This window comes from Polaromonas sp. (assembly GCF_035638815.1).
Classification (GTDB): domain Bacteria; phylum Pseudomonadota; class Gammaproteobacteria; order Burkholderiales; family Burkholderiaceae_C; genus Polaromonas.
This window is the reverse complement of sequence record NZ_DASQZG010000011.1, coordinates 1-192,708: the sequence shown is the minus strand read 5'-3', so window position 1 is coordinate 192,708 and position 192,708 is coordinate 1. Positions and strand designations below refer to the sequence as shown.

Annotated in this window: 213 protein-coding genes; 89 read left to right on the top strand and 124 right to left on the bottom strand. The window is 59.7% G+C overall.

From position 1 onward, the window contains the following. Nucleotides 1-270: 270 nt before the first annotated feature. Both gloA and VE934_RS06930 read right to left on the bottom strand, forming a co-directional pair. The gene (gene gloA / locus VE934_RS06935) at nucleotides 271-681 is read right to left on the bottom strand and encodes a lactoylglutathione lyase (RefSeq protein ID WP_324885714.1); all 411 of its coding nucleotides are present in this window, start codon (nucleotides 679-681) and stop codon (nucleotides 271-273) included. Nucleotides 682-1,039: 358 nt separating this feature from the next. Then, nucleotides 1,040-2,263, bottom strand: coding sequence for an alpha-D-ribose 1-methylphosphonate 5-triphosphate diphosphatase (locus VE934_RS06930; protein ID WP_324885712.1), 1,224 nt, complete (start codon nucleotides 2,261-2,263; stop codon nucleotides 1,040-1,042). Between the two features lie 172 nt (nucleotides 2,264-2,435). Here VE934_RS06930 and VE934_RS06925 point away from each other — a divergent pair, with 172 nt between their 5' ends. The 3 genes from VE934_RS06925 to phnE are packed head-to-tail and all read left to right on the top strand — an operon-like array spanning nucleotide 2,436 to nucleotide 4,981. Then, nucleotides 2,436-3,320: a PhnD/SsuA/transferrin family substrate-binding protein gene (locus tag VE934_RS06925; RefSeq protein ID WP_324885710.1), complete on the top strand. Its 885-nt coding sequence runs from the start codon at nucleotides 2,436-2,438 to the stop codon at nucleotides 3,318-3,320. Between the two features lie 34 nt (nucleotides 3,321-3,354). After that, on the top strand, nucleotides 3,355-4,179 hold the full coding sequence (locus tag VE934_RS06920; RefSeq protein WP_324885707.1) for a phosphonate ABC transporter ATP-binding protein: 825 nt from the start codon (nucleotides 3,355-3,357) through the stop codon (nucleotides 4,177-4,179). Next, nucleotides 4,172-4,981: a phosphonate ABC transporter, permease protein PhnE gene (gene phnE / locus VE934_RS06915; RefSeq protein WP_324885705.1), complete on the top strand. Its 810-nt coding sequence runs from the start codon at nucleotides 4,172-4,174 to the stop codon at nucleotides 4,979-4,981. Before VE934_RS06920 ends, phnE begins: the two co-directional genes overlap by 8 nt. A 69-nt stretch (nucleotides 4,982-5,050) precedes the next feature. Here the strand turns inward: phnE and VE934_RS06910 are convergent, their stop codons facing one another. The 7 genes from VE934_RS06910 to VE934_RS06880 all read right to left on the bottom strand — a co-directional run bounded on the left by VE934_RS06910 (nucleotide 5,051) and on the right by VE934_RS06880 (nucleotide 11,916). Beyond that, a complete protein-coding gene (locus tag VE934_RS06910) occupies nucleotides 5,051-5,266 on the bottom strand; it encodes a hotdog fold thioesterase (RefSeq protein WP_414693819.1) in 216 nt (71 codons plus the stop codon). Between the two features lie 128 nt (nucleotides 5,267-5,394). Next, a complete protein-coding gene (locus VE934_RS06905) occupies nucleotides 5,395-6,657 on the bottom strand; it encodes a DUF4010 domain-containing protein (RefSeq protein WP_324885703.1) in 1,263 nt (420 codons plus the stop codon). An 86-nt stretch (nucleotides 6,658-6,743) separates the two neighbouring features. Next, complete coding sequence (locus VE934_RS06900) at nucleotides 6,744-7,547, bottom strand: SDR family oxidoreductase (protein ID WP_324885701.1); 804 nt, start codon at nucleotides 7,545-7,547, stop codon at nucleotides 6,744-6,746. Continuing rightward, a complete protein-coding gene (locus VE934_RS06895) occupies nucleotides 7,544-8,185 on the bottom strand; it encodes a 2-dehydro-3-deoxy-6-phosphogalactonate aldolase (RefSeq protein ID WP_324885699.1) in 642 nt (213 codons plus the stop codon). The genes VE934_RS06900 and VE934_RS06895 overlap by 4 nt, the downstream gene beginning before the upstream one ends. Further along, on the bottom strand, nucleotides 8,182-9,078 hold the full coding sequence (locus tag VE934_RS06890) for a 2-dehydro-3-deoxygalactonokinase (protein ID WP_324885697.1): 897 nt from the start codon (nucleotides 9,076-9,078) through the stop codon (nucleotides 8,182-8,184). Before VE934_RS06890 ends, VE934_RS06895 begins: the two co-directional genes overlap by 4 nt. Nucleotides 9,079-9,087: 9 nt before the next feature. Then, entirely contained in the window at nucleotides 9,088-10,092 is a 1,005-nt protein-coding gene (denD, locus tag VE934_RS06885) for a D-erythronate dehydrogenase (RefSeq protein ID WP_324885695.1), read from the bottom strand. Between the two features lie 15 nt (nucleotides 10,093-10,107). Beyond that, on the bottom strand, nucleotides 10,108-11,916 hold the full coding sequence (locus VE934_RS06880; protein ID WP_324885693.1) for an IlvD/Edd family dehydratase: 1,809 nt from the start codon (nucleotides 11,914-11,916) through the stop codon (nucleotides 10,108-10,110). 84 nt (nucleotides 11,917-12,000) lie between these two features. Between VE934_RS06880 and VE934_RS06875 the strand changes: the two genes are divergently transcribed. The 9 genes from VE934_RS06875 to VE934_RS06835 all read left to right on the top strand — a co-directional run bounded on the left by VE934_RS06875 (nucleotide 12,001) and on the right by VE934_RS06835 (nucleotide 20,116). After that, complete coding sequence (locus VE934_RS06875) at nucleotides 12,001-12,951, top strand: 2-hydroxyacid dehydrogenase (protein ID WP_324885691.1); 951 nt, start codon at nucleotides 12,001-12,003, stop codon at nucleotides 12,949-12,951. Nucleotides 12,952-13,069: 118 nt separating this feature from the next. Next, a complete protein-coding gene (locus tag VE934_RS06870; protein ID WP_324885689.1) occupies nucleotides 13,070-13,453 on the top strand; it encodes a hypothetical protein in 384 nt (127 codons plus the stop codon). Nucleotides 13,454-13,465: 12 nt separating this feature from the next. Further along, nucleotides 13,466-14,209, top strand: a complete 744-nt coding sequence (locus VE934_RS06865) for a FadR/GntR family transcriptional regulator (RefSeq protein WP_324885687.1) — start codon at nucleotides 13,466-13,468, stop codon at nucleotides 14,207-14,209. A 23-nt stretch (nucleotides 14,210-14,232) separates the two neighbouring features. Further along, entirely contained in the window at nucleotides 14,233-14,796 is a 564-nt protein-coding gene (locus tag VE934_RS06860; RefSeq protein WP_324885685.1) for a TRAP transporter small permease, read from the top strand. Continuing rightward, on the top strand, nucleotides 14,793-16,091 hold the full coding sequence (locus VE934_RS06855; RefSeq protein ID WP_324885683.1) for a TRAP transporter large permease subunit: 1,299 nt from the start codon (nucleotides 14,793-14,795) through the stop codon (nucleotides 16,089-16,091). The genes VE934_RS06860 and VE934_RS06855 overlap by 4 nt, the downstream gene beginning before the upstream one ends. 48 nt (nucleotides 16,092-16,139) lie before the next feature. Next, nucleotides 16,140-17,150, top strand: a complete 1,011-nt coding sequence (locus tag VE934_RS06850) for a TRAP transporter substrate-binding protein (protein ID WP_324885681.1) — start codon at nucleotides 16,140-16,142, stop codon at nucleotides 17,148-17,150. 61 nt (nucleotides 17,151-17,211) lie between these two features. Further along, nucleotides 17,212-18,423, top strand: a complete 1,212-nt coding sequence (locus tag VE934_RS06845; RefSeq protein WP_324885679.1) for a mandelate racemase/muconate lactonizing enzyme family protein — start codon at nucleotides 17,212-17,214, stop codon at nucleotides 18,421-18,423. Nucleotides 18,424-18,467: 44 nt separating this feature from the next. After that, a complete protein-coding gene (locus tag VE934_RS06840; protein WP_324885676.1) occupies nucleotides 18,468-19,580 on the top strand; it encodes a mandelate racemase/muconate lactonizing enzyme family protein in 1,113 nt (370 codons plus the stop codon). Between the two features lie 11 nt (nucleotides 19,581-19,591). Continuing rightward, complete coding sequence (locus VE934_RS06835) at nucleotides 19,592-20,116, top strand: gluconokinase (protein WP_324885674.1); 525 nt, start codon at nucleotides 19,592-19,594, stop codon at nucleotides 20,114-20,116. A gap of 53 nt (nucleotides 20,117-20,169) precedes the next feature. Here VE934_RS06835 and VE934_RS06830 read toward each other — a convergent pair whose 3' ends face one another. Next, the gene (locus VE934_RS06830; RefSeq protein ID WP_324885672.1) at nucleotides 20,170-20,679 is read right to left on the bottom strand and encodes an epimerase; all 510 of its coding nucleotides are present in this window, start codon (nucleotides 20,677-20,679) and stop codon (nucleotides 20,170-20,172) included. Between the two features lie 61 nt (nucleotides 20,680-20,740). Further along, nucleotides 20,741-22,444: a DEAD/DEAH box helicase gene (locus VE934_RS06825; protein ID WP_324885670.1), complete on the bottom strand. Its 1,704-nt coding sequence runs from the start codon at nucleotides 22,442-22,444 to the stop codon at nucleotides 20,741-20,743. 252 nt (nucleotides 22,445-22,696) lie between these two features. Here VE934_RS06825 and ettA point away from each other — a divergent pair, with 252 nt between their 5' ends. Further along, the gene (ettA, locus tag VE934_RS06820; RefSeq protein ID WP_324885668.1) at nucleotides 22,697-24,358 is read left to right on the top strand and encodes an energy-dependent translational throttle protein EttA; all 1,662 of its coding nucleotides are present in this window, start codon (nucleotides 22,697-22,699) and stop codon (nucleotides 24,356-24,358) included. Between the two features lie 14 nt (nucleotides 24,359-24,372). Next, entirely contained in the window at nucleotides 24,373-24,909 is a 537-nt protein-coding gene (locus tag VE934_RS06815) for a DUF1415 domain-containing protein (protein ID WP_324885666.1), read from the top strand. Here the strand turns inward: VE934_RS06815 and VE934_RS06810 are convergent. Genes VE934_RS06810 through gstA form a run of 3 tightly spaced genes read right to left on the bottom strand, consistent with a single transcriptional unit; the run spans nucleotide 24,906 to nucleotide 26,172 of the window. Continuing rightward, nucleotides 24,906-25,307, bottom strand: coding sequence for a nuclear transport factor 2 family protein (locus VE934_RS06810; protein ID WP_324885664.1), 402 nt, complete (start codon nucleotides 25,305-25,307; stop codon nucleotides 24,906-24,908). The genes VE934_RS06815 and VE934_RS06810 overlap by 4 nt on opposite strands. Before the next feature lies 1 nt (nucleotide 25,308). Continuing rightward, complete coding sequence (locus VE934_RS06805) at nucleotides 25,309-25,542, bottom strand: 4-oxalocrotonate tautomerase family protein (protein ID WP_324885662.1); 234 nt, start codon at nucleotides 25,540-25,542, stop codon at nucleotides 25,309-25,311. Between the two features lie 21 nt (nucleotides 25,543-25,563). Next, complete coding sequence (gstA, locus tag VE934_RS06800) at nucleotides 25,564-26,172, bottom strand: glutathione transferase GstA (protein WP_324885660.1); 609 nt, start codon at nucleotides 26,170-26,172, stop codon at nucleotides 25,564-25,566. A 104-nt stretch (nucleotides 26,173-26,276) separates the two neighbouring features. Between gstA and VE934_RS06795 the strand changes: the two genes are divergently transcribed. Then, on the top strand, nucleotides 26,277-27,209 hold the full coding sequence (locus VE934_RS06795; RefSeq protein ID WP_324885658.1) for a LysR family transcriptional regulator: 933 nt from the start codon (nucleotides 26,277-26,279) through the stop codon (nucleotides 27,207-27,209). Here the strand turns inward: VE934_RS06795 and VE934_RS06790 are convergent. After that, on the bottom strand, nucleotides 27,206-28,069 hold the full coding sequence (locus VE934_RS06790) for an AraC family transcriptional regulator (RefSeq protein WP_324885656.1): 864 nt from the start codon (nucleotides 28,067-28,069) through the stop codon (nucleotides 27,206-27,208). The genes VE934_RS06795 and VE934_RS06790 overlap by 4 nt on opposite strands. Nucleotides 28,070-28,193: 124 nt before the next feature. On the opposite strand from VE934_RS06790, the gene VE934_RS06785 reads away from it, so the two are divergent. Both VE934_RS06785 and VE934_RS06780 read left to right on the top strand, forming a co-directional pair. Further along, nucleotides 28,194-28,952 (top strand): hypothetical protein, encoded by a 759-nt coding sequence (locus VE934_RS06785; RefSeq protein WP_324885654.1) that lies wholly within the window; start codon nucleotides 28,194-28,196, stop codon nucleotides 28,950-28,952. A gap of 2 nt (nucleotides 28,953-28,954) precedes the next feature. After that, nucleotides 28,955-29,440, top strand: coding sequence for a peroxiredoxin family protein (locus VE934_RS06780; protein ID WP_324885652.1), 486 nt, complete (start codon nucleotides 28,955-28,957; stop codon nucleotides 29,438-29,440). On the opposite strand, the gene VE934_RS06775 is transcribed toward VE934_RS06780, so the two are convergent. From VE934_RS06775 to VE934_RS06735, 9 genes are all read right to left on the bottom strand, one after another. Continuing rightward, nucleotides 29,437-29,820 carry a VOC family protein gene (locus tag VE934_RS06775; protein WP_324885650.1) on the bottom strand — a complete coding sequence of 128 codons (384 nt, stop codon included), beginning with the start codon at nucleotides 29,818-29,820 and terminating at the stop codon, nucleotides 29,437-29,439. The genes VE934_RS06780 and VE934_RS06775 overlap by 4 nt on opposite strands. Nucleotides 29,821-29,943: 123 nt before the next feature. Further along, nucleotides 29,944-30,231 (bottom strand): hypothetical protein, encoded by a 288-nt coding sequence (locus VE934_RS06770; protein WP_324885648.1) that lies wholly within the window; start codon nucleotides 30,229-30,231, stop codon nucleotides 29,944-29,946. A gap of 152 nt (nucleotides 30,232-30,383) precedes the next feature. Continuing rightward, nucleotides 30,384-31,703, bottom strand: coding sequence for a TAXI family TRAP transporter solute-binding subunit (locus VE934_RS06765; RefSeq protein ID WP_324885646.1), 1,320 nt, complete (start codon nucleotides 31,701-31,703; stop codon nucleotides 30,384-30,386). 126 nt (nucleotides 31,704-31,829) lie between these two features. Then, the gene (locus VE934_RS06760; RefSeq protein ID WP_324885644.1) at nucleotides 31,830-32,231 is read right to left on the bottom strand and encodes a hypothetical protein; all 402 of its coding nucleotides are present in this window, start codon (nucleotides 32,229-32,231) and stop codon (nucleotides 31,830-31,832) included. Next, complete coding sequence (locus VE934_RS06755) at nucleotides 32,228-32,581, bottom strand: heavy metal-associated domain-containing protein (RefSeq protein ID WP_324885642.1); 354 nt, start codon at nucleotides 32,579-32,581, stop codon at nucleotides 32,228-32,230. Before VE934_RS06755 ends, VE934_RS06760 begins: the two co-directional genes overlap by 4 nt. Nucleotides 32,582-32,768: 187 nt before the next feature. After that, nucleotides 32,769-33,404 (bottom strand): hypothetical protein, encoded by a 636-nt coding sequence (locus tag VE934_RS06750; protein WP_324885640.1) that lies wholly within the window; start codon nucleotides 33,402-33,404, stop codon nucleotides 32,769-32,771. 86 nt (nucleotides 33,405-33,490) lie between these two features. Then, nucleotides 33,491-33,880, bottom strand: coding sequence for a hypothetical protein (locus tag VE934_RS06745; RefSeq protein WP_324885638.1), 390 nt, complete (start codon nucleotides 33,878-33,880; stop codon nucleotides 33,491-33,493). A gap of 30 nt (nucleotides 33,881-33,910) precedes the next feature. Continuing rightward, nucleotides 33,911-34,360 carry a Cu(I)-responsive transcriptional regulator gene (gene cueR / locus VE934_RS06740; protein WP_324885636.1) on the bottom strand — a complete coding sequence of 150 codons (450 nt, stop codon included), beginning with the start codon at nucleotides 34,358-34,360 and terminating at the stop codon, nucleotides 33,911-33,913. Further along, nucleotides 34,357-36,564: a heavy metal translocating P-type ATPase gene (locus VE934_RS06735; protein WP_324885634.1), complete on the bottom strand. Its 2,208-nt coding sequence runs from the start codon at nucleotides 36,562-36,564 to the stop codon at nucleotides 34,357-34,359. Before VE934_RS06735 ends, cueR begins: the two co-directional genes overlap by 4 nt. Before the next feature lie 200 nt (nucleotides 36,565-36,764). On the opposite strand from VE934_RS06735, the gene VE934_RS06730 reads away from it, so the two are divergent. Next, complete coding sequence (locus VE934_RS06730) at nucleotides 36,765-36,956, top strand: heavy-metal-associated domain-containing protein (protein ID WP_324885632.1); 192 nt, start codon at nucleotides 36,765-36,767, stop codon at nucleotides 36,954-36,956. Here the strand turns inward: VE934_RS06730 and VE934_RS06725 are convergent. Next, nucleotides 36,941-37,726 carry a phosphatase PAP2 family protein gene (locus tag VE934_RS06725; protein WP_324885630.1) on the bottom strand — a complete coding sequence of 262 codons (786 nt, stop codon included), beginning with the start codon at nucleotides 37,724-37,726 and terminating at the stop codon, nucleotides 36,941-36,943. The genes VE934_RS06730 and VE934_RS06725 overlap by 16 nt on opposite strands. Nucleotides 37,727-38,008: 282 nt before the next feature. Between VE934_RS06725 and VE934_RS06720 the strand changes: the two genes are divergently transcribed. The 3 genes from VE934_RS06720 (at nucleotide 38,009) to VE934_RS06710 (ending at nucleotide 39,461) form a co-directional block, all read left to right on the top strand. After that, nucleotides 38,009-38,392, top strand: coding sequence for a TraR/DksA family transcriptional regulator (locus VE934_RS06720; protein ID WP_324885628.1), 384 nt, complete (start codon nucleotides 38,009-38,011; stop codon nucleotides 38,390-38,392). A gap of 203 nt (nucleotides 38,393-38,595) precedes the next feature. Continuing rightward, nucleotides 38,596-38,913: a cytochrome C gene (locus tag VE934_RS06715; RefSeq protein WP_324885626.1), complete on the top strand. Its 318-nt coding sequence runs from the start codon at nucleotides 38,596-38,598 to the stop codon at nucleotides 38,911-38,913. A gap of 122 nt (nucleotides 38,914-39,035) precedes the next feature. Beyond that, nucleotides 39,036-39,461, top strand: coding sequence for a hypothetical protein (locus VE934_RS06710; protein ID WP_324885624.1), 426 nt, complete (start codon nucleotides 39,036-39,038; stop codon nucleotides 39,459-39,461). Between the two features lie 14 nt (nucleotides 39,462-39,475). Here VE934_RS06710 and VE934_RS06705 read toward each other — a convergent pair whose 3' ends face one another. The 10 genes from VE934_RS06705 to VE934_RS06660 form a co-directional block, all read right to left on the bottom strand. After that, nucleotides 39,476-39,829: a copper-binding protein gene (locus VE934_RS06705; protein WP_324885622.1), complete on the bottom strand. Its 354-nt coding sequence runs from the start codon at nucleotides 39,827-39,829 to the stop codon at nucleotides 39,476-39,478. A 10-nt stretch (nucleotides 39,830-39,839) separates the two neighbouring features. Further along, the gene (locus tag VE934_RS06700) at nucleotides 39,840-40,322 is read right to left on the bottom strand and encodes a DUF411 domain-containing protein (protein WP_324885620.1); all 483 of its coding nucleotides are present in this window, start codon (nucleotides 40,320-40,322) and stop codon (nucleotides 39,840-39,842) included. A gap of 19 nt (nucleotides 40,323-40,341) precedes the next feature. Beyond that, nucleotides 40,342-40,836, bottom strand: coding sequence for a cupredoxin family protein (locus VE934_RS06695; protein ID WP_324885618.1), 495 nt, complete (start codon nucleotides 40,834-40,836; stop codon nucleotides 40,342-40,344). 16 nt (nucleotides 40,837-40,852) lie between these two features. Next, nucleotides 40,853-41,425, bottom strand: a complete 573-nt coding sequence (locus VE934_RS06690) for a Spy/CpxP family protein refolding chaperone (RefSeq protein ID WP_324885616.1) — start codon at nucleotides 41,423-41,425, stop codon at nucleotides 40,853-40,855. Nucleotides 41,426-41,445: 20 nt separating this feature from the next. Next, nucleotides 41,446-42,879 (bottom strand): copper oxidase, encoded by a 1,434-nt coding sequence (locus VE934_RS06685; RefSeq protein ID WP_324885615.1) that lies wholly within the window; start codon nucleotides 42,877-42,879, stop codon nucleotides 41,446-41,448. A gap of 32 nt (nucleotides 42,880-42,911) precedes the next feature. After that, on the bottom strand, nucleotides 42,912-44,333 hold the full coding sequence (locus VE934_RS06680) for a TolC family protein (RefSeq protein ID WP_324885613.1): 1,422 nt from the start codon (nucleotides 44,331-44,333) through the stop codon (nucleotides 42,912-42,914). Then, entirely contained in the window at nucleotides 44,330-44,659 is a 330-nt protein-coding gene (locus VE934_RS06675) for a hypothetical protein (protein ID WP_324885611.1), read from the bottom strand. The genes VE934_RS06680 and VE934_RS06675 overlap by 4 nt, the downstream gene beginning before the upstream one ends. Before the next feature lie 122 nt (nucleotides 44,660-44,781). Beyond that, nucleotides 44,782-45,195 (bottom strand): hypothetical protein, encoded by a 414-nt coding sequence (locus VE934_RS06670; protein WP_324885609.1) that lies wholly within the window; start codon nucleotides 45,193-45,195, stop codon nucleotides 44,782-44,784. Between the two features lie 56 nt (nucleotides 45,196-45,251). Then, a complete protein-coding gene (locus VE934_RS06665) occupies nucleotides 45,252-45,890 on the bottom strand; it encodes a cation transporter (protein ID WP_324885607.1) in 639 nt (212 codons plus the stop codon). Further along, on the bottom strand, nucleotides 45,890-46,645 hold the full coding sequence (locus VE934_RS06660; protein WP_324885606.1) for a transglutaminase family protein: 756 nt from the start codon (nucleotides 46,643-46,645) through the stop codon (nucleotides 45,890-45,892). Before VE934_RS06660 ends, VE934_RS06665 begins: the two co-directional genes overlap by 1 nt. 59 nt (nucleotides 46,646-46,704) lie before the next feature. On the opposite strand from VE934_RS06660, the gene VE934_RS06655 reads away from it, so the two are divergent. After that, the gene (locus VE934_RS06655) at nucleotides 46,705-47,178 is read left to right on the top strand and encodes a Cd(II)/Pb(II)-responsive transcriptional regulator (protein ID WP_324885605.1); all 474 of its coding nucleotides are present in this window, start codon (nucleotides 46,705-46,707) and stop codon (nucleotides 47,176-47,178) included. 19 nt (nucleotides 47,179-47,197) lie between these two features. Here VE934_RS06655 and VE934_RS06650 read toward each other — a convergent pair whose 3' ends face one another. The 5 genes from VE934_RS06650 to VE934_RS06630 form a co-directional block, all read right to left on the bottom strand. Continuing rightward, nucleotides 47,198-48,361 carry an MFS transporter gene (locus tag VE934_RS06650; protein ID WP_324885602.1) on the bottom strand — a complete coding sequence of 388 codons (1,164 nt, stop codon included), beginning with the start codon at nucleotides 48,359-48,361 and terminating at the stop codon, nucleotides 47,198-47,200. Between the two features lie 184 nt (nucleotides 48,362-48,545). Continuing rightward, complete coding sequence (locus tag VE934_RS06645; protein ID WP_324885600.1) at nucleotides 48,546-50,156, bottom strand: response regulator; 1,611 nt, start codon at nucleotides 50,154-50,156, stop codon at nucleotides 48,546-48,548. Between the two features lie 483 nt (nucleotides 50,157-50,639). Beyond that, a complete protein-coding gene (locus VE934_RS06640; protein ID WP_324885598.1) occupies nucleotides 50,640-52,199 on the bottom strand; it encodes a sensor histidine kinase in 1,560 nt (519 codons plus the stop codon). Next, nucleotides 52,196-52,600, bottom strand: a complete 405-nt coding sequence (locus VE934_RS06635; RefSeq protein WP_324885596.1) for a response regulator — start codon at nucleotides 52,598-52,600, stop codon at nucleotides 52,196-52,198. Before VE934_RS06635 ends, VE934_RS06640 begins: the two co-directional genes overlap by 4 nt. Before the next feature lie 13 nt (nucleotides 52,601-52,613). Next, nucleotides 52,614-55,115 carry a response regulator gene (locus tag VE934_RS06630; protein ID WP_324885594.1) on the bottom strand — a complete coding sequence of 834 codons (2,502 nt, stop codon included), beginning with the start codon at nucleotides 55,113-55,115 and terminating at the stop codon, nucleotides 52,614-52,616. 309 nt (nucleotides 55,116-55,424) lie between these two features. Here VE934_RS06630 and VE934_RS06625 point away from each other — a divergent pair, with 309 nt between their 5' ends. The 3 genes from VE934_RS06625 to VE934_RS06615 all read left to right on the top strand — a co-directional run bounded on the left by VE934_RS06625 (nucleotide 55,425) and on the right by VE934_RS06615 (nucleotide 59,506). Then, nucleotides 55,425-56,495 (top strand): OmpA family protein, encoded by a 1,071-nt coding sequence (locus VE934_RS06625; RefSeq protein ID WP_324885592.1) that lies wholly within the window; start codon nucleotides 55,425-55,427, stop codon nucleotides 56,493-56,495. 125 nt (nucleotides 56,496-56,620) lie between these two features. Further along, on the top strand, nucleotides 56,621-58,366 hold the full coding sequence (locus VE934_RS06620) for a long-chain fatty acid--CoA ligase (protein ID WP_324885590.1): 1,746 nt from the start codon (nucleotides 56,621-56,623) through the stop codon (nucleotides 58,364-58,366). A gap of 234 nt (nucleotides 58,367-58,600) precedes the next feature. Beyond that, nucleotides 58,601-59,506, top strand: coding sequence for an ion transporter (locus VE934_RS06615; protein ID WP_324885588.1), 906 nt, complete (start codon nucleotides 58,601-58,603; stop codon nucleotides 59,504-59,506). Here VE934_RS06615 and VE934_RS06610 read toward each other — a convergent pair. Next, the gene (locus VE934_RS06610) at nucleotides 59,503-60,060 is read right to left on the bottom strand and encodes a YaeQ family protein (RefSeq protein WP_324885586.1); all 558 of its coding nucleotides are present in this window, start codon (nucleotides 60,058-60,060) and stop codon (nucleotides 59,503-59,505) included. The two genes, VE934_RS06615 and VE934_RS06610, sit on opposite strands and share 4 nt — an antisense overlap. 109 nt (nucleotides 60,061-60,169) lie before the next feature. On the opposite strand from VE934_RS06610, the gene VE934_RS06605 reads away from it, so the two are divergent. From VE934_RS06605 to ppk2, 4 genes are all read left to right on the top strand, one after another. Further along, nucleotides 60,170-61,213: a methionine synthase gene (locus VE934_RS06605; RefSeq protein WP_324885584.1), complete on the top strand. Its 1,044-nt coding sequence runs from the start codon at nucleotides 60,170-60,172 to the stop codon at nucleotides 61,211-61,213. Nucleotides 61,214-61,355: 142 nt separating this feature from the next. Next, nucleotides 61,356-62,039, top strand: coding sequence for a glycine zipper 2TM domain-containing protein (locus VE934_RS06600; protein WP_324885582.1), 684 nt, complete (start codon nucleotides 61,356-61,358; stop codon nucleotides 62,037-62,039). A gap of 160 nt (nucleotides 62,040-62,199) precedes the next feature. Beyond that, nucleotides 62,200-62,481: a DUF427 domain-containing protein gene (locus tag VE934_RS06595; protein WP_324885580.1), complete on the top strand. Its 282-nt coding sequence runs from the start codon at nucleotides 62,200-62,202 to the stop codon at nucleotides 62,479-62,481. 135 nt (nucleotides 62,482-62,616) lie between these two features. Continuing rightward, nucleotides 62,617-63,510, top strand: a complete 894-nt coding sequence (gene ppk2, locus VE934_RS06590) for a polyphosphate kinase 2 (protein WP_324885722.1) — start codon at nucleotides 62,617-62,619, stop codon at nucleotides 63,508-63,510. A gap of 139 nt (nucleotides 63,511-63,649) precedes the next feature. On the opposite strand, the gene VE934_RS06585 is transcribed toward ppk2, so the two are convergent. Genes VE934_RS06585 through VE934_RS06575 form a run of 3 tightly spaced genes read right to left on the bottom strand, consistent with a single transcriptional unit; the run spans nucleotide 63,650 to nucleotide 65,858 of the window. After that, nucleotides 63,650-64,405 (bottom strand): SDR family NAD(P)-dependent oxidoreductase, encoded by a 756-nt coding sequence (locus tag VE934_RS06585; RefSeq protein ID WP_324885578.1) that lies wholly within the window; start codon nucleotides 64,403-64,405, stop codon nucleotides 63,650-63,652. Nucleotides 64,406-64,459: 54 nt separating this feature from the next. Then, nucleotides 64,460-65,110 (bottom strand): protocatechuate 3,4-dioxygenase, encoded by a 651-nt coding sequence (locus VE934_RS06580; protein ID WP_324885576.1) that lies wholly within the window; start codon nucleotides 65,108-65,110, stop codon nucleotides 64,460-64,462. Nucleotides 65,111-65,162: 52 nt separating this feature from the next. Next, nucleotides 65,163-65,858 (bottom strand): RluA family pseudouridine synthase, encoded by a 696-nt coding sequence (locus VE934_RS06575; protein WP_324885574.1) that lies wholly within the window; start codon nucleotides 65,856-65,858, stop codon nucleotides 65,163-65,165. Between the two features lie 54 nt (nucleotides 65,859-65,912). Between VE934_RS06575 and atpE the strand changes: the two genes are divergently transcribed. Continuing rightward, the gene (atpE, locus tag VE934_RS06570; RefSeq protein WP_324885572.1) at nucleotides 65,913-66,155 is read left to right on the top strand and encodes a F0F1 ATP synthase subunit C; all 243 of its coding nucleotides are present in this window, start codon (nucleotides 65,913-65,915) and stop codon (nucleotides 66,153-66,155) included. A 15-nt stretch (nucleotides 66,156-66,170) separates the two neighbouring features. Here atpE and VE934_RS06565 read toward each other — a convergent pair whose 3' ends face one another. From VE934_RS06565 to VE934_RS06540, 6 genes are all read right to left on the bottom strand, one after another. After that, on the bottom strand, nucleotides 66,171-66,536 hold the full coding sequence (locus VE934_RS06565) for a VF530 family DNA-binding protein (protein ID WP_414693820.1): 366 nt from the start codon (nucleotides 66,534-66,536) through the stop codon (nucleotides 66,171-66,173). A 26-nt stretch (nucleotides 66,537-66,562) separates the two neighbouring features. Further along, on the bottom strand, nucleotides 66,563-66,706 hold the full coding sequence (locus VE934_RS06560) for a hypothetical protein (protein ID WP_300561999.1): 144 nt from the start codon (nucleotides 66,704-66,706) through the stop codon (nucleotides 66,563-66,565). 37 nt (nucleotides 66,707-66,743) lie between these two features. Continuing rightward, complete coding sequence (locus tag VE934_RS06555; RefSeq protein ID WP_324885567.1) at nucleotides 66,744-68,060, bottom strand: NAD(P)/FAD-dependent oxidoreductase; 1,317 nt, start codon at nucleotides 68,058-68,060, stop codon at nucleotides 66,744-66,746. A gap of 178 nt (nucleotides 68,061-68,238) precedes the next feature. Continuing rightward, complete coding sequence (locus VE934_RS06550) at nucleotides 68,239-68,988, bottom strand: alpha/beta hydrolase (protein WP_324885565.1); 750 nt, start codon at nucleotides 68,986-68,988, stop codon at nucleotides 68,239-68,241. Then, complete coding sequence (locus VE934_RS06545) at nucleotides 68,985-70,055, bottom strand: M14 family zinc carboxypeptidase (protein WP_324885563.1); 1,071 nt, start codon at nucleotides 70,053-70,055, stop codon at nucleotides 68,985-68,987. Before VE934_RS06545 ends, VE934_RS06550 begins: the two co-directional genes overlap by 4 nt. A 64-nt stretch (nucleotides 70,056-70,119) precedes the next feature. Further along, nucleotides 70,120-70,431: a 2Fe-2S iron-sulfur cluster-binding protein gene (locus VE934_RS06540; RefSeq protein ID WP_324885561.1), complete on the bottom strand. Its 312-nt coding sequence runs from the start codon at nucleotides 70,429-70,431 to the stop codon at nucleotides 70,120-70,122. 128 nt (nucleotides 70,432-70,559) lie between these two features. On the opposite strand from VE934_RS06540, the gene VE934_RS06535 reads away from it, so the two are divergent. Next, nucleotides 70,560-71,078: a GNAT family N-acetyltransferase gene (locus VE934_RS06535; RefSeq protein ID WP_324885559.1), complete on the top strand. Its 519-nt coding sequence runs from the start codon at nucleotides 70,560-70,562 to the stop codon at nucleotides 71,076-71,078. A 36-nt stretch (nucleotides 71,079-71,114) separates the two neighbouring features. On the opposite strand, the gene VE934_RS06530 is transcribed toward VE934_RS06535, so the two are convergent. Further along, nucleotides 71,115-71,267: a hypothetical protein gene (locus VE934_RS06530; protein WP_324885557.1), complete on the bottom strand. Its 153-nt coding sequence runs from the start codon at nucleotides 71,265-71,267 to the stop codon at nucleotides 71,115-71,117. 230 nt (nucleotides 71,268-71,497) lie between these two features. Here VE934_RS06530 and VE934_RS06525 point away from each other — a divergent pair, with 230 nt between their 5' ends. Both VE934_RS06525 and VE934_RS06520 read left to right on the top strand, forming a co-directional pair. Continuing rightward, nucleotides 71,498-72,049: a methylated-DNA--[protein]-cysteine S-methyltransferase gene (locus VE934_RS06525; protein ID WP_324885555.1), complete on the top strand. Its 552-nt coding sequence runs from the start codon at nucleotides 71,498-71,500 to the stop codon at nucleotides 72,047-72,049. A 179-nt stretch (nucleotides 72,050-72,228) separates the two neighbouring features. Next, the gene (locus VE934_RS06520) at nucleotides 72,229-72,600 is read left to right on the top strand and encodes a DUF883 C-terminal domain-containing protein (protein ID WP_324885553.1); all 372 of its coding nucleotides are present in this window, start codon (nucleotides 72,229-72,231) and stop codon (nucleotides 72,598-72,600) included. A 38-nt stretch (nucleotides 72,601-72,638) separates the two neighbouring features. Here VE934_RS06520 and VE934_RS06515 read toward each other — a convergent pair whose 3' ends face one another. Both VE934_RS06515 and VE934_RS06510 read right to left on the bottom strand, forming a co-directional pair. After that, the gene (locus VE934_RS06515) at nucleotides 72,639-73,775 is read right to left on the bottom strand and encodes a metallophosphoesterase (RefSeq protein WP_324885551.1); all 1,137 of its coding nucleotides are present in this window, start codon (nucleotides 73,773-73,775) and stop codon (nucleotides 72,639-72,641) included. A 112-nt stretch (nucleotides 73,776-73,887) separates the two neighbouring features. Next, complete coding sequence (locus tag VE934_RS06510) at nucleotides 73,888-74,301, bottom strand: DUF2177 family protein (RefSeq protein WP_324885549.1); 414 nt, start codon at nucleotides 74,299-74,301, stop codon at nucleotides 73,888-73,890. Nucleotides 74,302-74,402: 101 nt separating this feature from the next. Between VE934_RS06510 and VE934_RS06505 the strand changes: the two genes are divergently transcribed. Both VE934_RS06505 and VE934_RS06500 read left to right on the top strand, forming a co-directional pair. After that, a complete protein-coding gene (locus tag VE934_RS06505; RefSeq protein WP_324885547.1) occupies nucleotides 74,403-75,329 on the top strand; it encodes a DUF808 domain-containing protein in 927 nt (308 codons plus the stop codon). Nucleotides 75,330-75,420: 91 nt separating this feature from the next. Continuing rightward, a complete protein-coding gene (locus tag VE934_RS06500) occupies nucleotides 75,421-75,930 on the top strand; it encodes a DUF1993 domain-containing protein (RefSeq protein ID WP_324885545.1) in 510 nt (169 codons plus the stop codon). Here VE934_RS06500 and VE934_RS06495 read toward each other — a convergent pair. Next, nucleotides 75,924-76,133: a hypothetical protein gene (locus VE934_RS06495; RefSeq protein ID WP_324885543.1), complete on the bottom strand. Its 210-nt coding sequence runs from the start codon at nucleotides 76,131-76,133 to the stop codon at nucleotides 75,924-75,926. The genes VE934_RS06500 and VE934_RS06495 overlap by 7 nt on opposite strands. A gap of 229 nt (nucleotides 76,134-76,362) precedes the next feature. On the opposite strand from VE934_RS06495, the gene VE934_RS06490 reads away from it, so the two are divergent. Beyond that, nucleotides 76,363-77,442: a tRNA dihydrouridine synthase gene (locus VE934_RS06490; protein ID WP_324885541.1), complete on the top strand. Its 1,080-nt coding sequence runs from the start codon at nucleotides 76,363-76,365 to the stop codon at nucleotides 77,440-77,442. Here VE934_RS06490 and VE934_RS06485 read toward each other — a convergent pair. Next, the gene (locus VE934_RS06485) at nucleotides 77,347-78,225 is read right to left on the bottom strand and encodes an NUDIX hydrolase (protein WP_324885539.1); all 879 of its coding nucleotides are present in this window, start codon (nucleotides 78,223-78,225) and stop codon (nucleotides 77,347-77,349) included. The genes VE934_RS06490 and VE934_RS06485 overlap by 96 nt on opposite strands. Before the next feature lie 101 nt (nucleotides 78,226-78,326). On the opposite strand from VE934_RS06485, the gene VE934_RS06480 reads away from it, so the two are divergent. The 4 genes from VE934_RS06480 to VE934_RS06465 all read left to right on the top strand — a co-directional run bounded on the left by VE934_RS06480 (nucleotide 78,327) and on the right by VE934_RS06465 (nucleotide 81,652). Further along, nucleotides 78,327-79,247, top strand: coding sequence for an SDR family oxidoreductase (locus VE934_RS06480; protein ID WP_324885537.1), 921 nt, complete (start codon nucleotides 78,327-78,329; stop codon nucleotides 79,245-79,247). A gap of 408 nt (nucleotides 79,248-79,655) precedes the next feature. Continuing rightward, nucleotides 79,656-79,949 (top strand): hypothetical protein, encoded by a 294-nt coding sequence (locus tag VE934_RS06475; protein WP_324885535.1) that lies wholly within the window; start codon nucleotides 79,656-79,658, stop codon nucleotides 79,947-79,949. 87 nt (nucleotides 79,950-80,036) lie between these two features. Continuing rightward, a complete protein-coding gene (locus VE934_RS06470; protein ID WP_324885533.1) occupies nucleotides 80,037-80,756 on the top strand; it encodes a hypothetical protein in 720 nt (239 codons plus the stop codon). Between the two features lie 233 nt (nucleotides 80,757-80,989). Next, nucleotides 80,990-81,652 (top strand): hypothetical protein, encoded by a 663-nt coding sequence (locus VE934_RS06465; RefSeq protein WP_324885531.1) that lies wholly within the window; start codon nucleotides 80,990-80,992, stop codon nucleotides 81,650-81,652. Between the two features lie 12 nt (nucleotides 81,653-81,664). On the opposite strand, the gene VE934_RS06460 is transcribed toward VE934_RS06465, so the two are convergent. From VE934_RS06460 to VE934_RS06450, 3 genes are all read right to left on the bottom strand, one after another. Beyond that, nucleotides 81,665-81,967, bottom strand: a complete 303-nt coding sequence (locus tag VE934_RS06460; RefSeq protein ID WP_324885529.1) for a hypothetical protein — start codon at nucleotides 81,965-81,967, stop codon at nucleotides 81,665-81,667. 125 nt (nucleotides 81,968-82,092) lie between these two features. Then, entirely contained in the window at nucleotides 82,093-82,713 is a 621-nt protein-coding gene (locus VE934_RS06455; protein WP_324885527.1) for a hypothetical protein, read from the bottom strand. Between the two features lie 171 nt (nucleotides 82,714-82,884). Beyond that, a complete protein-coding gene (locus VE934_RS06450) occupies nucleotides 82,885-83,658 on the bottom strand; it encodes a hypothetical protein (RefSeq protein WP_324885525.1) in 774 nt (257 codons plus the stop codon). A 234-nt stretch (nucleotides 83,659-83,892) separates the two neighbouring features. Here VE934_RS06450 and VE934_RS06445 point away from each other — a divergent pair, with 234 nt between their 5' ends. The 3 genes from VE934_RS06445 (at nucleotide 83,893) to ylqF (ending at nucleotide 87,478) form a co-directional block, all read left to right on the top strand. Next, on the top strand, nucleotides 83,893-84,570 hold the full coding sequence (locus VE934_RS06445; protein WP_324885523.1) for an alpha/beta hydrolase: 678 nt from the start codon (nucleotides 83,893-83,895) through the stop codon (nucleotides 84,568-84,570). A gap of 294 nt (nucleotides 84,571-84,864) precedes the next feature. Further along, nucleotides 84,865-86,448 (top strand): glutamate--cysteine ligase, encoded by a 1,584-nt coding sequence (gene gshA, locus VE934_RS06440; protein ID WP_324885521.1) that lies wholly within the window; start codon nucleotides 84,865-84,867, stop codon nucleotides 86,446-86,448. 82 nt (nucleotides 86,449-86,530) lie between these two features. Next, on the top strand, nucleotides 86,531-87,478 hold the full coding sequence (ylqF, locus tag VE934_RS06435; protein ID WP_324885519.1) for a ribosome biogenesis GTPase YlqF: 948 nt from the start codon (nucleotides 86,531-86,533) through the stop codon (nucleotides 87,476-87,478). 33 nt (nucleotides 87,479-87,511) lie between these two features. Here ylqF and VE934_RS06430 read toward each other — a convergent pair whose 3' ends face one another. Beyond that, entirely contained in the window at nucleotides 87,512-87,874 is a 363-nt protein-coding gene (locus VE934_RS06430; RefSeq protein WP_324885517.1) for a response regulator, read from the bottom strand. Nucleotides 87,875-88,122: 248 nt separating this feature from the next. Further along, a complete protein-coding gene (locus VE934_RS06425) occupies nucleotides 88,123-88,359 on the bottom strand; it encodes a hypothetical protein (RefSeq protein ID WP_324885515.1) in 237 nt (78 codons plus the stop codon). Between the two features lie 142 nt (nucleotides 88,360-88,501). Here VE934_RS06425 and VE934_RS06420 point away from each other — a divergent pair, with 142 nt between their 5' ends. Continuing rightward, nucleotides 88,502-90,835, top strand: coding sequence for a xanthine dehydrogenase family protein molybdopterin-binding subunit (locus VE934_RS06420; protein ID WP_324885513.1), 2,334 nt, complete (start codon nucleotides 88,502-88,504; stop codon nucleotides 90,833-90,835). A 243-nt stretch (nucleotides 90,836-91,078) separates the two neighbouring features. Further along, nucleotides 91,079-92,011, top strand: coding sequence for a hypothetical protein (locus tag VE934_RS06415; protein WP_324885511.1), 933 nt, complete (start codon nucleotides 91,079-91,081; stop codon nucleotides 92,009-92,011). Between the two features lie 32 nt (nucleotides 92,012-92,043). Here the strand turns inward: VE934_RS06415 and VE934_RS06410 are convergent, their stop codons facing one another. Both VE934_RS06410 and VE934_RS06405 read right to left on the bottom strand, forming a co-directional pair. Next, nucleotides 92,044-93,384 (bottom strand): DUF1501 domain-containing protein, encoded by a 1,341-nt coding sequence (locus VE934_RS06410; protein WP_324885509.1) that lies wholly within the window; start codon nucleotides 93,382-93,384, stop codon nucleotides 92,044-92,046. Nucleotides 93,385-93,400: 16 nt separating this feature from the next. Next, complete coding sequence (locus tag VE934_RS06405; protein ID WP_324885507.1) at nucleotides 93,401-94,825, bottom strand: DUF1800 domain-containing protein; 1,425 nt, start codon at nucleotides 94,823-94,825, stop codon at nucleotides 93,401-93,403. A 241-nt stretch (nucleotides 94,826-95,066) separates the two neighbouring features. Here VE934_RS06405 and VE934_RS06400 point away from each other — a divergent pair, with 241 nt between their 5' ends. Continuing rightward, nucleotides 95,067-95,510, top strand: coding sequence for a nuclear transport factor 2 family protein (locus VE934_RS06400; RefSeq protein WP_324885505.1), 444 nt, complete (start codon nucleotides 95,067-95,069; stop codon nucleotides 95,508-95,510). Nucleotides 95,511-95,519: 9 nt separating this feature from the next. Then, nucleotides 95,520-95,972, top strand: coding sequence for a MerR family transcriptional regulator (locus VE934_RS06395; RefSeq protein WP_324885503.1), 453 nt, complete (start codon nucleotides 95,520-95,522; stop codon nucleotides 95,970-95,972). 133 nt (nucleotides 95,973-96,105) lie between these two features. On the opposite strand, the gene VE934_RS06390 is transcribed toward VE934_RS06395, so the two are convergent. Then, the gene (locus VE934_RS06390) at nucleotides 96,106-96,990 is read right to left on the bottom strand and encodes a LysR family transcriptional regulator (RefSeq protein ID WP_324885501.1); all 885 of its coding nucleotides are present in this window, start codon (nucleotides 96,988-96,990) and stop codon (nucleotides 96,106-96,108) included. A gap of 98 nt (nucleotides 96,991-97,088) precedes the next feature. Here VE934_RS06390 and VE934_RS06385 point away from each other — a divergent pair, with 98 nt between their 5' ends. The 9 genes from VE934_RS06385 (at nucleotide 97,089) to VE934_RS06345 (ending at nucleotide 101,685) form a co-directional block, all read left to right on the top strand. Beyond that, nucleotides 97,089-97,475: an HPF/RaiA family ribosome-associated protein gene (locus tag VE934_RS06385; RefSeq protein ID WP_324885499.1), complete on the top strand. Its 387-nt coding sequence runs from the start codon at nucleotides 97,089-97,091 to the stop codon at nucleotides 97,473-97,475. Between the two features lie 43 nt (nucleotides 97,476-97,518). Continuing rightward, on the top strand, nucleotides 97,519-97,791 hold the full coding sequence (locus tag VE934_RS06380; RefSeq protein ID WP_324885497.1) for a zf-TFIIB domain-containing protein: 273 nt from the start codon (nucleotides 97,519-97,521) through the stop codon (nucleotides 97,789-97,791). Nucleotides 97,792-97,819: 28 nt separating this feature from the next. Next, nucleotides 97,820-98,233, top strand: a complete 414-nt coding sequence (locus tag VE934_RS06375; protein ID WP_324885495.1) for a TerB family tellurite resistance protein — start codon at nucleotides 97,820-97,822, stop codon at nucleotides 98,231-98,233. Then, entirely contained in the window at nucleotides 98,230-98,385 is a 156-nt protein-coding gene (locus VE934_RS06370) for a hypothetical protein (RefSeq protein ID WP_324885493.1), read from the top strand. The genes VE934_RS06375 and VE934_RS06370 overlap by 4 nt, the downstream gene beginning before the upstream one ends. An 85-nt stretch (nucleotides 98,386-98,470) precedes the next feature. Further along, nucleotides 98,471-99,445, top strand: coding sequence for a TerC family protein (locus VE934_RS06365; protein ID WP_324885491.1), 975 nt, complete (start codon nucleotides 98,471-98,473; stop codon nucleotides 99,443-99,445). Next, entirely contained in the window at nucleotides 99,442-99,957 is a 516-nt protein-coding gene (locus VE934_RS06360; protein ID WP_324885489.1) for a universal stress protein, read from the top strand. Before VE934_RS06365 ends, VE934_RS06360 begins: the two co-directional genes overlap by 4 nt. Nucleotides 99,958-99,981: 24 nt before the next feature. Next, nucleotides 99,982-100,929, top strand: coding sequence for a sodium-dependent bicarbonate transport family permease (locus VE934_RS06355; protein WP_324885487.1), 948 nt, complete (start codon nucleotides 99,982-99,984; stop codon nucleotides 100,927-100,929). Nucleotides 100,930-100,933: 4 nt separating this feature from the next. Continuing rightward, a complete protein-coding gene (locus VE934_RS06350; protein WP_324885485.1) occupies nucleotides 100,934-101,236 on the top strand; it encodes a P-II family nitrogen regulator in 303 nt (100 codons plus the stop codon). A gap of 29 nt (nucleotides 101,237-101,265) precedes the next feature. Then, complete coding sequence (locus VE934_RS06345) at nucleotides 101,266-101,685, top strand: Rrf2 family transcriptional regulator (RefSeq protein ID WP_324885483.1); 420 nt, start codon at nucleotides 101,266-101,268, stop codon at nucleotides 101,683-101,685. Here VE934_RS06345 and VE934_RS06340 read toward each other — a convergent pair whose 3' ends face one another. Next, entirely contained in the window at nucleotides 101,686-102,153 is a 468-nt protein-coding gene (locus VE934_RS06340; RefSeq protein ID WP_324885481.1) for a TerB family tellurite resistance protein, read from the bottom strand. 146 nt (nucleotides 102,154-102,299) lie between these two features. Next, the gene (locus tag VE934_RS06335; protein WP_324885479.1) at nucleotides 102,300-102,626 is read right to left on the bottom strand and encodes a helix-turn-helix domain-containing protein; all 327 of its coding nucleotides are present in this window, start codon (nucleotides 102,624-102,626) and stop codon (nucleotides 102,300-102,302) included. A gap of 181 nt (nucleotides 102,627-102,807) precedes the next feature. Here VE934_RS06335 and VE934_RS06330 point away from each other — a divergent pair, with 181 nt between their 5' ends. Further along, a complete protein-coding gene (locus VE934_RS06330; protein ID WP_324885477.1) occupies nucleotides 102,808-103,377 on the top strand; it encodes a carboxymuconolactone decarboxylase family protein in 570 nt (189 codons plus the stop codon). 308 nt (nucleotides 103,378-103,685) lie between these two features. Then, nucleotides 103,686-104,285, top strand: a complete 600-nt coding sequence (locus VE934_RS06325; protein ID WP_324885475.1) for a hypothetical protein — start codon at nucleotides 103,686-103,688, stop codon at nucleotides 104,283-104,285. 116 nt (nucleotides 104,286-104,401) lie between these two features. Here VE934_RS06325 and VE934_RS06320 read toward each other — a convergent pair whose 3' ends face one another. After that, the gene (locus VE934_RS06320) at nucleotides 104,402-105,109 is read right to left on the bottom strand and encodes a haloacid dehalogenase type II (protein ID WP_324885473.1); all 708 of its coding nucleotides are present in this window, start codon (nucleotides 105,107-105,109) and stop codon (nucleotides 104,402-104,404) included. Between the two features lie 161 nt (nucleotides 105,110-105,270). Between VE934_RS06320 and VE934_RS06315 the strand changes: the two genes are divergently transcribed. The 4 genes from VE934_RS06315 (at nucleotide 105,271) to VE934_RS06300 (ending at nucleotide 108,427) form a co-directional block, all read left to right on the top strand. Then, the gene (locus VE934_RS06315) at nucleotides 105,271-107,025 is read left to right on the top strand and encodes a PAS domain S-box protein (protein ID WP_324885470.1); all 1,755 of its coding nucleotides are present in this window, start codon (nucleotides 105,271-105,273) and stop codon (nucleotides 107,023-107,025) included. Beyond that, nucleotides 107,026-107,559, top strand: a complete 534-nt coding sequence (locus VE934_RS06310; RefSeq protein WP_324885468.1) for a sensor histidine kinase — start codon at nucleotides 107,026-107,028, stop codon at nucleotides 107,557-107,559. A gap of 66 nt (nucleotides 107,560-107,625) precedes the next feature. After that, nucleotides 107,626-108,087 (top strand): SRPBCC family protein, encoded by a 462-nt coding sequence (locus tag VE934_RS06305; protein WP_324885466.1) that lies wholly within the window; start codon nucleotides 107,626-107,628, stop codon nucleotides 108,085-108,087. Next, nucleotides 108,071-108,427 (top strand): metalloregulator ArsR/SmtB family transcription factor, encoded by a 357-nt coding sequence (locus VE934_RS06300; RefSeq protein ID WP_324885464.1) that lies wholly within the window; start codon nucleotides 108,071-108,073, stop codon nucleotides 108,425-108,427. Before VE934_RS06305 ends, VE934_RS06300 begins: the two co-directional genes overlap by 17 nt. Nucleotides 108,428-108,762: 335 nt before the next feature. Here the strand turns inward: VE934_RS06300 and VE934_RS06295 are convergent, their stop codons facing one another. The 8 genes from VE934_RS06295 to VE934_RS06260 all read right to left on the bottom strand — a co-directional run bounded on the left by VE934_RS06295 (nucleotide 108,763) and on the right by VE934_RS06260 (nucleotide 116,645). Further along, entirely contained in the window at nucleotides 108,763-109,284 is a 522-nt protein-coding gene (locus tag VE934_RS06295; protein ID WP_324885462.1) for a hypothetical protein, read from the bottom strand. 253 nt (nucleotides 109,285-109,537) lie between these two features. Continuing rightward, a complete protein-coding gene (locus VE934_RS06290; RefSeq protein WP_324885459.1) occupies nucleotides 109,538-110,143 on the bottom strand; it encodes a DUF938 domain-containing protein in 606 nt (201 codons plus the stop codon). 63 nt (nucleotides 110,144-110,206) lie between these two features. Beyond that, nucleotides 110,207-110,428 (bottom strand): hypothetical protein, encoded by a 222-nt coding sequence (locus VE934_RS06285; protein ID WP_324885457.1) that lies wholly within the window; start codon nucleotides 110,426-110,428, stop codon nucleotides 110,207-110,209. Between the two features lie 156 nt (nucleotides 110,429-110,584). Beyond that, on the bottom strand, nucleotides 110,585-111,421 hold the full coding sequence (locus VE934_RS06280) for a class I SAM-dependent methyltransferase (protein WP_324885455.1): 837 nt from the start codon (nucleotides 111,419-111,421) through the stop codon (nucleotides 110,585-110,587). 49 nt (nucleotides 111,422-111,470) lie between these two features. Next, nucleotides 111,471-113,378, bottom strand: a complete 1,908-nt coding sequence (locus tag VE934_RS06275; RefSeq protein ID WP_324885453.1) for an AAA family ATPase — start codon at nucleotides 113,376-113,378, stop codon at nucleotides 111,471-111,473. After that, complete coding sequence (locus VE934_RS06270; RefSeq protein WP_324885451.1) at nucleotides 113,365-113,871, bottom strand: ABC-three component system middle component 5; 507 nt, start codon at nucleotides 113,869-113,871, stop codon at nucleotides 113,365-113,367. Before VE934_RS06270 ends, VE934_RS06275 begins: the two co-directional genes overlap by 14 nt. Next, the gene (locus VE934_RS06265; protein WP_324885449.1) at nucleotides 113,865-114,572 is read right to left on the bottom strand and encodes an ABC-three component system protein; all 708 of its coding nucleotides are present in this window, start codon (nucleotides 114,570-114,572) and stop codon (nucleotides 113,865-113,867) included. Before VE934_RS06265 ends, VE934_RS06270 begins: the two co-directional genes overlap by 7 nt. A 258-nt stretch (nucleotides 114,573-114,830) precedes the next feature. Next, nucleotides 114,831-116,645 (bottom strand): glutamine--tRNA ligase/YqeY domain fusion protein, encoded by a 1,815-nt coding sequence (locus VE934_RS06260; RefSeq protein WP_324885447.1) that lies wholly within the window; start codon nucleotides 116,643-116,645, stop codon nucleotides 114,831-114,833. Between the two features lie 131 nt (nucleotides 116,646-116,776). Here VE934_RS06260 and VE934_RS06255 point away from each other — a divergent pair, with 131 nt between their 5' ends. Further along, nucleotides 116,777-117,184, top strand: a complete 408-nt coding sequence (locus VE934_RS06255) for a hypothetical protein (RefSeq protein WP_324885445.1) — start codon at nucleotides 116,777-116,779, stop codon at nucleotides 117,182-117,184. 70 nt (nucleotides 117,185-117,254) lie between these two features. On the opposite strand, the gene VE934_RS06250 is transcribed toward VE934_RS06255, so the two are convergent. From VE934_RS06250 to VE934_RS06225, 6 genes are all read right to left on the bottom strand, one after another. Further along, on the bottom strand, nucleotides 117,255-117,866 hold the full coding sequence (locus VE934_RS06250; protein WP_324885443.1) for a DUF3455 domain-containing protein: 612 nt from the start codon (nucleotides 117,864-117,866) through the stop codon (nucleotides 117,255-117,257). Between the two features lie 120 nt (nucleotides 117,867-117,986). Beyond that, nucleotides 117,987-118,445, bottom strand: coding sequence for a hypothetical protein (locus tag VE934_RS06245; protein WP_324885441.1), 459 nt, complete (start codon nucleotides 118,443-118,445; stop codon nucleotides 117,987-117,989). A gap of 160 nt (nucleotides 118,446-118,605) precedes the next feature. After that, the gene (locus VE934_RS06240) at nucleotides 118,606-119,187 is read right to left on the bottom strand and encodes a DUF3455 domain-containing protein (RefSeq protein ID WP_324885439.1); all 582 of its coding nucleotides are present in this window, start codon (nucleotides 119,185-119,187) and stop codon (nucleotides 118,606-118,608) included. A gap of 150 nt (nucleotides 119,188-119,337) precedes the next feature. Continuing rightward, nucleotides 119,338-119,883: a DUF3455 domain-containing protein gene (locus VE934_RS06235; RefSeq protein WP_324885437.1), complete on the bottom strand. Its 546-nt coding sequence runs from the start codon at nucleotides 119,881-119,883 to the stop codon at nucleotides 119,338-119,340. Nucleotides 119,884-120,167: 284 nt separating this feature from the next. Further along, a complete protein-coding gene (locus VE934_RS06230; RefSeq protein WP_324885435.1) occupies nucleotides 120,168-121,760 on the bottom strand; it encodes a tetratricopeptide repeat protein in 1,593 nt (530 codons plus the stop codon). Nucleotides 121,761-121,806: 46 nt separating this feature from the next. After that, nucleotides 121,807-122,412: a DUF924 family protein gene (locus VE934_RS06225; protein WP_324885433.1), complete on the bottom strand. Its 606-nt coding sequence runs from the start codon at nucleotides 122,410-122,412 to the stop codon at nucleotides 121,807-121,809. A 77-nt stretch (nucleotides 122,413-122,489) separates the two neighbouring features. On the opposite strand from VE934_RS06225, the gene VE934_RS06220 reads away from it, so the two are divergent. Continuing rightward, entirely contained in the window at nucleotides 122,490-124,508 is a 2,019-nt protein-coding gene (locus VE934_RS06220) for an alpha/beta hydrolase family protein (protein ID WP_324885431.1), read from the top strand. 17 nt (nucleotides 124,509-124,525) lie between these two features. Here VE934_RS06220 and VE934_RS06215 read toward each other — a convergent pair whose 3' ends face one another. The 6 genes from VE934_RS06215 to VE934_RS06190 all read right to left on the bottom strand — a co-directional run bounded on the left by VE934_RS06215 (nucleotide 124,526) and on the right by VE934_RS06190 (nucleotide 129,770). After that, complete coding sequence (locus tag VE934_RS06215; RefSeq protein ID WP_324885430.1) at nucleotides 124,526-125,365, bottom strand: LytTR family DNA-binding domain-containing protein; 840 nt, start codon at nucleotides 125,363-125,365, stop codon at nucleotides 124,526-124,528. Further along, nucleotides 125,362-126,432, bottom strand: coding sequence for a sensor histidine kinase (locus tag VE934_RS06210; protein ID WP_324885427.1), 1,071 nt, complete (start codon nucleotides 126,430-126,432; stop codon nucleotides 125,362-125,364). The genes VE934_RS06215 and VE934_RS06210 overlap by 4 nt, the downstream gene beginning before the upstream one ends. 65 nt (nucleotides 126,433-126,497) lie before the next feature. Continuing rightward, a complete protein-coding gene (locus VE934_RS06205; RefSeq protein ID WP_324885426.1) occupies nucleotides 126,498-127,988 on the bottom strand; it encodes a carotenoid oxygenase family protein in 1,491 nt (496 codons plus the stop codon). A gap of 17 nt (nucleotides 127,989-128,005) precedes the next feature. Further along, a complete protein-coding gene (locus VE934_RS06200) occupies nucleotides 128,006-128,431 on the bottom strand; it encodes a DUF2141 domain-containing protein (protein WP_324885424.1) in 426 nt (141 codons plus the stop codon). 43 nt (nucleotides 128,432-128,474) lie between these two features. Next, nucleotides 128,475-128,768 carry a 2TM domain-containing protein gene (locus tag VE934_RS06195; protein ID WP_324885422.1) on the bottom strand — a complete coding sequence of 98 codons (294 nt, stop codon included), beginning with the start codon at nucleotides 128,766-128,768 and terminating at the stop codon, nucleotides 128,475-128,477. A 12-nt stretch (nucleotides 128,769-128,780) separates the two neighbouring features. Next, on the bottom strand, nucleotides 128,781-129,770 hold the full coding sequence (locus VE934_RS06190) for a DUF6622 family protein (protein WP_324885421.1): 990 nt from the start codon (nucleotides 129,768-129,770) through the stop codon (nucleotides 128,781-128,783). Between the two features lie 179 nt (nucleotides 129,771-129,949). On the opposite strand from VE934_RS06190, the gene VE934_RS06185 reads away from it, so the two are divergent. From VE934_RS06185 to VE934_RS06170, 4 genes are read left to right on the top strand one after another with little or no spacing between them, the layout of a single operon-like run. After that, on the top strand, nucleotides 129,950-131,560 hold the full coding sequence (locus VE934_RS06185; RefSeq protein WP_324885419.1) for an efflux RND transporter periplasmic adaptor subunit: 1,611 nt from the start codon (nucleotides 129,950-129,952) through the stop codon (nucleotides 131,558-131,560). Between the two features lie 10 nt (nucleotides 131,561-131,570). Then, nucleotides 131,571-132,365: an ABC transporter ATP-binding protein gene (locus VE934_RS06180; RefSeq protein ID WP_324885398.1), complete on the top strand. Its 795-nt coding sequence runs from the start codon at nucleotides 131,571-131,573 to the stop codon at nucleotides 132,363-132,365. Then, nucleotides 132,362-133,594 (top strand): ABC transporter permease, encoded by a 1,233-nt coding sequence (locus VE934_RS06175; RefSeq protein ID WP_324885397.1) that lies wholly within the window; start codon nucleotides 132,362-132,364, stop codon nucleotides 133,592-133,594. Before VE934_RS06180 ends, VE934_RS06175 begins: the two co-directional genes overlap by 4 nt. 48 nt (nucleotides 133,595-133,642) lie before the next feature. Further along, nucleotides 133,643-134,476 carry an undecaprenyl-diphosphate phosphatase gene (locus VE934_RS06170; RefSeq protein WP_324885396.1) on the top strand — a complete coding sequence of 278 codons (834 nt, stop codon included), beginning with the start codon at nucleotides 133,643-133,645 and terminating at the stop codon, nucleotides 134,474-134,476. Nucleotides 134,477-134,513: 37 nt separating this feature from the next. Here VE934_RS06170 and VE934_RS06165 read toward each other — a convergent pair whose 3' ends face one another. The 4 genes from VE934_RS06165 to mutS form a co-directional block, all read right to left on the bottom strand. Next, nucleotides 134,514-134,942, bottom strand: a complete 429-nt coding sequence (locus tag VE934_RS06165) for a hypothetical protein (RefSeq protein WP_324885395.1) — start codon at nucleotides 134,940-134,942, stop codon at nucleotides 134,514-134,516. A gap of 5 nt (nucleotides 134,943-134,947) precedes the next feature. After that, entirely contained in the window at nucleotides 134,948-135,283 is a 336-nt protein-coding gene (locus tag VE934_RS06160) for a hypothetical protein (RefSeq protein WP_324885394.1), read from the bottom strand. A 125-nt stretch (nucleotides 135,284-135,408) separates the two neighbouring features. Beyond that, nucleotides 135,409-136,236: a proteasome-type protease gene (locus VE934_RS06155; protein ID WP_324885393.1), complete on the bottom strand. Its 828-nt coding sequence runs from the start codon at nucleotides 136,234-136,236 to the stop codon at nucleotides 135,409-135,411. A 21-nt stretch (nucleotides 136,237-136,257) separates the two neighbouring features. Further along, on the bottom strand, nucleotides 136,258-138,807 hold the full coding sequence (gene mutS / locus VE934_RS06150; RefSeq protein ID WP_324885720.1) for a DNA mismatch repair protein MutS: 2,550 nt from the start codon (nucleotides 138,805-138,807) through the stop codon (nucleotides 136,258-136,260). 486 nt (nucleotides 138,808-139,293) lie between these two features. Here mutS and VE934_RS06145 point away from each other — a divergent pair, with 486 nt between their 5' ends. The 3 genes from VE934_RS06145 to VE934_RS06135 are packed head-to-tail and all read left to right on the top strand — an operon-like array spanning nucleotide 139,294 to nucleotide 142,298. Then, nucleotides 139,294-140,643, top strand: coding sequence for an NAD(P)/FAD-dependent oxidoreductase (locus tag VE934_RS06145; protein WP_324885392.1), 1,350 nt, complete (start codon nucleotides 139,294-139,296; stop codon nucleotides 140,641-140,643). Between the two features lie 23 nt (nucleotides 140,644-140,666). Continuing rightward, nucleotides 140,667-141,479 carry a lysophospholipid acyltransferase family protein gene (locus VE934_RS06140; RefSeq protein WP_324885390.1) on the top strand — a complete coding sequence of 271 codons (813 nt, stop codon included), beginning with the start codon at nucleotides 140,667-140,669 and terminating at the stop codon, nucleotides 141,477-141,479. 42 nt (nucleotides 141,480-141,521) lie between these two features. Next, the gene (locus VE934_RS06135) at nucleotides 141,522-142,298 is read left to right on the top strand and encodes a glycosyltransferase family 2 protein (protein WP_324885388.1); all 777 of its coding nucleotides are present in this window, start codon (nucleotides 141,522-141,524) and stop codon (nucleotides 142,296-142,298) included. Nucleotides 142,299-142,328: 30 nt separating this feature from the next. Here VE934_RS06135 and VE934_RS06130 read toward each other — a convergent pair whose 3' ends face one another. From VE934_RS06130 to VE934_RS06055, 16 genes are all read right to left on the bottom strand, one after another. After that, nucleotides 142,329-143,090: a class I SAM-dependent methyltransferase gene (locus tag VE934_RS06130; protein ID WP_324885386.1), complete on the bottom strand. Its 762-nt coding sequence runs from the start codon at nucleotides 143,088-143,090 to the stop codon at nucleotides 142,329-142,331. Nucleotides 143,091-143,309: 219 nt separating this feature from the next. After that, nucleotides 143,310-144,044 (bottom strand): 3-oxoacyl-ACP reductase FabG, encoded by a 735-nt coding sequence (gene fabG / locus VE934_RS06125; RefSeq protein ID WP_324885384.1) that lies wholly within the window; start codon nucleotides 144,042-144,044, stop codon nucleotides 143,310-143,312. Between the two features lie 28 nt (nucleotides 144,045-144,072). Then, the gene (locus VE934_RS06120; RefSeq protein WP_324885383.1) at nucleotides 144,073-144,555 is read right to left on the bottom strand and encodes a 3-hydroxylacyl-ACP dehydratase; all 483 of its coding nucleotides are present in this window, start codon (nucleotides 144,553-144,555) and stop codon (nucleotides 144,073-144,075) included. Beyond that, on the bottom strand, nucleotides 144,555-145,403 hold the full coding sequence (locus tag VE934_RS06115; protein ID WP_324885381.1) for a beta-ketoacyl synthase chain length factor: 849 nt from the start codon (nucleotides 145,401-145,403) through the stop codon (nucleotides 144,555-144,557). The genes VE934_RS06120 and VE934_RS06115 overlap by 1 nt, the downstream gene beginning before the upstream one ends. A gap of 10 nt (nucleotides 145,404-145,413) precedes the next feature. Further along, nucleotides 145,414-146,610: a beta-ketoacyl-[acyl-carrier-protein] synthase family protein gene (locus VE934_RS06110; protein ID WP_324885718.1), complete on the bottom strand. Its 1,197-nt coding sequence runs from the start codon at nucleotides 146,608-146,610 to the stop codon at nucleotides 145,414-145,416. Nucleotides 146,611-146,679: 69 nt separating this feature from the next. Then, nucleotides 146,680-147,423, bottom strand: coding sequence for a class I SAM-dependent methyltransferase (locus tag VE934_RS06105; protein ID WP_324885379.1), 744 nt, complete (start codon nucleotides 147,421-147,423; stop codon nucleotides 146,680-146,682). Nucleotides 147,424-147,506: 83 nt separating this feature from the next. After that, nucleotides 147,507-148,202, bottom strand: coding sequence for a phosphatase PAP2 family protein (locus VE934_RS06100; protein WP_324885377.1), 696 nt, complete (start codon nucleotides 148,200-148,202; stop codon nucleotides 147,507-147,509). Further along, a complete protein-coding gene (locus VE934_RS06095) occupies nucleotides 148,199-149,002 on the bottom strand; it encodes a polysaccharide deacetylase family protein (RefSeq protein ID WP_324885375.1) in 804 nt (267 codons plus the stop codon). Before VE934_RS06095 ends, VE934_RS06100 begins: the two co-directional genes overlap by 4 nt. Beyond that, nucleotides 148,989-151,343, bottom strand: a complete 2,355-nt coding sequence (locus tag VE934_RS06090; protein ID WP_324885373.1) for an MMPL family transporter — start codon at nucleotides 151,341-151,343, stop codon at nucleotides 148,989-148,991. Before VE934_RS06090 ends, VE934_RS06095 begins: the two co-directional genes overlap by 14 nt. Beyond that, a complete protein-coding gene (locus tag VE934_RS06085) occupies nucleotides 151,340-151,948 on the bottom strand; it encodes a LolA-related protein (RefSeq protein ID WP_324885371.1) in 609 nt (202 codons plus the stop codon). The genes VE934_RS06090 and VE934_RS06085 overlap by 4 nt, the downstream gene beginning before the upstream one ends. Next, complete coding sequence (locus VE934_RS06080) at nucleotides 151,945-152,913, bottom strand: acyl-CoA synthetase (RefSeq protein ID WP_324885369.1); 969 nt, start codon at nucleotides 152,911-152,913, stop codon at nucleotides 151,945-151,947. Before VE934_RS06080 ends, VE934_RS06085 begins: the two co-directional genes overlap by 4 nt. Beyond that, nucleotides 152,910-153,212 (bottom strand): 3-hydroxyacyl-ACP dehydratase, encoded by a 303-nt coding sequence (locus VE934_RS06075; RefSeq protein ID WP_324885367.1) that lies wholly within the window; start codon nucleotides 153,210-153,212, stop codon nucleotides 152,910-152,912. Before VE934_RS06075 ends, VE934_RS06080 begins: the two co-directional genes overlap by 4 nt. After that, nucleotides 153,202-154,593, bottom strand: coding sequence for an AMP-binding protein (locus VE934_RS06070; protein ID WP_324885365.1), 1,392 nt, complete (start codon nucleotides 154,591-154,593; stop codon nucleotides 153,202-153,204). The genes VE934_RS06075 and VE934_RS06070 overlap by 11 nt, the downstream gene beginning before the upstream one ends. A 43-nt stretch (nucleotides 154,594-154,636) precedes the next feature. Further along, nucleotides 154,637-155,260, bottom strand: coding sequence for a hypothetical protein (locus tag VE934_RS06065; protein ID WP_324885362.1), 624 nt, complete (start codon nucleotides 155,258-155,260; stop codon nucleotides 154,637-154,639). Nucleotides 155,261-155,304: 44 nt separating this feature from the next. Next, nucleotides 155,305-155,613 carry a phosphopantetheine-binding protein gene (locus VE934_RS06060; protein ID WP_324885360.1) on the bottom strand — a complete coding sequence of 103 codons (309 nt, stop codon included), beginning with the start codon at nucleotides 155,611-155,613 and terminating at the stop codon, nucleotides 155,305-155,307. Nucleotides 155,614-155,771: 158 nt separating this feature from the next. Beyond that, a complete protein-coding gene (locus tag VE934_RS06055; RefSeq protein ID WP_324885358.1) occupies nucleotides 155,772-156,719 on the bottom strand; it encodes an inositol monophosphatase family protein in 948 nt (315 codons plus the stop codon). A 116-nt stretch (nucleotides 156,720-156,835) separates the two neighbouring features. Between VE934_RS06055 and VE934_RS06050 the strand changes: the two genes are divergently transcribed. Continuing rightward, nucleotides 156,836-157,651, top strand: coding sequence for an RNA methyltransferase (locus VE934_RS06050; protein ID WP_324885356.1), 816 nt, complete (start codon nucleotides 156,836-156,838; stop codon nucleotides 157,649-157,651). Between the two features lie 9 nt (nucleotides 157,652-157,660). Then, a complete protein-coding gene (cysE, locus tag VE934_RS06045; protein WP_324885354.1) occupies nucleotides 157,661-158,443 on the top strand; it encodes a serine O-acetyltransferase in 783 nt (260 codons plus the stop codon). A 72-nt stretch (nucleotides 158,444-158,515) separates the two neighbouring features. On the opposite strand, the gene VE934_RS06040 is transcribed toward cysE, so the two are convergent. After that, the gene (locus VE934_RS06040) at nucleotides 158,516-159,415 is read right to left on the bottom strand and encodes a sulfurtransferase (RefSeq protein ID WP_324885352.1); all 900 of its coding nucleotides are present in this window, start codon (nucleotides 159,413-159,415) and stop codon (nucleotides 158,516-158,518) included. Between the two features lie 40 nt (nucleotides 159,416-159,455). Continuing rightward, nucleotides 159,456-160,574, bottom strand: a complete 1,119-nt coding sequence (locus VE934_RS06035) for an aromatic ring-hydroxylating dioxygenase subunit alpha (protein ID WP_324885350.1) — start codon at nucleotides 160,572-160,574, stop codon at nucleotides 159,456-159,458. A 193-nt stretch (nucleotides 160,575-160,767) separates the two neighbouring features. Here VE934_RS06035 and VE934_RS06030 point away from each other — a divergent pair, with 193 nt between their 5' ends. From VE934_RS06030 to VE934_RS06015, 4 genes are all read left to right on the top strand, one after another. Next, the gene (locus VE934_RS06030; RefSeq protein WP_324885348.1) at nucleotides 160,768-161,007 is read left to right on the top strand and encodes an exodeoxyribonuclease VII small subunit; all 240 of its coding nucleotides are present in this window, start codon (nucleotides 160,768-160,770) and stop codon (nucleotides 161,005-161,007) included. 17 nt (nucleotides 161,008-161,024) lie between these two features. Beyond that, nucleotides 161,025-161,936 (top strand): farnesyl diphosphate synthase, encoded by a 912-nt coding sequence (locus VE934_RS06025; RefSeq protein WP_324885346.1) that lies wholly within the window; start codon nucleotides 161,025-161,027, stop codon nucleotides 161,934-161,936. Nucleotides 161,937-162,013: 77 nt separating this feature from the next. Then, nucleotides 162,014-163,921, top strand: coding sequence for a 1-deoxy-D-xylulose-5-phosphate synthase (dxs, locus tag VE934_RS06020; protein WP_324885344.1), 1,908 nt, complete (start codon nucleotides 162,014-162,016; stop codon nucleotides 163,919-163,921). A 279-nt stretch (nucleotides 163,922-164,200) separates the two neighbouring features. After that, complete coding sequence (locus tag VE934_RS06015) at nucleotides 164,201-165,283, top strand: TRAP transporter substrate-binding protein (protein ID WP_324885342.1); 1,083 nt, start codon at nucleotides 164,201-164,203, stop codon at nucleotides 165,281-165,283. A gap of 546 nt (nucleotides 165,284-165,829) precedes the next feature. Here VE934_RS06015 and VE934_RS06010 read toward each other — a convergent pair. The 4 genes from VE934_RS06010 to senB all read right to left on the bottom strand — a co-directional run bounded on the left by VE934_RS06010 (nucleotide 165,830) and on the right by senB (nucleotide 170,553). Further along, a complete protein-coding gene (locus tag VE934_RS06010) occupies nucleotides 165,830-167,644 on the bottom strand; it encodes a TRAP transporter large permease (protein WP_324885340.1) in 1,815 nt (604 codons plus the stop codon). Continuing rightward, a complete protein-coding gene (locus VE934_RS06005) occupies nucleotides 167,644-168,246 on the bottom strand; it encodes a TRAP transporter small permease subunit (RefSeq protein WP_324885338.1) in 603 nt (200 codons plus the stop codon). Before VE934_RS06005 ends, VE934_RS06010 begins: the two co-directional genes overlap by 1 nt. A 172-nt stretch (nucleotides 168,247-168,418) precedes the next feature. Continuing rightward, nucleotides 168,419-169,492 (bottom strand): selenide, water dikinase SelD, encoded by a 1,074-nt coding sequence (gene selD / locus VE934_RS06000; protein WP_324885336.1) that lies wholly within the window; start codon nucleotides 169,490-169,492, stop codon nucleotides 168,419-168,421. A 32-nt stretch (nucleotides 169,493-169,524) separates the two neighbouring features. Beyond that, on the bottom strand, nucleotides 169,525-170,553 hold the full coding sequence (gene senB / locus VE934_RS05995) for a selenoneine biosynthesis selenosugar synthase SenB (protein ID WP_324885333.1): 1,029 nt from the start codon (nucleotides 170,551-170,553) through the stop codon (nucleotides 169,525-169,527). On the opposite strand from senB, the gene senA reads away from it, so the two are divergent. Continuing rightward, a complete protein-coding gene (senA, locus tag VE934_RS05990; protein WP_324885331.1) occupies nucleotides 170,534-171,781 on the top strand; it encodes a selenoneine synthase SenA in 1,248 nt (415 codons plus the stop codon). The genes senB and senA overlap by 20 nt on opposite strands. 159 nt (nucleotides 171,782-171,940) lie before the next feature. On the opposite strand, the gene VE934_RS05985 is transcribed toward senA, so the two are convergent. Then, entirely contained in the window at nucleotides 171,941-173,050 is a 1,110-nt protein-coding gene (locus VE934_RS05985; protein ID WP_324885329.1) for a substrate-binding domain-containing protein, read from the bottom strand. Nucleotides 173,051-173,183: 133 nt separating this feature from the next. Between VE934_RS05985 and VE934_RS05980 the strand changes: the two genes are divergently transcribed. Genes VE934_RS05980 through VE934_RS05970 form a run of 3 tightly spaced genes read left to right on the top strand, consistent with a single transcriptional unit; the run spans nucleotide 173,184 to nucleotide 175,455 of the window. Then, a complete protein-coding gene (locus VE934_RS05980) occupies nucleotides 173,184-173,930 on the top strand; it encodes an ABC transporter permease (protein WP_324885327.1) in 747 nt (248 codons plus the stop codon). Beyond that, on the top strand, nucleotides 173,927-174,616 hold the full coding sequence (locus VE934_RS05975) for an ATP-binding cassette domain-containing protein (RefSeq protein WP_324885325.1): 690 nt from the start codon (nucleotides 173,927-173,929) through the stop codon (nucleotides 174,614-174,616). Before VE934_RS05980 ends, VE934_RS05975 begins: the two co-directional genes overlap by 4 nt. After that, nucleotides 174,613-175,455, top strand: coding sequence for an extracellular solute-binding protein (locus VE934_RS05970; RefSeq protein ID WP_324885323.1), 843 nt, complete (start codon nucleotides 174,613-174,615; stop codon nucleotides 175,453-175,455). Before VE934_RS05975 ends, VE934_RS05970 begins: the two co-directional genes overlap by 4 nt. Nucleotides 175,456-175,459: 4 nt before the next feature. Here the strand turns inward: VE934_RS05970 and modC are convergent, their stop codons facing one another. From modC to modA, 3 genes are read right to left on the bottom strand one after another with little or no spacing between them, the layout of a single operon-like run. Then, complete coding sequence (gene modC, locus VE934_RS05965; RefSeq protein WP_324885321.1) at nucleotides 175,460-176,560, bottom strand: molybdenum ABC transporter ATP-binding protein; 1,101 nt, start codon at nucleotides 176,558-176,560, stop codon at nucleotides 175,460-175,462. A 6-nt stretch (nucleotides 176,561-176,566) separates the two neighbouring features. Further along, nucleotides 176,567-177,241 carry a molybdate ABC transporter permease subunit gene (gene modB, locus VE934_RS05960; protein ID WP_324885319.1) on the bottom strand — a complete coding sequence of 225 codons (675 nt, stop codon included), beginning with the start codon at nucleotides 177,239-177,241 and terminating at the stop codon, nucleotides 176,567-176,569. 23 nt (nucleotides 177,242-177,264) lie between these two features. After that, complete coding sequence (gene modA / locus VE934_RS05955; protein ID WP_324885317.1) at nucleotides 177,265-178,011, bottom strand: molybdate ABC transporter substrate-binding protein; 747 nt, start codon at nucleotides 178,009-178,011, stop codon at nucleotides 177,265-177,267. A gap of 62 nt (nucleotides 178,012-178,073) precedes the next feature. Here modA and VE934_RS05950 point away from each other — a divergent pair, with 62 nt between their 5' ends. Further along, a complete protein-coding gene (locus VE934_RS05950) occupies nucleotides 178,074-178,841 on the top strand; it encodes a TOBE domain-containing protein (protein WP_324885315.1) in 768 nt (255 codons plus the stop codon). A 16-nt stretch (nucleotides 178,842-178,857) separates the two neighbouring features. On the opposite strand, the gene VE934_RS05945 is transcribed toward VE934_RS05950, so the two are convergent. Beyond that, nucleotides 178,858-179,763, bottom strand: coding sequence for an AEC family transporter (locus VE934_RS05945; protein WP_324885313.1), 906 nt, complete (start codon nucleotides 179,761-179,763; stop codon nucleotides 178,858-178,860). A gap of 135 nt (nucleotides 179,764-179,898) precedes the next feature. Between VE934_RS05945 and VE934_RS05940 the strand changes: the two genes are divergently transcribed. Then, on the top strand, nucleotides 179,899-180,873 hold the full coding sequence (locus VE934_RS05940) for a tripartite tricarboxylate transporter substrate binding protein BugE (RefSeq protein ID WP_324885311.1): 975 nt from the start codon (nucleotides 179,899-179,901) through the stop codon (nucleotides 180,871-180,873). Between the two features lie 97 nt (nucleotides 180,874-180,970). Next, on the top strand, nucleotides 180,971-181,864 hold the full coding sequence (gene xerD / locus VE934_RS05935) for a site-specific tyrosine recombinase XerD (RefSeq protein WP_324885309.1): 894 nt from the start codon (nucleotides 180,971-180,973) through the stop codon (nucleotides 181,862-181,864). A gap of 23 nt (nucleotides 181,865-181,887) precedes the next feature. On the opposite strand, the gene VE934_RS05930 is transcribed toward xerD, so the two are convergent. After that, nucleotides 181,888-182,700, bottom strand: coding sequence for a ferritin-like domain-containing protein (locus VE934_RS05930; RefSeq protein ID WP_324885716.1), 813 nt, complete (start codon nucleotides 182,698-182,700; stop codon nucleotides 181,888-181,890). 316 nt (nucleotides 182,701-183,016) lie between these two features. Between VE934_RS05930 and VE934_RS05925 the strand changes: the two genes are divergently transcribed. The 5 genes from VE934_RS05925 (at nucleotide 183,017) to VE934_RS05905 (ending at nucleotide 187,728) form a co-directional block, all read left to right on the top strand. Beyond that, nucleotides 183,017-184,339, top strand: coding sequence for a sensor histidine kinase (locus VE934_RS05925; RefSeq protein WP_324885307.1), 1,323 nt, complete (start codon nucleotides 183,017-183,019; stop codon nucleotides 184,337-184,339). Further along, nucleotides 184,332-185,480: a sugar ABC transporter substrate-binding protein gene (locus tag VE934_RS05920; RefSeq protein ID WP_324885306.1), complete on the top strand. Its 1,149-nt coding sequence runs from the start codon at nucleotides 184,332-184,334 to the stop codon at nucleotides 185,478-185,480. The genes VE934_RS05925 and VE934_RS05920 overlap by 8 nt, the downstream gene beginning before the upstream one ends. 64 nt (nucleotides 185,481-185,544) lie before the next feature. Then, complete coding sequence (locus tag VE934_RS05915) at nucleotides 185,545-185,916, top strand: response regulator (protein ID WP_324885304.1); 372 nt, start codon at nucleotides 185,545-185,547, stop codon at nucleotides 185,914-185,916. Nucleotides 185,917-186,232: 316 nt separating this feature from the next. Next, nucleotides 186,233-186,757 carry a gamma carbonic anhydrase family protein gene (locus tag VE934_RS05910; protein WP_324885302.1) on the top strand — a complete coding sequence of 175 codons (525 nt, stop codon included), beginning with the start codon at nucleotides 186,233-186,235 and terminating at the stop codon, nucleotides 186,755-186,757. After that, on the top strand, nucleotides 186,757-187,728 hold the full coding sequence (locus tag VE934_RS05905; protein ID WP_324885300.1) for an Hsp33 family molecular chaperone HslO: 972 nt from the start codon (nucleotides 186,757-186,759) through the stop codon (nucleotides 187,726-187,728). Before VE934_RS05910 ends, VE934_RS05905 begins: the two co-directional genes overlap by 1 nt. Here VE934_RS05905 and VE934_RS05900 read toward each other — a convergent pair whose 3' ends face one another. From VE934_RS05900 to VE934_RS05875, 6 genes are all read right to left on the bottom strand, one after another. Further along, nucleotides 187,729-188,175, bottom strand: a complete 447-nt coding sequence (locus VE934_RS05900; RefSeq protein WP_324885298.1) for a hypothetical protein — start codon at nucleotides 188,173-188,175, stop codon at nucleotides 187,729-187,731. A gap of 13 nt (nucleotides 188,176-188,188) precedes the next feature. Next, nucleotides 188,189-188,464, bottom strand: coding sequence for a septum formation initiator family protein (locus tag VE934_RS05895; protein ID WP_324885296.1), 276 nt, complete (start codon nucleotides 188,462-188,464; stop codon nucleotides 188,189-188,191). Nucleotides 188,465-188,526: 62 nt separating this feature from the next. Further along, complete coding sequence (gene eno / locus VE934_RS05890; RefSeq protein ID WP_324885294.1) at nucleotides 188,527-189,813, bottom strand: phosphopyruvate hydratase; 1,287 nt, start codon at nucleotides 189,811-189,813, stop codon at nucleotides 188,527-188,529. A gap of 29 nt (nucleotides 189,814-189,842) precedes the next feature. Further along, nucleotides 189,843-190,148, bottom strand: coding sequence for a DUF1330 domain-containing protein (locus VE934_RS05885; protein ID WP_324885292.1), 306 nt, complete (start codon nucleotides 190,146-190,148; stop codon nucleotides 189,843-189,845). A gap of 40 nt (nucleotides 190,149-190,188) precedes the next feature. Then, on the bottom strand, nucleotides 190,189-191,046 hold the full coding sequence (gene kdsA / locus VE934_RS05880; RefSeq protein WP_324885290.1) for a 3-deoxy-8-phosphooctulonate synthase: 858 nt from the start codon (nucleotides 191,044-191,046) through the stop codon (nucleotides 190,189-190,191). Beyond that, nucleotides 191,043-192,708: CTP synthase (locus VE934_RS05875; protein WP_324885288.1), on the bottom strand; the 1,666-nt coding region annotated here is incomplete at its 5' end. The genes kdsA and VE934_RS05875, both read right to left, overlap by 4 nt.

Here is a 192,708-nt window from a genome sequence, read left to right as displayed (position 1 = left end):
GAGTTCTGCGAGACCCCGCTTTTACCGAGCACCACAGGCTGCCCGTAGCGAAGCGGAGGGACCCGGACCATCGGGTCGCCTTCTCTTTGCTTACTTTCTCTTGGCGAGGCAAGAGAAAGTGAGTCGCCCGCCGGGGCGAGTCCCGGTTGGTAGGCGAGCCTCTACCGACCGAAGCTCACAAACATGGATCCCGGATCAAGTCCGGGATGACAGCGAGGGAGAGGGAAAGACAGAGAGCATGCGGAGATGAGAGACCCAAAGAAAAAAGCTTCAACCCAACCCTCCACCCCCAGCCCCTTCCGCCCGCTCAATCAGTTCAATCTTGTACCCATCGGGATCCGTCACAAAAGCAATCACGGTCTTGCCGCCTTTGACGGGGCCAGCCTCCCGTGTGACATTGCCGCCCGATGCCTTGATCTTTTCGCAAGCTCCGTACACGTCGGTCACACCGAGTGCGAGGTGACCGAAAGCTGTCCCCATGTCGTAATTGTCGACGCCATGGTTGTAGGTCAGCTCGATTTCGGCGTGGTCCGGATTGTTGCCGTAGCCGACAAAGGCCAGGCTGTATTTGTACTCGGGGTTTTCCGATGTGCGCAGAAGTTTCATGCCCAGAATCTGGGTGTAAAAATCAATGGAGCGCTGGAGGTTGCCAACGCGGAGCATGGTATGCAGAAGTCTCATGGCGAATCATTCCTTATCATCAATTAACCCGGGTCCACACCGTCGCAGATTCAGTGAATCACCGTGTACCTCTTGCGTGCGGTGCGGTTCCGTGGAACACGATATGACATCGATCCCCTGCGCAAGGCATGAGTCAGGCCGGCGCCGGGATGGCTGCGGCAATGGGTTGAAGAGACCCCTGTGACTGGTCTTCAGATTCGCGCCGGCGATGGGGTTCTGTTCAATACATGTCGAACCACGGGGCAATGATAGCGGGCCAAAAGAGTGCCCGCTACCAAGTTGCATCATCCACGCATGTATTTCGGGGTGGCGAACTCCCAAAGCGCGCAGCCGCGTTTGTTAAAGCCCTCCGATGGGTTTATGCCGCAACGGCAGTTCGCACTGCATCCAGGGCGGCCGACTCCTGCCGGCCTGTGAAGAGGGATGCCCCTGAACCCAGTGCAGCGTAGGCAACCCGTCCACCGATCAGATGCGCTACTACCGACGGCACCCGGCCTTGAGGCGCCTGCACCAGCAAGACATCTGCGCGCTTGCCAGGCGCCAAAGACCCGCGGTCGCTGAGCCCGGCAGCCTCTGCAGGGTTGGATGAAACCATGGCCCAAGCCTCGGGCAAGGTGCACACGCCATCGGTATTCAGACGGAACGCCGCGGGAAGCATGGCGGGATAGTAGTAGTCCGAGGTGAGAACCGTGCACAAGCCATCGCGGGCCATTGCTGCTGCGGAAACTGCGTTGGACTGATGGCTGCCACCGCGGACAACGTTGGGTGCGCCAAAGACCACATGGTTGCCCAGTTTTCGCGCCAGTGCAGCTGTCTCACGCGTCTTGGGAAATTCAGAGATGCCGCAACCCATCGCCTGGTACCACTGCCTCGTCTCCGGGGAGGGATCGTCGTGCGAGGCCTGGGGAACACCCGCCGCTACCGCCGCCGCGGCCAGCCGGGCGATGGACGGACCCACCTCCGCGCCACGCGCGTTCACGCGCTCTGCGAGCTCGCGCAGCGCGCCGAGCTCCAGCCCGCTGCGCTGCAGCACAGTCATCGCGTCCCTGGGGTGCGAGAGCTTGCGCAAGATGTCCGGTGTATGGTCGTTGAACGCAAGCAGATCGATCTTTCCTTCAGCGAGCCAACCCAGTATTTCAGTCTCTGCATCCAGATTAAAGGTTTCATGGCGCAAGTGAAGTCGGGTGTCACACGCCAGATGTCGGGCCGCGTTTGCCATGGCATCCATGATGCGCAACAGGGTGTCCCTGCTTCGCAGGCCGGGCTCCCATGAATAGGTGACTCCGTGATAGGCGGTGGAAATGCCATTGCTGACCAGTTGCCGATCGGTGTCTGCCAATGCCAGTTGCAGATCGAAATGCACGCCCGGGCGCGGCATGATTTGCCGCTCGAACGCGTCACCATGCAGATCGATGATTCCCGGCAAGACATACAGCCCCGACGCGTCAATGACATTCCCGCGCCTGGGCGCGCTGCCTGCATGCGAGATCACGCCGTCGTCAATGCATAAGTCTGTCTGGCAAAGGCCCTGGGGCAACAGAACATTGCCTCCGCAAATGGAAAAGCGGTCTGCGTCTGCCATGGATGAACAATCCTCAAATAAAAAGTCCCCAGCCTAGGAGCTCAATGTGACAGGTTCGCGACACCCCCCAGCGCTGCGCGGATCCCCAGGACAATTCTCAACCGTCATCATTTCGTCATGTTGCGGCACCAATCTTCGGCTTTTAACCAACACTGCCTGCGCAGCCTTAGCCATGAACCGAACCCGCCGCCTGGTCTCCATCGCCGCAGTAGCGAGCCTGACCTTACTGTCCTCCATCTCTGCGCAGGCTCAGACGCAAACGCTGCGTCTGGCCGTGACCGACATCGTTGGTCTGGAAAACCTGCAGCGCGAGTACGCCGGGTTTCAGAAAATCCTCTCCGAGAAATCCGGTATGGCAGTGGAACTGTTTCCCGTACCCAATCGCACCGCGGCAGTGGAAGCACTCAATGCAAAAAAGATTGATCTCGTCTTGACAGGACCCGCAGAATACGTGGTGTTCAAAAAGCGCACGGATGCCAAGCTGGTCGTCGGCTTCAGCCGCCCGGAGTATTACGGCTCCGTCGTGACGATGGTTGGCTCCGGTGTGGACGGCGTCCAGGACCTCAAGGGCAAAAAAGTTGCGCTGGGAGATGTCGGTTCCACCTCACGTCACCTTTCTCCCATCCAGCTTCTCGCAGACCTGGGACTCAAGCCTGGCAAGGACGTGCAGATCATGCACATCAACCGCAATGTCGCCGTCGAAGCCATGAAGCGTGGAGATGTGGCCGCAGTTGGCATCAACCGCACTGATTTGCCCGGCCTGGCCAAGAAGCATCCTGACGTGGTGTTCAAGGTGATTGCGCGTGGCCGTGACCTGCCCAACGACGTGTTGCTTGCCGGAAAACATGTGTCTGATGAAGTCACTGCAAAGATGAGAAAAGTGTTCAGTGATAACTCGGAGGCACTCATCGCTGCAGTGCTGCTCGGGCCTGACGAAAACCAGAAATTTCAAGGCATGAAGTTCATTCCGACCGTTGCGGACAAGGATTACGACTACATCCGCAGGATGTACGTGACCATCGGCCAGCCGCAGTACGCAGCCTTTGTCGGCGATTGAGCGCCCGTCCGCATTGCATTCTGCAGGAGTCATCATGTCGAGTCAGTTCAGTCCGGCAGCACCTTTTGCAGCTGCGCCTCCACTAGCCGGGCCTAGGTCGCGCGCAAGGGAAATTGCCCCGGCAGATCTTCTGGTGCACGGGCTGACCAAAAGTTATGACGGCCAAACTCCCGTGCTGCGCGGGATCGACTTCGCGGTCGCCGCAGGTCAGCGCGTAGCTCTCATTGGCGCCAACGGTGCAGGCAAGTCCACGCTGCTGCGTTGCTGCATGCACCTCATACGCCCGGATGCAGGCGAGGTCAATCTGTGTGGAACGCGGCTGGAGGGTCTGAGCGCCGACAAGCTTCGCGCGCTGCGCTCGCAGGTCGGTTTTGTATTTCAGAAACACAACCTCGTGCCCCGCTTGTCGGCCCTGACAAATGTGTTGCACGGTGCAATCCCGCGCACCGGTTTCGGCCGCGCCTGGTTCCAGGGTCTCGCATCGGAAGCGCTCCGCAGCGAAGCCATGCACTGCCTGGAGCGGGTTGGACTGGCGCACGTGGCGCTTCAGCGTGCAGACAAACTTTCGGGCGGACAGTCACAGCGAATTGCCATTGCCCGCGCCCTTATGCAAAGGCCCCGGTTGATCGTCGCCGATGAGCCGGCCGCCAGTCTGGACCCGGTTGCAGGCGACGAAGTGATGTCACTGTTTTCGCAACTTGTGCGGGCAGAGGGTCTGACCATGATCTTCACCTCACATGACCTGACGCATGCCCTCAAATATGCAGACCGCATCGTGGCCCTTAGGGGTGGCTCGGTGGTGCTTGATGCGCCATGCAGCGAACTGGATGTAACAGCATTGCGGGGGCTTTATGAGTAACGCCATGGACGTGCCCGGCCGCATTAGCATGCCAGACCGGTTTGATCGCATGGGCGCAGGCGCGTTCATGGCTTACGTGGTGGTCCTGGCCTTCTTCATATGGTCATTGAACAAGACTGGCGTCTCCCTCACCGACCTGGTCGGCGGCTTCCCGCAAATGGGCAGACTGATTGGCGAAATGCTTCCACCCTCCACCGCACGGCTGGAGGCGGTGGGCTGGGCATTGCTGGAGACATTCCAGATGGCCTTTGTGGGTACGGTGGTGGGCGTACTCCTGAGTGTGCCCATCGCAGTGCTGGCGACGCCTCATTTGTCACCGCACCCGGTGCTGTACCACCTGGCGCGCAACCTGATTGCGTTCGCGCGCACCGTCCCCGACCTGGTGTGGGCGTTGCTGTTTGTCGTGTCGGTCGGTCTGGGACCGTTTGCCGGAACGCTGGCCATCGTCATCGACAAAATTGGTTTTTGTGGCCGCTTCTTTGCTGAGGCCATGGAAGAGACGGACCGGGGCCCCCAGGAAGCGCTGTCTGCCATGGGGTCGGGACGTTTCTCCCTGATCATGTGCTCGGTGTTTCCAGCAGCCATGCCGTCATTTATCAACACGTCACTTTTCAGCCTTGAAAAAGCCACCCGTTCTTCCGTGATCCTGGGCCTGGTGGGCGCCGGAGGCATCGGCATCGAGCTCAAAGTTGCCATGGACATGTTCAACTACGACGAAGCGGCAACCATCATCCTGGCTATTTTTGCACTGGTGGTTTTGGTTGAGCGAATGAGTTCGGTCCTGCGCCGGAAAATGCTGTGAGGCTGTGATTGATCAACGAGCGTGTCGAGCAGATCAGAACGCGGGCAGGCCCGCAGCGCTGCAGCTCAGCTAAATACCCTGCGGCTTGGGCACCTCAAACACCGGGCAGGTGGTGTTGGCGTGGGCATAAATTTTGTCGTCGGGGTTCACGATGCGTGCTCCTGCAGAAGCCAGTTGGCGCCCGCAGTGAATAACAGTGCCAATGGCGCGCAAAGGGCCGGTTTTGTGTGAGGCCGCCCGCACGATGTTGACGCTGAGTTCTGCAGTCGTATATAGGTGCGGCATGCGGGCATGAGTCACTGGAGCTGCTGGCAACGCCCTCGACAATGGGTGATGAGTAGCCCTCGCTGGATCCGCATGCGAGACTCGTGCGGGACACGCTTATTGGTTCGACCTTCCTGACGTATGGTCCTTCATCCCAGCCATACGCCCAGCCAGACTGCAGCGGTCATCAGCACCAGCCCCGGCACGATGCGCGCCGCGTAGGCGGCACCCCCACCATGGAAGGCCACAACAGCCTTCATCAGTGCGTTGGTGCTCAGGCCGATGAGGATGGGCCACACTGCGGCGTCCAGCGGTAGCTTGCCTGCCGCCACCAGTGCGGCCGCCGATGCGGCGGTCGCATGAGCATCCACCAACCCGGTGGCTGCGGCTGCCAGCAGGGTACCGTGTACGCCCAGCCAGGCGTTGAGACCTGCAGATACCACCAGCACCACACCGACGATGGCGGAAAACGCCAGCGCGGTCTTGAGGTCGAAGGCCCGACCCAGGTCCTGCCGGTCCGCATGGCCGGTTGCCGTTGGGGCTGCCTGCGATCCGCGTGGAAAAAACACAAGACTGTAAGCGCATGCCGCCACACTGCCGAGAACGAGCGGCCACATCAGCGCATGGAGCAGCGCCGGTTGCACGGCAGCCACCACGACCGCCAACTGCACCATGGTTGCCAGGCTGGACAGCACCGCACCGGCGATTGCGCCATCTGCCTGGGTCTTGGCGCTGGCCGCACGTGTGCCCATGGCATGAATGGTGGCTGTGCTCGAGACGAAGCCCGCGGCAAATCCGGCCAACGGCAGGCCGTAACGCGGACCCAGTGAGCGCGTGGCTACGTAGCCAAGCGCGCTGACCGCCATCACCAGCACGACGAGTTGGGTCATGGCATAGGGGTTGAGGGCGTCATAGGGTCCCAGGAAGCGGTCTGGGGCCAGCGGCAGGGCGATCAGTGCCGCCGCTGAAAACAGCAGTGCGTCGTGCAGCTCGCGCTCGGTGAGCACGCTGCGCACGAAATGGTGAAGATGGTTGCGCGCCGCCAGCAGCGCCGCGAGCGCCGCGCCCACGCCGGCTGCCAGGGCTGCGTCGCGCATCGCCAGCCCGCCGAGCAGGCAGGTCAGCAGCAGGGCGATCTCAGTGGTCATGCCCGGGTCCTGCTCCCGGGTGCGCTGGTAGGCCACAACCGCCAATGCGCCTGTGACCAGCGCGACAGCCGCAAGCAGCAGGCCCCCACCCAGGAGTAAACCGACGGCGCCCAGCACCGAGGACACCGCAAAAGTGCGGATGCCGGCTGCGCCGCGTGTGGGCCCGCTGCCTTTGCGGCGCTCCCGCTCAGCTCCAACCAGCAGGCCGATGCCTAACGCCACGCTCAGACCGAGCAGGCTGGAAGAATCAGGGAGGGGCGGCATGGAGGCAGTGTAAGACGAGGGCGTGAGACCTCATGCTACAGCCGCTGTTAGCCAGCGAGTCCGGCCACGCCAACTAAAGGCGAAGGTCAGGAGCCGTCGACCGGTACGGTGTAGTTGAGTGTCATGCGGCCGCCGTCGACCGTGACAATTTCACCGGTGACATAGCTGGCCGCATCGCTGACCAACCAGGCCACCACATCCGCGATTTCAGAAGGTTGTCCGAGCCGCTTCATCGGTGTGCGGCTCAGGATGCGCGCCTTGGCCTCTTCGCTGGTCAACACTGCCTTGGCCGCCAACTCGGTGGCAATGGTGCCGGGTGCAACCGCGTTGACGCGAATGCCTTTGTCCGCCAGTGCAAGAGCCATCACACGGGTCAGCTGGTTGATGCCGCCTTTGCTGACGTTGTAGCTTGCAATGGTGGGAATGGCCAATACGCCGTTGACCGAGCTCATATTGACGATGTTGCCGCCGCCGGATGCAGCCATCGCCCGCGCCGCCGCCTGGCCCATTAAAAACGAACCCTTGATGTTGACGCGCAGCACCGCGTCAAAGTCCTCTTCTGTGATGTCCAGAAAATCGGCCGCCTTGAAGATGCCGGCGTTGTTGACCAGCACGTCGATGCGCCCATGCTTTTGCAGCGCTGCCGACACAACTGTGTCTACCTGCGCCTTGTCCGAGACGTCGCAATGCAAATAAAGACAATCCAGTTCTGCAGCGAGTTCCTGGCCGGAAGCATCTGCCATGTCAGCGATAACGACATGCGCGCCTTCCTGTGCAAACCGCCGGGCGCATGCCTCGCCAATGCCCTGCGCGCCGCCGGTGACGATGCAGACCTTGCCGACGAGGCCGAAGGAAACAGGGGGAGAAGTTTGAAGTGTTTTAGGGCTCATGCCCTTATCGTACCAGCGCAAGCAGCTATGAATTTCATAGCGTTCTCCGATACGTCGGCAGCTGTCATGCCGGGTTTGTACAGCGCAGAGCCAATTCCAAATCCGCTGGCGCCCGCGCTGCGGAAGGCGGCCATGTTTTCAAACGTGATGCCGCCCACGGGCAGCAGCCGGGTACCGGCGGGCAGCACAGCGCACAAGGCTTTCACGACGGCGGGTGTGATCATTTCAGCGGGAAAAATCTTGAGCCCGGTCGCGCCAGCATCCAGCGCAGCAAAGGCCTCGGTCGCGGTCATGATGCCGGGCAGGCATACCATGTCCAGGCGGCGAGCTGCACGCACCACTTCGGCATTGAAGTTAGGCGAGACGATGAGCTGACCGCCCGCCGCGTGCACATTGCGCACGTCGTCCACACTCAGCACAGTGCCGGCGCCAACCAATGCGTGAGGCAAAGCCGACGCGACGGCTTCTATGCTTTGCAAGGGTTGCGGAGAATTCAGCGGAACCTCTATGACAGACCAGCCTGTGGCCGCCAGCGCCTGACAGATGGGCAGCGCTTCATCAGGACACAAGCCGCGCAGGATGCCAACGAGGGGAATTCTGGTCAGCGCGGCCGAAAATTTGTCTTGAGGGCTCATCATGTTTCCTTGTGTGGAATGGTTTGGGCAAGGGCCCAAAGACCGCGCCACGTGGCTTGCGAGCCTGCGCGCTCTACCGTTACACCACGCTGAGCCAGTGCAAACCCATAACGTTCGGTCAATGCGTCCGATCCAATCACTACCACGCTGGCGCCTGGCTCCAGTGTTTGTGTGCCTATCTCTTCACCAATCACCAGGCCAGACAGATAGCTGGGCAAGGAGGCCGCCGCCATACGTTCGAAAAGGGACAAGGTGCGGACGCTGAAAGCGGTCTGCAAAAGGCTACTCCCCTGCAGCGCTCTGGCGACGCCTTCGTCAAAAGCCGGGCGGACAATTTCACCATCGGCCTCAGGCAGGCTGCGGGCAAGAATGGAGTGTTTGCGCAGCAAGGCGTAAAACTCACCGGTCATGAAGGTTGAGAAGCTTTCAATTTTGCCGGCTCGCACGCGGACCCATTTGCTGTGTGTGCCAGGCAGTACAAAGAGGCCATCCTGCTTGCCCAGTAATTGCATCGCACCCAGCACCTGTGTCTCTTCACCCCGCATCACGTCCGGCACGCCTGCGTTGATGCAGCTGAGTCCTGGCACGATGGCGATGCGCCCGGCTTCCACCCAGCTGAGTTGCGCCGCCACTTCGTCAAATCCCGCAGGACAGGGGCAGTAGGGCGCCTGCATCCAGCCCTGCTGGCTCCCCGCCATTCCGGCTATCAGGCAAAAAGAGGCTCCCGCCCTTGTCCAGTCGCCGAAGCATGCTTCAAAAACAGTAGCAAACTCGCCGGGCGCCACCGTGAGGATGCCGCGCGCAAAGCTGCGCTCTTCGGTGACCAGGCCGTCTTTGTCCAGCAACGCGCCACGCAGACTAGAGGTTCCCCAATCAAGAGCTAAAAGGCCGGGCATGCTCATGACTCAGTGGCGCAGACCTTGCAGCGCGTTGGCGGGGTAACCGGGCTCTGCGCAGTCGGCGATGTACTGCTCAATGATGGCTTTGAAAGAAGCATCGGGCCGCAAGCCCAACGCCAGTGCGCGCTCAGCGGTAGCGCCGCGGGACCAGTTGGCCACGATGGCCGCTATGCGCTCATCGCGTTCAAAACGGACGCGCTTTCGCACGTCGGCTCCGGCCACGTCTTCAAGCGCCTGCAGCATGTCGCCCACGCGAACGTTCAGACCCGGAAGATTCAGCGCCAGTCGTCCACCCATGGCTTGCCGGCTTGCGTCAAACACCGCGATCAATCCTCGCACCGTGTTGGCTGGTGATGAAACCGGGTGGGTCACGTCGGGGTCAACGGGGCAGATGGTTTCCACGCCTGCCAGTGGCTCACGGATGATGCCGCTGAAAAATGACGAGGCTGCTCCGTTGGGTTTGCCGGGACGCACCGTCACCGTCATCAGGCGGGCAGAGCGACCATCGATGAAACCTTTGCGGGTGTAATCGGCAATCAGGTATTCACACATCAGCTTGTGCGTACCGTATGAGGTCTGCGGCGACGGCAGCGTGTTGTCAGTCACCAGGTCGGGCATCGGGTTGGCTTCGTCGGGCCCGAAGACTGCGACCGAGCTCGCAAACACCAGACGCGGCACATTGCCGGCATGGCGAAGTCCCTCCAGCAGCAGGCGCGTGCTGTCCAGGTTGGAGCGCAGGCCAAGCTCAAAGTCCAGCTCGCACTCGCCGGAGACGGCCGAGGCCAGATGAAACACGGCGTCGAATCCGCTGGCAAACAGCGCGGACTGGTTTAGCAGGGGACCCGTGTGCACATGCACGCGTGTGTCCGCGCTCAAGTCGGCTGGAGGCGCAAAAAGATCCGCAATATGAAGCTCGCCAATGGTTTGCCCATTGAGTTGGCCGCTCCTGAGCAGCTCGCGGGAAAGCCGGGCGCCGACAAAACCGGCGCCACCGGTGACGAGTAATTTCATTTCAGTCCCCGCGGGTCAGTGGTTGTCACGCGGCACAAAAGAGCCGCGCTTGCCGACCAGAAAGTCCAGGTCCACTCCTTCGTCTGCCTGCAACACATGGTCTACATACAGCTTCCAGTAGCCTGAGGAAAGAGGCGGAGGCGGCGCCGTCCACTTCGCCAGCCGCGCGGCCAGTTCCTCATCGCTGATCAGCAGCTGCAGTTTGCGCTCAGGAACATTGAGTTCGATCATGTCGCCGTTTTGCACAACCGCCAGCGGACCGCCGGCTGCGGCTTCAGGCGCGGTGTGCAGGATCACGGTGCCGTAAGCGGTGCCGCTCATGCGCGCATCGCTGATGCGGACCATGTCGGTGATGCCCTTGCGCAGCACCTTGGGCGGCAGTGGCATGTTGCCCACTTCGGCCATGCCGGGGTAGCCCTTGGGGCCGCAGTTTTTCAGCACCATGACGCAGTTTTCATCGACGTCCAGATTTTCGTCATCGATACGTGCGTGGAAGTCCTCAATGTTTTCAAACACCACGGCGCGCCCGGTGTGCACCATGAGTGCAGGCGTGGCGGCGCTGGGCTTGATGACAGCGCCGCGTGGCGACAGGTTGCCGCGCAACACGGCAATGCCGGCCTTGTCCTTGAATGGCGTTGCCAGCGGCCTGATGACTTCGGGGTTGTAGTTCGCAGCATCGGCGATGTTTTCGCCAATGGTCTTTCCGTTGGCGGTGATGGCGCCCGTGTGCAGGTGCTGCGCAATTTCCTTCATCACCACAGGCAGGCCACCGGCGTAGCAAAAATCTTCCATCAGGAATTTGCCCGAGGGTTGCAGATTGACCAGGCAGGGCAACTCGCTTGCCAGTCGGTCAAAATCATCGACGGTGAGTTTGACGCCGATACGACCGGCCATGGCAATCAGGTGAATGACAGCGTTGGTAGAGCCGCCAATGGCTGCAAGTGTCTTGATCGCGTTTTCAAACGCTTCACGTGTCAGGATTTTTGAAAGCGTCAGGTCCTCGTGCACCATTTCTACGGCGCGACGCCCAGCCATGCGGGCCAACACATTGCGGCGGCCATCAACAGCTGGATAGGCTGCATTGCCCGGCAGGCCTATGCCCAGAGCTTCCACCATGCTGGCCATCGTGCTGGCGGTGCCCATGGTCATGCAGTGGCCGTGGCTGCGGTGCATACAGCTTTCAGCTTCAAAAAAATCGGCCAGTTTGAGGGTGCCGGCGCGAACCTGCTCGCTCATGCTCCAAACGCCGGTACCGGAGCCCAGCTCCTGGCCACGCCATTTGCCGCTGAGCATGGGGCCGCCGCTGACGCCCACTGTGGGCAAGTCAACACTGGCCGCACCCATGACCAGCGAAGGCGTGGTTTTGTCGCATCCCATGAGCAGCACCACGCCATCGATTGGGTTGCCGCGAATGCTTTCTTCCACGTCCATGGAGGCGAGGTTGCGATACAGCATGGCTGTGGGGCGCAGCAAAGTTTCGCCCAGCGACATGACGGGAAACTCCAGCGGAAAGCCGCCAGCTTCATAGACCCCGATCTTGACCTGCTCTGCGATGGTGCGAAAGTGCGAGTTGCAAGGGGTCAGTTCGCTGAAGGTGTTGCAAATGCCGATGACTGGGCGGCCATCAAACTGGTCGTGCGGGACACCTTTGCCCTTGACCCAGCTTCTATAGGCAAATCCGTCGCGGTCTTGCCTGCCAAACCATTGTTGGCTGCGCAAAGCGCCGCCGGGCCGCCCCAAGGCGGCTTTAGCCCCCTCGGGGGGCAGCGCAGCGTGGGGGCCATTTACTTGTGGGTTTTTTTTGGGTGGTTTGGGTGCTGTCATAGGGTAAATCCGGAATTTGTATTGGTATTATGGTCATACCATTGCGGCGTATCACTCAGTGTAAACCATGATCCAGGAGCCGACTTGTCCCGTCCCCACATCCTTGCAGTAGCCAAGCTTGTTCCGTTGTTGCTGGATCAGCTTCACACAGCGTACGTGGTTCATGACCGCGTTCACGAAGCCAGCCCGGAAGAATTTGCAAAAGTTGCATCAAATATCCGCGCCATTGTTGGCGGCGGGGAATCAAAGGTAACGCGCGCCCTGATGAACCAGCTGCTCGCCCTTGAACTCATCTCCATCATGGGTGTAGGGTATGCCGGGGTAGACGTCGCTGCTGCCGTAGAGCGGGACGTGCCTGTAACCCACACGCCCGGGGTGCTCAACGACGAAGTGGCTGACCTGGCAATAGGCCTGATGTTGTCGATTGCGCGCCGTATCCCGCAGGCTGATCAGTACGTGCGTGCCGGTCGCTGGGGCAAGGAGGGGGCCATGCCACTGACGCGCAAAGTGTCAGGCGCTCGGCTGGGCATTGTGGGTCTGGGCCGAATCGGCCAGGCTATTGCGAAGCGTGCAGAGGCGTTTGGCATGTCGATCGCCTATACGGCGCGCAGCGCGAAGCCCGACCTGACCCATACCTATTACCCAACTGCCACCGCCCTGGCAGAGCAGGTCGATTTTTTGATTGTGATTACACCTGGCGGTGCAGAGACCCGGCACCTGATCAATGCCGAGGTGTTGGCCGCGCTTGGGTCCAAGGGCTATCTCATCAACGTGGCTCGTGGCTCTGTCGTGGATGAGGCCGCGCTGGTGGAGGCGCTAAAGGATGGCGTCATCGCCGGTGCAGCTCTGGATGTGTTTGAAAAGGAGCCGCATCCCTCAGAGGCCTTATGGACCATGGACAACGTGGTGCTGACGCCGCACATCGCGAGCGCGACTTGGCAAACAAGGCAAGCCATGGCGGATCTGGCGGCAGGTAATCTGCATGCCCACTTTGCCGGTGAAAAGTTGCTGAGCCCCGTGCCCGAATGCAATTAACACTTGGGGTTTTCCATAGAGAGGGTGGCCAGCAATCATCATATGATAACAATGCATTTGAATCCCCTTGCCCCGGCTCTCTAAATTCTTTGATGATTTTGATTTACTGGAACTTCGTGTGACTGGTTTTAATAAAGTGATTTTGTATACCGACACTGACGGCCGCGCGAAATTCCGCGAGGAGAGTGTTCCCCTGGGTGAGGGCTCTCCGCAGTCCATGTTATCCAGCCTTCAACCGACCACCGCCTTGCAACTGCGCCACAGCCCTGTGGGCTTTCGCAGCCAGTTTCATTGCTCTGGACATGGCCAATGGGTGTTTATTTTGAGCGGCGAAATGGAGATAGGCCTGCAGGATGGCGTTTCCCGGGTCTTCAAACCAGGCCAGCACTTTTACTCTGCTGATCTGTTGCCTGAAGGCGCTACCTTTGATCCGGCAGTGCATGGGCACTGGAGTCGGCAGGTGGGGCCCGATCCGCTGGTCACATTGTTTGTGCGCGACTGAGGCAAGACCATCATGATCAAAAACGTTCACGGCAACACGGTTGACCACTTGGGAGAAGCCATTGTTGCAGGGCGGTACGCTGCTGGCGCGTCGATTCCGCCCGAGCCAGTGCTCTGTCTTGAACTGGGCGTCAGTCGCACGGTGGTCCGAGAGGCGGTCAAGTCCCTGATTGCGAAGGGGCTCATGACAACAGGGCCAAAGGTCGGCACCCGTGTTCTGTCATCGGACCACTGGAACTGGTTTGATCCGGACGTGATCGCCTGGCAGACCAAGGCAGGATTAACAGCGGAATTTTTGCGTGATCTTCAGGATTTGCGCCGCGTGGTTGAGCCGGCAGCCATCCGCCTCGCGGCCCAGCGCGCCACGGCACAGGACATTGCGGAAGTGGAAGCCGCCTTCGCCGGCATGAAGCGGGCTGTGGAGAGTGGCGGGGATTACGTAACCTTTGACCTCCGTTTTCACCAGGGGCTGCTCAATGCCTGCCGCAACCGGATGTTGATGCAGATGAGTAAAGCGCTGGGCGCTTTGCTACGGACCAGTTTTGAAATTTCAACGCGCCGCAAAGACGGGCCCCTGCGCTCGCTGCCACTGCATCGCGAAGTGCTGGATGCTGTTGTGGCGCATGACCCGGACCGCGCCGAGGTCGCCATCAGGGTGCTGATTGACGGAGCGCACGCAGACATCGAAGAGGTGCTGACCTCACGCAGGCGCCTGCCCAGCTTGAACAACCCGGCATCGCAACTTAAAGCGGCATAGAAGACATCAGGAACAGGCGGGAGATGATTTTGAAAAATGTGATTGACACTTCAATCCACTGGTTCTTCAAGCTGTTGGAGCTTTTGGTCGTGGTATGCATGGTGGCCATGGTCGTCATGGTTTTTGGAAACGTGGTGCTGCGCTACGCTTTCAATTCCGGCATTTCGGTATCCGACGAAATGTCCCGGTACTTTTTTATCTGGCTTACCTACATCGGCGCCATGGTCGCCATGCGTGAAGGCGGGCACCTGGGTGTGGACACCCTGGTCAAGCATTTGCCCGTGCTCGGCAAGAAGGTCTGCCTTTTCCTCAGTGAATCATTGATGCTGTTTTGCAATGGGCTGTTTTTTCTCGGCACGTTCAAGATGCACGACCTGCAAGTGACCAATATTTCCCCCGTGGTTGGGATTCCCATGATCTGGGTGTTCGGCGTGGGCTATGTGGTCAGCGTGGTGATGAGCATCATCAACCTGAACGTGTTGTATCGCCTGGTCACCGGTCAGATCAGTGACGACAAACTGGTGCAGGTCGTCGAGACCGAAGGACTTGCGGAAGTCGAAAAGCAAATGCAGGGAAACAAGGCATGACAGTTACCGTATTTATCGTGAGCTTGCTGGCGGCCATGGCCATCGGCATGCCTATTGCCTATGCCTTGCTGGTTTGCGGCGTCACACTCATGGCCTTTTTGGCCGCTACCAGCGGCCTGGTAATTTTTGACAGCCAAATCCTGGCACAGCGTTTTGTCGAAGGCGCCGACAACTTTCCGTTGCTTGCCGTTCCTTTCTTTCTGCTCGCGGGTGAGTTCATGAACGAAGGAGGCCTGAGCCGGCGCATTGTGAATTTGGCGATGGCATGGGTAGGACACTTTCGCGGCGGCCTGGGTTATGTCACGGTGATTGCGGCGGTGATCATGGCTTCGCTGTCAGGCTCGGCCATTGCAGACACAGCTGCACTGGCTGCGTTGTTGATCCCCATGATGCGTGCAGCCGGCTACAACGTCGGCAGGGCCGCCGGGCTGGTGGCCTCGGGCGGAATTATTGCGCCGGTGATTCCGCCATCCATTGGTCTGATCATTTTTGGCGTTGCCGGCAATGTGTCCATCACCAAGTTATTTCTGGCGGGTATCGTGCCGGGGCTGCTGATGGGCCTGGCCATCGCTTTGACATGGTGGTGGCTGGCCAAGAAGGAAGATGTCAGGCCTGCACCCAGGTTGCCGATGGAGGAGCGCTTGCGTATCACCGCGGAAGGTGGCTTTGCGCTGGCGCTGCCGGTGGTCATCATTGGCGGTATGAAATTCGGCATCTTCACGCCCACCGAAGCCGCTGTGGTTGCGGCGGTGTACAGCTTCATGGTGGGCATGTTCATTTATCGCGAGTTGAAGTGGTCCGCGCTCTACGGTCTCATCCTCACTGCCGGAAAAACCACCGCCGTCGTCATGTTTCTGGTGGCCGCAGCCATGGTCAGCGCATGGTTGATCACGGTGGCCAACATTCCTACGGAAGTTGCCAACATGATGGAGCCCTTCATGGGCAACAAGATGCTGCTGATGCTCATCATGATGGTGCTGATCGTCATCGTTGGAACAGCGCTTGATTTCACGCCTACCGTCCTGATCCTGACGCCAGTGCTGATGCCGCTGGTCCTCAAGGCCGGTATTGATCCTGTCTACTTTGGCGTGATGTTCATCATGAACAACGCCATCGGTCTGATTACACCGCCTGTAGGTACCGTGCTTAATGTTGTTTGCGGCGTCGCCAAAATCAGCATGGACGACGCATTCAAGGGCGTGCTGCCATTCCTGCTGGCGCAACTGGCCGTACTTTTTCTGTTGGTTCTCTTTCCCGCCATCGTTACCGTCCCGCTTCAGTGGTGGATGCGGTAGCTCATTTTTTCAACCCTGCCTTTTCATTTTTATACCTAGGAGACAAGCATGTTCAAACGTAGAGTCCTCGCATCGGCCCTGGCCGCTGCTGCATTGCTGGTGGCAACTTCCAGCTTTGCACAATTTGCCGACCGCACCATCAAGTTCACCAACGGCGTTAATGAAGACCACCCCGTCGGCGTGGGCGTCAAGAAAATGCAGGAAGTGCTTGCCGCTAAAACAGGCGGCAAAATGAAAATCAACGCCTTCTGGGGTGGCTCTGCAGGTGGTGACCTGCCGGCCACACAGGCTCTGCGCGCGGGTACACAGGAAATGGTTTGCACCTCCTCGTCGCCGCTGGTCGGCATTGTCAAAGAGCTTGGCGCGTTTGACTTGCCGTTCCTGTTTGCCAATGAAAAAGAAGCCGACGCTGTGCTGGACGGCACGGCTGGTGCCTATTTCAACAAGAAGCTTGAAGAGGCCGGCCTGGTCAATCTGGCTTATTGGGAGAACGGTTTCCGCAACCTGACCAACAGCAAGCGGCCCGTCACCAAGGCTGAGGATTTCGACGGCGTCAAGGTCCGCGTGATGCAAAACAATATTTTCCTGGACACTTTCAAGACCTTGGGCACCAACGCTGTGCCCATGGCTTTTGGTGAAGTCTTCACCGCGCTGGAAACCAAAACCATCGATGGTCAGGAAAACCCGTTTGTGACGATTGAAACGTCCAAGTTCAATGAAGTGCAGAAGTACCTGAGCGTCACCCGCCATGCTTACACACCGTTCCTGATCCTGTACAGCAAAAAGCTTTGGGACCAGCTCAACCCACAGGAGCAGGCGGTGCTGCGCGAAGCGGCCATAGAGGGTCAGAAAGTCCAGCGCGCTGCCAACCGGGCCTTGAACGAGAAATCACTCGCCAGCCTGAAAGCCAAAGGCATGCAGGTTAATGAAGTAACCGGTGCCGAGCAGCGTCGCATGTTTGACAAGGTCAAGCCGGTGTATGACCGCAATGTGCCAACCATCGGCGCTGAAGCCGTGACGGTCGTGATCGACGCCCTGAAAAAAGCGCGCGGCGGTTAAGTACAACGTTAGTCGAGAGCCGCAAGAGGTCAAACTCTTGCGGCTTTTTTTGGAGCTGAAATTGAAGATCACCAAAGTTGAGACCCTGCGTCTGGACGAATTTCCCAACATCATCTGGGTGCGCATCCACACTGACGAGGGTCTGGTCGGGCTGGGCGAAACCTTCATGGGTGCGCAGGCTGTGGAAGCTTATATTCATGAATGGGCGGGCCCCAAGCTTGTGGGCAAAGACCCTCTGGCCATTGAAGCGCGCAACAAGGACATCACCGGTTATCTCGGTTGGCGTGGATCCGGCGTCGAAACGCGCGGCAACTCCGCGGTTGACATTGCGTTGTGGGACATTTTTGGCAAGGCGGCCAATATGCCGGTGTACACCGCTTTGGGTGGCAAGAGCCGCGACGCCATACGTATCTACAACACCTGCGCCGGTTATCAGTATGTGCGCAGCACCGTCAACCAGAACACGGCCAACTGGGGCATAGGCGCGGCCAAAAAAGCCAACGCCGGGCCCTACGAAGATCTGGAAGGGTTTCTTAACAGGGCCGATGAGCTGGCGGAGTCGCTGCTGTCTGAAGGCGTAACCGCCATGAAGATCTGGCCTTTTGACCCTGCGGCGGAGAAAAGTGACGGGCAATACATCAGCAATGCCGACCTTGACTTGGCGCTCGAGCCCTTCCGGAAAATCCGCTCCGCGGTTGGCCAGAAGATGGACATCATGGTCGAGTTTCACAGCCTGTGGCGCTTGCCCATGGCTCAAAAAATTGCCCGCGCTCTCAAGCCCTTCAACACCTTTTGGCATGAGGATGCGATCCGCATGGACTCGCTGGACTTGCTCAAGCAATATTCAAAAGACTGCGAGGCGCTAATTTGTGCCAGCGAAACACTGAGCTACAAATGGGGTTTCAAGGATTATCTGCAGACGGGTGTTGCAGGCGTGGCGATGCTCGACTTGAGCTGGTGCGGAGGCCTGACCGAAGGGCGCAAGATTGCCGCCATGGCCGACGCCTGGCAATTGCCGGTAGCCCCGCATGACTGCACCGGACCGGTGGTTTGGGCCGCTTCCAGCCATCTGTCTCTGCACGCGCCCAATGCCCTGATTCAGGAAAGCGTTCGCGCCTTCTACACGGGTTGGTACAAGGAGCTGGTGACCGAGTTGCCCACAGTGACCAAGGGCATGCTCAGCCTGAATGGCAAACCAGGCCTGGGTCTTGAACTGTTGCCCGATTTGCATAAACGCGCCGATGCCACGCTGCGAACCACCTTGCCACAGTAAGGCCGGCAGACTGTAAAAATCAGCAAGGCCCTTTAAGGATCACCATGAAGATCAAATCTGTTCGTCCCTTCATCCTGCATGTGCCTGTCACAGGCTCGCAGATTGCCGACAGCACCCACAGCATTTCCCATTGGGGGGTGGTGGGTGCGCAGATTGAATCAGATGACGGCCTGACGGGTTATGGATTCACGGGCACCCATGCGCATTTGCCCAGCGATCAGCTCATCACGCGTTGTATTGAGACTTGCCATGCACCTCTGCTGATCGGAGAGGATGCGGGGGACATCAACCGCTTGTGGCAAAAACTCGCGCGCAACTCCGCACTGCAGTGGGTGGGCCGCGCCGGCGTTGTCACGCTGTCACACGCCGCCATTGACCTGGCTTTGTGGGACCTCAAGGCCAAGGCTGCGGGCCAGCCTTTGTGGAAGCTGCTCGGCGGGCAGGTGCGGGACAAAGTGCGTGCCTACAACACGGACATCGGCTGGCTCAGCATCACCGATGACAAGCTGGTTGAGGGCGCCCAACGTGCGGTGGAGCAGGGCTTTACCGGACTCAAGATCAAGGTGGGGTCGACGGTCGAGCGCGACTTGCGGCGTCTGGCCTCGGTGCGCAAAGCCATTGGCCCGGACGTGACACTGGCCATTGACGGCAATGGCAAATGGGATTTACCCACTTGCCAGCGGTTTTGCCGGGTTGCGCAGGAGTTTGATGTGTTCTGGTTCGAAGAACCCTTGTGGCACGACGACGTCAAGAGCCATGCGCAGCTGGCACGCGCCACCCCGATCCCGGTGGCCCTGGGCGAACAGCTTTACACCGTTGATGCGTTTTCAGAGTTCATCGCCCAACAGGCCATTGCCTGGGTGCAGCCCGATGTGACTCGTCTGGCCGGGCTGACCGAGGTGCTGCGGGTGTGCGAGACCGCGCATGCTTTTCACTTGCCCGTCGCGCCGCATGCGGGCGACATGAGCCAGGTCCATGTGCATCTGTCGTACGCGCACTCTGCCTGCGAGGTGCTGGAGTTCATTCCGTGGATCAAGGACTGCTTTACCGAACCGGCTGAGGTGGTGGACGGTTATTTCCGCCGACCTGAACTACCCGGTGCCAGTACCACGCCAACACCCGCGGCATGGGCGCAATTTCGCCAGGCGACGGGTTGAACAATCCTGCGATGAATTCCAGCATTTTTGTGGTCATGGGTGTCAGCGGCTGTGGCAAAAGCACCGTCGGCGCCCGGCTGGCCGCGGCCTTGGGCTTTCCCTTTCTCGAAGGGGACAGTCTGCATTCGGCCCGTAACGTCGCGAGCATGGCAGCGGGTTTTCCTTTGAGCGACGAGGACCGGGAAGGGTGGTTGCGGACGCTGGCTGAACATATTGCAGACGCCCGCGCTGCGGGTCGGGGGCTGGTGGTGTCCTGCTCCGCCTTGAAGCGCGCTTACCGCGACATTCTTCGTGAGGGTGCTTCCGACCTGCATTTTGTGCATCTGCATGGGGACCACGCCTTGCTGGAGGCGCGTATGGCGGCACGTACCGGGCATTACATGCCTTTGTCGCTGCTCGGCAGCCAGTTGGCGACGCTGGAAACGCCGGGCGCAGACGAAGACGCGCAGCAGTACGACATGGCGATGGAGACGGATGCGATTGTGACGCGGGTGATGGCCCACTGGCCTGCAACTCGATTGCTACTAAAACAATAGCAATGTTACGCCGCCCTTCAAGGGCGAAGTGCCAAAATCATTCAAACCCGGAGTCACCCAGGCTGCATGGCACCTGATAACAGCACGTGGTTGCCAGTTGGTCCGGAATCTACCGCGCTGACCAGCGCATTCGCCACATCGGCCGCAGCAATCGCGCGGTAGTTGGCAGGAATCAATGGTTTGAACAGCGTCATGGCCACCAGCGCCGCCTTTTCACCGGGGCGTGTGGATTGCGCAAGCGCTTCCCGGTCGCCTTTAAGCAGCGATGGTCGCGCAAAAATAACCGCCTCGTAACCCATCTGGACGACCGCCTCTTCCATCTCGCCCTTGACGCGGTTGTAAAACACGGTTGAACGGGCGTCAGCACCCATGGCGCTGACAATGCCGATGCGTGTGGCACCGGCAGCACGAGCTGATTGCGCCAACGCGACCACAGCATCAAAGTCAACAGCGCGAAACGCCTGCTGGCTTCCTGCCGTTTTGATGGTGGTGCCCAGCGCGATAAAAACATCATTGACCGCTGGCGGGACAAACCCGCTCAGCGAATCAGTGACATGGGCCACCAGCTTGGGGTGTGATGAGCCCGGGGCGCGACGGCCGACGGTGTGAACCGTCCGCCACGATTTACCTGCCTGTATACGAGCCAGAATTTCCCGACCGACCAGACCCGTTGCTCCGGCCACCAGAGCCACCCGAGCGTCCGCCGCCACCGCCGCCGGCTGGACGGCCACCGCCGCCGCCTCCGCGGTAGTTGCCTCGGTTGCCGCCCGTGGGCTGGCCGGAAGATGGGAAGCCGGAGGAGACATGGCTGGTTGGTTGGGCGTCATCATCGCGCTCCTGCGTGTGGCGTGGGCGGGGAGGTTGTGCGTTCGGGTTGCGTGCCTGGTGTTGCGCAGGCTGGCCACCTTGTGAATAGCCGGAATTTTGACGCGGCTGGCCGCCACCTTGCGGCTGGCTACGGCCACCACCGTTACCGCCGCCATTGCGGCCACCGCCGCCGCCACCATTGCCGCCGCCTGCGTTGCCGCCACGGCCGCCTTGCGGCTTGGTTTCGCGGATACGCGTCATCATTTCGCTGCGTGCCGCCTTGGCGGCTGCCTGCATCACGTCGCGGCCAGGCGGTTTGCCCAAGCCGCCCCAGATCGTCTGACGACCCATGGCCAGCGGCTCGGCTTTTTCGCCCGGCTCGGCTTCAAAGCCGGCGACGATGACTTTTTCAATGTTTTGCTTGGTGAAGCGCTCGATGTCCTGCATGAAGCCTTCCTCGTCCAGACATACCAGGCTCACAGCCTCGCCGCTGTTGCCGGCGCGGCCGGTACGGCCAATGCGGTGAACGTAGTCTTCGCTCACGTTCGGGATTTCGTAATTGACGACGTGTGGCAGCTCGTCAATGTCAATGCCGCGGGCGGCAATGTCAGTGGCCACCAGCGCACGGATGCTGCCGCTTTTGAAGTCTTGCAGCGCTTGCGTGCGGGCGGTCTGGCTCTTGTTGCCATGCAGCGCCATCGCGGGGATGCCGTTTTTGGTCAAATGCTCAGCCACATTGTTGGCGCCGAACTTGGTGCGTGTGAACACCAGCACCTGGCTCCAGTTGTGCTCGTTGATGATGTGTGTGAGCAGGGCTTTTTTCTTGCCACGGCCGACCGGGTGAATGGTCTGCGTGATGCGCTGCACCGTGGTGTTGCGCGGCGTGACCTGAATGCTCTGCGGGTTTTTCAACAGGCCATTGGCCAGTTCACGAATTTCATCGCTGAAGGTTGCGCTGAACAATAGCGACTGCTTCTGCTTGGGCACCAGGGCCAGTACCTTCTTGATGTCGTGGATGAAACCCATGTCCAGCATGCGGTCGGCTTCGTCCAGCACCAGGATTTGCACCTGGCTCAGGTCCAGCGTGCCCTGGCTCGCGTGGTCCAGCAGACGGCCTGGGGTGGCCACCAGAATGTCAACACCGCGGCGCAGTTTCTCGATCTGCGCGCCCATGCCGACACCGCCGAACATGACCATGGATGAGAGTTCAAGGTACTTGCCGTACAGGCGCACACTTTCCTCGACCTGGGCGGCGAGTTCGCGTGTCGGGGTCATGATCAGGCAACGCACGGCATTGACGCCGCGCTTGTTTTTGAGGGACGGCTCGGAAGACAGGCGCTGCAGCATGGGCAGCACAAAGGCTGCAGTTTTGCCGGTGCCGGTCTGGGCGCCGCCCAACAGATCGCCACCTGCAAGCACAGCGGGAATCGCCTGGGCCTGGATGGGCGTGGGTGTGTCATAGCCTTGCTCAAGCACGGCTTTAAGAATGGCCGGGGCCAAGTTCAGATTTTCAAAAGTCATTGGTAGTGCACCGCTTTGGGTGCTAAAGATCGGCCAGTCGGGGGCTTGTGAAGGCCTCCGCCAGTGAAAGGCAGACGGGTAAAAAAGTCAGGCTGGGCACCCAAACTGTCACCGAAGGTGTGCCTAAATGTTGCAGGCAACTGGAGCCGGCAACCTGGGTATTGTCGCATGGAACGATAATCAGGGGCTTGCCGCAAATTCCAGCAGAACTGCGGACCCCTTTTTCCTTCTCCTTCAATCAGAAACTATTCGATGGCCCAGTACGTATTCACCATGAACAAGGTCGGCAAAATCGTGCCGCCCAAGCGTCAAATTCTCAAAGACGTGTCCCTCAGCTTTTTCCCCGGCGCCAAGATCGGCGTGCTGGGTACCAACGGCTCCGGCAAGTCCACGCTGCTCAAGATCATGGCGGGCCTGGACAACGAGATCGAGGGTGAAGCCACCCCGATGCCAGGCCTCAACATCGGCTACCTGCCGCAGGAACCCAAGCTCAATCCGGAGCACACCGTGCGCGAAAGCGTTGAGGCTGGCATGGGCGCGGTGTTTGCTGCCAAGGCGCAGCTGGAGGCCGTGTACACCGCCTACGGCGAACCCGATGCTGACTTTGATGCGTTGGCCGCCGAGCAGGCGCGTCTGGAAGCCATCATCGCGACATCGGGCACCGACTCGGAGCACCAGCTGGAAATTGCTGCCGACGCACTGCGCCTGCCACCGTGGGATGCGGTCGTTGGTGTGTTGTCGGGCGGTGAAAAGCGCCGTGTCGCCCTTTGCAGTTTGCTGCTGTCCAAGCCCGACATGCTGCTACTTGACGAGCCGACCAACCATTTGGACGCCGAATCAGTGGACTGGCTTGAGCAGTTTTTGCAGCGCTACCCCGGCACCGTGGTCGCTATCACCCATGACCGCTACTTCCTGGACAACGCCGCCGAGTGGATTCTGGAGCTGGACCGTGGTCGCGGCATTCCATGGAAGGGCAACTACAGCACCTGGCTGGATCAAAAAGGCGAGCGTCTGGCCCAGGAGCAAAAGGGCGAAGAAGCCCGTGCCAAGGCATTGAAGAAAGAGCTGGAGTGGTCCCGTCAGAACCCGAAAGCGCGTCAGGCCAAAAGCAAGTCACGTTTGGCCCGTTTTGAAGAACTGTCCGATTTTGAATACCAGCAGCGCAACGAAACACAGGAGATCTTTATCCCCGTGGCCGAGCGTCTGGGTAATGAAGTCATCGAGTTCAAAAACGTCAGCAAATCCTTTGGTGACCGCCTGCTGATCGACAACCTGAGTTTCAAGGTGCCAGCGGGCGCCATCGTCGGCATCATTGGCCCCAACGGCGCCGGTAAATCGACGCTGTTCAAATTGATTGCCGGCAAAGAGCAGCCCGACAGCGGCGAAGTAGCGATTGGTAAAACCGTTCGCATGGCCTTTGTGGACCAGCACCGTGACGATCTGGCCAACGAAAAAACCGTCTGGGAAGACATCTCCGGCGGTCTCGATCTGCTGACCGTTGGCAAGTTCACCATGCCGAGCCGCGCTTATGCAGGCCGCTTCAACTTCAACGGCGCTGACCAGCAAAAACGCGTGGGCATGTTGTCCGGCGGTGAGCGCGGTCGCCTGCACCTGGCCAAGACCTTGATTGCTGGCGGCAACGTGCTGATGCTCGATGAACCGTCGAACGATCTGGACGTGGAAACCCTGCGCTCGCTTGAGGATGCACTGCTCGAGTTTGCGGGCTCCATCATGGTGATCAGCCATGACCGCTGGTTCCTGGACCGGATTGCCACGCACATCCTTGCCGCCGAGGGCGACAGCCAGTGGACCTTCTTCGACGGCAACTATCAGGAATACGAAGCCGACAAGAAGAAACGTCTGGGTGAAGAGGGCGCCAAGCCCAAGCGCATGCGCTTCAAAGCATTGCACTGATCAGCACCGTTGCGATGACAGATCAGGCGGTTCTGGATGCCACAAAGCACTGGCTGGAAAAAGCGGTCATCGGCCTGAACCTTTGCCCGTTTGCCAAAGCGGTGTACGTGAAGAACCAGGTTCGCCTGGTGGTCAGTCACGCCCGTCACGCCGACGACTTGCTTGAAGAGCTCGACAAGGAGCTCGATCTGCTGGTGGCCACACCAGCCGAAGAGATCGACACCACGCTGCTGATTCACCCCACGCTGTTTGACGATTTCCTGGACTTCAATGATTTCCTTGAAATCGCTGAAGGTGTGGTGGATGAACACGAGCTTGAAGGCGTGATTCAACTTGCCAGCTTCCACCCGCAGTTTCAGTTTGATGGCACCGAGCCCGACGACATCAGCAATTACACCAACCGCGCACCTTTTGCCATCCTGCATTTGCTGCGCGAGGAAAGTGTGGAGCGTGCGGTAGAGGCCTTCCCGGAAGCGGAAGCCATATTTGAAGAGAACATCAAAACCCTGGAGCAACTGGGTCACAGCGGCTGGAAGAAGCTGGGACTTTAGGCGTTGCCGGGCGCGGGCTCAAGCTCATAGTGAAAAACCTTGGCAATGATTTGCCAGCGGTTTTCAACAAACACCATGCTCAGCAGGTCCGTGAAATGCTTGGGCACGATTGAACACTGCACCTTTGCAAGCGCAGTGACAGGGCCGACGAAGTCAATGGACACGATGCGATCTGTCCGCGCATCTCCCCGGCTTGCGGGAGAGACGCGTTTATCCACGATGGGAAAGTACTCGGCCATGCCCATGGTGAGCAGTTCCCCGTCCGTGGCGCAGGCGTAAATCGCGGCAGGGTGAAAGACCTGCCTGAGCAGTTGGGTGTCGCAGCGGTACAAGCCCTCGAAATAATTCTTGAGGACTTGACTCACCGCTTGGGCGGCGTTGTTGTTGACTGGGTTCATCTCATGCTTTCGTAGTTGCCATGGGCATAGCGGCCAGCTGCTGCCTGCGCAGCGCAGTCACACTTTGACCAGCCACCCCCCAGTTGTCGGTGTCAACTTCTTCGATCACGACAAAGGTCGTGGCTGGGTCTTTGCCCAGGACGCGCACCACCAGTTCGGTGGCGCCGGCAATGAGCTCTGTCTTCTGTGCGGGGGTGACCCCCTCGCGGGTCACCTGGATATGGATGTAGGGCATGGGGGTCTGTTTTTTGTTGGCTTAGGCGGGCAAGCCTTCGGCTTTCAACGCATCGCTGACTGCTGGCCGGGCGGCCACGCGGGCGAGGTAGCGCTGAAGGTTGCCAAGATCCGAGAGATCCAGCGCGACATATTTGCTCCAGCCTGCCACGGTGAACAGGTAGGCGTCGGCGACGGTGAATTCCTCGCCAGTGAGGTAACTGCTGCCAACCAGTTTGCTGTCCACCCATTCAAACTTTTTGCGCAGCAGCGCAGCGTGCAGTTTTTTGGCGCCTGCGTCGAAGGCTGCGTTGAACAAGGGGCCAAACGATTTGTGCAGCTCGGACGTGATGTAGTTTTGCCATTCCATGACCCGGTATCGCGCCAGGCTTCCGGCGGGCGGCATCAGCTTTGTGTTGCTGGCCTTGTCGGCAATGTACTGGCAGATGACCGGGCCCTCGCTGAGCGTGCTGCCGTCGTCGAGGACCAGAAACGGGACCTGCCCTTTGGGGTTGATGCTGTAGTAATCCACACCTGCTGCGGTCAAGTGTCGCGCGGTGTCGACTTTTTCCAGGGTGAAGGCGCTGCCGCTCTCAAGCAGGGTGATGTGTGGCGCAAGGGAACAGGCGCCGGGTGCGAAATACAGTTTCATCGAAAAACTCCTGAGTGTTGGTGGAAGAGATGAGGCAGTGTATTGATTACTTGCACGTCGATAAATATGAGATCATTCATTTCAGTAATTACACGAAGGAACGAATGGCCCGTCATTTTGATGACCTTATGCTGGGGAGCCTGGAGCTGTTCTGCCTTTCAGCGGAGCTTGAAAGCTTTACGGCTGCCGCTGCCTCCGCAGGACTCACTGCTGCTGCGGTGAGCCGGTCTATCTCCCGGCTGGAGGCGCGTCTTGGTGTGCAGCTTTTTGCGCGCACAACGCGGCGTGTGCGCCTGACCGAAAGTGGGCGAAGCTACTTTGAGCAGTGCCGCCTGACGCTCAGTCAGTTGGTGGAAGCGGAGCGGGAAATATCAGGCAAGCAAAAGTCGCCCACCGGTGTTGTGCGAATGAGTTTGCCTACTTCCTTCGGCCACTTTCGCATTCTTCCCTTGCTGCCCGAATTTCGTCAGCTCTACCCGGCGGTCCAGCTGGATCTGCACCTCAGCAACCGCAATATTGACTTTGCGGCGGAGGGGTTTGATCTTGCCGTGCGCGGTCGCATTCCGCCTGACTCAGGATTGATTGCGCGCAAGCTGGAAGACGCCAGGCTTGTCGTCGTTGCGGCGCCAGATTATTTGCGCAGGCGTGGCACACCTCTTGCACCCGGGGACCTGGCTGCGCATGACTGCATTCAATTCCTGCTGCCGCGCACAGGCCAGCGGGTGCCATGGGTGCTGCACCAGCAGGGGCGCGAGCTGGAACTGGTCACGCATGGCGGCATACAGTGCTCTGAGGACATCCTGGGCCCCGTCACCCTGACGCGCCATGGCGGTGGCTTGCTGCAGACGGCGCATTTCATGGTGGAGCCAGATTTGATGCAAGGCAGTCTGGTGGAGGTGATGCAGGACTTTGGCGGCTCAGTGCGCGCGTTTTCCCTGCTCTACCCGGCCAATCGCCATATGCCCCAGAGTGTGCGCGTGCTGATTGATTTTCTAGTGCAGCGTCTGGCGGTCAGTGTGCAAGCAACCGCATCCTAAGTTTGCTTCTTGATCCAGTCACGGGGCGGCATGCCCGTGGTTTGCGCGAAGGCCCGTGAAAACGACGAGGCGCTGGCGTAACCCAGGGTTTCGGCCACGGCCTTGATGGACTGCCCGCTGCGCAACAGAGCTTGCGCAATCGAAACCCGCCAGCGCAACAAGTAGTCGGCAGGCGTTTCACCCACCTGGTCCTTGAAGCTCGCGGCGAAGGTGCTGCGTGACATCCCCGCTTGCTCTGCCATGGACTCCAGTGTCCACGCGTCACCGGGGCGCTCGTGCACGGCCACCAGCGCGCGGGCCAGGCGGGGGTGGCCCAGGCCGGTCAGCATCCCCTTGGGAAGGCCTGCCTTTTCAGGATGATCAAGCAGCCAGCGCAGCAGTTGCAACAGCAACACTTCAAACATGCGATCGGCCAGCAGCCGCTGCCCACAGCGCAAGCGCTCCGTTTCAGAAAAAAGGAGGGCCAGCGTGTGATCCAGACCGTCAACCTCGCGCAAGGGCAACACGATGAGAGCTGGCAAGGCGCAAGCGAGCGGATGACTGGCGCCGCCTTCGAAATCGAGCGTGGCGCATACGAAGTCCGAGCCATCCTGCGGTGCATTGTGAAAGTTATGCGCGAGTGGGCGCGGGTAGAACAGCAGCGTGGGTTCATTCACCACCACCCTGGTTGGCGCGCCGTGCCTGGGCTTGTGCGTCACCACCATGCTGCCGCGCCGCAGCACATGCAAAAAGCCGCGGCCTCGTTCTGCCGCAAAGTGACTCACGCCGCACAAAGGCCCCGTGTGAAACAGATGCGCCCGCACCCTGAAGCGCTCAAGCAGGGAGGACAAACGGTCGACGGGCGCGCTGTGGTCCGGCATTTGATTTGGACGAATTGGGTGTTTATACGGATGAAATGTGTCAATTGGTATGGATTCTCCCACGACACTGCCTGGGTGCGCAAGGAAGCGCGCTTTGTTTGTTTATCACCTCAAGGACACCACCATGACATTCCACCCCTCCCGCCTCTGCATCGTAATGGCTCTTGCCATTTCGGCATCTGCTGCTCCCGCTTTTGCGCACGGTCACGCACACAAGGGCGGCATTCAAAGCCAGCCCGCCAAGTCGGTGACAGCCGCGTTTGACATCGTGCACACCAAAATCAGCACTGAGGGAAATAACGCCGTCTTCCATATCGCCGTGTCGGGCAAAGCGGGCGCGAGCAAACTGGCGCGCACCGGCAAGCTTGCGGGCAGCAAGGTCTTCTCCTATGTGTGGCCAACCACCATGGACCCGGCAGTGGTCGGATTTGAAGGCAAGAGCGGCATTCTTGCCTTTGCTGTGACTTCACATCCGGATTTCGACGACACGCCCTTGTTCGATGAGAACGGCGACGGCGATCCAAAGAACGACGGCAATGTCTGGCACTCACACTGGGTAGTGTTGCAGCCAGATGACGCCTGCGGCAAGGGCGCGTTGAAAGTGGTGGACATTCCCGAAGGCAGCAAGCCACGTTTGCCCAAAACCTGGCCCGGGCTTCCGATTCTCATCGACAGCCCAGGCTGGAGCCCGATCTTCAAGGGAAAGACGCTGGAAGTGCGTGTGCCTTTTGATGACATAGGCGCGGTCAACACAGCCGGTTTTGACGGTGTGACCGCTGCCCTGCGCGTCAACGCCAGCGTTCACAACCCGTTGCTGTGCGTCGCCAATGTATTCAAAGTCGGCTCGGGCGATTTGTCTTTGCCCGGCAAAGTGAACCAGTAAGTATGAGCGCCACTTGGGAACTGGCGCCCGCGCTGCAGATCAGGCAATGGCTCAACACGCCAGAGCCCATTAGCCTGGAAGGCCTGCGCGGGCGCGTGGTGGTGTTGCATGCTTTTCAGATGTTGTGCCCGGGCTGCGTCTCGCAGGGGATCCCGCAGGCCAAGCGCATTCAGGCCGCGTTCCCTGCCGAGGACCTGATCGTCATTGGTCTGCACACTGTGTTTGAACACCACGCCGTGATGAACGCCGAGGCGCTGCATGTGTTTGCGCATGAGTACGGCTTGTCATTTCCGATGGGGATTGACCAGCCAGCAGAGCGTGGGTCAGTGCCACTGACCATGCAGGCCTATGCGTTGCGGGGCACACCCAGCCTTATCGTTCTGGACAGGGAAGGGCGCATCCGTCTGAACCACTTCGGGCACCTGGACGACTTGCGGCTCGGCGCATTGTTGGGGCGGCTTGTAGGGGAGCAGCCCGCACCAGACTAAGCGCCGCTGCCGTATGGCCGGGTGATGATCTCGAGGGAGTGGCCGTTCGGGTCACTCCAGTAGAGGCCACGCCCGCCGTCGTTGTGGTTGACCTGGCTGGCTCGTTGATGCCCCGGATCAGCCCAGTAGGGGAGCTTGCGTTCACAAATCCGACCCAAAATCGCATTGAACTCTTCTTCGCTGACCAGGAAGGCGTAGTGCTCCACCGTGATGTCGCCATCGTGTGTGAGGAAGTCAAGCGTGACCCCGTTGTCCAGTGCTACTGCATGGAAGGGGCCGAAGCGAACCGGCGCCGGCAGCCCCAACATCCCGGCAAGAAACGTTGCCGAGGCCAGAGAATCACGCGCGTGAACGATGCTGTGGTTCAGCTGGATAGACATGGCGTACCTACTTGCTGTAGCGACGCACCGAAGTGCCGTTTGAGTATGGAGCTACCAGCAAGTGCGTCTTGGGTCTGCCTGCAAAAGCTGTGGCGAAAGGCCAAGGCCCGGCGCTTATTCACTTCATGCGGCTGACTGCATGGGTTGCGCGCAGACGAAGGTTGCAGACATATCCATGCTTTCTGTTGCCGAGGCCTCGACACCCTGGGTGAGAGAAGCAAGCCTCGATAGCTCCATCCCGTCGGCTCTCCACTGCTCGAATTCCTCCGCAGTGGGCGCAGGGCCCGTTTTGTCCATATAGGCATTGATTCTTGTAGTCAGCGCCGCATACCGCCAGCGAATGCGCTGGGTATTGAGTTGATCATTCTCAATTGCACTGATCAACGCGCGTCTAACAATTTCGTTTGCCATGCCAATATTTTCAGACAAATTTTTACGTCATCGTGATGACCTGGAACGGAAAAGTGAAAAATCTGGAAAAATGGAAGTCGTCCTACATTCGTGAATCAAGCACTCCTACGCGGATCTGATTTTTTGAGAGGGATTGCGCGTGCAACCCCGGGTCAGAGTCGTTGCAGCTTCTTGCGCACCAGGTGAATGTTGCTGCGCAGCGCATACAACTCATTGGTGTACGACAGGGGTACGCTGATCTTTTCTGCGCGGGTTTCCAGGGCGTTGAGTTCCTCCAGCAATGCCTGGTTGTCGCCGGTGCTCTCAATGCGGTTTTCAATGTCCCTCAGCTGGCCGTACCATTTGAAAATCCGGGAGCGCACCCGAAACTCGTACAGCGGCGGCACGATGCGTGACAGCGGCAGCATGATGGCGATGATGATGCCCATCACCAGCCACATGCGTTCGACCAGATTGGCCACCCAGAACGGCAGGTAGCGTTGCAAAAACGGTTTGTCGTTTTTGATGCTGCGTTCGGCTTCTGCAGAGATAGGCAACTCGTTGTTCGCCAGATTGGGGTACTCACGAGCGCGCTTGAACCAGCCTGAGCTGCTGTGAATCTGGTTGCCCGCCTGTACAAACAATTGAAGCAGAGCGGGGTGAGTGGTTTGGCGGGTGATGAGCGCAGTGGTGGGCGCGACCAGGCGCACGTCCTGCGCCGGAATGTTGGCCGCCAGATCGACCACGCCACGCGGCAACAGGGCAGGACTCAGAAAGGCAAAGCGGCGCGAGTAAGCTTCGCTTTGCGGGAAGTCCATGAGTTTGACGCCCGGCGTTTGCAGCAGCATTTGCACCATCAGCGATTCGGGCGCGGAGGCAAACACAATCGCGTCGATCTTGCCTTCCAGAAAAGCCACGGTGGCTGGCGTTTGTTCAAGCTCGGAAGTTTTTAGCGTGGTGATGTCGACCTTGTTGCTCTCGAGCAGCTTGTTCATCAGGCTGGGGATGCCGCTTCCAGCTGTGCCGATGTTGATGCGCCAGCCCTGCAACTGCGTTAAAGAATTCAGGCCACCGGCGGGCGCTGCTTTGCGCGCCGCTTCTTCGCGGTAAAACAGCCACACGGGTTCTACAAACAGGCTGCCCAGCGATTCAAGCTTTTCTTCGTCTTCGGGCTTTGTGTCGCCGGTGCCACCCTGGACGAAGCCGAGGTCGGCCTTGCCATCGCGCAGTAGTTGCAGGTTGTGCGCTGAACCCTGTGAGGGCAGGAGGGTGACCTCGATGCCGTCCTCTGCCAGGATCTTGGCGTACCGTTTGCCAAACTCTTCATAGGCGCTCTGGGCGGGGCCGGTGGCCAGCGTGACGCGTTTGGGTGGGTTGGGGTCCAGCCACCAATACGCCAGCAGCAGCAGGCCAATGGCCAGCACCAGAAAAGGCCCGACCGAGACCGCCAGATCGCGCAGGGAACACAGGGTGTAGCGTATGGTTTTGCTCATCGTGGCAACCATAGCACGGGCCGCAGGGCCGGGGGCCGCCTCGCGCTGGTAGTTGTTAACAAAATTGGCACCATGCCCTTTATTGACGGCAATAGTTTGCTACATATTCAGTAGCAGTGGCAGGGGTCATGCCTCTTGCAACCAAGGTTGAACGAAGGCAAACCAGCCGCCCATGGCGTAGAGCACGACGCTGACCGTATAGACCCGTGCCGAGTTTTTTCGAGTGCTCAGACAGGCCTGACGCAGCGCAGGGTCAACCGGGCAGGGCGCAAAGCGGTTTTTCCATTGCAGCGCACCGCCGAGTGCGAGCATTGCGCCCGCTGCGGCAAAAATCTCAAGCTTGTACTCACTGATCCAGACCAGCCCTGGCATAACAGCGATCAGAGAGGACAGGGCCGCACCGGCGCCTACGGCCACCAGCAGGGCTGGCAGCGCGCAGCAGATCAGCGTGCCCGAGCTGGCCAACAACGCGACCCAGGAAGACCAGACGGATGCCTGGCCGGCTGGATCAGGGCCTGGCGCTGTCATTTGCCTTTAACTTTCATCTGCGCCTTGATCTCTGCCACGGTTTGCGCCACCGTTTCAAGTTTGGTCACGTCATACCCGGCTTCCTTGATCTCGTGGCTGATGGCTTTACCGTCCAGCGTCTGGCCGTCTTTGGCCTCAACCACCACAATTTTCTTCTTCAGGTCCACCAGGACGGCCTTGGTTGCCGGCATGCCGGACAGGCGTTTTTCAATGCCTTGCGCGCAGAACGCGCACACCATGCCGTTGACGGTGGCTTTGATTGTTTCTGTGGCAAATGCGGAGGAAAAAATGGCTGTAGCCAAGGTAGTACCTGCGCAAGCAGCTATGAATTTGATAGTGAGCGTTTTCATGATGAATTCCTTTGTTGGTAAGAAGCCGGTGAACCTTTGAGGCGTCATTGCGGACGCCGGATCAAGTCCGGGGCAGGCCCGATCCGCAATCCATGCTGCGCGGGCCCGGTCGTGGCTCATGCGGCATGGATCCCGGGTCGCGCCCGGGATGACAGGTTGGGAAGGGCGTGGTTATGTGCAGGGGTGATCAAAAGATGTACATAAAGTTAAACCTGCCCTGCTTCATGTTGTTGATGCCAAGCTCCACAAAATAGCTTTTATGAATCAGCCGCAGCATGGGCGTGATTTCGGTTTTTTCTGACAGGCCGCGCATGCGCCGGGCTTCGACGATGAACCAGGGCTGGATCTCGTCGTAGTCAACTTCGTAAAACGAAAAGCCGGTGCGCACCGACGCGTAATCGTGCTTGATACCCGGCGCACGGTACAGGCGCACCGTGCCCGACACATACACGCGTGTGGTTTCGTAGTCGGCGGAGATGCCTGGCGCGAACATGGTTTTGCTGCCCGCAAAATCATTGCCGCGTATCGGGCCCACGCCGCCTATAAACCAGAGGTTGGCCTGCGAGTGTTCGCCGTTGATGCGGTGCAGCAGCCGGGTGTAGCTCAGCTCAGCAAACTCGCGCGTCAGACGTTTGCTGTCAGACCGCATATAGACGCCGCCCGCGCCAAAAGCGTCGCGCGGTGTCACCGCATGGTTGAGCCAGCCTTCCTGCCAGTTGGGGCTGAAATCGCCCATGGCCATGGTGCTGTCCTTGAATCCCATGGGACCGGCTTGCGCCGACAAGGCGACGGCCAGGGCCAGTGCGCTAAAAAATAGCTTCATTCCTGTCTCCAGAAGAACGGCGGCGCAGCGGCCACCGCTTTAAAAAGCGTCTACCAATCACGGCAGACGCACTTCGGGCGTGGAGATCAGGAAATAGGTGGTTTGAGGCTGAAAACGTTGTCAGCGCTGCTAAAGCGGATACCTGTGCCAACAGGACCCGAATGCGCTGAATGGGAGCCGGTCGGGAGATCGGTCCAGGTGAACGATGCCAGGGCCAGGCAAAGCTGGCAGGTATCGCAGTCTGCGCAGAGTTTGCCGCTCTTACCTTGATCGGCAGCCTTATCGCCTGGGGTCTGCTGGCTGGCGCTGCCATCCTGGTCTGCGGCTTGAGCATGCATGGGGCAGTCCGCCGGCATGGCCTGTTGCGCAATCGTGGCTGCCGCCCGCTGCGCGGCCATGTCTACCGCCATCGCATTGCCCACCCAGCCGCGCACGGGCAGCAGGGCAATGAGAAGGGCAAGAAGCAGATGGCGCATGGAGAAATGACAAGTTGAACAGGCGAAAGTTCAATGTTTTCCGGCGCAGGCCTCGTGGCCGAGCGCATCCAGAATCGGGCAATCGGGTCGGTGGTCGCCCTGACAGCCCTTGATCAGGTGGTCCAGCGTGCGCTTCATGGCTTCCATTTCCTGCATGCGCCTTTTCAGATCGTCCACATGCCTGGTCGCAATTCGCCGCACGTCTGCGCTGGATCTTCGCCGGTTTTGCCAGAGTTTGAGCAGGTCGGCGATTTCGGCCATGCTGAAACCCAGGTCGCGCGAGCGCTTGATAAAGCGCAGGGTATGCACCTCTTTGCCTGTGTACTGCCGGTAACCCGAATCGGTACGGCCAACCTGGGGCAACAGGCCCAGCGACTCGTAGTGCCGCACCATTTTGGCGGACACGTCTGAGCGGCGTGCGGCTTCACCGATGTTGAAAGGGCCGTCGTTGAAGCTTCCATCGTTAAGGGTTTCAGTCATGTGTTGCTTCCTTTCCAGCGGCGCAGCATGAGTGCGTTGGTCACCACGCTGACACTGCTGAGTGCCATCGCCGCGCCCGCGATCATGGGATTGAGCAGGCCGAATGCTGCCAGTGGGATGCCCACCACGTTGTAGACAAAAGCCCAGAACAAATTTTGGCGAATTTTGGCGTAGGTGCGACGCGAAATATCAATGGCGTCGGCGACCAGTGCGGGGTTTCCGCGCATCAGCGTGACGCCTGCAGCGTGCATGGCCACGTCCGTGCCGGTAGACATCGCAATGCCCACATCCGCCGCGGCCAAAGCCGGCGCGTCGTTGATGCCGTCGCCCACCATGGCCACGGTCGCACCGGCCGCCTTGAGTTCGCCCACAATCCGGGCTTTGTCTTCCGGCAAGACTTCGGATCGGATCTCATCCAGGCCCAGCAGCTGGCCCACCGCTTGCCCGCTGCCCGCGTTGTCACCGGTGACCAGAACCGACCGCACGCCCTGTGCGCGCAGTCTGGCAACGGCCAGCGCGGCTGTCGGCTTGATCGTGTCGCCAAAGGCCAGCAGCCCCAGCAAGGCAGGTTGGTCCGTCAGATCGGCGACCCAGGAAACCGTGCGGCCTTGCGCCTGTAGTTCGTCTGCTTGTGACTGCAGGGCGCTCAGGTCTACTTTGAGCTCATGCATGAACCGTGTACTGCCCAGACGCAACTTACGCTGCCCAACCACGGCAGCCATGCCCCGGCCTGCTATGGCGCGGACTTCGGATGCCGGCATCAATTGCAGCCCGTCACGTTGGGCAGCATCAAGCACGGCGCGCGCCAGCGGGTGTTCGCTACCGGCCTGGATGGACGCGCCAGCCACCAAAAAAGCAGCTCGGTCGCCATTGACGGCTTCAGCTGCCACCAGCTCGGGCTTGCCTTCGGTGAGCGTGCCGGTTTTGTCAAACGCAACCACCGTCACCTTGTGCGCAACTTCCAGTGCCTCGGCGTCCTTGATCAAAATGCCGTGGCGCGCTGCGACGCCGGTCCCGGCCATGATGGCTGTTGGCGTGGCCAGGCCCAGGGCGCATGGACAGGCAATGACGAGTACCGCAACGGCGTTGAGAATGGCCGTTTCCCAGTTGCCTGTACCCAATCCCCAACCCAGTACGGTCAGAAGGGCAATGCCAATCACCACGGGCACGAACACTTCACTGACCTTATCGACCAGCCGCTGGATCGGCGCTTTTTTGGCTTGGGCCGACTCCACCAGCCGCACGATACGGGCCAGAGTCGACTCTGCGCCTATGGCGGTGGTTTTCACCACCAGCAAACCTTCTGCGTTGACCGAACCGCCGGTGACCTTGTCGCCTTCATGCTTGGCGACCGGCAGGCTTTCGCCGGTGATCAACGATTCATCAATCTGGCTGGCACCCTCCATCACCACGCCGTCCACCGGCACGCGCTCGCCGGGTTTGATGACCACCAGGTCGCCGTGAATTAGCTGGCTCACAGCAACTTCTGTGTCCTTCCCATCGCGCCGCAGTCGCGCGGTTTCTGGTTTAAGCGCATTCAGGGCCCGGATGGCCTCTGTGGTCTGGCGTTTGGCTCTGGTTTCCAGCCACTTGCCCAGCAATACCAAAGTGATCACGACGGCCGAGGCTTCAAAGTAGAGGTGTGGCATGCCGTGATTGGCGTGACGCAGCATCAGGTACACGCTCAAGCCGTAACCGGCCGAGGTGCCCAGCGCCACCAGCAAATCCATGTTGCCGGCCCGCGCCTTGACGGCCTTCCAGCCTGAGCTGTAAAAGCGGGCGCCCAGCCAGAACTGAACCGGCGTGGCCAGCGCCAGCTGAACCCAGGCTGGCAACATCCAGTCCGCGCCGAAGAAGCCCGCGATCATGGGAATCATCAGCGGCACGGATAACACCGCCCCAACGGCTACAGGCCACCACGGATTGGAAGGTGCTGGAGTCGCGGATCCGTCCGCACCGCTTGCCGCCGGACGCGCGGTGTAGCCGGCTTTTTCAACGGCCGCGCGAAGTACCTCAAAGCTCACGGCAGGGGAGGCCGTGATGCTGGCCCTTTCTGTGGCGAGGTTGACGTTGGCCTCGCTGACGCCTGGCACTGCGGCCAGCGCCTTCTGAACCCGCCCCACGCACGAGGCGCAGGTCATGCCTTCAATAGGGAGTTCCCATTGGGTCTGTTTGCTGTTGTTTATTTGGCTGACGGAATTCATTGCGATGGTGTCCACGTTTGCTCCCTGGCGGTGTTGCCTTGGCAGGCGATACCTCCATTCTTAAGCTTGCCACCATGGTAAGGTCAAGCGATTACTTGCGATTTCCACTTTCAAAATGGGGGCATCACACAACGCAGATTGACCTTGCCATTGTGGCAAGGTCTAAATTCAGGGCTTCCAGTCTTTTCAGGAGAACCCAAATGATTGAATTCGAAATTAAAGACATGAGCTGCGGCCACTGTGTCGGTGTGGTCACTCAAACCGTTAAACTCGTTGATCCCGATGCAAAGGTCGAAATTGACCTGGGTGCGAGGAAGGTGAAGATCGAATCCGACGAGGATCGCTCTGCGTTCGTCGAGGCCCTGACCGGCGCCGGTTACCCCGCCACTTGACGCGCCATCCGACGTGCCTGCCGGTGCTGAAACCAGGTGTGGATTCCAACCACGCACAGGGTTAGCCAGGCGACAGCCACCGCAAAGCCGCCGAGGACGTCACTGAGGTAGTGCACACCCAGATAGACGCGGCTGAATGCAACCAGTGCAATCATGGTCAGCGCCACAGCAACAATGAACAAACGCAGCGGCCAACCCCTGGTCCGTATGACAAGCATGGTGGCGATGACGCCGTAAAACACGGTTGCAGCGACCGCATGTCCACTGGGAAAGCTGTAGGTGACCAGCGAGAGAAGAGGCTCATCGAAAGTCGGCCGAGCCCGCTGAAAGGACAGCTTCAGCACGATGTTGAGCAGCATGCCGCCGGGGACGGCAAGCAACAGGCTGAACAGCCATACCCAGTTTCGCCGGTACAGCAGAACAAGCGAGAGACCCAATACCACCGCGCTCAACACCCAGGGGTCATGCGTGTGTGAAACGGCCAGCATGATGCGGGTCAGCGTGGGGTCTGCACGGATGTGGAGCCACTGAGAAAATTGCACGTCGAGCACAGTCAAGGGGTCCCCGGTGACCACATCCTCAGCGATGCGGCCAAAAAGCCAACTGGCACCCATCAATACCGCAACACCTAAAGTCAGTTGCAAGCCCAGATAGCTCCCCGGCGACAGCCGCGCCTGCAGAAAGGAAAGCGGCCTGGCGTACCTGTGGCGCAGGGCCAGGGCGCGTGGCTGTTCAAGCTGGGTAGCGATCCACCTGCGCAGTTGCCGCACGGGAGTCCTTGTTACACACCGCGGCGCGGTTTGGTTTGTTGAATGTAGCTGCTTGCCAATCGGCAGGGCGTCAGCGCCTTTGCGGGTCGGGTGTAGGCCGCATCCGCTGGATGCACAGGTCGATTGAGGGCTCATGGATGCCATGACTTCGAACCTGTTTTTCCGGATGTCGATATGGACACGGGTTGATGACCGGCGCCGCGCAAACGCCAGAGTTTGAGCCAGATCAAAGTCTTTTGCGGGTGAGGGCCCAAAAATGGGTCAACACCATTGAGGTTTCCTATGAACACATTCAGCGCGGGCATGGAGCCCTCATTCACAAAGCGGCTGGCCCAAAGAGAAGCCGAACTGCGCCATGTGCTTGAGTCTGCGAACAATCTCATGCGGGAGGACAGTGAGGCGGCGACGCATGGTGTTGTCGACTTCAAGGACGTTGCGGCTACGCAGTCATTGGCCACCGTAGAGGACGTCACCGCTGAACATGCAGCGCGTGAACTGGAAGATGTATTGGCCGCGCAACGCCGTCTGGCTGATCACAGTTATGGCAACTGTGCAGACTGCGGCGAGGCGATTGATCTGGGCCGCCTGATGGCCTTGGCTGCCACGCGCTTTTGCACCGCTTGCCAAACCATCCATGAGCGCGATCCCCGCGCTTTACGTCGCTGATCTTTCCTGGTCACGGGCGGGCGAGCCTTGGCACGGCACTCGCATCGCTTTGCGATGCTGTGTGATGAATTGATCTTCGTCAACATCGCGGCGGAGGAAGCTTTCATACTGGACCGATAGACCTGAGCTCGGGCAGGTCAACTCCGACGACCCAGGCGTGCACCGGTTCGATCCGGCTTCCCAGGTCTCAACGAAAGCCCCTCATGACTTCCACGCGCCTAATTGTGTTGTTTATGACCTTGATGGGAGCCAGTGCCATGTCGGGCGCCCAGCAGGCCCCTCCAGCGCGTGGGGAGTTGCTGTACACCACCCATTGCATCGCTTGTCACACGACCCAGATGCATTGGCGCGACAAGAAGCTTGCCCATGACTGGGATAGCCTGAAATTCCAGGTGGGTCGCTGGCAGGGCAATGCCGGTTTGCAGTGGACGGATACCGATATTGTCGAGGTCACGCGATACCTCAATGACACCATTTACCGGTACCCCCCAGCAGGCGGCCGCGTGAGTGCCAGCAGATGAGCCGGAAACGTCTTCCCCTCTTTCAAGGCCGATCCCCGCGGGCAGCGGCATTTGCGTTATCCAGTTCTCTGCCAGCGACAGCCCAACGTTGGGCAAATTTTCAAATCCACCAGGAGCTTCTTATGAAAACGCCCCATCTTCTCGTTCTGGCCCTCGTCGCGCTCAGCTTGTCCGGATGCGCGACTCAGCGCGACCCACACGCGGGGCATTACCCCGCAAGCACCGCATCCAGCCCGGCACGGGCCGATGGCGCAAAAGACGGTGCCAATGTCATGCGCATGGAGGCCCATACGAAGGCCATGCGCCTGATGCATGAGCGGATGGCCGCAACCAAAACTCCCGAAGAACGTGCAGCCCTGATGGCCGAGCACGCAAAGACGATGCGGGAAGGCATGGCCATGATGAATGGCATGGCCCATGGTGGCATGGGTGGCATGAAGGGCGACATGGCCATGCACCACCAGACCATGGAGAAACGCATGGAGATGATGCAGGCCATGATGCAAATGATGATGGACCGCCTCCCCTCGGCGCCGGGCAGCAAGTAGCCGGCGCAGGGTAATTACTTCGCCTGAATTTCTGTCACCACAATCGCGCCTGAGGTTTGCCCCGCGCTGAAGCGGATCTTGTCGCCGGCTTTCACTTTGTCCAGCAAGGCCGCGTCTTTGACCTGAAACACCATGGTCATGGCGGGCATGTCCATGCTTTTGATGACGCCGTGCTTGATGGTGATTTTCTTGGTGTCCTTGTCCACTTTTCGGACTTCGCCCTCTGCCATGTCAGCAGATGCCGTCGCCGCGGCGCTGTCCTTTTTGGCATCGGTGGCTGTGGGCGCGCCGGCATGAGACGCCGCATAAACAGAGGCCGCGCCAGCTGTCAGGGTTGAGAGAATCAGAAGGGTTTTAAGTTTTTTCATGGGATTTCTTTCAGGATTTGATAGAAGGTTTTGATGGGTAGGACTGATAGCTGCGCGTCTTGCCGTCTTCAAGAACCAGTAGGACGTCGTAGGCGTCCTTGCGCGCTTCGTAAATCGAGCCATCCATGCCGGGCGACCCGATGGGCATGCCGGGAACGGCCAGGCCAATGGCTTTGGGTCGCTCTTTGAGAAGGCGGTGTATTTCTTTGGCGGGCACATGGCCCTCGATGGCGTAGCCACCTACCAGTGCGGTATGGCATGAACCCATCTTCTCGGGCATGCGGAGGCGGGTGCGAGCTTCTGCATTGCCGCCATCGTGTGCTTTGACCTGAAAACCTTCGGCTTCCAGGTGTTTTATCCAGTCTTTGCAGCAGCCGCAGCCTGCATCTTTCCAGACTTCAACTTGTGGTTTTGGCTTGGCCATCACCATGGGCGTGAAGAAGGCTGCGCTTGCCACGCCAACTGCTGTTTGAATGATTTGTCGTCTTTGCATGGAGGACTCCTTGTGATGTTTATCGTGCGAGGACGCTGATCTTGCCGACCATGCCAGCCTGGTAATGGCCTGCAATCAGGCAGGCAAAGTCGAATTCACCAACGCGGTTAAAGGTCCAGATAAGGCCGCCTGCTTTGCCGGCAGCCACGTGGGCCATGTAGGGCTCGTCGTGCTCCATGCCCGGAAACTTCACCATCAGTGCGGCGTGTTCATCAAGCTCTTTTTTGGTGCCAATCACCAGTTCATGCAAGAGCTTGCCCTTGTTCTGGATGACAAAACGTACGGTTTCACCCTGTTTGAATGTCAGCTTGTCGGGCGTAAAGCGCATGTTGTCTGTCATGGTCAGGGTTACAGTCCGCTGGACTGCCTTTGCATCGCCCGCGATGCCCCATTCCTTTTGCTCCTTTTTTGCAGGCGCAGCTTTTTTGTCGTGTGCCTTTTCAGTGTGGGCCAAGGCGAGGGTGCTGGCGCTAGCGGCAAGCGACAGTAAAACAATGGAAATCAGTTTTTTCATGAAGGTCATTCCTGAGTCAGTGCTGGTGTTTGGAAGTGGATGAAGCGCCGGCCGAGCCGGCATAACCGCGCAGCTGGGCGTAGTGCTTGATCTGGTGGGGTGTCAGCAAACGGGTTTGCTGCAAATGAGTTTGCAGGTGTGAGTTGCGTAGCGCAGCCTGAAGCTGACCGATGCGCAGCGTCTGTGCCGCAAGTTGTGCATCATCAATACGCCGCGCCGCAAAGGCTTTGTCCAGCTCGCGCTCGGCCTCTACCAGTTGTTCACCCAGCGCTCTGGCCTCAGCTTTGTGTTTGAGCATCAGTTGCTCGCTCGCGGCTCTTTGCGTCGCCGTCAGTTCCAGCTGTTGTCCCAACTCCAGCGTGTGCATGGGGCCGGGGTAACCATTGAGTTCGGCTGCCCGCGCCTGTTCCATGCCCTTGCCGGCCAGCAGATCTTCGGTTTGCGTGCTTGACAGGGCCTTGATGTCGCGGGTCTGCTGACCGGCGTAGGGGTTGTCAGCGGCGCCATGTACATGTTGAGCAAAAAGGCCAGTCGTCCCCGTCGCCAGGGCGCAAGCAGCTATCAATTTAAGAGCAAATTTGTTTGACATGATGTTCCTTGTGTGAATATTCAATGCTTTGTGTGGTCCATCCCGCCCGCGCCACCCTTGACGGGTTTGCGGACCTGGACTTCAACTTCTTTGGCTGGCATGTTTTGCACCGGCATGGACTTGCCGCCCTGGGCGGCAAAACGCGCCGGGTTAGGTGTGGCACCCGTCCATTCGTAGGCCACCTCGCCCGCAGGGTGTTTGTACCAACCGGGGTCTTTGTAGTCGCCGGGTTTCTGGTTTTTGCGCACCTTCACCACTGAAAACATGCCACCCATTTCCACAGAGCCGAATGGTCCGGCTCCGGTCATCATGGGCGCGGTGTTGTCTGGCAGCGGCATTTCCATCTCGGCCATGTCGGCCATTCCCCGCTCGCCCATCACCATGTAGTCGGGAATGACGTTGGTGATGTCGCGCACGATCTTGCGATGGTCAACCCCGATCATGGTGGGCACGTCGTGGCCCATGGCGTTCATGGTGTGGTGGCTCTTGTGGCAATGAAAGGCCCAGTCGCCTTCTTCGTCGGCCAGAAATTCAATCTGCCGCATCTGGCCCACTGCCACATCCGTGGTCACTTCGTACCAGCGCGTTGATTTGGGTGTCGGTCCCCCATCGGTCCCTGTGACCAGAAACTCATGGCCGTGCAGGTGAATGGGGTGATTGGTCATGGTCAGGTTGCCCATGCGTATGCGCACCTTGTCATTCTTGCGCACCACCAGCGGGTCTATGCCCGGAAACACCCGGCTGTTCCAGCTCCAGATGTTGAAGTCCAGCATGGTCATGATCTTGGGTGTGTAGGCACCCGGGTCGATGTCGTAGGCGTTCAGCAGAAAGACAAAGTCGCGGTCCACTTCATCAATCAGCGGATGTTTGGCTTTGGGATGGGTGATCCAGAAACCCATCATGCCCATGGCCATCTGGGTCATTTCGTCGGCATGCGGGTGGTACATGAAAGTGCCCGGGCGCCGCGCCACAAACTCATAAACAAAGGTCTTGCCAACCGGGATTGCCTTTTGCGTTAGCCCCGAGACGCCGTCCATGCCGTTGGGCAGGCGCTGGCCGTGCCAGTGCACGCTGGTGTGCTCTGGCAATTTGTTGGTGACAAAAATGCGCACCCTGTCGCCTTCCACCACTTCGATGGTGGGGCCGGGCGACTGGCCGTTGTAGCCCCACAGGTGCGCCTTGAAGCCAGACGACATTTCGCGCACCACCGGTTCTGCCACCAGATGGAACTCCTTCACGCCCTGGTTCATACGCCAGGGCAGCGTCCAGCCGTTGAGCGTGACCACCGGGTTGTAAGGGCGGCCCGTGTTGGGCACCAGTGGCGCCATGGTGTCGGGCTTGGTCTGGATCATGGGCTCGGGCAGGGCGGCCATGGCCACCTTGCTCACCGCAGCAGCGGCCACCGCAGTTGTGATGGCTCCCGCGCCTGTTAGAAAGTTTCTTCTATTTGTCATGGCTGTTCTTTTGATTGGTTGATGCGTGTGCGTCAGTGCGGGGCGTCTGTTGCGCCAGCGGCAGCGGCCGTGGGTAGGGACACCACGGCACCAGGCTTGCCAATGACTGAAGCGGACAGAGCCGCGTCAGCCAGCCAGAATTGCTGGTAGGAATTGATGGCAGTCATCACGCTGGTGATCTGGTCCCGCGTGTCAGCCAGCAGCTCGAACACGCCAATCAGCATGCCGTTGTAGCGCAGCAGGTTTTCTTCGGACATGGTTTTGCGCAGCGGCACAATCTCGTCGCGGTAATGCCGGGCAACGTCATGGGCCGTGCGGTAGGCTGAATAACTTTCCCGCAACTGCGATGACGCGCTGCGTACAGTGCTTTCATAGCGGTTTGCGGCTGCCAGCGATTGCGCGTTCATGCTCCCGCGCTGGGCCGAACCCCAGTCGAAGATCGGCAGGCGAATGCCCAGCTCATAACCTCTGGCTGTTGTCCTGTGACCCTGCGCATTGTTCTCAAACGTTGTGTTGCGGATGATGCCCAGCTCCACATCAACCAGACTGTTAAGCAGGCTCAAACCCTGGGATTTGCCAGCCAGGTCGAGTTGGCTGCGCGCCATTTGCACATCGAGGCGTTGCTGCATGGCGCTGCTGGTGATCACACGGGCCTGACGCGGCTCTTTTGGTAAATCGGGCAGGCGCTCGGGAAGCTTCAGTTCGGCAGCTTGCGCGTCGGTCAGGCCAAGCTGGCGGATCAACTCCTCCCGGGTGGCGGTGCCGGCATGCTGGGCAGACGCCAGTTGCGCCGTACTGTCCGCATAAAAAGCCTGCTGGCGGGCCCGCTGCAGCTTGGTGAAATTGCCCACCTGCTGCATGCGGCGGGCAAGCTCGGCGCTGGCTTGCGCGGCAGCTGCCACTTGCCGGGCATATTGCAAGCTCTGCTGTGCACCCACTGCGCGTACCCAGGACTGGCGCACCTGGGTCACCTGATCGACCACGCTGGCACTGAGCTGGATCCGGGCTTGCGCGAGCTGGCCGCGTGAAATCACCTGGCGTTGCGGCAGTGTCAGCAGGTCCAGCAGACCAAACGACAACATACGCCCGATATCGAGTTCGTTGCCGGATCGTACGCGTTCAAATGTGAAGACCGGGTTGGCAATACGCCCCAGCTGATTGGCTGACGCCTGATCGGACCAGCTCTGCGCTAAAAGGGCTTGCACCGCCGGGCTGTTGGCCAGCGCCAGTTGCACGGCATCGTCCTGGCTCAAGGGTTTGGCCAGCAGTTCGCTGCTCAGCTCGCTGCGTGCCTGTTGTTGTTCAGAGCTGCGGCTGAGTTCCAGCTTGCCATTGGTGAAGGTGCCGGTGCTGTCGTTCGTGTCCCGCACCGCCTGGTCAAAGTCGACGGAGGCGCAAGCTGTAAACAGAAGTGCGGCCGCCGCAGCAGTGCCCAGTCGGAAAACGCGGCTCATGGTTTGACCTGCGCAGGTTTGCCGTGTCCGGCATGCGGATCGGCCGCTGTGCCTGCCGCTGGCGTGCCTTGCGCTGCCGGTCCTTGCGCTTCCTTGGCGTATGCACGCCATCCACCGATGCGGCCCACCTCGTCATTGGCTTCTTTCCAGTTGACGGCTTTTTCGTCGGTGTAGGGCTGGTAGCCGTCAAACGATGAGCGATAGGGAGCGGGTGCTGCTGCAGGCGCTGCGGGGGCCGGGGCCTGGGCGTTGGCAAAGCTTGCGCCCACGGACAAAAGCACTAAAGCCTGCCATGGCAATTGCCGCGAAATAAAACGAATGGTCACCAGAATCTCCTGAACGACGTGCGATGCGATTAAAAAAATCGCGGTATCCGGGCATCAATGTGATGCAGGGTCCGTGAAGACGGGGCCGGACGGCAAGTACAGACCCAGCTTGGGCCTGGAGATCAGGAAATGGGTGGTTTTTGGCCCAGTGCGGCGTCCGCACTGGCAAAAGAATGGCTGGCCGCAGGGATCAGCTCGAAAGCGTGGAACACGGTTCCGGAATCAGGCGTTGCGGGCGACAGCGCCACGGTGTGACAGGCCTGGCAAGCAGAGCAGGATTCACAGTTTGTGTCAGCTTCTGCAGTGACGTCGGTCGGCACATGACCGGCGCAGTCGGAGGCGTCCTGTGCACCGCCTCCCATTGCGGCATGATGATCAAATCGGGCCTCTGCCCTTGATTCATCAAGATTCTTTGCTATTTTTTTGGTAGCTACTTGCTGCGCGTGACCCGCCGCCATGCTGGTCGCCATGGCATCACCCACCCAGCCGCGTACGGGCAGCAGGGCGATCATGAGGGCGAGGATGAAAATGCGCATGGTTGAATGATAGGCGTGAACCGGATTAGTTCAAATAAAGGGCGTGTAAACCTGTGTCACCGGCTACCCTCCCACCGCAATTCCTGGCGGGCTTGCTGCACCACGCTCCAGCCGCCCCAGATCGCCAAACCTGCCATCACCGCAGCCACCGCTAGATCAGGCAGGGCGCTGCCCGTGCCCAGAACGCCCAGCGCGGCCAGCATCACCGCCACATTGCCGATGGCGTCGTTGCGGGTACACAGCCACACGCTGCGCATGTTGGCGTCGCCTTCGCGGTAGGCGTACAACATCCATGCAACAACCAGGTTCGCCGTCAATGCCAGCGCACCGACCACGCCCATGGTGATGGCTTCAGGCGGAACGCCGTGCAACAACCCCCATGCAGTGCGTCCGGCAACGAACAATCCAAACAGCAGCATGCTCGCGCCTTTGAGCAAGGCGGCCCGTGCGCGCCAGGTCAGCGCCATGGACAGCACCAGCAGCGAGACGGCATAGTTCGCGCCATCGCCCAGAAAATCAATCGCATCTGCCAGCAGGGAGGCCGAGCCTGATTGCACACCCGCCCCGATCTCGATGGCGAACATGGCGAAGTTGATGACGAGCGCAAACCACAGGATGCGCCTGTAACGTGGTGACTGCAGCGCGGCTGTGTTGGCCGCATCGTCGTGGCAATGGCTTTGGCAACTTGCAGACATCAGCGACCTCCTTGTGGCACGGTCGCATCAGCGGCATGGGTCTGCCGCGGGGCGCTGCGAATGCGCTCAACATTGCGATTCATCCAGTGGCGGATGACGTGCTTGTATAGCCAGCGTTTCAAACCGCTGAGGTTTTCGCCATGTTGGGCGTAAAAAGAGTCGGGGTTGGCAAACACGCCAAAGTCGCGGTTGATACCGTCTTTCTGAATATAGGTGTCTGCCCCGCGCCACTCCACGGCCGGTGACTGCAGGTTCGGGGTGGCAGCACCGTAGCCGCAAAAGGCCTTTGCGTCGGGAAACAGTCCTTGCAGACTTGTGAGATAGGTCGTATCCAGAATAAAACCCTCCAGATTGATCCAGCGGCCTTGCAGCTCCGCCTCAACCCAACTATGGATGATATTGCGCGGTGCCAGTGCATAAGCCACTCCAGTAATGGCGCCCTTTTGCAGGGCCTTGTCGATGGTAAAGCCGTGGAAGCGGCAGGCAATGCCGGTGGCGCGCAGCAGGGCCATGAACAACGTGGCCTTGGTGTTGCATTGGCCAATGCCGTCTGCCAGTACGCGTGATGCAGGCAGGGTGTCCGCCTCGTTGTAGCCAAAGGCAATCTCGTTGCGCACAAAGTCGTAAATGCTGCCAATGCGCTGGTGCTCGTCCAGCGCCATCCAGCCACGTTTGGCAATCAGCGCTCGAAGCGTGGGGTGGTTGTAGTCCAGCAAAGGGGTGCTGGCGGTGAGTGATGAGTTGGCAGGGTGCATGCAGGTTCTCCGTGTTGATGGCATGATTGGAAACCCTCAAGTCACTTTAAGGTCAAGCGATGCAGTTACCAAATCCCTCCACCTCGCAGGGGTATCAAATCGGCGAGGCCGCGCGGCAAAGCGGTGTCAGCCCCGCCAACATCCGGTTTTATGAGAAGGAACTCTTGCTCAGCCCTCAAGGACGGGGCGACAACAGCTATCGTTTGTATAGCGACGGCGATGTTCACCAGCTGCGCTTTATCCGACTGTGCCGCGCCATGGACATGTCGCTGGAAGAGGTCCGTACCCTGCTGGGGCTGGATTTGAACAAGAAAGAAGATTGCGCCAAGGCGCGCAGCTCGCTGGACGGCCACCTGGGCCACGTGCGCGAGCGGCTGGCAGAACTTAAAGCACTGGAGAAAGACCTCAAGGCCCTTCGGGAGCGCTGCGATGGCTGCGATGCCCATTGCCACATCATTGAAGCGCTGCACGAGCTGGCCGATGCGCAGGGATCAAAGCCGCCGGCCAAAGCTGCCCGAAAACGCCACGTCTAGGCGTCGTGTCCGGGGGCCATCACGATTTGTCACCCGCGATGGAAACGGGCTTGACTTGCGCGGGCTCAAAAGCGAGCGTGAGCAGCGCCAGCAGACCGAATGGCACACCTACCCAGCCCAGCTGCGACAAATGGATGTGGCCCAGCATGGACCCACTGATGACCGCGCCGAGCGCCGTCCCTGCGTACAACATGGAGCCGTTCAAACTGAGAAGCAGCGGCGCGTGGGCTGGCGCCAGGCTGGCCAGGCGACTTTGTTGCGGTGCCATCATGCCAAAGCCGGCAATGCCCCAAACCACCAGCGTGGCGAGCGTGGCGTAGAGGTGGCCGCGTGTGAGTGGCAGTATCGCCATGGTTGCAACCAGCACGGACATTTGCACGCGCATGGACGGCAGCGAGCCAAAGCGGTCATTGGCCCAGCCACCCGAAACCGTGCCCACCACACCCGCCACCCCGAAGACCGCCAGGGTGATGGACAACTGCGTCGGGCTCATGGCGTTGAGCGCCTGCAGCACGGGGCCGATGTATGCAAACACGCTGAAGATGGCCACAAAATAAAGCAGCGTTCGCAGCCAGGTGCGCAGCACCGCGCCTTGCCTTGCTGCCGCGCCAAAGCCGGCAAAGCTGGCGCCCGCCGTGGCCATGTTGGGCGGTACCAGCCAGCTCGCCGCAATCAAGGCCAGCAGGCCGGCGCCCGCCGATAACCAGACCGGCACGCGCCAGCCGTACTCAAAGCCCAGCCAGGCACCCACCGGCACACCGACCGCGTAGCTGATGCTCATGCCCAGAAAGGTAATGGACAGGGCGCGGCCTCGCAGGGCCGGCGCCACCAGGCTCACAGCCAGAGCTGAAGCCGCGGCGGTAAACATCGCACCGGCTCCCATCAATACACGACCCAGCAGCAGTACCGCAAGGTTGCCGGACAAAGCGCAGACCAGACAGCCGGTGGAAAAGAGCGCAAGCGCAAGCTGGATAGCGCGTTTGCGCGGCCAGCGGGCCGTGGCAACGATCAGCACCGGGGCCAGCAGCGCCGTGGACACCGCATAGGCGGTCATCACCTGGCCGGCTGCGGCCAGGCTGATCTGAAGTGACTCGCTCAGCGGCACCAGAATGCCGCCCAGTACAAAAGCGCCGCTGCCGATGACAAGGTTGCACAGGGCGAAGAGGTAGAGGACGCGGGGCATCAGGTGGGGTCTTCACTCAAAAATACATGTCAAATCGTGCTCTGGCCCTTTATCCGCGGGCGGAGATAGCTATTAAAAAAAGAGCAAATAGCTGCACCGCTTTCAGGCTGCAGCAGCCGCAAGCAGAGGCCAGCCGCGATTGTGCCCTGACGCGCCTAAACGTGTTTGCTGAATCCGTGTGCCTTCAGTCCTTCGGCTTGCCCAGCGTGAAGTGAAAGCTCGATCCAGCGTCGGGCGCTGACTCTGCCCAGATGCGTCCGCCGTGATGGGAGATGATGCGGTGCACGGTGGCCAGGCCAATGCCGGTACCGGCAAACTCGGCGTTGGTATGCAGGCGCTGGAAGGCGCCAAACAGCTTGTCCGAATAAGCCATGTCAAACCCTGCGCCGTTGTCCTGGATTGTGTAGATCGCTTCTCCGGCGCTGCCCTGGCTGCAGCTGACGTTGATGCGGGCCTGTGCGGTCTGGTTGGTGAACTTCCAGGCATTGCCAAGCAGGTTGTCCAGCACCTGCTGCAGCAGCCGGCTGTCCCCCTCGGCCCGCATCCCGGGCGCCACCGTGATCGCCACCGATCGCTGCGGCTCGCGCTCACAGTAGTCGTCAAGCACGGCGGTTGCCATGGCGCTCAAATCCACCGTTTCCCAGGTCAGTTTGCTCCGGGAAAGCTGGGCCAGCGACAGCAGTGCGTCGATCAACTCGCCCATCTGCACCACGCCGGCACGGATGCGCGACAGATAATGCTTGCCGCGTTCGCTGCCACCGGCGCCGATGTCCTTGGCGAGCAGGCTGCTGTACCCGTCGATGGCGCTCAGTGGCGTGCGCAAGTCGTGTGAGGCGGAGTACGAAAAAGCCTCCAGTTCCTCGTTGGCAACCTGCAACTGGTCGGTACGCCGCCGCACCCGCTCCTCCAGGCCATCGTTGAGCAACTGCAGGTCCTCCTGCGCCTGCTTGCGCTCGCTGACGTCCAGATGCATGACGATCACCCCACCGGCGCGATCGCTCGACAGAGGCGTGACGCTGAGCATGAACCAGCGCCGCTCAAGCGGCAAATGGCAAGCATATTCAAGCGAGAAACTGGGAAGCGTTCCCCTGAGAACGGCGCGTATGCCCTGGGCCGCGTGCCGCGCGTCCTCATCGCTCTGCGCTTCGTCGCAAACCCGCAGGTAGTCAGTGCCAGGGCCGTGCGAGGGGCTCACCAGAACATTGGCATCAGCAAATTGCTGCCAAGCGCCATTGACAGAGATGATGATGCCTTTGCGATCCAGCAGTGCGATGTGCGCCGGCAGCGCATTGAGAATGGCTCCTTGCCGGGCTGCTTCGCTCAGTTGCAACTCGGTTGACTTCCGCAATTCGGCCGTACGCGCCATCACCTGTTCTTCCAGCAACAGGTTGTGGTCGCGCAGGAAATCGCTGTATTCCTTTAGCCGCAACAGATTGCGGGCCCGCAGGCGGAGCTCGGATTGGTCCACCGGTTTGCTCAAAAATTCTTCAACCCCCGCTTTCAGGCTTTGGAGGCGGGCTTGTCGGTCCTCAAGCGCCGTGAGCATGATGATGGGTATGCTTGACGACGCCGGGTCGGCCTTTAACTGCGCCGCTACCTGGTAGCCGTCCATGGAGGGCATCATGACGTCGAGCAAAATCAGGTCGGGCGCCTGTATCGCTACGAGCCTGATTGCGTCGGCGCCGCTATCGGCAGAGATGGTGTGGTAGCCCTCGTTGTGAAGCAACGCCTCAAGCAATCGGCAGTTCTGGGGTTCGTCGTCGACGATCAGGACGGTGGGTGCAGGACGCTTCATGGTTAGCCTCTCTCCTGGGTTGTCCGAGCTGCGTCCGGGGCCTTAGCGGTCAGCAGGGCACCGATGGCTTCATGCAGTGCCTGGTCCGGCCCGGCCCCCTCGGGGATGTGGACGACGTTGCTCTCTTTTTTGTGCAGTTTAATCCGGTCCGCGGGGGTCAGTAACCCCAAATCGGGATACACGACGCTCCGATGTGGTGGTGTAGCGCGCCGGCAACGTCAGGGCCGGTGACCTTGAGCATGAGGTCCGGAAAATCGGGGCGGGCCTGATGTCAGCCCTGTCCCTTGGGCGGAGGGAGTCAAAGCAATGGTACGAGCTTTGAGCAAAAAATGTAAGCCAAATCGCGCTTTGGCCCTTTAATGACGGGCGCGACTAGCTATCAAAAAAAGAGCATTGACCGCGCCGGGCTTGAGGGGCTGCTGGACGTGAGGTCAGCAGCGATGGTGCCCCGAAGGCCGACATGGAGTGCTGCAGGGTAGGGATTCAGTCCTGCGGGGTGCCCAGCGTGAAGTGAAAGCTCGCGCCTTGCCCTACTGTCGACTCTGCCCATACACATCCGCCGTGGCGCGTGATGATGCGGTGCACCGTCACCAGCCCAACGCCCGTGCCTGCAAATTCTTCCACACTGTGAAGACGGTGGAAAGCACCAAATAGTTTGTCGTAGTAGGCCATGTCAAAGCCTGCGCCCTTGTCTTGCAAGGTGTAGATGGTCTCGCCGTTTGGCCCTGTTTCCCCGAAAAAACGGATGTCTGTTTGCGGCTTCTTGCTGCTGAACTTCCATGCATTACCCAGCAAGTTGCCCAGCACCAACCGAAGCAAATGTGCATCTGCCTGTGCATGCAATCCATCCTGAATATCGAGCTTGAGCACGCGTTCCGGTTCCAGCTCCTGGTATGGCAGCAGTATTGCTTGAGCCATGGCGCTGACATCAACCTCGCTCCAGTTGATGCGGCGGCGAGAAACCTGCGCCAACGATAACAAGGCGTCTATCAGCAGGCCCATTTGCCCGGCACCCACGCGAATGCGGTCGAGGTAATGCTTGCTGCGCTCTGTTAGCTGTGCATCTCCAAGCTCTTTGCCGAGCAAACTGCAAAATCCATTGATAGTGCTAAGCGGGGTGCGTAAATCGTGCGAAGCAGAGTATGAAAAAGCTTCCAGCTCCCGAATGGCAACTTGCAACTGCTCGGTGCGCTGCTCTACGCGCGCCTCGAGCTCCAGATTAAGGCGCAGTATTTCGTCTTGCGCCCGCATGCGTTCAGTGATGTCACGCACCACGCTCACAATGATCCAGTCGTCCCCGGAGCGATGAGCCTGCCGCTGGATTTCCACCTGCACTGAAAATCCATCTTTGTGAGCGATGCGCATCAGTTGTAATGTGTCGGCCTCGTGGCCTGCGATAACCTCGTCATAAACTGCGGCAAGGCGCTCTTCATTGATGTTGTTGAGCATCTGCGGGTCTATGGCAAACATTTCCTCTCGGGTGTAGCCAAACATCCGGCAAGCGGTCGCATTGACTTCGACGAAGCGCATGGTTTTGCGGCTCGTCAGGAAGATGGCGTCCGCCGTGGCATCCATCGCCGTGCGAAACCGCTGTAGATCTATCGTGCGCGCGCGTACCTGGTCTTCAAGAACGTGGCTTTGGTTCTTCAGAAAATTTGCGTATTCCTTTAAGCGCAGCAGGTTGCGCACCCGCAAGCTCAGCTCGGCCCGGTCTACCGGCTTGGTTAAAAACTCTTCCGCACCCGCATCCAGGCCGGCCAGACGCGCGCTGCGGTCGCTTAGCGCCGTCACCATGATGATGGGAATGTCTGAGCTTGCGGAGTCGGCCTTGAGCTTGGCGGCAAGCTGGTAACCGTCCATCTCCGGCATCATGACGTCCAGCAGAATCAAATCGGGCGGGCTTTCTGCCACCATGTCGATTGCCTGCGCACCGCTGCCCGCAGTCATCGTGAGGTAGCCCTCCGGCTGGAGCAGGGCTTGAAGAAGTTTGCAGTTTGTCGGCTCGTCATCGACGATCAGAATGGTGGCTGGCTCCGGGTTCATGGGGTCGGCAGATCGCTTTGGGCTACCGCTGGTTTTTTTGCGGCGAGCAGCTTGTCAATGGCTGCATACAACTCCTGATAACGCAGCGGCTTGGCGATGTAGGCGTCGCAGCCGGCAACTTCGCTTTTTTTCTGATCATCCTTCATCGCCATGGCGGTCAACGCAATGACCGGCATGGCGGCAGTGGTCGGGTCTTGTTTAAGCAAGGCAGTGGCTGCAAGGCCGTCCATGCCCGGCAGCTGAATGTCCATCAGGACAAGATCGGGTAGCGCCGTGCGCGCCATGGTCAGACCAGCCTCTGCGTCCATGGCGCAAAGTGCCTCATGACCCGCATTGCTCAGCAGCAGGCAGCACAGTTTCATGTTGGCCGGGTTGTCTTCAATAACCAGTATCTTCGCCATTGGCAATTCTTTCCTAAATCTGCGGCAGCGCGCGTCTGACTTCACCGAGAAAATGCGCCTGATCGAGCCCGGCTTTCTCGACGATGTGAACGACGTTGCTCCCGCCTTTATTCAGCGTGATTCGGTCCGCTGAGGTGACCTGTTTGGCCGTGACAATCAGAATCGGGATGCGCGCGGTTTCGCGGTTGCGGTGCAGCGCATCGACCACGTCGAAGCCGCTGACCTCGGGCATCATGAGGTCCAGAAAAATCAGGTCAGGCCGAATACGTTCAGCCAGCGTGATGGCCTCTGCGCCGCCGTACGCGCGCACCACGGCATAAGAGGGAGTTGGCAGAAAAGCCGCAATGACCTCCACCGCCTTGGGATCGTCATCCACCACCAAAACCGTATAGGTTTTCTCATCGGTCGGGTGCAGGCCCAGGTTGGCCAGCGAGGTCTTCAGTTGGGCCCGGCTAACCGGCTTCTGCAAAACCGCGGCCGCGCCGTGTGTCAGGCCCAGCTTGTGCGAAACGCCAGAGATGATGACCACAGGCACATGGGCCACGCTGCTGTTGTCGCGTATCCGGGCCAGAAATTCCCATCCGTCGATGCCTGGCAGCTGGATATCAAGCGTGATCAGGCTCAGTGGGTGCTGGGGCGCCAGCACCAGTGCCTCTTCAGCGCTGGCGGCGCGCAGCACGGTAAAACCTTCAGCTTCCAGCAAAAGACGGATGAGGTCTGCGGCCAGGTCGTTGTCCTCGATCACCAGTGCCATCCGGTGAGCCGGGGCGGGAAGCGTCGAATGTTCACCAGGTCGCGGGCCGGCATCAGCGGGGGCTCCCTCTCGCAGCGGCAGCCATACGGCGAACAGCGCGCCTTCACCTTCGCTGCTGGCGACGGCGACGGTGCCCTGATGCAGTTCGGCCAGTTGCTTGATCATGGCCAGCCCCAGGCCGGTGCCTTCAAATTTTCGCGCCAGGCTGCTGTCGATTTGACTGAAAGCCAGAAACAGCTTGGCCATGTTGGCCCGGGAGATGCCAATCCCGCTGTCGGACACGGAAATCTCCAGAAACTCGGTGAAATCGCTATCCGCCAGCGGGAAACCGTGAATCGGCCACAGGCCAGGGAACGTGCCCACCTTGGTGCGCGGCACGCGCTTCGCGCCAAGCGTCACGCGCGCGCCACTGGGGCTGAACTTGACTGCATTGGCCAGCAGGTTGTAGACGATCTGCTTGGTCTTGCGCATGTCCAGCAGGGGGGTGCCCAGGTCGTCGGCAATCTTGAGTTCCAGCACGATGCGCTGGCTCAGCGCCTTTTCCTTGACGATGGACAGGCTCGCCAACAGCAGGGCGTGGAGATCCACAGCGTCCAGTTCCAGCGCCATCATCCCGGCTTCGACCTTGGACAAGTCGAGGATGTCATTGATCAGCGACAGCAGATGTTGGCCAGCGTTAAAAATGTCGCCGATGTATTCCTGCTGGGTGCTGCTCAGGGGGCCCATCAGACCGTCCTTGAGTGCCTCTGAAAACCCGATGATGGCGTTGAGCGGCGTGCGCAACTCGTGCGACATGGTGGCCAGGAACTCCGACTTCATGCTGCTGGCATGTTCGAGTTCGAGGTTTTTCTCTTGCAACGCCCGTTCAAATCGTTTGCGCTCGGTGACGTCGCGCGCCGCTGCTATCACGCCTTGCAGCTTGTGATTGCGGTCGTGGAAGGTTGCCGCGTTGTAGGACACCACGGTCTCCTCGCCATTCCGGGCGCGTACCGTGAGTTCGTAATTGCTCACCTTGCCCTCGGTCAGCACGCGCTCAATGGCCGCCTCTGCGCGGGCCGGATCAGTGAAGAAATTTTTGCTGGGCGCCCCTATCAGCTCGTCCCGGGCTCTGCCGGTGAGGGTCATCATCTGCTCATTGACGTCCGAAATGATGCCTTGGGGGTCGGTCATCATCAGGGCGTCGATGCTTGATTCGATGAGGGACCGGGTGTAGAACTGCTGATCGCGCAATCGCTGGTCCAGGACCTCCTGGGCAGCTTCCACTTCCTTGCGCGCCGTGTTGTCAGTGCCGATGAGCAGGTAGCCGATGATGCCCCCTTGCGCATCCCTCAGGGCTGTTACCGAGACCATCGCCGGAAAGCGGCTGCCATCCTTGCGGATATAGGTCAGCTCATAAATATCTTCGATGCCCCGCGACGCCTTGAACACGAGCGCTTCAAAACCGGGGGTGATCGTGGTGGAAAGTTCACGGCTTAGCGTGGCTGCCCTCGCAATGACCTCCTGAGGATCGGAGATGTCGGCGGGAGTGATCTTGTTGAGCACGTCAATTGCCGCATAGCCCAGCATGCGCTCAGCCCCGACGTTAAAAATCTGGATCACACCCTTTTCGTCAGTCGCGATGCTTGAAAAATTGGCACTGTTGAAGATGGCGTTTTGCAGGGCGCCGGTCTTGAGCAGGGTTTCCTGCCGCTGAAGCTCGACCGCGCCCGCCGTACTTGCGGCTTGTTGACCGACGCTGGCTGTGAAACCTGTATTCGCCATGAGTCCCTCCAGGCAATAGGCATTATTAATTTGTGCGTCGCGAGGGGGTGCCCACCCGTCCTCTCGCTCTCCCTGATGGCCAACTCACCGGCCGTTACCTTCAGGCTCAGCGTAACAGCGATGTCCTGTCAGCTGGTTAATGAATGTTAAGGAAAACCCTCGATTTATGCCCATGCAGAGGTCCTTGTGTGCGGTACCGTACAAAGCAGGAGCCAGTTTGAGTCGCTCGTTCGTCTCTGCTTGCTCGTGCGAGTCAGGCGGACCCGGCAAGGCATACTTGGATTTTTTGATCATCCAGGAGGGCAGGACATGAAACATTTCGGATGCGCACTGATGGGTTTGGTGCTGGCTGGCGCTGCGCTTGCAGACGCTACCGTTCCCAAAGCGGATATCGCCGGCGCCAAGGACTCACCGGTCATCGGGCGATTTGCCGGCTCCTTTCTGGTCTCTCAGGACCACCGTGACTTTGATGAACTCAAGCTGCCGCTGGGCCCCCTGAAGCCGATCGCCGACAAGGCCAAACGCGACACGCACAACAATGTCGTTTTTGAACCCACACAGAGCAAGGCGCTCGAAGGCAGGCGCAGTCATCTGGTTTATGTGCTCCCCGAAAATGTTTCGCCCTTGCAGGCGGTCCGCAATTACCAGAATGAGGCCACGGCCAAAGGCGGCAAGACGCTGTTTGAGTGCAAGAGTCCTGATTGCGGTGGCGATGGCACACGCAGCAGCGAAGGTGGCGGCGGAGATCAAAGTCTTGCCATGCTGCTGACGCCACAGGATCGCGTCAAGGACAAGGCCTTTACCAACGGCAGTTGCGCACAGACCAGCCGCACCGGCGAACAGCGTTATGCAGCGCTTGAGCTGCCCAAGGCCAATGCCTTTGTTTCGGTGCTTGCCTACAGCCTGAACGGTGGCACTTATTGCAAGGCGCTGGAGAACCGCACCATCGTCGTCGTTGATGTGCTGGAACTCAAAGCGATGGAGCAAAAGATGGTGACGGTGAAGGCGGAAGAAATGGCCCAGTCCATCAGCTCGGCGGGGCGTGTGGCGCTTTACGGCTTGTACTTTGATTCCGGCAAAGCCGATGTGAAACCTGAGTCAAAAGACACGCTGGATCAGATCGCCAAACTGCTGTCAACCAGCCCGTCCCTCAAGCTGCTGGTGGTAGGCCATACCGATAACGTGGGGGAGTTTGCGTCCAACACCGATTTGTCCAAACGCCGCGCCGACGCAGTGGTGGCCGCACTGGCCGGGCAGTACAAGGCGGATCGCAAACGCCTTACGCCTGTCGGCGTGTCGTTTGCCAGCCCAATTGCACCCAACACGAGCGAAGAAGGCAAGGCCAAGAACCGGCGGGTGGAGCTTGTTCCCAACAATTGAAGTGGGAGCCTGACGGAGAGCGTCGTCTCTCAGGCGACAGTGTTTTATGGGGAGCTTCCCCGATGCACGGCGGCTTCAGCCAGAGTAGGCTGAAAGTCCGCCGCGCACAACACTGGAGCCCTGACTTGTCTGACCCGATAGCGGTTGCGTCTGCAACCCATACAACCGATCCGCACACCCTGCATTACAAGGTTTGGCCCAAGCGCCTGCCGCATCGCATCACGCCACCGTCTACTTCGCTGTGGCACAACCTTGTGGTCAGCGCACTGCGCTACCCGGACAAACCGGCACTGGTGTTTTTTAACCGGGTGTTCACCTATGCCGAGGTGCTGCAAAAAGCTGAGCGTCTGGCCGCCGCGCTGCATGAGTGGGGTGTGCAAAAAGGCGACCGGGTCATTCTGAACATGCAAAACTGCCCGCAGTGGGTCATTGCACATTTCGCCATCCTGCGGGTCAACGCGGTGGTGGTTCCGGTCAACCCGATGAACCGGGCCGAAGAACTCAAACACTACATCACCGACCCCGACGCGCGGCTTGCCATCACCTCCGCTGACCTTGCCGCCGAGTTGCTCAGGGCCAACGAGCAGCTGGGCGAAGGGCAGCGATTGCAGCACATCGTGGTCACGCAATACAGCGACGCGTTTGATTTGCAGGGCGCATCAGACGACTTGCCGCTGGCCTGGCGTGACTGGCTGGGCGCGCCGCAGGAATTGCCAATAGCCACGGGCTGCCACGTCACTGCATGGGCCGATGCCCTGGCCGAGGACGCGACCGGGCGTTTGCCCCCACACACCGCCACGCCGCGCGACCTGGCCGTGTTGCCCTACACCAGCGGTACGACTGGCCTGCCAAAAGGTTGCATGCACACGCACGCCAGCATCATGCACAACGCGGTTGGCAGCAGCCTGTGGGGCAACAGCACGCCGGAGAACACGGTGCTTGCAGTGGTGCCGATGTTTCATATCACCGGCATGGTCTCCGTCATGCATGCGTCCATTTACGGTGGGGCCACCCTTGTCATCATGCCGCGCTGGGACCGTGAACTCGCGGGAAAATTGATCTCACGCTGGCGAGTGACGCACTGGACCAACATCCCGACCATGGTGATCGATTTGCTCGGTAGTCCCAATTTTGCTGACTTTGACCTGAGCAGCCTTGTGTACATCGGCGGCGGTGGCGCGGCCATGCCGCAAGCCGTGGCTCAGCGGCTATGGGAACAGTATGGTCTGCGCTTTGCAGAAGGTTATGGGCTCACGGAAACAGCCGCCCCGTCTCACAGCAACCCGCCTGATGCCACCAAGCAGCAGTGTCTGGGCGTGCCATTTCTCAGCACGGACGCACGGGTGATAGACCCACTGACTCTTGTGGAAATGCCGCCGGGCGAGCAGGGGGAAATCATCATGTGTGGCCCGCAGAATTTTTCGGGCTACTGGAAGCGGCCGGAGGCCACTGCAGCCGCCTTCATCGAGATGGAAGGTAAGCGCTTCTTTCGCTCCGGCGATCTGGGGCGGGTTGATGAAGACGGCTACTTCTTTATCACTGACCGGCTCAAACGCATGATCAATGCGTCTGGCTTCAAGGTCTGGCCGGCCGAGGTGGAGGCCCTGATGTTCAAGCACCCGGCCATCCAGGAGGCGTGCATCATCAGTACCAGAGACGCCTATCGTGGCGAGACTGTGAAGGCGGTTGTGGTGCTACGGCATAGCCACAAAGGGCAGGTGAACGAGGACGACATCATCAACTGGTGCAAGGAAAACATGGCTGCCTACAAGTATCCGCGGGTGGTGCAGTTTGTGGATGCGCTACCCAAGAGTGGTTCGGGCAAGGTGATGTGGCGGGCCTTGCAGGAAGCTGAGGCTGATCGTACCTGACGATCCTGAAAGAAAGTGGTCTCCTGCCAAGGTGGCATGGGCGCCCGGCGCTATAAAAATGAGAGCGATTCGGTTGGACGTGTGCAGGGGCTGTCGGTAAACCTCTTGTGATGTATGGCTTGCGGCAGGTGCGCCCTTGTCAGGCAGTTTGCTGACGCCCGCGGAGCAGGAACTCGGGTAAGGTACCTCCTGACAATAAAACTGGAGCGGCGCTGCAATTGCCGGCCGACCCGCATGGAAAAACCTCTTCCGCCTCTACCCGACCCCGAGCATGAAAGGCCGCTGGACGGCTGGCGCCTGCGCATCTACACCATTATTTTCGAAGCGGATACGCGCGCCGGACGCCTGTTTGATCAGGCACTGATCGTGATCATCCTGCTGAGCATTGCGGTGGTGATGGTCGACAGCGTGCAGGCTGTGAATCTCCGTTATGGCCAGGCGCTGAATAGCCTGGAGTGGCTGTTCACCCTGCTTTTCACTGCGGAATATCTTGCCCGCCTGTTCTGCGTGCGCAAGCCCATGCAGTACGCCACCAGTTTTTTTGGAATCATCGATCTGGTTGCGGTGTTGCCGACTTATCTGGCGCTTTTCTTTCCGGAGCTGCATGCGCTGATTGATGTCCGGGTGCTGCGCCTGCTGCGGGTTTTTCGCGTCTTCAAGCTGGCGGCTTATGTGGCGGAGTACCAGTTTCTGCTCAGTGCGCTCGCGGCCAGCGGGCGCAAAATTTTGGTGTTCCTTTCAGCGGTGCTTATGGTGGTGCTGATCATGGGCACACTGATGTATGTGGTCGAAGGGCAAACCAACGGCTTCACCAGTATTCCCACTTCTATCTACTGGGCCATCAGCACGGTGACCACCGTGGGGTTTGGCGATATCACCCCAAAAACGGACTTTGGCCGTTTCATCGCGTCAATCATGATGCTGATGGGTTGGGGCATTCTGGCGGTTCCCACCGGTATCGTGACGGCGGAGATGGCGATGCAGCGTCGACAGGAGGGTCGGTCGCTGCCCACTACGCGCACCTGCCACGAATGCCTCACCGAGGGGCACGCCGCCGATTCGCATTTCTGCTCTAACTGCGGAGCCCGCTTGCCGCCCTACCAGCGGCAGGAGCCGGACGCGGGTACGACCAGGCCCTAGCCGCCAGCCGTCAGCCGGCGCGGCGTGATCTCCACCGACTGGTCGCCGGTGCTCATCCACACCGTGCCGTCCTGCACTGTCACCTGCAACTGCATCGTCCGGTTGGCCAGTTTTGCCAGGGCCTGACTTTGCGCCGCCTCGATTTGCCACACCACCAGATTGGAAGCCCGGGTCAGCTTGGTCTCCATGGTTTTCCACCACACCGGGGTGCTGCTGGCAAAGCTGTAGACACTCACGCGTTCGGCCCGTCCCGCAGCGCGCATCAGGCGCTTGTCGTCAGGCTGTCCAACGTCGATCCAGTGCAGGATCGCATCGGTGTAGTCCTTGTGCCAGAGGGCGGCCTCGTCCACATCCCATAGATCTTTGGCGAAATCCAGTTTGCCGCGCTGCTCGTCGGCCGTGACGTTGAGTGCAAACGCCAGCAGCCGGATCATCATGCGCTCGTCCGCCTCGGACGGGTGGCGGGCGATGGTGACGTTGTGGTCTGCATAGACGCTGCGGTCCATGTCGGCAATGGCCAGTTGGGCTTTGTAGATGGTGGCTTTGAGTGCCATGATGCTTTGTTGTTGGAGTGACGTGATGAACCCTCTATTGGAACAGACAAGCGCGAAAGGAAGGCGCTGGCTATAGTTGGGTCGATCAAACCAAAAGAAGGACTTGCCCATGACATCCCCCCTCTTTAGCGCCACCGTAGCAGGGAGCCTTCCCAAGCCGGCATGGCTTTCCGAGACGCAAAAGCTCTGGCCGCAGTGGAAATCGCAGGGCGATGAGCTGGCGCAGGCCAAGCTTGACGCCACGCTGCTATGGATCAAGGCTCAGGAGGATGCTGGCCTGGATGTGATTGGCGATGGTGAGCAGTCACGCCAGCATTTTGTCCACGGCTTCCTGGAGCAGGTGGAAGGCATTGATTTTGAACACAAGGTCAAGATGGGCATACGCAACAACCGTTATGACGCGATGGTGCCGCAAGTGGTGTCCGCGTTGCGGCTAAAGGGGCGCGTGCATGCCGCCGAGGCCAGATTTTTGCGAGCGCATACGGCCAGAAAAATCAAGTTCACGCTGCCTGGCCCGATGACGATTGTCGACACCGTGGCCGACCAGTTTTATGGCGACCGCGTCAAGATGGCCATGGCGTTTGCGGAACTGCTGAATCAGGAAGCGCTGGCGCTACAGGCCGACGGGGTTGACGTCATCCAATTTGATGAGCCAGCCTTCAATGTCTACATGAAAGATGCTGCGGACTGGGGCGTGAAGGCGCTGGAGCGTGCGGCCCAGGGGCTGACCTGCACCACAGCGGTTCATATTTGTTATGGCTATGGCATCAAGGCCAACACGGACTGGAAGGAAACCTTGGGCGGCGAGTGGCGCCAGTACGAGGAAATTTTTCCCGCGCTTGCCAAAAGCAGCATTGACCAGGTGAGTCTGGAGTGTTTTCACTCGCATGTGCCGCCGCATCTGATGGCGCTGCTGGAGGGAAAGGACGTCATGGTCGGGGTGATCGACGTCGCCAGTGATGTGGTGGAGACGGCGGAGCAGGTGGCCGACACCATCGGCCTGGCTTTGAAATATGTTCCAAAGCAGCGCCTGCTGGCTTGCACCAACTGCGGCCTCGCGCCAATGAACCGGGATGTTGCGATCAAAAAACTCGAAGCTCTGGCCAAGGGTGCTGCTTTGGCGCGCGAGCGTTATGCAGACAGGGCGTCGTAGCAGGGTAAACCAGCGGTTATTCGCGAAAGATTCCACGTTTGCGCTGGAAGGGCGTGTGCACTTGCTTACAAGTGTCACCTCGTCCTACAGCTCCCCCCTCCTTTGATAGTTACAAATGAGGTTCACACAAGGAGTACCCATCATGGATACAAATAATCAAATTCCCGCCACCCCCGGTGGTCAGCCCGGTTTCCCGCAGCGTATGCAGCACAGCAAGGCGCTTGTCGCCATTGCGGCAGTGCTCGGCGTCACCGTGCTGGCGCTCGCAGCCGCGCTGGTGGTAAACCGTTCTGACGCGCAGCCGAGTGCCCAAGAGGCAATGGTGAGCGGTCAGACGACCAAAGCTCCGGCAAGCAAAACTGCAAGCAGTTTGCAGACGGCCCCGACACAGACAAGCAAAACGGTCCAGCAGCGCCCCGTGGTCGTTGCACAGGCGCCTGTACTGGCACCTCCGGCGCAAAAACCGATTGTCTGCGTGGACTGCGGAACCGTTGAGGCGGTTACGCCCGTGCAGCGTCAAGGCGAAGTCAACGGTGTGAATGTTGGCGGCACCACGGTTGGTCTTGGCACTGTTGCTGGCGGTGTTGTAGGCGGTCTGCTGGGCAACCAGGTCGGCGGCGGTAACGGCAAAACAGCCATGACGGTGCTTGGCGCTGCGGGCGGTGCTTTTGCCGGCAACCAGATCGAAAAGAATATGAAAAAAGTAACGGTGTATCAGGTGCGCGTTCGCATGAACGATGGCTCCACCCGCAATGTTGAGGTGTCCAGCACCATCCCTGTTGGCTCCAAGGTCATTGTTGAAGGCAACAACCTGCGCATGGCCTGATACCTCCCTGCCCCTGCTTCCTGAAAAGGTGCAATGCTTCGGCATCGCACCTTTTTTTCTGCGGGCGGGATACAGCCCTTGCCCGGCCGGCTGTGCGAAGATTGTTGCGTGCAATTTTTTGGGATCAGGCAGCACCCTGGCAAGTTACGAAAGAAGTGATATGAAAGCAATCTGGAACGGCGCGGTCATTGCGCAGAGCGACGATACAGTCGTTATTGAAGGCAACCACTACTTCCCCGAAAGTGGTTTGAATCGTGACTATGTCACCTTTAGCAACCACCACACCATGTGTTCGTGGAAGGGCCAGGCCAGCTATTACTCCTTGCTGGTCAACGGGGAAATGAACACCGATGCGGCGTGGTACTACCCTGACCCGAAACCCGAGGCTGAAAACATCAAAGGCCATGTGGCTTTCTGGAAGGGCGTCAAGATCGAGGCCTGAGATTCATGGCCGCGAGCGGCCAGTCCGACGAGGCTGAAAGCTGACACGAAAGCGCCACATCGCTCTGATAGCCTGTCAGGAGGTGGATTTTCCCATCAGCAGGAGAGCAAATTGGATTCAAGCGACGAAGAGCTGATGCGGCGCATCCGCAATGACCTGATCGACAGCTACGACGAAGAGCTGGAAATGGAGCTCGAAGATCGCAGCATGGCGGAGCTGACGGGCGAAGCGTCTCCTGGCCACAGCGGGGCGGACAAGGAAGCCCGACGGCAGTATTTCCGGGAACTGTTTCGGCTCCAGGGCGAACTGGTCAAGCTGCAGGACTGGGTAGTCAGCACAGGTCACAAGGTTGTGATCCTGTTTGAAGGACGCGATGCTGCAGGCAAGGGTGGCGTGATCAAACGCATCACGCAGCGACTGAATCCACGCATCTGCCGCGTTGCTGCCTTACCCGCACCCAATGAACGTGAACGCACCCAATGGTACTTTCAGCGCTATGTCTCGCACCTGCCAGGTGCTGGCGAGATGGTGCTGTTTGACCGCAGCTGGTACAACCGCGCGGGTGTCGAACGGGTCATGGGTTTTTGCACCGAAGAGCAGTACGAGGAATTTTTCCGCAGCGTGCCCGAGTTTGAAAAAATGCTGGTGCGTTCAGGCATTCAGCTCGTCAAATACTGGTTTTCGATTTCGGACGAAGAGCAGCATCTGCGTTTTCTGGGGCGTATTCATGACCCACTCAAGCAGTGGAAGCTCAGCCCTATGGACCTGGAGTCCCGCCGCCGCTGGGAGGAGTACACCAAGGCCAAGGAAATCATGCTGGAGCGCACGCACATTCCCGAAGCGCCGTGGTGGGTGGTGCAGGCTGTCGACAAGAAAAAAGCACGGCTGAACTGCATTCACCACCTGCTGCAGCAAATGCCCTACAAGGAAACCGAACATGCCACGATCGTGCTGCCCGAGCGTGTTCGCCATGAAGACTATGTGCGGCAGCCGGTGCCTCAGGATCTTGTGGTGCCAGAGGTTTTTTAGCTATTTTGGTAACCGCAGCCTCGGAGCAGCGCATTGTGCGGAGCGACTAGGGGGGGCGCTCTCTACAAGCAGGGGCCGCAGGCGCAGTGGCCCCCTCGGGGGGCAGCGGCTACACGCAGTGAGCAAGCGTGGGGGCTAGTCAATCCCTGACGTCCGCAACTGGCTGGCTGCCGAAGTCTGGTTTGGCCAAGTAGGCCAGTACACGAGCGGCGGCTTCTTCAGGCGATGTCAGCAAACCCTTTTCCTTGAGGCTCACAAAATTGTGCTGGTCCGGAAAAGCAGAGGCATCCGCTCCGCGCAGCTGGGTTTGCATGTCGGTATCAATCACACCGGGTGCCAGCGAGCAGACGGCGGCGCCGTTGGGCTTGAGGGCTTCCTCCAGCGCCACGCAGCGCGTGAAATGGTCCATGCCGGCTTTGGCTGCGCAATAAGTCGCCTGGGAAGCCATTGCCTTGCGGCCGAGTCCTGACGAAATATTGAGCACCTTGCGTTTTCCCGTCCAGCTGCCCGTTGCGCGCAGGAATGCAGAGGTCAGCTGCATGGGTGCTTCCAGGCCAACCCGCAGGGCCTGGTTCAGGTCGTCAGCGTCCGCTTCGCTCAAGGGGCCGATGCGTGGAATCATTCCGGCGTTGTTGATCAGCGTGACGCTGGCAAAACCGGCGCTGGCTTGCTCACGCAGCCATTGTTCCAGCCTGGCGCTGATGTCAGCGGCGCTGGCAAGATCCTGCGTCCATTGCTGCAGGGCGACGCCAGCCAGTTTTGCCTGAGCCGCCAGCGTGTCATTGGCCTTGCGCGAGATGCACAAAATACTGTGATGCGGTTGCAGCAGCTTTCTGGCCATGGCCAGCCCCATGCCGCGTGACGCGCCGGTCAGGATAAAAAGGTGTTGGGTCATAGCTGGTGATGTTAACCACTCAACGCGCAAGCACGCGGCGCGTCGGCTTGCCGCTCAGGCGGCAAGCACGATGGGGAAGTCGGCCTGAAGCCCGTCTTTGCCCGGCACAAACGCAACCGTCAATGCAGCGCGCTCGGCGCTGGCGAGGTTGCGCCACAAAAAGTCACGCGCATTGCCCGGATCATCGGCCACGTACATCTGCGTGGTCAGCAACTCGCGCTGACCTAATCGAACCTTGACATGGATGTGCGGCGTCCGTCCTGCGTAAGCCACCGGCTTGATGGTGCGGAAACGATAGCGACCATCGGCCGCAACGGCGACACGTCCGAAGCCCTGGAAGCGCTGGTCAGCCTTGCCTCCGTCGCCGGGATGGTGGTAGTGCCCCGCGTGATCGCATTGCCAGATCTCAACCTGCGCGCCAGCCAGCGGCTTGCCGGAGAGATCGGTGACGCTGCCTTCCACCCATGCGCTTTGCCCCACGGAATAGTTCAGCCCTCCATTGCGCAGGAGGTCGTTGTCCGAATCCGCCGGCATGGCCACCGGATAAAACGGCCCCTCTGTTTGCGACGGTGTTGGTCGGCGGGCTACAGCAGGTTGGGCGCGCGGTCCCAGCCATAACACGGGCGCTGCAATGAGAGCTGCGCTTACTGCACGGCGCCGAAGCACTTTAGGAGCAGGTGCAAGAGGAGGGGAGGTGGTATGCATCAGGCGCTTTCGGTTGGTGAACTTGGGACGCGGGGATGGCGCCGAAGTTCCGTCAAAAAGGCGCTGGGCTTTCAAACCTCAGGGACAAGCCACTGGCGGGGTGGACAAGTTGCAGCACGCGGGCGTGCAGAAGCAGGCGATCGGACCTGGCCTGAACGTCGGGTGGTGCGTAAAGCATGTCGCCCAGAATCGGGTGGCCCAGCGCCTGCATGTGCACACGCAACTGGTGCGAGCGTCCGGTCAGGGGTTCGAGCTGCATCCGGGTGTTGTCGGCATCCTTGTCATGGCTGAGCACCCGCCAGCGGGTCGTGCTTGCCTTGCCCAACGCCGTATCGATGATGCGCAGCGGCCTGTTCGGCCAGTCCACCGCGATCGGAAGGTCGATGACGCCCCAGCCATCTCCCGAAAGCTCCGGGACTGCTCCCTGCACCACGGCTTCATAAAGTTTGTAGACCTTGCGCTCGGCAAAGGCATGACTCAATTTGCGCTGCATTTCAAGCCCGCGGGCCATCACCATCAAGCCCGACGTTGCCATATCAAGGCGATGCACGATGAGTGCGTCGGGAAAAGCCTGTTGCACGCGCGTACTCAGGCAATCCTGTTTGTCGTCCCCTTTGCCGGGCACCGAGAGCAGCCCTGCGGGTTTGTTCAGCACCAGCAGTGATGCATCTGCATGCAGAAGTTCGAACCCGTCAATCACGACGCCATTACCTGTGAGGTCATTGTTTTGCGGCGACGCCAGTTTCATGATCGAGGCATCAGCAAGTAGATGAACCAGGTAAATAAACCAAAGGAGAAAATCATGAGTGACGCAGGTGCCATTTCCATCGCATGTGGTTTGATGATCGGCCTGGGGGCGATAGGCGCCTGCATGGGTATTGGTGTGATGGGCGGCCGCTATCTGGAGGGGGCGGTACGCCAGCCCGAGCTGATGGAGCCGCTGCAGACCAAGATGTTTTTGCTGGCCGGGCTGATTGACGCCAACTTTCTGATTGGTGTGGGCGTCGCCATGATGCTGGTGTTTTCCAACCCGCTCAAAGGCTGAGCAGCACGAAGGGCCCTAGGCCTTTGGCGGCGGAAAGTTGTGAACCGGCGGGCTGGCTCGCCGGATTTCCCGCAGCATGAAGAGATACAGGCTCTCAACTTTCTCCCGCGCCCACGGCGTTTTGCGCAGAAACTTCAGGCTGGAGGCCACGCTGGGATCGCTGGTGAAGCAGCGGATATTGATGCGCTGCCCGAGTTCTTCCCAGCCATAGTGGTCCGACAGGGCGGTGACGATAGCCTCTAGCGTCACCCCATGCAGCGGATCGTTGTGGGCCCCCACGTTCGTCACTTCGTGTACTTCACTGCCCCCCAAGGGGGCGCTGCGCCTGCGGCCCGGCGAAGCCGGTTCCGCGGCCCCGGCTGGCGAAGAGGGATCCTCCACACGTTTCACTTCGCTATCGTTGCTAATTATTTGTTTTTCAGCTTACCGCGCAGGGGCACCTGCGTGACGATAGTCGGACGAACAGCATCCGGCGACACTGCCTTGGGAGGCGCCGTGTCCTTCTTCGGCTTCTTGACCATCTTGTCCTTGTTTTGCTGTCCTTTTGCCATGGTGTTCTCCGTTGGGTTGGTAGGGATGCGCTGATTATCAATGCAACTTGATGCGCGGGCGGTAGGTGCGGTCCAGCATTTCAGACAGCGTAATAAGGATTGTTTTTTTCCAGCCGCCCAGTGCCAGCTGGTGCTGCTTGTGCAGCGCCCAGTACATCAGTTTGGCCACCTGGCCTTCAATGAAAAAGCTGCCCTTGGTCAGGCTGCCCATCAGGCTGCCGACCGAGGAGTATTCAGACAGCGACACCAGTGAGCCCTGGTCCCTGAAAACAAAGGGAGAAACGCGCTCGCCACGCTGCAGACGCGGCAGCGCCCTGACCAGATACATGGCCTGCTGGTAAGCGGCCTGTGCGCGCGGCGGCACCCAGGTGCCGTCGGGCTGCTGACAGGCGGCGCAGTCGCCAAAGGCGAAGATGCTGGGGTCCACCGCGCTTTGAAGGTTGCCGTTGACAACCAGCTGGTTGAGCCGGTTGGTCTCGAGCGCGTCCGGTCCGCTGCCGCCCAGGCGCGTGAGGAAGTCGGCCGCCTTCACGCCGGCGCACCAGACGCTCAGGCTTGATGAAATCACCTTGCCACTTGCCATCTTCAGGCTGTCCTCGGTGACTTCCACAACCTTTTCATTGGTGTGCACTTCAATTGCGAGCTTTCGCAGTTCGCGCAGGGCGGACTCGCTCAGACGCTCGGGCAACTGGGCCAGCAAACGTGGCGCTGCTTCCACCAGCACGATTTGCAGGTCTTTTTCAGGGTGGATGTGGTCGAAGCCATAGTTGGCCAGCACCTTGGCTGAGGCATGCAGCTCGGCCGCCAGTTCCACGCCGGTGGCGCCGCCGCCCACAATGGCCACGGTCAGGCGCCCGCTGCCAGCCGTGCGTGGCACGGTCTGGGCGCGGATGCAGGCGTTGATCAGGCGGTCGTTGAACCGCTTGGCGGCCTGCGGGCTGTCCAGCTTGATCGTGTGTTCGGCAGCACCCAGGGTGCCAAAGTCATTGGTCTGGCTGCCCACGGCGATGACCAGCGTGTCATAGGCCAACTGTTGGGCCGGGGTGATTTCCCTGCCGGCTTCGTCGTGGCTGGCTGCCAGTTGCAGCGTTTTGCTGGCGCGGTCCAGGCCTTCCAGCCTGCCGAGGCGAAACTTGAAATGATTCCAGCGCGCTTGCGCCAGATATTCGATTTCTTCGGCATGGGTGTCAAAGCTGCCGGCTGCCAGTTGGTGCAGCAGCGGCTTCCAGACATGGGTGCGGGCTGCATCGACCAGCGTGATCTCGGCCAGCTTCTTTTTTCCCAGGGTTTTGCCCAATTGGGTGGCCAGCGCCAGACCGCCTGCTCCACCCCCGACGATGACGATTCGTTGCATTAGCTTCCTCCCGGCACCAAAATGCCGCCCGCGTTGTAATGCCGGCTATGGTAACTGCCTATTGACGGGGCTTTGATCCCTGGCGGGGCTCCCTGCAAGGTAGCGGGTGGAAAGTTTCAGAAGAATTGGCACTTTGCCCATTGTTTACGGGCAAAAGTTGCTATAAAAAGAGGAGCAGTCAGCGGAGGGTCAGCCAGTCGGCTGTGCGCTGGCAGACCCAGTCTGCGTCATCGTGCGGCAAGTCATGGCCGGCCCAGGGGTGCTGATGGTGCCTGGCTTGCCACGCTGCAGCCAGGCGGGTTGAGCACAGCGGGTGAACCAGATCATCTGCGGCCGAGGACAACACCATCACAGCGCAGCGGGGAGCTTGTGCGGCGCTGGAAAACCGTGCCGCGGCCCACAGCTGGCGTCGCGCGTTGGCCGCGCTGACCGGCGCACTTTTGCGAATCCGCCGCCATGCTGCCAAATCTTCATCGCGCGTGGTGGCCCGGTTGCAGGTCAACTGGTGAATCACGCGCTCGCAATGGTCAACATCTTCCCAGCGTGCGGCCAGCAGGGCCAGCTGCGGCCAGTTTCCCGGGCGCAGGCGCTCGGTCAGGCTGTTGAAGGGACGCATGCTGGTGTTGATCAGCACCAGGCCAGCCACTTCGTCCGGGTAATGCTGGGCCCAGTGGGTGGCCACCATGCCGCCCAGAGACATGGCCATGAAGCTGTAAGGTGGCTTGCATCCTTGAGTCAACAATTGCTTGCGTGCAAAGTCCACCATGCTGCCCACCGAGCTGGGCGAGGGCAGGCCATAAAACTTGCCGTTGCCCGGAAGATCCAGCGCAATGACCGGGGCACCATTCAACGCGGGCGCCAGCCGCTCAGGCAGATCGCTCCAATGCCGGGCTTCCCGGGTGAGTCCCCGCAGGAGTACCCAGCTCACAGGGGCCGCCTTGGCCGCCAGTGCGCAGTGGCCAGTTGAAGCAGCTGGGCGCGGCGCTCAGCCTGTGGCAACCAGCGAGGCGCTGCAAACGCGGCGCGCGTTAAAAAATCAAGCAGGTCCACGTGGCGCCGCAATACGCGCTTGATACGGTGCGCCTTGATAGGGTTGAAAATGCCATGCCGCGAAAAAAGCTGCCGCGGATTTTTGCGTATCCACAACCAGGAGCCGAGCTCCAGCGTCATGGGCAAAAAGATGTGGGCCGGCGGCGATTGGTCATAGGCGTGGTCCCACAGGTCACCGTGCAGCAGGTACTGGTTGCTTTGCGGCTCAAAGCTGTAGTCATGGTGCGGATGCGATTGCACAAGCATGGTTTTGAGCGCGTACATCTCGGGAAGATGCGCCATCAACCGACGGGTCTTGGCGTAGGGAAACCAGAGGCTGTCGTCAAAGCCATACCCCGAGTGACAATCCAGCGCCAGGCTGAAGGGCCGGCTGGCCAGCTGGTCCCGCACCACCTGCAGCATCGCTGCACTTTCCATCTCCATGGCCGTGCCCGGCCTGCCGCAATACCAGGGCAGCAGCGGGCTCAAGGTTTGACCGCCGGCGAGAAAAGGGACGCGGCTCTCCGCTTTTTGCGGCGCGTTGCGCATCAGGTCTACGCCATTCGGATTGGCGCGTTTGTGCGCCCACATACCGCCGGGGTTAACAATCGGCATGAAGACCAGCCGAATTTTTTGCAGTTGCAGATGCAGCAGTTCGTCCCATTGCAGCCGGAACAGCAGGGCGCGCATGTAGTGCAGGATCACCTGCGAGCCGATGCGCTCGAGTCCGTGAATGCCGCCAAAAAAGCCCACCGCGGGGGCCAGTGGATCACAGGAGCCGATGCTTGCCGTAAAGATGGGAAACGTTGGGTTGGCGGTCTGCACCTGGCCCACGGCCTGAATTTCAAAGTGCGTGCTGCCGGCCAGCAAAATTTCCTTGAGGTCTTCATGCTCGGCAAAGGTGGTGGTGGGGTCTTCACCTCGGGCAAATTCGGTGACCTTGACAGGGGGCTGCAAAAAATCCATCTGGCCATGCTTACACAGTTGTTTGACACCGTCATGCACGTTGTCGTTATTTTTTTAAACGCGGCTACAAGGGGAGTTGAAAAACCACATCCGATGCGGGATACGCCACGCAGGGCAGGATGTAGCCCTCGCGCTTTTCGTCCGCACTCAGGCCGGGCCACTCAATGCGGTAGACCACCTGACCGCTGGTCATATGGCAAATGCAGGTGCGGCAGGTACCGTTGCGGCAGGAACTGAGCAGCTGCATGCCGGCCGCCTGGGCCGATTGCAGCAGTGGCTGCGACGCAGGCGCTTCGAAGCTGGGACCAGAAGGCTCAATCCGCGCCGTGTAGATCTGCGGGGATCCGGAGGCATAGACGGGATCACTGTCGGACATGGGACTGGCTGAAGAGATGTGTAGCGAAGCGGAGGCTTGAATTTACCGCACGCTGTTACAAGCGCGTTTTGCGCGACAATCCCGGTCCGCCTGAAATTTTTAAATTCCCGATTCGAAAAGTATTGTCCATGTCCAGCTTCCCGGTTCGCCCCGCCACCTCACGCGATGCCAAAGCCATCGCCGAAATCCACGCCAAGTCCGCCCGCGCCGCCTATCAAGGCTTGGTCCCTGATGAACAGTTGAACGTCTTGTCCAGCGACAAGCGTGAGCAGTTCTGGCGCGAGGCGATTCAGTACATGGAGCCTCAGGTGCAAGTCGCCACCGCTGACGACAAGGTTATCGGTTTTGTCGGCTTTGACCGCTCACGCGACAAGGGGACACCGTCCACCACCGGCGAAATCTGGTCTATCTATGTGGACCCAGCGTTTTGGGAGAAAGGCGTGGGCGTCGCCCTGTGGGACGCGGCGAACGACGGCCTGAAAGAAGAGGGTTGTACCAAGGTCACCGTTTGGGTGCCGGTGCGAAACGATCGTGGCCTTCGCTTTCATGAGCTTGCAGGCTTCAAGCGCGAAATGACATCGCTTAAAACCGTGGCGGTGGGTTCAGTGAAGCTGGAAGAAATCCGGCTCAAGCGCGACGTCGGCTGAAGCCGCAAGGCGCCACGACAGCTTCAAACGATGGGGTCAGGAAGGGACGTTGATGACGCGCTCTTCGTCGGGGATGACGGGCATGTCTTCATCCGGCTCGATGGGCAGGTCGTCTTCGTCTTCCAGCCCCTCTGTTTCTTCTGAAATATTCTCGCGCGGACGCCCGTGTTGGGCGATAAAGTGATTCATGCTTGCCTCCGGATAAATGGCCATCATTGCGCCTGATTTTGAGGGGCCTTCTTAGGAAAAGCCTCTTTCCGCTTGTCAGTTTCCTCTGACAGGGAAACCGCCGGGACTCCGCAATGTTTGAATGCTTTTTGGGCGTCTTGCCCAATGTTTGCGAGTAGAGTTTGCTATTTAATTGATAGCAACTGGTTAAGACCTGCAATTCACCGCAGCGTCGCCATAATCACAACTTCATGTACAGGACTATTCCCGCCCTCACGTTTGCCCTGTTTGAAACGGCCATAGGCCCCTGCGCCATCGCCTGGGGTCCAGCCGGCATCGTGGGCGTGCAGTTGCCCGAGGCCGACGCATCGCAGACCCTTCTTCGCATGCAGCAACGTTTTTCGGGCGCGGCGCATGCGCAGCCCCCCGAGGCGGTTCAACAGGCCATTGACGGCATTGCCGCCATGTTGCGCGGTGAAGCGCATGACCTGAAAGCACTGGTGCTCGATATGAGCGGCGTGCCAACCTTTCATCAGCGGGTGTATGCGGTGACACGGGATATCTCGCCGGGCAAAACGCTGACTTATGGTGAAGTGGCTGCGCGGTTGGGTGAGCCAGGCGCCAGCCGCGCGGTGGGCCAGGCGCTGGGCCGCAACCCCTTTGCGCCGGTGGTGCCATGCCACCGCGTGTTGGCGGCTGGCGACAAACCGGGCGGATTTTCCGCAAGCGGTGGCGTCAGGACCAAGCTCCGCCTCCTGCTGATCGAAGGCGCCATGCGCGGTACGCCTGGGCTGTTTGACTAGCCTCTTCTCTCAAGCGGGATTACTGCACGTGGGCTCGTGCAATCCCTTGTCCTACAGGCACGCCCTCCCCACACGCACAGCAGCGATGCCTTTCCTGGGCGACAGTGAATCGTGCGCTAGGAATTGCTTTGGGCAACGCCAGCACTCATCTTCACTGACCACTTTTTCTAGGAAACATCATGGACAAACAAAACGGCAGCCAATTTGCAAGCACCACTTCCGGCGCGTCTTTCACCAATGACAGCGCACTTACGCGCGGCGTTGACCAGGCAGGTAGCTCGCTGCACAGCACCATTGACAAGATGGCAGCGCCCACAAAAACCACCGTTGACAAGGTCGCTACCGCTGCCCACAGCACGGTCGACAAACTGGCTGGCGGTGTCTCTTCCGTCGCGGGCAAGTTGTCCGAGCATTCACATCTGCTGACCGACGTGCCTCTGCAGGCTGTCGACTATTCAAAAGCCTATATCAAGGACCATCCGCTGCAAGCAGTGGGCGGCGCTTTGGTGATCGGCTGGCTGCTGGGCCGTCTGACCGCTTCCCGCTACTAAGCAGCGCGGCCGGAAACAGGCGGCCCGAAACAGGCCGCCTAAGCGGCCGTCACCAGGCGCAGGTGCGTGATTTCTGATGGCGCACCAAATCGCTTGGGCGGCCCCCAGTAACCCGTTCCGCGGCTGGTGTAAATCCAGAGATCCTGCACCCGGTGCAGGCCTGCGGTGAAGGGTTGCTGAAACCGGACAAAAAAGTTCCAGGGCCAGAATTGCCCGCCATGGGTATGGCCGGAGAGTTGAAGGTGAAAGCCCGCCTTCGCCGCCTCTGAGGAGCTTCGCGGCTGATGGGCCAACAACACACGCGCGCCGGCATCGTGCGGTGCGCCTGCGATCGCCGCATGCGGATCGCTGCGGTGCGACTTGTCAAAATGAGCCGCACTGTAGTCGGCGACCCCTGCCAGTGCCAACACGGGCTCGCCATGTTGAAGAACCACGTGTTCATTCATGAGCACGTTGAGCCCCAGTCGCTCTAGCTCGGTTATCCACGCATGAGCACCCGCGTAATACTCATGATTGCCTGTGACGAAAAACGTCCCGTGCCTGGACGACAATCCTCCAAGTGGCGCAACATGTTGCGCCAGCTCCTCCACTGAACCATCAACCAAATCACCCGTGACGGCGACCATGTCCACGTTCAATCCATTCACCACGTCGACGATGGATTGAAGGTAGCCACGCTTGATGGTTGGGCCGACGTGAATGTCACTGATCTGCGCGATTGAAAAGCCGTGGAGATCTGCCGGCAGTCCCGCAATGGGGATGTCCACAGGCACCACCGCTGCGGTGCGCCTGGCGTTGATAAAACCCAGGACAGTCATGAGCAGTCCGAGCAGTGCAACCCCGGCTGCGGACCACGTCCGCAGCATTTCAAATGAAAAGGCGTCTGGCGCCGCTGCCAGCACCAAGTGAGCGCCCAGCAGCGTGGCGTCGCGCAGCAGCGTGAGAACAATGAGGGATGAGAACAGACCCATGAACAACATGCCGGTCCACGCCACGCGATCCGCTACCACCGGCGTCTTGAAGCGACGCGCGGTCAGTCCCAGCGGGATCATGACTATGGACGCCAGCAACCCCAGACCCATCAGAACCTGCATCAGGGGCCAGTCTTCCAGGGCCGGGATAAGGCGTGCGCCCACATAGGCGTGGAGCACCAGGGAAAAAATCAGAAGGGGCATGTATTTCACTCAAGGGGGAGCGCGTCAGACAGCGCCACCCTGATGTGGCAACGAAGCTGCCAAATACAAGGCCCTGAAACAAGGCCCAGAGACAAGGCCTGCAGCCGCAGCGTCAGCGCGGTTTTGAGCCCCAGGCACGCGTGGCAGCGTAGGCAGCCAGGGTCGCCGCGCTCGACAGGGCCGACCCCCAGACCATGTCCACCAGCGTGAGCTGCAACGGCCAACCTTCCAGGGTGGCGAAATTGCTCAGGTCGTAAGTGCCGTACGCCACCAGTCCAAACAAAGCACCCAAACTTGCTGCCGTGGTCCATTGGCTTTTTTCAAGAGCGGGCCTAACCGCAAAAACCAAAAGGCCCACGGGGTACAGCAAATAAAACACCGCGGCCGGCAGCAAGAGTGGCTGCGCACGCATCAAGGGGCCGAGCCAGGCCTGGTACTGGGCTGGCATGAGGAATCCGAGCCAGACGATATCGGCAGCAAGCACAAACATCAGGGCGCTAAGGTAGGCAATCAGCGTGTTTTTCATGGTCGTGTCATTTTGCACTCTGCTACGTGGCGGCGCGTGAAAATCCTCATCGGCGCGGCGACAATGGAGCCTCTCCAAACTTATTTTTCAGGACCTGATTTATGGCCAGCAGCCTCTTTGCTCTTATTGATGACATTGCCACCGTGCTGGACGATGTGGCACTGCTCACCAAGGTGGCCGCCAAAAAGACAGCGGGTGTACTGGGGGACGATCTGGCGCTCAACGCGCAGCAGGTCTCCGGAGTCAAAGCCGACCGCGAGTTGCCGGTCGTCTGGGCTGTGGCCAAGGGGTCTTTTATCAACAAGGCCATCCTCGTGCCGTCAGCGTTGGCCATCAGTGCCTGGCTGCCGTGGGCTGTCACCCCGTTGCTGATGGCGGGCGGCGCTTATCTTTGTTATGAGGGTGTTGAAAAGCTGGCGCACAAGTTTTTGCACAGCAAAGAGGAGGAGGCGGCGCACCAGAAAGAGTTGATGGAGGCACTGATTGATCCGTCGGTGGATTTGATGGAAGTCGAAAAGGACAAGATCAAGGGCGCCGTACGTACCGACTTCATCCTCTCGGCAGAAATTATTGTGATCACCTTGGGCACGGTTCAGGCAAGCCCTTTCATGACACAGGTTTCAGTTCTGGTTGGTATTGCCCTCTTGATGACGGTTGGCGTGTATGGCCTGGTAGCCGGCATCGTCAAGCTGGACGATGGCGGCCTTTACCTGACCCGCAAAACCGGGGACAGTGCGGCAGTGCGATTGCAGCGCAGCATTGGCGAAGGCATTTTGTGGACCGCTCCCTGGTTGATGAAGGGCTTGTCGGTAGCGGGAACCGCTGCAATGTTTCTGGTGGGCGGCGGTATTGTCGTGCACGGGATACCGGCTGTGGCCCACGCTATTGAAGCTGCTGCAGCCAGCATGGGTAGCGTGTTGGGAACTGCCGTCTCGCTCCTGGCCGATGGGGCGGTGGGTATAGCTGTCGGTGCGGTGGTTCTGCTCGCTGTAACCGCAGTTCAGAAAATGTTGCGGCGCAAGCGCTAAAAGTCTCGCGCACTTATACTGAAATTCTTCTCTGGCCCATGGTCCCGCTCGGGACCATTTTCATTTCCCATTTTTACCGAGGATTCTTCTCATGACCTTGTCCATGTACCAAGCCAGTGTTCCTGTGTTCAAGCAAATGCTTGGCGGTCTGAGCGGCGTTCTCGCCAAGGCCGAGGCCCATGCCGCGTCGCGCAAGATTGATCCCAATGCTTTGCTGCAGGCCCGCCTTTACCCCGATATGTTTGCCTTGCTCCGTCAAGTCCAGGTAGCTGCCGATTTCGCAAAAAGTGTGTCAGCCCGAATTGCGGGTGTCGATGTGCCTAGCTTTGAAGACACCGAAACCAGTTTTGCCGATCTCCAGGCGCGAATTGAGAAAACCCTGGCATTTATCAATACTCTCACCGCGGCTCAAATTGATGGCAGTGAAGAGCGGCGGATTTTGACGCAGGCCGGCACGCCCAAGGAAAAGATTTTCAGCGGCCAGTCCTATTTGCTCAACTACGGTATGCCACACTTCTTTTTTCACACCACCAGTGCTTATGCGATCCTGCGCCACAACGGTGTAGAAGTTGGCAAAAAGGATTACATCGGTAATTACTGACCAGGGCGGCGGGGCGGCGTCGCCGTGCTTGTACGTGCCCAAGGGCGCGGCCAGGGGGCATGTACCTCGTCGAGATTGTTTTGTGAGCCTTCGGCAAAAGGCCAGCGGGAGTTTTGCGCCTCTTTGGCTACACCGTCAAAACCTGTCTCGGACGGGTTGGCTTTTTTTCTGTCGGGAACGGGCAATGGATTAGAGCGGGCCATGAAGGTTTCCTTGAATGTGCTGGAGAGTCCTTGAAAGCATTTCATTGTCAACTCGTGATAACGCTCTTGCGTAAGACGCGCCCGCCGGTCCATGTAGGACTAGAATTTTGATCCATGCCTATGCCCTCAAGCTTATCCATGCGAGCCAAAGTCTGTCGCATCAGGAATGCATGGCTCAAACCTGTTGGCCCGGATCTTGTCGACGCCTGCTTTGAAATTTCTGTCTGACATGGCATCCTCCCTGCAAGGTGAGCCGCCCGCTGCCAGCACCATCTTGCTCGCGCCCATGGAGGGCTTGCTGGACTTTGTGTTGCGCGACATTTTGACCCGCGCCGGCGGCATTGACCGCTGTGTCTCGGAGTTCATACGCATCACCGACCAGTTGCTACCCGAGAGGGTGTTCTATCGCATCGTGCCCGAGCTGTACAACGGCGGTCGCACCTTGGCGGGCGTGCCGGTACGCGCGCAATTGCTGGGCTCTGATCCGGCATGCCTGGCCGAAAACGCCGCGCGTCTTGCCACGCTCGGGCCGGCCGGCATTGACCTGAACTTTGGCTGCCCGGCAAAGGTGGTCAATCGACACGGTGGCGGGGCTGCCTTGCTGCAGGAGCCCGAGACAATTGCCGCCATCGTGTCCGCCGTGCGTCGGGCCGTTCCTGCGCACATGCCGGTGTCAGCCAAGATGCGCCTGGGATTTAACGACGACACGAGAGCGGTCGAGTGTGCGCTGGCGATTGCCGGGAGCGGCGCCGATGAGTTGGTGGTGCATGCCCGCACCAAGGCGCAGGCTTATCGCCCACCGGCCTACTGGGAGCGTATTGCCGACATTCGCGCCGCAGTCAGCATTCCCCTGGTGGCCAACGGCGAAATCTGGACCGTAGAGGACGCGCGTTTGTGCCGGTTGGCTTCTGGTTGCGACATGCTGATGCTGGGCCGCGGCGCTGTTGCCAACCCTGGCCTTGCACTGGCCATACGCGGTGCGGCCCGGGGCCACTCTGGGCTGCCCTGGTCCGCAGTGTTGCCGCTGATCGATCAGTTCTGGCGTTTGGTGTGTGTGCGGCTTGATGCCCATTCGCGGCCCGGCCGGCTCAAGCAGTGGCTCAACTTTTTGCGCCGTTGTTATCCGGAGGCCGAACTGGCCTACCAGGCCCTGCGCACAGTCAACAGTACGGCGGACATTGAGCGCTGGATCGCGGCTACATGTACCGGGGGTTCAGACGAAGAGAGTCTGGAGACCGTCGACCGGCTCGAACCGCTTGTTGCGATAACACAGGCGCGTGGGGCCGGGCAAAGCCTGCTCGCGCACTGAGTGACGGGGGTCACCTGGGTAACAAATCACCCGCGTGCCCTCCTGGTCAAAAGGCTCGGGCTGAATCACCGGCGGGACGCGGCTACGGGCGGCTGCCAGCACGCTGGCTGTCGAGACGTGTCGTGCCAGATGTGCCAGGCTCATGATTTGCGGCGGCGCCAGTTCAATGTCTCCGTTCCAGTACTGCTCCAGTGCGGCGCGCGGCGTGAGCCAGATGCTTTCCGTGGTCTCAAAGTCGTCGTGCCGCGCCACCTGGCCATCGGGAAGGGCGGCCACAAAAAAGCGCGTGTCAAAACGTTTGTTCATCACTGACGGTGCGGTGGGTGTGATCCAGCGCGACCAGGGCGCCAGACTGCGGGTTTGCAGCCGCAGTGCCAGCTGCACCAGCACCGCATTAAAGCCGTGGCCTTCGCGCAGCAAGGCCGCCGCACGCAAGGCTGGTTCAGGTGTCTCACTTGCGTGTGCAAACAACACGCCGCACTCTTCAAACGCTTCCCGCACGGCTGCCACATAGAGGCCTCCCGCGGTTTGCAGGTCTATGTCGGACTCATTCAGGCCGGCATGCAGAGCTGCGACCGGCTGGTCCAGGTGCGCAGCCATATCCAGCTCTGCATCGGCAGCATCAACCTTGCCACCCGGAAAAACATAAGCACCTCCCAGCACGTCGGACAAACCGTGGCGCTTCATCAAAAAAACTTCCAGGCCAACCGGTGTATCGCGCAAGAGAACGACAGTGGCCGCGGGGCGCGGTACGGAGTGGATGGTTTCCAGATGCAGTTCCATGGGGGATTGAATGTTGGTTACCAGTTGTTCGGGTCAATTACATTACGGAGGCTATCAGACGCACGACACGCTTCCAGCAGCACAACAACAGGAGATGAAGAATGGGTATTGATTTCACAGGCCAGGTGGCCATTGTCACGGGCGCCGGCGGCGGCCTGGGCCGTCAGCATGCGCTGGCGCTTGCAAGGCGCGGGGCCAAAGTGCTGGTCAACGATTTGGGTGGTGCGCGGGACGGCACGGGTGGCTCTGTCAGTGCCGCGCAGGCGGTGGTGAACGAAATTCTTGCAGCAGGCGGCGAAGCCTTGGCCAACGGCGCTTCCGTCACGGATTTTGATGCAGTGCAAGCCATGGTGCAGCAGGCTATGGATGCCTGGGGCCGCGTGGACATTCTGGTTAACAACGCGGGCATATTGCGTGACAAAAGTTTTGCAAAGATGGAACTCAGCGACTTTGCACTGGTGATGAATGTGCACCTGATGGGCGCGGTGCACTGCACAAAAGCTGTCTGGCCCATCATGACCAAACAGGCTTACGGACGCATCCTGATGACGTCTTCTTCATCAGGCCTGTATGGCAACTTTGGTCAGGCCAACTACGGAGCGGCCAAGATGGCGCTGGTTGGACTGATGCAAACCCTGTCCATTGAGGGAGCCAGGAACAATATTCGTGTGAATTGTCTGGCGCCCACAGCGGCCACCCGCATGACAGAAGATTTGATGCCCGAAGAAATCCTGCAGGCCTTAAAACCCGAAGCGGTGGTGCCTGCCATGCTTGTGCTGGTTGCAGAGGATGCCCCGACACGAACCATTCTTTGCGCCGGTGCTGGCTCCTTTGAGGCGGCGCATATCACACTGACGCAGGGTGTGTGGCTGGGCAATGATGCGCAAACACCGGAAGCGCTTGCAGCGCGTCTGTCGCAGGTCACAGAGCGAACGGGTGAGATCGTGCCCCAGAGCGGCGCAGTGCAAGGCAACACGGAAGTTGCAAAGGCTATGGCACAAGCGGCTCTCGCCAAAGTCTAGGGCACGGCCAAAAAAAAGCAGCCGGGGCCGCTGGACAATGTTCTGACGATTCGCCCGGAGGCGGAGGTCGGATACCTGTCGTTGTAGCGCGGCGCCCGGCTGACACACTTGCAGTGTCTGCCCGGGCTTGCGCATGATCTGCAGGATGATGCTGGCGCGTGATGTAGTCCGTCTCCGGCGTGCACATGCAGGCCATCGATTCTTGCGAGCACTCACTCCCGCTGTCACACGCTGCAAGCGCGGGTAACGATCTGAAAGCAAACGTCGGCGGACCGGACTCGTCCTACAGTCATGCGCGCATGAAACCGACTCCCAGAATTTTTATCAGCTCCTAAATTTAAATCAGTCGGCACTTCTGTCGGCGTTTACTTCAACCGCCCTTCATTGGGTTTTATTCAGGAGCTACTCATGAAATTTACTCAATCCCTCACTGCTACTCTGACTGCCGCTGCTCTGGTCGCGGGCGCCGGTTTTGCTTATGCGCAAACTACTACGCCGGCTGCTGCCGACACCCCTGCGCAGGGTGCGACACAAGCTCGCCCATCGACAGATGCCACTTCAGGCACTAGCGGCAATTCCTCTGGCACCATGCAGAACCAGCCTTCGTCCAGCACCGGCACCAGCTCGGGCACTTCCATGGACAGCAGCACCACGATGCAACGTGATGCCGTGACTCCCGAGCCACGCGCTGACCGCAACTAAGTCGTACCGGTGAAATTGGTTCCTCCGGGGAGGCCGGGTTTATTCGGCCTCCCCGTTGTGACGTACAGCATTTAAGGCAGACCAGACATGAGCAGGTCAGAACAATCACCTTCGCAATTCGATGCCGTTCTAAAAGGTCTTGGCATCGGCTGCGCTGTTGTCGCGCTCATCCTGCCCGGCCAGGTCACATCCAGACAAAGCCGTCCCGTTGTTGCTCACCAGCAACCGGTTCTGGTGGCCGACTTTGCAGGCGAAGAAGCTTCGCCGGAGATCAGAAGATTTGCGAGCTGGATCATGAGCACTGCCGATCACCGTGGCATGCCGTTTGTCCTTGTGGATAAACAGCATGTGAGGGTGTTTGTATTTGAAGCGGGCGGGCGTCTGCTGGGGGCGACGCCAGCGCTAATGGGCTCGGCCGTAGGCGACGATTCAGTTGCCGGCATTGGTGAGCGGGAGATATCGGCTATTCAGCCTCACGAACGCACTACACCCGCTGGGCGATTTGTCAGCGTGCCGGGTGTCAACTCCACCGGCGAAGACATTGTGTGGGTGGACTATGATGCCGCCGTATCCATGCACCGTGTGCGGGCCAAAGAGCCTAGTGAGCGGCGGCTCGAACGTCTGGCGTCAGCCACTCCCGATGACAACCGCATCTCCTTTGGTTGCATCAACCTGCCAGCTCCTTTTTACGATGGCGTGGTTAAGCCGGTGTTGGGCTCATCTCGCGGCGTGATTTATGTTTTGCCGGAAACCCGGTCTACGACCGACGTGTTTCAGGCGTACGCAGCTGCGGATATCAAATCCTGAGCTTGGCGTAGGTTAATTCCTACGATTTCATCGGTCTAGGTGAAATCCCCTGCGACTATTACATATGGCTTTCGCCCTTGAAGAGAGGGTAGAGATTGCTATAAAAAATATAGCAAACTGATTTGGAGGTGCATCCGCCCTTTCAATCCTGGCGTTCAGTGGGTAGGATCTGTCCTACAGCACTGGGAAGGCCCCGGTGCTGGTCTGTAGACGCAGCCCCACCGGGACCCTGGATGACTCTCAAAAGCAGAATTGTTTGCGCGATGGCCGCCTCATGGGCGCTGTCAGCTTTTCTCTCACCAGTTGCGGCAACAGAGGGTTCCGCAGCCCAACAGGTCTTGTTTGCTGACTTTGGCGGTGCTACAGCCTCCGCCGACGTGCGTTACACAGCCGCACGCATCCTGGCTTCATCGGACAACCAGGGCTGGCCTTTTGTCATCGTCGACAAAAAAGATGCGCGGATATTCGTTTTTCAAGCCGACGGCCAGTTGGTTGGCGCTTCCGCCGCCCTGCTGGGTTTGGCCAGCGGTGATCATTCGGTTCCGGGCATAGGTTCACGAGAACCATCAAAAATACTGCCCTTTGAACGCACCACGCCTTCCGGAAGGTTTCTTTCGCAGCCGGGCCGCAATCTGGACGGGGAAGAGGTTGTGTGGATCAACTACACAGAAGGACTGGCAATCCATCGGGTGCGACCCGGACAGAGTCAGGAACGTCGCCTGCAGCGCTTGGCGTCAAGCACGCCGGACGACAACCGGGTCTCCCTGGGATGTGTTGTTGTCCCGGTCGCGTTTTTTGAAGAGGTTGTACAGCCCGTGTTGGGTAAAAATTACAGCGTGGTTTATGTACTGCCCGAAACCCGGGCCGCCCATGCGCTGTTTGCCCAAAGGCCCTGAGGCAAGTCTGGCCTAGCCGCGAGGCTGTCTTGGGGTCGCACCGCGCTGCATGTCCCCTCCGGACATATTGACCCTGCTCGTGCGTGTCACATTGACCTTGGGGCAATTGGTGTCAGTCACCGAAAAAACCATATGTCCGTCAGTAAACACAGCTGGCAGTGTCTGGTGCAACTGATATTGCATGTCCACTGGCGGTGTTGACGCGTGATAAATCACCTGGTTGGCCCGGTTGTAGACCGTATAACAGGCCAAGGCCTGAGTGCTGAGCAAGAGGGGGAGCAGGGCTCCCAGGGTGTATTTGAAAACGCGTGTCATGACGATGCCTTTCTGGCTGCTATTTGATCTTAGTGGGCGCGCCCCAAATCAACTGAAGGCGGGAGGCGGGTTGCGCTGTCGTCAAACATCGCAAACGCCGGGGAGCAAGCCAGCGATGGTTGAAACTACATCTGCGCGGGCTGAGTATTTTGAAAATCAACTGGCCTGCCGTCCCGGTCAACCTGCTGTCCTGTGGCCGCGTCTCCGTGGGCGAACATGCGTTGCAGGTCCTGCAAATCTTTTAAAACCTCGTCTTCTGCCGGATCTTTGTCGTTTGCCGCAGACTTTGCGGCGCCTTTGGGGCCGCCGCCGGACGCGACCCATGCACTTGGGTCGGGCATATCGGGGTAAGGACAGGTCTCGCCCACATTGAATTCCCACGAAATGCCGTGTAGCCAGTTGGAGGCGGTCGGCTCGAATTCTGTGATGGCTGCCAGCAACTGCTTTTGGAAAGCAACCATATAGGTCAGCAGTTGCGCATCCCACTGGCGGACTACCAGACGCACATACATGCCTGGGCCGCGGCTGCGGCTGTTGACCAGCAGCATTTGGCATTCAACCCATTTCGGCGGAATGCCCAGATCGCGCAAACAGTCACGCAAAACCACTTGAACCAGCTGCCGGCGCGTGCCATTGTCAGAGTTGTCGTCGATGGTATGGGGCCTGCTGTCCACGTTTTCAGCCGGCACGCTCAGGGGTGATTTGCTCGCAGTGGCAGGTTCCTTGCGGGAAATCTTCAGACCCATCAATTTATTGAACACTTGTTTCACGCTTGACGCTCTCTTGCGATCGATCGCATGTTTCCTTGTGATCGATAGTCGTCCAAGTGAGGTGGCAAGTCAAGCCGGTGCCTACCCTTCACTTGGGAGCACCGGCCGGAGATCGCCTAGCGGGCTGGTTGTGGTGTGGGCAAATGACTATTTACCATTGCCGCCACCGCCGCCGCCGTTGCCTCCACCATTGCCGCCGCCGTTACCTCCGCCGTTACCTCCGCCGTTGCCTCCACCATTGCCGCCGCCGTTGCCGCCGCCGTTACCTCCGCCGTTGCTGGCTGAGTTTCCGAACCCGCCGTTACCTTTATTCCCGCCTGAATTGTTGGACGCGCTCAGGCCGCCTTTGTTGCTGTTGTCTTTACCAGCTGAACTGGCGAGGGAGCCGCGTTCGGATTTGCTGGAAGATTTGGCGCCTGCTTTGGCGTTATCTGTTTTGGACGCACTCGTCACCTTGCCCATGGTTGTGCCCATGGATTTGGCAATATTGCCCCAGCCCATGCCAGCGGCACGTTGTCCAAGCACGCCGTTGAGGGACGATGCCAGTTGTGCAGGAGTGGGCTGGGTAATGCCCTGGCGGGCCAGGTCGGCTTGTGCAAGTGCCAGGGCATGGTTGACGTTACCGTATCCCATCTTGCCAGTGGCGGGCGTGACGCTCGCCGAGGGCGCCGTCGGGTTGGGGCCCGCAGGGTTTGCGGTCAGGGTGACGGTGGAGCTGTTGCGCAGTCCGCCAACAAGGGCTTGCGCATTTTGGGGTGAACCCGCAAACGATGCGTAAGTTGAGCTGAGCCTGCTCTCCGGGTTTTTGGACGAGGCCGTGGTGCTGGAAGTCACGCTGCTAACCTGGGCCCAGGAAGGAGCGCCCATGAAAACCACGGCGCCGGCCGCAGCCAGTGCAAGAATCGTTTTTTTGTAGAACATGAGATCACCTTTTTTGTCTGACCCAGGCGTATTTGCCCGTAGTCCAACTGTGCCGCCTCCTCGATTGGACACAAGTAAGGAGTTGTTGCCGAAGGATGTAGGGGCAACCCGCTTTTTTCACATGGTGTCATCCTGTGGTCAGACTCCCGCGTTGACGCCTATCCGGCTGCGCGCATCCTGGCTTGTTACAGTTGCAGCTCCGGGCTTTCGCTCGCCACCCCCACAAAAGATCCCATGTCACTGGAAGTCATTGAAGTCGAGACCGCGCCCAACCCCACCGCCACCGTGCTGCTTATGCACGGCCTGGGAGCCGACGGGAGGGACTTTGTGTCCATTGCCAATGAGTTGTCGCTGGAAGCTGTTGGCCCCGTGCGTTTTGTTTTCCCCAATGCGCCCGTGATGTCCGTTACTATCAATGGCGGCTATCAAATGCCCGCCTGGTACGACATTTTGAGTGCTGACTTGACGGCCCGCCAGGATGAAAAAGGCTTGCGCCAGACGCAGGCATTGATCAACACCTTGATAGCGCGTGAGACAGGCCGCGGCATCGCCGCCAACCGCATCATCATTGCGGGCTTTTCGCAGGGCTGCGCGATGGCATTGATGACCGGCCTGCGTTACCCCCAAAAACTGGGCGGCATCATGGGTCTGTCCGGCTATTTGCCGCTGGCTCACACGCTCGCGGCAGAGCGCAGTGCGGCCAGTCAGGGCGTCCCGATTTTTCTTGGCCACGGCAAGCGCGATGGTGTGGTCCCGCTCGCCGCTGCAACAGCAACCCGCGATGCGCTCACCGCCTTGGGCTATTCAGTGGACTGGCATACGTACGAGATGGAGCACTCGGTGTGCATGGAGGAAATCGCGGACATGAACGCCTGGTTGCTGCGCGTTCTGGCTGACGGCCGTTCTGCCTGAACTGGCGCTGCTTGCACGGCCGCGCTTGCCGCGCAGCCGTAAGGGCTTTCCCGGCATTGCAATGGGCGATCAGGGCGCCATCTATGCCTTGGGGAAATGGGTTATGAATCAAATCGCTGCCTTGCCCATAAGGCGCGGGCAAAGTTTGCTATCTTAATAATAGCGTTTGCTTCCGGGAGCCCTGTCAGCTGAAGCGCCGTCGCCAGAGGGCAGGGCAGAGGGCAGCCGCCCCGCCAGCAAACAAAACCGGCCTGTGATACCTTGCAGCCAGTCAAAAGAATCGGGGGATAAAACATGAACAGCTTGCACACGCGCGGCGACGCGTATTTGGGGGATCGCCTGCGGGCGCTGGACCCTGCCAGGCTGAAGGGCATGCGGCGCGGCATCGAGAAAGAAAGCCTGCGTGCACAACCCGGTGGTGGTCTGGCATTGACCCCGCACCCGGCGGCTTTGGGCTCTGCGTTGACCCACCCCAGCATCACCACCGATTTCAGCGAATCGCAGCTCGAGCTTGTCACCGCTGCGCACGCGGGGCTCAATGATGGCGTGCAGGCGGCGTTAAATGAGCTGACTCACATTCATCAGTTCACCTACCGCGCCATGCAGGCGCTGGGTGATGAAATGTTGTGGGTTTCGAGCATGCCCTGCGGCCTGCCTACGGACGAGACGATTCCAGTGGGTCGGTATGGCTCGTCCAACGTCGGGCGCGCCAAAAGCGTGTATCGCCTGGGCCTGAGTCACCGTTATGGCAGGCGCATGCAAACCATCTCGGGCATTCACTACAACTGGTCGCTGCCCGGTGTTTCCAGCGAGGAGTACTTTGGGCTGATCCGTAATTTCCGGCGCCATGCATTTTTGCTGCTTTATCTGTTTGGAGCCTCACCGGCTGTCTGTTCCAGTTTTGTAGCCGGGCGTCAGCACGATCTGCAGGCGCTGACAGAGCACACCATGTACATGCCGCACGGAACTTCGCTGCGCATGGGGCGGCTGGGCTACCAGAGCGACGCGCAAGCTTCGCTCAAAGTCAGCTACAACAATCTGGACGGTTACGGTGCGTCACTTGAAGACGCGCTGACCCGGCCCTACCCGGCGTACGAAGCAGTGGGCATCCGCAACCCGGGCGGCGATTACAACCAGCTTGCCACCAGCCTGCTGCAGATTGAAAACGAGTTCTACGGCACCATCCGCCCCAAGCGCGTGATTTTTCCCGGAGAGCGTCCGCTACACGCCCTGCGCGAACGCGGTGTCGAATACGTCGAGGTGCGCCTCATGGATCTCGATCCGTTTGTCCCGGTCGGCATCGCGCCTGAAACCATGCGTTTTCTTGATGTGTTTTTGCTCCACTGTCTGCTGTCAGACAGTCCGCCCGACACACCGCAGGAAATTGCAGCGCTTGCGCGCAACCAGCACCGCGTGGCCGGTCGTGGCCGCGAGCCAGGCTTGACGCTCGAGCGCGCTGGCGAGGAGGTCACGCTCACTGGCTGGGGTGCGCAGCTGATTGAACAATGCGTTCCCATTGCCCTGGTGCTGGACGCCGCTCAGGGCGGTTCCGCTTATGCCGACGCGGTGCGCGCCGCAGGCGCTGCCTTGCACAAGCCCGACTCATTGCCCTCCGCCCGGGTCCTTGAGGCCATGACCGCAGAGCACAACAGCTCCTTTGTCGCCTTCGCCCGGGCACAGTCCCTCAGCACGCGTCAGACCTTGCTGGCGCTTCCTTTTTCTGATGAGCAGCAGGCCGCGTTTGCCGAACTGACGCGCCACTCGGTGGCGGAACAAAAAGCCATTGAGGCTGCGGACACCATGCCCTTTGAAATTTACCGGCAGCAGTATGTGTCGCCCGAGCGCCTGGGCATCCGGAGTCTGGCTCACGCCGCCTAGGCTGACCAGGCGGCGATAATGGGCCCCCCGCAATCGGGGCAGGGACTGTAACGACAGTCCTATCCAAAGAAAGAGCGTAGAGATGGCAATCCAGTGGTTCCCCGGTCACATGAACCTGACCAAAAAAGCCATCAGCGAGCGCATCAAGGACACCGACGTTGTGATCGAGCTGCTGGACGCGCGGCTGCCCGGCTCCAGCGCCAACCCAATGCTGGCCGAGCTAACAGGCAGCCGGCCGGCCCTGAAGGTACTCAACAAGCAGGATCTGGCTGATCCCTCCCGCACCGCGCTGTGGCTGGCGCATTACAACAGCCTGCCCGACACACGGGCGATTGGTCTGGATGCCAGTGAAACCGCGCCCTCGCGCCGATTGATCAGCGCCTGCCGCGAGCTGGCGCCCCTGCGCGGCGGAATGGTCAAGCCCATGCGTGTTCTGATCTGCGGCATTCCCAACGTGGGCAAGTCCACCCTGATCAACACCCTGACCGGCAAACGCGCCGCCAAAACCGGCGATGAAGCGGGCATCACCAAACTGGAGCAACGCATTTCGCTTGCTGACGATTTTTATCTGTACGACACCCCGGGCATGTTGTGGCCAAGAATCATTGTGGCGAAAAGCGGTTACAACCTGGCGGCCAGTGGAGCCATTGGCCGCAACGCATTTAATGAAGAAGAGGTCGCGTTGGAGTTGCTGGATTATCTGATTCAGCACTACCCTGCGGCGGTGGAGGCCAGGTACTCCCTGCAGATCGCTCCGGGCATGAAAGACGAACAACTGCTGGAGGAAATCGGCCGTAAACGCGGTGCACTGCTCGGCAAGGGCCGCATCAATCTGCAAAAAGCTGCGGAAATTGTGATTCACGATTTTCGCAATTCAGGCCTGGGCCGCGCGACGCTGGAAACACCTGAGGAATTTGCGACCTGGCTTAAGGCGGGGCAGACGCTGGATGCCGAGCGTCAGGTCAAAAAAGACGCCATCGAACTCAAACGTCTGATCAAATTCAAAAAAGTTCCGCGTCCGGAGGCGTGAGCGGCTCTGTTAGCTGCTGCGCCGGGAGCTGATTCAGTGACTGCAGTACTGAAGAAACAAGTCGATCTCTGTTGACTTGTCAAACACGGCGTCGGCGCCGTTGACAAGGCAGCGCTTGCGAACTTCCTCTGTCGCATAGTTCGAGAGCACGACAACCCGCTGATTTTTGCGATGGTGGCCACATTTCTGTAAAACCCCCAGCCCCGTGCCCTGCGCAAGAAAGAGATCCAGGATCAGCATGTCCCAGTCTTTGGGATGCTGGTCCAGCCAGCGACAGGCGTCGCTCTCGGTTGAGGAATGTCCTACTGTCTCTACACCCAACACCTCACCAAGGGTCTCGACCAGGTTGTCCCGGATGACCGCGTTGTCTTCCACGATGTAGGCTTTCAGCGTCATGAGGTCTTCTGTTAATGCAGGCAGAGCAGGCCTGGGTGTTACACGAGTGCTGATGATTTGAGGGTTCACATAGCCAGTCTGGGGGCGCAGCCGAAGTAATGCCGCAATCCAATGCATTGCGGACATGTAGGACGGCGTCCTGCAAATGTTTGCGGAAAGAAAAGACTGCACCGCCTGAGAAACGTTGGGTGTTTAGCTACAAAAAACGTAGCAGAAGACGGGGATGTCCGGGTTAGCCCGGCGACCGATCAGTTTTTTCCGGAGAGTCGACGCCGGGCGTAGACGCCGATGAAGGCAATGCCCAGGACCAGCGCAAACCACCCGACCAGCGAGGCGCCTGCAACGATGCCCTGCATGCCGGGTGAGGTGATGAAGTAAGGCGAAATCAGGACGGCAAGCCCAATGAGGGCGCACAACAGGCCCTTAAACAGCAGTTCGTTGTTGGCTTTGCTTTGACGGCGAATGGGTGGCGGAGGTAGTGGCATGGCCTGATTGTCGGCCATCGCCCCGGCAAGCCTTGCAGGTTCTTCACGCCCTTTGCAGCATGGGTCTTTTGATGCCTTTATAGTGAGCCTCTCAGCTCGAACAGGCGACCGCTCCCAGCCTGTCCTCTTCAAAAGGCGATTTGTGATCCAGACCCAATCCACATCCGTTCACTCTTCCCGCTTTGGCAGTGGTCAGGCCGTCAGGCGCCTGGAAGACGATGCCTTGCTGGCCGGAGTTGGGCGCTTTGCCGATGACGTGACCGCAGAAGGGCAAACCCATATGTTTTTCGTGCGTTCGCCCTATCCGCACGCTCGCATTGTTTCCGTCGATGTGTCGGCGGCCCTGGCGTTGCCGGGTGTGCTGCAAGTTGTGACTGGTGCCGATCTTGTCGCGGCAGGTGTCAAGCCCATCCCCGGCTCCAGCGGCTTTACACGCGCCGACGGTAGCCCGGTGGCCAGCCCGGTGCGGCGCGTACTGGCTCACGAGCGCGTGCGTTTTGTAGGTGAGGCCGTTGTTGCTGTGGTGGCCCAGACTTTGCAACAGGCGCGTGACGCCGCCGAGGCCGTGGTGGTGGACTATGACGAGCTGCCCATGGTTGTTGACATGAATGATGCGATTGCGCCGGGTGCCGGCACGCTGTGCGATCAGGCGCCCGACAACATTGCGTGCGAAACGCGTTACGGCCGCGTGGACGCCACGGTTGCAGCTTTCGCCAAAGCCCGCCACGTGGTGACGCTGGACATCATCAACCAGCGCCTGCATGCGCTCAGCCTGGAGCCACGCTCTGTGCTGGCCGATGTTGACAAGACCTCACAGCGCCTGACGATACGCATGAGCACACAAATGCCAACCGGTGTGCGCGGGTCGGTTTGTGACGCTCTGGGTCTGGACGTTGACGCTGTGCGTGTGGTGGTGGGTGACGTGGGTGGCGGCTTTGGCATGAAAACCAGCGTGTACCCGGAGGACATTGCAGTTGCGTATTGCTCGCGGGCATTGCAGCGCCCCGTGAAATGGGTGTCAGACCGCAGTGAGGAGTTTGTCTCCAGCACGCACGGTCGCGACGTGCAAAGCCATGCCGAACTTGCGCTGGACGAGACCGGAAAAATTCTTGCCCTGCGTCTGGCCTCTCTGGCCAACGTGGGTGCTTACGCCACGGGCGCCGGTGTGGCCATTCAGTTGTTGATTGGCCCCTGGGTGCAGACCAGCGTGTACGACATTCAGACGATTGATTTTCACTTCAAGGCCGTGCTGACCAACACCGCGCCGACCAGTGCCTACCGCGGGGCAGGCCGGCCCGAAGCCATCTTCACGATGGAGCGGCTGATGGACGAAGCCGCGCGGCAGATCGGTATGGATCGCATTGAGCTGCGCCGGCGCAACTTTATTCAGCCCGCGCAAATGCCCTACAAAAATCCCATGGGCCAGGTGTATGACACCGGCAACTTTGAGTCGGTGATGAATCAGGCCTTGGTGCTGGCGGATTGGGACGGTTTTGGAGCGCGCGCTGCCGAGTCAGCGATGCGCGGACAGTTGCGCGGCCTTGGTATTGCTACTTTCCTGGAGTGGACAGGCGGCAACGTGCTGGAAGAGACTGTCTCCGTCACTGTTCAGGCCGACGGCATCATCGAAGTTTTCACAGCCGTCAACGGCATGGGTCAGGGCATTGCAACAGCCCTGGCGCAATTGGTCGTTGATGCGTTTGGCGTGCCCATTGAACAGGTGCGGGTGGTGATGGGAGACACCGATCGGGGCAACGGCTTTGGCAGTGCGGGTTCACGCTCGCTGTTCACGGGCGGCTCAGCGGTAAGAGCTGGCGCTGACAAAACCATAACATTGGGCAAACAACTGGCAGCTAAAGAACTCGAAGCCTCGGAGCACGACATCGCCTATGCCGATGGCAGCTTCACGGTTGCGGGCACAGACTTGCGCATCGGTCTTTTTGAGCTGGCGGGCCGGCAGGGTGATCAACGCATTTTTGTGGATTCCACCACCACGGTGGCCGGACCCACCTGGCCCAACGGTTGCCACATCAGCGAGGTGGAGCTCGACCCCCAGACCGGGCACGTAGCCGTCGTCGCTTATTCATCTGTCAATGATGTGGGCCGTGTGGTCAATCCCATGATCGTGCGCGGCCAGCTCGATGGCGGTGCGGTGCAGGGCATAGGCCAGGCGCTGTGCGAGCACCTGGTATACGACCGTGAAACCGGTCAACCCATCACCGGCAGCCTGATGGACTATGCCGCGCCCCGCGCCCAAGACACGCCTGAATTCAAAACGGAAATGGATCAGTCAACACCGTGCCGGAACAATCCGCTCGGTGTCAAGGGTGTCGGTGAGCTGGGCACCATTGGGGCCGGCCCCACGGTTGTGAACGCGGTTGCCGACGCGCTGGCGCGTCATGCCATGGGAAGGCAGTCCTCCAGGTTACAAATGCCGCTGTCCCCATCCCGGCTCTGGGAACTGATGCAGGGCTGAGTCCGACTTTTCAAGCTGCGGGACCGGCGCTTACCTCTGCCAATGGTGGAACAGCGCAGCGAAGGCTGCTGCCTCAAATCGGTGCGCCCTGATGGTTGACAACATCTGCTTATAGGCACGTATTTCCCTGGGAGTTCGGGATAAACGCCACTTGTGCGAGGCAAAACGCAGACTCACAATCTGTTACACGGGCCCCAGACTGCCCACACCTTCTTGTTGTCTATCACCGTCTAAAGGGCCTCAATGTTTAACTCCCATTTGCTTGGTGCCGCGCTGGCACTCGCCGCCGCCACCCTGGCCCCTGCCGTCCACGCGCAGACTGCCGCAGCAAGCTCGCAGACTTGTGAAGGCGGCGCGTATTTGAATCCCCAGGTTTTCCGCGGAGAGGCGGCTTATCAGCGCGCCGTGGCCGAGCAGGAAATGCGCACCTTTATCACCAGTACCGGCCTGCCGACTGCGCCACTGTATTCGATCAAACATATTGACGAAGTCACCTCGTCGGGCCGCGCGCCTTATTGCTGGATTTACAGCAATCCGGTGTTCGGACTCCTGAGTGGCTACAAACCCGTTGTGGTCAACAACGAACTGGTCCAGCCCGCTGTGCTGGCCATCACGGATGCCGTTGCCGGTGCGCCAAAAGACGGCAACGTGGTGCTGTTAAAAAGCTTGAGTGAGGCAGATCAACTGGCGGTGCTCGACAAGTTGAAACGCACCAAATGCATGGGCACCGTAGGCGGGGTGGAGTTTGAGATTGTGAAGACCGAGGGGCTGTGCGCGCGCGTGGACCCCATCCCGGCCCAGGTGGCTGTGGGTCAGCAGGGCCTCATTGCCCGCGCCGCCTATGAGTGGGACGAGCAGGGCTGGGTGGGGGTCGCCACGCGCGAGAGCATGGCGGTGAAAGCCAGCACCAAGGGCCTTGCCGGCCGCACCGAGAAGGTCCACCAAACCCGGCTGATTTCCATTCCCACCAAAAACACAAGTCTTGGATTCGGTTTGTACGTGCACCCCAGTGTGCCGGACGCGACGATCAAGAAAGCTGCATCAGCGTTTCAGAAGCTTGCATCCCCATCGGAGCCGCTGGCGATCGCTCTCGATCTCAGCCCAAAATTTGCTTTCATCATCCCGACCAACGAGCAAATCGAGAAGTTGCGCGCGGCCGTCGGCATCCGGAAGTAAGCCGTATCGGAGGCGCGTGCGCAACGCCTGCCTCAGGCCTTGCGCATGACCCCGTCCAGCCGCGAATCCCATGTGGTTCCTGGCAGTACCTGGGCCAGCGCAGACTCGGGCAGCAAAAAGGTTGCGCGCAGCACTTGCGCCAGTACCGCGCGGTAGTCGTGATGCGCGGGCAGGTCCCTGGCTTCATTGAGGTTGCCGCGTGACAGACCGGTCCATGCACCGTGCCAGCGGCCGCCGTTGATGCGGTTGCCGATCAGCCACATGGCATTGCCAAAACCGTGGTCGGTGCCCCTGGTGCCGTTTTCAGCCGCCGTGCGGCCAAACTCGCTCAACACCACAATCACGTCGTCGGGCTCTGAGAAGTACTGCAGCAATTGCGCCAGACCCCGGCCCAGGTTGCTCAGGTTGTTGGCCAGCTGGCCGGTCAGGTTGCCCTGGTTGGCATGGGTGTCCCATCCGCCGGCGGATAAAAACCCGATGCGCAGCTTGCGGTCGTTGCGCATCAGCGTGCCCAGATGTTGGGCATCCAGTTGCAGTCCCACCGGGTCACTCGCGCCATTGCTCGCGGCCAGCATCTGCGCATTTTGGGCCTGCACGGAAGCAGGTGTGCCATCACGGTCCAGCGCACTTGCTTCACGCATGGCCATGTCGCGCCGGTTGTCGGCAGCGGCTTTTTCTGCAGTGAGTTCCTGCGCGCTTTGCATGCGGCTGCCAGCGCCCTGTCGAAACGCTTCGGACACCTTGTCATTGCCGGCGTACAGGTCCAGCAAGGCCTGACGTGTGCGGTCGTTGGCCAGCACGCCGGTGCGCTGGGCGGCTTGGCCGCGCGGGATCAGTTTCACGACCGCCTGTCCGGCCAGGATGGCAGGGTTGGCTTCGCCCACACCCAGTGCCGATGTGGCCGACGGGCTGTGCAACGCGGCTACCTTGTTGAGCCAGCCCGGCGAGGCACTGGTTTTTCCGCTCTGTGCAATTTCCATCTGGTATTGCGCGTCGAAGTGTGAGCGGTTGGGCGCGGGCAGGCCTGCTGCCGGCACAAACCCAAACACGCCTTGCTGCCACATCGGCATCAATGGTGCAAGGGCCGGGTGAAGGGCAAAGGTGTTGTCCAGCTTGAGTGCGGTCTGCATGCTGCCATCAGGCGCCGCAATGGCGATGCCGGGACGCATGCTGTAGTAATCGGCATCCGCATACGGCACAAAAGCCGAAAGCCCGTCATAGGCGCCCCGCAGCAACACAACCACCAGACGGCCTGCGTCCTGCCGCCTGGCCCCGGGGGGCGCATTCTGCGCCCAGACGCTTGAACCGGAGGCGCCCGCCAGGGACAGCCCGGTGCCCAGCAAAAGATGGCGACGAGAGATATGTGGTTCCATCGCGGGACCTCCTGATTTATTTGCTCATGAAGTCGGGGCTGGCCAGCATCAACCCTGCGCGAAGGGCGGGCGGCTCCTGGACGATACGGTCCCGGCTCGCGCTGCTCAAAAACGGCAACAGATAGCTGGGCTCCCCGATACGTGTTCCCAGCGTCATGGCAAAGTCTGCGCGGCGGGTCAGTGCCTCAGGCGCCAACCAGGTTGCCGCGTCGGTTTTGTAGCCGTCGGGTGTTTGCCACCCGTGCATGGGCTGGCCAGCCTGGGATAAAAAGCTCAAGGTGTACTGGATCTCGCGCCGCTCTCTAGCGCCACCGCCAGCGATCAGCGCTGAGCATGCAAAGTCCAGCGGGGTTTTGAACAGTGTGTTTTCTGCGCGCCAGAAATCGGGGGATTCGACCAGCGCGCGCATCACCATCCGGATGTCGCCTTGGGTCTGGGTAAAGGTTGCGGCCAGCCTGTCCACCAGGGCCTGTGGCGGTTTGTCGGCAACAAAAGTGGTGGCCAGCCGCAGCGCGATGCGTTTGGCCGTGGCCGGGTGACGCGCCAGCATGCGGATGGCTTCTTCGCCTTCGGTTACGCCATTGCTGCGGAAGGTGCGGCCCAGCAAGACCTTGTCGCCGTTGTCGTGCAAACGCGGTGCAAAGCGGAAGGGTTCGCCCTGCTGAAGGCCCACTGACCAGCCGGTAAGAATGCGTGCCAGCTCTCGCACATCGTTTTGTGTGTAGCCAGCGTCCACGCCCAGGGTGTGCAGTTCCATCAGCTCGCGGGCGTAGTTTTCGTTCAAGCCGCGCACATTGCTTTGTGCCTGGTCCAGATAAAACAGCATGGCCGGATGTTGTGCACTGGCCAGCAGCATGTCCTCAAACTTGCCCATGGCGTTGGCGCGTATGACGTTGATCACGTAGTGACCCACAAAGGGTCGCACGGTGCCTTTGCCTACAAAAACGTTGAGGTGGTTAAACCAGAACTCGGTCATGCGCGCCAGCAGCGCGTTTTCCATCGACGGGTCGCTACAGGCCATGAGACGCCAGGCGACGGCAGACTGCTGCATTTCTCGGCTGAAGCCCTCAATGTCCGCGCGTGGCGTGGCGGCCGTCATGGGCGGGGCATTGGCCACCCGCTCGCGCAGGGTACGGCGTGCCTCGCGCTCAGCCTGGTAGTTGCGGCCAATCGTGGTGAGCGGGTCGTTGAAACGCAACAGATCCTGCGGAATGGCAGGCGCCCGCTGGCTGGCGGCATGGGCGGCTTCCACCTGTTCCAGCGCCCAGTTTCTGGCGCCAGCCTGCGCGGCATGGGCACTGGCTGTTGTGGGACCGTACCCCAGTCGCGAAGTGGCCCGCCAGGCCGCCGCGGTATTGGGATCGGATTGCGCCAGTACGGGGCTGCAGGCCACGGCCATGAAAAGTATTGCGGCGGTGGCTAAAGAGTGGGGCGGGCGCATGAAGATCTCCTGAACAGGCATTTTGCCCATGCCCAACGCCTGCGCACCTGCACGGGTTGGCAGCTTTACACACCTTTACGGCCTGATGGCTCGCGGGGGTGCCGGACTTTTCATCAAAGACCTTGATCTGGAGTGCACTCGAGCACTTTTAATCGATGCAGGAGACCGGTAAACACCCGGCTTCATTGATCAAAAGCCATTCAGGAAAGACCACATCATGACTTCTGCAAGCACCCCAACAATGACTCCAGCTGTCTATTCAGCCGCCACCAACAAGCAATTGATGCAAAGCGTGATGGCCGAGCTGGCCAAGGGCAATGGCCAGCCGTTTGTAGCCGCCATGGCTGACGACTTTTGCTGGACCATTCCTGGCAGCACGCCCTGGTCGCGTACCTACACCGGCAAGCAGGCCGTCGTCAGCGAGTTGCTGAAACCGCTGTTTGCGCAATTTGCGACGCCGTACACCAACACCCTGCGCCGCATCATTGCAGAAGGCGATATGGTGGTTATGGAATGCGAAGGCAAGGTCACTACCCGGGCAGGCAAGGACTACAACAATATCTATTGCTATGTCTGCCAGATGGAGGGCGGCAAGATGAAAAACCTGATGGAGTACCTGGATACCCAGCTGGTGGCCACCGCACTGGAGACGCCGCAGCTTGCGGACTTGACAGGAAGTTTATAAAGTCAGTCGATGACTCAACAGTTTCTGATTGGCGAACTCGCCGAGCGAACCGGGCGCAGCGTTCACACCATTCGCTGGTACGAGGCGCAAGGGCTGATTCCCGGCGTGCTGCGTAACGAAGGAGGCCGTCGGGTGTACAGCGAGCTGCACCTCAGCTGGCTGGACTTGATGGACCGTTTGCGCCGCACCGGTATGTCGATTGCAGAAATGCGGGAGTACACCGCACTGGTCAAGCAGGGAAGTGCCTCGCTCCGGCAGCGCCAGGCGCTGTTGTCGGCACATCGGGCTGAGGTTCAAAACATGATTGACGAGTGGCAACTTGCGCTCCAGCTGCTTGACAGCAAAATTGATTTTTATGACGAGTGGGTCAGCTCCGGCAAGCGACCCACGGTCAAAGTCAGTCAGCGCGCGGGAAAGGCGTTGAACTCGCTGCCCAAAGAAAAATCCATGCGCCGGGCGTGAAAACCCGAGTCAGTCTCCGGACAAGAATAGCTCCTTATTTGATAGCACAGTGTGTCCATGAATACTGGGCGCGTTGGTCTTTTCTTTTGATACCCGAAGCGGGGCGTTGGCGAATCAGCCCTGCAATACGGCACTAACCCACGGGCGTGAGCAGTCTTTGCACCAGGGGATGCAAAACCTTCTTGTGCGCCCCAATCGCAAAAAAATGTTCCTCCACGCCCTCGCAGGCACCCAGGCGCTTTACCCCATACCGTGCTGTGAGATCGTCGTTTACCAACTCCGCCATCGGGAACACGCCCATGCCCGCGGCGCCAAAAGTCTTGAGCAAAGCGCTGTCCTCAAACTCGCCCACCACGCGCGGCTGTATGCCCATACGCTCGAACCAGTGCTCCAGCCGCGGGCGCACTGCAGCCTGCTCGGTAGGCAGCAACACTGGCACTTTGCCCAGGGACTGGGGAAACCCGCGTCGCGCGGCTGCGTAGAGTGCAGGCGGGGCGTACCACGCCACTCTGCTGGAACCGAGGTCGTGGCTATACACCTTTAGATTGGGATTGGCGGGGGCCTGCCGGTCAGCAAGAACCACATCCAGCCGGTGCAACGCAAGGTCGCCCAGCAGGTCCTCAAACTCGTCCACATGACACAGCAGCCGCAGCGTTGCCTCCTGGGTAACCGGCTGCATCAGGTGACTCACCGCCAGCTTGGGCAACGCATCCGAAATACCAACAACCAGGCGCACCGTGGGAGATCCGACCGCATCCCGTACCAGTTCCGGGAGTTGCTCACCGAGCTGGAAGATGTGCTCGGCCTGGCGCATCGCGGCCAGCCCCGCTTCAGTCAATACCACCCCGCGTCCGGCTGGTTTAAGCAGCGCATGGCCGAGTGATCGCTCTAGTTCACGCACTTGCGCGCTAACGGTTTGCACAGCCATGTCAAGCCGTTCAGCGGCCCGCGCCATACCCCCCTCCTTGGCTACTACCCAGAAGTAATACAGGTGCCGGTAATTAAAGGCTGGATTCATTGTCAGTTTTTTCCGAAGTGTTAGTACTTAATTATCTTCTTTTTATATATGTGACAAACCCCTATCGTTGCGTCCTGTTCAACCGCAAGGAGTCAGTTATGCAAGTGATCTTTGAATCCCGCGACCCGCAAGCCGCCCAAATGCGCGAGGTGGCGGTACGCCGCGTGCGTCTAGCCTTGCGGCGGTTGACCTGGCTGGTGCCACGTGCGCGCGTGCAACTGACCGATGTCAACGCCGGGCGCGGTGGGATCGACAAGCGTTGCCAGGTCGAACTGGTTGCTGAAGGCATGGCCCCGGTTGTTGTGACCTCTATGGCGCGTCACTGGCGTGTAGCGCTGCAAAGCGCCTTGTCCCGCGCTGTTGTGTCATTGCTGCGGCACTGGGGCCGGGCAAAGGACCAGCGGGTTCGCGTCCCCGCCATCGCGGGTGAGTCGCATCGCCGCCTGAGTTCTGCTGAGCGGATGGCGCAACCGTCGCGATCCTGAAACTTTCAGCATTTTTCCCTGTTTAACCTTTTGGAGGCTTTCCATGAAATGTCCGACTTGTCCCGATTCCGTCCTGCTCATGACCGAGAGACAGGGCGTTGAAATTGACCACTGCGCGCAATGTCGGGGAGTGTGGCTTGATCGCGGCGAGCTCGACAAACTGATCGCCCTGTCAAGTGCAACCACACCCGCCACCGCGCCAGCGCGTCCGATGGCGACTGCTGCACGCGAAGACTTCGCTGACTCCGATCACCGGCCCAGCTCGGGCTACTACCCCCGGCGCAAGAAGTCATGGTTAAGCGACATTTTTGACTGAACCTCCACTCTGAAAAAGGAGTCCACCGATGAGAAGCTATCCACAAAACAGTCCCCATGCTGCCGCCCGCATTGTGGCGCTCGCCATGCTTGCTGACGGCAACATATGCAAGGAAGAACTCGATACCCGGGACCGGATCAACGCGCATGAACAGCTCGGGCTGGACAAGGACGGGTTTCATGCAACGGTTCATTCCCTTTGCGAGGACCTTTTGGCCGCAGCCCATGCGAGCTGGGGGACTGCTTGCCGCGTAGACCCCGACATGCTGGAAGCCCTGATGAAGGAAATCGACGCCCCCGAGTTGCAGAGCAAGGTCATTCGTCTGTGCGTTGCGGTGGTGGAAGCCGACACCTATGTTGCGGACAGCGAATCGGTTGTGTTGCTGGCCGCACTCGAACACTGGGGCGCGCAACTCGGAATGCAGACGGTGGAGACACCATGACTGAAGTCAGTCTTGCATTCGCATCACTGGGAATTTTGTTTCTCTGGACCGCATGGCGGGAATTTGTCGCAAAAAACCAGCGAGATGCACAACTGCTGGCCGTCTGCGGCACCGGCGGCGTGGTTGCCGGGGCGCTGGCGTGGTTCGTATGAAATCTGCGCTCCCTTCGGCTGCACCGGACCTAACTATCCCCTTTTATCTGGCATTTCGACCTGACCTGCAGTTGCAGGCAAATTTATGACCAATATCGAATCTTTTGCGACCGGGCCCATGTGGGCTGGATTTTTGGTTTTTGTAGTTGCCATGCTGGCACTTGACCTGTTTGTCCTTGGAGGCAACAAGGCGCACCGGGTATCGGTGAAAGAAGCCGGCAGCTGGGTGGTGGCCTGGGTGCTGCTGGCCGTCAGTTTTGGGGTGCTGTTGTGGTGGTACCTGGACGGTACTGCGGGCCGCGAGGTTGCAAACCGCAAGGCGCTGGAGTTTTTTACCGGCTATCTGATCGAGCAGACCTTGTCGGTGGACAACATGTTTGTGTTCGTGATGATCTTCACCTACTTCGCGGTGCCACCTGAACTGCAGCGCCGTGTCTTGTTGTACGGCGTGATTGGTGCCATCGTCATGCGCGCCGGAATGATCATGGCAGGCGTATGGCTGGTTTCGGAATTTGCCTGGATTCTCTACGTGTTCGGCGCGTTCTTGGTCATCACCGGCGTGAAGATGCTTGTCATGGCTGATCAAAAACCCGACCTGGAGAAAAATCCCTTGCTGCGCTGGCTGCGCGGCCACATGCGGATCACACCCGGGTTCCACGGTGAAAAATTCTTTGTGCGCATTGATGGTCTGCGCTACGCCACGCCGATGTTTCTGGTGCTCATGATGATTGAAGCCAGCGACCTGGTCTTTGCCGTAGACAGCATCCCGGCGATTTTTGCGGTCACGACCGATCCGTTCATTGTTTTCACGTCCAATATTTTTGCCATCATGGGCTTGCGGGCGCTGTACTTTTTGCTGGCCGACATGGCCGAGCGCTTTCATTTGCTCAAGTACGGCCTCGCACTGGTGCTGGTCTTTATCGGCGGCAAGATGCTGGCCATGCCCTGGGTCCACATGCCCGTACAGTGGTCTCTCGCCATCGTCGGGTCGATCATTCTTGTCTCCGTGGTGCTGAGTTTGAAGTTGTCGCCGCGGCAACCTGCAAGGAGTGATTCATGACTCATGTTGAAGTGCCCGGTGCCATGCCCACCCCGGACCACGAGCGGCGGGACGATCTGGGTCGGCTCGTCGCCGTGTCCTGGCACGGCGACGGGGACGGTCAGGCGTCTGGTCCTCCGCGCTGGCTGGTGGCGGTCGATGGTTCGGCGTGCTCCCTGCGCGCAGTCACGATGGTCGCGAGTCTGGCGGCAGGGGATCAGGGCGCCGGGGTCGATCTGGTGCATGTCCAGCCCTGGCTGAACAAGGAGGCCGCCGAGGCTGAACTGGCACGGCGTGGCTGGCAAGTGACGGCGCAGGCGCGGCAGGCGCTTGACGCGGCGTCGATTTCCTGGCGCCTGCATGTCCTCATGGGAGAGGGCGCGCCAGAGATCGCAAACCTGGCCGATGCGCTGGAAAGCCGTGGCATTGCAATCGGCTCCCGCGGTTTGACGGCTACCGAATCCCTGTTACTGGGCTCCGTGGCCTATCGGCTTGTGCATCTGGCCCGTGCACCTGTCTTGTTGGTGCGGTGATGCTTTCCCTGTTGAGCGCTTCTGATGTCTGTCTTTGAACCGGTGATTCTGTTTTTTGTGCTGGGCGCTCTGGCCGGATTCGTGCGTTCAGACCTCAAAATCCCGGGCGTTCTGTATGAGTCCTTGAGCATATTTTTGCTGCTCGCGATCGGACTCAAGGGTGGGGTTGAGCTGGCACGCTACTCCCTGCCAGAGCTGGCAGTACCAGCTCTGGTGGTCGTTGGCGTGGGCGCACTGATTCCACTGGTGGCCTACCCGGTGCTCCGTCGGCTGGGGCGCCTTGGTCGCGCCGATGCCGGATCCATCGCCGCACACTATGGCTCGGTGAGTGTGGTGACCTTTGCTGTGGGCGCGGCCTACCTCGCGCGCCTTGGTGAAGTGGCAGAGGGCTACATGGTGGTGTTTCTGGTGCTGCTTGAGTTTCCGGCCCTTGTGATCGGCGTGCTGCTGGCGCGACGCGGTGAAAGCAACACACCCTGGAAGCAGGTATTGCACGAGGTGTTTGCCGGTAAAAGCATCATCCTGCTGGTGGGTGGCCTGGTGATTGGCTGGGTGGCCGGCGCCGGTGGCATTGCGCCGCTGGACCGCCTGTTTTTTGACCTCTTCAAAGGCGTACTCGCCTTCTTTTTGCTGGAGATGGGTCTGGTGGTTGCCCGGCGTTTTGGGGAGCCGCGCCGCGCCGGAATTTTCCTGATCGCATTTGCTGTCTTCATGCCTCTGCTGGCGGCTGGTCTTGGTCTGCTCACCGGCTGGTGGCTTGGCCTGTCCGTGGGTGGATTGACTTTGCTGGCCACGCTGTATGCCAGTGCCTCGTACATCGCCGCTCCTGCGGCGATGCGCATCGCTGTTCCGCAAGCCAATCCGGCGCTGTCCATAGGCGCCGCGCTCGGCATCACTTTCCCGTTCAACCTGATCGTTGGGATTCCGCTTTACCACCGGCTTGCCCAGTCGCTTCCCCCATTGGGAGTCTGAAACCATGGAACTGACCAATCGAAAACTTGTGACCATCGTGACCGAGGCAGCAATCGAGGACACGCTTGTCCTTGAGTTGGAGCAGCTTGGTGCGCGCGGCTACACCATCACCGACGCGCGCGGCAAGGGCAGCGGTGGCAAGCGCGACGCCACCTGGGGGCCGCAAGCGAACATCCGGCTGGAAGTGCTGTGTGATGTGGCGACAGCCGACGCCATTTGCACAGCTCTGCGTGAACGCTACTCCGACAACTACGCGATGGTGATGTATGTCAGCGATGTTGACGTCATGCGCCCCCTGAAGTTCTGAACAACAACAACCTCACCCGAAAGTCATCCATGCGAATTGTCACCAGAGGGCGTACTGCCGTTGCGGCCATGCTGGAGCTGGCTCAGTACGCCGACCGCAAGCCAGTCGCCCTGGTTCATATCAGCGCCAGGCAAAAAATCTCCCTGTCCTATCTCGAGCTTTTGTTTGCGCGTCTGCGTCAGCGCGGGCTGGTGCGCAGTACCCGGGGGCCGGGCGGCGGATACAGCCTGGCGCGCAGTGCGCTGGACATCACCATGGCAGACATCGTGCTGGCGGTCGATGATTCCGAAGCTATGGTCACCGACCCATCCGATGTCCATGACGGGTCCCGAAGTCAACGCGTGGCGAGCGACTGGCATCTCGAGCTCGAAAGCGCCATGGTGACCTTTTTGCGCTCGGTATCCCTGCATGACCTGGCAAGTGCAAGGAGCCTGCCCGGCCCCGGGTGATCAGGTCAGTCCGGCTGCTTCCTTGGCGCGCATTTTCGCGCCTATGTACTCGCCGTGCGTCACATGCAGCAAACCTGCGATCTTGCTGATCAGGTGGTTCTCGTGAGCGTCCAGATGTTCGTCGGCAAAAGCCACTTGCCACATGTATTCCACCACCTGGATTTTCTGCGGCTGGGTGAAGTGCTCGTTCATGCTGGAGGTAAAGCGGTGATAGTCGTGGCTGGTCTTGGCGGTGTCCTCGGCCAGCTCCAGCAATCTGGCGAGCTCGTCATCAGCCAACGCAAATTTTTCCCGCAGAGAGGCCAGGACCCGGCTGCGCTCCGCCGCGCCCATGGACGTGTCCGCGCGCATAACGTCTACCAGCAGCACGGCGGTTCCCAGCTGGAGTGCGTGCGTCAGTTGCCCGGGTGACTGGCTCTGGGCGGCGCCGGAAAAGGAATCAAACAGATCTTTGAGGGTTCGCAACATTTTCTTGAATTTCCATTGGCCTGCAACTGCAGGGTGTCAGTCGCTATTGGATTAAATGTGTCCAAGGTGGCATTGTGCAAGACGGGGGAACGTTCTGCTTGCGCCGCGGCCAAGGAGGGTGAAAGCGCGCGCCCCCCGAGCCAGCTCTACGCTTGCCGTGCCTTTTGCCACCGCCCGGCCCACAGTACCAGCGGCTCCATGGCGGCCAACAACTCCCGGCCTGAGGGAGCAAGGGAATAACCTTCGCCGCTTGCATGTTCCACCAGGTTGGCGTCCCTGAGTTCGGTCAACCGCACATTCAGAACAGACGACGACACCTCCGCGCAAGCAGTTTGCAGTGTCCGGAAATTGACCGCCCCGCCGCGTAGCTCCCACAGGATACGCATCGTCCAGCGCCGATGAAAGAGGTCGATGGCAGCATTGATGCCGTCCTTGTACGGATTGGCCAGGGTTTTGGTGGTTCGAGTGGTCATGGTGATTTCTGTGCAGGGGACAGCACGAGCATGGCCTGTCGCCCGCATGACTGATTGCTTTGATTTTAGAAGCAAATCCGGCCACAATGAAAACGCTTCTGTTTTAGAAGCAAACGACTGCCTATTCCGCCTATTGCGCCTATCCGCCTGTCAATTGGCCACCCATTAAAGGAGTGTTTTTATGCAAGCCGCCCGTATCCGTCCTCTGACCGAACCTCTGGAGGGCGCGGTAGCCCGCCACATGGCAAAGTTGTTGCCCCCCGGAATGCCCGCACCCAATCTGTTCCTGAGTGTCGCCCGCAACACGGGGCTGTTCGGGTTTCTGGTGGACAGCGGCCTGATTGGCCCGACCGGGCTTCTGGACAGGCGCGTCCTGCCGAAGAACCTGCGGGAGACCATCATCCTGCGCACATGCGTGGCAACAGGCAATGACTACGAGTTCACGCTCCACGTACAGACCATCTCTGCGCGCATGGGTTTGAGCCAGGCGCAGATCAATGACGTGCGGGCGGCTCAACCATCGGACGCGTTGTGGTCTCCGGCCCTGCTGGCCGCCATGGCACTGGTCGACGCACTGGTGCGCCGGCAGGTGAGCGACAACGAGTTTGCGTTGGCAAGAGCACATTTTGACGAGGAGACACTCATCGAAATCACCCAGCTCGCGGGCCTGTACGTCGGGGTTGCCATGCTGGTCACGTTAATTCGCCCTCAGGTGGACACTTATGACCAGTTGAGCAAGTCCAGCGTTTGAAGAGCGCGCGCGCAACGAGCCGCAATTCTCTGGGCAGACGCGGCATTCGCCAACAGCGCCAGCCTGCCAGCGAGAAACATGCAGATACCTGTGCATGCAGGCAGTAAACGTTCGGTAAATCCACCAAAGCCTTACATACGCTTCACATCACGATGCCAACAATGCAGGCACTGGATGACACAAGCCGCCTTGAAAAAGCTGCGATCCAGCGTGCAGCTCCTACTGCCGCTTGCCGACACTGAATCCTTTCAGCCACCGCAAGTTGCCCACGGTGCTGCTGGTTATCCCACGAAACTCAGGAGAACACCATGACCTCGAAATTTTTCACAGCTTCCGTTTTGGCAACCGCTTTGATGTCAGGTTTGGCTGCAACCCCGGTGATGGCGCAAAACACCAGCACCCCCGGCGTGGACCGCGCTCAGCAGGCCATCAGTGCGCGCATTCAGCAGGGCCTGAATTCTGGCCACATCACGCCGTCTGAAGCGCAGGCGCTCTACGCGCGTGACCGCGACATCGCCGCGCGTGAGGCCTACTTCAAGTCCAACGGCAACGCAACACAGCAAGAGCGTCAGCAACTGCGCGCAGAGCTTGATGGCTTGAACTCGGACGTCGAGCGCATGATGGCCAACAACGACAGGGCTGGCCGCCAGCCTGGCAGCACGCCTGGTATTGACAACCGTGAGTACCAGATCAGCCAGCGTATCGACGAAGGTGTGCGGTCGGGCCGCATTACCCAGCGCGAGGCGCGCCGACTGCACAGCCGCGAGCGCCAGATTGCCCAGCACGAGGTCAACTTCAAAGCCGATGGCGTGGTGACCAGGCAAGAGCACCGCACCTTGCGCAACGAGCTGAAGACGCTGCGTGACGATGTCGAGCGCATGATGCGTAACGATCGCCGCCGCGGGTAAACGCCCTGAAGCCCGGGCGAGCGTCTTGCTCGGGCTTGCTGGTCAAATCACGCTCAGGCCCCTTCATAACGGGCGGTAGCTGCTATAAAAATAGTAGTGATTTTGTATGAGGAAGCTCAGCAAGCAAGCTGGGTAGCCAGATCCAGAAAATCTTTGGCATGCCGGGTGTTGGCCCGGTCGGGCGACACATCTTTCGGCTGGAGTGGGCCAAACTCGGCCGGCCTCTCAATGTAGGCTGTCTGCAGACCGCAGGCGCGGGCAGCGGCCAGGTCCTCCTGATGGGCGGCGACAAGCATCACCTGAGCGGGCTCCAGCGCAAACACCTTGGCCACGCCAAGGTAGGTAGCCGGGTCGGGCTTGTAGGCCCGAAACACCTCAGCCGACAACACGCAATCCCACGGCAGGCCGGCGCGCTTGGCCATGTTGGTCAGCAGGCCGATGTTGCCGTTGGACAGCGTGCAGATGGTGTGGCGCGTTTTCAGGCGCGTGAGCCCGGCTACAACGTCCGGCCATGGGTCCAGCCGGTGCCATGCCTTGTTGAGGTGCTGCTTTTGTTCTTCGGTCAAATCAGTCATGCCAAAGCGCTCAAGAAGGCTGTCCAGAATCAAGCGATGCAAATCGTCAATCAGGGTCCACCCCAGTTCGCCCGCCATCACGCGGCGCATGGCAGGCTGGTAACCCGCACGCCACGCCAGCGCAAACTCGCCACCGTCCACATCTGGCCGCAGGGCCTGCGCCTCACGGGCAATACCGCTGTACCAATCGACCACGGTGCCGAAAACATCAAAGGCCAGCACCTGCGGGGCCGGTGTCGGGGAGGGCATGGGCTGATTCATTGACACATTATGGACGCCGCTATTTTGCTGAATCGCATGGCTCGCAAAACCAAAAAAAACTCACAGCCTGTAACAGCCGCGGCTAAACTGGTTTGAGCGGGGCCCTTGCCCGCTGTATTCAAGTCGCGAAAAAAAGGACAAGTGAATTTATGCCGGGTGTGCAGGAAGAAACAAGTCAGGCAGCCGATAACAGCGAAGCCACGTTTCGCCAGCTGACAGACGCCATGCCGCACATCGTCTGGACCATGCAGGCGGATGGGCAGCACACCTGGTTTAACAAAACCTGGCTGGACTACACCGGCCTTTCCATGGCGGACAGCTTGAGCCAGGGTTGGAGCGTCGTGATGCACCCCGACGACTTGCAGCGTGCCTCCCGGCACTGGGCCACTGCCCTGGTTGCGGATGAACCCTGCGAGATTGAGCATCGCCTGCGCCGTGCAGACGGCGTGTACCGCTGGATGCTGGGGCGTGCTGTTCCGCAGCATGACGCTGCGGGCAAAAGAACGCAGTGGCTGGGCACGCTCACTGACATCGACGCGCTGAAGCAGGCCAATGAACTGCTGGAGAGCGACCTGTTCATGACGCGGATTGCCGGCAGGGTGGCGCGCCTGGGCGGCTGGACGATCGACCTGCCCGAGCGCAAGCTGACATGGTCTGATGAAAACTGCCGCGTTCACGATGCACCGCCCGGCTACCGTCCCACGCTGCAGGAGGGTATCGGGTACTTTGATGCAGAGGACAGGCCAACCGTGAGCCGCCTGGTAGAGGCCTGCGCAGAGCACGGCACGCCCTACGAATTTATTTTGCCCAAGAGCACCATTACCGGCCGGCGCATCTGGGTGCGTTCATTGGGCGAAGCCGTGCGCGATGAAGCAGGAAACATCATCCGGCTGCAAGGTGCATTTCAGGACATCACAGCGCAAAAAGAAGCCGAGGCAGCCGCGCTGGCGCTGCAGGCCAGGCTGAGCGACACGCTGGAAAGCATTACCGATGGCTTCAGTCTGCTGGACAAGGACTGGAACTTCACCTTCGTCAACAGCCAGGCTGAGCGCATGCTCAAGCGTGGGCGCGGCGACTTGCAGGGCAAAAATCTGTGGGAGCAATTTCCAGCGATGGTCGGCACGCACGTGGAGAGCGAATACCGGGCCGCCGTCAAGGAGCATCGCACCGCGCGTATTGAGGCCTATTACCGTCCGCTGAAAACATGGTTTGTGTTTCATGTGTACCCCACAGAGAGCGGCACAGCGGTGTACTTTCAGGACATTACCCAGCGCCGTAAAGAGCAGGCGCAGCTGAAACTGCTTGAGACCGCGGTTTCCCGGTCAAACGACATCGTCATCATTGCCAGAGCTGGTCCGTTTCACGCGCCCAAGGCGAAGATTGTTTTTGTCAACGATGCATTTGAGCGCCACACCGGATACACCCCGGCGGAAGCGATTGGCATGTCGCCGGAATTTATCTGGGAGGGAAGGGCGGTAGGCGCTGAGCCAGACCGCGTGACCGCTGCCATCCGCAAGTGGCAGCCTGTCCGGTCACAAGTGGTCAGCCTCACCAAGGGTGGAAGCACGATCTGGCTGGACATTGACATCGCCCCCATTGCCGCAACCGCCGGCCGCTTTACCCACTACGTGGCTGTGGCGCGCGACATCACGGAGCGCCGCAAGCAGCAGGAGGAAATCCTGAGGCTGAACGCGAGCCTGGAGGCGCGGGTGTTGCAGCGCACCGGTGAGCTGGAAACGGCCAACAGCGAGCTGGAGTCCTTTGCCTACGCGGTCTCACATGACCTGCGCTCACCGCTTAACACCATTCATGGCTTCAGCCAGTTGCTGCTCAAACATGATGGAGACAAGGTCAGCGAAAAGGGCCAGCATTACCTGCAAAGAATTGGCCTTGCCATCAAGTAGATGGGTGATTTGATTGAAGGCATGTTGACATTGGCCCATCTTTCACGCGAGGAGATCAAATACGAACGGACTGATTTCTCGGCCATTGCGCGCACCATTGAGCACAGCCTGCGGGAAAAAGAGCCGCAGCGCCGGGTAGAGGTCCGCATACAGGATGACCTTTGGGCCCACGGTGATCCGCGCCTGCTGGGTGCTGTGATGCAAAACCTGCTTGGCAATGCCTGGAAATTCAGCTCCCGGCAGGCGCTTGCAAAAATTGACATCGGTTGTGTGGTCGACGCAAAGGGCACAACGGTTTTTCATGTCAAGGACAACGGTGCCGGTTTTGACATGGCTTTTGCACACAAGCTGTTTGGCACCTTTGAACGCCTGCATTCCCCAGGCGACTTTGTAGGCAACGGCATAGGCCTTGCAACGGTCAAGCGCGTCATCGAGCGGCACGGGGGCCACGTCTGGGCCGAAAGCAAACCTGGCGAGGGGGCCAGCTTTTATTTCACGCTGCGTCACGCGTATCAGGTTCCCGACGAAAAATAACGCAACAAAATAGTTGCTCATGTTCTCTCGGTTGTGCATAATTCATGCAACAAGGAGATTGCATATATGACATCATCAACCGACCGTATTGAAAAAACCATGCTGCTCAAGGCGCCGCAGGCACGTGTTTGGCGCGCACTGACCAACGCTGAAGAATTTGGCAGCTGGTTTGGCGCGACGCTCAAAGGGCAGTCGTTTGCAGTGGGTCAGCGTGTCCTGGGCCCCATTTCCATTTGCGGCTTTGAGCATGTGATGTTTGACGCGGTCGTCGAGCGCATCGATCCGCAATCCCTGTTTTCATTTCACTGGCATCCCTACCCGGTTGACCCGGCCATTGACTACGCGAAGGAAACACCCACGCTGGTGGTCTTCACGCTGAAAGAAGCTGAAGGCGGCACGCTGTTGAACGTGGTCGAATCAGGTTTTGACAAAATACCCCCGTCGCGCCGCGACCTGGCCTTCCGCATGAACAACGGGGGCTGGGATGGCCAGATCCGAAACATCGAGAAATATGTCACCAGTCCCTAAAGCCAGTTCAGCCGCTTCAGCCTCCGTGCGTAGTCCCGCCTCAGTGTTTGCCGCGCTGGGCGATGAAACCCGGCTGCGCCTGGTCGCCTTGCTGTGTGTGGGTGGCGCGGTGTCGATTTCGCAACTGACCGCCACCACAGACATCACCCGTCAGGCCGTCACCAAACACCTGCAGGTGCTGGCCGATGCGGGGCTGGTACATGACATCAAGGTTGGGCGTGAGCGCCTGTGGCAGTTTGAGCCGGGCCAGCTGGAAGAAGCCCGCCGCTCTCTCGCGCTGATTTCCGACCAGTGGGACCAGGCCCTGGGCCGGTTGAAGCTTGCGGTGGAGAGGGATTGAGGCAGGGCCCCCGTGTGTCATTGCCAACTTGATTGGCAATCCATGCGGGCGTACCACTGAGGTGTATGCGGCATGGATCCCCGATCTGGTCGGGATGACAGCCATAGATGGCAACGGTCCGGCGCTGTCATTGCCGACTTGATCGGCAATCTGTGCAGGTGAACTACTGAGGTTTACGCGGCATGGATCCCCGATCTGGTCGGGGATGACAGTCATGGATTGCAGCGGCCCCGCGCTGTCATTTTGCCAACGTGATCGCCAATCCATGCGCGCGTACTACTGAGGTTTATGCGGCATGGATCCCCGATCTGGTCGGGGATGACACCGCAGGTGGCTCAGGCTGCTTTGCGGCGCTGGCTGTAAGCCGTGGTGCGCTTCACGCTGGCTGTGGTCACGTCGTCACCAGCAACTTTGCTGGCAAATTCAGCAGTTTTTTGCTCAATCTGTGCTGCCAGCTTGCTCAGCGCCAGGGCGCCGGGTGCCGTGGCAGCGGCGATGGTGTTCAGCGTGGTCACGCCGGTTTTTTCTTCAAACAGGCTGGCGTTGGCGGCGACGCGGTCAACACCGGCTTCAGCAACCTTGACCAGCTGGTTCACGACTTGCTGGGCGCCGTTGGAAGTTACTGTCAGGCCCTTGATGTAATAGGCGCTGAAAGCCAGCTTGGCTGCGTTGGCGTTTTTGGCGGTCTCGGCAGTCAGCTCGGTGCGGGACTCACGCATGGCTTTGTTCCAGCGCTTTTCCATCAGGGTGACCATGCGCTCGCCGCCGGCGCGGTAGGCATTAATGACGTTTTTGGCGGTTTTGCCATAAGCCTCGATCAGATCGACAGCAACGGTGGAAAGGTTCTTGGCGCTCATGGTGTTTCCTTTGAATAATGAGTAGGCAATGAGTCATCATCAGGGTTTTCACTAGTGGCTGCGCCCTAATCCGCTAGAGGCGCGTGCCCAGAGTGTGTAGGCGGAGACGCCGGCCAGCGCCTCGGTGCTATTGTTTCGATAGCTGCTTTCGCCCGTGCTTATTGGGCAAGAAGGCTTTTTTGCTCACATCCGGGGAGAAGGGATGCTAATTGGGGATTCCATCCCGCTTTGGCTGCCTCACTCAGACCATTGATCAAGCCTTCGACCACACCAGCAGCAAATTGTTGGCCGGCAGGGCGTAGCGGGTCTGCAGCTTGAGCCCGGCCTTGGCGGCCTCTCGCGCCACGTCTTCACGGCGCCGAATGCCCCAATCCGGGTTTTGCGCGCGCAAGCTTTGGTCAAACGACTGGTTGCCGGGGGAAGTGGGCACTTCATCCTCCAGGTATGGCCCATAAGTCACCAGCATGCCGCCGGGGGCCAGGCACAGTGCGCTGCCACGCATCAGCGCGGCGGTGGTAGCCCAGGGCGAGATATGAATCATGTTCGCGCAAAACACTGCGTCAAATTGCTCAGTACCCTGCAGCCATGGTGAGCGCATCACATCCAGCACCAGCGGTGGCCGCACGTTGGTCAAATGTTGTTCAGCCACCCAGGCAGAAATGGACACAAACCCGTCCGGGCCTGCATCGGTGGGCTGCCACGTCCACTGCGGCAGGCCAGCGGCAAACCAGGCCACGTGCTGGCCGGTGCCAGAGGCAATCTCAAGTGCGGCGCCCTTGGCGGGCAATACCTGGCGCAGGGTATTCAGAATGGGCTGTTTGTTGCGCTCGGCGGCTGGGCTGAAGTCGGGCTGTGGCATGGGCCTGATTAGACCGCAGAGGGGTGGAGCCGGGAGTGGCGCGGCCAGAGGCGGGGCTCGTACCTATTCCTTGGCTTCCCAGGTGATCTTGCCGTCGCGGAGATAGTCGTTGAACTGGCTGATGGGAATTGCAGCTACGCCTGCCACGCCGTCACCGGCGTCCCAGCTCAGCGTGGCGCTGTCCGGCTCCAGCCCGACTTCAATGCGGCCCTTTGGAATCGGAATGGGCGCGCCGTCGCCGGGTGTGAAGGTAACGTCGCCTATGACTGTGGCGAATTTGGGCATGGGGTCTCCTTGAAGGTGGGCAGCGAACTGGCTGCGGCGTTGCTTCAATCCATTAAGCCCGAGTGCTGGCCCAGCGCGTGTCAGCCAAATGCGCGTTTTCGCCGACGGGTTAAAGGGTTTGGCTTCCGGCTCCGGGAAGGCCCGAGCGGTATGGGCTTAGCCGCAGCTTGCGCCCGTCGCGCGCGTAAAACTCTGGCCCTGCGCCAGGGCCATGTTGCCCTGGGCTGCGGTGATGCGCAGTGCGTTGTCAGTAGCTTGCAGAACCAACTCACCGTGTCTGCCGGCAGGTGTGCGCAGCTCGGTGCCGCTGATGGTGCCGGCCAGTTCACGCGTGCGGTCGCGCCAGGCGAGTGTGCCTTCAAAGGCCTGGTACTTTTGTGTCAGCTTGATGCTCGCGCCGCGCAGCAGGCCGCTCGCACACCACAGGCCTTCCACCCGCGCAGGCACCGTCCACACATGCACCTTGCTTGATTTTTCCAGTCCCACCTTTTTGTCGGGCACCGGCACAACGGTTGTGCGGTCAGGCGCCCAGTCACCCATGTCCCAGTCGTGCGAGACGATGCGCGTGCCCGGCTTGAGGGCTAGTAGGGCGGGGCGCAATTGAAGGTTTACTTCCTGCAGCAAGTACATGGTGATCACCGTGCCCCGGGACAGATCAGTCTTGAACAAGTCCTGCTCCCGAAACTCCACCTTGTCTGCCACGCCGGCCGCACGCGCATTGGTTTTGCTTTGCTCCACCAGCCGCGGGTCAATCTCAACGCCCAGGCCTGTCGCCTCAAAACGCTTGGCCGCCAGAATCACAATGCGCCCGTCGCCAGAACCCAGGTCAATCACATGGTCGCCGCGCTTGACGCCCGCAACGCTCAGCATCTCTAGCGTGACGTTGTCGGGGGAGGTGATGAAGGGGACTTCTTCGGTGGGTTGGGCGTGGGCAACCTGTAAATTGAATAGCAGCGATATAAGCGTCGCGCCGTTTCTATATCGCGCAAGCATAGTCATTTCCGAGTCACATCTGTGCAGAACGTTTTCAGAGTCATCCGCGCTATTGCATTATTTTGACTGAGCGATTTTCATGGGTGAGTTTTTCCCCAACAACTAATTCCGGAATATCTAAACTTGCCGCAATAGAGGAAGTTGCCACGATTATTTGATGCTCGACATTCTGTTGTTTGGAGGTAAGCAGAATGAGCTCTTGGAAGTTGAAGCTTCTATCCGGCTCCATTCCACCATCTTCTATGCCGTCAATTATTGCTAGTCGGGGGAATCGAAAATACGGCTTTTCTAAGCTGGCGAAGAGTAGAGCTAAGCGGAAGGAATGTCTGAGATAAACCATCGAACTTGCTGAGAACTGTTGCTGAGCGTCTATGGTTATGCGATTCGCACCAAAATCGAAGTCAACTTGCTGAGGATTTGTGAACTCCTCGGCGCGAGGAATGTCTCCTTTAAGCAGGATGCGCAGATGTCTAGAAACTGCTTCATAAGAATCTTCTCGGCGATTCTGTTGTTGCAATTTGATCGCAGAAATTTGTTCGCGGATTTTTGCTAGTTCTGCGGCTATAGCCGATTTTTTCTCTCGCTGCTCCTCCAAACTCTTTGACAATTTGTAAATTTCAGTCAACTGCTTGAGTTCTTGATCCAAACTTCCTGCCTTGCGAAGCATCGCCTCACGATCAACATCCACATTTGTTCGCCAAATGGTTTTAGATCTCTTAAATTGGCTTTCTAATGCGGCCAGCTCTGAACTTGCGGCTTCGATTTCCCGAGCTAAGAAATTTTTTTCGTCGTTTAGTTCTGCCTTAACGAGAGTTGACTCCCTAAGCTGAAGCCCCAGCTCGCTTCTCATTCTCAATAGTTGGGTCTTGGCAGCTGATTCGTCTATCGAGGCATTACAAAGGCTGCATGTGTCTGCTGCTTGCGGTCTCGCTGAAACGTCAGTTAAGCAGCAAGGGCAAACTTTGAACCTTATCGTCCCTAAGAATGCTGCCGCACTTATTGACTCTTCAATGCTTGCAACTCTTTCGGCAACCTCGGAAAGTAAAAGTTCGGAGTCTGTTATCTGCTTCACTATGTCAAGGTGTGTGTCTTTAAGCAGCGAAAATTTTTGATGAACTTTTGTTAAATCTTCTCTTAACTGGTTGTCCTCTTTTTCCGCTTTTCCTGTTGCCGACCCGCTGGCTGAAGTTGTCAACTCAAGTTTTTTTTGCAGCGCAGTGAGTTCTCCACCGATTTCATGAAAACGACCCTCTACAAAATCTAACGAGATGTTTGTCCCGGCTTTTCCTAAGGCTTCGTACACGGATTTCAAAGCACTAGAGATGGCAGACTCTTCCTTTTCTAAGGTAACTGCCCTGAGTTGTAATTCGTAGAGTTCGTTTGCGTCGATTCCAAGCAAATATTCACCTACAGCTTGTCTGGTAAGAGGTGAATCAAACCGCTCAAAACGAAATAATTCGGCTCCTGCTGTTTCTTGATCTGAGTACACCATTCGGAGCATTTGATGCATCGTTATGTTGCTTCCTGCGTCCCCTCTCAACTCCGGCATACCCAAGGCCTCGAAAAGTATTTGAGAAAAACTCATACGGGTTTCAGATCGTCGAAAACCGAAGAATTGCCAGGAGTCAATTCCGGCGTTAATCGCGTCGGAAAGCGCTCCCCAGTAAATTGAGAGTCCTGTTTGCGCTTTTCCCGTAATTTCCCGGCGCAGAGTCACACTAGCCCCGTTGATTTCCACTTCACACATAGCTGCACTGCACAACAAAGCAATTCTGTTGAACTGGATGTTCTCTGCTCCAAGGCTGTAGGCGAGAAAGCGAATTACAGTGGTTTTTCCAGCAGAGTTCTCTCCCGCTATTACGTTGAGGCCTCGGTGAAAATTCAGATCCAGCACACTGACTGAGTCGCGAAGTACTACGAGCCGTTTAACAAAAAGGCTTGGCTTATAAAGCGTCATAGCGATGATCTAAAAGATTAGTGCGGTGTTTCAGGCCGTCTTTTCCTCTAAGTGGCACGGTTTTAAAAGCTGTCACGATTGCCTTCCTGTAGACGAAATCTCTAGCTAGAAAATTGTTTACAGCGATGCCAATGGCGACGGGCAACTCAGACGCAGTTCGAGTAACAAAACCTTTTCTTAGATTTTCGATTTCGAGAAGACCGGCCGCGGCCAAAGTTGAGGCGGCGGTGGTTTGAATAGCTCTAATCGCGTTTATCCCAGATTTGCTGTCTGGTTGTGGGCGAAAGGGATTTAGCTTTGTTGACGCTTGTTTCCTTAGCGAAGAAAACTCCTTGGGAAGGGTGGCCTTCATGATCACGCCAGGAAACAGGAGCGCTAGGTCAAGAATTTGCAGAGCATCTAATTCAAGTGAATCCGTATCAGCTAGTACTAAAATTCCTAAGAATCTAATGGCCGCATGATATGGGTCGAGGGCCGGGTCGTAGATCAGCACGGGTCCCACCTAATGTGACAATTTCCGCCCAGGAAATATAAAAAGCCAGTCAACAGTCGATGATCAATATCTAGCGGATTGCTTTCTAAGAAGCTCCATGCCGGATCCAGAACTGATGCTTGGATGGCGCCGTCGATTGCGATACGGTCTGCGCCGGAGTTTATGAGCGGCATCACCTGGTTTTCGTAACTGACTTGTAGTTTGGCCAGTAGGAAGCTAATAATTTTGTGTGCTGCTGGAGATGATTCGTGGCGCATTAAAAACTGCACCGCCTCGTGTTTTCTTTTCCTTGCTGTTGCAATCTGCTCAGTTCGGTTGGCGGCCGTCAACTTGACTTCTAGGCTACGTATGTCTTCATCGGCGACTTGTGACATGTAATGTTCGAGCGCACCGATAATCGTTTTCACTTGCTGATTTTGGCTTTGCTCCTCTGAATACTGACGGATCAAGCGGGTCATCGCGGTTACGCCACCAAAATAACTGGTGCTTTTGTCAATATTCCCTCCCGCAAAATCACCTGCAACCTGATTCCATTTCTGAACGGTTTCGATGTGTTGGGTCGAAAGGCTTGGGGTTTGAAGGTTTTCGACTGGCGTTAAATCAAACGCTATTTTTTCGGCGAAAAGCCTTCCGTGCTCCCCACTTCCTGCGGGAGCCGAACTTTTGGGAACTATCATTAGCTCGCGACCAGGCTCGTCCATTTACTTGAACAGACGAGCGTCTACTTTTTGTTGATGTCGCCGCCGGCCATATCTCCACCGACAAAATTGTCTCGTTGAGTGGTTTTGGAAGTCCGGGAGCTTATCGCGACCCTCAAAGTCCAGCCGGCTCCTAAGCCAACAAGAAAGGACATTATTTCGGATATGTACTGCATAGCTCCTCCATTATTTTTTGTTTATCCGATGGGGATAAGACCATCTATGGGCACTAAGGAATATGACAGGAAATCCACTTGCTGTCTATTTAACCCAACTGTCTTTCATCCCGGTCACCCGATTGAACACCGCTTTCCCCGCAGTGTGATCCTTCATATCAGTGACAAAGTACCCATGCCGCTCAAACTGAAAGCGCGTCCCCGTCGGCACATCAGCCAGTGAAGGCTCCACAAACGCCGTCACAGTTTTCAAGCTGTCGGCATTCAGCTCCTCCAGAAAATCGCTGTCACCGGCGCCGGGGTGTTCGACGGTGAACAGCCGGTCGTACAAACGCACTTCGGCTTGCACCGCGTCATTGACGCCCACCCAGGTGATGACGCCCTTGACCTTGATGGCGTCGGAGCCGGGGGTGCCGCTTTTGGTGTCGGGGATCAGCTTTGCCTGCACTTCGGTGACTTTGCCGTTGGCGTCTTTGGTGGCGCCCACACATTCAATAACGTGGCCGTATTTCAGGCGGACCTTGCTTGCCGCGATGGCTTGGCCGCTGCTGTTGGTGTGTGCGGGGAAGAGGCGGAAGAATCCTTTGGGTGGTGTTTCTTCGTAGTCGGTGCTTTCAATCCAGACTTCTTTGCCGATCTTGAAGCTGCGCTTGCCCAGCTCTGGCAAATGCGGGTGCACGGGGGCAGAGCATTCGTCTAGCTTGCCTGCGCCCATGACTTCGTCCCAGTTGGTCAGCACCAGCTTGACCGGGTCCAGCACAGCCATGGCGCGAGGAGCGATGGGGTCAAGCGTGTCGCGTAGTGCGCCTTCAAGCGTGCTGTAGTCAATCCAGCTGTCGCTTTTGGTGACGCCTATGCGTTCTGCAAACAATTGAATCGCTTCGGGTGTGTAGCCGCGGCGGCGCAGGCCGACGATGGTGGGCATGCGCGGGTCGTCCCAGCCGCTGACGCGTTTTTCATTGACGAGTTGTGCGAGCTTGCGTTTGCTGGTGAGCACATAAGTGAGGTTGAGGCGTGCAAATTCGTATTGGCGTGGGTGCGGGCTTGCGATGAGTTTGCCTTCGGCCAGTTTGTCCAGCAGCCAGTCGTAAAACGGGCGCTGGTCTTCAAACTCCAGCGTGCAGATGCTGTGGGTGATCTGCTCCAGCGCATCTTCAATTGGATGCGCGTAGGTGTACATCGGGTAGATGCACCATTTGTCCCCGGTGTTGTGGTGGTGCGCGCGGCGAATGCGGTAAATGGCCGGGTCGCGCAAATTGATGTTGGGGCTGGCCATGTCAATCTTGGCGCGCAGCACGGCGGCGCCGTCTGCGAGCTGGCCATTACGCATTGCTCTAAATCGCGCCAGGTTTTCAGCCGGCGTGCGGGTGCGGAAGGGGCTGTTGGTGCCGGGCTTGACGAAGTCGCCGCGATTCACGCGCATTTGCTCGGCGGTTTGTTCGTCTACATAGGCGTTGCCGGTTTCAATCAGGTACTCGGCGGCGCGGTACATGAAGTCAAAGTAGTCGCTGGCCTGGTAGAGGTTGTTTTCACCACCGTTATGCCAGTCAAAGCCCAGCCATTGCACGGCGTCCTTGATGGAGTCGACGTATTCGGTGTCTTCTTTTTCGGGATTGGTGTCGTCAAAACGCAGGTGGCACACGCCGCCATAGTCGCGCGCCAGGCCAAAGTTGAGGCAAATGCTTTTGGCGTGGCCCACATGTAAATAGCCATTGGGCTCGGGCGGAAAACGCAGGCGCACCTTGGCTGGGTCAGGCTGACCGGCGGCGTGGTGGCTGGCATCGCCGGGGCTGCCGCCCCATTGGCGGGCGGCGTATGTGCCTTCGGCCAGGTCTTTTTCGATGATCTGGCGCAAAAAGTTGCTGATTTTGGGGGTGTCTTTGTCGGCGGGGGCGGTCATGAGGCTGATTCTAGGGGTGCGGCGGCGGGTTTACGTTTGCAACGACCGTTTACGTAAAGACGGTAGTCGGTTAGCAGTGCCATGCGTTTAATACCCACATGGGCGCTTCCGCCCGGTTTATGGAGATTGTCATGACGTTTATCAAGTCTGTTTTAGGCAAGGCCGCGCTGGCGGCTGCCGCAATGTTGGGCCTGGCCGGCGCCGCGCAGGCCGGCAGCAATGTGTATTGGTCTGTGGGTGTCGGCTCGCCCGGTGTATCAGTTGGCGTGACCAACGCGCGGCCCGTGTATGTGCAGCCGGCGCCGGTTTATTACCAGCCCCAGCCTGTGTACGTGCAACCTGCACCGGTTTACTACCAACGGCCAGCGCCGGTGTATTACCAGCCTCAGCCCGTGTATGTGCAGCCAGCGCCGGTGTATTACGAACGCCCTTACAAGCACAGAAAGCATCACGGTTATGGCCACGGACATTACAGGCAGCAGGCCTGGGTGCATGGCCCTCACGGCTTTCAGCCACCGGGCTATTACCACGGTCGTTGATCCGGCAGCAGCCATCAAACAAAAACCCGCAGATTTCGGTCTGCGGGTTTTTTATGGACGGATCAAACGCTCAAGCCGACGGGCGCCAGAAAACGTAGTCAGCCTCGTAAGGGACCGCCATGCGCATGCCCAGCTGTGAAGCGCTGCAGGGTTTGACAGCCGCAAGGCCTCCCACGGTGCGCACACGCTGCACATAGCTCACGTTTTGCAGCGTGCCGGGTGTGGCAGATGGCTCTGCCCTGGTTCTTTGCAGGGGAAGGCTGTAGTCGCCGTTGGGTACTTCGACAAATTCGACCACGGATGTGCGGGAGCCGTCACGGTGTACCCAGTTGGCGCGCGGGCGGGCGCTTGGCGAATGAACGATGACGTTGCCATAGGTGTCCGTCAGTTGAACGGTGGTGTTTCTCAGAAGCCAGGCGTATTCAAAAGGCGACCGTTTCACCGCCTGGCACTCATACAGCAGATCGCCAGCGCCCCGTGCTTCCACAGCTACCTGGTGGCCTGCAGGCACGCGTATAGCCTCTGGCAAGTCGTTTTGGGTGTTGTACGGCGCAAGTGGCCGGTAGCTGCAGGCGCTGAGAGCAGCAACTGCGCCTGTGATAAGCAGCAGAGTACGCACGGTGAGGCCGATGGTTGGGCGAGATGGTCGCGATGACGCAGGAGTGGACGATTGTGTTTTCAAGGCAGTCTCCAGTGAGGATGGTCCCCATGAGTAAACGAGATGCGCTTGTAACTGTCTGTAGGACGCCGGGCAGACGATGCGCGGGTATTTGCCGCCAACTGGCCTGTACGGTCGGATAAATCAGCTCATCGTGTTGCAGAGAATGTCATAAACACCCGCTGCGGATGAGCGCGTCTGGCTGCCCGCGCCGCAGTTCTTGACAGCTTTGTTCAGGCCGCCGGGTTTGGCTGTGAGCATGTAGTTGACGCGGTGGATGCCGAGTGTTGACAACGCAACAGGGCTGTCGGAGGCAATGTCAGTGTTGGCGCGAAGTGCCAGCGTGGTGCTTGCTTCTTCAACCAGGGCCCAATGGGCGGAACCATCGCTGCGGATGACGCGCTGGTACAGCAAAGTGTCGTCGCCGGCTGAATGCGTGGCAACTTCAGCCGAATTGCCCACCCGGGTCATCAGGCTGGCGTGTTCGGCACGCTGATGGGGCGCGGAGAAGGTGGAGATCATGGCCGCGGTGCCCGTCACCATGAGAAGAGCCAAGCCAATCGCCAAGCTCGTGACGCGAACCAGATGGTGTGTGCTTTTCATGGTGATGTACTCCTTCAGCGATGCTGTGAAGTGAGTAAACCGCAAATCCCGGGCCCCCCATGTAGGAGCACGGCCACAGGGCTTGAAAGCGCTGTGGCCGTGCTTGAGATTGGGCTTGAGAACGGGCGTTGCCTGCCGTTAAGACCCGGCAGGACTTAAGTTAGACCGGACGCCAGAAAATGTAGTCAGCCTGATACGGAAGTGTTACTTTTTCGCCGCCGTTGGCAGTACCGCAAGGCTTGGTTTTTTCAACGCCGCCTTTGGTCTTGATGCGCTGGATAAAGCTCACGTTTTGCAGGGCGCCTGTTCCCATCGAGGGTTCGGCACGGGCAAGCTGCAGCGGCAGGTTGAACTCGCCATTGGTAGCGACGGCGATTTGATTGCCTACAACGCTGGAACCATCAATGTGGGTCCATTTGGCGGGCGGGCCGGAATACGCGACCACGTCCTTGCCGGTACGGTCCAGAAGATTGGCCTGTGGGCTTACCAGGGTCCATGCAAAAGGGCCGGCGGGCGTGGCGCGGCACTCGTAGTTGAGCACGCCAGTTGCTGTGGTCTCTAGCACTACCTTGTGACCGGAGGGCACGCCAATGGACATCGGAAGCGTGTCCTGGCTGAATTCTTTGGGCAGGGGTGCCACGTTGGAGCAGGCGGCCATCATCAAGGCTGTACCGCCGACCATCAGGGTGGTGCCGATCAGGCTGCTGCCCAGGGTACGGAATTTTGTGTTGGTGCTTCTCATCGTGCGGTCCTCAGTTTGTTTGGTTGGTGTTTATTGCCAAGTACTGAGTAAAACCGCAAGACGTGTAAGCAGCTGTAGGACGCCGCGCCCGGGCGCTGCGAGCCGAAAGCGTGAGCGCGCTGGCACTCACGACTCTCAGCCCTCCACCGCTTACATAGCTTTGTAGAAGATGTAGTCGGCCTGGTATTTAACGACCTGTTTGGAGCCCAGTGTTGCGGCAGTGCAAGGTGTTGCGGGGGCAACGCCGCCACGGGTGTCCACGCGCTGGATAAAGGTCACGCCCTGCATGGCGCCCGCGCCCATGGCCGGGTTGGCCTTGACAAGTTGCAGCGGGATGCTGCCGGCCACATTGGGGGCAACGGCGAGCTGCACCGCCGTCAACTTGGAGCCGTCAGCGGACTCCCATGTGGCGGGTGGGCCATAGTATTTGCCAACTTGCCTGCCGCTGCGGTCCAGCAGGCGCGCGTCTGGGCCCACAAACACCCACTCAAACTCGCCCGCAGCTGCTGCCTTGGCCCGGCATTCGTAAGTGATGTCACCCACCCCAACTGTTTCCATGGAAACCTTGTTGCCAGCCGGCACCTGAACGGTGGCCGGCAGGGCAGCCTGCGAATAGGTGGGCGCCATGGGGGCCATGGTGCCGCAGGCGGCGACCAGAGAAACGGCTGCAAGTGCAATAGCGGTGCGGATCATCATTTCAAAACTCCTGTTGTTTGGCGTTTGCCAGATTTCGGTTGATGCCCCCCTCCGCCGCATTTTTGACAATGGTTTTTGGGTGGCTCCCGATGGGAGTACGCAGCGGGGCGATGTACTGGATTCAGATTTGTGGCGCGTGGCCGCAAAAAAACTGCGGTGCGTGCGCAGGCGTGCTGCTGTGGCGGGTCTTGCCGCTTCTACTGTCCGAAGCGGGGCCCGTTCTTGACGAAGGCAAACTCCAGCGCCGTGCTGGACCCTCTAACTCGCCATTTGCACGATCTGACTCAATGCGGCCCAGTATTGACCAGTCGGCGCAATAAAGTCAGGCGTCCGGGCACTTCCTTGCCTTGCTCCAGACGGCACTGTATGTTCATGGTACTCAGTATCTCGAAGCCGTGGTGCGTTGCCATACGGCTCAGGTAGGCCATGGAATGTGCGTAGCGGCCCGTAGGTGTCAACTTGTAGCCGGGGTCAGCCCTTGCTGCCAAACTTCCGACATCATTTAGGGCATCAAGGGATTCGACTGAAAACGCGAACAACCCGCCATGCCGCAACAGTCTCTTTGCCTGATCGAACAACCCGGCCAGTTCCCCTACGTAAAGGAAGACATCGGCAGAGACGAGTAAGTCATAGCTCGCGGGCGCTTCGTTTTTCATCATCGATGCCATATCCATGTGCACAAGCCGCGAATAGATGTTCCGTGCCCTGGCCCTGGAGAGCATTTTGCTGGAGAGGTCAACGCCCACCAGCTCTCCTGCATAGGCGGCCAAGGTGGATCCGGTCAATCCTGTTCCGCAGCCCAGGTCAAGGACAGACCACTTTCGAGGGCCTAGAACGAAGAACTCGCCCACCATTTCAGCAAGTTTTTCGGGCAGGGTGTAGTTAAGAGTCTGGCTCAGGTGCGAATCATAATGTTGCGCATACTCGTCGAATAGTTGTTCGACATAGCCCCGCGGTGCACTGTCGGTACTTTCTCCCGAGAGTGCAGCCACGAGATGGACCACCGGACTGTCTGGCTGCAACTCGACAACCTTCCGGTAGCAGGCAACGGCTCCGGCTTTATCGCCATTCTTCAACATGACGTTCCCAAGGAGCCTATGTGCTGCCAGATGACCAGGTTCGAGTGCAATTGCGCGTCGATAACAGGCGATGGATCGTTGGGTGTTTCCCAGCATGTCCAGGGCGTCGCCAAGATTGACATGAGCCTCCGCATTGCTGGGTTCTAGAAGAGCCGCAGCTTCGTAACATTCGGCCGACGTTTGATTGTGGTTGAGATTGCGATGTGCATCGCCCAGGATCTTGTGGGATATGGCCGCTGTAGGTTGTAGAGACACGGCCTGGGTGTGGCAAGAAATGGCTCCCTCAAAATCCTGCTGGTTGAACAGCAGGTTTCCCAGGAAAAAATGAAACTCTGCTGATTCCGGAAAAACAAGAAGCCCCCTCTGGATGAGTGCCTTGGCTTCTTCAGACTGACCGGATTGAAGCAGAAAGTCGAAGAAGTCACGGTAGGCAAATTCCAAGTCCGGTTTGAGTTCCAGCGCCCTGGTGAAATGCCTGATGGTGCCGGCCCGGTCATTGCGGGCCCTTGAAATGGTGCCGAGGATGTAGTGCGCGTCGGCAATAGCGGGGTCGATCGACAAAGCCCGGTTTAATGCGGTTGCAGCCTCTTCGTAGAGCAGTTGTCCAGCCAACGCGAAACCCAAACCGACATAGGCCGCAACAAACTCAGGATTGATGGAGATTGCCTGTGTATAGCAGGCCGCCGCCTCGTCCAGTTCGTTGAGGTTCAGGTGTTTGTCGCCCCGCTTTTTAACGGTGATTTCTGGAGCGGTTTTCGGCGATCCGGATACGAGCAGTTCCCTCAGCTTAGTAAACAAGTTACACCTTTCAAATCATGGATATGTGCGTGAAATTGGGGGTGCCCTACTGTCCGAAGCGGGGCCCATTCTTGACGAAGGCGAACTCCAGCGCCGTGCTGGTGCGCCCCTGGGCCGAATTGCGGTGTGGGAATCGGCCAAAGCGGGCAACGATGTTGCGGTGCTGCTCGGCATACTGCAAGCTGCTCTGCATGTCCTTGCTCAGCTCCGGCGGTGCATCGGCTGCCAGGCTGCGATAGCGGCGCACGCCTTCTTCCTGGAGTGGCAGGTCTTCGGCGTGCATCAGCGGCATGTAAAACTGCATCCGCTCCAACCACGACAGGGTGAGATCGCCACCGCTGGCCAATGTCTCGCTGACCAGGTGTTGAGCGCGATGGTCCCCGGCAAAAGCTTTGGCCTTGCCGCGAAAGATGTTGCGCGGAAACTGGTCGAGCAGTATCACCAGCGCGAGGCGGTCCTGCGGCTCGGACTCCCAGTCGGTAAGCTCGCCAGCCAAAGCCAGCGCCACGGCAGCGCCAAACCTCTGCCGGATGTCGTCGTCCAGCTCGGCACCCCCGCTAAACCATTGTTTGCGCATCTCGGGGTTGAACCAGTAGTCGCGTACCGCGGCTGGGCTGACCGGCATGGCTGGGGCGGGGTATGGCGTGCTCATGGCCGCCATCATGACAGCCTCGCGGGCGCTTTGCCACCGCCGCTATGATGGCCGGGATAAAACAGGGGGGAGTTGTCATGTCTTTATTGCGTATCACCGCTGCCGTGGGCGTTGCCACGGTGTTGTTGGGCCTGGGCGCATGCAGCACGCCGCCCACCCATCCTGGCTTGGTCGGAGCACAGGCAGGCGGGCAACTGCCGCCCCTGCTTCCCGTGCGCCGCTTTGTAGCCAACATCGACGCCATGGGCGGCTACCAATTGTCCCCCAGCGGCGAGCGTCTGATGTGGCAGCAAGCGGTGGGGTTGGACATAGGCATTGCGGTGCGCAACGTTTCCGGCAATGCTGCAGTCACCACTTATGCCACCGGCAACATGGGCCGCCGCGGCGGCAATCAGTACTGGCTTGGCGACAGCCGCCAGGTTGTCTACACCAAAGACCCGATTGGTGACGAGAACACACGGCTGCTGGTGCAGGACACCCAAGCCGGCACCCTGGCACCGTGGACGGTGATCACCACGCCGGGTGCACGCACGGTTTTTGTGGGGCGTGGGGCCGAGGGTTCGTCCAAGTTTTTTGTCGCCAGCAACCAGCGCGACCGGTCCACACTAGACCTGTATGAGGCCGACGCGCAGACCCGCAGCGTGCGTGAAGTTGCGCGTAGTGACGGCACCGTGCTCGACTGGTTAATCGGTACTGACCGCCAGCTGGCCGGGCGGGTGAGGCAACTCGGCCGCGAGGATGGGGCCGACAGGGTGGTTGAGCTGATGCAAGCGGGCGGGCAATGGCGCGTGCTCAAGACCGTCGGCGGATTTGACAATTACTGGGTCAACCGCCTGGATTTGGCGGGCGGGAAGGCCTGGGTCATCAGCAGCGTTGGGCGAGACAAGTCCGCCCTGCTGGAAGTTGACCTGGCTACGGGCCAGGAGCGTGTGCTGGCCAGTCACGACACGGTGGACCTGAGCTCAACCATTTTGCCGGTGGGACGTGGCGCGCCGCTGGCCTATGTGGTCGAACCCGGCCACCCCGAGATCAAATGGCTGGACAGTGCCTGGCAGCGTGACGTAGACAGCGCCGTGCAGAAAGCCGTGAGCGGCCAGCTTTTGCCAGCGCAGCCCCTGATCACCCGGCCGCAGAGTATCTCTGCGGACAACCAGCGTGTGGTGCTGCGCAGCGTGGGCGAGTTCGACTCGGCCGAGCTTTTGCTTGACCGGCGCAGTGGGCAGGTGAGCCGGCTCAACCCCCTGCAGGCCGAGGCAGCCAGCGTGTTGTCAGCGCAGCAACCGTTCTCGTTCAAGGCATCTGATGGCCGGACCATTCATGGCTACGTCATCCGCCCGCGCGGCGTGACGGGCCCGGCCCCGCTGGTGGTGGAGATTCACGGCGGCCCGTGGGCGCGTGACAGCTGGAGTCCGGCGGTTTTTGATACCCGCCAGTTGCTGGCTAATCGCGGCTATGCCGTCATCATGATCAACTACCGGGGCTCGACCGGGTATGGCCGCGAGCACATCTGGGCGGCTGACGGTGCCTACTTTGGTCGCTTGCAGCAGGACATCGCCGAGGGCGTGCAGTGGGCGGTGGATCAGCGGATTGCCGACCCGGCGCGCATTGCGGTGCTGGGCGGCAGTTTTGGCGGTTTTTCGGTGCTGGCGCAACTGATCCAGAAGCCGCACAACTACCGCTGCGGCGTGGACGTGGTGGGTGTGGCTAACTGGCCCCGGGTGGTGGACAACTGGCCGCCGTTTTGGCGCAACCGCCACTGGTTTGCCCGCACGTTTGGCGATGTCAACAAACCTGAAGAACGTGCGCAGCTGCTGGCTAACTCGCCGGTCTCGCACCTGGACAAAATCACCGCACCGTTGTTGGTGATTCATGGCGGCAACGACATCCGCGTGCTCAAGCAGGATTCTGACGACGTGGTGGCCGCGCTGCAGAAGCTGGGGCGTCCGGTGGACTACCTGTTGTTTGCCGACGAGGGGCACAGCATCAGCAAGTGGCGCAACCGGCTGGCGATGTGGCGCACGATTGAGGACAAGCTGGCGACCTGCCTGGGCGGTCGCGGCGCAGGCTTTGACTATTACCAGCTGATGCCGAGGTAACCCCGCAGCCCACGCCGCTACATCGCGCGGAACTGGTGGCTGTACATGCGGCTGATGGCCAGCTTTTCCGGGCGCTTGCGCAGACTCAGCGTCAGCTTGCCGGACTCGTCGCGGTGGACGGCGTCGATGGACTCAGCGTGCACCACCGTGCCGCGATGGATTTGCAAAAAGGAATGCGCGTCCAGCTGGGGCAGCAGCTCCTTCAGGGGTGTGCGCACCAGGTATTCGTGTTGCGCGGTCAAAACGCGTATGTATTTGTCGGCGGCTTCAAAATAAACCACATCGCCCACGGGCACCATGCGGATGCTGCTGCCTACGCTGACCTGTAGGACTTTCAGCGGTCCTGTGGCGGGTGGTGCAGACCGGGTATCAGCCAGCAGGTGCCGCAGCTGGCTGAGGACGGGGTCGAGCGCGAGGCTCTGGGTGACCGCTGGTGCTTCTGAGTTGATAGCAGCTTGCGCCCGGGCTGCAAGGGCCAACTGCACTTTCTTCACTGTTTTTTGAAGCCGGTCGGTCTGCACCGGCTTGAGCAGGTAGTCGATCGCCTGCGCTTCAAAGGCCTGCACCGCGTACTGGTCATAAGCGGTGACAAACACCAGCGCCGGAAAAGGCAGCTCTTGCGGCCATTCATCCACCAGCTCGGCGGCAGCTTCCAGCCCGCTCTGGCCGGGCATGCGGATGTCAAAGAACAAGACGTCGGGCCTGAGCTTGAGCGCCTGCACCACGGCCGACTCGCCATCGCCCACGGTAGCCAGCACACGCAGCGCGGGCCAGGCCTGGGCCAGTTCGGCCTGCAGGGACTGCGCCAGCAAGGGCTCGTCTTCGGCAATCAGGGCGGTGGCGGGGTGTTGACTCATGGTTTTAAAGGAAATCGGGCCGCGGCCCTTGTTCCACCTGCGGGGAAAGCTATTAATTCAATAGCAGATGATGTGCCGTAAGTGGCCAGCAGCCGCTCACGTACCTGGGTGACGCCAAAGCCCGGGCGCGCCTCCAGTGTGCTGGAAAGGCCCACACCGGAGTCTGCCACCTCCAGCACCACAAAGCCGTCCTCCCTGCGCGCGCTGACCGTGACACGTCCGCCCTGGACCTTGGGCTCCAGCCCATGTTTGATGCTGTTTTCAACCAGCGGCTGCAGCAGCAGGGTGGGCACCTGGTGTTGCGAAAGTTCTCCGGGCAGATCCAGCGTGAAGCCGAGACGCGGACCCATGCGAATGGCCATGAGCTCCAGATAGTCGCGCAGCCGGTCAAACTCGGCCTCCAGCGTATGCGTGGTTGCCAGCGAGGCCCCAAGCGTGGCACGCAGGTAGGCAATCATGTGGTCCAGCATCACCTGCGCGCGTTGCGGGTCGCTGCCTATCAGGGCCCGCAGGTTGGCCAGTGTGTTGAAGAGCATGTGCGGCTCCAACTGGGTCTCCAGCAGCTTGAGCCGTGCTTCGCTGGCGTGCTGGCGTGCCTCGTCCATCTTGCGGGTGAGGTAGGCGCTTTTGTTGACGGTGTAGAAGTAATAGCTGCCTGCGACGCCCGCCATCAGGGTGATCAGCAGCGAGGAGCGCAGATCGTGGCTGCTCTTGCCTGAGGTGCCGGCCGGAAACCAGCCGTAAAAAACACACAGGCGATCACCCAGCGTGGTGCCCAGCAAGTAACCCAGAACAATACCGGCCGCCACCAGGCCCACGCCTGCAAACCCTTTGGGCCACCCGGTTTCAGCGCTGGAAGGAAAAAATTCGCGCCCGATATCGATGACGGCCCAGGTGATGATCGCAATCAGTACCGAATAGATGAGTGGCGGGCCGTAGGGCTTGTCTGGTTGAAAGCCGTACTGAATGGTCGCGATCGCCAGTGCAAAAGCCAGCACCTGCAGGCCGTGCCGCAGCTTGGAGGTCCAGTCAATCTTCGTCCCAAGGCGGGCGGCGTGGTCAGTCAAGGTGCTTCCTTAAGCGGGAAAGGCCACGACGATTTTAGGTCAGCACTGCGGCGGGCAGGTTAGCTTCAAGCAGCAACAAACTGGCCATGCAACCCCAGCGGCAAGCCATAGGGCAGCGTCACCTGTGCGATGGGTCCGGCGTCGATTGCGGCAGCATCAAACACCGACAAAGTTGTACGCTCGCTGGGCCAGTGGTAGGCCGTGCCCACCACCCAGCCTTTGCCTTCAGTGGCGGTGAGATGGGACGGCACGTACACGTGTTCTTCTGCAATCCAGCCGTCGCCGTAATGGTGCTGTTGCTGCCGCTCCCCATGCAGCGCCAGCACGCTGTCAAAACCATCCACCCGCGCGTCCATGCTGCTGCTGCGTGCGAGCAGGGTGGTGAACTGCGTGGGCAGCCCGTTGCGCAGGGGATGAATGCGCGGAAACTCCACGTTGTTCAGACCTGTGGTTTGCATCTGCGCCCGGCCGGTGGCGGGGTTCAGCGTGATTTGGGTCCACTGCGTCTGCCGTGAACCCTTGTCTGGCCGCGGCTCGTTGACGTTCATCTGCTTCATGGCGCTCAGAATGTCGGGCTGGGCGACAAAACGCACCTGCACTGTGCCGCCTTGCTCCCACGCGTTGGCGAGGTGAAAGACACCTGTGGCCGGCAGCTCAAAGCGCTGCACCTTGAAGTCGGCCTTGTCCACCAGCAGCACAACCAGGGGAGAGTTGCCCTCCCAGTGGTAGTGAGACAGCGGATCGCCTGCACCCGGCGTGCCTGCGTATTTCAAAGGCATCAGCAGAAACACAAGGTGCCGCTCGGTGATGGCGAAGTCGTGCACCATGTCTGCCTGGGGCGCGGCCTGCACGTGCTGTCTGCGCAACTGCCCGGTGGGGCTGATTTCGTAAACCAGCAGGCGGCCAGTACCCGGCATGTAGCCAAAGCTCCAGACCGTGCCGTCGGGCGCCACGCGCGGATGTGCTGAAAACGGCGCGCCCTGGGTGTCGGGCGACCACACCTTGAAGCCTTTGGCCTCCAGGCTTTGCGGATCCACCGCCAGCGCTGAGCCGGCTTCCCACAAGGCAAACAACTCCCGACTGGCCGGCAATGACAGCAGGTTGATATTCGCGGGGTTGAGTGTGTCGGGTCCGTTCAGGGGCGGCGAGTTGGGAAGGGTTTGCGCAAAGCCGGAGTAGAGCAAACGCCCGGCCGCTTCTTCAGCCTTGAGTTTGGGCGTGGCCAGCAGCGCGCCGCGATGCGAGACCTTGCCACCGTCGAAACGAAAGGCCTGCAGCATGCCGTCACCGTCAAACCAGTGGTTCATGGTCACGCCGCCCAGTTCGCGCCGCGCAGGGCCTACGCGGTACAGCGTGCCCTGCAGGGCAGCGGGCCAGCGGCCCTCAATGCGCAATGGCCCGCTGTTCAGGGGCGCTTTGAGTGGTCCGTTGTGTGGGGTGTAACTGCTGCGCCAGGCATCACCCGGCGCTGCGGCGTAGCCCAGGCCTGCGGCGCTGGCTGCTGCTGCGGCCAGAGCGGTCAATGCGGCGCGGCGGTTCAGTGTGGGGGCGGTCATGTGGGCTGGTCCGTTTTTTATTTCAACTCAAAGGCTTGCTGCTGCGCGTTGTCTTCCATGCGAAACGCGGCCTCAGCAAACGGCGGAGGGCCTGCCATGTTGCGGGCGTTGCGGCTAAAGCCGTACAGCTCGGTCGGTATGCCGAAGAGGTTGGCGTCCAGCCTGGTGTTGCTGTTTTCGTCCAGGAAGGCGGTCACGGCGTAGTCGCCCTTGGGCAGATCGGTGAACTGCAGGGTGGCTTTGCCCTGAACGGGTTTTGCGGTGGCTGTGCGCAGAGGTGTGCCACGCGGAAAACCATCCGCCTTGTCGAACACGGCGGCCATCACGAGGCCCTGGCGATCTGCCGGCACGCTGACATCGATTTTCAGATCACCAGCAAACGCAGCGCCCGATACGAAGATGGCGAGGGCGGGCAAGATGTGGTTCAGGGTTGGAATGCGCATGGGAGCCTTTAAGAAGTTAAAAAAGTTGATGGATGAGGAACGCTCACCACGGGTCGCGCTGCAGCGCCAGGCGGTTGCGTTCTTGTTGCACCAGGCGTTCATGCAGCCCCCCACCACCGGTAAACAAAAACACCGCAGCGCCGTGGGCCAACAGGCCTATGCCCCAGCCAAAGGCGGGAAACACGGCCCAGTTCCGCTCGCTCATGGCCGACAGCAGGGCCAGCAGCAGATTGACCAGGATGTAAACACTGGCGTGGATGTACCAGCTCATCTTGGCCCCGGCGCGTTTGCGGGCTAGGCGCTCAATTTCTTCGGTTTGCAGGGTTTGGGTGTTCATGGCGTGCTCCAGTCAAGCGTTGATGGCGGAAAGGTGTGAGCTGTGGGCAGAGGGCGTGACATCGCGCGGCCGCAGTGCCAGGCGCATCAGGTGAATGGCCCGGCCCGCAAAGATGCCGGTGAAGACGCCGTAGATCGTGCTGATGGTCAGCGCGAAAGTCGCGTTGGCATTGATGTCGGGGTCCAGCATCAGGCTGGCACCGACCGTGTATTTGGTCAGGAAGACGCCCATGATCAGCGCCATGGGCACCTTGCTGCCCGGGAGGTGGACCTGGCGCGTGGCGCTGTTGTAGCTGGCACCGGCTGGCCGAGGCATCTGCGTGACGACGAGTAGCAGCAGAACAAGGCCGGCCGCCCAGCCGCCCAGCACCGTGGGTGAGGCGTCAAAGGCCGAGATGGTGCCGTACAGCGAGAAGGCGCCCATCCCCAAGGGCAGGACAACGATTCGCGCCAGACCCACGGATCGGTTGCGGGTCTGACTGATGCCAAGCACCAGCAGGGCGGCCAGCAGGCCCCAGACCCAGAGGGGGGTGTCGATGAGGATTTGGATCAGCAGAGGGGTTCCTTCGGCAGATGACTGGTGGTTGGGGGAAATCAGTCCCAGCCATTGGCCGAAAACCAGGTTGCCCATGTAGCGGCCGGGGATCAGGGTGAAAGCGCCGGCGACGATGCAGGCACCGATGTACAGGCTCAGCATGGTCATGCGATGGCCTTTGATATTTCCTTTGGAGAGAAACCAGAAGGCCAGGATGAGCAGGCCAAACACGACGGGAATCAGGGCGTGAATGGGTGTGATGCCGGAGATGTTGGGTATCTGGAAGTCGCGGATGAATATCGCGGTAATGGCCGTGATCAGCATCAGCGTGACCCACGCGTAGCCAAAAGCGCGGTGAAGCTTTGGCTTTGGGCCAGTCTCGCGGCGGGCCCACAAGACCACAGGGCCGGTGACCACGGCGCCAAGTGCAGCGGTGATGTGCACGGCAATAAGCGGTGAAAGTTCCATGGCTTGGGCTCCTGATGGGGTGTTGGAGCGGACTTTGCCGGCCCGGGGCCACGCGAGCCAGCGATTTGCGATGAAATGCCTTGAGGCGGCGCGAAGTGACGCCCATGCGGCGTGAAAACCCGTGCTTTGTACGGGCTTGAAGGCTTCCTACAATCAGTAACATGAACTACAAGACCAGGATGCCCCGCCCAACCGTGCTTTGGCTTGGCTCCGCTGCGCTGCTCGTGATCGTCGCTGGCGGCTGGTGGTATAGCCAGCATCAGGCTGGGCAGGACGTGCAGTATCGGACAGCAAATATTGAGCGTGGGCCCCTGCAGGCGGCGGTGGCCGCATCGGGCATGGTCAACCCGGTGTCGCAGGTGTCGGTTGGCACGCAGGTGTCGGGACAGATCAAGGACATCTATGCGGACTTCAACGCCGAGGTCAAGGCCGGGCAGCTGATTGCCATCATTGACCCCGAGACCTTTGAGTACCGCGTGCGGTCTGCCCAGGCCGACGTGGACGCGGCCAGGGCCGCTGCCGCGACGCAGCAGGCCTCGCTGACCAAAGCCCGGGTGGACGCGGAGGAGGCACAGCGCGACTTTGAACGCAAGGCGCAGCTGGTGACCCAGCAGTTTATTGCGGCGTCCGAGGGCGACAAGGCACGCGCGCTGGCACGCAGCGCGGCTGAAAGCACCAAAATCGTGGTTGCCCAGTTGCAAAGTGCGCAGGCCAATGTGAGCCAGCGCGAGTCTGTGCTGGCACAGGCGCGCATTGACCTGGCGCGTACCCGCATCACCTCGCCGGTGGACGGGATTGTGATCAAGCGCACGATTGAAAAAGGCCAGACAGTTGCGGCCAGCCTGCAGGCGCCCGAGCTGTTTGTGATTGCCAAAAACCTGCGCGACATGCAGGTGGAAGCCAGTGTGGATGAAGCCGATGTGGGTCGCATCAAGACCGGACAAAAGGCCAGCTTCACGGTCGATGCTTTTCCCGGCCAGACATTTGAAGGAGAGGTACGGCAGGTTCGCAAAGCTGCGCAAAACGTGGCCAATGTGGTGACCTATGTGGCGGTGGTCGGATTCTCAAATGTTGGCGACCGCTTGCTTCCGGGCATGACGGCCAATGTGCGCGTCATCACCGATGCGCGGTCCAGCGTGCTGAAGGTTCCCAACGCGGCGCTGCGCGTGCGTATCGCCGGCGTTGAGCAGGCACCACCGGCCGCAGCACCGACAGATGCTATCGATTCTGGAGCAAGCGGCGCAGGTGGTGAAAGGGCAAACGCCCCAAAACCTTCTGAAAGTGCCGCGGGCAGGCCTGCTGGCGGCGGCGGAGGTCGTGGGGGTCCGGCGGCAGAGTTTCGCAACCGTTTGGTGGCAGAGCTCGCACTGGATGCCGCGCAGGTAGAGAAAGTGGATGCCATCTATGCCGAGGCGCGTCCCAGAATGATGCAGCTGCGTGAGCTGCGGGAAGAAGAGCGCGGCAAAGCCAGAGAACGTATCACCGCTGACATTCGGGCGCGGATTGCAGATGTCCTGACCCCCGAACAAAAAACAAAATACGCCGCCCTGTCCGCAGAGTCCTCGGGACGGCAAGTCTCGCGGGGGCGCATCTTTTTGCTCGACGCCGATGGCAAGCCCGAAGCCCATAACGTGCGGCTGGGCGTGAGTGATGGCAGCAGCACCGAGCTGCTGGGCGGCAATGCGCCTGACTCAGAGTTGAAAGAGGGCGCCACCGTGGTGACAGGCACTGTGCTGCCTGGCGCTTCTACCGCCGGCGCGCGCCCCGGCAGCCCGCGCCTTCCTTTTTAGTGTTGAGATCATGACCCTGATCGAAGCCCATGACCTGACCAAGGTGTACACCATGGGCGACCAGACTGTGCACGCACTGCGGGGGGTGTCGCTGTCGATTGAAGAGGGAGATTTTGTCGCCATCATGGGCGCCTCTGGCTCAGGAAAGTCGACCTTGATGAATATTCTGGGCTGTCTGGATTTGCCAAGTTCAGGCCAATACCGGCTGGCTCATGAAGCTGTGGAGACCATGGCAGCCGATCAGTTGGCGTCTATCCGCAACCGGCGTATCGGGTTTGTGTTTCAGCAGTTCAACCTCTTGCCGCGCACCAGCGCTGTCGAAAATGTTGAGTTGCCGATGGTGTATGCCGGCATACCGGCGGCTGAACGACGCGATCGCGCCATGGCTTCGCTGCAGACGGTGGGCTTGGGGGAGCGCGCGCACCACACGCCAGCCGAGCTGTCCGGCGGGCAGCAGCAACGCGTGGCGATTGCCAGGGCTTTGGTCAACCGGCCGCAACTCATCCTTGCGGACGAACCAACCGGTGCCCTCGATTCGCAGACCAGTGAAGACATCATGAAGCTGCTGACCACACTGAACGCACAGGGCATGACAGTGGTGCTGGTGACCCATGAAAACGATGTGGCAGCCTGGGCGCGACGCAGGATTGTGTTTCGCGACGGCCATATCGTGGAAGACGTGCTGCAAACCGATCGCCAATCTGTCATCCCGGACTTGAGGAGCCTGCCCCAGGCTGCGATCGGGGGGGATCCATGGAGCGAAGAACACGTCCGCAACGACAAGCCAACAGGAGTCACGCCATGAACTTCCTGTCTGCTGTGCGCAGCGCCCTGCGCGCGCTGGCCGCCAACACGCTGCGCAGCATATTGACCATGCTGGGCATCATCATTGGCGTGGCCGCAGTGATCACCATGATTGCGGTGGGGCGTGGCGCGACCGAACGGGTGCAAGAGCAGATGAAGGGTTTGGGCTCCAACATCATGCTGGTGTTGCCGGGTGGCGCGACAGCTGGGGGTGTGCGCCAGGGCGCGCAGACGCGCAGCCGTTTGACCGAAGAGGACGCCACTGCCATTGCCAAAGAGGTGCTGGAAGTGCAGGTGGCAGCACCGTCCTCACGCACCACAGGCCAGGTGGTGGCCAACAACGGCAACTGGGGCACCACGATTTTTGGAACCACCAACGACTACCTCGAGGCGCGCGAGTGGCCATTGGCGTCGGGCCGATTGTTTGAGGAGGGGGAAATCGCTGGCTCGGCCAAGGTGGCTCTCATAGGCCAGACAGTGGCGCAGGAATTGTTTGGCGACGTTGACCCAATCGACCAGGTTGTTCGTGTCAAAAACGTGCCGGTCACCATCGTGGGGGTGCTGGGCCGCAAGGGGCAAAACTCCATGGGTCAGGACCAGGACGACACCATCCTCATCCCGATATCGACCTTTCGCAACCGGGTGCAGGGCGGAACGCCGGGCAATGTCAAACGCGTGTGGTCCATCAGTGTCAAGGTGCGTGAAGGCCAGAGCATGAAAGTGGCTGAAGAAAACATCCGTGAACTGATGCGCCAGCGCTTCAAAGTGCAGCCCGGCGCGGACGACACCTTCACCATACGCAACCTCACCGAAATTTTGCAGGCGCAAGAAGAATCGAGCCGCATCATGACCTTGCTGCTGGCGGCAGTGGCGGGCATCAGCCTCATCATCGGCGGCATCGGCATCATGAACATCATGCTAGTGAGCGTGACCGAGCGCACCCGCGAGATCGGGCTGCGTATGGCGGTGGGTGCACGCGGCAAAGACATCCTCACCCAGTTTCTGGTGGAGGCCGTGACGCTGAGCCTGATAGGGGGCGCGATGGGTGTGCTGCTGGGTGCGGTGGCCACCTGGGCTGTTGGCAGCTTTGCAGGCTGGCAAGTCAGCATGACTGCCGCCTCGGTGTTGCTGGCGGCGGGATTTTCGGGATTTGTGGGTGTGTTTTTTGGCTACTACCCCGCACGCCGCGCATCCAGGCTCTTGCCCATTCAGGCGCTTCGTTACGAATAGACGCCTCAGTCCGCGGCGATAATCGCGCTACTATTTTCTGGAGCGTGCGTGGACATAACACTGCTGGTCAAGGCTGCCCTGATGGGCATCGTCGAAGGCCTTACTGAATTTCTTCCGATTTCTTCGACCGGGCATTTAATCCTTGCGGGCGCGCTGCTTGGTTTTGATGATGACAAGGCCAAGGTCTTCGACATTGCCATCCAGACCGGCGCCATTTTTGCGGTGATTCTGGTTTACTGGCAAAAAATCCGCGACACGCTGATTGCTTTGCCCACGGAAAAGCAGGCACAACAATTTGCGCTCAACGTTTTTATTGCGTTTGTTCCCGCTGTGCTGCTGGGGCTGTTGTTTGGCAAGGCCATCAAGGCCAACCTGTTTACGCCGACGGTGGTGGCCAGCACCTTCATCATTGGCGGCTTCATCATCTTGTGGGCTGAGCGGCGCCAGAAAATGAACCCGGCCGTGGCGCGCATTCAGGAGGTGGAGACCATGACGCTGTGGGACGCGTTGAAAGTGGGTCTGGTGCAATGCCTGGCCATGATCCCGGGCACCAGCCGCAGCGGCGCCACCATCATCGGCGGCATGTTGCTCGGCCTGTCGCGCAAGGCGGCAACTGATTTTTCCTTTTACCTGGCCATCCCAACGCTGATTGGGGCTGGTGTGTATAGCCTGTACAAGGACCGGGCCCTGCTGTCAGTCGCCGACCTGCCCATGTTTGGCGTTGGTCTTCTGTTCGCCTTCATCAGCGCGTGGCTGTGCATCCGCTGGCTGTTGCGTTACATCGCCAGTCACAGCTTTGTACCGTTTGCGTGGTACCGCATTGTGTTTGGCGTGGTCGTGCTGGTAACCGCGCAGGCCGGCTGGGTGAGCTGGACGGCCTGAGCTCGGCGCATCGCCAGCCCCATTGAGCTAGCTGCCCTTAGTGGCGAGTCGAGCGTGCTGAACGCTGTGAATTTTGCAGAGGGCGCCACTGACCCTCAGGCTGCGCTAATCTGTTGACGATGACGCGGAGCACTTCACTGTGCGACGCCATCCCCAGATGGCTGGCATTGACTTCCACGCTTTCAGACTTTGCTGTATTTTTTTCCATGCAACCGCGCCAGCTGACAACGCCATCTGTCTTGCTGTAAATCGCAGTCGTGGGTACGGGCGGACATTCGCGCAATCGGGCCTGCATGGCAGGCGTGAGTTGCGAGGTGTCGCGGTTCACCAGCTTGTAAAACGCACCAGCGTGGTTGGCACCACCCAGAGAGGCAAAGGGTGTACCGAGAGTGATGACCTGACGCACACTGTCAGGGCAGCGTTTGGCAATCTCGCGGGCATAAACCCCGCCAAGACTCCAGCCCACCAGACTTACCTTGCGACCCGTGCGGGCGTGGAGTCGTTGGTGTGCGATTGCAGATTGCCGAGCCAGTCGTCAAAAACGCCCTTGGGTCCGGTATTGATGCCGCCACCCCAGTCATGCGCATCAAATCCTGACTTGATCAGAAAGTTGCGCAAGTGAGAGGTGGTGAATGCGGCGCCGCCCAAGCCGGGGAAGACGATCACAGAGTGGCCGTCGCCGACTTGCTCGGCACGGCTGGCCAGCTTGGATGAGAAAAAGTCAAATGCAGCCCGTAGCGGCTCTGTCGCGAGAAGCGACAGGGATGGGGCGCGGAACTGAGGGGAGTAGGTGTGTGTTGAACTCATGCCATCAACTGTGGCGACGGCAACACGGCAGAGCTGTGAGTCTGGGCGGGGGAGACGTGTAGGACAAGATCAAATCCCGCTGCACATCGGCTATGCATGTGCAACGAGAGCTCTTTTTTAGAGAGCTAGATCAATTTTTCTTCAGGCGACGCGATTTTTTTCAAGGGCTGATTGCGCGTCATGGGGGTGATCAGCGGCACTGTGGTTTCACCGCCGCTCCACATCGGGTCTTCAATGCTGTCAAACACTTCGCGCAGTTTTTTGCCCCAGGTGTTGTGCAGCATGCTGAAGTAGGGGTTGTCGAAGTCGATGCAAACCACTTTGTCGCTTTGCAGCGCATTCACTTCGTAAACCACCATGTCCATAGGTGGCCCGACGGACAGATTGGACTTAAGAGTGGAGTCCATGGAGACAAGCGCGCATTTGGCGGCTTCGTCCAGTGGCGTGTCGGGCGTGATGACGCGGTCCAGCACAGGTTTCCCGTATTTGGATTCGCCCACCTGGAAGTAGGGCGTCTCTGAGGTTGCCTCGATGAAGTTGCCGGCTGAGTACATCTGAAAGAGGCGCATACCCTCGCCCCTGATTTGCCCGCCGAAAATAAGCGACACATTGAAATCAACACCCGCGTGTTTGAGGTCTTCTGCGTCACGGTCATGCACGCGCCGGATGGCTGCACCCAGCACGCGCGCGGCTTCGAACATGCTTTTTGCATTCCAGATGGTGATGGGTGGTCCGCCGTCTGGGTCCTTGAGCTGCTCAACCTGCAAGATTTCCCGCACCGATTGGGAGATCGACAGATTGCCCGCCGACAGCAACACCATAAAGCGATCATTCGCTTTCTCGTAAATGATCATTTTGCGGAAGGTACTGATCTGATCCAGGCCGGCGTTGGTGCGGGAGTCGGACAGAAACACGAGGCCGGCGTTTAATTTGATGGCTACACAGTAAGTCATTGGGGAAAGATAGTCTGTGAATCAGCTTGCAGCAAGCTTTTTCAGTTGGTAAAGGGCGTCCAGTGCTTCGCGCGGGCTGAGGGCGTCTGGGTCAATAGTGCCCAGCGCTTTTTCAACACGGCTTGGCTCTGCGGCGGGTTGTTCAGGAGGCGCGGCAAACAGGTCTACCTGCGCGCGGGCCGCGTCTTGCTGCGTCTCCAGTGCAGTCAGCGTGTGCCGTGCGTGGTTGACAACAGCGGAAGGAACCCCGGCCAGCCTGGCAACGGCGATGCCGTAACTTTTGCTCGCGGGGCCCGGTTCAATATGGTGCAAAAAGACGATGTCCGCACCGGATTCCACCGCGCTCACATGCACGTTGACGGCTGCATGATGGCGTGCGGGAAATTCGGTCAGCTCGAAATAATGCGTAGCAAACAGGGTGAAAGCCTGAGTCTTGTTGTGCAGGTGGGTCGCAATGCCACCTGCCAGCGCGAGGCCGTCAAAGGTGGACGTGCCCCGGCCAATTTCGTCCATCAACACAAGCGAGTGCGGCGTGGCTGCGTGCAGGATCTGCGCCGCCTCCAGCATCTCCAGCATGAAGGTGGACTGCGCGTTGGCCACGTCGTCTGCAGCGCCTATGCGGGTGAGGATGGCGTCGATCGGGCCCAGCCTGCAACTGCTGGCAGGCACGTAAGAGCCCACACTGGCCAGCAACACAATGATGGCCACCTGACGCATGTAAGTTGATTTACCGCCCATGTTGGGGCCGGTGATGATTTGCATGCGGTGTTTGCCCGCGAGACTGGCGTCGTTGGCAATAAAGCTGCCGCCTGAGGTTTCGGCAAGCCGCGCTTCCACCACCGGGTGGCGGCCCTGAACAATGTCAATGCAGGGCTCTTTGACAAAAACCGGCGCCGCCCAGTTAAGGGTCAGCGAGCGCTCTGCCAGCGCGCATAAGGCATCAAGCGCCGCCAGCGCACGCGCCAGGCGGCTCAGCGCGGGTACAAAGCGCTGCAGTTCATCCAGCAACTGTTCATACAGCCATTTTTCGCGGGCCAGTGCGCGCTCCTGTGCGGACAGCGCCTTGTCTTCAAAGGTCTTGAGCTCGGGCGTGATGTAACGCTCGGCATTTTTTAGTGTCTGACGGCGGCGGTAGTCGTCGGGCACCTTGTCGAGCTGGCCTTGCGTCACCTCGATGTAAAAGCCGTGCACTTTGTTGAACTGCACGCGCAGGTTGCTGATGCCAGTACGGGCTTTTTCGCGGCCTTCCAGTTCCAGCAAAAAATCGTCGCAATTGGTCTGGATGCTGCGCAGCTCGTCCAGGTCTGCATCGCAGCCATGGCTGATGACGCCACCGTCGCGGATCATCGCAGAGGGCTCGTCCAGTACGTAGCGGCTTAGCAAGGCCTCACAGTCGGGGGGCGCCCGCAAATCCTCAAAGATGCGGGTTAAAAGTACCGGTAGCCCTTTGTATACGGGCGCGAGGTGCTCTGTTTTTTGTAGCGTGCAGCGCAGGGCCACCAGCTCCCGCGGGCGCACCTGGCGCAGCGCGATGCGCGCGGTAATGCGCTCGACATCGCTGCAGCCCTTCAGGCCTGCGCGCAGCGTTTGCTGCAGGCCACCCCGTAAAGCGGTGATCGCATCCAGGCGCGCCTGCGCCTGACTCCGGTCACACCGGGGACTGAACAGCCAGCTTTTCAGTGCGCGGCTACCCATGCCTGTGGTGCAGGTATCCAGCAGCGAAAACAATGTGGGCGAATCCTCGCCGCGCAGCGTTTGGGTCAGCTCCAGGTTGCGACGTGTGGTTTGTGGCAACTCAATCAATTCTCCGGACTGCACCACTTGCAGACCATGCACATGCGTCAGGGCCCGGCCTTGGGTGTGCTCTGCATAACCGAGCAGTGCCGACGCTGCGGCATGTGCTTCGGTCAGGTTCTCAGCGTTCCATGAAGCCAGCGTTGCCACCTGCAACTGGGCCAGCAGCCGGCGTGCACCCAGGGCACTGTCAAATTGCCAGGCAGGCCGGGCACTGACCGCACAGCGCTGGATTTTCAGACTTTGTTCAAAGGCGGGCGTGACGTCAACGTTGTAAAGCAGCTCACTGGGCGCGATACGGGCAATCCAGCCTTGCAGTTCGTCATTGGCGCAGTGGGCCAGATGAATCTCGCCTTGCGTGACGCTGAACCAAGCCAGGCCGCAGGTATTGCGCGCCCCCTGGTGCACCGCCAGCAAAATGGACTCGGTCTTGTCGTTCAGCAATTCGGTGTCAGTCAGCGTGCCCGGAGTGACCACTCTGACGACTTTGCGCTCAACCGGCCCCTTGCTCGTGGCCACATCGCCAACCTGCTCGCAGATAGCCACCGACTCACCCAACTTGATGAGTTTGGCGAGGTAGCCCTCCAGCGAATGAAATGGAACGCCAGCCATGACAACGGGCTCGCCAGCGGACTGCCCGCGCCGGGTCAGTGTGATGTCAAGCAAGCGTGCGGCCTTCTCCGCGTCTGCGTAAAACAACTCGTAAAAGTCGCCCATGCGGTAAAGAAGCAGGGTGTCCGGGTAGTCTGCCTTCAGACCCAGATACTGGACCATCATGGGCGTGTGTTTACCGGGGACCGGATCGGCGGCAAGAGACGTTGGGAGGGGCAGGTTCACTGAGGTTTCAGGCGTTGTCTGTAAAGGGCTGAACACGCGGGGTGAACACGGAAGTGCAGGCTGGTAACACGCGAACCGAAAATAATAGCACTTGCCAGTCTTCCTTCTGTACAGATTTGCCGGCAGCCGCTAGGGGGCGACATGCTGGCGCCTTTGTAAAGACAGTGCAGGAAGGATTTAGAGAGAGGCGATTTTGGGCTGTTTGCCCCGGATTGGGGTGCAGCTTGTCAATACCTTGCTGCCGATGTAACAGTCAGGAGTTGTGAATACGCCAACCTCACCAATGCTGTGGAGAATCTCACTAAAAACTGTCTCCTGTTCGAAGTAGACTCGTTGAATTGACGCCTCAGAAGGCAAAAATGCGCCGCAAGCCGCCCCTGGGAAGGGTCGGGAAGGCCTGTAACCGACTCCTACAAGGACGCCCCGATGATTGAGCAGAGTTCACCGACAACCGCAGCTACTCCCGTCATGAGTGAATGCGATGTACTGGTGATTGGTGGGGGGCCAGGGGGGTCTACGATCGGGGCCTTGCTCGCGCAACGTGGCCACAAAGTGGTGGTACTCGAAAAAGAACACCACCCGCGTTTTCATATTGGCGAATCGCTTTTGCCTGCCAATTTGCCCTTGCTTGAAAAATTGGGAGTAGCGGAACAGGTCAAGGCTATTGGTATGGAAAAGTGGGGCGCCGAGTTTGTGTCTCCATGGCATGCCAGCAAAAGCCAGACTTTCATGTTTGCGGATGCATGGGACAAGTCCATGCCTTATTCCTACCAGGTGCGGCGTTCTGATTTTGACGAAATCCTGATTCGCAACGCTTCGAAGATGGGCGCGGAAGTCATTGAGGGCTGCAAGGTCAAGAATGTGGATTTCGATTCGGACCATAGCGGAGCCACCATTCATGCGCAGCATGACGATGGACGCTTGCACGACTGGCGCGCCAAATTTGTGGTTGACGCATCGGGACGCGACACGTTGCTGGGCCGACAGTTTGATGTCAAACGCCGCAACCCCAAGCACAACAGCTCGGCCCTGTACGCCCATTTCACGGGCGCTACCCGGCTTCCCGGTCAGGATGAAGGCAACATCACGATCTTCTGGTTTGACTACGGCTGGTTCTGGTTTATTCCGCTGGTTGATGGCGCGACGAGTGTGGGCGCTGTGGTCTGGCCGCATTACCTCAAGAGCCGCGCCAAACCCGTGAAAGATTTTTTCCTGGACACCATTGCCATGTGTCCCGCACTGGCCGAAAGGCTGGCCCATGCCACGCTGTCGTCCGACGTTGAGGCCACCGGTAATTTTTCCTATTCCTGCGACCGAACCCACGGCCCCAATTACCTGCTGATCGGTGACGCTTATACATTCATCGATCCGGTGTTTTCGTCGGGTGTGATGCTGGCCATGCAGGCTGGTTTTGTGGGGGCTGAAACCGTCGACATTTGCCTGCGGGAGCCCGCCAAAGCCAAATCTGCGCTGGCTAACTTTGACCACCAGGCACGGCTGGGCCCCAAGGAGTTTTCGTGGTTTATCTACCGTGTGACCAACCCGACCATGCGCGATCTGTTTATGGCGCCCAGCAATATCTGGCGCGTGAAAGAAGCACTGCTTTCAATGCTGGCGGGGGATATCTTTGGCAAGACGCCGATCTGGCGGTCACTTGCGCTGCTCAAGGGCATCTTTTACGCGGCATCCATCCTGAACTTCAAACGCTCCTGGCAGGCCATGCGCTTGCGCAAATCCAATATTCGCGTGGTTGACGCAGAGACGGTTGCCCGGTGAACACGGATACGCGGACAGACCCCATGGACCACGAGTCTGCCGTGGTGCTGACCGGGCCTCGCGGCGTACATGCGAGCCGGCGGGCCCTGCACGAATCCATACGCTTGCATCTGGGCTTTCTGGTGCTTGGGCTGATTTGCCTGGCCGTGTCATTGACGGCTTTCGCCTTGCGTGCGGTTTTGCCCCGCGTGATGAGCAAGAAAATTGGCCGGCGGATTGTCACGGTGAGTGCCCGGGGATATCTGCGTTTTCTGGCCCTGATGGGAGCCTGCCGGTTTGACCTTGATGAGCTGGATGCCCTGCGCGGTATGCCGGCCATGATCATCGCTCCCAATCATCCTTCCCTGCTGGATGCAGTCATGATCCTGTCGCGACTGCCGGACGCGGCCTGCATCATGAAGGCCGACATCGTCAATAACGTGTTTTTTGGCGTCGGTGCCCGCCTGGCTGGCTACATCCGCAACACGCCGTTGCGCACCATGGTGCAACTGGGCGTGGCCGATCTGCACCAGGGCAGCCACCTGCTCCTGTTTCCTGAAGGGACACGCACCAGCACTTTTCCCGTCGGTGCCATGCAGGGCACGACTGGCCTCATTGCCAAGAATGCCGGCGTGGCCGTGCAAACCGTTTTTATTGAAACCAATTCCGGGTTTTTGGGTAAAGGCTGGTCGGTCATGTGGACGCCCAAAATGCCGATTACCTACCGCATCCGGCTGGGCAAGCGCTTTGACCCGCCTAAACACACCGGGCGTTTTGTCAAGGAGCTGGAAGAATACTTTCAGGCAGAAATGGCGCATGCACAACTGCCCGAATTTCCGGTAAAGCGGCCATCGTGATTTTTTTGCGCCTGTGATTTTCTGAGTTTATTTTTCAAGCTAATGTCTGATTCCCAAGCCAGCCCGTCCCGCACTCATCTGGTCCTCATCCCCAGCTACAACCCCGGCCCCAAAGTTTACGAAACTGTGCGTTCGGCGCGCGCGCAGTGGACCCCCGTCTGGGTGGTTGTCGATGGCAGCAGCGACGACAGCGCGCAGGGCTTGCAGGCCATGGCTGCAGGGGACGATGGCCTGAAGGTCATTGTGTTGCCAACCAACGTCGGCAAGGGGGCGGCAGTGCTGCACGGCATTGATCTGGCGGCGGCTCAGGGTTTCACCCACGTCCTGACCATGGACTCCGATGGGCAACATCCCGCTCCGCTGATTCCTTCTTTCATGGCAACCTCGAGCGCGCAGCCAGAAGTCATGGTGCTGGGCGTTCCCGTGTTTGCGGCCGATGCCCCGCGTCTGCGTGTGAATGGCCGCAAGGTTTCCAACGGCTGGGCCAACCTGGAAACATTGTGGGCCGGTATCGGTGACTCGCTGTTCGGATTTCGCGTGTATCCCATAGCGCCGCTGCGGCGTGTGATGCACGGGCAACGGTGGATGCGTCGTTTTGACTTTGACCCCGAGGCCGTGGTGCGTATGTGCTGGCTGGGCGTCAAACCCGTCAACCTGCCTGCTACTGTCAAGTATTTCCGGGTGGACGAGGGCGGTGTGTCGCACTTCAATTACCTGCGTGACAACCTGCTCCTGAGCTGGATGCACTCCCGGTTATTCCTGGGCTTTCTGCTGCGCTTGCCGCTGCTGCTGACAAGGCGTTTGAAGGGGCAGAGCTGATCCGTTTGGCGATGTGCCGCCGGGCGCTGTCTACAGTGGCTTGATCGCCTGGTATTCCGAGAAGACGCCCACTTCCAGATGCTGCCGCACATCTGACAGGCCCTGAGCCTGCAGAGTGGCAATCACTTGCGCCGGTGGCACGCAGGCTTCGATGCTGTCCCAGTAATAGCGCCAAATCGTTGTCGTTTCTGTTCGCCGGGTGACGAGTCGGCTCAGGAAGGGGATGACACCGCGCATATAGGTTTTCAGTATCCATTTCCCGACCGGGGTGCGGGCCTGGGTGATTTCCAGAATGCACAGACGGCCTCCCGGTTTCAGGACGCGGTGAAACTCCGCAAATGCCACACCCAGATCGCTGATGTGGCGAAGCGCGTACCCCATGCTGAGAAAATCGAAATGATTGTCCGGAAAAGGCAGGGACTCGGCCCGGCCGTTGACCAGCGTCATGCTGGCGGGCAGTTTGCTGGCTGCCAGCATCCCGGGACTGGGATCAACCCCGGTCACCAGTGAAGGGTTGCCCGTGATCAGACAGGCCTGAGCAGCGACCAGACCCGTCCCAACACCCACATCGAGGACGCGCATGCCCGTCTTCAATCCGCCCCGTTCCAGAGCCTGGCGGCGATACCGGGACCCTGTGCCCCAAGCCAGCATGGCTTCGACTTTGTCGTAGTCCGGCGCCGTGGTGTCAAAGATGCGGCGCAAATAGCTCTGCCTCTCCTCCTCATTTGCGTAGTACCCGGTGAGGGGCTCGTGCGGTGCCTGGGCTGCGGATGGAGGATTTGAAGTCTTCATGGAAATGCTTGCCTTTCAGCCGGAACGGTGCGCTTGCGCACTCGGTAGAGCCAATAAAAAATGCGAGAAATGGGCCGCCTGGGGGCTGAGGGAGACGGCGCCACAGCTTCGGTATCTGGGCGCCGCTTCCCACCTAGTTTCGGGCAAATTTTCACGAAGTCAATCAGACAAGGTCGGCTGCTTGCGCCTTGCGATTGGCGTGTCGGCCCGATCGCGGCGTCAAATCATTCCGCCATTGATCGAAATGACCTGACCGCTGATGTAGGCGGCCTGGGTCGAAGCCAGAAAACCCACCAGATCGGCGACTTCTTCTGCCTTCCCGGCCCGCTTCATGGGCACCATGGCATGAATGGCTTCAGGGCTGAAGCTGTCCTTTGTCATTGCAGTGTCAATGATGCCTGGCGCCACCGCGTTGACCGTGATGCCGCGGCTGGCGACTTCAAGCGCAAGCGATTTGGTGGCCGCATGCAAAGCACCTTTGGCTGCCGAATAATTGACCTGTCCGCGGTTGCCCGCTACTGCCGCCACCGACGTGATGTTGATGATGCGGCCCCATCGGGTACGGATCATAGGCATGGTCAGGGGTTGCGTCACATGGAAGAAGCCATTGAGCGAAACGTCAAGCACCCTTTGCCATTGGGCCAGCTGCATTCCGGGAAAGACGGCGTCATCGTGAATGCCCGCGTTGTTGACGAGTACCTGAATGGGCCCCTGCTCCAGCAGCGCTTCCAGTGCGCGCGCCGTAGCGGCGGCATCGGTCACATCAAAGGCAATCGCCTGGGCGTGCCCGCCCTGGGTAACGATGTCCGCAGCGACTTGTTCTGCGGTGGCCAAATTGCTGTTGGCGTGGACGACAACGTGGAGGCCGTCAGCCGCCAGGCGCCGGCAAATCGCCGCGCCAATGCCGCCGCTGCCACCGGTCACCAATGCACGTTTGGGTTGGGGGTTTGTCATTTTTCTTCCGTGATATCTCTGATGTGGTTCAGCCTGAAATTGCAAAGGCAGATGCGTCGAGCACGACGACCGCGCGCCCGCTCAGCAATGCCTGCGCGCCGGCTTGCACGGTGAAGCTGTAGAGCACGGTGTTGGTGTCGCCGGTCACGCGTTCTGCATGGACCATCAGAGGGCCAGCAACCGTATCCAGCCGCTCGACATGCATGATGACGCTGCGTACGCTGGCCAGGTAACCGCCACGGGTGGGGATGGAGGCAGTTCCGTCAGGTGCCAGTCTCTCAGCCACCAGGGCGCCATGCATGGCCATGGCTTGGGCCGCATATTCAATACCGCAGGCCGCACCCAATTGGCCGTACGCCCGCAGCGGATTGTCCGGCGCGAGGTGGCTGGTGGTCTGGCAGCTGATATGTGCGTCATCCCAGGCAGTGACCTCATCAAGCAGGCACATGCTGCCCTGGTGCGGAATGCGCCGGGCAATGCCGTCGCGGTTGATCGGCGTTGTGGCGCTCATCAGGGAGAGACTTCAAGGGCGAGCTGCATGCCGTCCAGATAAGCCAGCACCACAGAAGTTGTCTGCTTTTTGGCGATGGCCTGCAGCAAGGGCAAGCCGCGAGCGGCCGGGACCGCCGTTCGCAGGCTTTCGAGTGCGGCGTTGTCCATCGCACTTTCCGCTGCAGTCGTCGCACCACTTTCACCTCCCAAGGTGATCTGCGCGCAACTCCTTGGGCTGCGCTGCGGGCTGATGACCAAGGCCAGGCCGATGGTGTCGGGGATCGGTCGGACGCTGCGCAGGGGCTCCGGGTAATCGGTGTCGTAAGTCACCAGCAGGACGGGCGTATCTTCGACCACCGCGAGTGTCATCGCCTCAAGTAAGCCCGCCGAGAAACTGGCGTCATGCGCACACAGCACGGACGAAGAGGCCATGGCGCCACTGGAAATGCTCCAGTAGCCCGAAGGCGCGTTGTGCACGGAATTGTGAAATCGTGTGGGTGAAATCAGGCGGTCACTGGAGGCCAACGTGTTGCAAATTTCATGGCAGTTGATGCCATCCCCACTGGACGATGAAAACACCGACGCAAGCGCCGCCGCCTGGTGGCCTGAGTGCGTGACGGCTTCCTGCCCGACAGCGAGGGAAACCTTGACGACTGCGCCAGCGCGCCGGCGCTCGGCTGGGGGCAAGGCCATGGGCAGCGGAAGGACGGTTCGCTGCGTCTGGTAAGCCGCAAGCCCGCTGAGGACGGGGACGCTCTGCGCCCAGTCCGGCAGACCTGGACCAAGCAGGCCGACGCCCTCGACAAAAACAGTCAGGGCCTTGATGGCTGAGCTATGGGGACGGGTGGAAGTGGAAGGCTGTGTCATGGGTGGTCTTTCAGGCAGCGCGACTGAAAATCAGGCTGCAATTGGTACCGCCAAAACCGAATGAATTGCTCAGAACCCGCCTCAAAGGCTGTGCACGGTTTTCGAGCAGGTAGTTCACGGGTATGGCCAGGTCGCGCTGCTGGGTGTTTACGCCGCCTGGCATCAGTCCGTGTTGCAGCGCCAGTGCGCTGATGATGGCTTCAATGCCTCCAGCCGCACCCAGGGCGTGACCGGTTGCGCCTTTGGTGGAACTGCAGGCCACCGTGTTCTCTCCAAAGACTTCCGCCACGGCCTTGCCCTCAGCTGCGTCGTTGGAGGGCGTTGCGGTGCCATGCAAGTTGATGTAGTCAATGCCTGAGGGATCCAGCCCCGCGGTCTGCAGCGCTTGCCGCATCGCCATGGAGGCACCGAGCCCCTCCGGGTGCGGAGCGGACATGTGGTGCGCATCACTGGATTCACCCACGCCGCACAGTAACACCGCGTCGGCGTTGAGATGGTCCGGCACACGTTCGAGCAATATAAATGCAGCGCCTTCGCCGATGGAGATGCCTTTGCGCGCGGTGTCGTACGGCTGGCAGGGGCTGTCAGAAAGCAAGTCCAGTGAGTTGAAACCATACAGGGTTGTCAGGCACAGCGAGTCCACGCCGCCCACGACGGCAGCATCGATCAGGCCGGCCTGCATCATGCGGCTGGCTGAAGCAAATACCTTGGCACTTGATGAGCAGGCAGAAGAGACGGAAGCTGCAGGGCCCTGCAGCCCAAAGTAGTCACGTACAAACTGGCTGACCGAAAAAGAATTATGGGTGCCGTGATAAACAAAGTCAGGCGGCAATGCGCCTGTGTGGGGGTCCAGACGCCGGTAAGCCAGTTCGGTCTGCAAAATGCCCGAGGTGCTGGTCCCGATGAAAACACCAACGCGCCTGGGTCCGACGCGAGCCGCTGTCGCGGCAACAGCTTCAGTGAACCGGTCCTGACGCAAAGCCAGTTGGGCCAACCGGTTGTTGCGGCAGTCGTAATGCGCCAGGTCGGCCCGCATGACTTCCTCGTCGACACCTTCCACTGCGCCCACCCAGGTTGAGAGCGTGACAGTATCGAATTGGCAGGGCTGCAGTCCACTGCGGCGGGAGCGCAGCGACGCCAGCATGGGCTCAAGTCCTTTGCCAATGCAACTGCTGGCAGTGAAGCTGGAAAGGTGAATGGGCGGCAAAGTGGCTTGCGATGAACGGGTGGGCGAGGTCATTTGATACGTGGGAAATTATCTGTCGATGGGCAGGGCTCATGCAGCCTGTGGCAATCGTCCAACAAGGAGTACGTTGGCAAACGGGGTGCCTTGACTCAGGGGTTGTGTTTCGACTTCGAAACCGAGTTTTTGCAACGCGATTTTCCAGTCAGCAAGAGGGCGGCAATACAACGTGCCCAGCCGGTGGCCGCGCAGGGTGGTAACAACATGGTCCACCCAGTTGCTGATGGCAAAGGGCAAACCTCCGGCGGCATCCCCGACTCGCAGCAGCAACAGCCCGCCCGGGGGAAGCGACTGGCGAACGCGTCGCAGCACGTCGTCCTGCGCGGAAACCGGGACATAGTGCAGAACATCCAGAATCACCACGGCGTCGGCCTTTCCGAAATCCGCGCTGCACATGTCTGCTTGAACAAATTCAGCCTGACCTGCCTGAACAGCGGGTGCAAGGGCCTGATTTGCGCGATCCACATCATGCGCCATCAGTTCGATTCCACGCACGTGAGACGGCGTCGGCGCCGGTGGCCAATTTTTGGGCCAATCACCGCGCGCGGCGCTCGCATTCGCGGCAAGCAGCCAGGAGGTCAGCAGTCCCTGCCCACAACCGATATCGAGAATTCGCGAACGGTTGGATAACAGTCCGGCGCTTAGCAAATAGGAAAACGCGGGGTCTCCTCCGAGCTTGCCCTTGGCAAAAAACCATGTGTAAAGACCAGCCGGCTTATAGGGCGCGGAAGCCTGTTCGGTGAGCTCTTTGGTGAAGGCAAAGGGGGTGGAGTGCATGGCGGAATAACTGTTAACGGTGGCGGAGATGGGCAGAAGTCACAGATGACGAGCTGGTTAAAACAGATGAATTTTTTTGAAGTTCAGCCAGTGTCAGTCCCGGTGCGATCACTGGCGCTGACCGGTCGTATATAGCGTAGTGACATAAAGCCCGTTATCAGACCCAATGCCAACCCGGCCCACATGTCCACGGCTACGTGCTGGCGCGTAGCCAGGGTGGAGTAGGCGATGCCAATGCACCAAACCGAATTGGCAAGCAGGAGCCACAACGGCGCACCGAAGCGGCGCAAGATGAAATGTAGCCAGGCCCCGGTAAAAACAGCGGTGGCCACGTGCAGGGAAGGGCAGGCATTGCCGGCCGCATCCATGGTTTTAAGAAAGTCCACACTCGGGTAAAGGCCCCAATCAATCTCGGCGGCGGGAACGGCAGTGGGCCAAAAATAGAAGACGAGCAGACCGGTCAGGCAGGTTGCGGTCATGCCCAGGGCATACACATACAGCTCGCGCCGGCTCGACAAAAACGCAGGCGCCAAGGACACATACACCCACAACGAAACATAAAGAGGCACGGCTGCAGGCTGAAAGTTGATCAGTCGATCGAGCAGGGTGATGGGCATCAGCGTGACGGGATGGACGGGATATTTCAGCAGGTAGAAGTAGGCGCCAAAAAACATGGCAATAAATGCCGGTATGCCGATGCTTTTCAGAAAAATGTGGTGAGGAAAAGCTTGCGCGGCCTGGGTGTGCCAAGGGGTCTGCAGGGGGAGATCAATGCTCACGCCAGTGCCTCGCGCAGGGTGACCATTCGCAACTGCCGGGCTGCAGCCGTCTCAAGCAGGGCGGGAAGCACTTCGAGAATGACAGGCACACCGCCGGGCGTACGCGCAGAATTGCCGTCGTGCAAAAGCAGGATCGCCCCCGCCTTCAGGCTGGGCAGCAATTTTGAATTGATGCGGGCGGCGTCACCGATTCGCGTATCAAAACCGCGCGCAGACCAGCTCGCCAGCTGCAGCCCCAATCGGGCCAGCACCGGTTGGAGGAAGGGATTGCGCAGCCCAGCGGGCGCCCTGAAGAATTTCGGACGCTGGCCGGTGATCGAAGCGATTGTGTCCTGAGCGGCTTGCACCTCCCGCGTGATGCCCCCCGTGCCCATCACCGAGAAGTGATGGCGGTGGTGCTGACTGTGATTTTCAACGGCATGGCCGCGCCTGATCATTTCGCGGCACAGCTCGGGATGACGCTCGGCTTTTTCGCCAATGACGAAAAACGTCGCTCGCGCAGCGTAGCGGTCAAGCACGTCCAGTACCTGAGGGGTGACCACTGGATCCGGACCATCGTCGATCGTTAACGCAACAACCTGCTGCGAAGCGGAAGGCAGTTGCGTCCAGTTGGGACCCAGCCACTGGCTGCGCGGCCAAAGGCCGGCACCTGCAATCAGCATGTGATTGACAGCCACGGCCGACAGTAGCCAGGGCCATAAGGTCGGGGCTGCAACGATGGCAACAACGGCCAATCCGTGCGCAGCAATGGAGCCGCGTATTAAGGGGGGGGAGTACCAGTTGAGCTCAGACCTGGACATGAGCTTGCTTCGCGAAAATTGCCGCATACACCAGCGCGAGGATGACGCCTGGAGCGACCGTGACACCCATGGCCTGCAAGATGGAAACATTGGAAAACGCCAACAGGCCAAAGCCCGCCACTGTGGTTGCATTGGCAAGTGCCATTGAAGCCAGGGTGCGGTGTGAGATCGGGACGAGAGGATCGGGTCGGTCAAAAAAGAGTGCGTAGTTTGAGCCAACGGCTACCACCAGCAGGAGCCCCACCAAATGCAATATGACCAGCTGTTGACCTAACAGGGCAAGCGCTGCGGTGACGGTGATAACCGACGCAATCAGCGGCGCGATGATGCGCAGGACCCGTGAGGGCGAACGGAAAATCACCAGCAACAACAAAATAAGTGCTACAAGGCCGCCAAGTGAGAGTAGCGAAGCCTCGTTGAGGTAGCCGGAATAGAGGCGGTCGGATTCGGCCTTCATGTCGACAAACAGCACATTTGACAAGCCGGTCTCGGCGAGTGCTGCGCGAATCGGGTCGGCATTTATGTTGCCACCCTCCGGCGCTTTGAGCGGCAGCAAGGCGGTCCAGCCACGAGGCTGTTCCAGCAACAGCGCATCCACTGCCATGGCCATCGAGGTCCGCTCCAGATCGGCCGGCTCCAGCAGGGGCTGCTTGCGGCTGGTTTGAACGTCGGCCAGGAAAGGATCAAAAAGCGTTGCCTGCACGGGCAGGCCCTGGACGGCTTTCGTGAGTCGGACTTGCAGTTCATTTGCCTCGGGCAGGCTGGCCTGGCGTGCGCGCTGGGTAGCCATGCTCGGAAGGTAGCGGCTGGGACTTTCAAATCCCGCCAGTGCCCCTTTGTCCACTTGCGTTTCCAGAAGCCTGGAAACCTGTTCGGAGGAAGTCAGTACGGCTTCGCGGGTGGGACCGGAGACGACCACCAGGTACCGTACATCGGGCGCACCCATGTCGGCGCGCAGGCTCTCGTCCAGAGCGATGTCCGCTTGAGAAACCGGGCTCAGGGAGGAAATCTTCTCATTGAGCAAAGTGTTGCGGTTCAGGGCAAGAACAACGCAGGCGGCCAGCAGCAATGCCACTACCGGCCAGCGCAAGACGGACGCCCGTTCTGTCAAGCGTCCAAGGACCCGGCCAATTGCGGACACGTCATGGATGCGGAAATTCGTTGGCAAAAGGCGTGGCAAAACAAATCGGGTCATGACCGCGGCGGCGATGAGGCCGGCAATGGCGTACAGGCCGAGTTGCGCCAGGCCGGGAAAGCCCGACAGCAGAAGTGACGCGAAGCCGCAGATGGAGGTGAGCACACCAAGGCGAACCGTAGGCCAGAAACGCCGGACCCAATTTTCGTTATCGCCCTCGGCCTGCTCGGATTGCACGAACAGGTAAATGGAGTAGTCCACAGCTTCACCGATGAGCGCTGTGCCAAAACCCAGTGTGATGCCATGCACAGCGCCGAAGCCAAGGCTGACCGCCGCAACGCCAGCAAGCACCCCGGTGAGGACTGGCAAAAACCCAAGAACCAAAGCCGTCGGTGAGCGATACACCAGCAGCAGCAAGGCGGCAATGAGGACGACGCTGATGAGGGACAGGCGGCTGACCTGGCTGTGGATGGTTTCGCGGGAGGTGACCGAGAAGACGCCCGGCCCGGTCATCACGAGTTTTGCCTCGGGGGCCGTCTGGCGCGCTGCCTCGAAAGCCTGATTGATGGCGGCCATGGCGCGCTGCTGCGCATCTGTGTCGGATCCCGTGGCGCGCGTTTGCATCAACATCAGGGCACGCGCGCCATCGCGTGAGACCCAGGCCCCATGCGCCAGCTGTGGCTGGTTTGCGCCGCTGAGCTGGTCAAGGAGCTGGACCATCTCCCCCGTGGGGTCTCGCGGCAAAAGGGACTTGACCAGCAGCCCTGCGGGTGATGCCAGCAGGTCGATACTTTCCTGCAGGGCCGCGCTCAAACCGTCGGTGCTGAAGCGTTCAGGGGTCACCGCAGGGCTGAGCAAAAAGCGGTTGTTAAACAGGAAAGCCTGGTCGCGCTCGGTGTTGACAGGCTCTCCGTTGTTGACGGCTGCAAAAGCCTTGTCGGCACGCAGGCGCTTGGCCACTTGTTTGGAAATTTCGGCGCGCGCCGGCGCGTCGGCACCCTCGATACCCACCAGAATCAGGCGCGAGGCAATCCCGTCGCGCAGCTGGTCCATCAGTAACTGTTGCTCAGGTGTTGGGGTTTTTGGCAAAAAAGCCGAGAGGTCCGTGGTGACCTCCGTGCGGCTGATGATGGCGCCGCAGGCCAGCAAAAAGGCTACCCACAGCCAGACTGGCAGAAACCGGCGCTGAGTGAACCTCCCCGTCATGGTGCTGCTAGCTTCTCGATGGTCATCACCGACCGGTCCTTGTCGGTTTGCTCAATGTCGATGGACTTGACCTCAGCGCGGCTGCCGCCGATCCGGATGCGCTGCACAACCTCGAGCATTTTGGTTTCGACCGGACGCAGGGTCAGTGTCCAGCGCTCCTCGTTGCCTTCGAGGTCCAGGTTATAGACGCGCCGGAGTGCGGCGATGTCTCCTGCCAGCGTGCCACGGATGCTCTCGGTGAAGGCGACCAGCTCGGGATACTCCTGCAGCCGCAACACCATTTTGCGTTTCCCGCGCTCAACGGTGAGGGTGCCGCTATCGATGAGCAGCGACTCGACGCGGGGCTTGAGCGTACGCTTTTCCAGCCGGTCCGGGGCGGTGTAAAGCAACTCGCCAGAAGACTCGACAGGCTTGTCGAGCAGGGCGATGTATTTTTTTTCCACAAAGCTTGCCCGGCCTGACTTGTTTTCGGCAAGGCCCTTCATCAACTGGTTCACATCCCAGGCGGCCAGGGCTGGCGTGCTGCAAAGGCCGATCATCACGCTCGCAGCGGCTAACCAGGCTCTGGGCGTTGACACGGTGAAAAAGCGTGAAGCATTGGTCATGAAGCGGGACCTGAAGTTGGGGCAGGCAAGGGCTTGCTCGTTTGCCAGAAGTCGAAAAAATTGAACCAGTTGTATGGGGCGGTGCGGCAATGTTGTTCCAGCAACTGCGCGTAGCGTGCCATGGCGGCCTGTACGGCAGCTTCACGCCCGCCAGCGGGCATGCTGGAAAAGTCAGCCAGCGTCTCAAAATGGATATCGTAGCGGTTGCCCCCACCGTAAAGCCCGACCATGAAAACGACGGGTTTGCGCAATATGGCCGCCATGCGAAACGGACCAACGGGAAATTCCGCAGACTGGCCAAGAAAGGGGACGGGGCGGGTTGTGTCGTTGTTCAAGCAGCGGTCGGCCAGCATGCCGACGACGCTGCCGGCCTCGAGAAGCTGGTTGACTTTGAGCATGGAGTCTGCCCGCCCAAGCGGCACGATGTCCTGTTGCGCCGCTGGATTGATGGCGCTCAAGGCAGAGTTGAGCTTGCGGGCGTTTTCCTCGTACATCACCATGGCAACGCGCAACCCCGCCTGCTTGCGCCCGACAGCTCGCAGCACTTCGAAGCTACCCACATGGGCGCCCATCAGGAACACGCCCTGACTACGGTTTGTCAGGTTGTCGACCAGGTGCTCATTGTGAACACGGATGTCGAAAAGCTGGAAGTGATCATTGATCAAATACACCCGGTCATGAATCGTCGACGCAAAACTGAGGAAGTGGTTGAAAATCGCGCGCCAGCCGACACGCGAGGCGTCGGACAGCGCGAGTATCCGGCGCAGATAGGCTCTGGATGCGTGCCTTGCTGCGGCGTTGGCGACGAGAAAATACGCTGCAATCCCGTACAAAACCACCCGCCCCGCCGTGCGACCCAGGCGCAGTGAGATCCAGGTCATGACGCGCAACATCAGCATGTTGCTGCGCTCCGGCCTTTGCCGCCACGCGGCTGCGGGCGATGGGCTACCTTCGATGCTACTCATGGCGTGGCCTCAAATGCAAAGACCCCACTGGCGACCACTCGCCCGTTGCCCGAGATTTCAAACCGGGTCTGGCCCGCGCCGGAAGTGGTCCAGGTGATGGCCAGCGTTTCTCCCGGTAACACGGGGCTGAGAAATTTGGCGGAAGTGATTCGGCTTGGGCCATGGACTTGACGATCCTGGCGGATGGCGTGTAAAGCGACGTCGAGAAGAACAACACCGGGGACAATCGGCTTGCCCGGAAAGTGCCCGGCAAACGCCGGGTGATCGCCGGCAACCGTCCAGCTGGTTTCACCGTGCATGTTTGCTGCCTGAAGAGCTGACACCCGAGAGATGTTTTGCAGCGAGGGTCTGCAGTGCTTCGCGCGGCAGTTTGCCTGTCGCGTTGCGTGGTAGCGAATCAAGCAAAACCAGTGGACGCGGCAAAAAAGTGGAATCAATCCGCTCTTTCAGGCCGGCCATCAGTGCGGCGGATGTCATGCCGGGCGCTACCGCGAAGGCCATCAGGCGTACGACAGCGTCGGCGTCGCTGTCGTCCGGCATGAAAAAAGCGCCGTCGATCACGCCCGGAATACTTCCCAAATGGTGATTCAGGTAAGCCAAAGAACTGCGCTTGCCCGCGATATTGATCAGGTCGTCCAGACGGCTGTGTAGCAGGAAGCGCCGGTTGTCGATGGGTTCAATCACGTCATTCATGGGCATGACCTGCTCGACATGGCCGCCACACGCCCAGAAGCGATCGTCGTGGGGCGTGAGAGTGACCTGTGGAAACAGCTCCCACTCCTGCGTCCGGGTGCTCCGCCGCGTGGCGATTTGTCCGGTTTCGGTCGACCCGTAGATTTCAAGCAGGGGCGCTGAAAAAGCGGTCTCGCATGTTTGTGCCAGCTGCTGCGACAACGGTGCTGTCGCCGACACCACGAGGTCCAGCGCTGGCAGATCCATGCCGGAGGTCAGCAACACACGCAAATGAACCGGCGTGGTGACCAGCAAGCGTGGCCGGGGAACGGCCTGAATGGCGCTTACGATGTCGGCAGGATAAAAAGGGTGTCCGGCGTGCAGGGCGCTGCCGCACAGGAGTGGCATCAAAACAGTCGACTCAAACCCAAACATGTGTTGTGGCGGGACCGTTCCGATGATGTTGTACGGGCGACTGGCTTGCTCGCGGGTGACGCCGAGCCGTTGGGCTTCGGCACGCGCGCTGTGCACCAGGGCGCCCCAGGTTTTTCGATGGGGCAGCGGTACACCGGTTGAGCCGGAAGTAAAAACATCAGCTGCTGGCTGATGGCCGGGAAGCACGGGGATATCGCAATAAGCGCGGGAGTCTGCAGCGGCGCGCGGATGTGCCATCGCGTCCTGATACACCATGCCCGGCAGGTCGATCGCATGAGGAGCATCGGCCAGGCAAAAAACGTCAGGTCTGAGGTCCAGCAACTGACGCATCATTTCCGGCGTGTGGGTCGGTGGCAGCAGGCTGATTTTTCCGGTGAGCAGCGCCGCGCCAAGACCGACAGCAAAGTGATAGCGGTCGCTGCAGGCATTGAGCATGTGCTTGCCGGGCGCCAGCTGGGTTGCCAGGTGCCGAACGTCGCTCAGATACTGTCGCACCGTGATGCTTTTTCCAAGGCGCCAGGCGACGATGTCCTCGACGCTGTCGTGGCCAACAAGAAAAAAACTATGAGTCATGGCTGGGTATGTGTCAATGATGGGTGGCTGCGCGGGCTGCGCCTCAGGCTGCAGGGGGCTGGCCTCGGGAGTTTGACTGCCGGTAGGCGCGAATGGCCTCGAGCGGGCCTGTGCGGTCGGCAGGCTCAAGCGCCCAAAATCGCGCGAGATATTCGCCGCCAAACATCAATACCAGTAGCGGGAAATTCAGAAGGTTGGCAAAGGCAGACCAGACGACGATGGGCGCCAGCCAGAATAGGAGCAGCGACAGGGCCGTCATGATCACAAAGTAAATGGTCCAGGCCCAGGTGACCTGGCGGGTGTAACGGCCGAGTGCAGGAGAAAGTTCGCCGTGCACGATGGCCGCAAACCGCGACACCATGGGGACTTGCCCGGGCCGCAGCGTGCTGCCAAAAGCCATGGCAAGAAGTGCTTGCATGCCCGCATGTTGCAGAAGAAATACCCAGTTGAAGTGTTTTACCAGCCAGCCACTTGTTGCATAGATCGCCACGCAGCCGGCCAGGCACAAAGCCAGCATGGCGACCCGGTACGGTGACCGCCAGGCCAGAACAGCAGCCACTGCCAACAGGGGTGCCATGGCTACGGCCGCGGCGAACAGATCGGGGTAAGGATCCGCAGAGGCCAGATGCGCCAACACTGGATAGGCAACACAAAAGGCGGCGATCATTGCCCAGCGAACAGCGCTCAGCAACTTTGCCGTCAAGCCCGGAATCACTTTGTTCTTTGCAGGGCGATGTGGTCGCTCAGGCTGCGCAGGGACTGGAAAATAAGCGTGTTGTCTTCGTGGTCGGCGCGCAATTGCAGGCCATAACGCTTGGAAACCACCAGCGCGATTTCCAGAATGTCGATGGAGTCGAGTCCAAGGCCGTCGCCATACAAGGCGTCATCAGGCCCAATATCTGCGGCGGCTGTTTCAAGGTTCAGCGATGAGACCACGAGTTCGGCAACTTCGAGCATCAGGACAGCATCGGCTGCCGGTGCAGCCGAAGACGGGGAAGAGGAGGTAGCGGACGTAGTCATTTGTTCAGAATTTCCGGGTGATTACAGGGTGGAGTACACACCTGCGTTCTGGGGTTTTTTGATGGTAACTGACATTGCGCGATTGCGACTCCCGCGCTGTAGGCCCAAGGCTTGGTGCCCCGTCAGAAAAAATCGAAACCAAAGGTAAAGAGGCTCTTTCAGGCCAGTGCCTCTGGCTCATCAGGCGGAAGGGCGGGGTCGGACGCGCTGTCCTTTCTGGGGCGAGAAACTTTCAGGGTCGCATTGGGCGCTGCGTCCTCCTGCAAAGCCTGGCGTACACCTGCCTTGTCTCCCGCGCTGGCGAACTTGCTGTACTTGCCAAGGAGGCCCACCATCTGACCGTAAATTTTGGGGTTGCCGGCCAAGCACTCTCCGTGGTCCAGAAAATCTGCTTCGCCTGAAAAATTGCCGATCAGGCCGCCTGCCTCGGAAACCAGCAGCGAACCCGCTGCAACGTCCCAGGGCTTGAGTCCGGATTCAAAGAACCCGTCTGAAAAGCCGGCTGCCACATAAGCCAAATCCAGAGCTGCGGCGCCGGGCCGGCGCACGCCTGCGCATTGGCTCATGATGTCGCCAAGCATGTGGAGATAGGTCTTGAGCTTGTCGCCTGGCCGATAAGGAAAGCCGGTGCTGATCAGGCATTCCTGCAGCCGGATGCGTTTTGCCACGCGAATGCGTCGGTCATTCATGTAAGCGCCCCGACCCTTGGTGGCGCAAAACAGGTCGTTTCGGGTGGGGTCATACACCACGGCCTGTTCGATCTTGCCTTTCACGCTCAGCGCAATGCTGACGCAGTAGACAGGAAAGCCGTGAATAAAGTTGGTGGTGCCGTCCAGCGGATCGATGATCCAGACGAATTCAGAGTCTTTGGCGCCATGCTCGTTGCCAGACTCTTCTGCCAGGATGCCGTGGCCGGGGTAGGCAGTGAGCAGGGTTTCGATGATGGCTGCCTCGGCAGCCTGGTCGATTTCGGTGACGAAGTCGTTGGTCTGCTTGACAGACACGCGGACCGATTCGACGTCCAGCGCTGCGCGGTTGATGATGGCGCCTGCGGCGCGCGCAGCCTTGATGGCCACGTTAAGCATAGGGTGGAGATTGCTGGACATATACGAATAAGAAAGAGCGGGCAGGGCTGCACTCTGGTAACCGGAGCGCAGGCGACAATAGCGCTATTTTACCGGTGTTACAGGCCACCAGGCCGACCCGTTTATCCATTGGCGCCATGAAAACCCGTTTTGTCCTTATCAACACCAGCCACGCTGGCAATGTTGGTGCAACCGCGCGCGCCATGAAGGTCATGGGCTTTGGCGATCTGGTTCTGGTGGCGCCGCGTTGGGCCAATGTGCTCAACCGCGAAGAAACCATACAACGGGCCAGTGGCGCGCTGGACGTGCTGAGAAACGCACGCATTGTTGCGACGCTGGACGAGGCGCTGGACGGCATGACGCATTTATGTGCCACGGCCATGACGCCGCGTGACTTTGGCCCGCCGACTTGCGCGCCGCGTGCGCACTTCGCCCAGTTGCTATCGAATAGAGAGCTGACTTCGCCCGTCTTTAAAGGGCAGAAGGCCGATTTGCCTTCAAAGCCTGAATGCGTGGCGTTTTTGTTCGGTTCTGAGCGCTTTGGCATGCAAAACGAGGACGTTTACCGCTGCCATGTGGCGCTGAGCATTCCGACCGATCCGGCCTTTGGCTCGCTCAACCTGGCTGCCGCAGTGCAACTGATTGCTTATGACTGGCGCGAAGCCCTGGGCGGTTTTGCCGTGCAGCCGGCAACCGCCGAGCCGCAGCTGGCCGACGCTGCTGCCGTGGCGGGCATGCTGGCGCACTGGGAAGAGGCGCTGGCCCACATTGGTTTTCTGGATCCGGCCTCGCCGAAAAAATTGATGCCGCGTCTGAACCAGCTGTTTAACCGCGCTCAACTCAGCCCGGAGGAGATCCATATTTTGCGCGGCGTGGCCAAGGCGATGTTGCAAAAAACCGGACTGGCCACGGCCAAAATTGGTACGCCAGCGCAGAGCGCGGACGACAAGTAGACTTCGCCTATGTTTTCCAGACTCCGCTCCGATATCCAGTGCATCCTTGACCGTGATCCTGCTGCGCGCAGCACATGGGAGGTGCTCACGTGTTATCCGGGCCTGCACGCCATCATGTTGCACCGGGTGGCACACGGCTGCTGGACGCACGGCTTCAAATGGCTGGGGCGATTTGTTTCCCACATCTCACGCTGGTTAACCGGTATTGAAATTCATCCTGGTGCGATCATCGGTGAGCGCGTGTTTTTCGACCACGCCATGGGCATCGTGATTGGGGAAACGGCCGAGATCGGCGACGGTTGCACGATTTATCAGGGTGTGACCCTTGGCGGAACCTCGCTCTACAAAGGCGAAAAACGCCATCCCACACTGGGCAAAAACGTGGTGGTGAGTGCAGGGGCCAAGGTGCTCGGCGGGTTTTTGGTGGGCGACGGTGCCAAGATCGGTAGCAACGCGGTGGTGATCAAGCCCGTGCCGGCTGGTGCCACGGCGGTTGGCATCCCGGCTCGCATCATTCCGTCCAAAACCGGCGTTAGCGCCGACGTCACCACGACGCAGAGCCAGTTCTCCGCCTACGGCATCACGCTGGACGACGACCCGGTGTCACAAGCCATGAAGGGGCTGATCGACAACGCTTCATCGCAGGAGCATCAGATTGCTTTGCTTTGGCAGGCCATTGAGAAACTCTCGGCGGCGCCAGCTCAGGGCGCGGGCAGGGGTTGTGTTCCAGACGATGCCGCACGCGAGGAAACCTTCGAAGCCGAAAAACTCAACCAGTTGATGGGCAAGTAGTTGAAAATAGTTTGCTACCAAATATGTAGCAAACTATTGCCGTCGTACAACGGCCAACTGCCAGAATCGTCATCAACCCTTGGCGACTGGGCGCGTGGCGTCACTGCACCAGTCGCTCCAGCTTCCAGCGTATAAGCCGGTGCGACCCAACCCGGCAATTTCCATCGCAAGCAGGTTTGGCACGGCGCTGACGCCGCTGCCGCACTGATGCACCACGGTGGCCGGGTCGCGACCGGCAAGCAGCGCATCAAACTCTGTTTTGAGTTGCTCCCCAGATTTGAATTTGCCGTCCTCGCCGATGTTCTGGCTAAACGGGCGATTCAGCGCGCCCGGGATGTGACCGGCCACCGGGTCCAGTGGCTCAACCTCACCTCGAAAGCGGGCTGGCGCACGCGCGTCGACTACGGTCTGGGTGCTTTGATCCAGTCGGGCCGCCACGGTTTGGGCGTCGACAAGCACAGCCTTTTCTTCACCCAAAGCAAAGTTGGCCTGAAAGTGTGAAGCCTCCTCTCCACTGGCGACCGCAGCGCCGGTCGCTTGCCAGGCCTGCAGTCCGCCGTCCAGCACGGCCACGGCTTCATGGCCCGCCCACTTGAGCATCCACCACAAACGGCCGCAGTAGTTGGCGCCGTTTCGGTCGTAAACCACCGCCTGCATGTCATTGGAAAACCCGACGCTGGAGAGCCAGGTCGCAAACTTCTCGCGTGTTGGCAGCGGGTGGCGGCCGCCAGAGGCTGGCTGGTCCTCCCCCTCAGTGGCAGTCAATACCCCATGGGCTCCGGGTGCGCCATGTTTCGCGCTCAGGTCAGTGTCCAGATTCGCGTACACCGCACCCGGGATGTGCGCTTCAACGTATTTCTGTTTCCCGGCCAAGGGTTGCATCAAGTCAAAGCTGCAGTCAAACACGCGCAAAGACTTGCGGGCGGTCACCAGGGCCTGAAGTTGTTCTGCAGAGATCAGCGTTGTGTACATCGTGGGTTCTCTCGTAAATGCAGCGCCTGAACCGGCAGGCTCAAAGCATCTGCGTGGTTTTGCTGGCGCCCATTTCACGGCGATACCACTCGTGAAAGTGTTGCATGCCGTCTTCCATCGGGCTCTGGTAGGGGCCAAACTCGTTGTCGCCGCGCTGCATCAATGCTTTGCGGCCTGCGTCCATGCTCAGGGCAATTTCATCGTCTTCAACACAGGTTTCCATATAGGCCGCTTGCTGGGCTTCAATGAATTCGCGTTCAAAGGCGCAGATTTCCTCGGGGTAGAAGAACTCCACCACGTTCAGTGTTTTGTCCGGCCCCTGGGGGTGCAGGGTGCTGACAACCAGCGCGTGCGGGTACCACTCGACCATCACGTTGGGGTAATACGTCAGCCAGATGGCACCGTATTTGGGTGGCACGCCCTGGCGGTATTGCAGCACCACGTCGTGCCATTTCTTGTACACATCGGTGCCCGGCTTGCCCAGCTTGTCGGACACACCCACGGTCTGCACCGAATAATTTGGCGTCAGTTCCCAGCGCAGATCGTCCGTGGTGACAAAGGCGCCCAGCCCCGGGTGGTAAGGACCCACGTGGTAGTCCTCCAGATACACCTCGATAAAGGTTTTCCAGTTGTAGTTGCACTCGTGCAGGTGAATCTTGTCGAGCTGGTAACCGGAAAAATCGAGGTCCTGCATGGGACCCAGCGGCGCCATTTCGGCGGCAATGTCGCGACCATTGTTCTCAAACACCAGGCCGTTCCAGGTGCTGGTTTTGTAGCGGTTCAGGTTCAGGCAAGGGTCTACTTCAAAGTGGGGCGCGCCGATCAACTCGCCGGTGGTGTTGTAAGTCCAGCGATGCAGCGGGCACACGATGTTGCTGCCCGTGTTGCCGCGCCCCTGCAGCATGGTGGACTGACGATGGCGGCACACATTTGAAATCAGCTCGACGCCGGTGCCATTGCGCACCAGTGCGCGCCCACCCATCTCCTGCGGGAGGGCGTAGTAATCACCCATGGCGGGAACGGCCAGCTCATGCCCGACATATCGTGGGCCCCTGGCAAACAGTTTTTGCTGCTCCCGTTGATAGAGGCCCGCATCAAAGTAGCTTGAAATGGGCAGCTGGCTGGTGGCCTGCAAGAGACGAAGGCTTAAATCGGACATGCAATTGCCGAAACAGGCCGTTTCGGGGGTTAGATGGGGGTCGGAAGACCGGGGCAAGCGCGGGTTTCATTGTACCGGGGGCTTCTTGTAAAGAAGATGGCTCGCCACACAGGAGCTCGCTTGGCCCGGGGGCGCCCGCTTTTGTGACAAGACCCTGCAACAGCCTAAAATCACCGCTGACATCAAATAACCCATGGCTAAAACTTCCTCCACTTCCGCACCCACCGTCCCGACCAGTTACGAGGCCGCACTTGATGAGCTTGAAACGCTGGTGGCGAGTCTTGAATCGGGCCAATTGCCGCTGGACCAGCTGTTAACCGGTTACCAGCGCGGCGCCGAACTGCTCAAGTTTTGCCGGGACAGGCTAGGCGCAGTTGAGAATCAGATCAAGGTGCTTGAGGGCAACCAGCTCAAGCCCTGGCCGCAAGAATAAAAAGCAAAGTAAACCCATTGACCGAGCAAAAACCTTTTGCACTGGACGCCTGGAGCGTCCGACAACTTGCCGCAGTCGAGCAGGCCCTGATGCGCTGGGTGGCGCCTCCTGAGCCCACCCCGGCGCCCGCCGGCCTTGGCGATGCCATGCGCTACGCGGTGCTTGACGGCGGCAAGCGCCTGCGCCCCCTGCTGGTGATGGCGGCGTGTGAGGCGGTTGGCGGGAGTCAGCAGGCGGCGCTCAGGGTGGCCTGTGCTGTGGAACTGATCCATGCCTATTCGCTGGTGCACGATGACATGCCCTGCATGGACAACGACGTTCTGCGGCGTGGCAAGCCGACTGTGCATGTCAAGTTTGGAGAGGCTCAGGCTTTGCTGGCAGGCGATGCCCTGCAGGCGCTCGCCTTTGAGTTGTTGACGCCCGAAGACGAATCCATCGGTGCTACCACCCAGGCGGCCCTGTGTCGCATGTTGGCGCAGGCTGCCGGGTATCAGGGTATGGCGGGTGGGCAAGCTATTGACCTTGCCAGCGTGGGTATAGCCCTGTCTTCAGAGCAATTGCACGACATGCACCGTTTGAAGACCGGGGCCTTGCTGCAAGCCAGCGTGATGATGGGCGCGGCCTGTGGCAGCCCCACCCGTGCAGCGCAATCCGCTTTGCGCGACTATGGTGCGGCGGTCGGTTTGGCTTTTCAGGTGGTGGACGATATTCTGGACGTCACCGCAGATTCCGCAACACTTGGCAAGACCGCGGGCAAGGATGCCGCCCATGACAAACCGACGTTTGTATCCCTGATGGGTTTGCCTGCGTCGCGCAACTACGCGCAGGAGCTGTTGTCAGAGGCCCATCACAGTTTGAAGGCGAGTGAACTCAAACACACGGCAGCGCTCAGCGCGCTGGCGGACATGCTGGTCAACCGCAAGAGTTAACTTGAATTGAGTTAAGTTAGTTATTTAAGCTGAGTTCAGGGCGAGTGCGCATTTGGCGTGAAAGAACAAAAACCACGATGTATCAATTGCTTGAAACCATAAACAGCCCCGCAGAGCTGCGCCAGTTGCAACGGGTGCAGCTCAAGGCCCTGGCGGACGAGCTGCGCGCCTATCTGCTGCAAAGCGTGTCGCAGACTGGCGGGCACCTGAGTTCCAACCTCGGTACGGTGGAGCTCACAGTTGCCTTGCACTATGTATTCAACACGCCGGACGACCGGTTGGTCTGGGATGTGGGTCATCAGACCTATCCGCACAAGATACTGACCGGTCGCCGCGACCGCATGAACAGCCTGCGGCAACTGGGTGGCCTGAGCGGGTTTCCCCGCCGCAGTGAAAGCGAATACGACACCTTTGGCACGGCGCACTCGTCAACCTCCATTTCTGCTGCGCTGGGCATGGCCATGGCAGCAAAGCAAAAGGGCGAAGAGCGTCACGCGGTAGCGATCATTGGTGACGGCGCCATGAGCGCGGGCATGGCCTTTGAAGCCATGAACAACGCGGGTGTGTGCGACTGCAAGCTGCTGGTGGTGCTCAATGACAACGACATGAGCATCAGCCCGCCGGTAGGTGCGCTGAACCGCTACCTGGCCCAACTGATGAGCGGGCAGTTTTATGCGTCGGCCAAACACGTTGGCAAACAGGTGCTCAAGGTAGCGCCGCCCCTCTTTGAACTGGCCAAGCGGCTGGAGACCCACGCCAAAGGCATGGTGGTCCCGGCCACCCTGTTTGAAAACTTCGGTTTCAACTACATCGGTCCTATCGACGGGCATGACCTCGAGTCGCTCATCCCGACGCTGGAAAACATCAAGCACCTGATGGACAAAGGCGAGGGCCCGCAGTTCCTGCACGTGGTAACCAAAAAGGGGCAGGGCTACAAACTGGCAGAGGCCGACCCCGTGGCGTACCACGGCCCCGGCAAGTTTGACCCGGCCATGGGCTTGCAAAAGTCTGCGGCCCCCGCCAAGCAGACTTTCACGCAGGTGTTCGGTCACTGGCTGTGTGACATGGCCGAGAAAGACAAGCGGCTTGTAGGCATCACGCCAGCCATGCGTGAAGGATCGGGCATGGTGGAGTTTCATCAGCGTTTTCCTGAGCGTTATTACGACGTCGGCATTGCAGAGCAGCATGCGGTGACCTTTGCCGCTGGCATGGCCTGTGAGGGACTCAAGCCCGTGGTCGCCATTTACTCCACGTTTTTGCAGCGCGCGTACGACCAGCTGATACACGACGTGGCGCTACAGAACCTGCCGGTGGTATTTGCGCTCGACCGTGCCGGGCTTGTCGGCGCTGACGGCGCCACCCACGCGGGCGCTTATGACATTTCCTACCTGCGCTGCATTCCCAACATGAGCGTGGCGTGCCCGGCCGACGAGAACGAGTGCCGCATGTTGCTGAGCAGCGCCTTTGAGCAGGACCATCCGGTGGCTGTGCGTTACCCGCGCGGCGCTGGCGCAGGCGTAGCCACACAAGCGCATCTGGACAGCCTTCCGTTTGGCAAGGGCGAAGTGCGCCGCCAGGGATCGGGCGTAGCCATTCTGGCTTTTGGAACCTTGCTTTATCCGGCCCTGCAGGCGGCCGAAAAACTTGGCGCTACGGTTGTCAACATGCGCTGGGCCAAACCGCTCGACACCGGACTGCTCCTGGAGGTGGTGGGTGCGCATGACGTGCTGGTGACAGTCGAAGAAGGTGCCGTTATGGGTGGCGCAGGCAGTGCGGTTGCAGAGGCACTGGCAGAGGCTGGCATTCACAAGCCGCTGCAGCACCTGGGCTTGCTTGACGAGTTCACCGAGCACGGTGATCCAGCGAAGTTGCTCTCGCAGCAAGGCCTTGACGCTGCAGGCATTGAGCAGTCCATCGCCACTCGATTTGGTCATCTGCTTGAGGCGGCCAAGTCAGCAAAGCCGGCATTAAAGTCAGTGGCCTGAACCGGTTACACCATAACGGCGCACTGCTTTTTTCGTTTCTGACAGAAGCCTGAAGGCCATCTGGTTCAGCGGTGTTTTCAAGGGAAAACCCGCGCGAGTCCCGGTCGCGACATTTCTACAATCCCCGAAGCAATGCACTGTAACGGCGTGTTGCACCTGTGTCCCGTCAATGAGGTTAAGCCCTGAGTGGGTAACTCCCAATGTTTAACAGAGGGGTGACTCCTAGACTCGCGGGTGGTTGTGCCCCATTTCTTTTATCTATTACCGAGGAGTTAGCTCATGGATCGTCGTTCCCTAATTAAAAATGCCGGCATTGCCGGTGTGCTCGCCGCTGGCGTTGCACCTGCCGTGCATGCCCAGGAAGCCATCCGCTGGCGCCTGGCATCGAGCTTCCCGAAGGCACTGGACACCATTTACGGCGCAGCTGAAACCTTCTCCAAAAAAGTCAGTGAGATGTCTGGCGGCAAGTTCCAGATCTCCGTGCATCCAGGCGGCGAGTTGATGCCAGCCATTGCCGGCATGGTCGACAACGTGCAAAAGGGCACGACCGAAATGGTCCACACCGCGCCCTACTATTTCTTCGGCGTGAACGATGTTTTTGCTTTGGGATGCGCGATTCCCTTCGGCCTGAACAGCCGCCAGATGACCGCCTGGATGTATCAGGGCAATGGCTTGAAACTCATGCGCGAGTTTTACGGCAAGTACAACATTGTCAACTTTCCCATGGGTAACACTGGCGCGCAGATGGGCGGCTGGTACCGCAAAGAAATCAAGACCGCGGCTGATATCAAGGGCCTGAAGATGCGCATCGGCGGTTTCGCCGGCAAGGTGCTTACACGCATGGGCGCGGTACCGCAAAACATTCCTGGCGGCGAGATCTACCAGGCGCTTGAGAAGGGCACCATTGACGCTGCTGAGTGGGTCGGTCCTTATGACGACCAGAAGCTCGGCTTCAACAAGGTGGCTCCGTTCTACTACTACCCCGGCTGGTGGGAAGGTGGTCCGCAGCTGGACGCGTTTGTCAACAAGACAGCGTACGACAAACTCTCCGCCGAAAACAAGGCCATTCTGGAGTCTGCAGCGGCTTACGCACACACCGACATGCAGGCCAAGTACGATGCCCGCAATCCCGACGCACTCAAGCAGTTGGTCGGCGCCAAGACGAAGGTATTGCCATTCCCCAAACCGGTGATGGATCTGGCATTCAAGGAGTCGATGGCTCTGTACGACGAACTCAATGCCAGCAACCCTGACTGGAAGAAAATCTATGCCGACTACTCGGCCTTCCGTAAAGACCAGAACCTCTGGTTCCGCTTTACCGAAGCGCGCTTCGACCAGTTCATGCAGTCCCAAAAACTGTAAGCTTCCCAGCGCTAAAAAACCACGCTCAGGCGTGGTTTTTTTTGGCCTTTGTTTGACGGGCACTGCAGGGAGTGGGCGTTGCGCTCACGCCCGGGCCAAATCAGCTTCTGCGTTGTGGCGATTTGGCGGCGCCGGGACTCGGTTGCTGTTGGTCTGCAGCTATTTGATCTTCACTCCCAAAGGGTGGCGTCCCGATTTGCGGGAGCGCTTCCATTGTGCGTGGGTGTTTTCTGTTCAAACGCCTCCATGCGCAGGCCATCCGGGCAAAGCACCGCATGCATCGGTTCGACTGGAAGTGTCAGGCTGAGGTAGCCACCCTGAGCGCGGCACCGCCTCGGAACGGCGCAAGACATGGTGGGGCGGATGGAAGCTGCTCTGCCACTTCCACAGGGGTGCGGTTGCGCGTCTCAACCGGCTGAAGCCGCGCTGAAGCGCGGCCGGATCTACAGATTCAATCGGTCGGGCTGCTTTCCAACGGATGGACGGAAACAAGTCAGGCCAAAAAAAACGAGGCCCTAGGGCCTCGTTTTTGTGGATAAGAAGCTTTTACTTCTTCTGGTCTTTCTCGGCCGCTTCCATCATGGCTTTCATGGGATCATCTTCCTTGCCTTCAGCGGGTTTGGCTTCTTCACCCGTGCTGCTTGCCTTGGCCTCAGCTTCTTCCTGCTTGACTTCCTCATCGGTTTTGGGGATCTGGAGCTGCTCCATGATCTGATCCTTGTTCAGCAGTTCTACTTTCTCGATACCACCTGTGACCAGGTTCGGGAAGATCATGATTGCCGCGACCATGATGAGTTGCAGGATGATGAAGGCGATCGACCCTTTGTAAATCTCGCTTGTGGTAACCGCTGGAATCGTGGCGCCGGTGACGCGGTCCTTGTAATCAAATTTGGCGGCCACGCTGCGCAGGTAAAACAGCGCAAAACCAAATGGCGGCGTCAAGAATGAAGTCTGCAAGTTCATGGCGATGATCACACCGAACCAGATCATGGCGTCGTCCGCGGTCATGCCGGGTACCAGGCCTGGCAGGATTTTTTCAGCCACAGGCGCAAGCAACGGGATGATGATGAAGGCGATTTCGAAGAAGTCGATAAAGCAGCCCAGAATGAACACCAGAATGTTCACCACGATCAAAAAGCCCCAGGCGCCGCCAGGTATGCCATCGAACAGGTGTTCTACCCAGATGTGACCATCAGCTGCATTGAAGGTGAAGCTGAAAACGGTTGAACCGATCAGAATAAACAGCACAAACGAGGCCAGCTTGGCGGTGTTCTCGAGCGCCTGTTTGAGCAATGGCATATTGATGCGGCGCTTGCCGAGTGCCAGAATCAGCGCACCCAAAGCGCCCATCGCACCGCCTTCGGTCGGCGTTGCGACACCGAGGAAAATGGTACCAAGCACCAGAAAGATCAGGATCAGCGGTGGCATCAAAACAAAGGTCACTTGCTCAGCCAGCCTGGACAGAAGGCCCATGCGCGTCACGCGGTTGATGATCGCGAGCGACAAGCCCAGCAGTGAAGCCAGCGTCATCGACAAAATAACGATCTCATCACCCGGCGCAGGCAATGGCCGCTGGAGCAGAGGGGTCAACACCGCGTTGTGAACCCTGGACCATGCAAAGCCCGCAACCGCGCACAACACGACCAGCACCAGCAAGGACCTGTGGCCCGATGAGCCATTGGCTTCTTTGTAAATACGGGCTTCTGGCGGTAGCGGCGGCACCATGGCCGGTTTGACGAATGCCACGACCACAATGAACAGGATGTACAAACCGACCAGCAACAGGCCGGGCAACAAAGCGCCGGAATACATGTCGCCTACAGAGCGGCCCAGCTGGTCAGCCAGAACGATCAGCACCAGCGATGGTGGAATGGCTTGCGCAAGCGTGCCGGAGGCGGTTATGGTGCCGGTAGCAATCACCCGGCTATAGCCGTAGCGCAGCATGATGGGCAGGGAAATCAGGCCCATCGAGATCACCGCAGCAGCCACAACGCCAGTCGTTGCAGCCAGCAGCGCGCCAACAAGAATCACGGCAATGGCCAGACCGCCCCGCAATGGGCCAAATACCTGGCCCACGGTTTCCAGCAAGTCCTCGGCCATGCCGGAGCGCTCCAGAATGATGCCCATGAAGGTGAAAAACGGAATCGCCAACAGCGTGTCGTTCTGCATGATGCCGAAAATACGCGATGGCAGTGCCTGAAACAAATTGGCGGGAAAAAGACCGGCTTCCATACCAATGAAGCCGAAAGCCAGGCCGGTTGCGGCCAGTCCGAAGGCGACTGGAAAACCAGTCAGTAGCAGGACAAACAGCCCCGCAAACATCAAGGGCACAAAATGTTGTGCGAGAAATGTGGTTTCCATTATTTTTCTCCAGCCAGGCGGGCGGCAGCAATGCGCTCCAGCTCTTCAAGGTGTTTTTGGTCATCCGATTTGGCAGCTTCGCCGCCAATCGGGTCTTCAATCACGCCGCGCAAAAAAGCGATTCGCTTGATCAGCTCAGACACACCCTGCAGCATCAAAAAAGCAAATCCAACGGGCACCAAAAGGTATACAGGCCAGCGAATCAGTCCTCCCGCGTTTTGCGACATTTCGCCATTGGTGTAGGCATTCATGAAAAACGGCCAGCTTAGTCTGATCATCAGAATGCAAAACGGGAAAAGTACAAACACGATGCCCAGCACATCGACCCAGTTGCGGGTGCGGTCTGAAAGGCGGCTTGAAATGAAGTCAATGCGAACATGTGAATTTTTCAAGAAACCATAACCTGCGCCCAGCATGAACACCGCAGCAAACAGATACCACTGGATTTCCAGCAAGCCGTTTGAACTCATGTCAAAAGCCTTGCGCACAATGGCGTTGCCCGCACTGATCAGGGTGGTGGCAAGAATCATCCACATGGTGACTTTGCCCAACAAGGTGCTGATGCTGTCTATCACGCGGGACAGCGAGAGAAGAGGGGTCATAGGGTATGTCTCCAGGAATAAAACAGTCAACGCAGAACGGACGCCCTGACCGGGTGTGGCGCTCAGGAAAAACCCACTCGCGAGTGAGCAGATGTTAACGTGGAAGGTTGGCGCGTCACTTAAAGAATGCTGACGTACACGCCCTGGGTATACCCTGAGGGAAGTCGCGAATTCAGTAGACGCTGACGCCGCTGCCTTCTCGCACTTCACCGACTATTGCGGCTTCGGCAAAGCCCTGGGCATGAAAGATCTCCAGTACCTGGGCGGCCGCATCCGGGCTGCACGACACAAGCAAACCGCCCGAAGTTTGCGGGTCGCTCAAGAGTGCTTTGTCGGCTTCGGCGAAGGCGCCAGGCAGCGTCACTTCAGTGCCGTAGCTTTGCCAATTGCGGCCTGACGCGCCTGTTATGCAGCCTTGCGCCGCCAACTCCCGCACGCCGGCAATCAGGGGCATGAGCGACCAGTCCAGACTTATTTGAACTTTGGCGCCGCGCGCCAGCTCAAGGCTGTGGCCTGCCAGGCCAAAACCGGTGATGTCGGTCAGCGCATGGACGCCATCAAGGGCGGCCAGTGCAATGCCGGGTTTGTTGAGCTGGGTGGTGACTTCAATCATCCTGGCGTATCCGGCGGGCGGAAGCATCTCTTTCTTGAGCGCCGCTGACAGGATGCCTACCCCCAGCGGTTTACCCAGGATCAACACGTCGCCCGCTTTGGCGCCCGAGTTTTTTTTCACGCGGGACGGATGCACCAGACCCAGCACCACCAGCCCATAAATCGGCTCTACCGAATCAATCGTGTGGCCGCCAGCGATTGGAATGCCGGCATCACGGCAGACATCCTGCCCGCCGCGGAGAATGGCACCAATGGTCTCCAGCGGCAGGACATTGATGGGCATGCCGACAAGGCCCAAAGCCATGATGGGCGTGCCACCCATCGCGTACACATCGCTGATGGCGTTGGTGGCGGCGATGCGTCCGAAATCGTAGGGGTCGTCCACGATGGGCATGAAGAAGTCGGTGGTGGCGATGAGGGCCTGCTCGTCGTTCAGCAGGTACACGGCAGCATCGTCAGCGGTTTCTATACCCACCAGCAATTGAGGCGGTAAATTGAAACCGGGCAGATTGCTTGAGTTTTTCAGAATTTCGCTGAGCACGCCGGGTGCAATTTTGCAGCCGCATCCCCCGCCGTGCGACAAACTGGTCAAGCGGATAGCGGCGGGTGGGGCAGAAGGTTCAAGGGCATTCATCGGAAAGCTTTCTCAGTCAGTGCCGGGGGCAGTCACCGGCTTGTCAGCAAGTTTAGGACAAGCCGTCTTTCACGGGCAGGATTAAAAAGGCGGGCCCGCTGGCGGCATTGCTTCTCCAGCAGCTCAAGAAACTCGCGGTCCGTTGCGCAGCGTTGAAGAAGTGTCGCCAGAGCCGCATCGTCCTGGACAGGGAAGTACCCGGCGTAGTCTGTGCCCAGCATGCCAAGGTTGCCGCTGATGCGTGAGGCCAGCACAGCAGTGCCGGATTGCACCGCCTCCATAACCACCTGCGCCCCACCCTCCATGACTGAACTGATCACCAGCACATGGGCTCGCTTGATGTGTTGACGGGTTAATGCGCGCGTCAAGCCGCCGAGCCAGCGATAGTTCTTCAGCCTGGCCTCTGCATCCCGTGCGGCGTGATCCAGATGCGGTTGCAGTGCTTCACCGATGTGGTCAAAGCGAATTTGCGTGGCAGAACAATGGGCGGCGGCCTTTAGATAGGTCAGGGGATCCTTTTCGTCACGCAGATGCCCGACCATCAGTGCGCGGAATTGCCGCGTTGATTTAGTGGCCGGACGCAGCGGGCGCGCTGACTGGTAAATGACGCGGGCTTTGTGTCGCAGGTCAGGTGGCAACTGCTCCACGCCGGCTTCTTGCAGCACCACCAGACAGGTGGCCGATGCCAGCGATTGCTGCGCGCGCAAGTCACCCTGAATGTCCCGATACAGGTCGGTGCCCGTGAGAACCAGGACCAAGGGCTTGTCCGGATAATGGTGCGCCCAGGCCGCGATGGATACGGCTGATCGCCGCGCGTGCAGTGCAATCATCATGTCAGCGGGCGGGCCGGGCAGGGGCTGAGACCAGGCTGGGAGCAGGGCGATGTCACAATGTCTGGACAGAAATTGCGTCCAGCGATGTGCGGTATGCCAATTGCCATTGTTGGTCTCCTGCATGGCGGGACTCACCAGGACCACTGTTTTGGCATCAGACGCTTTACCCAATTCGCCACCCCAGTCGTCGCCAGCGTCTGGCGCCGGCTTGATTGACTCGCCACTCATTCGCAGTGCGGGACGCGATGTGTTGTCGCTCGCGCTGATGGATGCGCGCAACCACACGCTGCGGCTTTTCGGCCAGTACCAGCAAGCGCTGAAGGCCGACAATTTTGCAGTTCCCCAGTTGTCCATCATCAATCCGCCCTTGTGGGAGCTGGGCCATGTGGGCTGGTTTCAGGAGTGGTGGATCGGCCGCAACATGCAGCGCGCTCGCGGCGTGCTCTGCGATCCGGCTCACGCGCGACTGGCGTCGATCGAGCCCCGTGCTGACGGCTGGTGGGATTCTGCCAACGTGCCGCACAGCAAGCGCTGGGCGCTGGAGCTGCCCGGTGTCTCCAGTTGCCGTGCCTACCTGCTGGAAACGCTGGAAAGCACGCTGGAGTTGCTTGAAAAGGCCGGGGACGACGATGCCGCCCTGTATTTTTATCGGCTGTGCCTGTTTCATGAAGACATGCACGCAGAGGCCCTGACTTACACGGCGCAAACGCTGGGCTTGCAACTGGACAAGGCTATGCTGCAGGCCTTCACCCCGCCGACCATGACACTGCGCGAGCCCGTGCTGGTACCTGCTACGTCCTGGAGTTTCGGTTGGCACACCGCACCGGGCAACGCAGGTTTTGTGTTTGACAACGAGTGTGCCGAGCATCGGGTCAGTGTGCCCGAATTTGAAATTGACGCCCAGCCGGTGAGTTGGTCCCAGTTCGCTGAATTTGTCGACGATGGCGGATACGACCGCGCCGATTTCTGGCAAGCGGCTGGCTGGGATTGGCTGCAAAAGACCGCCAGCAACGAGGGCAGGCGAGGGCCGAGGTATGTGGAGCAGATCGGATCCGCCAGCGGCGCGGTGATGCAAATCCGTTTTGGAAAAACGATGCGCATGCTGGGCAACCAGCCTGCCATGCACATGACCTGGTGGGAGGCCGACGCCTGGTGCCGTTGGGCCGGACGCCGGCTGCCGGCGGAGGTCGAATGGGAAGTGGCGGCGCACACGGCCACGCGACGCGGGTTTGTCTGGGGCGATGTGTGGGAGTGGACGGGCAGTACGTTCCGGCCCTACCCGGGCTTTACGCCGCATCCCTATGCCGACTATTCGCAACCCTGGTTTGGAACGCACAAGGTGCTCAGGGGGGCTTCGATGGCTACGCGGGCGCGTATGCGGCATCCGAAGTACCGGAATTTTTATTTGCCAGAGCGGGATGATGTTTTTTGTGGGTTTCGGTCTTGTGCGCTATAGATGATTTTGTTGCAGACGATTTGGCGCGGGCTGGATGCCATTGCCGCCTCCCTCTGTCATCCCGGACTCGATTCGGGGTCTCGAATGACAATCATCAGCTATTGTATTAATAGCAAACTAGTCCCGCCAATAAAGGGCAAAACAGCGATTTAGTGCAAATCAAACCTTGAGACCTTTGATCTTGCGGTAATTCCACCAAGGCAACAAACTCCGCATGGACAACACTTCGCCACTTTGCGCACCATCAGCGCTGTAGCCCGGCAGACCGGCCAGCACCGTTTGCCAATCGGCACTTTGCAGTTCGGCAAGCAGTGCCTGCACCGGATCCTCGGTCAATGCAGATTTCAGACACGCCAGGTGATAACGCTCTTTCACCAGCGGTATGAAGTCCAGTCCCATTTCCCTGGCCGCGGCTTCTATGCCCAAGCCTGCATCCGCCGAGCCGCTAGCCACTGCCTGGGCCACGGCGTGGTGCGACGGCTCCTCATTGTCGTAGCCCTGAATACTGCGTCCATCAAGGCCGGCAACCTCCAGCAGTTCATCCAGCAACACACGCGTGCCGGTGCCGTGCGAGCGGTTGACATAACGAACGCCGTGCCGCTTGAGGTCCAGGAGTCGGGAAAGCCGCAGCGGATTGGACCTGGCGACGATCAAGCCCTGGTTTCGATAGGCAAACCCGATCATTTTGTGCAGCCCCGGCTTCAGCAGACTGCGGTAGGTGCGCGCAGCCAGAGAGTCGCTTCCCGGTAGCTCCAGCGTGTGAAAGCCTGCCATCCTGCAACGTCCCGCATTGAGTGCGGCGATTGCGTCCACACTGCCCATGAAGCGGATGTCCAGATGCAGGCGATGCGCCGCGGCGTGTTCGCGTAGCGCACTGAGCGCGCTGTCGTGGCTGGCGTACAGGGTCAGCACGTGGGCGTCGTCATCAAAGGCGGTTGAGAAAGCGCGCTCGATGTCGCCACGCAACGCTTCTATCTGCGGCGCGAGCCGTGCCTGGGCTTGGCGCTCAGCCCACAGCAGCTTTTCGCCAAACTCGGTGAGCATGGCACGCTGGCCCTTGTCCCAGACGATCAATGTCCGGCCCAGCGTTTGCTCCCATTTTTTTAGCGCGCCCCAGACATGGCGATAGGACAATCCTAGCTCTTTGGCGGCCTTCGAAATCGACCCCTGCTCCCGCACCGCGTACAGCAGGTCCATGAGCGGGTTGCGAATCAAGGCATCCTTGCCCCGCTCAGGCGACAGCAGATAGGAAAGTTCGACTTTGTGCATGGGAGAAAGTAAGGACTGTTTTGATTATGGGCGTACGAATCGAAGGCCTCGCCTTATGTACAAGGCTTCATAGCTCCTGATTCCCAATGGCGGGGCGGGTTATTCATCCTTACGATAGAGCGAAACAGCTGCCATGAATACCTTCTCGGACAGTGTTGGCACGGCCGCCGCACTCATCACCTCGCTCGATCCACTGCTCGCCAGCATTGTGCTCCGCTCACTGGCGGTCAGTGCCTGCGCCTGCCTGATTGCCTGCAGCGCCGGTCTGATGCTGGGAGCCTGGCTGGGTGTGGCCCGGTTTCGCGGCCGGGCGGTGGTGCTGACTGTGCTCAATACCTTGCTGGCCTTGCCGTCGGTGCTGGTGGGACTGGTGGTGTACCTGCTGCTGTCGCGCTCGGGCCCATTGGGTTTTTTGGGCTGGCTGTTTTCATTCAAGGCCATGGTGCTGGCGCAGGCGCTGCTGGTGCTTCCAGTTGTGACCGCGCTGGTACGCCAGACGATTGAAGACGCCGACCGCCTGCATGGCGAGCAGTTTCAGTCGATGGGTGCTGGCAAGGGCATGCGCAGCCTTCTCCTCCTGTGGGACGAACGTTATGCCTTGCTCACCGTGTTGATCACGGCGTTTGGCCGGGCCATCTCGGAAGTCGGTGCGGTGATGATTGTGGGGGGCAACATCGACGGTTTCACCCGGGTCATGACGACGGCCATTGCGCTGGAAACCAGCAAAGGGGATCTCCCGCTGGCGCTTGCACTGGGTGTCCTTCTGCTGATGGTGGTGCTGATGCTCAATGTGCTGATCACGCTGGTGCGGCGTTGGCGCGAGCGGCTGGACGATGGGCCACCGCTGGTGCCGGTGCAGGGCAGTGGAGGGATGCGATGAGCCCGCTTTTTGAACTCAAAACAGTTGACGTGTGTTACGGCCACACACGCGCGCTCGTCGCGTGTGATCTGCGTATCCGGGCCGGAGAGCGCGTGGCGCTGGTCGGATCCAATGGCAGCGGCAAAAGCACACTGCTGCGCACCTTGCACGGCCTGTTACCTCCCAATCGAGGCACGGTCGCGTGTGGCGTGAATATGAGGCAGGCGATGGTTTTTCAGCGGCCCTACATGCTGCGTGCAAGCGCGCAGAGCAACGTCGCGCTGGGACTCTGGCTGAAGGGCATGGTCTGGAAAGAGGCCAGGGCCGCGGCGCTGCAGGCGCTGGCGCGCGTAGGGCTTGCGGGCGTGGCGCAACGCAATGCGAAGGCCCTGTCATCGGGTCAGCAGCAGCGTCTGGCGCTGGCTCGGGCATGGGCGCTGCAGCCGCAAGTTCTGTTGCTCGACGAGCCGACCGCGAGCCTTGATCCTGCCGCCAAGCGCGAGGTGGAGGGGCTGATGGCAGAGTTTGCAGAGGCTGGCATGACGCTGATCTTCAGCAGTCACAACCTCGGTCAGGTCAAACGCCTGGCCAGCCGCGTCATCTATCTGGAGCAGGGCCGCTTGCTGGCCGATTTGCCTGCACATGAATTTTTCAATGGCCCCCTGCCGCCTGAAGCAGAACTGTTTGTAAAAGGAGAGCTTGCATGAGTCCGAAGCCGTTTTTCGCGTCATTTCTGCAGTGTTTTAGGGCTCTAGCCCTTATTTCATATGCGCTGAGTGCTACGCTTTCAATAGCGCAGCCGCGCACCATCGTGATGGCGTCCACAACCTCGACCGAGCAGTCGGGTCTGTTTGGTGCGTTGTTGCCAGCCTTCAAGCAGGCCAGTGGCATGGACGTCAAGGTGGTTGCGCTGGGCACTGGCCAGGCCATTGACATGGGCCGCCGCGGAGACGCTGACCTGCTGTTCGTACATGACCAGGTGGCCGAAGAAAAGATGGTGGCCGGAGGTTTTGCGGTCAAGCGGTTTCCGGTGATGTACAACGACTTTGTGTTGATTGGCCCGGCCGGCGATCCTGCCAAAGTCAAAGGCAGGGACATCGTGGACGCACTGAAAAAGCTCCAGGCGGCCAACGCAGCCTTTGTCTCACGCGGCGACAAAAGCGGTACACACGCGGCTGAGTTGCGCTACTGGAAAAGTGCGGGTGTGGAGACGCCCCAGTTTGCCAACTACAAAGCCTGTGGATGCGGCATGGGTCCCGCGCTCAATATCGCCGCCAGCTCTGCCGCTTACGTGCTGGCAGACCGTGGAACCTGGCTTGCCTTCAAGAACCGCGCAGAGTTGACCGTGCTTGTGGAGGGCGATACGCGCCTTTTTAACCAGTACGGGGTGCTGGTGGTCAACCCCGCCAAACACCCCGGTATCAGGGCCGACGATGCACAGAAGTTTGTCGACTGGGTGGTGTCGCCAGCAGGGCAGGGCGTCATTGCAAGTTACAGGATCAGCGGTGAGCAGCTGTTCTTCCCGAACGCGCTCGCGACCAGGTAAAAAACTACTCAACCAGCGCGGCGGACTTTACCTGCGCCCACACCGCGCTGCCGCTGGTCAGCCCCATGGCGTCAACCGCCCGGGCGGTGATGCGCGCCAGCAGCACGGTCTGACTTTGAGCCGCTGACGCGTTTGCATTCAGGTTCAGGCGGAGCAGCGCCTGTGAAGGGTGAGCGTCAGCGCTGATGGACTCCACGACGCAGGCCATCACGTTCTGGATGCTGGTGCCTTTTGGTTCTTTTGTCGCAACGCTGACGTCGCGGGCCAGCACACGCACGCGCACACCGCTGCCGATCCCCTGGCCGGTGTCACGCAGCCACAAGCTCCCACCTGCAAAACCCACGCGCGCCAAATGCCAACGGGTATCGCGTTCAAGAATTGTGGCCTCCAGCAGCACACCCGCCTCCTGGTCTGACAAACCTGGCGCGTCAACCCGGGCCAGAGTCTGGGCCAAGGGACCTGACACCGCCACTCTCCCCTGGGACAGGACGACCAGCGTGTCTGCCAGTCGCGCCACCTCGTCCATCGCATGACTCACGTAGATCACCGGAATGTCCAGCTCGTTGTGCAGGCGCTCCAGGTACGGCAGGACTTCGCTTTTGCGCTGCGCATCGAGCGCGGCCAGGGGTTCGTCCAGCAAGAGCAGACTCGGGCTGGTTGCAAGGGCGCGGGCCATGGCCACCCGTTGCCGCTCCCCGCCGGACAGTGTTTGCGGTTGCCTGTCCATCAAGGGCGCGATGCCCAAAAGCTCGACCGCATCGTCGAGCGAGACGCGGCGCCGTGAGGCAGGTACACGTTTCATGCCGTACTCGACATTGCGCCGCACACTCAAATGCGGGAACAGGCTGGCTTCCTGAAACACGTAGCCCAGTGGACGCTGATGCGTGGGCAGGAAATGTTTATGAGCATCGTCTTGCCAGACGTCTCCAGAGATACGCAAATGACCCCGTGCATGTTCGAGCCCGGCAATGGCGCGCAGGCAGGTGGTTTTACCGCAGCCGGAAGGCCCAAACAGCGCACTTACCCCGCGTCCTGGCAAGTCGAGCTGCACATCAAGCGCGAAGCCGCTGTAGGCCAGCTTGAAATCGGCTGTGATGCGATCCACGGTCAGCTACCTTCTTCTGCCGGTCGGGTTGAAGGCATACAGCGCCAGCAACACGGTAAAGGAAAACACCAGCATCACAGCGGCCAGCCGGTGCGCATCTGCATACTCCAGCGCTTCCACATGGTCGTAGATTTGTACCGACACAACGCGAGTCTGATTGGGAATGTTGCCCCCGACCATCAGAACCACGCCGAACTCCCCCACGGTGTGCGCAAAACCCATCACGCTGGCTGTGAGGTAACCCGGGCGGGCCAGTGGGAGTACAACGCTGAAAAAAGTATCCAGCGGGGAGGCGCGCAATGTGGCGGCAACCTCCATGGGCCGGTCGCCAATCGATTCAAAGGCGTTCTGCAGCGGCTGCACCACAAAAGGAAGGGAATAGAAAATCGACGCCACCACCAGGCCCCAGAAGGTGAAAGGCAACACGCCCCAGCCCATGGATTGGGTGAACTGGCCCACAGGCCCGTGAGGCCCCATCGCTACCAGCAAATAAAACCCGATAACCGTGGGCGGCAGCACCAGCGGCATGGCCACCACCGCGCCGACCGGCACCTTCAACCAGGAGCGCGTACGTGCCAACCACCAGGCCACTGGTGTGCCAATGAGGAGCAGGATCAGCGTGACCAGTCCGGCCAGTTTGACGGTCAGTGCAATCGCGCCGAGATCCGAGTCAGTGAGCATGGGGGCTTACAAGGTGGCGTGTTTCACAGCTCGTAGCCGTGGCTGCGGATCAGGTCCTTGATGCGGTCTGACTTGAGCAACGTCACAAGTGCGGCGGCTGCGGGCTTGTCTTTTCCCTGTGTGAGCACCACTGCGTCCTGCACGATGGGTTGGTACAACGATGGAGGCACGACCCACATGGAGCCACTCTTGAGTTTTCCACCTTCAAGCACTTGAGACATCGCCACAAATCCCAGCTCCGCATTGCCTGTGGAAACAAACGTGAAGGTCTGGCCCAGGCTTTCCCCGTAAACTAGGCGCGGCGTAAGCCGCTCACTCAGCTTGAGCTGGGTGATAGCCTGCACGGCTGCCGCCCCGTAGGGTGCCACTTTGGGTTGCGCAATCGCTAGCTTTCTGAAATTTCCCGTTTTGAGAACCTGGCCCTGCGCGTCAACCAGAGCCGCATTGGCGGACCACAGCACCAGCTGGCCCCGGGCATAGGTAAACCGGCTGCCCGGTGCGGTCAGACCGTCTTTTTCCAGTTTTTCAGGCGTTTCATTGTCCGCAGACAACAACACGTCGAAGGGCGCGCCATTTTTGATTTGTGCATAAAACTTGCCCGTAGCGCCGGTGACAACTTCTGCCTTGTGCCCCGTGGTTTTTTCCAGAATGGCGGCGATGGCTTGCATGGGCGCGGCAAAGTTGGCCGCGACCGCCACACGGACCTCACCAGCGTGCGCGAGGCTACACGTGAGCAGTGCGAGGAAAGAAGGAAAGCGAAAAACTTTCATGCGGGTACGCGCTATTCTGAAATGGAATAGCGAAAGTATAGCTCCAGGGCGACAATGGCCGCATGAAAAAACCACCGCTTCAACTGGCAAGCGCCCTGGGCCACGATGCTGCTGACAAACGCCTGGATATCCTGCGCCGTATCGGTGAGGCAGGGTCGATTTCCGAGGCCGCGCGGGCAGCCGGTGTGAGCTACAAGGCGGGCTGGCAAGCTGTGGATACCTTGAGCAATCTGGCCGGCGTGCCGCTGGTTGAGCGCACGGTGGGCGGTTCGGGTGGCGGTGGTGCGCTCCTGACAGATGCAGGCCGGGAGCTGCTCCGCGCTGCGGACGAACTCGCGCACGCGCGTGGGCAAGTGCTGGCGCGCCTGGCTGGCAAGTCCGGGAGTTTGTCCAATCCTTCTGCACTGGCTTCCCTTGGCTTGCGGACCAGCATGCGCAACCAGCTCCCATGCACAGTGGTGGGTCTGCGTGCACAAGGTCAGGTGGTGCGGGTACAGCTCGCCCTGGCCGGCGGCGGCCAGCTTTTTTCCCGCGTCACGCGGGAGAGTGCGCAGCTTCTGGGCCTCTGCGCAGGCCTGGCGGTGCTGGCCTTGTGCAAAGCGATCGCGGTGACGGTGCTGGGAAAAGCAACGCCGGATGGGGACACCAATTTGCTGCACGGGCGAACCACGCGTGTCTCGCGGGCTGCAGCCGGAGGCGAGGTAGCGATGGAGCTGGAAGGCGGCCTGCAACTGGTGGGTTTTGCCGGGCCGGGGCATCAACTCAGGGTTCGCAGCCCGGCGGTGGCCTCCATCGCAGAGTCAGCGGTGGTGGTTGCTGTGGCTGGCTAGCTAGCTAGCTAGTGGACTAACGCAGCACCCCGAGGGCAAACGGCAAACTCACCATGCCAAGAAGCGTGGACAGGGTAACCAGCCCGGCTACGTAGGCGCCGTTGTAGCCCATGCGTGCCGCCAGCACATAACAACTTGACGCGGTTGGCAAGGCCGAAAACGCCAGCAATACCGCCGTCTGAACGGGCGACAGGCGAAACACCCATGACAAGCCGAGCGCAATCAAGGGCATCAGAAAGTGGCGAATAGCCAGCACCGACACAGCCAGGGTTTTGGCCTGCGCCAGGGATCTGAATTGCATACCAGCGCCAGCGGCCATCAAGCCCAGCGCCAGGGAGGCGGCGCCTATGCGGGTCACTGTGGGCTCCAGCCATACCGGAATCTGGAAGCCCATCAGATTGGCTGTCATGCCGGTGGCGGTAGCAATGATGAGGGGGTTGCGAATCAGGGCGTGAACAAACCCGGTGTTTGCATGGCGCGCCATCGGCCAGATTGCGCCAACGTTAAAGAGCGGCACACACACGCCAATCAGCACGGCGATGAGCAGCAGTCCCTCCGCCCCCGCCACCCGCTCCGCCAGGGCCAGGCCGATGAAGGAGTTGAATCGAAAGGCGATTTGCGCGCTGGCAGCGTGTTCGCGTTTGTCGATGCGAGCGCCCAGCCAGGGTAGCCAGGGTAAAGAGTAGGAAAGCGCAATGCCCAACACGCCCATCGTGAGCCCGGCAATGATGAGGCTGGAGGTTGCGCTTAGATCAAGCGGGCTTCTGACAATGGACTGAAACAGCAGCACCGGAAACAGGAAGTAATAAACCAGGCTCTCCACCTGCTCCCAAACGGTGCGATTGAGAGCGGTGTAGCGGCACACCAGGTAGCCGCACAGGATGAGGGCGAAGTCGGGGAAGAGGAGCAGGGCGTAATTCACCCTTCGAGAATAACCCGAACGAGGCACTGCTTCGGGTTTGCCCCTATGCGTAATCCACAACATACCGGCGCGCGTTGTAAGTTTAGGATCAAGCCTGTCACCGCTTATTTGCCATTTATCCAAAGGAACATGCATATGCAACGCCGATACCTCCTTACCCTTTCCTCGCTGACCCTCGCCGTTGCGGCATGCGGTTCAGCCTTCGCGCAGTCCTATCCAAACAAGGTCATCAAGCTGCAGGTGCCTTTTGCACCTGGCGGCACCACCGACATCGTGGCGCGCGTGATTGGCGAGCCGCTCGGCAAGGCCCTGGGCCAAAACGTCATCATCGAAAACAAGGCAGGTGGCGGCGGTGTGGTGGGCGCCCTGGAGACCTCGAAGGCAGCACCGGACGGCTATTCGCTGGGTATGGCAACGGTATCCACCACCGCGGCCAACCCGGCCATCAACCCGAAAATTCCGTACAACACGCTGACAGACTTCACGCCCATCATCAATATCGCTGCCACGCCAAATATCATTGCCGTGCACCCAAGCTTTCCGGCGCGCAACTACAAAGAGTTCATCGCCGAGCTCAAGAAAAATCCGGGCAAATATTCTTACTCATCGTCCGGGACCGGCGGCATTGGTCACCTGCAGACCGAGCTGTTCAAAAGCCTGAGCGGCACATTCATCACGCACATTCCGTATCGCGGCGCAGGCCCGGCACTGAATGACACGGTGGCTGGCCAGGTCCAGATTATTTTTGACAACATTCCCTCGGCGTTGCCCTTCATCCAGCAGAAGCGGCTGATCCCCATCGTCGTGGCTGCGCCTAACCGGCTGTCGGTTATGCCTGACGTTCCCACCTTCAAGGAAGTCGGCCTGGAGCCTGTTAACCGCATGGCCTACTACGGCATCATCGGCCCCAAGGGTCTGTCCAAAGAGGTTGTTGACAAAGTCAGTGCAGGGGTACTCAAGGCCCTGCAAGACCCTGCGGTTCGCAAGCGCATCGAAGACACCGGTTCGATCATTGTGGGCAACACACCTGAGCAGTTCACGACCCAGATCAAGGCTGAATTCGAAGTCTATAAAAAGGTTGTGACCAGCGCTGGACTCAAGCTGGACTGATTGCCAACGGCCTTCGGCCCGGTACACCATACCCCCGCAGGCTAACGCCCGGCGGGGTATTTTTTTGCCTGCGGTCCGCTTTTGTTATCGTTGGTGCATGCACCCCCAGAGCCAGTCAGGTATCGACAGCTTCATTGACGCCCTTTGGCTGGAAGATGGCTTGTCCAAAAATACGCTGGCTGCCTATAGGCGCGACCTGACGCTTTATGCAGAGTGGGCTGCGTCTCAGGGTCAGCAGCTCAACGACACATCTGAAACCAGCCTCAACAGCTATTTCTCCCTCAAGCACGACACCAGCAAAGCGACATCGGCCAACCGGAGGCTAACGGTTTTCAAACGCTACTTTCGCTGGGCGCTGCGAGAGCGCTTCATCACGGCTGACCCCACGCTCAAGTTGCAGTCTGCCAAACAGGCGCTGCGGGTGCCCAAGCTGATGTCTGAGGCGCAGGTGGAATCCTTGCTGGCTGCACCCAGCGAAGATGCGCCGCTGGGCCTGCGCGACCGTGCCATGCTGGAGCTCATGTACGCCAGTGGGCTGCGCGTCAGCGAGTTGGTCGGCCTCAAGACTTTTCACCTCGGCATGAACGAGGGCGTGCTGCGCGTCATGGGTAAAGGCAGCAAGGAGCGCCTGGTTCCATTTGGTCAGGTTGCCAGGGAGGCCGTGGCGCAGTACATCGCAGAAGCGCGCCCCGACATTCTGGGCGGACAACAGACTGAGGACCTGTTTATCACCGCGCGAGGCAAAAGCATGAGCCGCGTGATGTTCTGGATGATCGTCAAGAAGTACGCACTGCAGGCAGGCATCACCTCGCCGTTGTCGCCCCACACCCTGCGCCACGCCTTCGCGACGCACCTGCTCAACCATGGGGCAGACCTGCGGGCGGTGCAGATGCTGCTCGGCCATGCCGATATTTCCACGACCACCATCTACACCCATGTTGCGCGCGAGCGGTTGAAGGCACTGCACGCGGTGCACCATCCACGCGGATAGCGCCTCAGTTGTGTGGAAATGGGTTAGCACCCCAATTGGGCGAGTTCAGCCTCATCAAACCCGGCCGCGCGTCGCGCTTCCAGGTTAAAGGGGCCGCGCAGAGCGGGGGCTTCGTACTGCTTCGCGAGTTGCCCATATGTTGCAAGCGGTTCGAGTCCACGCTCGCCGCATAAGAAGCGGTACCAGTGGTTGCCAATGGCAACGTGTCCGATCTCGTCACGCAGGATGATGTCGAGGATTGCAACCGCCCCAAGGGCGCCGGGGCTGCCCACTTTGCGCAGCTTGGCCTGCATGGCAGGCGTTGCGTCCAGTCCGCGGGCTTCCAGTGTCCGCGGAACCAGCGCCATTCTCGCCAGTACATCGTCGGACGTTTTTGCGGTCATGTCCCAAAGGCCGGTGTGCGCCGGGAAATCTCCATAGTCATATCCCAGGGACTGCAAATGAGCGCGCAGCAGGCTGAAGTGGTGAGCTTCTTCTGCCGCCACCTTCAGCCAATCGAGGTAGTAAGCGTGCGGCATGCCATCAAAACGCCAGATCGCATCCAGCGCCAGGTTGATCGCGTTGAACTCGATATGGGTCACCGCATGCAGCAGGGCAGCCAAACCTTCAGGTGTGAATGGGGAGCGCTTGGGCACATCCAGGTGCGAGCGCAGCTCCGGCTTCGCAGGGTGACCCGGTAAACCCGTCGGCGCTTCGATCCGCTGGTCTGCTATAAAAAGAGTAGCTGACCGCACGCGCAGCGACTGGGTGAGAAGCACTTTTTGTTGTGAGTCCCGTTCCGACAAGGCCTCCAGGGCCATTTGGCGCAGCTCAGGTTTCACAGGCATGGGTGTCATCATGAGGGGCGAGCCGGGCAACTCTGAATCCTGGGGGCAAAAGGTCGGGAGGTCGGTGGAGGGGATGAAACTATTCTAGGGCGCCACCTGGAAAAGCCGATGCATCCTTCGCAACCAACTGGTCGTGCGCCCTACGGGTTCTTCAGGCGGATCCTCACAATAGATGGGCCTCACTCAACTAATAAGTTGGTATTATTGGAGGCAGATTCCGAACCGCTGCTAGACCCGTTTTCAGTTCGGACCACAGGGCGAAGGATCGCGCGCCCTGCACTTCCACCCAGCCTTTGAAAGTTGATTGATGTCAGGACGAAGCCGGTTGGCGATAGGCGTTGGCGCGGGCCTCACGATCGGCTTTCTTGCGCTGATCGTGATCGTCAGCACCACCATCTGGCTGGTAGAACGCAGCAACAGCCTGTTTGAGCAATCGGCGTTGCAGCGCACGAGCCGCATCGCCGCTGTGGAGCTGCGCGATCATTTGCGCACCGCTGAGTCGAGCCAGCGCGGTTTTCTCCTGACCGGAAACCAGATTTATCTGGCCCCCTATGACACGGCCAAGACGCGGGCGCGGCAGGAGCTGGATGATCTGGGCCGGATGATTGCGCCAAATGCGCCCAACCGTGCCATGCTGCCCCGGTTGTCAGAAGCGGTAGGAGAAAAGATCGGCGAGATGGACAACAGCATCGCGCTGAAAAGTGCTGGCCGCGATGCAGACGCCTTGGCATTGCTTCAAAGGAATCGCGGCAAGACGCTGATGGACGAAATCAATGTCTTTCTCTATGGGGCGATATTGATCGCCGACGAAAACATCACGCTCTACAGCGCCGAACAGCAACGCAATGCGTCCGTGCTGCGCTGGATATCGGCAGGCGCCGCCGTGGTCATCATTCTGGTGGTGTTCGTGGTGGCCTTTACTGTCTACCGCAACGGGCAGGATCTGAAAGTGGCACGCGACGAAGTGCAGGCAGCCAATCTAACGCTGGAGGAACGTGTGAAGTCCCGCACGGCCGATCTGGCCATGGCGCGGGAACGCGCAGAAGTTCTGCTGACCGAGGTCAATCACCGCGTGGCCAACAGTCTGCAGCTGGTGGCGGTGCTGGTGGGGATGCAAATGCGCACAGTCACCGACACGTCGGCCAAGGATGCCTTGCGTGAAACTCAGTCGCGGATCAGTGCAATCTCGCTGATCCATAAGAGCCTGTACACATCAGGCGATGTGACCAACGTGGCGTTGAACGATTATCTGGGCGCCATGTTGGGTAATCTGGAAACGGCGATGAAGAAGGACGGCCACACCGCCATCCTGAAATGTTATCTGGAGCCGATTTCGCTAAGCACTGACGCCAGCGTCAGCCTGGGCGTGGCCGTCCAGGAGCTGGTCACCAACGCCTTCAAATATGCTTATCCCGACGAGAAGACCGGCGAGGTGCGGGTGCGGCTCAAGCGACTGGAGGGCGGCAAGGCCGAACTGACGGTTGAGGATGATGGCGTGGGGATTGCGCTGAACAGCGCGCATGCGGGCACCGGGCTGGGCAGCAAGATCATCAATACGATGGCGTCGGCGCTGAAGACGCACGTGGAATATATCAACCGCATGCCGGGTACGATGGCGCGGTTGGTGCTGACGACGGCGAATGCGTGATGGTGTCTTCGAGGAATTGGCGATGAAATTTCGACTGTCTGCGCTTGCTTCACTGATGTGTCTCGGCGCGTCTTCGTTTGCCGCTGGCAGCGGGGGGCTGACCAACCCGGTCAAGTTGCCTGCGTACGATGCGGCACGGGCTGCCTGCAGAGCGCCAACGGGTTTGCAGAAGAAGCTGGTGTTTGTGCAGGACAACAGGCGCGAGTTCATGCAAGGCGCGGGACGCGGGCTGGAAGCTGCGGCGCGGGCACGGGGCCTCGGCTATAGCGTTGCCTTTGCCAATAATGATTCTGCGCTGATGGTTAAACAGCTTGGCGGCATCGCAACTGATAAAACGGGCGCAATTGTGGTGGCGCCTATCGATCCTCCGTCGCTGGCGCCGGCTCTGAAGAAGGTGCTGGGCGCGGGCGCCTATGTGGGTGCCATCGTGCCACCGCCGGCGACCACGGTGTTGAACGCGCCGCAATACCTGACCGGCAAAGTTCTGGCGGAAGCGGCGGCAAATTACATCCGCACGCGGCTTGGCGGAAAGGCCAAGGTTGTGCTGCTGACGCATGACAGCCTGCAATTCCTGGCGCCGCGTTTTACCGCCATGCGCGACACCCTGCGAACACTTCCGGGCGTGACGATCGTGGCCGACATTTCGCCCGCCACGGTCGACAAGGAGGGCGGATATCGCACGATGAAGACGATCCTGCTCGCGCAACCGAATATCGATGTCGTGCTCGGCGCGGACACGGTAGTGCTCGGAGCGCTGGCGGCATTGCGCGAAGCGGGCAAGGCGCGGTCGGATCAGTTTCTGGGCGGTATCGACGGCGAGCGGGAAGCGGTCGTCGAAATCAAAAAAGGCGACAGCCCCTACAAGGCGAGCATCAGCCTTGCTTCATCCATCTTCGGTTACGCGATGGGCCAGCAGGCCGCTGATTGGCTGGACGGAAAGTCCATTCCACAGGCAATGGATATTCTGCCCAGGGCGCTGACCAGCAGCAACATCGCGGACTATGAACGCGATACGGCCAACCCCGGCGCGGTGTATGCCGATCCGTCGCGGCGCGCGTCTTATCTGAAGATGTACGGCAATATCTGTTTCGACACGCGCGAAAACTATATTAATTTCCCCTGGTCCTCAGAAACCAAATAGTCTCATCAAGGTCGTGCCCACCGCCTGCAACCTCGCACAGAATTCAGCAGCCCGCCAGCCAGCCATGACCGTCAAGCCTTTCGTCATCCTATACGTTGAAGACAACGACTTCGTCCGGGAGTCGTTCGCAGAGTTGCTTGCCACCGCCGATCGCCGGATCGTATGTGTGGCCGACGGCGCCGGCGCGCGCGAGGTGCTGCGCGAGCAGACCGTGGACCTGCTGGTGACCGACATCAACCTGCCCGACGGCTCGGGCCTCGATGTGGCGCGCGAGGCTTTTGGTCATAACCCGACGCTGCCGGTGATCGTCTGCTCAGGGCAGGACTTGAGGGACGTCGCCCGGTCGCTCGGCCCTACCGCGCATCCACTGAGCAAGCCCTTTGAACTGGAAGAACTCGAGGCGCTTGTCGAGCGTCTCGCGCGATCAGCGACTTGACGTTTGGGTCACCGCATAGAACAGCGAGCCAAACCTTCAGGCGTGAATGGCGAGCGCTTGGTCACATCCAGATGCGAATGCCGCTCGGGCCGGGCGGCGTAACCCGGTAGATCCAGGAACCTGTCGGGCCGTGGGTTGCTATTAAAAGAGTAGCTGCTTGCGCCCGTAGCGCATGGGCAAGAAGCACTTTTTGTTGTGGATCCCGCAACGACAAAGCCGCGATGGGGTGGAGGGCGTAAAGCCACTCGAGGGCACTGCTTGGGGCCGATCCTTACAATGAGATCATCACCTCCACCGTTCAGGATTCTGGCTAACCATGAGTATTTACCAACTAGACGCGCTGACTCCCAACATTCATGAGAGCGCATGGGTTGCGGACAACGCTCAGGTCATGGGCAATGTTTCTCTGGCCGAAAGCAGCAGCGTCTGGTTTGGCGTGGTCATCAGAGGCGACACGGAAACCATCAGCATAGGCAGGGGCTCGAACATTCAAGACAACAGCGTCCTGCATGCCGACATAGGCATGCCGCTGGAGATAGGCGACAACGTCACCGTTGGCCACCAGGTCATGCTGCACGGTTGCACGATTGGAGATGGATCGCTGATTGGAATTCAGGCGGTGGTACTGAACGGCGCAAGGATCGGCAAAAATTGCCTGGTCGGCGCGGGCTCACTGGTGACGGAGGGCAAGGAATTCCCGGATGGGTCCATGATTTTGGGCCGCCCCGCAAAGGTTGTCAGGCAGCTCACCCCCGAACAGATCGAGGGTTTAAAAATGAGCGCTCAGCACTATGTAGAGAATGCCCGGCGTTACAAGACCGGGCTCAAGAAGATCGCCTGATGTCCTCCGAACTCCATAAATTCATCTTTGACGGCCTGCCGGTCCGTGGCATGTTGGTGCGGCTAACCGACGCCTGGCAGGAAATCCTCAAGCGCCGCGAGGCTGGTGGCGGCTATCCGGCCGAGGTGCTGGAGTTGCTGGGCGAAATGACAGCCGCGGGGGCCTTGATGCAAAGCAACATCAAGTTCAATGGCGCCCTGATCCTGCAGATTTTTGGTGACGGGCCCGTCAAGGTGGCCGTGGCTGAGGTGCAGCCCGATTTGAGCCTGCGTGCCACAGCAACCGTAACCGGCACTGTGGAATCTGGCGATAGTCTCAGCAAGCTGGTCAACGTAAACAACCAGGGCCGGTGTGCGATCACGCTGGACCCAAAAGACAAGTTGCCGGGCCAGCAGCCCTACCAGGGGGTGGTTCCGCTGTTTGGCGATCACCACGAAAAAATTGAAAACCTCGGCGAAATTCTGGAGCACTACATGCTGCAGAGTGAGCAGCTGGATACCAAGCTGATTTTGGCTGCCGACGACAAGGTGGCTGCAGGCTTGCTGATACAGCGTTTGCCGGTAAAAGGGCAGGGCAACCTTGAAGGACAGATTGATCGCGATGCCACGGAAGACCAGATTGGCCTGAACGAGGACTACAAACGGATTGCCTTGCTGGCGGGCACGCTCAAGCGCGAAGAGTTGCTGGGTCTCGATGCGGACACCATTTTGCGCCGCCTGTTCTGGGAAGAGCAAATCACGCGCTTTGAGCCGCTGGCACCCAGTTTCTCCTGCAGCTGTTCGCATGACCGGGTAAGCAGCATGCTGCGCGGCCTGGGCACGGCGGAGGTGGAAAGCATCATTGCCGAGCAAGGGCGCATTGATGTGGGTTGTGAGTTTTGCGGCGCGCAGTACGGGTTTGATCCTGTTGACGCGGCGCAAATTTTTACCAACCCCGGGCGGCAGTTGCCGCCTGCACCCACCGTTCAATAACTACTCGCCGCGCGCCGCGATCAAATCGCTCAGCAGGCGCCGCTCGCACTGCGGGTCGCTGCAGGTGTCGCAGGTCCATACCCACGGTTTGCGGCTGTGCAGCGAGGTTTGATCAGAGACCAACGCGTCCACTGCGCCCAGCGCGTGCTGCAGAAGTTCTGGCCCGCAGCCGTAGATGACCTTGTAGGAAATTCCCGCAGTTGCCAAAGCGCTTCGTAGCCGCACATCGGTTGTTTCGGCTTCGGGGGCATCCTGACCCCCTCGCGGCAGATCCAGGCCCATCAGCAGCGTGATATCAAAAGGGGAATGTTGGCCTGGTGTCAGGCTGTCCAGCATCTTGCAGTGGTCGATGACTGTGACTTGAAGCTCAGGCCTGGCTGACAGAAGGGCCGCAGCGAGGTTTGTCCTCGCGGTTGCTTGGGCCCCCAGCAGGGCGACTCGCAGCATGGAAGTGCCGATGTCAGCGGGCGATCTGGACAAAAATCTCGTTGGGCTTGACCATGCCCAACTCTTCGCGCGCTTTTTCTTCAACCATTTCAAGGCCTTCCTTGAGATCTTTCACCTCGGCGGCAAGGCGCTCGTTTTCAACTTTTGATTGGGCATTTTTCAACGTCTGCTCGTCGAGCTTGCGCTGCATTTCATTCACGTTGGGTACGCTGCCCCGACCCACCCAGAGTTGCGCATGCACAATGACCAGCAGCGCAATCAGCAGGAGAGGGACGAGGCGTGAACTCATGGCGAACTATGCCCCGCCTTCAGGGCGCTGCGAAGCACAGGAATTGACGAGCGTGGGGCCATTCACTTGAGGTTGTAGAAAGCATCGCGGCCCGGATAGATCGCGATGTCACCCAGGTCTTCTTCGATGCGAAGCAACTGGTTGTACTTGGCCATGCGGTCCGAGCGGCTCAAACTGCCGGTCTTGATCTGACCGGCATTGGTGCCCACTGCAATATCAGCAATGGTGGCGTCTTCAGTCTCGCCGGAGCGGTGTGAAATAACAGCGGTGTATCCGGCCCGTTTCGCCATTTCAATGGCGGCAAATGTCTCAGTGAGTGTGCCGATTTGGTTGATCTTGATCAGGATGGAGTTGGCAATGTTTTTGTCGATGCCTTCCTTCAGGATTTTGGTGTTGGTGACGAACAGGTCGTCGCCAACCAATTGCACCTTCTTGCCCAGGCGTTCGGTCAGAATCTTCCAGCCGTCCCAATCGCCTTCGTGCATGCCGTCTTCGATGCTGATGATGGGGTACTTGTCGCACCAGGTGGCCAGCATGTCAGTCCACTGCTGCGCGGAAAGGCGCAGACCCCCTTCGCCTTCGAGCACGTACTGGCCGTCTTTGTAGAACTCGCTGGCGGCGCAGTCCAGGGCCAGGGCAATCTGGTCACCCGCGGTGTAGCCGGCCTTGTCGATGGCTTCGAGGATCAGGGCGATGGCGGTTTCGTGGTTTTCAACGCTGGGGGCAAAGCCTCCTTCGTCGCCCACGGCGGTACTGATGCCCTTGTCGTGAAGGATTTTCTTGAGCGCGTGGAACACCTCGGCACCCCAGCGCAGGGCTTCACGGAAGCTGGGCGCACCTACGGGGACGATCATGAACTCCTGCAGGTCCAGGCTGTTGTTGGCGTGGGCGCCACCGTTGATCACGTTCATCATGGGAACCGGCATCTGCATTGCACCCATGCCGCCAAAGTAGCGGTAGAGGGGCAGGCCAGCTTCCTCGGCGGCAGCACGTGCCACAGCCATGCTGACGGCCAGCATCGCGTTGGCGCCCAGCCGGCCCTTGTTTTCGGTGCCGTCCAGGTCGATCAATGTGCGGTCGAGGAAGGCCTGCTCGCTCGCATCCAGGCCCAGTACGGCTTCAGAGATTTCGGTGTTGATGTACTCGACCGCCTTGAGGACACCCTTGCCGAGGTAGCGGGCCTTGTCGCCGTCGCGCAATTCGATGGCTTCGCGTGAGCCGGTGGAGGCGCCCGAGGGAACGGCAGCGCGGCCCATGATGCCGGACTCCAGCAGCACGTCGCATTCAACGGTAGGGTTGCCACGGCTGTCGAGAATTTCCCGGCCGACGATATCAACAATTGCACTCACGTTTAGTTCCTTTTTTGTTAAGAGGGCTATCAGACCGGGGCGGAAACGCCTTCGACCAGCACCATATTGAAAAACTCGGTGGTGCCGGCACGCTTGGCGCGTGCGGCACGGTACATTTCGTCGTCATAGAAGGTCTTGGCCTTGTCGTAGCTTGGAAAGCGCAGCATGGCGACGCGCGCCGGCTGCCAGTTGCCTTCCAGTGCCTCAAACTTGCCACCACGGACCAGGTATTCGCCGCCCGCAGCCGCCACCGCTGCGGGCGCTGCGGCCATGTACTGTTTGTACTGCTCCGGGTCGGTGATTTTCATGTCGACAATGATGTACGCGGGCGCCATGGCCTGTTTCCTTGTTGCAATTGAGTGGGCCGTTGCCCGATCAGGTGTTAAAACTGTTTTCCAGAAAGCCGTTCTTCTTGGTCACGCGGTCAAGTGCGAGCAGCGTTTCCAGCAGGGCCTTCATGTGTTTAAGGGGAACCGCGTTGGGCCCGTCGCACAGCGCATTGGCAGGATCGGGATGGGTTTCCATGAACAGGCCCGCAACACCAACGGCGACAGCTGCGCGGGCCAGCACCGGGACCATTTCACGAACGCCGCCGCTGCTGGTGCCTTGACCACCAGGCAACTGCACCGAGTGGGTTGCATCAAACACCACTGGCGCATCAGTGTCGCGCATGATGGCCAATGAGCGCATGTCACTTACCAGATTGTTGTAGCCAAAGCTGGCGCCGCGTTCGCAGGCCATGAAGTTGTCTTCACTCAAGCCGGCAGCTTTTGCAGCGGCACGCGCTTTGACAATGACGTTCTTCATGTCACCAGGGGCCATGAACTGACCTTTTTTGATGTTCACGGGCTTGCCAGATAACGCCACGGCATGGATGAAATCTGTCTGCCGGCACAGGAGGGCCGGAGTCTGCAAGACGTCGACCACAGATGCAACCTGAGCGATCTGGTCTTCGCGGTGGATGTCCGTAAGAACAGGAACGCCTATTTCGCGCCTCACCTTTGCGAGTATTTCAAGCCCCTTGTCCATACCAAGGCCACGATATGCCGTTTCGCTGGTTCGGTTGGCCTTGTCAAAGCTGCTTTTAAAAATAAAGGGGATGCCGAGGCTGGAAGTGATTTCCTTCAGGGTTCCGGCTGCGTCCATCTGCAATTGTTCGGACTCAACAACACAAGGGCCGGCAATGAGAAAGAAGGGTTGATCCAGGCCTACGTTGAAGCCACACAACTTCATGCGACTACCTTCAGGGATTTGCCCGCAGTCTGGTGATCCAGTGCCGCCTTCACATACGCATTAAACAGCGGATGCCCATTCCAGGGTGTGGATTTGAATTCAGGGTGAAATTGCACGCCAATGAACCAGGGGTGAATGTTTTGCGGCAATTCAACAATTTCGGTCAATTGCTCGCGCTGGGTTAGCGCGGAAATCACGAGGCCAGCCTCACGGAGCTGGTCCAGATAGTGCACATTGGCCTCGTAGCGGTGACGATGCCGCTCGGTGACAACGTCGCCATAAATCTTGTGCGCCAACGTGCCTTTGGCTACGTCCGAACTCTGCGCGCCAAGACGCATGGTGCCACCCAAGTCGGATTGTTCATTACGCGTCTTGATGGTGCCGTCTTCGTCTTTCCACTCGGTAATCAGTGCGATCACGGGGTTGGGGCTCTCGGGCTCGAACTCGGTGCTGTTGGCATCTTTCAACCCCGCTACATGGCGTGCAAACTCGATCGTGGCAACCTGCATGCCCAGACAAATGCCAAGGTAGGGAACCTTGTTCTCACGCGCGAAACGGGCGGCGCAAATTTTTCCTTCAACGCCACGTTTTCCAAAACCGCCGGGCACCAGAATGCCGTCAAACTTGGCAAGCCGCGAAACGTTGTCTGGCGTGATGGTTTCCGAGTCCACATACTCGATGACCACTTTCGCGTGGTTCTTCATGCCAGCATGGCGAATCGCCTCGTTGAGCGATTTGTAGCTGTCGGAAAGGTCGACATACTTGCCAACCATGGCGATGTGCACTTCGTTCGCAGGGTGAGCGGTTTCGTAAACCAGATCGTCCCAGCGTTTCAAATTGGCGGGTGGGGTATTCAGTCGTAGCTTGTCGCAGATCAGGCCGTCCAGTCCCTGCTCATGGAGCATGCGCGGCACCTTGTAAATCGTGTCCACGTCCCACATTGAGATCACGCCCCACTCGGGCACGTTGGAGAACAGAGATATCTTTTCCCGTTCTTCGGCGGGAATTGGCCGGTCTGCGCGACAGAGCAAAACGTCGGCCTGGATGCCGATTTCGCGCAGCTGCTTGGCGGTGTGTTGTGTGGGTTTTGTTTTGAGCTCGCCTGCGGCGGCAATCCATGGGACGTAGCTGAGGTGGACAAAGGCAGAGTTGTTGGCGCCCAGGCGAAGGCTCATCTGACGCACGGCTTCGAGGAAAGGCAAGGACTCAATGTCACCGACCGTGCCACCAATTTCAACAATGGCGACATCGACGCCCTGCGGTGTGCCGTAGCCAGCGCCGCGCTTGATGAACTCCTGGATTTCGTTGGTTACATGCGGGATGACCTGAACGGTTTTGCCAAGGTAATCGCCGCGGCGCTCTTTTTCCAGAACGCTTTTGTAAATCTGCCCAGTCGTGAAATTGTTGGCCTTGCGCATGCGGGTTTCAACAAACCGCTCATAGTGGCCAAGGTCCAAATCGGTTTCAGCGCCATCGTCGGTCACAAACACTTCGCCGTGCTGAAACGGTGACATCGTGCCTGGGTCAACGTTGAGGTAGGGATCCAGCTTGATTAAAGTGACTTTGAGGCCTCGCGATTCAAGGATCGCTGCTAAGGAGGCTGAGGCGATTCCCTTGCCCAGGGAAGACACCACACCGCCGGTGACGAAGACAAATTTGGTC

What these genes read in the sequence shown, in the direction of transcription:
- VE934_RS06265 (WP_324885449.1), bottom strand. Translation starts at nt 114,572, where the DNA reads ATGGACGAGCCTGGTCGCGAGCTAATGATAGTTCCCAAAAGTTCGGCT.
- VE934_RS05970 (WP_324885323.1), top strand. Translation starts at nt 174,613, where the DNA reads ATGAGTCCGAAGCCGTTTTTCGCGTCATTTCTGCAGTGTTTTAGGGCT.
- VE934_RS06470 (WP_324885533.1), top strand. Translation starts at nt 80,037, where the DNA reads ATGAGCAGGTCAGAACAATCACCTTCGCAATTCGATGCCGTTCTAAAA.
- VE934_RS06530 (WP_324885557.1), bottom strand. Translation starts at nt 71,267, where the DNA reads ATGAATCACTTTATCGCCCAACACGGGCGTCCGCGCGAGAATATTTCA.
- VE934_RS06545 (WP_324885563.1), bottom strand. Translation starts at nt 70,055, where the DNA reads ATGGATTTTTTGCAGCCCCCTGTCAAGGTCACCGAATTTGCCCGAGGT.
- VE934_RS06930 (WP_324885712.1), bottom strand. Translation starts at nt 2,263, where the DNA reads ATGGCAGACGCAGACCGCTTTTCCATTTGCGGAGGCAATGTTCTGTTG.
- VE934_RS06560 (WP_300561999.1), bottom strand. Translation starts at nt 66,706, where the DNA reads ATGGCAAAAGGACAGCAAAACAAGGACAAGATGGTCAAGAAGCCGAAG.
- VE934_RS06325 (WP_324885475.1), top strand. Translation starts at nt 103,686, where the DNA reads ATGACCTCGAAATTTTTCACAGCTTCCGTTTTGGCAACCGCTTTGATG.
- VE934_RS06115 (WP_324885381.1), bottom strand. Translation starts at nt 145,403, where the DNA reads ATGACACAGCCTTCCACTTCCACCCGTCCCCATAGCTCAGCCATCAAG.
- VE934_RS05915 (WP_324885304.1), top strand. Translation starts at nt 185,545, where the DNA reads ATGACCGTCAAGCCTTTCGTCATCCTATACGTTGAAGACAACGACTTC.
- dxs (WP_324885344.1), top strand. Translation starts at nt 162,014, where the DNA reads ATGTATCAATTGCTTGAAACCATAAACAGCCCCGCAGAGCTGCGCCAG.
- VE934_RS05900 (WP_324885298.1), bottom strand. Translation starts at nt 188,175, where the DNA reads ATGCTGCGAGTCGCCCTGCTGGGGGCCCAAGCAACCGCGAGGACAAAC.
- VE934_RS06195 (WP_324885422.1), bottom strand. Translation starts at nt 128,768, where the DNA reads ATGAACACCCAAACCCTGCAAACCGAAGAAATTGAGCGCCTAGCCCGC.
- VE934_RS06495 (WP_324885543.1), bottom strand. Translation starts at nt 76,133, where the DNA reads ATGGCCCGCTCTAATCCATTGCCCGTTCCCGACAGAAAAAAAGCCAAC.
- VE934_RS06155 (WP_324885393.1), bottom strand. Translation starts at nt 136,236, where the DNA reads ATGACTTACTGTGTAGCCATCAAATTAAACGCCGGCCTCGTGTTTCTG.
- VE934_RS06730 (WP_324885632.1), top strand. Translation starts at nt 36,765, where the DNA reads ATGATTGAATTCGAAATTAAAGACATGAGCTGCGGCCACTGTGTCGGT.
- VE934_RS06220 (WP_324885431.1), top strand. Translation starts at nt 122,490, where the DNA reads ATGTCTTTATTGCGTATCACCGCTGCCGTGGGCGTTGCCACGGTGTTG.
- VE934_RS06285 (WP_324885457.1), bottom strand. Translation starts at nt 110,428, where the DNA reads ATGCCCAAATTCGCCACAGTCATAGGCGACGTTACCTTCACACCCGGC.
- senB (WP_324885333.1), bottom strand. Translation starts at nt 170,553, where the DNA reads ATGAGTGGCGAGTCAATCAAGCCGGCGCCAGACGCTGGCGACGACTGG.
- VE934_RS06815 (WP_324885666.1), top strand. Translation starts at nt 24,373, where the DNA reads ATGACAGATCAGGCGGTTCTGGATGCCACAAAGCACTGGCTGGAAAAA.
- VE934_RS06205 (WP_324885426.1), bottom strand. Translation starts at nt 127,988, where the DNA reads ATGACCGCCCCCACACTGAACCGCCGCGCCGCATTGACCGCTCTGGCC.
- VE934_RS06465 (WP_324885531.1), top strand. Translation starts at nt 80,990, where the DNA reads ATGACTCTCAAAAGCAGAATTGTTTGCGCGATGGCCGCCTCATGGGCG.
- VE934_RS06715 (WP_324885626.1), top strand. Translation starts at nt 38,596, where the DNA reads ATGACTTCCACGCGCCTAATTGTGTTGTTTATGACCTTGATGGGAGCC.
- VE934_RS06525 (WP_324885555.1), top strand. Translation starts at nt 71,498, where the DNA reads ATGTACAGGACTATTCCCGCCCTCACGTTTGCCCTGTTTGAAACGGCC.
- VE934_RS06050 (WP_324885356.1), top strand. Translation starts at nt 156,836, where the DNA reads ATGAAAACCCGTTTTGTCCTTATCAACACCAGCCACGCTGGCAATGTT.
- VE934_RS06750 (WP_324885640.1), bottom strand. Translation starts at nt 33,404, where the DNA reads ATGAAGCTATTTTTTAGCGCACTGGCCCTGGCCGTCGCCTTGTCGGCG.
- VE934_RS06880 (WP_324885693.1), bottom strand. Translation starts at nt 11,916, where the DNA reads ATGACAGCACCCAAACCACCCAAAAAAAACCCACAAGTAAATGGCCCC.
- VE934_RS06350 (WP_324885485.1), top strand. Translation starts at nt 100,934, where the DNA reads ATGGAACTGACCAATCGAAAACTTGTGACCATCGTGACCGAGGCAGCA.
- VE934_RS06505 (WP_324885547.1), top strand. Translation starts at nt 74,403, where the DNA reads ATGGCCAGCAGCCTCTTTGCTCTTATTGATGACATTGCCACCGTGCTG.
- VE934_RS06380 (WP_324885497.1), top strand. Translation starts at nt 97,519, where the DNA reads ATGAAATGTCCGACTTGTCCCGATTCCGTCCTGCTCATGACCGAGAGA.
- VE934_RS06060 (WP_324885360.1), bottom strand. Translation starts at nt 155,613, where the DNA reads ATGACTACGTCCGCTACCTCCTCTTCCCCGTCTTCGGCTGCACCGGCA.
- VE934_RS06905 (WP_324885703.1), bottom strand. Translation starts at nt 6,657, where the DNA reads ATGCCGCCCCTCCCTGATTCTTCCAGCCTGCTCGGTCTGAGCGTGGCG.
- VE934_RS06510 (WP_324885549.1), bottom strand. Translation starts at nt 74,301, where the DNA reads ATGAAAAACACGCTGATTGCCTACCTTAGCGCCCTGATGTTTGTGCTT.
- VE934_RS06780 (WP_324885652.1), top strand. Translation starts at nt 28,955, where the DNA reads ATGAGCGCCACTTGGGAACTGGCGCCCGCGCTGCAGATCAGGCAATGG.
- VE934_RS06335 (WP_324885479.1), bottom strand. Translation starts at nt 102,626, where the DNA reads ATGACCACTCGAACCACCAAAACCCTGGCCAATCCGTACAAGGACGGC.
- VE934_RS06580 (WP_324885576.1), bottom strand. Translation starts at nt 65,110, where the DNA reads ATGCATACCACCTCCCCTCCTCTTGCACCTGCTCCTAAAGTGCTTCGG.
- VE934_RS05895 (WP_324885296.1), bottom strand. Translation starts at nt 188,464, where the DNA reads ATGAGTTCACGCCTCGTCCCTCTCCTGCTGATTGCGCTGCTGGTCATT.
- VE934_RS06670 (WP_324885609.1), bottom strand. Translation starts at nt 45,195, where the DNA reads ATGCGCATTTTCATCCTCGCCCTCATGATCGCCCTGCTGCCCGTACGC.
- VE934_RS06480 (WP_324885537.1), top strand. Translation starts at nt 78,327, where the DNA reads ATGGGTATTGATTTCACAGGCCAGGTGGCCATTGTCACGGGCGCCGGC.
- modB (WP_324885319.1), bottom strand. Translation starts at nt 177,241, where the DNA reads ATGCTCACTGACTCGGATCTCGGCGCGATTGCACTGACCGTCAAACTG.
- VE934_RS06235 (WP_324885437.1), bottom strand. Translation starts at nt 119,883, where the DNA reads ATGATGATCCGCACCGCTATTGCACTTGCAGCCGTTTCTCTGGTCGCC.
- VE934_RS06765 (WP_324885646.1), bottom strand. Translation starts at nt 31,703, where the DNA reads ATGAGCAAAACCATACGCTACACCCTGTGTTCCCTGCGCGATCTGGCG.
- VE934_RS06365 (WP_324885491.1), top strand. Translation starts at nt 98,471, where the DNA reads ATGACCAATATCGAATCTTTTGCGACCGGGCCCATGTGGGCTGGATTT.
- VE934_RS06010 (WP_324885340.1), bottom strand. Translation starts at nt 167,644, where the DNA reads ATGGAAACCACATTTCTCGCACAACATTTTGTGCCCTTGATGTTTGCG.
- VE934_RS06775 (WP_324885650.1), bottom strand. Translation starts at nt 29,820, where the DNA reads ATGTCTATCCAGCTGAACCACAGCATCGTTCACGCGCGTGATTCTCTG.
- VE934_RS06430 (WP_324885517.1), bottom strand. Translation starts at nt 87,874, where the DNA reads ATGACGCTGAAAGCCTACATCGTGGAAGACAACGCGGTCATCCGGGAC.
- VE934_RS06680 (WP_324885613.1), bottom strand. Translation starts at nt 44,333, where the DNA reads ATGAGCCGCGTTTTCCGACTGGGCACTGCTGCGGCGGCCGCACTTCTG.
- VE934_RS06135 (WP_324885388.1), top strand. Translation starts at nt 141,522, where the DNA reads ATGTCTGATTCCCAAGCCAGCCCGTCCCGCACTCATCTGGTCCTCATC.
- ylqF (WP_324885519.1), top strand. Translation starts at nt 86,531, where the DNA reads ATGGCAATCCAGTGGTTCCCCGGTCACATGAACCTGACCAAAAAAGCC.
- xerD (WP_324885309.1), top strand. Translation starts at nt 180,971, where the DNA reads ATGCACCCCCAGAGCCAGTCAGGTATCGACAGCTTCATTGACGCCCTT.
- VE934_RS06710 (WP_324885624.1), top strand. Translation starts at nt 39,036, where the DNA reads ATGAAAACGCCCCATCTTCTCGTTCTGGCCCTCGTCGCGCTCAGCTTG.
- VE934_RS06215 (WP_324885430.1), bottom strand. Translation starts at nt 125,365, where the DNA reads ATGAGTCAACACCCCGCCACCGCCCTGATTGCCGAAGACGAGCCCTTG.
- VE934_RS06070 (WP_324885365.1), bottom strand. Translation starts at nt 154,593, where the DNA reads ATGACTCATAGTTTTTTTCTTGTTGGCCACGACAGCGTCGAGGACATC.
- VE934_RS06770 (WP_324885648.1), bottom strand. Translation starts at nt 30,231, where the DNA reads ATGGCAAACGAAATTGTTAGACGCGCGTTGATCAGTGCAATTGAGAAT.
- fabG (WP_324885384.1), bottom strand. Translation starts at nt 144,044, where the DNA reads ATGACAAACCCCCAACCCAAACGTGCATTGGTGACCGGTGGCAGCGGC.
- VE934_RS05950 (WP_324885315.1), top strand. Translation starts at nt 178,074, where the DNA reads ATGAAAAAACCACCGCTTCAACTGGCAAGCGCCCTGGGCCACGATGCT.
- phnE (WP_324885705.1), top strand. Translation starts at nt 4,172, where the DNA reads ATGAGTAACGCCATGGACGTGCCCGGCCGCATTAGCATGCCAGACCGG.
- VE934_RS06630 (WP_324885594.1), bottom strand. Translation starts at nt 55,115, where the DNA reads ATGGCGAATACAGGTTTCACAGCCAGCGTCGGTCAACAAGCCGCAAGT.
- VE934_RS06030 (WP_324885348.1), top strand. Translation starts at nt 160,768, where the DNA reads ATGGCTAAAACTTCCTCCACTTCCGCACCCACCGTCCCGACCAGTTAC.
- selD (WP_324885336.1), bottom strand. Translation starts at nt 169,492, where the DNA reads ATGAATGCCCTTGAACCTTCTGCCCCACCCGCCGCTATCCGCTTGACC.
- VE934_RS05975 (WP_324885325.1), top strand. Translation starts at nt 173,927, where the DNA reads ATGAGCCCGCTTTTTGAACTCAAAACAGTTGACGTGTGTTACGGCCAC.
- VE934_RS06455 (WP_324885527.1), bottom strand. Translation starts at nt 82,713, where the DNA reads ATGGGTCTGAAGATTTCCCGCAAGGAACCTGCCACTGCGAGCAAATCA.
- mutS (WP_324885720.1), bottom strand. Translation starts at nt 138,807, where the DNA reads ATGATGGTCCAGTATCTGGGTCTGAAGGCAGACTACCCGGACACCCTG.
- VE934_RS06330 (WP_324885477.1), top strand. Translation starts at nt 102,808, where the DNA reads ATGCAAGCCGCCCGTATCCGTCCTCTGACCGAACCTCTGGAGGGCGCG.
- VE934_RS06520 (WP_324885553.1), top strand. Translation starts at nt 72,229, where the DNA reads ATGGACAAACAAAACGGCAGCCAATTTGCAAGCACCACTTCCGGCGCG.
- VE934_RS06840 (WP_324885676.1), top strand. Translation starts at nt 18,468, where the DNA reads ATGAAGATCAAATCTGTTCGTCCCTTCATCCTGCATGTGCCTGTCACA.
- gstA (WP_324885660.1), bottom strand. Translation starts at nt 26,172, where the DNA reads ATGAAACTGTATTTCGCACCCGGCGCCTGTTCCCTTGCGCCACACATC.
- VE934_RS06300 (WP_324885464.1), top strand. Translation starts at nt 108,071, where the DNA reads ATGTCACCAGTCCCTAAAGCCAGTTCAGCCGCTTCAGCCTCCGTGCGT.
- VE934_RS06575 (WP_324885574.1), bottom strand. Translation starts at nt 65,858, where the DNA reads ATGAAACTGGCGTCGCCGCAAAACAATGACCTCACAGGTAATGGCGTC.
- VE934_RS06015 (WP_324885342.1), top strand. Translation starts at nt 164,201, where the DNA reads ATGGATCGTCGTTCCCTAATTAAAAATGCCGGCATTGCCGGTGTGCTC.
- VE934_RS06895 (WP_324885699.1), bottom strand. Translation starts at nt 8,185, where the DNA reads ATGATGAGCCCTCAAGACAAATTTTCGGCCGCGCTGACCAGAATTCCC.
- VE934_RS06660 (WP_324885606.1), bottom strand. Translation starts at nt 46,645, where the DNA reads ATGCACCCTGCCAACTCATCACTCACCGCCAGCACCCCTTTGCTGGAC.
- VE934_RS06855 (WP_324885683.1), top strand. Translation starts at nt 14,793, where the DNA reads ATGACAGTTACCGTATTTATCGTGAGCTTGCTGGCGGCCATGGCCATC.
- VE934_RS06400 (WP_324885505.1), top strand. Translation starts at nt 95,067, where the DNA reads ATGACTCCAGCTGTCTATTCAGCCGCCACCAACAAGCAATTGATGCAA.
- VE934_RS06140 (WP_324885390.1), top strand. Translation starts at nt 140,667, where the DNA reads ATGGACCACGAGTCTGCCGTGGTGCTGACCGGGCCTCGCGGCGTACAT.
- VE934_RS06130 (WP_324885386.1), bottom strand. Translation starts at nt 143,090, where the DNA reads ATGAAGACTTCAAATCCTCCATCCGCAGCCCAGGCACCGCACGAGCCC.
- VE934_RS06095 (WP_324885375.1), bottom strand. Translation starts at nt 149,002, where the DNA reads ATGTCCAGGTCTGAGCTCAACTGGTACTCCCCCCCCTTAATACGCGGC.
- VE934_RS06145 (WP_324885392.1), top strand. Translation starts at nt 139,294, where the DNA reads ATGATTGAGCAGAGTTCACCGACAACCGCAGCTACTCCCGTCATGAGT.
- kdsA (WP_324885290.1), bottom strand. Translation starts at nt 191,046, where the DNA reads ATGAAGTTGTGTGGCTTCAACGTAGGCCTGGATCAACCCTTCTTTCTC.
- VE934_RS06860 (WP_324885685.1), top strand. Translation starts at nt 14,233, where the DNA reads ATGATTTTGAAAAATGTGATTGACACTTCAATCCACTGGTTCTTCAAG.
- VE934_RS06305 (WP_324885466.1), top strand. Translation starts at nt 107,626, where the DNA reads ATGACATCATCAACCGACCGTATTGAAAAAACCATGCTGCTCAAGGCG.
- gloA (WP_324885714.1), bottom strand. Translation starts at nt 681, where the DNA reads ATGAGACTTCTGCATACCATGCTCCGCGTTGGCAACCTCCAGCGCTCC.
- VE934_RS06160 (WP_324885394.1), bottom strand. Translation starts at nt 135,283, where the DNA reads ATGAGTTCAACACACACCTACTCCCCTCAGTTCCGCGCCCCATCCCTG.
- VE934_RS06085 (WP_324885371.1), bottom strand. Translation starts at nt 151,948, where the DNA reads ATGACCAATGCTTCACGCTTTTTCACCGTGTCAACGCCCAGAGCCTGG.
- VE934_RS06120 (WP_324885383.1), bottom strand. Translation starts at nt 144,555, where the DNA reads ATGAGCGCCACAACGCCGATCAACCGCGACGGCATTGCCCGGCGCATT.
- VE934_RS06500 (WP_324885545.1), top strand. Translation starts at nt 75,421, where the DNA reads ATGACCTTGTCCATGTACCAAGCCAGTGTTCCTGTGTTCAAGCAAATG.
- VE934_RS06490 (WP_324885541.1), top strand. Translation starts at nt 76,363, where the DNA reads ATGGCATCCTCCCTGCAAGGTGAGCCGCCCGCTGCCAGCACCATCTTG.
- VE934_RS06360 (WP_324885489.1), top strand. Translation starts at nt 99,442, where the DNA reads ATGACTCATGTTGAAGTGCCCGGTGCCATGCCCACCCCGGACCACGAG.
- VE934_RS06600 (WP_324885582.1), top strand. Translation starts at nt 61,356, where the DNA reads ATGGATACAAATAATCAAATTCCCGCCACCCCCGGTGGTCAGCCCGGT.
- VE934_RS06245 (WP_324885441.1), bottom strand. Translation starts at nt 118,445, where the DNA reads ATGAAAAGCACACACCATCTGGTTCGCGTCACGAGCTTGGCGATTGGC.
- modA (WP_324885317.1), bottom strand. Translation starts at nt 178,011, where the DNA reads ATGAAAGTTTTTCGCTTTCCTTCTTTCCTCGCACTGCTCACGTGTAGC.
- VE934_RS06705 (WP_324885622.1), bottom strand. Translation starts at nt 39,829, where the DNA reads ATGAAAAAACTTAAAACCCTTCTGATTCTCTCAACCCTGACAGCTGGC.
- cueR (WP_324885636.1), bottom strand. Translation starts at nt 34,360, where the DNA reads ATGACTGAAACCCTTAACGATGGAAGCTTCAACGACGGCCCTTTCAAC.
- VE934_RS06790 (WP_324885656.1), bottom strand. Translation starts at nt 28,069, where the DNA reads ATGCCGGACCACAGCGCGCCCGTCGACCGTTTGTCCTCCCTGCTTGAG.
- VE934_RS06625 (WP_324885592.1), top strand. Translation starts at nt 55,425, where the DNA reads ATGAAACATTTCGGATGCGCACTGATGGGTTTGGTGCTGGCTGGCGCT.
- VE934_RS06615 (WP_324885588.1), top strand. Translation starts at nt 58,601, where the DNA reads ATGGAAAAACCTCTTCCGCCTCTACCCGACCCCGAGCATGAAAGGCCG.
- ppk2 (WP_324885722.1), top strand. Translation starts at nt 62,617, where the DNA reads ATGCGGCGCATCCGCAATGACCTGATCGACAGCTACGACGAAGAGCTG.
- VE934_RS06415 (WP_324885511.1), top strand. Translation starts at nt 91,079, where the DNA reads ATGTTTAACTCCCATTTGCTTGGTGCCGCGCTGGCACTCGCCGCCGCC.
- VE934_RS06805 (WP_324885662.1), bottom strand. Translation starts at nt 25,542, where the DNA reads ATGCCCTACATCCATATCCAGGTGACCCGCGAGGGGGTCACCCCCGCA.
- VE934_RS06890 (WP_324885697.1), bottom strand. Translation starts at nt 9,078, where the DNA reads ATGCCCGGCCTTTTAGCTCTTGATTGGGGAACCTCTAGTCTGCGTGGC.
- VE934_RS06865 (WP_324885687.1), top strand. Translation starts at nt 13,466, where the DNA reads ATGATCAAAAACGTTCACGGCAACACGGTTGACCACTTGGGAGAAGCC.
- VE934_RS06795 (WP_324885658.1), top strand. Translation starts at nt 26,277, where the DNA reads ATGGCCCGTCATTTTGATGACCTTATGCTGGGGAGCCTGGAGCTGTTC.
- VE934_RS06555 (WP_324885567.1), bottom strand. Translation starts at nt 68,060, where the DNA reads ATGCAACGAATCGTCATCGTCGGGGGTGGAGCAGGCGGTCTGGCGCTG.
- VE934_RS06310 (WP_324885468.1), top strand. Translation starts at nt 107,026, where the DNA reads ATGGGTGATTTGATTGAAGGCATGTTGACATTGGCCCATCTTTCACGC.
- VE934_RS06760 (WP_324885644.1), bottom strand. Translation starts at nt 32,231, where the DNA reads ATGACAGCGCCAGGCCCTGATCCAGCCGGCCAGGCATCCGTCTGGTCT.
- VE934_RS06925 (WP_324885710.1), top strand. Translation starts at nt 2,436, where the DNA reads ATGAACCGAACCCGCCGCCTGGTCTCCATCGCCGCAGTAGCGAGCCTG.
- VE934_RS06340 (WP_324885481.1), bottom strand. Translation starts at nt 102,153, where the DNA reads ATGTTGCGAACCCTCAAAGATCTGTTTGATTCCTTTTCCGGCGCCGCC.
- VE934_RS06035 (WP_324885350.1), bottom strand. Translation starts at nt 160,574, where the DNA reads ATGTCCGATTTAAGCCTTCGTCTCTTGCAGGCCACCAGCCAGCTGCCC.
- VE934_RS06090 (WP_324885373.1), bottom strand. Translation starts at nt 151,343, where the DNA reads ATGACGGGGAGGTTCACTCAGCGCCGGTTTCTGCCAGTCTGGCTGTGG.
- VE934_RS06345 (WP_324885483.1), top strand. Translation starts at nt 101,266, where the DNA reads ATGCGAATTGTCACCAGAGGGCGTACTGCCGTTGCGGCCATGCTGGAG.
- VE934_RS06585 (WP_324885578.1), bottom strand. Translation starts at nt 64,405, where the DNA reads ATGACCCAACACCTTTTTATCCTGACCGGCGCGTCACGCGGCATGGGG.
- VE934_RS06375 (WP_324885495.1), top strand. Translation starts at nt 97,820, where the DNA reads ATGAGAAGCTATCCACAAAACAGTCCCCATGCTGCCGCCCGCATTGTG.
- VE934_RS06040 (WP_324885352.1), bottom strand. Translation starts at nt 159,415, where the DNA reads ATGTACACAACGCTGATCTCTGCAGAACAACTTCAGGCCCTGGTGACC.
- VE934_RS05910 (WP_324885302.1), top strand. Translation starts at nt 186,233, where the DNA reads ATGAGTATTTACCAACTAGACGCGCTGACTCCCAACATTCATGAGAGC.
- VE934_RS06540 (WP_324885561.1), bottom strand. Translation starts at nt 70,431, where the DNA reads ATGTCCGACAGTGATCCCGTCTATGCCTCCGGATCCCCGCAGATCTAC.
- VE934_RS06635 (WP_324885596.1), bottom strand. Translation starts at nt 52,600, where the DNA reads ATGGCGAAGATACTGGTTATTGAAGACAACCCGGCCAACATGAAACTG.
- VE934_RS06295 (WP_324885462.1), bottom strand. Translation starts at nt 109,284, where the DNA reads ATGAGCGCCAAGAACCTTTCCACCGTTGCTGTCGATCTGATCGAGGCT.
- gshA (WP_324885521.1), top strand. Translation starts at nt 84,865, where the DNA reads ATGAACAGCTTGCACACGCGCGGCGACGCGTATTTGGGGGATCGCCTG.
- VE934_RS06595 (WP_324885580.1), top strand. Translation starts at nt 62,200, where the DNA reads ATGAAAGCAATCTGGAACGGCGCGGTCATTGCGCAGAGCGACGATACA.
- VE934_RS06185 (WP_324885419.1), top strand. Translation starts at nt 129,950, where the DNA reads ATGCCCCGCCCAACCGTGCTTTGGCTTGGCTCCGCTGCGCTGCTCGTG.
- VE934_RS06105 (WP_324885379.1), bottom strand. Translation starts at nt 147,423, where the DNA reads ATGCACTCCACCCCCTTTGCCTTCACCAAAGAGCTCACCGAACAGGCT.
- VE934_RS06485 (WP_324885539.1), bottom strand. Translation starts at nt 78,225, where the DNA reads ATGGAACTGCATCTGGAAACCATCCACTCCGTACCGCGCCCCGCGGCC.
- VE934_RS06055 (WP_324885358.1), bottom strand. Translation starts at nt 156,719, where the DNA reads ATGTCCAGCAATCTCCACCCTATGCTTAACGTGGCCATCAAGGCTGCG.
- VE934_RS06200 (WP_324885424.1), bottom strand. Translation starts at nt 128,431, where the DNA reads ATGCGCATTCCAACCCTGAACCACATCTTGCCCGCCCTCGCCATCTTC.
- VE934_RS06655 (WP_324885605.1), top strand. Translation starts at nt 46,705, where the DNA reads ATGCAGTTACCAAATCCCTCCACCTCGCAGGGGTATCAAATCGGCGAG.
- VE934_RS06425 (WP_324885515.1), bottom strand. Translation starts at nt 88,359, where the DNA reads ATGCCACTACCTCCGCCACCCATTCGCCGTCAAAGCAAAGCCAACAAC.
- VE934_RS06280 (WP_324885455.1), bottom strand. Translation starts at nt 111,421, where the DNA reads ATGCTTGCGCGATATAGAAACGGCGCGACGCTTATATCGCTGCTATTC.
- VE934_RS06370 (WP_324885493.1), top strand. Translation starts at nt 98,230, where the DNA reads ATGACTGAAGTCAGTCTTGCATTCGCATCACTGGGAATTTTGTTTCTC.
- VE934_RS06645 (WP_324885600.1), bottom strand. Translation starts at nt 50,156, where the DNA reads ATGAAGCGTCCTGCACCCACCGTCCTGATCGTCGACGACGAACCCCAG.
- VE934_RS06065 (WP_324885362.1), bottom strand. Translation starts at nt 155,260, where the DNA reads ATGATCGCCGCCTTTTGTGTTGCCTATCCAGTGTTGGCGCATCTGGCC.
- VE934_RS06225 (WP_324885433.1), bottom strand. Translation starts at nt 122,412, where the DNA reads ATGAGCACGCCATACCCCGCCCCAGCCATGCCGGTCAGCCCAGCCGCG.
- VE934_RS06640 (WP_324885598.1), bottom strand. Translation starts at nt 52,199, where the DNA reads ATGAACCCGGAGCCAGCCACCATTCTGATCGTCGATGACGAGCCGACA.
- VE934_RS06080 (WP_324885369.1), bottom strand. Translation starts at nt 152,913, where the DNA reads ATGAGTAGCATCGAAGGTAGCCCATCGCCCGCAGCCGCGTGGCGGCAA.
- VE934_RS05980 (WP_324885327.1), top strand. Translation starts at nt 173,184, where the DNA reads ATGAATACCTTCTCGGACAGTGTTGGCACGGCCGCCGCACTCATCACC.
- VE934_RS06835 (WP_324885674.1), top strand. Translation starts at nt 19,592, where the DNA reads ATGAATTCCAGCATTTTTGTGGTCATGGGTGTCAGCGGCTGTGGCAAA.
- VE934_RS06395 (WP_324885503.1), top strand. Translation starts at nt 95,520, where the DNA reads ATGACTCAACAGTTTCTGATTGGCGAACTCGCCGAGCGAACCGGGCGC.
- VE934_RS06475 (WP_324885535.1), top strand. Translation starts at nt 79,656, where the DNA reads ATGAAATTTACTCAATCCCTCACTGCTACTCTGACTGCCGCTGCTCTG.
- VE934_RS06315 (WP_324885470.1), top strand. Translation starts at nt 105,271, where the DNA reads ATGCCGGGTGTGCAGGAAGAAACAAGTCAGGCAGCCGATAACAGCGAA.
- ettA (WP_324885668.1), top strand. Translation starts at nt 22,697, where the DNA reads ATGGCCCAGTACGTATTCACCATGAACAAGGTCGGCAAAATCGTGCCG.
- VE934_RS06175 (WP_324885397.1), top strand. Translation starts at nt 132,362, where the DNA reads ATGAACTTCCTGTCTGCTGTGCGCAGCGCCCTGCGCGCGCTGGCCGCC.
- VE934_RS06785 (WP_324885654.1), top strand. Translation starts at nt 28,194, where the DNA reads ATGACATTCCACCCCTCCCGCCTCTGCATCGTAATGGCTCTTGCCATT.
- VE934_RS06690 (WP_324885616.1), bottom strand. Translation starts at nt 41,425, where the DNA reads ATGTCAAACAAATTTGCTCTTAAATTGATAGCTGCTTGCGCCCTGGCG.
- VE934_RS06745 (WP_324885638.1), bottom strand. Translation starts at nt 33,880, where the DNA reads ATGCGCCATCTGCTTCTTGCCCTTCTCATTGCCCTGCTGCCCGTGCGC.
- VE934_RS06920 (WP_324885707.1), top strand. Translation starts at nt 3,355, where the DNA reads ATGTCGAGTCAGTTCAGTCCGGCAGCACCTTTTGCAGCTGCGCCTCCA.
- VE934_RS06665 (WP_324885607.1), bottom strand. Translation starts at nt 45,890, where the DNA reads ATGTCTGCAAGTTGCCAAAGCCATTGCCACGACGATGCGGCCAACACA.
- VE934_RS06755 (WP_324885642.1), bottom strand. Translation starts at nt 32,581, where the DNA reads ATGAAAACGCTCACTATCAAATTCATAGCTGCTTGCGCAGGTACTACC.
- VE934_RS06445 (WP_324885523.1), top strand. Translation starts at nt 83,893, where the DNA reads ATGTCACTGGAAGTCATTGAAGTCGAGACCGCGCCCAACCCCACCGCC.
- VE934_RS06075 (WP_324885367.1), bottom strand. Translation starts at nt 153,212, where the DNA reads ATGCACGGTGAAACCAGCTGGACGGTTGCCGGCGATCACCCGGCGTTT.
- VE934_RS06850 (WP_324885681.1), top strand. Translation starts at nt 16,140, where the DNA reads ATGTTCAAACGTAGAGTCCTCGCATCGGCCCTGGCCGCTGCTGCATTG.
- VE934_RS06535 (WP_324885559.1), top strand. Translation starts at nt 70,560, where the DNA reads ATGTCCAGCTTCCCGGTTCGCCCCGCCACCTCACGCGATGCCAAAGCC.
- VE934_RS06240 (WP_324885439.1), bottom strand. Translation starts at nt 119,187, where the DNA reads ATGAGAAGCACCAACACAAAATTCCGTACCCTGGGCAGCAGCCTGATC.
- VE934_RS06460 (WP_324885529.1), bottom strand. Translation starts at nt 81,967, where the DNA reads ATGACACGCGTTTTCAAATACACCCTGGGAGCCCTGCTCCCCCTCTTG.
- VE934_RS06290 (WP_324885459.1), bottom strand. Translation starts at nt 110,143, where the DNA reads ATGCCACAGCCCGACTTCAGCCCAGCCGCCGAGCGCAACAAACAGCCC.
- VE934_RS05905 (WP_324885300.1), top strand. Translation starts at nt 186,757, where the DNA reads ATGTCCTCCGAACTCCATAAATTCATCTTTGACGGCCTGCCGGTCCGT.
- VE934_RS06255 (WP_324885445.1), top strand. Translation starts at nt 116,777, where the DNA reads ATGACGTTTATCAAGTCTGTTTTAGGCAAGGCCGCGCTGGCGGCTGCC.
- cysE (WP_324885354.1), top strand. Translation starts at nt 157,661, where the DNA reads ATGTTTTCCAGACTCCGCTCCGATATCCAGTGCATCCTTGACCGTGAT.
- VE934_RS06650 (WP_324885602.1), bottom strand. Translation starts at nt 48,361, where the DNA reads ATGCCCCGCGTCCTCTACCTCTTCGCCCTGTGCAACCTTGTCATCGGC.
- VE934_RS06410 (WP_324885509.1), bottom strand. Translation starts at nt 93,384, where the DNA reads ATGGAACCACATATCTCTCGTCGCCATCTTTTGCTGGGCACCGGGCTG.
- VE934_RS05930 (WP_324885716.1), bottom strand. Translation starts at nt 182,700, where the DNA reads ATGACACCCATGCCTGTGAAACCTGAGCTGCGCCAAATGGCCCTGGAG.
- VE934_RS06405 (WP_324885507.1), bottom strand. Translation starts at nt 94,825, where the DNA reads ATGCGCCCGCCCCACTCTTTAGCCACCGCCGCAATACTTTTCATGGCC.
- VE934_RS05985 (WP_324885329.1), bottom strand. Translation starts at nt 173,050, where the DNA reads ATGCACAAAGTCGAACTTTCCTATCTGCTGTCGCCTGAGCGGGGCAAG.
- VE934_RS06190 (WP_324885421.1), bottom strand. Translation starts at nt 129,770, where the DNA reads ATGGAACTTTCACCGCTTATTGCCGTGCACATCACCGCTGCACTTGGC.
- VE934_RS06735 (WP_324885634.1), bottom strand. Translation starts at nt 36,564, where the DNA reads ATGAATTCCGTCAGCCAAATAAACAACAGCAAACAGACCCAATGGGAA.
- VE934_RS06180 (WP_324885398.1), top strand. Translation starts at nt 131,571, where the DNA reads ATGACCCTGATCGAAGCCCATGACCTGACCAAGGTGTACACCATGGGC.
- VE934_RS06355 (WP_324885487.1), top strand. Translation starts at nt 99,982, where the DNA reads ATGTCTGTCTTTGAACCGGTGATTCTGTTTTTTGTGCTGGGCGCTCTG.
- VE934_RS06320 (WP_324885473.1), bottom strand. Translation starts at nt 105,109, where the DNA reads ATGCCCTCCCCGACACCGGCCCCGCAGGTGCTGGCCTTTGATGTTTTC.
- VE934_RS06700 (WP_324885620.1), bottom strand. Translation starts at nt 40,322, where the DNA reads ATGCAAAGACGACAAATCATTCAAACAGCAGTTGGCGTGGCAAGCGCA.
- VE934_RS06910 (WP_414693819.1), bottom strand. Translation starts at nt 5,266, where the DNA reads ATGCCGCACCTATATACGACTGCAGAACTCAGCGTCAACATCGTGCGG.
- VE934_RS06605 (WP_324885584.1), top strand. Translation starts at nt 60,170, where the DNA reads ATGACATCCCCCCTCTTTAGCGCCACCGTAGCAGGGAGCCTTCCCAAG.
- VE934_RS06385 (WP_324885499.1), top strand. Translation starts at nt 97,089, where the DNA reads ATGCAAGTGATCTTTGAATCCCGCGACCCGCAAGCCGCCCAAATGCGC.
- VE934_RS05885 (WP_324885292.1), bottom strand. Translation starts at nt 190,148, where the DNA reads ATGGCGCCCGCGTACATCATTGTCGACATGAAAATCACCGACCCGGAG.
- VE934_RS06450 (WP_324885525.1), bottom strand. Translation starts at nt 83,658, where the DNA reads ATGTTCTACAAAAAAACGATTCTTGCACTGGCTGCGGCCGGCGCCGTG.
- VE934_RS06515 (WP_324885551.1), bottom strand. Translation starts at nt 73,775, where the DNA reads ATGCCCCTTCTGATTTTTTCCCTGGTGCTCCACGCCTATGTGGGCGCA.
- VE934_RS06810 (WP_324885664.1), bottom strand. Translation starts at nt 25,307, where the DNA reads ATGAACCCAGTCAACAACAACGCCGCCCAAGCGGTGAGTCAAGTCCTC.
- denD (WP_324885695.1), bottom strand. Translation starts at nt 10,092, where the DNA reads ATGAAATTACTCGTCACCGGTGGCGCCGGTTTTGTCGGCGCCCGGCTT.
- VE934_RS05940 (WP_324885311.1), top strand. Translation starts at nt 179,899, where the DNA reads ATGCAACGCCGATACCTCCTTACCCTTTCCTCGCTGACCCTCGCCGTT.
- VE934_RS06390 (WP_324885501.1), bottom strand. Translation starts at nt 96,990, where the DNA reads ATGAATCCAGCCTTTAATTACCGGCACCTGTATTACTTCTGGGTAGTA.
- VE934_RS06275 (WP_324885453.1), bottom strand. Translation starts at nt 113,378, where the DNA reads ATGACGCTTTATAAGCCAAGCCTTTTTGTTAAACGGCTCGTAGTACTT.
- VE934_RS06900 (WP_324885701.1), bottom strand. Translation starts at nt 7,547, where the DNA reads ATGAGCCCTAAAACACTTCAAACTTCTCCCCCTGTTTCCTTCGGCCTC.
- VE934_RS06005 (WP_324885338.1), bottom strand. Translation starts at nt 168,246, where the DNA reads ATGACCCCTCTTCTCTCGCTGTCCCGCGTGATAGACAGCATCAGCACC.
- atpE (WP_324885572.1), top strand. Translation starts at nt 65,913, where the DNA reads ATGAGTGACGCAGGTGCCATTTCCATCGCATGTGGTTTGATGATCGGC.
- VE934_RS06260 (WP_324885447.1), bottom strand. Translation starts at nt 116,645, where the DNA reads ATGACCGCCCCCGCCGACAAAGACACCCCCAAAATCAGCAACTTTTTG.
- VE934_RS06610 (WP_324885586.1), bottom strand. Translation starts at nt 60,060, where the DNA reads ATGGCACTCAAAGCCACCATCTACAAAGCCCAACTGGCCATTGCCGAC.
- VE934_RS06720 (WP_324885628.1), top strand. Translation starts at nt 38,009, where the DNA reads ATGAACACATTCAGCGCGGGCATGGAGCCCTCATTCACAAAGCGGCTG.
- VE934_RS06685 (WP_324885615.1), bottom strand. Translation starts at nt 42,879, where the DNA reads ATGACAAATAGAAGAAACTTTCTAACAGGCGCGGGAGCCATCACAACT.
- VE934_RS06695 (WP_324885618.1), bottom strand. Translation starts at nt 40,836, where the DNA reads ATGAAAAAACTGATTTCCATTGTTTTACTGTCGCTTGCCGCTAGCGCC.
- VE934_RS06825 (WP_324885670.1), bottom strand. Translation starts at nt 22,444, where the DNA reads ATGACTTTTGAAAATCTGAACTTGGCCCCGGCCATTCTTAAAGCCGTG.
- VE934_RS05920 (WP_324885306.1), top strand. Translation starts at nt 184,332, where the DNA reads ATGCGTGATGGTGTCTTCGAGGAATTGGCGATGAAATTTCGACTGTCT.